This window comes from Shewanella sp. SR43-8 (assembly GCF_014163775.1).
Lineage (GTDB): Bacteria > Pseudomonadota > Gammaproteobacteria > Enterobacterales > Shewanellaceae > Shewanella > Shewanella vesiculosa.
This window is the reverse complement of the sequence record NZ_JACJDX010000008.1, coordinates 1-230,686: the sequence shown is the minus strand read 5'-3', so window position 1 is coordinate 230,686 and position 230,686 is coordinate 1. Positions and strand designations below refer to the sequence as shown.

The 230,686-nt window shown below is 42.5% G+C and carries 212 protein-coding genes, 1 tRNA gene and 1 pseudogene (1 of these 214 cut by a window edge); 120 read left to right on the top strand and 94 right to left on the bottom strand.

Annotated features, from left to right (window positions below; translation table 11 throughout):
- The 4 genes from H5114_RS12450 to dolP all read left to right on the top strand — a co-directional run.
- Positions 1 to 835, top strand: the 3' end of a protein-coding gene (locus H5114_RS12450) for a penicillin-binding protein activator (RefSeq protein WP_124017507.1). 989 nt of this gene lie to the left of the window's left edge; 835 of the gene's 1,824 nt are visible here — the last part of the coding sequence; its start codon lies beyond the left edge, outside the window; it ends in the stop codon at positions 833 to 835.
- Complete coding sequence (locus H5114_RS12445) at positions 832 to 1,158, top strand: YraN family protein (RefSeq protein WP_182697763.1); 327 nt, start codon at positions 832 to 834, stop codon at positions 1,156 to 1,158. The genes H5114_RS12450 and H5114_RS12445 overlap by 4 nt, the downstream gene beginning before the upstream one ends.
- Positions 1,159 to 1,287: 129 nt before the next feature.
- Positions 1,288 to 1,881 carry a phosphoheptose isomerase gene (locus tag H5114_RS12440; protein WP_124017505.1) on the top strand — a complete coding sequence of 198 codons (594 nt, stop codon included), beginning with the start codon at positions 1,288 to 1,290 and terminating at the stop codon, positions 1,879 to 1,881.
- Positions 1,878 to 2,447 carry a division/outer membrane stress-associated lipid-binding lipoprotein gene (gene dolP / locus H5114_RS12435; protein ID WP_124017504.1) on the top strand — a complete coding sequence of 190 codons (570 nt, stop codon included), beginning with the start codon at positions 1,878 to 1,880 and terminating at the stop codon, positions 2,445 to 2,447. Before H5114_RS12440 ends, dolP begins: the two co-directional genes overlap by 4 nt.
- A gap of 38 nt (positions 2,448 to 2,485) precedes the next feature.
- On the opposite strand, the gene H5114_RS12430 is transcribed toward dolP, so the two are convergent.
- Positions 2,486 to 3,361 carry a DMT family transporter gene (locus H5114_RS12430; RefSeq protein ID WP_182723104.1) on the bottom strand — a complete coding sequence of 292 codons (876 nt, stop codon included), beginning with the start codon at positions 3,359 to 3,361 and terminating at the stop codon, positions 2,486 to 2,488.
- 141 nt (positions 3,362 to 3,502) lie between these two features.
- On the opposite strand from H5114_RS12430, the gene H5114_RS12425 reads away from it, so the two are divergent.
- A complete protein-coding gene (locus H5114_RS12425; protein WP_182723103.1) occupies positions 3,503 to 4,372 on the top strand; it encodes a LysR substrate-binding domain-containing protein in 870 nt (289 codons plus the stop codon).
- A gap of 45 nt (positions 4,373 to 4,417) precedes the next feature.
- Here H5114_RS12425 and trpS read toward each other — a convergent pair whose 3' ends face one another.
- The 3 genes from trpS to rpe are packed head-to-tail and all read right to left on the bottom strand — an operon-like array spanning position 4,418 to position 6,847.
- A complete protein-coding gene (gene trpS / locus H5114_RS12420; RefSeq protein ID WP_124017501.1) occupies positions 4,418 to 5,416 on the bottom strand; it encodes a tryptophan--tRNA ligase in 999 nt (332 codons plus the stop codon).
- Between the two features lie 42 nt (positions 5,417 to 5,458).
- Positions 5,459 to 6,148, bottom strand: coding sequence for a phosphoglycolate phosphatase (locus H5114_RS12415; RefSeq protein WP_124017500.1), 690 nt, complete (start codon positions 6,146 to 6,148; stop codon positions 5,459 to 5,461).
- Positions 6,149 to 6,175: 27 nt separating this feature from the next.
- Positions 6,176 to 6,847, bottom strand: coding sequence for a ribulose-phosphate 3-epimerase (rpe, locus tag H5114_RS12410; RefSeq protein ID WP_124017499.1), 672 nt, complete (start codon positions 6,845 to 6,847; stop codon positions 6,176 to 6,178).
- A gap of 271 nt (positions 6,848 to 7,118) precedes the next feature.
- Here rpe and H5114_RS12405 point away from each other — a divergent pair, with 271 nt between their 5' ends.
- Together H5114_RS12405 and H5114_RS12400 are read left to right on the top strand one after the other, a co-directional pair.
- Positions 7,119 to 7,496: a hypothetical protein gene (locus H5114_RS12405; RefSeq protein ID WP_182723102.1), complete on the top strand. Its 378-nt coding sequence runs from the start codon at positions 7,119 to 7,121 to the stop codon at positions 7,494 to 7,496.
- Positions 7,496 to 7,675, top strand: coding sequence for a DUF2970 domain-containing protein (locus H5114_RS12400; protein ID WP_182723101.1), 180 nt, complete (start codon positions 7,496 to 7,498; stop codon positions 7,673 to 7,675). Before H5114_RS12405 ends, H5114_RS12400 begins: the two co-directional genes overlap by 1 nt.
- Before the next feature lie 32 nt (positions 7,676 to 7,707).
- Here the strand turns inward: H5114_RS12400 and H5114_RS12395 are convergent, their stop codons facing one another.
- From H5114_RS12395 to H5114_RS12355, 9 genes are all read right to left on the bottom strand, one after another.
- On the bottom strand, positions 7,708 to 8,544 hold the full coding sequence (locus H5114_RS12395; RefSeq protein WP_182723100.1) for a Dam family site-specific DNA-(adenine-N6)-methyltransferase: 837 nt from the start codon (positions 8,542 to 8,544) through the stop codon (positions 7,708 to 7,710).
- Between the two features lie 132 nt (positions 8,545 to 8,676).
- Positions 8,677 to 10,080 carry an ATP-binding protein gene (locus tag H5114_RS12390; protein ID WP_182723099.1) on the bottom strand — a complete coding sequence of 468 codons (1,404 nt, stop codon included), beginning with the start codon at positions 10,078 to 10,080 and terminating at the stop codon, positions 8,677 to 8,679.
- A 39-nt stretch (positions 10,081 to 10,119) separates the two neighbouring features.
- Positions 10,120 to 11,196 (bottom strand): 3-dehydroquinate synthase, encoded by a 1,077-nt coding sequence (aroB, locus tag H5114_RS12385; RefSeq protein WP_182723098.1) that lies wholly within the window; start codon positions 11,194 to 11,196, stop codon positions 10,120 to 10,122.
- 8 nt (positions 11,197 to 11,204) lie between these two features.
- Positions 11,205 to 11,720, bottom strand: a complete 516-nt coding sequence (gene aroK / locus H5114_RS12380) for a shikimate kinase AroK (protein WP_011635865.1) — start codon at positions 11,718 to 11,720, stop codon at positions 11,205 to 11,207.
- Between the two features lie 447 nt (positions 11,721 to 12,167).
- Positions 12,168 to 14,216, bottom strand: a complete 2,049-nt coding sequence (pilQ, locus tag H5114_RS12375) for a type IV pilus secretin PilQ family protein (protein ID WP_124017493.1) — start codon at positions 14,214 to 14,216, stop codon at positions 12,168 to 12,170.
- Between the two features lie 21 nt (positions 14,217 to 14,237).
- A complete protein-coding gene (locus H5114_RS12370) occupies positions 14,238 to 14,756 on the bottom strand; it encodes a pilus assembly protein PilP (RefSeq protein ID WP_124017492.1) in 519 nt (172 codons plus the stop codon).
- Positions 14,756 to 15,373, bottom strand: coding sequence for a type 4a pilus biogenesis protein PilO (locus H5114_RS12365; protein WP_124017491.1), 618 nt, complete (start codon positions 15,371 to 15,373; stop codon positions 14,756 to 14,758). The genes H5114_RS12370 and H5114_RS12365 overlap by 1 nt, the downstream gene beginning before the upstream one ends.
- Positions 15,370 to 15,954, bottom strand: a complete 585-nt coding sequence (locus tag H5114_RS12360; protein ID WP_124017490.1) for a PilN domain-containing protein — start codon at positions 15,952 to 15,954, stop codon at positions 15,370 to 15,372. Before H5114_RS12360 ends, H5114_RS12365 begins: the two co-directional genes overlap by 4 nt.
- Positions 15,942 to 17,021, bottom strand: coding sequence for a pilus assembly protein PilM (locus H5114_RS12355; RefSeq protein ID WP_124017489.1), 1,080 nt, complete (start codon positions 17,019 to 17,021; stop codon positions 15,942 to 15,944). The genes H5114_RS12360 and H5114_RS12355 overlap by 13 nt, the downstream gene beginning before the upstream one ends.
- A gap of 186 nt (positions 17,022 to 17,207) precedes the next feature.
- Here H5114_RS12355 and H5114_RS12350 point away from each other — a divergent pair, with 186 nt between their 5' ends.
- Positions 17,208 to 19,763, top strand: a complete 2,556-nt coding sequence (locus H5114_RS12350) for a penicillin-binding protein 1A (RefSeq protein WP_182723097.1) — start codon at positions 17,208 to 17,210, stop codon at positions 19,761 to 19,763.
- Between the two features lie 80 nt (positions 19,764 to 19,843).
- On the opposite strand, the gene yjjG is transcribed toward H5114_RS12350, so the two are convergent.
- The 3 genes from yjjG to H5114_RS12335 all read right to left on the bottom strand — a co-directional run bounded on the left by yjjG (position 19,844) and on the right by H5114_RS12335 (position 23,119).
- Positions 19,844 to 20,551 carry a pyrimidine 5'-nucleotidase gene (gene yjjG, locus H5114_RS12345; protein WP_182697755.1) on the bottom strand — a complete coding sequence of 236 codons (708 nt, stop codon included), beginning with the start codon at positions 20,549 to 20,551 and terminating at the stop codon, positions 19,844 to 19,846.
- Between the two features lie 133 nt (positions 20,552 to 20,684).
- Positions 20,685 to 21,755, bottom strand: a complete 1,071-nt coding sequence (locus H5114_RS12340) for a phosphotransferase enzyme family protein (protein ID WP_182723096.1) — start codon at positions 21,753 to 21,755, stop codon at positions 20,685 to 20,687.
- A 77-nt stretch (positions 21,756 to 21,832) separates the two neighbouring features.
- Complete coding sequence (locus H5114_RS12335) at positions 21,833 to 23,119, bottom strand: DUF805 domain-containing protein (RefSeq protein WP_182723095.1); 1,287 nt, start codon at positions 23,117 to 23,119, stop codon at positions 21,833 to 21,835.
- Positions 23,120 to 23,462: 343 nt separating this feature from the next.
- Between H5114_RS12335 and gmk the strand changes: the two genes are divergently transcribed.
- From gmk to spoT, 3 genes are read left to right on the top strand one after another with little or no spacing between them, the layout of a single operon-like run.
- Positions 23,463 to 24,086: a guanylate kinase gene (gene gmk, locus H5114_RS12330; RefSeq protein WP_182723094.1), complete on the top strand. Its 624-nt coding sequence runs from the start codon at positions 23,463 to 23,465 to the stop codon at positions 24,084 to 24,086.
- 60 nt (positions 24,087 to 24,146) lie between these two features.
- Entirely contained in the window at positions 24,147 to 24,425 is a 279-nt protein-coding gene (gene rpoZ, locus H5114_RS12325) for a DNA-directed RNA polymerase subunit omega (RefSeq protein ID WP_011635854.1), read from the top strand.
- 13 nt (positions 24,426 to 24,438) lie between these two features.
- The gene (gene spoT, locus H5114_RS12320; protein ID WP_124017483.1) at positions 24,439 to 26,547 is read left to right on the top strand and encodes a bifunctional GTP diphosphokinase/guanosine-3',5'-bis pyrophosphate 3'-pyrophosphohydrolase; all 2,109 of its coding nucleotides are present in this window, start codon (positions 24,439 to 24,441) and stop codon (positions 26,545 to 26,547) included.
- 53 nt (positions 26,548 to 26,600) lie between these two features.
- On the opposite strand, the gene H5114_RS12315 is transcribed toward spoT, so the two are convergent.
- The 5 genes from H5114_RS12315 to H5114_RS20515 form a co-directional block, all read right to left on the bottom strand.
- Positions 26,601 to 27,443 (bottom strand): hypothetical protein, encoded by an 843-nt coding sequence (locus H5114_RS12315; protein WP_182723093.1) that lies wholly within the window; start codon positions 27,441 to 27,443, stop codon positions 26,601 to 26,603.
- Positions 27,444 to 27,781: 338 nt separating this feature from the next.
- A complete protein-coding gene (locus H5114_RS12310; protein ID WP_182723092.1) occupies positions 27,782 to 28,108 on the bottom strand; it encodes a hypothetical protein in 327 nt (108 codons plus the stop codon).
- Positions 28,108 to 28,953 carry a hypothetical protein gene (locus tag H5114_RS12305; protein WP_182723091.1) on the bottom strand — a complete coding sequence of 282 codons (846 nt, stop codon included), beginning with the start codon at positions 28,951 to 28,953 and terminating at the stop codon, positions 28,108 to 28,110. The genes H5114_RS12310 and H5114_RS12305 overlap by 1 nt, the downstream gene beginning before the upstream one ends.
- Positions 28,950 to 29,426, bottom strand: coding sequence for a hypothetical protein (locus tag H5114_RS20520; protein ID WP_259395288.1), 477 nt, complete (start codon positions 29,424 to 29,426; stop codon positions 28,950 to 28,952). Before H5114_RS20520 ends, H5114_RS12305 begins: the two co-directional genes overlap by 4 nt.
- 15 nt (positions 29,427 to 29,441) lie before the next feature.
- On the bottom strand, positions 29,442 to 30,182 hold the full coding sequence (locus H5114_RS20515; protein ID WP_259395287.1) for a hypothetical protein: 741 nt from the start codon (positions 30,180 to 30,182) through the stop codon (positions 29,442 to 29,444).
- A gap of 256 nt (positions 30,183 to 30,438) precedes the next feature.
- Here H5114_RS20515 and H5114_RS12295 point away from each other — a divergent pair, with 256 nt between their 5' ends.
- The 26 genes from H5114_RS12295 (at position 30,439) to H5114_RS12170 (ending at position 57,034) form a co-directional block, all read left to right on the top strand.
- Positions 30,439 to 30,822 carry a RidA family protein gene (locus tag H5114_RS12295; protein WP_182697748.1) on the top strand — a complete coding sequence of 128 codons (384 nt, stop codon included), beginning with the start codon at positions 30,439 to 30,441 and terminating at the stop codon, positions 30,820 to 30,822.
- A 230-nt stretch (positions 30,823 to 31,052) separates the two neighbouring features.
- Positions 31,053 to 32,708 carry an AMP-binding protein gene (locus H5114_RS12290; protein WP_182723090.1) on the top strand — a complete coding sequence of 552 codons (1,656 nt, stop codon included), beginning with the start codon at positions 31,053 to 31,055 and terminating at the stop codon, positions 32,706 to 32,708.
- 138 nt (positions 32,709 to 32,846) lie between these two features.
- Positions 32,847 to 33,776 carry a calcium/sodium antiporter gene (locus H5114_RS12285; RefSeq protein ID WP_124017476.1) on the top strand — a complete coding sequence of 310 codons (930 nt, stop codon included), beginning with the start codon at positions 32,847 to 32,849 and terminating at the stop codon, positions 33,774 to 33,776.
- A 220-nt stretch (positions 33,777 to 33,996) separates the two neighbouring features.
- Positions 33,997 to 34,677 (top strand): tetratricopeptide repeat protein, encoded by a 681-nt coding sequence (locus H5114_RS12280; protein ID WP_165870146.1) that lies wholly within the window; start codon positions 33,997 to 33,999, stop codon positions 34,675 to 34,677.
- A 77-nt stretch (positions 34,678 to 34,754) separates the two neighbouring features.
- Complete coding sequence (locus H5114_RS12275; RefSeq protein WP_124017474.1) at positions 34,755 to 35,849, top strand: sensor histidine kinase; 1,095 nt, start codon at positions 34,755 to 34,757, stop codon at positions 35,847 to 35,849.
- Positions 35,846 to 36,454, top strand: a complete 609-nt coding sequence (locus H5114_RS12270; protein ID WP_182723089.1) for a DNA-binding response regulator — start codon at positions 35,846 to 35,848, stop codon at positions 36,452 to 36,454. The genes H5114_RS12275 and H5114_RS12270 overlap by 4 nt, the downstream gene beginning before the upstream one ends.
- Positions 36,455 to 36,594: 140 nt before the next feature.
- Positions 36,595 to 38,670 carry an ATP-dependent DNA helicase RecG gene (recG, locus tag H5114_RS12265; protein WP_182723088.1) on the top strand — a complete coding sequence of 692 codons (2,076 nt, stop codon included), beginning with the start codon at positions 36,595 to 36,597 and terminating at the stop codon, positions 38,668 to 38,670.
- 269 nt (positions 38,671 to 38,939) lie between these two features.
- The gene (locus H5114_RS12260; RefSeq protein ID WP_182697741.1) at positions 38,940 to 39,821 is read left to right on the top strand and encodes a DUF3014 domain-containing protein; all 882 of its coding nucleotides are present in this window, start codon (positions 38,940 to 38,942) and stop codon (positions 39,819 to 39,821) included.
- Positions 39,822 to 40,060: 239 nt separating this feature from the next.
- Positions 40,061 to 40,822: a beta-ketoacyl synthase chain length factor gene (locus tag H5114_RS12255; RefSeq protein ID WP_182723087.1), complete on the top strand. Its 762-nt coding sequence runs from the start codon at positions 40,061 to 40,063 to the stop codon at positions 40,820 to 40,822.
- Positions 40,815 to 41,666, top strand: a complete 852-nt coding sequence (locus tag H5114_RS12250; protein WP_182723086.1) for a lysophospholipid acyltransferase family protein — start codon at positions 40,815 to 40,817, stop codon at positions 41,664 to 41,666. The genes H5114_RS12255 and H5114_RS12250 overlap by 8 nt, the downstream gene beginning before the upstream one ends.
- A 27-nt stretch (positions 41,667 to 41,693) precedes the next feature.
- On the top strand, positions 41,694 to 41,948 hold the full coding sequence (locus H5114_RS12245) for a phosphopantetheine-binding protein (RefSeq protein WP_011635842.1): 255 nt from the start codon (positions 41,694 to 41,696) through the stop codon (positions 41,946 to 41,948).
- A gap of 8 nt (positions 41,949 to 41,956) precedes the next feature.
- Positions 41,957 to 42,205: an acyl carrier protein gene (locus H5114_RS12240; RefSeq protein WP_124017468.1), complete on the top strand. Its 249-nt coding sequence runs from the start codon at positions 41,957 to 41,959 to the stop codon at positions 42,203 to 42,205.
- Entirely contained in the window at positions 42,205 to 42,756 is a 552-nt protein-coding gene (locus H5114_RS12235) for a hypothetical protein (protein ID WP_124017467.1), read from the top strand. The genes H5114_RS12240 and H5114_RS12235 overlap by 1 nt, the downstream gene beginning before the upstream one ends.
- On the top strand, positions 42,749 to 44,116 hold the full coding sequence (locus tag H5114_RS12230; protein ID WP_182723085.1) for an AMP-binding protein: 1,368 nt from the start codon (positions 42,749 to 42,751) through the stop codon (positions 44,114 to 44,116). The genes H5114_RS12235 and H5114_RS12230 overlap by 8 nt, the downstream gene beginning before the upstream one ends.
- Positions 44,109 to 44,498, top strand: coding sequence for a thioester dehydrase (locus tag H5114_RS12225; RefSeq protein ID WP_182723084.1), 390 nt, complete (start codon positions 44,109 to 44,111; stop codon positions 44,496 to 44,498). The genes H5114_RS12230 and H5114_RS12225 overlap by 8 nt, the downstream gene beginning before the upstream one ends.
- Entirely contained in the window at positions 44,495 to 46,252 is a 1,758-nt protein-coding gene (locus H5114_RS12220) for a glycosyltransferase (protein WP_182723083.1), read from the top strand. The genes H5114_RS12225 and H5114_RS12220 overlap by 4 nt, the downstream gene beginning before the upstream one ends.
- Positions 46,253 to 46,255: 3 nt before the next feature.
- On the top strand, positions 46,256 to 47,818 hold the full coding sequence (gene hutH, locus H5114_RS12215) for a histidine ammonia-lyase (RefSeq protein WP_182723082.1): 1,563 nt from the start codon (positions 46,256 to 46,258) through the stop codon (positions 47,816 to 47,818).
- Entirely contained in the window at positions 47,819 to 48,250 is a 432-nt protein-coding gene (locus H5114_RS12210; RefSeq protein ID WP_124017462.1) for a thioesterase family protein, read from the top strand. It begins immediately after the preceding gene.
- Positions 48,250 to 49,002, top strand: coding sequence for an outer membrane lipoprotein carrier protein LolA (locus tag H5114_RS12205; protein ID WP_182723081.1), 753 nt, complete (start codon positions 48,250 to 48,252; stop codon positions 49,000 to 49,002). Before H5114_RS12210 ends, H5114_RS12205 begins: the two co-directional genes overlap by 1 nt.
- On the top strand, positions 49,002 to 51,401 hold the full coding sequence (locus H5114_RS12200; protein ID WP_182723080.1) for an MMPL family transporter: 2,400 nt from the start codon (positions 49,002 to 49,004) through the stop codon (positions 51,399 to 51,401). Before H5114_RS12205 ends, H5114_RS12200 begins: the two co-directional genes overlap by 1 nt.
- A complete protein-coding gene (locus H5114_RS12195; protein WP_182723079.1) occupies positions 51,402 to 52,664 on the top strand; it encodes an NAD(P)/FAD-dependent oxidoreductase in 1,263 nt (420 codons plus the stop codon).
- Positions 52,654 to 53,274, top strand: coding sequence for a DUF3261 domain-containing protein (locus H5114_RS12190; RefSeq protein ID WP_182723078.1), 621 nt, complete (start codon positions 52,654 to 52,656; stop codon positions 53,272 to 53,274). Before H5114_RS12195 ends, H5114_RS12190 begins: the two co-directional genes overlap by 11 nt.
- A gap of 50 nt (positions 53,275 to 53,324) precedes the next feature.
- Positions 53,325 to 54,527, top strand: a complete 1,203-nt coding sequence (locus tag H5114_RS12185) for a beta-ketoacyl-[acyl-carrier-protein] synthase family protein (protein ID WP_182723077.1) — start codon at positions 53,325 to 53,327, stop codon at positions 54,525 to 54,527.
- Positions 54,528 to 54,531: 4 nt separating this feature from the next.
- On the top strand, positions 54,532 to 55,035 hold the full coding sequence (locus H5114_RS12180; RefSeq protein WP_182723076.1) for a hotdog family protein: 504 nt from the start codon (positions 54,532 to 54,534) through the stop codon (positions 55,033 to 55,035).
- 50 nt (positions 55,036 to 55,085) lie between these two features.
- A complete protein-coding gene (locus H5114_RS12175) occupies positions 55,086 to 55,811 on the top strand; it encodes a 3-ketoacyl-ACP reductase FabG2 (protein WP_182723075.1) in 726 nt (241 codons plus the stop codon).
- On the top strand, positions 55,808 to 57,034 hold the full coding sequence (locus H5114_RS12170; protein WP_182723074.1) for a beta-ketoacyl-ACP synthase: 1,227 nt from the start codon (positions 55,808 to 55,810) through the stop codon (positions 57,032 to 57,034). The genes H5114_RS12175 and H5114_RS12170 overlap by 4 nt, the downstream gene beginning before the upstream one ends.
- A 91-nt stretch (positions 57,035 to 57,125) precedes the next feature.
- Here H5114_RS12170 and H5114_RS12165 read toward each other — a convergent pair whose 3' ends face one another.
- The 7 genes from H5114_RS12165 to H5114_RS12135 all read right to left on the bottom strand — a co-directional run bounded on the left by H5114_RS12165 (position 57,126) and on the right by H5114_RS12135 (position 63,607).
- Entirely contained in the window at positions 57,126 to 58,628 is a 1,503-nt protein-coding gene (locus H5114_RS12165; protein ID WP_182723073.1) for a methyl-accepting chemotaxis protein, read from the bottom strand.
- An 8-nt stretch (positions 58,629 to 58,636) separates the two neighbouring features.
- Complete coding sequence (locus tag H5114_RS12160; protein ID WP_124017452.1) at positions 58,637 to 59,248, bottom strand: SCO family protein; 612 nt, start codon at positions 59,246 to 59,248, stop codon at positions 58,637 to 58,639.
- A gap of 587 nt (positions 59,249 to 59,835) precedes the next feature.
- Positions 59,836 to 60,429, bottom strand: coding sequence for an FMN-dependent NADH-azoreductase (locus H5114_RS12155; RefSeq protein ID WP_124017451.1), 594 nt, complete (start codon positions 60,427 to 60,429; stop codon positions 59,836 to 59,838).
- 136 nt (positions 60,430 to 60,565) lie between these two features.
- Positions 60,566 to 61,060 carry a thioesterase domain-containing protein gene (locus H5114_RS12150; protein ID WP_124017450.1) on the bottom strand — a complete coding sequence of 165 codons (495 nt, stop codon included), beginning with the start codon at positions 61,058 to 61,060 and terminating at the stop codon, positions 60,566 to 60,568.
- Positions 61,061 to 61,106: 46 nt separating this feature from the next.
- Complete coding sequence (gene dtd, locus H5114_RS12145) at positions 61,107 to 61,544, bottom strand: D-aminoacyl-tRNA deacylase (protein WP_124017449.1); 438 nt, start codon at positions 61,542 to 61,544, stop codon at positions 61,107 to 61,109.
- Between the two features lie 96 nt (positions 61,545 to 61,640).
- Positions 61,641 to 62,624: an alpha/beta fold hydrolase gene (locus H5114_RS12140; RefSeq protein WP_182723072.1), complete on the bottom strand. Its 984-nt coding sequence runs from the start codon at positions 62,622 to 62,624 to the stop codon at positions 61,641 to 61,643.
- A gap of 5 nt (positions 62,625 to 62,629) precedes the next feature.
- Entirely contained in the window at positions 62,630 to 63,607 is a 978-nt protein-coding gene (locus H5114_RS12135; protein ID WP_124017447.1) for a virulence factor BrkB family protein, read from the bottom strand.
- A 105-nt stretch (positions 63,608 to 63,712) separates the two neighbouring features.
- On the opposite strand from H5114_RS12135, the gene H5114_RS12130 reads away from it, so the two are divergent.
- Entirely contained in the window at positions 63,713 to 63,937 is a 225-nt protein-coding gene (locus H5114_RS12130; RefSeq protein ID WP_011635820.1) for a hypothetical protein, read from the top strand.
- A gap of 58 nt (positions 63,938 to 63,995) precedes the next feature.
- Positions 63,996 to 64,643: a DUF2959 domain-containing protein gene (locus H5114_RS12125; protein WP_124017446.1), complete on the top strand. Its 648-nt coding sequence runs from the start codon at positions 63,996 to 63,998 to the stop codon at positions 64,641 to 64,643.
- A gap of 114 nt (positions 64,644 to 64,757) precedes the next feature.
- Here H5114_RS12125 and H5114_RS12120 read toward each other — a convergent pair whose 3' ends face one another.
- Positions 64,758 to 65,228, bottom strand: coding sequence for an Lrp/AsnC family transcriptional regulator (locus tag H5114_RS12120; RefSeq protein WP_182723071.1), 471 nt, complete (start codon positions 65,226 to 65,228; stop codon positions 64,758 to 64,760).
- Between the two features lie 212 nt (positions 65,229 to 65,440).
- On the bottom strand, positions 65,441 to 66,850 hold the full coding sequence (gene glnA / locus H5114_RS12115; protein ID WP_124017444.1) for a glutamate--ammonia ligase: 1,410 nt from the start codon (positions 66,848 to 66,850) through the stop codon (positions 65,441 to 65,443).
- Positions 66,851 to 67,330: 480 nt separating this feature from the next.
- Here glnA and typA point away from each other — a divergent pair, with 480 nt between their 5' ends.
- From typA to H5114_RS20645, 6 genes are all read left to right on the top strand, one after another.
- A complete protein-coding gene (gene typA, locus H5114_RS12110; RefSeq protein ID WP_182723070.1) occupies positions 67,331 to 69,142 on the top strand; it encodes a translational GTPase TypA in 1,812 nt (603 codons plus the stop codon).
- Positions 69,143 to 69,467: 325 nt separating this feature from the next.
- Positions 69,468 to 69,779, top strand: a complete 312-nt coding sequence (locus tag H5114_RS12105; RefSeq protein ID WP_124017442.1) for a pyrimidine/purine nucleoside phosphorylase — start codon at positions 69,468 to 69,470, stop codon at positions 69,777 to 69,779.
- 133 nt (positions 69,780 to 69,912) lie between these two features.
- On the top strand, positions 69,913 to 70,434 hold the full coding sequence (locus tag H5114_RS12100; RefSeq protein ID WP_182723069.1) for a DUF4124 domain-containing protein: 522 nt from the start codon (positions 69,913 to 69,915) through the stop codon (positions 70,432 to 70,434).
- Positions 70,435 to 70,573: 139 nt separating this feature from the next.
- Complete coding sequence (gene glnL / locus H5114_RS12095) at positions 70,574 to 71,611, top strand: nitrogen regulation protein NR(II) (protein WP_182723068.1); 1,038 nt, start codon at positions 70,574 to 70,576, stop codon at positions 71,609 to 71,611.
- A 36-nt stretch (positions 71,612 to 71,647) separates the two neighbouring features.
- Positions 71,648 to 73,060, top strand: coding sequence for a nitrogen regulation protein NR(I) (glnG, locus tag H5114_RS12090; protein ID WP_124017439.1), 1,413 nt, complete (start codon positions 71,648 to 71,650; stop codon positions 73,058 to 73,060).
- 214 nt (positions 73,061 to 73,274) lie between these two features.
- A complete protein-coding gene (locus H5114_RS20645) occupies positions 73,275 to 74,504 on the top strand; it encodes a sensor domain-containing diguanylate cyclase (protein WP_182723067.1) in 1,230 nt (409 codons plus the stop codon).
- A gap of 94 nt (positions 74,505 to 74,598) precedes the next feature.
- Here the strand turns inward: H5114_RS20645 and H5114_RS12080 are convergent, their stop codons facing one another.
- Positions 74,599 to 75,975 (bottom strand): GntP family permease, encoded by a 1,377-nt coding sequence (locus H5114_RS12080; RefSeq protein ID WP_124017437.1) that lies wholly within the window; start codon positions 75,973 to 75,975, stop codon positions 74,599 to 74,601.
- Positions 75,976 to 76,112: 137 nt separating this feature from the next.
- Between H5114_RS12080 and H5114_RS12075 the strand changes: the two genes are divergently transcribed.
- Positions 76,113 to 76,625 carry a gluconokinase gene (locus H5114_RS12075; protein WP_182723066.1) on the top strand — a complete coding sequence of 171 codons (513 nt, stop codon included), beginning with the start codon at positions 76,113 to 76,115 and terminating at the stop codon, positions 76,623 to 76,625.
- 82 nt (positions 76,626 to 76,707) lie between these two features.
- On the opposite strand, the gene H5114_RS12070 is transcribed toward H5114_RS12075, so the two are convergent.
- Both H5114_RS12070 and H5114_RS12065 read right to left on the bottom strand, forming a co-directional pair.
- Positions 76,708 to 77,577, bottom strand: a complete 870-nt coding sequence (locus H5114_RS12070) for a cation diffusion facilitator family transporter (RefSeq protein ID WP_182697718.1) — start codon at positions 77,575 to 77,577, stop codon at positions 76,708 to 76,710.
- A gap of 223 nt (positions 77,578 to 77,800) precedes the next feature.
- On the bottom strand, positions 77,801 to 78,292 hold the full coding sequence (locus H5114_RS12065; RefSeq protein WP_124017434.1) for a Spy/CpxP family protein refolding chaperone: 492 nt from the start codon (positions 78,290 to 78,292) through the stop codon (positions 77,801 to 77,803).
- Between the two features lie 276 nt (positions 78,293 to 78,568).
- Here H5114_RS12065 and H5114_RS12060 point away from each other — a divergent pair, with 276 nt between their 5' ends.
- The 3 genes from H5114_RS12060 (at position 78,569) to H5114_RS12050 (ending at position 82,193) form a co-directional block, all read left to right on the top strand.
- The gene (locus H5114_RS12060; protein ID WP_182723065.1) at positions 78,569 to 79,996 is read left to right on the top strand and encodes a thioredoxin family protein; all 1,428 of its coding nucleotides are present in this window, start codon (positions 78,569 to 78,571) and stop codon (positions 79,994 to 79,996) included.
- Between the two features lie 116 nt (positions 79,997 to 80,112).
- Entirely contained in the window at positions 80,113 to 80,799 is a 687-nt protein-coding gene (locus H5114_RS12055) for a response regulator (RefSeq protein ID WP_124017432.1), read from the top strand.
- Complete coding sequence (locus H5114_RS12050) at positions 80,799 to 82,193, top strand: ATP-binding protein (protein ID WP_182723064.1); 1,395 nt, start codon at positions 80,799 to 80,801, stop codon at positions 82,191 to 82,193. Before H5114_RS12055 ends, H5114_RS12050 begins: the two co-directional genes overlap by 1 nt.
- A gap of 277 nt (positions 82,194 to 82,470) precedes the next feature.
- Here H5114_RS12050 and H5114_RS12045 read toward each other — a convergent pair whose 3' ends face one another.
- A complete protein-coding gene (locus H5114_RS12045) occupies positions 82,471 to 82,629 on the bottom strand; it encodes a YqaE/Pmp3 family membrane protein (protein WP_011635799.1) in 159 nt (52 codons plus the stop codon).
- 315 nt (positions 82,630 to 82,944) lie between these two features.
- On the opposite strand from H5114_RS12045, the gene H5114_RS12040 reads away from it, so the two are divergent.
- From H5114_RS12040 to H5114_RS12030, 3 genes are all read left to right on the top strand, one after another.
- Complete coding sequence (locus H5114_RS12040; RefSeq protein ID WP_182723063.1) at positions 82,945 to 84,336, top strand: mechanosensitive ion channel family protein; 1,392 nt, start codon at positions 82,945 to 82,947, stop codon at positions 84,334 to 84,336.
- A 256-nt stretch (positions 84,337 to 84,592) separates the two neighbouring features.
- Complete coding sequence (trmL, locus tag H5114_RS12035; protein WP_124017428.1) at positions 84,593 to 85,057, top strand: tRNA (uridine(34)/cytosine(34)/5-carboxymethylaminomethyluridine(34)-2'-O)-methyltransferase TrmL; 465 nt, start codon at positions 84,593 to 84,595, stop codon at positions 85,055 to 85,057.
- Complete coding sequence (locus H5114_RS12030; protein WP_182723062.1) at positions 85,057 to 85,392, top strand: DUF2956 domain-containing protein; 336 nt, start codon at positions 85,057 to 85,059, stop codon at positions 85,390 to 85,392. Before trmL ends, H5114_RS12030 begins: the two co-directional genes overlap by 1 nt.
- Positions 85,393 to 85,413: 21 nt before the next feature.
- Here H5114_RS12030 and H5114_RS12025 read toward each other — a convergent pair whose 3' ends face one another.
- From H5114_RS12025 to H5114_RS11995, 7 genes are all read right to left on the bottom strand, one after another.
- Entirely contained in the window at positions 85,414 to 85,977 is a 564-nt protein-coding gene (locus H5114_RS12025) for a hypothetical protein (protein WP_259395286.1), read from the bottom strand.
- A gap of 263 nt (positions 85,978 to 86,240) precedes the next feature.
- Positions 86,241 to 87,704, bottom strand: a complete 1,464-nt coding sequence (locus H5114_RS12020) for a pitrilysin family protein (RefSeq protein WP_182723061.1) — start codon at positions 87,702 to 87,704, stop codon at positions 86,241 to 86,243.
- Positions 87,701 to 89,014, bottom strand: coding sequence for a M16 family metallopeptidase (locus H5114_RS12015; protein ID WP_404717234.1), 1,314 nt, complete (start codon positions 89,012 to 89,014; stop codon positions 87,701 to 87,703). Before H5114_RS12015 ends, H5114_RS12020 begins: the two co-directional genes overlap by 4 nt.
- 63 nt (positions 89,015 to 89,077) lie before the next feature.
- On the bottom strand, positions 89,078 to 90,397 hold the full coding sequence (locus H5114_RS12010) for an amidohydrolase (RefSeq protein ID WP_182723059.1): 1,320 nt from the start codon (positions 90,395 to 90,397) through the stop codon (positions 89,078 to 89,080).
- Positions 90,398 to 90,730: 333 nt separating this feature from the next.
- Complete coding sequence (locus tag H5114_RS12005; RefSeq protein ID WP_182723058.1) at positions 90,731 to 91,369, bottom strand: class I SAM-dependent methyltransferase; 639 nt, start codon at positions 91,367 to 91,369, stop codon at positions 90,731 to 90,733.
- A 47-nt stretch (positions 91,370 to 91,416) separates the two neighbouring features.
- Positions 91,417 to 91,800: a hypothetical protein gene (locus tag H5114_RS12000; RefSeq protein WP_182723057.1), complete on the bottom strand. Its 384-nt coding sequence runs from the start codon at positions 91,798 to 91,800 to the stop codon at positions 91,417 to 91,419.
- Between the two features lie 5 nt (positions 91,801 to 91,805).
- Complete coding sequence (locus H5114_RS11995; RefSeq protein ID WP_182723056.1) at positions 91,806 to 92,417, bottom strand: tRNA-uridine aminocarboxypropyltransferase; 612 nt, start codon at positions 92,415 to 92,417, stop codon at positions 91,806 to 91,808.
- Between the two features lie 111 nt (positions 92,418 to 92,528).
- On the opposite strand from H5114_RS11995, the gene H5114_RS11990 reads away from it, so the two are divergent.
- On the top strand, positions 92,529 to 93,488 hold the full coding sequence (locus tag H5114_RS11990) for a putative porin (RefSeq protein WP_182723055.1): 960 nt from the start codon (positions 92,529 to 92,531) through the stop codon (positions 93,486 to 93,488).
- Between the two features lie 82 nt (positions 93,489 to 93,570).
- On the opposite strand, the gene H5114_RS11985 is transcribed toward H5114_RS11990, so the two are convergent.
- Positions 93,571 to 94,776 (bottom strand): multidrug effflux MFS transporter, encoded by a 1,206-nt coding sequence (locus tag H5114_RS11985; protein WP_182723054.1) that lies wholly within the window; start codon positions 94,774 to 94,776, stop codon positions 93,571 to 93,573.
- 126 nt (positions 94,777 to 94,902) lie between these two features.
- Between H5114_RS11985 and H5114_RS11980 the strand changes: the two genes are divergently transcribed.
- Complete coding sequence (locus H5114_RS11980) at positions 94,903 to 95,886, top strand: LysR family transcriptional regulator (RefSeq protein ID WP_182723053.1); 984 nt, start codon at positions 94,903 to 94,905, stop codon at positions 95,884 to 95,886.
- A 200-nt stretch (positions 95,887 to 96,086) separates the two neighbouring features.
- Entirely contained in the window at positions 96,087 to 96,425 is a 339-nt protein-coding gene (locus H5114_RS11975) for a hypothetical protein (protein ID WP_182723052.1), read from the top strand.
- A gap of 272 nt (positions 96,426 to 96,697) precedes the next feature.
- On the opposite strand, the gene H5114_RS11970 is transcribed toward H5114_RS11975, so the two are convergent.
- The 4 genes from H5114_RS11970 to H5114_RS11955 all read right to left on the bottom strand — a co-directional run bounded on the left by H5114_RS11970 (position 96,698) and on the right by H5114_RS11955 (position 101,886).
- Positions 96,698 to 98,974, bottom strand: a complete 2,277-nt coding sequence (locus H5114_RS11970; protein ID WP_182723051.1) for a TonB-dependent receptor — start codon at positions 98,972 to 98,974, stop codon at positions 96,698 to 96,700.
- 55 nt (positions 98,975 to 99,029) lie between these two features.
- Positions 99,030 to 99,314, bottom strand: coding sequence for a hypothetical protein (locus tag H5114_RS11965; RefSeq protein WP_259395285.1), 285 nt, complete (start codon positions 99,312 to 99,314; stop codon positions 99,030 to 99,032).
- 369 nt (positions 99,315 to 99,683) lie between these two features.
- Complete coding sequence (locus H5114_RS11960; RefSeq protein WP_182723049.1) at positions 99,684 to 101,132, bottom strand: DUF4145 domain-containing protein; 1,449 nt, start codon at positions 101,130 to 101,132, stop codon at positions 99,684 to 99,686.
- A gap of 31 nt (positions 101,133 to 101,163) precedes the next feature.
- Positions 101,164 to 101,886, bottom strand: a complete 723-nt coding sequence (locus H5114_RS11955) for a hypothetical protein (protein ID WP_124017412.1) — start codon at positions 101,884 to 101,886, stop codon at positions 101,164 to 101,166.
- A 169-nt stretch (positions 101,887 to 102,055) separates the two neighbouring features.
- Here H5114_RS11955 and H5114_RS11950 point away from each other — a divergent pair, with 169 nt between their 5' ends.
- Positions 102,056 to 102,601, top strand: a complete 546-nt coding sequence (locus tag H5114_RS11950; RefSeq protein WP_124017411.1) for a DUF2780 domain-containing protein — start codon at positions 102,056 to 102,058, stop codon at positions 102,599 to 102,601.
- Between the two features lie 130 nt (positions 102,602 to 102,731).
- On the top strand, positions 102,732 to 103,181 hold the full coding sequence (locus H5114_RS11945) for a TerB family tellurite resistance protein (RefSeq protein WP_182723048.1): 450 nt from the start codon (positions 102,732 to 102,734) through the stop codon (positions 103,179 to 103,181).
- A gap of 11 nt (positions 103,182 to 103,192) precedes the next feature.
- Here H5114_RS11945 and yjeH read toward each other — a convergent pair whose 3' ends face one another.
- Positions 103,193 to 104,476, bottom strand: a complete 1,284-nt coding sequence (yjeH, locus tag H5114_RS11940; RefSeq protein ID WP_182697702.1) for an L-methionine/branched-chain amino acid transporter — start codon at positions 104,474 to 104,476, stop codon at positions 103,193 to 103,195.
- A 173-nt stretch (positions 104,477 to 104,649) separates the two neighbouring features.
- Here yjeH and H5114_RS11935 point away from each other — a divergent pair, with 173 nt between their 5' ends.
- Positions 104,650 to 105,078 (top strand): Lrp/AsnC family transcriptional regulator, encoded by a 429-nt coding sequence (locus H5114_RS11935; protein WP_182723047.1) that lies wholly within the window; start codon positions 104,650 to 104,652, stop codon positions 105,076 to 105,078.
- Positions 105,079 to 105,121: 43 nt separating this feature from the next.
- On the opposite strand, the gene H5114_RS11930 is transcribed toward H5114_RS11935, so the two are convergent.
- Complete coding sequence (locus H5114_RS11930) at positions 105,122 to 105,955, bottom strand: HDOD domain-containing protein (RefSeq protein ID WP_124017407.1); 834 nt, start codon at positions 105,953 to 105,955, stop codon at positions 105,122 to 105,124.
- A gap of 223 nt (positions 105,956 to 106,178) precedes the next feature.
- On the opposite strand from H5114_RS11930, the gene menD reads away from it, so the two are divergent.
- The 4 genes from menD to menE are packed head-to-tail and all read left to right on the top strand — an operon-like array spanning position 106,179 to position 111,329.
- Positions 106,179 to 107,918, top strand: a complete 1,740-nt coding sequence (gene menD, locus H5114_RS11925; RefSeq protein ID WP_182723046.1) for a 2-succinyl-5-enolpyruvyl-6-hydroxy-3-cyclohexene-1-carboxylic-acid synthase — start codon at positions 106,179 to 106,181, stop codon at positions 107,916 to 107,918.
- A complete protein-coding gene (gene menH, locus H5114_RS11920; protein ID WP_182723045.1) occupies positions 107,900 to 108,730 on the top strand; it encodes a 2-succinyl-6-hydroxy-2,4-cyclohexadiene-1-carboxylate synthase in 831 nt (276 codons plus the stop codon). The genes menD and menH overlap by 19 nt, the downstream gene beginning before the upstream one ends.
- Positions 108,730 to 109,824 carry an o-succinylbenzoate synthase gene (menC, locus tag H5114_RS11915; protein ID WP_182723044.1) on the top strand — a complete coding sequence of 365 codons (1,095 nt, stop codon included), beginning with the start codon at positions 108,730 to 108,732 and terminating at the stop codon, positions 109,822 to 109,824. Before menH ends, menC begins: the two co-directional genes overlap by 1 nt.
- 2 nt (positions 109,825 to 109,826) lie before the next feature.
- A complete protein-coding gene (gene menE, locus H5114_RS11910; RefSeq protein ID WP_182723043.1) occupies positions 109,827 to 111,329 on the top strand; it encodes an o-succinylbenzoate--CoA ligase in 1,503 nt (500 codons plus the stop codon).
- A 159-nt stretch (positions 111,330 to 111,488) separates the two neighbouring features.
- Here menE and rpoH read toward each other — a convergent pair whose 3' ends face one another.
- The 4 genes from rpoH to ftsY form a co-directional block, all read right to left on the bottom strand.
- Positions 111,489 to 112,346 carry an RNA polymerase sigma factor RpoH gene (rpoH, locus tag H5114_RS11905; protein WP_124017402.1) on the bottom strand — a complete coding sequence of 286 codons (858 nt, stop codon included), beginning with the start codon at positions 112,344 to 112,346 and terminating at the stop codon, positions 111,489 to 111,491.
- 263 nt (positions 112,347 to 112,609) lie between these two features.
- Positions 112,610 to 113,575 carry a permease-like cell division protein FtsX gene (gene ftsX / locus H5114_RS11900; RefSeq protein WP_124017401.1) on the bottom strand — a complete coding sequence of 322 codons (966 nt, stop codon included), beginning with the start codon at positions 113,573 to 113,575 and terminating at the stop codon, positions 112,610 to 112,612.
- Entirely contained in the window at positions 113,572 to 114,258 is a 687-nt protein-coding gene (gene ftsE / locus H5114_RS11895) for a cell division ATP-binding protein FtsE (protein WP_124017400.1), read from the bottom strand. The genes ftsX and ftsE overlap by 4 nt, the downstream gene beginning before the upstream one ends.
- Positions 114,259 to 114,261: 3 nt before the next feature.
- On the bottom strand, positions 114,262 to 115,959 hold the full coding sequence (ftsY, locus tag H5114_RS11890) for a signal recognition particle-docking protein FtsY (RefSeq protein WP_182723042.1): 1,698 nt from the start codon (positions 115,957 to 115,959) through the stop codon (positions 114,262 to 114,264).
- Positions 115,960 to 116,140: 181 nt separating this feature from the next.
- Here ftsY and rsmD point away from each other — a divergent pair, with 181 nt between their 5' ends.
- Positions 116,141 to 116,740: a 16S rRNA (guanine(966)-N(2))-methyltransferase RsmD gene (rsmD, locus tag H5114_RS11885; protein ID WP_182723041.1), complete on the top strand. Its 600-nt coding sequence runs from the start codon at positions 116,141 to 116,143 to the stop codon at positions 116,738 to 116,740.
- Between the two features lie 4 nt (positions 116,741 to 116,744).
- Entirely contained in the window at positions 116,745 to 117,044 is a 300-nt protein-coding gene (locus H5114_RS11880; protein WP_182723040.1) for a DUF1145 domain-containing protein, read from the top strand.
- A gap of 80 nt (positions 117,045 to 117,124) precedes the next feature.
- Here H5114_RS11880 and H5114_RS11875 read toward each other — a convergent pair whose 3' ends face one another.
- Positions 117,125 to 117,688: a NapC/NirT family cytochrome c gene (locus H5114_RS11875; protein ID WP_124017396.1), complete on the bottom strand. Its 564-nt coding sequence runs from the start codon at positions 117,686 to 117,688 to the stop codon at positions 117,125 to 117,127.
- Positions 117,689 to 118,217: 529 nt separating this feature from the next.
- Between H5114_RS11875 and H5114_RS11870 the strand changes: the two genes are divergently transcribed.
- The 6 genes and pseudogenes from H5114_RS11870 to H5114_RS11845 all read left to right on the top strand — a co-directional run bounded on the left by H5114_RS11870 (position 118,218) and on the right by H5114_RS11845 (position 125,510).
- On the top strand, positions 118,218 to 118,964 hold the full coding sequence (locus tag H5114_RS11870) for a PepSY domain-containing protein (protein ID WP_182723039.1): 747 nt from the start codon (positions 118,218 to 118,220) through the stop codon (positions 118,962 to 118,964).
- A complete protein-coding gene (locus H5114_RS11865; RefSeq protein WP_182723038.1) occupies positions 118,964 to 119,689 on the top strand; it encodes a PepSY domain-containing protein in 726 nt (241 codons plus the stop codon). Before H5114_RS11870 ends, H5114_RS11865 begins: the two co-directional genes overlap by 1 nt.
- A 248-nt stretch (positions 119,690 to 119,937) precedes the next feature.
- Positions 119,938 to 120,309 (top strand): hypothetical protein, encoded by a 372-nt coding sequence (locus tag H5114_RS11860; RefSeq protein ID WP_182723037.1) that lies wholly within the window; start codon positions 119,938 to 119,940, stop codon positions 120,307 to 120,309.
- Positions 120,310 to 120,414: 105 nt separating this feature from the next.
- A pseudogene (locus H5114_RS11855) lies at positions 120,415 to 120,634 on the top strand (heavy metal-binding domain-containing protein); the annotation flags it as partial.
- Between the two features lie 214 nt (positions 120,635 to 120,848).
- On the top strand, positions 120,849 to 122,363 hold the full coding sequence (locus H5114_RS11850; RefSeq protein ID WP_182723036.1) for an efflux RND transporter periplasmic adaptor subunit: 1,515 nt from the start codon (positions 120,849 to 120,851) through the stop codon (positions 122,361 to 122,363).
- Between the two features lie 12 nt (positions 122,364 to 122,375).
- The gene (locus H5114_RS11845) at positions 122,376 to 125,510 is read left to right on the top strand and encodes an efflux RND transporter permease subunit (RefSeq protein WP_182723035.1); all 3,135 of its coding nucleotides are present in this window, start codon (positions 122,376 to 122,378) and stop codon (positions 125,508 to 125,510) included.
- Positions 125,511 to 126,350: 840 nt separating this feature from the next.
- On the opposite strand, the gene H5114_RS11840 is transcribed toward H5114_RS11845, so the two are convergent.
- The 6 genes from H5114_RS11840 to H5114_RS11815 all read right to left on the bottom strand — a co-directional run bounded on the left by H5114_RS11840 (position 126,351) and on the right by H5114_RS11815 (position 129,662).
- The gene (locus H5114_RS11840) at positions 126,351 to 126,836 is read right to left on the bottom strand and encodes a hypothetical protein (protein WP_182723034.1); all 486 of its coding nucleotides are present in this window, start codon (positions 126,834 to 126,836) and stop codon (positions 126,351 to 126,353) included.
- A 124-nt stretch (positions 126,837 to 126,960) separates the two neighbouring features.
- Entirely contained in the window at positions 126,961 to 127,323 is a 363-nt protein-coding gene (locus tag H5114_RS11835; protein WP_182723033.1) for a hypothetical protein, read from the bottom strand.
- Positions 127,324 to 127,417: 94 nt separating this feature from the next.
- Positions 127,418 to 128,257: a hypothetical protein gene (locus H5114_RS11830; protein ID WP_182723032.1), complete on the bottom strand. Its 840-nt coding sequence runs from the start codon at positions 128,255 to 128,257 to the stop codon at positions 127,418 to 127,420.
- A gap of 102 nt (positions 128,258 to 128,359) precedes the next feature.
- A complete protein-coding gene (locus tag H5114_RS11825; RefSeq protein WP_182723031.1) occupies positions 128,360 to 128,737 on the bottom strand; it encodes a hypothetical protein in 378 nt (125 codons plus the stop codon).
- Positions 128,738 to 128,861: 124 nt separating this feature from the next.
- Positions 128,862 to 129,206, bottom strand: a complete 345-nt coding sequence (locus tag H5114_RS11820) for a hypothetical protein (protein ID WP_182723030.1) — start codon at positions 129,204 to 129,206, stop codon at positions 128,862 to 128,864.
- Positions 129,207 to 129,281: 75 nt separating this feature from the next.
- Positions 129,282 to 129,662, bottom strand: coding sequence for a hypothetical protein (locus H5114_RS11815; protein WP_182723029.1), 381 nt, complete (start codon positions 129,660 to 129,662; stop codon positions 129,282 to 129,284).
- A gap of 422 nt (positions 129,663 to 130,084) precedes the next feature.
- Here H5114_RS11815 and H5114_RS11810 point away from each other — a divergent pair, with 422 nt between their 5' ends.
- Positions 130,085 to 130,423, top strand: coding sequence for a cytosolic protein (locus H5114_RS11810; protein WP_124018459.1), 339 nt, complete (start codon positions 130,085 to 130,087; stop codon positions 130,421 to 130,423).
- Positions 130,424 to 131,255: 832 nt separating this feature from the next.
- On the opposite strand, the gene H5114_RS11805 is transcribed toward H5114_RS11810, so the two are convergent.
- The 3 genes from H5114_RS11805 to plsB form a co-directional block, all read right to left on the bottom strand.
- Complete coding sequence (locus tag H5114_RS11805) at positions 131,256 to 131,528, bottom strand: hypothetical protein (protein WP_182723028.1); 273 nt, start codon at positions 131,526 to 131,528, stop codon at positions 131,256 to 131,258.
- 271 nt (positions 131,529 to 131,799) lie between these two features.
- Entirely contained in the window at positions 131,800 to 133,056 is a 1,257-nt protein-coding gene (mtr, locus tag H5114_RS11800; RefSeq protein ID WP_182723027.1) for a tryptophan permease, read from the bottom strand.
- Positions 133,056 to 135,479, bottom strand: coding sequence for a glycerol-3-phosphate 1-O-acyltransferase PlsB (gene plsB, locus H5114_RS11795; protein WP_182723026.1), 2,424 nt, complete (start codon positions 135,477 to 135,479; stop codon positions 133,056 to 133,058). The genes mtr and plsB overlap by 1 nt, the downstream gene beginning before the upstream one ends.
- A 264-nt stretch (positions 135,480 to 135,743) precedes the next feature.
- On the opposite strand from plsB, the gene lexA reads away from it, so the two are divergent.
- From lexA to H5114_RS11765, 6 genes are all read left to right on the top strand, one after another.
- Positions 135,744 to 136,358, top strand: a complete 615-nt coding sequence (gene lexA / locus H5114_RS11790) for a transcriptional repressor LexA (protein WP_124018274.1) — start codon at positions 135,744 to 135,746, stop codon at positions 136,356 to 136,358.
- Positions 136,355 to 136,861 (top strand): cell division inhibitor SulA, encoded by a 507-nt coding sequence (locus H5114_RS11785; RefSeq protein WP_124018273.1) that lies wholly within the window; start codon positions 136,355 to 136,357, stop codon positions 136,859 to 136,861. Before lexA ends, H5114_RS11785 begins: the two co-directional genes overlap by 4 nt.
- A 395-nt stretch (positions 136,862 to 137,256) precedes the next feature.
- Positions 137,257 to 138,846, top strand: coding sequence for a cytochrome c oxidase subunit II (gene coxB, locus H5114_RS11780; protein ID WP_182723025.1), 1,590 nt, complete (start codon positions 137,257 to 137,259; stop codon positions 138,844 to 138,846).
- A 9-nt stretch (positions 138,847 to 138,855) separates the two neighbouring features.
- A complete protein-coding gene (gene ctaD, locus H5114_RS11775; RefSeq protein WP_182723024.1) occupies positions 138,856 to 140,448 on the top strand; it encodes a cytochrome c oxidase subunit I in 1,593 nt (530 codons plus the stop codon).
- 1 nt (position 140,449) lies between these two features.
- The gene (locus H5114_RS11770) at positions 140,450 to 141,013 is read left to right on the top strand and encodes a cytochrome c oxidase assembly protein (RefSeq protein ID WP_124018270.1); all 564 of its coding nucleotides are present in this window, start codon (positions 140,450 to 140,452) and stop codon (positions 141,011 to 141,013) included.
- Positions 141,010 to 141,885, top strand: a complete 876-nt coding sequence (locus tag H5114_RS11765) for a cytochrome c oxidase subunit 3 (protein WP_182723023.1) — start codon at positions 141,010 to 141,012, stop codon at positions 141,883 to 141,885. Before H5114_RS11770 ends, H5114_RS11765 begins: the two co-directional genes overlap by 4 nt.
- 7 nt (positions 141,886 to 141,892) lie before the next feature.
- Here H5114_RS11765 and H5114_RS11760 read toward each other — a convergent pair whose 3' ends face one another.
- Complete coding sequence (locus tag H5114_RS11760) at positions 141,893 to 142,111, bottom strand: DUF2909 family protein (protein ID WP_124018268.1); 219 nt, start codon at positions 142,109 to 142,111, stop codon at positions 141,893 to 141,895.
- Positions 142,112 to 142,136: 25 nt separating this feature from the next.
- On the opposite strand from H5114_RS11760, the gene H5114_RS11755 reads away from it, so the two are divergent.
- The 5 genes from H5114_RS11755 to H5114_RS11735 are packed head-to-tail and all read left to right on the top strand — an operon-like array spanning position 142,137 to position 146,036.
- Positions 142,137 to 142,880, top strand: a complete 744-nt coding sequence (locus tag H5114_RS11755; RefSeq protein ID WP_235781657.1) for an SURF1 family protein — start codon at positions 142,137 to 142,139, stop codon at positions 142,878 to 142,880.
- Between the two features lie 57 nt (positions 142,881 to 142,937).
- On the top strand, positions 142,938 to 143,489 hold the full coding sequence (locus H5114_RS11750; protein WP_182723022.1) for a hypothetical protein: 552 nt from the start codon (positions 142,938 to 142,940) through the stop codon (positions 143,487 to 143,489).
- On the top strand, positions 143,489 to 144,469 hold the full coding sequence (locus tag H5114_RS11745; protein WP_124018265.1) for a heme A synthase: 981 nt from the start codon (positions 143,489 to 143,491) through the stop codon (positions 144,467 to 144,469). Before H5114_RS11750 ends, H5114_RS11745 begins: the two co-directional genes overlap by 1 nt.
- 13 nt (positions 144,470 to 144,482) lie before the next feature.
- On the top strand, positions 144,483 to 145,394 hold the full coding sequence (cyoE, locus tag H5114_RS11740; protein ID WP_124018264.1) for a heme o synthase: 912 nt from the start codon (positions 144,483 to 144,485) through the stop codon (positions 145,392 to 145,394).
- A gap of 15 nt (positions 145,395 to 145,409) precedes the next feature.
- Positions 145,410 to 146,036 carry an SCO family protein gene (locus H5114_RS11735; RefSeq protein ID WP_124018263.1) on the top strand — a complete coding sequence of 209 codons (627 nt, stop codon included), beginning with the start codon at positions 145,410 to 145,412 and terminating at the stop codon, positions 146,034 to 146,036.
- A gap of 41 nt (positions 146,037 to 146,077) precedes the next feature.
- Here H5114_RS11735 and H5114_RS11730 read toward each other — a convergent pair whose 3' ends face one another.
- Positions 146,078 to 147,136: a polysaccharide deacetylase family protein gene (locus tag H5114_RS11730; protein WP_182723021.1), complete on the bottom strand. Its 1,059-nt coding sequence runs from the start codon at positions 147,134 to 147,136 to the stop codon at positions 146,078 to 146,080.
- A gap of 14 nt (positions 147,137 to 147,150) precedes the next feature.
- Here H5114_RS11730 and dinF point away from each other — a divergent pair, with 14 nt between their 5' ends.
- The 3 genes from dinF (at position 147,151) to H5114_RS11715 (ending at position 150,890) form a co-directional block, all read left to right on the top strand.
- Entirely contained in the window at positions 147,151 to 148,494 is a 1,344-nt protein-coding gene (gene dinF, locus H5114_RS11725) for an MATE family efflux transporter DinF (protein WP_124018261.1), read from the top strand.
- Positions 148,495 to 148,564: 70 nt separating this feature from the next.
- Positions 148,565 to 150,502, top strand: coding sequence for a S9 family peptidase (locus tag H5114_RS11720; protein WP_182723020.1), 1,938 nt, complete (start codon positions 148,565 to 148,567; stop codon positions 150,500 to 150,502).
- Between the two features lie 49 nt (positions 150,503 to 150,551).
- Positions 150,552 to 150,890 (top strand): FKBP-type peptidyl-prolyl cis-trans isomerase, encoded by a 339-nt coding sequence (locus H5114_RS11715; protein WP_182723019.1) that lies wholly within the window; start codon positions 150,552 to 150,554, stop codon positions 150,888 to 150,890.
- Positions 150,891 to 150,959: 69 nt separating this feature from the next.
- Here the strand turns inward: H5114_RS11715 and nfuA are convergent, their stop codons facing one another.
- Positions 150,960 to 151,538, bottom strand: coding sequence for a Fe-S biogenesis protein NfuA (gene nfuA, locus H5114_RS11710; protein ID WP_124018258.1), 579 nt, complete (start codon positions 151,536 to 151,538; stop codon positions 150,960 to 150,962).
- Positions 151,539 to 151,788: 250 nt separating this feature from the next.
- A complete protein-coding gene (locus tag H5114_RS11705; RefSeq protein ID WP_182723018.1) occupies positions 151,789 to 152,595 on the bottom strand; it encodes a ComF family protein in 807 nt (268 codons plus the stop codon).
- Between the two features lie 43 nt (positions 152,596 to 152,638).
- Between H5114_RS11705 and bioH the strand changes: the two genes are divergently transcribed.
- Positions 152,639 to 153,433 (top strand): pimeloyl-ACP methyl ester esterase BioH, encoded by a 795-nt coding sequence (gene bioH, locus H5114_RS11700; protein WP_182723017.1) that lies wholly within the window; start codon positions 152,639 to 152,641, stop codon positions 153,431 to 153,433.
- Positions 153,434 to 153,504: 71 nt separating this feature from the next.
- A complete protein-coding gene (locus H5114_RS11695) occupies positions 153,505 to 154,008 on the top strand; it encodes a hypothetical protein (RefSeq protein ID WP_182697678.1) in 504 nt (167 codons plus the stop codon).
- On the opposite strand, the gene H5114_RS11690 is transcribed toward H5114_RS11695, so the two are convergent.
- From H5114_RS11690 to H5114_RS11665, 6 genes are all read right to left on the bottom strand, one after another.
- On the bottom strand, positions 154,000 to 155,937 hold the full coding sequence (locus tag H5114_RS11690; protein ID WP_243641000.1) for an LTA synthase family protein: 1,938 nt from the start codon (positions 155,935 to 155,937) through the stop codon (positions 154,000 to 154,002). The genes H5114_RS11695 and H5114_RS11690 overlap by 9 nt on opposite strands.
- 456 nt (positions 155,938 to 156,393) lie before the next feature.
- On the bottom strand, positions 156,394 to 157,830 hold the full coding sequence (locus H5114_RS11685; protein WP_182723016.1) for a sensor histidine kinase KdpD: 1,437 nt from the start codon (positions 157,828 to 157,830) through the stop codon (positions 156,394 to 156,396).
- A complete protein-coding gene (locus H5114_RS11680; protein ID WP_124018253.1) occupies positions 157,827 to 158,504 on the bottom strand; it encodes a response regulator transcription factor in 678 nt (225 codons plus the stop codon). The genes H5114_RS11685 and H5114_RS11680 overlap by 4 nt, the downstream gene beginning before the upstream one ends.
- Before the next feature lie 135 nt (positions 158,505 to 158,639).
- A complete protein-coding gene (locus tag H5114_RS11675) occupies positions 158,640 to 159,008 on the bottom strand; it encodes a diacylglycerol kinase (RefSeq protein ID WP_124018281.1) in 369 nt (122 codons plus the stop codon).
- A 70-nt stretch (positions 159,009 to 159,078) separates the two neighbouring features.
- A complete protein-coding gene (locus H5114_RS11670; RefSeq protein WP_259395284.1) occupies positions 159,079 to 160,749 on the bottom strand; it encodes a phosphoethanolamine transferase in 1,671 nt (556 codons plus the stop codon).
- 207 nt (positions 160,750 to 160,956) lie between these two features.
- Positions 160,957 to 163,329 (bottom strand): Tex family protein, encoded by a 2,373-nt coding sequence (locus H5114_RS11665; RefSeq protein ID WP_182723015.1) that lies wholly within the window; start codon positions 163,327 to 163,329, stop codon positions 160,957 to 160,959.
- Positions 163,330 to 163,556: 227 nt separating this feature from the next.
- Between H5114_RS11665 and greB the strand changes: the two genes are divergently transcribed.
- Positions 163,557 to 164,036 carry a transcription elongation factor GreB gene (gene greB, locus H5114_RS11660; RefSeq protein WP_124018251.1) on the top strand — a complete coding sequence of 160 codons (480 nt, stop codon included), beginning with the start codon at positions 163,557 to 163,559 and terminating at the stop codon, positions 164,034 to 164,036.
- Positions 164,037 to 164,333: 297 nt separating this feature from the next.
- The gene (locus H5114_RS11655; protein WP_182697675.1) at positions 164,334 to 165,137 is read left to right on the top strand and encodes a sulfite exporter TauE/SafE family protein; all 804 of its coding nucleotides are present in this window, start codon (positions 164,334 to 164,336) and stop codon (positions 165,135 to 165,137) included.
- Between the two features lie 123 nt (positions 165,138 to 165,260).
- On the opposite strand, the gene H5114_RS11650 is transcribed toward H5114_RS11655, so the two are convergent.
- Positions 165,261 to 165,758, bottom strand: a complete 498-nt coding sequence (locus H5114_RS11650; protein ID WP_124018249.1) for a LuxR C-terminal-related transcriptional regulator — start codon at positions 165,756 to 165,758, stop codon at positions 165,261 to 165,263.
- A gap of 192 nt (positions 165,759 to 165,950) precedes the next feature.
- Between H5114_RS11650 and H5114_RS11645 the strand changes: the two genes are divergently transcribed.
- The 7 genes from H5114_RS11645 (at position 165,951) to H5114_RS11615 (ending at position 173,522) form a co-directional block, all read left to right on the top strand.
- Positions 165,951 to 167,195, top strand: coding sequence for a metal transporter (locus H5114_RS11645; RefSeq protein ID WP_182723014.1), 1,245 nt, complete (start codon positions 165,951 to 165,953; stop codon positions 167,193 to 167,195).
- Positions 167,192 to 168,223 carry a membrane fusion-like protein gene (locus H5114_RS11640; RefSeq protein WP_182723013.1) on the top strand — a complete coding sequence of 344 codons (1,032 nt, stop codon included), beginning with the start codon at positions 167,192 to 167,194 and terminating at the stop codon, positions 168,221 to 168,223. Before H5114_RS11645 ends, H5114_RS11640 begins: the two co-directional genes overlap by 4 nt.
- A gap of 1 nt (position 168,224) precedes the next feature.
- Positions 168,225 to 171,278: an efflux RND transporter permease subunit gene (locus H5114_RS11635; RefSeq protein WP_182723012.1), complete on the top strand. Its 3,054-nt coding sequence runs from the start codon at positions 168,225 to 168,227 to the stop codon at positions 171,276 to 171,278.
- Positions 171,275 to 171,580, top strand: coding sequence for a DUF3240 family protein (locus tag H5114_RS11630; RefSeq protein ID WP_182723011.1), 306 nt, complete (start codon positions 171,275 to 171,277; stop codon positions 171,578 to 171,580). Before H5114_RS11635 ends, H5114_RS11630 begins: the two co-directional genes overlap by 4 nt.
- A gap of 99 nt (positions 171,581 to 171,679) precedes the next feature.
- The gene (locus H5114_RS11625; RefSeq protein ID WP_182723010.1) at positions 171,680 to 172,102 is read left to right on the top strand and encodes a copper resistance protein CopC; all 423 of its coding nucleotides are present in this window, start codon (positions 171,680 to 171,682) and stop codon (positions 172,100 to 172,102) included.
- Between the two features lie 345 nt (positions 172,103 to 172,447).
- Positions 172,448 to 172,774 carry a YceK/YidQ family lipoprotein gene (locus H5114_RS11620; protein WP_124018243.1) on the top strand — a complete coding sequence of 109 codons (327 nt, stop codon included), beginning with the start codon at positions 172,448 to 172,450 and terminating at the stop codon, positions 172,772 to 172,774.
- 208 nt (positions 172,775 to 172,982) lie between these two features.
- Positions 172,983 to 173,522 (top strand): hypothetical protein, encoded by a 540-nt coding sequence (locus H5114_RS11615; protein WP_182723009.1) that lies wholly within the window; start codon positions 172,983 to 172,985, stop codon positions 173,520 to 173,522.
- A gap of 121 nt (positions 173,523 to 173,643) precedes the next feature.
- Here H5114_RS11615 and H5114_RS11610 read toward each other — a convergent pair whose 3' ends face one another.
- Both H5114_RS11610 and H5114_RS11605 read right to left on the bottom strand, forming a co-directional pair.
- Positions 173,644 to 176,064, bottom strand: a complete 2,421-nt coding sequence (locus H5114_RS11610) for a YbcC family protein (RefSeq protein WP_182723008.1) — start codon at positions 176,062 to 176,064, stop codon at positions 173,644 to 173,646.
- A 2-nt stretch (positions 176,065 to 176,066) separates the two neighbouring features.
- Entirely contained in the window at positions 176,067 to 177,659 is a 1,593-nt protein-coding gene (locus H5114_RS11605; protein WP_220492549.1) for an NADH-quinone oxidoreductase subunit L, read from the bottom strand.
- A 97-nt stretch (positions 177,660 to 177,756) separates the two neighbouring features.
- Here H5114_RS11605 and H5114_RS11600 point away from each other — a divergent pair, with 97 nt between their 5' ends.
- Complete coding sequence (locus tag H5114_RS11600) at positions 177,757 to 178,653, top strand: LysR family transcriptional regulator (RefSeq protein WP_124018240.1); 897 nt, start codon at positions 177,757 to 177,759, stop codon at positions 178,651 to 178,653.
- A 285-nt stretch (positions 178,654 to 178,938) separates the two neighbouring features.
- Positions 178,939 to 180,483, top strand: a complete 1,545-nt coding sequence (locus H5114_RS11595) for a methyl-accepting chemotaxis protein (protein ID WP_182723007.1) — start codon at positions 178,939 to 178,941, stop codon at positions 180,481 to 180,483.
- Between the two features lie 199 nt (positions 180,484 to 180,682).
- Here the strand turns inward: H5114_RS11595 and acnA are convergent, their stop codons facing one another.
- On the bottom strand, positions 180,683 to 183,418 hold the full coding sequence (gene acnA / locus H5114_RS11590) for an aconitate hydratase AcnA (protein ID WP_182723006.1): 2,736 nt from the start codon (positions 183,416 to 183,418) through the stop codon (positions 180,683 to 180,685).
- A gap of 92 nt (positions 183,419 to 183,510) precedes the next feature.
- Between acnA and H5114_RS11585 the strand changes: the two genes are divergently transcribed.
- Complete coding sequence (locus tag H5114_RS11585; RefSeq protein ID WP_220492547.1) at positions 183,511 to 184,887, top strand: lyase family protein; 1,377 nt, start codon at positions 183,511 to 183,513, stop codon at positions 184,885 to 184,887.
- A gap of 155 nt (positions 184,888 to 185,042) precedes the next feature.
- On the opposite strand, the gene H5114_RS11580 is transcribed toward H5114_RS11585, so the two are convergent.
- Positions 185,043 to 186,548 carry an EAL domain-containing protein gene (locus H5114_RS11580; protein WP_182723005.1) on the bottom strand — a complete coding sequence of 502 codons (1,506 nt, stop codon included), beginning with the start codon at positions 186,546 to 186,548 and terminating at the stop codon, positions 185,043 to 185,045.
- 188 nt (positions 186,549 to 186,736) lie between these two features.
- Positions 186,737 to 187,552, bottom strand: a complete 816-nt coding sequence (locus H5114_RS11575; RefSeq protein WP_182723004.1) for a RecX family transcriptional regulator — start codon at positions 187,550 to 187,552, stop codon at positions 186,737 to 186,739.
- Positions 187,553 to 188,352: 800 nt separating this feature from the next.
- On the opposite strand from H5114_RS11575, the gene H5114_RS11570 reads away from it, so the two are divergent.
- From H5114_RS11570 to H5114_RS11520, 11 genes are all read left to right on the top strand, one after another.
- Positions 188,353 to 188,685: a hypothetical protein gene (locus tag H5114_RS11570; protein ID WP_243640999.1), complete on the top strand. Its 333-nt coding sequence runs from the start codon at positions 188,353 to 188,355 to the stop codon at positions 188,683 to 188,685.
- Positions 188,686 to 188,860: 175 nt separating this feature from the next.
- Positions 188,861 to 189,898: a ubiquinol oxidase subunit II gene (gene cyoA, locus H5114_RS11565; RefSeq protein ID WP_182723003.1), complete on the top strand. Its 1,038-nt coding sequence runs from the start codon at positions 188,861 to 188,863 to the stop codon at positions 189,896 to 189,898.
- Positions 189,899 to 189,900: 2 nt separating this feature from the next.
- Positions 189,901 to 191,883, top strand: coding sequence for a cytochrome o ubiquinol oxidase subunit I (gene cyoB / locus H5114_RS11560; RefSeq protein WP_182723002.1), 1,983 nt, complete (start codon positions 189,901 to 189,903; stop codon positions 191,881 to 191,883).
- Positions 191,883 to 192,506, top strand: a complete 624-nt coding sequence (gene cyoC, locus H5114_RS11555; protein ID WP_182723001.1) for a cytochrome o ubiquinol oxidase subunit III — start codon at positions 191,883 to 191,885, stop codon at positions 192,504 to 192,506. Before cyoB ends, cyoC begins: the two co-directional genes overlap by 1 nt.
- On the top strand, positions 192,506 to 192,835 hold the full coding sequence (gene cyoD, locus H5114_RS11550) for a cytochrome o ubiquinol oxidase subunit IV (protein WP_182723000.1): 330 nt from the start codon (positions 192,506 to 192,508) through the stop codon (positions 192,833 to 192,835). Before cyoC ends, cyoD begins: the two co-directional genes overlap by 1 nt.
- Before the next feature lie 13 nt (positions 192,836 to 192,848).
- Complete coding sequence (gene cyoE / locus H5114_RS11545) at positions 192,849 to 193,781, top strand: heme o synthase (protein ID WP_182722999.1); 933 nt, start codon at positions 192,849 to 192,851, stop codon at positions 193,779 to 193,781.
- Positions 193,782 to 194,020: 239 nt separating this feature from the next.
- Positions 194,021 to 194,830, top strand: a complete 810-nt coding sequence (locus H5114_RS11540; RefSeq protein WP_182722998.1) for a hypothetical protein — start codon at positions 194,021 to 194,023, stop codon at positions 194,828 to 194,830.
- 44 nt (positions 194,831 to 194,874) lie between these two features.
- The gene (locus H5114_RS11535) at positions 194,875 to 195,042 is read left to right on the top strand and encodes a hypothetical protein (RefSeq protein ID WP_182722997.1); all 168 of its coding nucleotides are present in this window, start codon (positions 194,875 to 194,877) and stop codon (positions 195,040 to 195,042) included.
- A gap of 205 nt (positions 195,043 to 195,247) precedes the next feature.
- Positions 195,248 to 195,973 carry a two-component system response regulator OmpR gene (gene ompR, locus H5114_RS11530; RefSeq protein ID WP_182697654.1) on the top strand — a complete coding sequence of 242 codons (726 nt, stop codon included), beginning with the start codon at positions 195,248 to 195,250 and terminating at the stop codon, positions 195,971 to 195,973.
- Positions 195,974 to 195,976: 3 nt separating this feature from the next.
- A complete protein-coding gene (gene envZ / locus H5114_RS11525; protein ID WP_182722996.1) occupies positions 195,977 to 197,308 on the top strand; it encodes a two-component system sensor histidine kinase EnvZ in 1,332 nt (443 codons plus the stop codon).
- A 124-nt stretch (positions 197,309 to 197,432) separates the two neighbouring features.
- Complete coding sequence (locus H5114_RS11520; protein WP_182722995.1) at positions 197,433 to 199,388, top strand: methyl-accepting chemotaxis protein; 1,956 nt, start codon at positions 197,433 to 197,435, stop codon at positions 199,386 to 199,388.
- Between the two features lie 81 nt (positions 199,389 to 199,469).
- Here the strand turns inward: H5114_RS11520 and H5114_RS11515 are convergent, their stop codons facing one another.
- From H5114_RS11515 to H5114_RS11505, 3 genes are all read right to left on the bottom strand, one after another.
- Positions 199,470 to 199,943, bottom strand: coding sequence for a peroxiredoxin (locus tag H5114_RS11515; protein ID WP_124018220.1), 474 nt, complete (start codon positions 199,941 to 199,943; stop codon positions 199,470 to 199,472).
- A 30-nt stretch (positions 199,944 to 199,973) separates the two neighbouring features.
- On the bottom strand, positions 199,974 to 200,486 hold the full coding sequence (locus tag H5114_RS11510; RefSeq protein ID WP_182722994.1) for a DUF2937 family protein: 513 nt from the start codon (positions 200,484 to 200,486) through the stop codon (positions 199,974 to 199,976).
- A gap of 89 nt (positions 200,487 to 200,575) precedes the next feature.
- Positions 200,576 to 201,457 (bottom strand): LysR family transcriptional regulator, encoded by an 882-nt coding sequence (locus H5114_RS11505; RefSeq protein WP_182722993.1) that lies wholly within the window; start codon positions 201,455 to 201,457, stop codon positions 200,576 to 200,578.
- 179 nt (positions 201,458 to 201,636) lie between these two features.
- Here H5114_RS11505 and H5114_RS11500 point away from each other — a divergent pair, with 179 nt between their 5' ends.
- Positions 201,637 to 202,839 (top strand): MFS transporter, encoded by a 1,203-nt coding sequence (locus H5114_RS11500; RefSeq protein ID WP_182722992.1) that lies wholly within the window; start codon positions 201,637 to 201,639, stop codon positions 202,837 to 202,839.
- A gap of 153 nt (positions 202,840 to 202,992) precedes the next feature.
- Here H5114_RS11500 and H5114_RS11495 read toward each other — a convergent pair whose 3' ends face one another.
- The gene (locus tag H5114_RS11495; protein ID WP_182722991.1) at positions 202,993 to 203,886 is read right to left on the bottom strand and encodes a LysR substrate-binding domain-containing protein; all 894 of its coding nucleotides are present in this window, start codon (positions 203,884 to 203,886) and stop codon (positions 202,993 to 202,995) included.
- A 149-nt stretch (positions 203,887 to 204,035) separates the two neighbouring features.
- Between H5114_RS11495 and H5114_RS11490 the strand changes: the two genes are divergently transcribed.
- Together H5114_RS11490 and H5114_RS11485 are read left to right on the top strand one after the other, a co-directional pair.
- Entirely contained in the window at positions 204,036 to 204,482 is a 447-nt protein-coding gene (locus H5114_RS11490; protein WP_182722990.1) for a DoxX family protein, read from the top strand.
- Positions 204,483 to 204,527: 45 nt separating this feature from the next.
- A complete protein-coding gene (locus tag H5114_RS11485) occupies positions 204,528 to 205,223 on the top strand; it encodes a pirin family protein (protein WP_124018216.1) in 696 nt (231 codons plus the stop codon).
- A gap of 68 nt (positions 205,224 to 205,291) precedes the next feature.
- On the opposite strand, the gene H5114_RS11480 is transcribed toward H5114_RS11485, so the two are convergent.
- From H5114_RS11480 to H5114_RS11470, 3 genes are read right to left on the bottom strand one after another with little or no spacing between them, the layout of a single operon-like run.
- On the bottom strand, positions 205,292 to 206,881 hold the full coding sequence (locus H5114_RS11480; protein ID WP_182722989.1) for a PepSY domain-containing protein: 1,590 nt from the start codon (positions 206,879 to 206,881) through the stop codon (positions 205,292 to 205,294).
- 15 nt (positions 206,882 to 206,896) lie between these two features.
- Entirely contained in the window at positions 206,897 to 207,154 is a 258-nt protein-coding gene (locus H5114_RS11475) for a hypothetical protein (RefSeq protein WP_182722988.1), read from the bottom strand.
- Between the two features lie 2 nt (positions 207,155 to 207,156).
- Entirely contained in the window at positions 207,157 to 207,474 is a 318-nt protein-coding gene (locus tag H5114_RS11470) for a hypothetical protein (RefSeq protein ID WP_124018213.1), read from the bottom strand.
- 676 nt (positions 207,475 to 208,150) lie between these two features.
- Between H5114_RS11470 and H5114_RS11465 the strand changes: the two genes are divergently transcribed.
- Genes H5114_RS11465 through H5114_RS11455 form a run of 3 tightly spaced genes read left to right on the top strand, consistent with a single transcriptional unit; the run spans position 208,151 to position 212,234 of the window.
- The gene (locus H5114_RS11465) at positions 208,151 to 209,449 is read left to right on the top strand and encodes a cytochrome c (RefSeq protein WP_182722987.1); all 1,299 of its coding nucleotides are present in this window, start codon (positions 208,151 to 208,153) and stop codon (positions 209,447 to 209,449) included.
- 18 nt (positions 209,450 to 209,467) lie between these two features.
- On the top strand, positions 209,468 to 209,947 hold the full coding sequence (locus H5114_RS11460) for a (2Fe-2S)-binding protein (protein WP_101084828.1): 480 nt from the start codon (positions 209,468 to 209,470) through the stop codon (positions 209,945 to 209,947).
- Positions 209,931 to 212,234 (top strand): xanthine dehydrogenase family protein molybdopterin-binding subunit, encoded by a 2,304-nt coding sequence (locus H5114_RS11455; RefSeq protein ID WP_182722986.1) that lies wholly within the window; start codon positions 209,931 to 209,933, stop codon positions 212,232 to 212,234. Before H5114_RS11460 ends, H5114_RS11455 begins: the two co-directional genes overlap by 17 nt.
- 283 nt (positions 212,235 to 212,517) lie before the next feature.
- Here the strand turns inward: H5114_RS11455 and H5114_RS11450 are convergent, their stop codons facing one another.
- The 7 genes from H5114_RS11450 to argC all read right to left on the bottom strand — a co-directional run bounded on the left by H5114_RS11450 (position 212,518) and on the right by argC (position 220,709).
- Positions 212,518 to 213,573, bottom strand: a complete 1,056-nt coding sequence (locus tag H5114_RS11450) for a hypothetical protein (RefSeq protein WP_182722985.1) — start codon at positions 213,571 to 213,573, stop codon at positions 212,518 to 212,520.
- A 6-nt stretch (positions 213,574 to 213,579) separates the two neighbouring features.
- The gene (locus H5114_RS11445) at positions 213,580 to 214,629 is read right to left on the bottom strand and encodes a hypothetical protein (protein WP_182722984.1); all 1,050 of its coding nucleotides are present in this window, start codon (positions 214,627 to 214,629) and stop codon (positions 213,580 to 213,582) included.
- Positions 214,630 to 215,170: 541 nt separating this feature from the next.
- Entirely contained in the window at positions 215,171 to 216,535 is a 1,365-nt protein-coding gene (argH, locus tag H5114_RS11440; RefSeq protein ID WP_124018206.1) for an argininosuccinate lyase, read from the bottom strand.
- A gap of 155 nt (positions 216,536 to 216,690) precedes the next feature.
- A complete protein-coding gene (locus tag H5114_RS11435; protein WP_124018205.1) occupies positions 216,691 to 217,914 on the bottom strand; it encodes an argininosuccinate synthase in 1,224 nt (407 codons plus the stop codon).
- Positions 217,915 to 218,007: 93 nt separating this feature from the next.
- Positions 218,008 to 218,913, bottom strand: a complete 906-nt coding sequence (locus H5114_RS11430; protein ID WP_124018204.1) for an ornithine carbamoyltransferase — start codon at positions 218,911 to 218,913, stop codon at positions 218,008 to 218,010.
- Between the two features lie 14 nt (positions 218,914 to 218,927).
- Positions 218,928 to 219,710, bottom strand: coding sequence for an acetylglutamate kinase (argB, locus tag H5114_RS11425; RefSeq protein WP_182723122.1), 783 nt, complete (start codon positions 219,708 to 219,710; stop codon positions 218,928 to 218,930).
- 18 nt (positions 219,711 to 219,728) lie between these two features.
- The gene (gene argC / locus H5114_RS11420) at positions 219,729 to 220,709 is read right to left on the bottom strand and encodes an N-acetyl-gamma-glutamyl-phosphate reductase (RefSeq protein WP_182722983.1); all 981 of its coding nucleotides are present in this window, start codon (positions 220,707 to 220,709) and stop codon (positions 219,729 to 219,731) included.
- A 261-nt stretch (positions 220,710 to 220,970) separates the two neighbouring features.
- Here argC and argE point away from each other — a divergent pair, with 261 nt between their 5' ends.
- The 4 genes from argE (at position 220,971) to H5114_RS11400 (ending at position 228,703) form a co-directional block, all read left to right on the top strand.
- Entirely contained in the window at positions 220,971 to 222,122 is a 1,152-nt protein-coding gene (argE, locus tag H5114_RS11415; RefSeq protein WP_182722982.1) for an acetylornithine deacetylase, read from the top strand.
- 151 nt (positions 222,123 to 222,273) lie between these two features.
- The gene (gene ppc, locus H5114_RS11410; RefSeq protein ID WP_124018200.1) at positions 222,274 to 224,922 is read left to right on the top strand and encodes a phosphoenolpyruvate carboxylase; all 2,649 of its coding nucleotides are present in this window, start codon (positions 222,274 to 222,276) and stop codon (positions 224,920 to 224,922) included.
- Positions 224,919 to 225,458, top strand: coding sequence for a DUF1439 domain-containing protein (locus tag H5114_RS11405; RefSeq protein ID WP_182722981.1), 540 nt, complete (start codon positions 224,919 to 224,921; stop codon positions 225,456 to 225,458). Before ppc ends, H5114_RS11405 begins: the two co-directional genes overlap by 4 nt.
- Positions 225,459 to 225,643: 185 nt before the next feature.
- A complete protein-coding gene (locus H5114_RS11400) occupies positions 225,644 to 228,703 on the top strand; it encodes a DUF2339 domain-containing protein (protein WP_182722980.1) in 3,060 nt (1,019 codons plus the stop codon).
- Positions 228,704 to 228,753: 50 nt separating this feature from the next.
- Here the strand turns inward: H5114_RS11400 and H5114_RS11395 are convergent, their stop codons facing one another.
- The gene (locus H5114_RS11395) at positions 228,754 to 230,028 is read right to left on the bottom strand and encodes a CinA family nicotinamide mononucleotide deamidase-related protein (RefSeq protein WP_182722979.1); all 1,275 of its coding nucleotides are present in this window, start codon (positions 230,026 to 230,028) and stop codon (positions 228,754 to 228,756) included.
- A gap of 434 nt (positions 230,029 to 230,462) precedes the next feature.
- Positions 230,463 to 230,539 (bottom strand) — tRNA-Asp (locus H5114_RS11390).
- Positions 230,540 to 230,686 lie beyond the last annotated feature (147 nt).

Sequence of the window (230,686 nt, the reverse complement as noted above, 5' to 3'; positions counted from 1 at the left end):
AGAATTACAGAAAGTAAATGATAAACAAAAAACCACTATTCCTCAGCTGTATTTGAATCAAACAGACACCTTTACACCACAACCAAATCTGTTTTATTTTTCATTGTCACCCGCGCAAGAAGCCAGTGATGCAGCACGTAAACTGTTTAATGATGGCGTCAAACTGCCATTGCTTTTAGCCAGTAATGACCCGATTGGTAAACGTATGGCCGACAGTTTTCAACAAACATGGCTGACATTAACCAGTAACGATGCCGAAGTGTATTTCTATGATGCTGGCGACCAAATGAAGTTGACCGTTCAAGAAGCATTGGGCGTAAAAGATAGCCAAGCACGTATTAGTAGAATGCGTGATTTATTAGGCAGTCGCTTAGAATCAGATTTTCGTTCTCGCCAAGATATTGATGCGATTTACATGATTTCTGGCTCACAAGATTTAGCCCTGCTAAAACCCTTTTTAGACGTTAACTTTAGTGTGTTCTCTGAACCGGTAACTTTATATACCACTAGCCGGAGCCGCCTTGAAAGTGAGTCAGCACAATCGGCACAAGAGTTAAATAACTTGATCATTAGTGATGTTCCTTGGCTAATGCAATCGAATAGCGAAACTCAAATGGTGTCAGAACTGTGGAGTGGTTGGAATAATAGCCAAAAACGCTTGTATGTCATGGGGTTTGACGCACTTGAGTTGGTTAATCGTTTGGCGCAAATGCGTGCGTTCCCAGGCTATCAATTTATGGGGCGTAGCGGCGCATTATCAGTGAAACCTAATGGCGTGATTGAGCGTCAATTGTCTTGGGGTAAATATACCCAAGGAAAATTAACACCACTATGAACAGTGGACAATTAGCTGAGCAACGTGCACGAACTTATCTTGAACAACAAGGTCTGATATTTGTTGCCGCTAATGTCCGCTATCCATTTGGTGAAATAGATTTGATTATGCGCCAGCAAGATGTATGGGTGTTTGTGGAAGTCAAATTTAGAGCGTCAAATCAGTTTGGTGGCGCCTTAAATGCACTTACAAATAAGCAAATCACCCGGATAAGATTAGCCGCGGATCATTATTTACAAAGACAAAAATTGAATCCACCTTGTCGCTTTGATGTCATTGCGATGAATATTGATGAAATAAACTGGCTACAAGGCTGTTTTTAAGCGGCAATTGATTACCATAACCTTGATTTATGGCATCATAGAGTCAAATCACCAAGTCTTACTGATGAGCGATATTAAAAAGGCCAATCAGAGACATACGTAGACATAATTTAGCGTAAGGATTGTTGCATGTTAGAACGTATTAAAGATAGTTTCACCGAATCGATTCAAACTAAAATTGATGCTGCTGAAGCATTGCCAGAATCGATTGAAAAAGCGGCCGAGATGATGGTGCAATGTCTACTTGGCGGTAATAAAATTCTGTCATGTGGTAATGGCGGCAGTGCTGGCGATGCTCAACACTTCTCAGCTGAATTATTAAACCGTTATGAAATTGAACGTCCACCTCTACCGGCTATTGCATTAAGCTGTGACACGTCAACCATTACGGCTATCGCCAACGATTATAGCTACGATGAAATTTTCTCGAAGCAAATTTTAGCTTTAGGACAACCTGGTGATATTTTATTAGCGATTTCTACCAGTGGTAACTCAGGTAACATTATTAAAGCCATGGAAGCAGCATTAAGCCGTGACATGACAATTGTTGCATTAACCGGTAAAGACGGCGGCGCAATGGCAGGTTTAATGAGCGCTGGTGATGTAGAAATCCGTGTACCGTCAAACGTGACAGCACGAATTCAGGAAGTTCATTTACTGGTTATTCATTGTTTATGCGATAACATCGATCGCACCTTGTTCCCACAGGACGAACAAGCATGATAAGAGGGTTACTCATCATCTCGATCCTTGCGATGTTGCAGGGATGTGCTGGTGCGGTCATGGTTGGCGCCGTTAGCGGTGCCAAGATGGCAAACGATGAGCGCAGCATGGGCACGCAAATCAGCGATACCAATGCTGACTTTGTTATTGCCAGCGCATTATCAAAACATGATGACCTCAACAATCAAACCCATATCGCTGCCATTGTGATGAACAAAAATGTATTGATGATAGGCCAAGCGCCTAATTCAATGCTGCGCGATAAAGCCGTTAAAGTCGTACAAGATTTACAAATTGGCGGCAAAATACATAATCAAATCCGTATTGGCACACCAACCTCATTTACCACTCGCAGCAATGACACTTGGGTCACCACCAAAGTAAAAGGCCGCATGCTGAATGAGAAGTCGCTCGATATTACTCGCATTAAAGTCATTACCGAAAACGGCGAAGTGTTTTTGCTTGGGTTAATTGACCGCAAACAAGCTGATTTAGCCGTTGATATCGCTCGAAATACAGCAGGTGTTCGTAAAGTAATTAAGGTTTTTGAATACACTGAATCTTAATCCTGCTGTAGCTAACAACTTATCGCGATTTAAAAAATTCATCCTGCATTTTGCTCGATGAATTTTTTTTGCGATCTTTTGGCTTGTATCCAAGGGATAACCAGTGACGGTAACACAATAAAACTAGCGCCTAACCAACTTAGTCCATCAAGCCATTCGTCAAAAAATAACCAGCCCAAGAAAACACAGAACAACAAACCTGTATATTCTGCCACCACAATTTGACTGGCTTGCGCTTGACGATACGCTAAGGCACAAAACCACTGGTATGCGAGTAAAAATACGTTACTTAACACTGCGATGACCACTAAAGAAACACTTATTCCCTCTATGCCTTGTACTAAGGCCATCACAAAAACTAACGGCATACTAAGTAAATTATAAAGCATTAGCGTAACGATTGGACTTTCTGTACTAGGTAACTTGCGCAGTGCCAACTGGTTAATCGCAAACGTAAATGCTGAAATTAATACCGCAATACCAAACCAGTTAATTTCACTTGGGCGCAGTAAAATAATAATGCCAATAAACCCCAAAATAGCCGCTAACCAATGCGCTGCAGTAACGGTTTCTTTCAAAAACAAAAATCCCATTAATACAATCATTAATGGCGCTGAGTAAAATAACGAACTCACTGTAGCAATCGGTAGCGCAATTAAGCCCATAACTAAACATACAGCGCCAATAGCGCCGGTATTAGCCCGCACTAAATGCACCTTTACGTGGCGGCTGGTTGGTTGGTTAGCCGCCAACCACAAAGGCAGCAACATGATTACTGATGTTAACTGTCTAATTAACAGAAATGTTGCAGCGCTACTGCCCTCTGGGAGCCATTTTATAGACACATCATACATAGCACTAAAAAGGTTACCGACGACCAATAACATCATGCCAATGGCGATTGTGGATTTCATTGTACTTACAACCTAAGAATCAATAATTGGCTGCATCATATCCTTAGCAATTTATATCGAATAATGATGTTTTTAATCAATGCATGAGTTAAATTCATACATAGTAAATTTTATTAAAATAAACTCATATTTAAGGTGCATATGCGTAAACTACCACCACTGAGGGCACTACAAATATTTGAAGCGGCTGCAAGACATGCGCACTTTTCTCGGGCGGCAACTGAGCTTTGTATTACTCAAAGTGCGGTATCGCATCAAGTGAGGCTGCTTGAAGCTCATTTTGGTGAACGATTATTTAGCCGCGAAGGCAGGCAACTCTGTTTAACCAGTAAAGGCAGTGTGCTTTATCATGAGCTAGAACGAATATTTAATGAGCTGAATGATTTAAGCATGCAAATCACTGGAGACAGTAATGATCAACTCCGTTTAGCGGTATACAGTTCATTTGCCATTAAGTGGCTCATCCCTCGCTTAAGCGATTTCCATCGATTGCATCCACAAATTAAAATTCGCCTAGATATGATCACCGACGACCCACTGATGAGTGATAGTGTGGCTGATATGTTTATTACTGGGCAAAGTGGCCAACCCGGTTATGTGCATCGCATGTTACACCAAGAGAGACTGATCCCAGTGATCTGTCCTGGGCTGCTCAATACCGACCTCTCGGCGCTGAGTGTATTACGTCAGCATGCATTACTTACCGTTGACGAAGGGCCAATAGGCTTTGATTGGGAGCGCTGGTTAACCGTTAATGGCATTAGCATAGCAGCGACACAACAACAGCATGTATTTAGCCATGTGTTGTTAGCCATTGAAGCGGCAATTGCCGGTCAGGGTATCGCGCTAGCGTCAGATTTTATGGTAGAGCGAGATATTAGTAAGGGAGCATTAGTCGCGCTTGACTTACCCGCTATGTTGACTGGCTTTGAATTCAATTTTAGCTGTAAACAACGACGTTTAAAGGAACCTGCTATCGCTGCGTTTGTGCAATGGTTAACCAAAAAATAAGCCAGCAATTTGCTGGCTTATCAGTAACAATAGCTAAAGTTTTACTTACACGATAAGGCCAATTTTTTCGTAGACTTTTTTAATGGTCACTTCTGCACGCGCTTGGGCTTTTTCAGCACCTTCCGCCATCACTTGGCTTAGGAATGCATGATCGGCGCGGAACTCTTTAAAGCGAGCTTGTAATGGCTCAAGCATACCAACAACCGCTTCACCGGTAGCCACTTTTAAATGGCCATACATTTTGCCTTCAAATTCTGCTTCTAAAGATGCAATTGACTGCCCTGTACAACCTGACATTAAACTCAGTAGATTAGACACACCCGGCTTTTGTTCGATATCAAAACGCACCACAGGCGGCTCTTCACTGTCAGTCATGGCTTTTTTCACTTTCTTTAAAATCGCTTTAGGATCTTCAAGTAAACCAATAACGTTATTGCGGTTGTCATCTGATTTGGACATTTTCTTTAGTGGGTCTTGCAGTGACATGACCTTAGCACCATGCTCAGGAATAAACGGCTCAGGAATAGTAAACGTGTCGCCATAAGCATTGTTAAAACGAGTGGCAATATCGCGAGTCAATTCTAAGTGTTGCTTCTGATCTTGACCAACTGGGATTTCATTAGCTTGATACAGCAAAATATCTGCCGCCATGAGCACAGGATAACCATATAGCCCAACGTTAATGTTATTAGCATGCTTTAAAGACTTATCTTTAAACTGGGTCATGCGGTTTAACTCACCCATTTGGGTGTAACAGTTTAATACCCAACCAAGTTGAGTATGCTGCGGCACTTGCGACTGAATAAATACGGTGCTTTTTTTAGGGTCAACACCACACGCAAGGTACAAGGCTAATGTATCTAAACAGGCTTCACGGAGTAACTTAGGATCTTGACGAACCGTGATGGCATGTAAATCAACAACACAATATAGGCAATCATGACTATCTTGCATGGCAACCCATTGACGAAGTGCGCCCATATAATTACCTATGGTTAATTCGCCTGATGGCTGCGCACCGCTGAGTACTATGGGTTTAGTCATGTGTTTTATTGCTCCAGATTATCTTTTTGAAAATTAAAATTATTATGAAAGTAAGTATTGCTCTATATCAGCAAAATTTTCGCATACCGCATGGGGATGACTTAGGCCGATATCTTCGCCGTAGTTGTAGCCATAGGTCAAGCCAATAGACATAACATTGGCAGCTTTAGCTGCTAAAATATCATTCTTTGAATCACCAATCATCAGTAATTGCGACTCATCCAATTGCCACTGTCCAAGCAAATGCTGCAACGGCATAGGATCCGGCTTCATTTTGGCTAATGAATCGCCGCCGAGCACTTCGCTAAACACATCATCGAGACCAAAAGCACTTAATATCGGCAAGGTAAAACGATAAGGTTTATTGGTGACGATAGCCAGTTTAAAACCAGCTTGTTTTAGCTTTTGTAACGTGGTGATCACCCCAGAGTACAAACGACTATGCGTATGTAAATGCTCACTATAGTAAAGCATAAATAGTGGCATCGTTTTCTCAAGTAATGCCTGTAGCTCAGGAGTATTTTCTGCCATGCCAGAGGCATAACTTAATGCACGTTGCATTAATACACGCGCACCATTTCCGACCCAACTCAGCACTAGCGCTTCTGTTACGGGTGGATATTGGCATTGTGCTAATGTGGCATTGGTGGCTGCAGCTAAATCAGGCACACTGTCGATTAATGTACCATCTAAATCAAAAGCGATAGCGCTAATGTTTGACCATTGCATCATGTTAAGTCCTAATAATACGAAAAGACGTTATGATACCGTAGCAAGTTCTGCACGCATTTGATCAATAACAACTTTATAATCTGGTTGATTAAAAATTGCCGAACCCGCGACAAACATATCTGCACCGGCAGCCGCGATTTCAGCAATATTGTCGACCTTTACGCCACCATCGACTTCTAAACGAATATCAAACCCACTCGCATCAATGAGTGCACGAACTTGGCGAAGTTTGTCTAATGTATGCGGAATAAATGACTGACCACCGAAACCTGGGTTAACCGACATCAATAAAATAACATCAAGTTTGTCCATTACGTGATCTAAATAATGCAATGGTGTGCCGGGATTTAAGACTAAACCAGCTTTGCAGCCAGATTCTTTAATAAGCTGCAAGGTACGATCAACATGCTCTGAGGCCTCTGGGTGAAAAGTAATAATTGAAGCGCCAGCTTTAGCAAAGTCAGGAATAATGCGATCGACGGGTTTTACCATTAAATGTACATCAATATCTGCAGTGATGCCGTAATTACGCAGTGCGGTACATACCATAGGGCCAATGGTTAAATTAGGAACATAGTGATTGTCCATTACGTCAAAGTGAACAACGTCCGACCCCGCATCTAATACGGCTTTAACATCATCACCTAAACGGGCAAAATCGGCGGACAAAATTGATGGTGCAATTAAAAATGGGCGCATAATCTTCTCTATTGGCAGATCAAAGTGTCGACATTTTACCCTTTGCAGCCGCAACCCTCTAGTCTCACGCGAGAAATAACCACTCTGAAACTGGAATTTAGTCGAAAATGCCAACATTGGTCAACTTTGTTATTTTTTAAACAGAAACCAGTGTTCAATAACTAAGCTATTTTGCTATAATGAGAAAATGTTGTTATGTTTATGATCCAATATAAGATCTTACATCTGTTGTAGTATCAATCGATTTTACACCACGGATAGGGCAAAATTTATGCTTAAGTACTTAATACGCAAGCTTTCTGGTCGTGATGGCAAATTATTGTCAATACAGATTTTTGCTGTTTTTGCGACATCAGCTTCGGCACTATTGCTAAGCCAAGTATTAATGAGCACCGAAAATAACTCTGCCAATAGTAAAGCCTGCGTGTGTAATAGCGGCACCAACTACAATACTAGCTTGCCAAGTAGTCATCCTACCAATCGATGTGCAGAACAATCAAACGATGTGAGCTGGGGAAATTGGGTTACAGGCAACAGTCGCTCAAGCCAATTTCATTTCATTGATCTACTTGAACTGATCCACGGCCACAAAGATAAGCCATTAAATGATATGCCAACATCTGGCAGCCCAACTCAGATATCGCGTTAATGTCTATTTGGCGAGTATTTAGTAGTACTGTAGCAGCTTTTTTTGGCGTGCAGACAGAACAAAACCGTCAAAAAGATTTTCAAACTCAATCTCCTCTGCCCTTCATCATCATGGGAATTATCTTAGCAATTACTTTAGTGATTTCAATAATCTTGATTGTTAACCAAGTATTAACTTAATTACCTGCTTTGCTAGATATGCCACTGTAATATTATTCTTCTTCACGATAATGATGGTCATATAACGCCATAATTTCGTCGACTTTATTACGTGAACCACCTTTAGGACTAATATTACGTTGCACCGAAATCGTTGAACAAGATGCACCGCGATATAATTCTCGAGTTAACGGAATATCATGGTTACTGATCAGCACAGGAATATTTCGCTCATGAGCAATAAGCCGTGAATGACGTGCAAGTAATGCTTGATCGTCTAGGCTAAAACCAGGGCCGGCATAAGTGGTAAAACTGGCTGTTGTCGATAAAGGTGCATAAGGCGGATCACAATAAATAACATCGCCGCTTTCAGCAATATCAAAGGCTTGTTCGTAACTTATACATTTAAAGATCGCTTTTTGCGCTTTTAATGAAAAATAACGAATTTCGGCTTCTGGAAAATAAGGTTTCTTGTAAGAGCCAAACGGCACGTTAAAACCACCTTTACGATTGTATCGACATAGACCATTAAAACCATGACGATTCATATACAGAAAATATACTGACCGAATAAATGGATCGCTACAGAGATTAAATTCTGCACGAATACGATAATAGGCATCTTTGTCATTCATCTCATCGACAAACATTGCTTTTGCCGCTTGAATGTATTTATCAGGCTGTTGCTGAACAATTTGGTATAAATTGATTAAGTCTTGATTAATGTCACACAACAAATAATCATCAAACTGAGTATTGAGGAATACCGAACCCGCGCCAACAAAAGGTTCAATGAGTCGATTGCCTACTGGAAGGTGTTTTGCTAGCTCATCAACGAGCTTGTATTTACCGCCTGCCCACTTTAGAAAGGCTCTATGCTTTTTTATCATGAAAAGGAATTATACCAGCAAAATTAAAGCTGAAGATTGTACTCTGTTTAACGACAATTATCATCGGCTAAAGTAGATTAATTGTGTTGATTCTTCATGTTATTGACTTAAATGCTCCAGAATATGATGCAACTAATCTTGTCGCTTATAATCACTTAAGTCGGCCCACTTTCTAACCCAAGGTGCCGCTAACCCATATTTTTCCTGCAGACTTTTCGCTTTTAAGCTAGCGCTCGTAGCCGTTTCAAAATCACCCAATAATATAATGTGACGTTGTTTGTAACTCATAATGTAAACCTGCGGCTCTTGCGCCAATTTCACTAATATAGGCGTAAGTGAATCTTTGTCATTCACACTCGCAAGTTGCAGTGTAAACCCTTTAACTTTTAGGTTGGGAGTATTGTCTCGCTCAACAATATCATTCGGTTTATTGACCGGATTAACTTGTGCTTTGGGTAATTTCCCCTGAAAAGACAAGCCCGTTAATGATGAGTTGACCACCACCTCGGTATAATTATCTACAGGCACACCTTCAACAAGCTCAGTCGCATCTTTATCTTCAATTAGGCTATCTGTAATGACTCGCTCCTCTATAAGCAACTGTGCTTGCTCATTGGCGCTCGACTTAGTGAATACCAATTGCCTCTGAGCAAAATAAGCGGTTAATGTTTTATCGGCATAACTCATCACATATTTTGTTGCTTTGGCACGCAACCTTGATTGCTCAGCCGTTAATGTTGGCGATATCGATGTAGAGATTGCTGGAGGTAATTGACGACTAATACCCCACCACATTGCCACACTCGCTAATATGGCAAACAAGGCAATGAACATTTTCGCCGACCAGGACCAAGATGCTTTGCTGGTTTGCGGCTCTTCTAATGCTAACGCTAATAATTTAACCACTTCAGCTGGCGTGCCCTGCTGTTTTTCTAATTGTTTATGGATGATTTCACGGGGAATAAACGGCGTTTGCTGGCTACGAAGTAATAAACTCTGGTAAAGACCATCTCGCTCAGGTAGCGATAAAGGCTCGATCGTAACCGGGAGCAATCTAGCACGAATATCATCGGTTAAATCAGCCACTAAGGTATACCAAAAATCAGGACTAACCGTTACTGTGACCGCTACAGGTTTACCAGCACAATGGATTTGACTCAGAAGAATGCATTCAGCCCAAATATCTTTAGGCAATAGATCGGCATCATCAATAATGATGTGTAATGGCTTTTTCAAACTTGATTGAATTCTAAGAACGGTATCCATTAAAGGACGTTCGTCATCAAATATGGGGGCAGAGATGAGTTGAACAAGAATTTTTCGACGAATTTCTGCACTATCGGCATGTTGAGGGCATATAATTAAAGCTGAATTGTAATCATCTAACTCACTGGCTAGTGCTGCTGTAAGCGTAGATTTACCTGAGCCATCAACGCCACAAACCACCGACATCTGTTCACTATAGCTAGCAATATGCTGTAAACGCTGAATAAGCGCTTCTTGAGTGGGGAGTAACAATAGTCCTGGAGTCGTCAATGATTCACCACACTATAATTGAGATGTAGGAAGCATAACTTATTCGCAGCTAATAACCTGTTTTAACAAGTCTTCACCTACATCACTAAAGACGTCAGCTTGGCCTATACCTGTGGGTAATACTAAGCGAATCTTACCACCTAAAACTTTCTTATCACGGCGCATATGCTTAATAAACTGTTCAAAATCCATCGACTCTGGAGCCGATATAGGTAAATCAAACGCTAGCATTAACAGACAAATACGTTCAACACTTAAATCATCTAATAGATTGAGTTTACATGCAGTTTTTGCCGCAAGAACAGTACCTGCAGCGACTGCCTCACCATGTAACCAAACTCCGTAGCCCATTTCGGCTTCGATAGCATGACCGAAGGTGTGCCCAAGATTTAATAACGCTCTGACACCTTGTTCAGTTTCATCTTGCGCGACAACATCAGCTTTAATCTGACAACATTTTGCAATGGCATAGTTAAGCGCATCAGTCTGGAGTGACTTTAATGGGTTAACATTTTCTTCCAGCCATAGAAAAAATTCTGCATCCCAAATAATACCGTACTTAATGACTTCTGCCATACCTGCTGCAAACTCATTTGCAGGTAATGTCTGTAAGCAAAGCGTATCGATAATCACAGATTTGGGTTGATAAAATGCGCCAATCATATTTTTTCCAAGAGGATGATTTACTGCCGTTTTACCACCGACAGAAGAATCAACTTGGGACAATAATGTTGTCGGCACTTGAATAAAATCAATACCACGCTGATAACACGCTGCCGCGAAGCCAGTCATATCACCAACAACACCACCACCGAGAGCAACTAAGACTGAGTCTCGGGCAAAATTGTGCTCAAGTAGTTCAGTAAAAATATAATCTAGGTGCTGTAAATCTTTAAATTTTTCGCCATCAGGCAAAATAACCGTTTCAACACGCGCGCAAGCGCTCATCGCTTGTTGTATCTTTTGAAGATACAACGGAGCAATGATGTCATTTGAAACAATTAAGGCTTTCTTGTTTGTTAGGTAGCGAGCAAATAGCTCGCTATCATTCATCAAATCCTGGCCAATATAAATGGGGTAACTTCTATCACCTAATTGAACCTGAATCTGTTGCATGTTGTTACCTAAAAGCCGAGTTGCTCGATAATTTGGTTTGCGACGATCTTCGCGCTTTGCTCATCCGTTTTAACGATAACATCCGCAATTTCCTCATATAAAGGATTACGAATTTCCGCTAAGCTTTCGAGCACTTCACGTGGATCATCTACTTGTAACAACGGGCGACGCTTATCACGCTGAGTACGCGCAACTTGCTTGTCGATAGTTGTCTCTAAGTAAACCACTATACCTCGAGCAGAAAGATAGTTGCGGATATCTTTACTCTGAACAGAACCACCACCTGTCGCGAGAACGATACCTTGCCTTTCTGAAAGATCACCAATGACTTGAGCTTCACGACGACGGAAACCCTCCTCACCTTCAACATCAAACACCCAGGCAATATCTGCACCGGTACGTTGTTCAATCTCGTGATCTGAATCGTGGAAATCTAAATGCAGCATTTGCGCCAGATGGCGACCAATTGTGCTTTTACCTGCGCCCATAGGGCCTACCAGAAAAATATTGCGTTTTTCAGCCATTTCGTATACGTCTGAATCTTATATGGAAGAATGCCTTATCGACTTAAACCTCAAGCCGACCTATAATTTAACCTTGCTCTATTGAGACTTGACGAAGGATTATCTCAGTTAAGGGCTACCGCTTGCAAGTCATCACAGCTATTTATAATGATTTTATTATAACCTCGAAGATAAAAACACCCTAAATAATGTAATGTTTACAGTTAAGTGTTTGTTAATGCAAAGACTATAGTTTACTGCAGACAACATAATCTAATTAATATCATTCGCTATAAACTTTAAGAAAGTCACTATTATTGCCGCCATAGGCAGTCATTTTACTCACTTGAGTGATATTTACCGCTAGTGTATTTATCCTACGTGGTAATTTGCTGCTCATAAACATGCACCATAAAAAAACCAGCGCTTACGTCGCTGGCTTTTTATGCTCGTTATCGCTAAAGAAAACTATCGTTTATCAGCAACAATCTTAGGGGTAACGAAAATCAACAATTCTTGACGCTCGTTGGTGTCAGTTGAGTTTCTAAATAAGAAGCCTACTAACGGAATATCACCCAATACAGGTACTTTACTCACTCGGCTAATTAAGTTCTGTTGGTAAATACCACCAAGCACAATGGTCTCACCATTATCAACCAGTACTTGGGTACCAATGCGTTGAGTATCAATCGCAACAGCTTCACCGGTCGCGGTGGCAACCGTTGTTCCTTGAGAGTCTTGAGTAATTTCAAGATCAAGGATAACACGGTCATCTGGGGTAATTTGTGGGGTTACCCGAAGCGATAACACTGCCTTCTTAAAGGTAACCGTTGTTGCACCACTAGATGCTGACTCAACATAGGGAATTTCAACACCTTGCTCAATATACGCTGACTTTTGGTTAGACGTCGTAATACGTGGGCTGGCAATAATCTCGCCTTTGTTTTCTTGCTCTAATGCGCTTAACTCTAAATCGAGTACCGTACCGTCAGCCAATTTAGCAACATGAAAAGCAATACTGGTTGCAGAGCTTGCTGCTGCCGGTAAATTTACATTAAGACGATCATTAACACTTGGGATAATACCGTTAGCAATATCAGTGGCGCCATTAATGGTACCAGAGGTGCCTTTTGTGCCTTGCTGGTCGGTGATGCCCCAACGGATGCCTAAATCTTCAGACACATCGTCTTTCACTGTCACCATGCGGGCTTCAATCAATACTTGCTTAATAGGAATGTCTAATACATCTATTAATCGGTGTACGTTCTCTAAAATTTCCGCAGTGTCTTTTACCAATAGCGTATTTGTACGTTCATCAACAGCAACACTGCCGCGAGATGATAGTAGAGTGGAATCGGTAGTTTTAAGTAAATCCGCTATATCGACGGCTTTAGCATAGTTTATTTGTAAATATTCAGAATATAACGGGGCTAACTCTTTTACTTCTTGGCGATTTTTCAAGTCGTTACTTTCGCGAATAGCAAGCTCTTCACTTGGTGCAACCATTAAAATATTGCCTTCAATACGTTTATCCAAACCTTTAGTTTGTAAAATAAGGTCCAAGGCTTGATCCCAAGGCACGTCATCTAAACGTAAGGTAATTTCACCTTCTACGGTATCGCTAGTAACAAGGTTAAAGTTATTGTAATCAGCAATAATTTGTAAAACAGTACGGACTGAAATATTTTGGAAGTTAAGTGACAATGAGCGACCATTATATTTTTTGGCCTCTTTAGCAACCGAAACGCGTTCAACTTTATCAATGCTAACTTTAAACACATTACCATCTTGGCGGTAGTTATAGTCATAGTTACCATCAACATCAACCAAGATACGGGCAGTAAGATCGTCTTTAAATGTTTCAAAACTATTCACTGGTGTGGCAAAATCTTGTACATCCATAACATAAAGCAAATCATTACCAATATCGGTGTTGTAGAGTTTTATTTCGAGCTTTGAACCAACTTGTTCAACATTAGCGGCTACAGAACGATTGCTAAGATTAAATAATATTTCTCCGCCACCGGTTTTGTTGCGACGAAAATCAATACTACTAATACCGTTAACAAATGGATTATTAGCTTCTACTGGACCAGCGACATCATCATTAATCGTTAACCGATAACTATTACCAACAATTTTACCTTGGTACGGTTTTACTTTATTCATTGCAACAATGATCTGTAAATCGCCACCTTGTTGTTGTGTATTAATTTCTTTTACGCCAACAGTATTCACCGGAATATTGTTTTTAGTTAAATTAGAAATAGTATCAGAGAAATTCAACATGATTTCTGCTGGATCTGCCGATAAATCGACAGACGGTGACACTATTGATGATTCAAAAATCAACTCTAATTCTAATTGATGATCAACCATTGAATGGTATTTGACGTCCATAAGACGATTAGCAGCTATCGCACTGGGTATTAAACCCATTAATAATACTGCGCCTAAAAACGCTCTAAAAAATAATAACTTTGTTATTGCTTTTTTTATCGCGGCAGAAGATTCCATTATTCTCTCATCCTTCGCACGTTATTTTCCTGATAATTCTAAATTGCTGGATCTTTCTGACCAACAACCCGAACCATCAGGGATTAATTCTATAATTTCGATAAATTGCGGCGTTACTTTAGCAATTCGGCCATGATAAAGCCCTAAATACTCGCCTACACCCATGCGATAAACATTGGCATCGCTAGATTCGACTAAAGCCCAAATAGTTCCATCTTCGCTTAATGTTCCACGCATTCTTAAATTGTCTAATGCATAAGTTTCTAAACGACTTTTGCGACGTTTTAAGTCTGGTTGTAAACAATCTTTAGATGTATCAATCACCTCTTCTGTCAATTCCCTTGATGGTGGAACAAACGGGCTGCGCATTAACTCAGCTTGATATGCAAAATGTTCAAACTTTGGTGTTTGCTTCAAAGGCGGTATACGGGCGACGTGTTGTGCCTTTGTAGTAGTAACAAATAGCTCTAAATCGCTGCGATCGCCAATACAACCACTCAATAAAAACACCATTGATAAGAATAAAGGCAAAAATTTCATTATTTCTGTCCCTTATTGGCCTGTTGCGTTAATTCTGCCCCTTCTTTAAAGCGATACGTTTTAGCGAGAATATCCATTGATAAACCACCACTATCGTTCTGCTTTATAATAAAGTCGTGCAGACTGACAATTCGAGGTAATTTTGCAACCCCGCTCACCATATTACCTATTTTATGATAATCACCTTCCACTGACATCTTAATTGGGAATTCAATATAAAAATCACGTTCGATTTCATCATCCCAATCTAGGCTATTAATTCTAAGGCCAGCATCAGTAGCAACAAACGTTAAATCATCTAATAAACCAGGCATCTCATTTTCAGAAGGCAACATTTTAAGCAATTCGGCAAACTGCACTTCCATCACGTCTAATTGCTCACGGTACAGTTTAAGATTAGCTGCTAAACGATATTTAGTTTCAAAATCTTCACGTAATTGAATTTCTTTTTGCTGTTCAGCTTCCATCTCATTGATCGAGTCAGAAATAAACAAGTAATAACTGCCACCAATAACACATAGAGACAAGAAACCAGCAAATACAATTTTTACCAGCTTAGGCCAACCACCAATGTTTTCAAAATCGATATCGTTAAATTGATCTAGGTCGAGATTCATTTTCTCGCTCCTTGGTTCGGATCAACATTCGCTTCTTGTGAATCATCACGAATAGTGACACGTAATTTAAAACGTTGTAACTGCCTTAACTCTTCATTTTGGGTCACAATCGATTGCATACTCGGATCGTTCAGATAAGCAGAAGTTTTAACCTTTCTCATCATATTAGCGACGTTATTGTTCGATTCACTTCGTCCCTCAATTAATAACACGCTACCTTTCTTCTCTATACTTGAAAGATAAATACCAGGCGGAACAATTCGAACTAATTCATCTAAAACATGGGTCGGTAAATTACGCGATTGTTGTAAATTGAGAATAATCTCAGTGCGACGTTCTATGTCTTTTTTACGTTCGGTAATTTTTCTAATTTCGGCAATCTGGGTATCAAGCAAACTAATTTCCGATTCCAAATAGGCATTGCGTTGACGTTGATCATCAGTGACCACTTCCAGAAAACCCAGAAATAAATAAACGACTAATGAAGTCACTAAAAAGACTAATGCTAAAATACCGATGAAGTCGCGTTTTTGCTTCTCTCTTGCTTCTTCACGCCAAGGTAATAAGTTTATGTTCGCCATTGAGCATAACTCCTTAACGCAAGACCACATGCCACCATATATTTACTCATATTAGGTTGAAGCTGACTTTTCATCACATCATCTGCATGCAAACAGCCTTGGAAGGGGTCAGCAAGAATAGTATGAGTACCTAACTCGTTGGTAAGTAATTCAACCATTCCTTCTAACTTAGCTGTACCACCACATAAAACGATGTAGTCAACTTTTTCACGGCCACTGGCAGTACAATATATCTGTAAGGTTCGTTTAATTTGTTGTAATAATTGCGTCTGAAAAGGTGATAGAACTTCGAACATATAATTACGGGGTAATTGCCCTGTTATCTTGGCTCGTTCAGCCTCATCATGGGGCATTCCATAAAATGACAAGATTGATTGAGTAAATAACTCGCCACCAAAAGCTTGTTCACGTATGAAAGTAGTATCACCATTTTCAACCACTGAGAATGTGGTCATATTGGCACCGATATCAACCATGGCGATTGATTTATCTTTAGCACCATCAGGTAACTGGCCATAAATTAATTCTGCAGAACGTCCTAAAGCATAGGCTTCCACATCGACAACTTTTACATCTAGCTCGACTGCATCTAGTGCATCTACTCGTGAATCAATGTTTTCGGTGCGACATGCACTCAGTAGCACATTCACTTTCGTTGGATCGGTAATGTTAGGATTAAGTCTTTCAAAATCAATACTGACTTCATCGAGCGAATAAGGAATAAGATTGTCAGCTTCAATCTCAATTTGAGCTTCCATTTCCTCTTCATTCAACGCAGCATCCATATAAATGACCTTAGTCATTACAGCAGATCCTGAAACAGCAACAGCAGCAAATTTGAGGGATTTAGGTAATCCCCGTCGAATTTGTCTTAATGATTCAAGTACCGCTTCAGAATCACGAATATCATGATCAACTACAGCTCCTTTTCTAACAGGAACCGCCGCATGGTTTTGAATTTTATATCCATCCGCAGTCTTGCTCAACAATATGGCTTTGATTTCATGAGATCCAATATCGATCCCGACCATTTGAGGTGCTTGACGCTTCCATAATTTTGAAATCATAGTCCGTCATCACAATTGTATTTTTATTTTCTAAGAGATTAGCACATAATCAACTCGTTATAAGTATTTGTATAAAATGTTTCAACATTTTACAAATACTATTTAGTTATTTCATGTTTTACTTCACCAAAAACCCTCACGCTTATATACTAACGTCACTATTTGTAATTTTTCTGGAATTCTAGAGTGAAGTGGTTTAAACGTTTATTAATTGCATTTTTTAGCCTATCACTACTTGGCATTGCTGCTATAGCTGCCGCTTATTTTTATGTGCTACCCGATTTACCCGATGTTAATTCGCTAAAGACGGTTCAATTACAAACTCCGCTGCGTATTTATAGCCGCGATGGCAAACTGATTTCTCAGTTTGGTGAGAAGCGTCGTATACCTGTTGAGTATGAAGAGGTCCCGACTCAGTTAATTAATGCCGTGCTCGATACCGAAGATGCGCGCTTTTTTGAACATAATGGCATTGATCCAATTGGTATTATTCGTGCGGCGGTCATTTTGATAACGACGGGTAAGAAAAGTCAAGGTGCCAGTACGATAACCCAGCAAGTTGCCCGAGGTTTTTTCTTATCGAATGAGAAAACGTACATTCGTAAAGTAAAAGAAATATTTCTAGCGCTAAAAATTGAAAAAGCACTCACTAAGAAAGAAATCTTAGCTCTTTATTTAAATCGCTCATTTTTAGGTAACCGTGCCTATGGCGTAGGTGCTGCAGCGCAAGTTTATTATGGTAAAGAACTTAACCAACTGACGTTACCAGAGATGGCAATGATTGCCGGTTTACCACAAGCACCATCAGCAGCAAATCCTATTAGAAATACCGAACGGGCAATATCTCGTCGAAATTGGGTTCTAAGCCGCATGCTCGAGAAACGTAATATCACTCAAGCAGAATATCAAGAGGCCATCAATAGCGCTTCTACCGCGAAATATCATGGCGCTGAAATTGACTTATACGCTCCATATGTTTCGGAAATGGCACGTGATTACATGATCCAGAAGTACGGTGAAGAAGCCGCCTATACCAATGGATATAATGTCTACACCACCATATCTTCAGATCTACAATTGATGGCTCAGGAGTCATTAAGAGATAATGTTTTTGCTTACGACCAACGCCATGGTTACCGAGGCCCTGTCACTGAATTATGGACTGATACACCACTAAGCAACGATGAGATTGTGGCGATTTTAAAGCGCACGTCTTCGGTACAGGGCATTATGCCAGCAGCTGTGCTAAGCGTAAAAGACCAACAAGCACAAGTGATTGATGAAAAAGGCGAACTGCTGACTCTTGAATGGAATGGCTTAAAATGGGCGCGTAAGTTTATTAGCGATAAACGTCAGAGCTTACCACCGAAACTTGCAAGCGATATATTAACCGCCGGCCAACAAGTCTGGATCCGTCACAATGGTAAGCATTGGCAATTATCACAAATTCCTCAGGTATCGAGTGCAACCGTCTCGCTTGAACCTCATGACGGAGCAATTAAAACGCTTGTAGGCGGATTTAGCTTTAGCCAGAGTCAATTCAATCGAGTGACTCAAGCTAAGCGTCAATTAGGCTCCAATATTAAGCCTTTTATTTATGCCGCAGCTTTAGAAAAAGATTACACCTTGGCTACGCTTATCAATAACGCACCAATTAACAAACCCGATACCCGCCAAGGTACTGCATGGCGACCAAAGAACTCACCTGATATCTACGGTGGGCCAACACGCTTACGTGTGGGTTTAGCTCAGTCGATTAACGTTATGTCAGTTAGAGCAATGCGACATACCGGTTTAGACGACACCATAAAAGAGCTGATAAAGTTCGGATTCGACCCAAGTGATTTACCACGCAATGAATCGTTAGCTTTAGGTTCTGCATCGGTAACACCATTACAAGTTGCTACTGCATTTAATACTTTCGCTAATGGTGGCTACTTAGTTGAGCCTTACTTTATTGATCATGTCACCGATGCATACGACAACATGGTTGAACAAACCATTCCAACTATTGCATGCAGTAAACCAGAACCATCTATAACAGGGCCAACAGAGCTTACTGATATTGATGACCCATTTACTGTGATGGCAACAGAGGTAGATCAAGAGAATGTCAGCTCAATCACCGCAGAGCAAAATGTATGTACTAATCCACAAGCTCATTTTGCCAAAAGAGTTATCTCTGAACAGACAGCATTTTTGATTACTGAAGCTTTAAAAAGCGTGATTTGGGGTGGCGGTGACTGGAGCCATGGAACGGGGTGGAATGGTACGGCTTGGCGAGCATCAAAATTAATTAAACGTCATGATATTGCGGGTAAAACAGGAACAACTAACGAATCTCGTGATACTTGGTTCAGTGGTTTTAATCCTACATTAACCGCAACCTTCTGGGTTGGTTTTGATGATCATGGTCGTCAATTAGGCCGTTCAAGCTGGATGGCTAATGGCGATCCAGATCAAATATCAGGTGCTGAAGCAGGAGCAAAAACTGCCGGTCCTGGTTGGAATGACTATATGAATAAAGCCCTATCTGGCACCCCAGAAGCGCCCGTCATTCCGCCTAAAGGGATTGTATCTGCGCGTATTGATTTAGCCACGGGTAAATTGACTCGAAAAACAGACTATACGACAGAGTTTGAGTACTTTGTTGAAGGCACTGAACCTAAAGAATATGTCACTGAAACTCAGCAAAGTGGAGATATCTTTATCGACAATGTTGCTGAAGATTTATTCCAATAATATCGATTTACATTAGCTAATAAAAAAGCCATTCAACTGAATGGCTTTTTTATAACAGATGATATGACATTACAATGTAGCTAACCTGCTACTGATGTGTTCGGTATCAATAGTTGATGTAGCTCAGTTAAATTTCGTACCTGATAACTGGGAACAATATTATCGCTTATAGGTTGGTCATGATGATTTAACCAACATGTGTCGATACCCGCATTGATCCCCCCTAAAATATCTGAGTGTAGGTTATCACCGACCATCAGCACTTGGTGCTTCTGCGGCTCTCCCATTAAGCTGAACGCATGCTGAAAAATAGCTACATCAGGTTTTGCTTTACCCAGTTGTTCAGAAATTACCACTGGATTAAATGCATCTTGGAAACCGGTACGACTCAAACGGATATTTTGTAATTCGGTAAAGCCATTAGTAATAATGCCTAAATTGACCTTACCCGACAATGAATCAACTAATTCACGAGCTCCCGGTAAAGGGAGACAAATATCAGCCATAGCACTTAAAAACTGACTATTTAAATGCTGTGGTGTTACGGATAATTTAGCTGCCCAATGAGTAAATCGAGTGTGTTGCAAATGTGCAGCGCTGATTAAACCGTTCTGATACTCGACCCATAACGGTTTATTAACCTGCTGATAAACAGAAAAATCTTCTGCACTAAAATCAATATCAAAGCGCGAAAACATTAATTTTAATCCAGCAAATGCATCGAAATGAAATAGTGTTTCATCTGCATCAAATAAAATCCATTTATACTTATTGAGCATATTTGACATCAATTAAATCCTTATTTTAAAAAACGCTAACCTAACTAAGTTTGAATAATAAAAGTTATCGAGCAGAGCTTTGGTCTACTATTGGTATTGGCTAGCAATGGGCAATATAACGAGATGATTTTTACGATACTGGCTAAGCGCTAAATAAAGACATTAACCTAGTTTCTTGCTGCAGTAGACTTTGATAAATGGTTAACTGATTGATGGCACGATCAAGATTATGGTTTTCATATTTAATCCCAAAATAAACGTCACCATTTAAATAATCAGTTAAAAAACGAACACCAAGCATTAATGGCATCACTTTGGTTCCTAGCCACAAACTACGCTTTTCAAGCGGAGTAATAATACCAACAAGAGAAGCAATATAAGAGTTGGCAGCGGCAATAATTATTTCAGGACGCGCGTAAACATTGGCTAAATTAGTCGAATCTTCCGCCTCAGGTGAGCAAAATGCACGAACCATATCGCCAAAGTCATACATTAAATATCCTGTCATACAGGTATCTAAATCAATAATAGCTAAACTAGACATGTCTCGACTATCAAACAACATATTATTGATTTTAGTATCATTATGGCAAACCCTGATCGGTAAATCGGTTTCATATTGCAACAATGTTGTCACTAAATAAGTTTGAGCCAAACAAAAATCGACCCATTTTTTACACTGCGCTAATCGCTCATGACTATCGTTAATCTCGGCACTATGCAGTTGAGCCATACGTTGAGGTAAATTTAAAAAATTGGGGATCACATCGATAATATCAGTGGGGGTTAAGTTACTCAGTGCCGCAGCAAAATGCCCAAACGCCTCGGCCGCTAGCTTAGCTTGCTCGGGCGTATCAACTACTTCAATTGTATCGCTATGGGGCAAATAATCTATTGCCCGCCAAAATCCTTGCTCAGCTAAATCTACGTAAAGCGCGCCAGAAACGGTAGCGATTGGACTCACCACTTGCAAGGGATATTGTTGCTGTTGCCGCTTAGCCAATAAATGCTGACTAATGTTAGCGGCATTTTGAATCATAACCCTAGGATCAGTAAATATTTGAGTATTAATCCGCTGCAACACCATCGTTTTAGCTTGATCTCGCACCAAAAAAGTCTGATTTATATGGCCATTACCCAGTGGATGAATGGAGCTGTGCTCGGTACTAAAACCAAACTGAGGTAACACATTGCTACGGATAAAATTAACCAATCAACACTCCAACACTAATATCACCAAAACCTAAGGTAACCAATACATCACTTTGGTCCGGTTTCTCTCTGTAATCGTTACTGACTCAGTATCATTTCAAATTGAGGGTTTTGCATCAAGGTTGCTTGACTGCCCTTTAAGTTAAATTCATAGCCACACAACTTAAAGCTGCCTCTGAGCGCGACATCATTGACAATGGCATCTTTGTCTAATGGTGTAAATCTAGCCTCACTGGCACCATCATTAAGTAAATCAACGGTGATAGGTCGATAGCGACTACCGTCATTAAACTCAAGATTAGCGCAGGTTTTATCACCCGTTGCTGTCGCTAAACGCCACATATTTTGCGCAGCGCCGCTATCTCCTAACCAGCGCACAATCAAGATTTCACCCTCTAACGCCAGCCAAAATCCGTCTGGTAGTTTTACCATCTCTCGAGTGCCAGCTTGTTGTTGATGACTTATGCCATCAAGGTGTGCGGCTTGTTCGGTTTCGTCGCTAGAAAAAACATTGACCAATGCAAAGACCAAATACACGACTAAACAGATAGCCAAGATAAGCGCAGTAATTTTACCAATTAAAATAAGCTTTTGCTGGTGTAATTTGGCCACATTAAGCCAAGATTTTGCTAGCTCGGTAATCGACCCAGATTGTAATGCATCTTGATCGACATAAAGCGGTTGATTATTACGCACTGACGCTGTGGAAAATGAGCTAGTGTATTGCTCATCTATTGCAGCATCAGCATCGAGGGCCGTGTTATCTTGCTCAATACCAGCCTGAGGTAAAACATCATCAATAGTCTGATTGCTCTGGGTTTCGCCAGAATATAGCTCAGATGATGTACTAAAGTTCACCTCATTATCAGTTAATTCTACGGCTGAAAATGTACTCTCTGGCGTTGCCTGAACAGGCATAGCCTGCCCTTTCATAACTGGCTCTTGTCTGTGATAAACCGAACCTATATTGGATACTGGCGCCATATTTGGTCCATTATATCCTTGTACATAATTAATGATATTTCTAGGCGGTAAAAATGCCAAATAGCCACCACAGGCTAAGCCGAATAAAAATACGCCAGCTGACGCGCCCAAAGGCGCCATAAAGTAAGTCAATATGCCAAAAGCCAATACAGGTATGACACAAATCATCGCTAACTTAATCGATTTATTGGCATCATTTAAGCGACGAAGTGCAGCCAAACCAACAATAGGCATAACCGCTAGCGTCACAATCACATTAATTACACTCGTCGGAAATACGATAGCCACAACTGTTAACAACAAAAATGCAGCGAATATAATTGCCATTAACCTTAAGCCTGTGTCACGACCATCTCGGCACAGTAGGGTTTTTACAGACATCAATCATTCCTATTCATTTACGAAAAAATCAAAAAAAACAGCTAGGTACATAACAGAATTTATCGGTAATTATACACAGTGATGGCAAGGTGATTAGATTGTTTTCACCATCAAAACTGACAACCGCTATTAATAGCGCAAAGCCTACAGAATTTATCTTATAAAGCCAGACCCAACCTAGGTTTTACATAACTTTTTTATTCATTAACCTGTCTGTTGCTTGTCGCCCATTTATCGCAACAAGGCACAGTAGCAATCGCTATGATTGCGCTAGCATAACCTTACAGTTAACGAGTATAATATTAAGCTTTCTTAATGAATAATCGGATGAGAAACCCTATTTATGAGCACTCGTGGAAATCTTTTTATTGTGTCAGCCCCCAGTGGCGCAGGTAAATCATCACTTATATCAGCACTATTAAAAGATACACCAACTGATAAACAGGTTTCAGTGTCACACACGACCCGTAAACCTCGCCCTGGCGAAGTCGATGGCCAACATTATCATTTTGTCACTGTTGAGCAATTTAAAGCATTAATTGACCAAAACGCCTTTATTGAATGGGCTGAAGTCTTTGGCAATTTTTATGGCACCTCCAAAACCGTCATTGAACACACTTTGGCTAATGGTATCGACGTCTTTCTAGATATCGACTGGCAAGGTGGTGAACAAGTTAAAAAACTAATGCCATATGCGATTGGGGTATTTATTTTACCGCCATCGAAAACTGAACTAGAGCGTCGTTTAACTGGTCGAGGCCAAGACAGCCAACAAGTGATTGATTCACGCATGGCACAAGCGGTTTCTGAAATGTCACATTACGCACAATATGAATTTGTGATTGTAAATAATGATTTTGATGACGCCCTAACCGATTTAAACGCCATTATTCGCAGCCAAAGACTAACCTGTGCTAGTCAGCAGCATACCCACAATGATATGCTTATTGATCTCTTGGCAGACTAATTGTCATAGTGTACAATTTTGCGTCATTTTTCCCCATAGATAACACTGGAGTTTCAACACATGGCTCGCGTAACTGTAGAAGACGCCGTAAACAAAATCGGCAACCGTTTTGATATGATCCTGGTTGCAGCGCGTCGTGCACGCCAAATCGCCGTCCAAGGTAAAGAACCTATGGTTGATGAGATGAATGATAAACCAACGGTTGTCGCATTACGTGAAATCGAATTAGGTTTAGTCACCTCTAACACTTTAGATGCTGATGAGCGCCAAACTGTTCGTGAACGTGAAGCAGCTGAAATTGCCGCTGTAGCAGCCATAGCAGAAGGCCGCGTTTTATAAGGAGTAGCGCCACTTGTATCTGTTTGAAGGTCTAAAAGAGTCAGCATCCAGCTATCTAGAGCCGGATCAAGTAGAATTACTCAAGCAGGCCTATTTGGTTGCGCGTGATGCCCACGAAGGGCAAATGCGCACAAGTGGCGAGCCTTATATCACCCATCCCGTTGCGGTTAGCCGCATCTTGGCAGACATGCGCCTCGATCATGAGTCGCTTATGGCTGCCTTGCTTCATGACACCATTGAAGATACACCGGTAACCAAAGAAGAACTCACTGAGTTATTTGGTGCTGATGTTGCCGAACTGGTTGAAGGTGTTTCCAAGCTTGATAAAATCAAGTTTCGTGACAGAAAAGAAGCCCAAGCAGAAAACTTCCGTAAAATGATGATGGCAATGACTCAAGATATTCGAGTTATCCTCATCAAATTGGCCGACCGCACCCACAATATGCGCACATTAGGCGCTCTTCGCCCTGATAAGCGTCGTCGTATTGCTCGCGAAACGTTAGAAATATATGCTCCAATTGCTAATCGATTAGGTATTCATAATATTAAAATCGAACTTGAAGATCTCGGTTTTCAAGCCTATTACCCTATGCGACACAGAGTGATCCGCGATGTCGTAAAAGCAGCTCGTGGTAATCGTAAAGAACTGATTAACAGTATTGAAGTGGCTATTGAAACACGCCTTGAAGAAGCTGGAATTCCCACTAAAGTCAAAGGCCGTGAGAAAAACCTCTATTCAATCTATCGAAAGATGCGCAGTAAAGAACTTCAATTTCAAGAGGTTATGGATATATATGCGTTCCGTGTTATCGTCGACTCTATTGATACCTGCTATCGCGTATTAGGTGCTATGCACGGATTATACAAGCCGCGCCCTGGACGTTTTAAAGATTATATCGCCATTCCAAAAGCCAACGGTTACCAATCACTGCACACCTCGTTATTTGGCCCCCATGCGGTGCCTGTTGAAGTGCAAATTCGTACCGAAGAAATGGATCAAATGGCCGACAAAGGTGTCGCTGCGCATTGGATGTACAAAAACAATACCGATGCGGCTCAACAAAGCACTTCTCAAGTTCGCGCTCATAAATGGATGCAAAGTTTGCTGGAATTACAGCAAAGTGCTAGCAGCTCATTTGAATTTGTTGAAAACGTTAAAACTGAGTTATTCCCTGAAGAAATCTACGTATTTACTCCAGAAGGTCGTATATTAGAATTACCAGTCAATGCCACGGCGGTCGATTTTGCCTACGAAGTGCATACTGATGTGGGCAATACCTGTGTTGGCGCACGCGTTAATCGTCAAGCATACCCGCTGAGCCAACCATTAATTTCAGGGCAAACCGTTGAAATTATTACCGCCAAAGGTGCCCGCCCTAATGCTGCATGGCTAAATTTTGTGGTAACGGGTAAAGCCCGAGGTAAAATCCGTCAGGTATTAAAGAGCCTTAAAGGCGATAATGCTATCGCATTAGGCAAACGTTTATTAAACCATGCCTTGGGTGATACCAAGCTGGAAACTATTCCCGCTGAATTACTTGAGAAAGTGATCAAAGAAACCAAACACACATCATTAGACTCGCTGCTAGCAGATATTGGCTTAGGCAATGCCATGAGTATTGTGATTGCACAGCGCTTGGTTGGTGAGCAGTTTGATTCTCAAGACAGCAATAAAGAACGACCACAAATGCCAATTCGCGGTGCCGAAGGTATGTTGGTCACTTACGCCAATTGCTGCCGCCCAATCCCCGGCGATGCGGTCATTGCTCATGTGAGCCCAGGCAAAGGTCTGGTAGTGCACATGGAAAGCTGCGCCAATATTCGCGGCTATCAAGGCGAGCCAGATAAGTACATTTCAGTACATTGGGACAACGTAGAAGGGGTTGAATACCAAGCTAACTTACGCGTTGAAATTGTAAACCACCAAGGTGCGTTGGCAAAAATCACTTCGATCATTGCTTCTGCTGGTTCTAACATTCACAACCTCAGCACCGAAGAACGTGATGGCCGTGTATATCTGATTAATTTACGTATTTCAGTTAAAGATCGCGTTCATCTTGCAAACGTTATGCGCAGGATCCGTGTTTTACCTGAAGTCTTACGCACTTCGCGTAACCGCTAATGATTTCATGAGTGGTTTAGTTAACCTCTCATGAATATTCATATTTTAAGTTATTACTCAGTTATAGTCGCGGAAAATACTCTTTGTTCTTCCTCAATATAATCAGTTAACGACACCATCTGCATCACCCGTTGCTGGGTTTGATTGGCCGCATTGCGCCACTTTTTATGTTTATTAAAGCGATCAACGTGATGCTTAAACCGTACCACTAAAAAGTGTTGCTCATCTAAGCCTAGGCAATACATATCAGTTCGGTTTCTAGATTGGGGTTGCACTAACTGATGAAATACCCACTGATTGTCGTTAATTGTCACAGTGCTAGTATCATTATTTAGAGGGTAACCGCTACTGTTAATAAATGCCTTAAGCTGCATAGCTTCATGTTTTGGACTATGCTCGCGATATATTTTCAATATTTTTTGTCTTAAGTATGCTCTTTTTCCTCTAGAATCATCAACAGGTTCAAGTTGATAGTAACTTTCATCATACTTTTGATTAAGCCACTGCTTAAGCGACTGATTATCGAGCACATTGATATTCTCAGAAACTTTGTGTATCGCAAAAGCACAGCCCAGCATGCCATATTCACTGTCGGGTAAAATGCCAATGATTGGCTTGTATATCCAAAAAACCGTATGGAAAATTACATAGGACAGATCAATGTCGCTATTTCGATGTTCGTTAAACCATTGAGGATTTCTATATGGATACTTAACCTTCGGCTGTTCAACAGTGTCAATATTGTTAAGAGATAAACTACTGATAGGAAAATTAATGTCTAGCGTTCTATTCTCTAAAATAAACCGTTCTTCCACCATTTTGCTAAAGTCGGCGCCGCCGACAAAACCTTGCCTCAACACTCTAGGCAATGCTTTTATAATAGTGATGAATGCCACTATTATAATCTTTGTCAATAAAGCTATCATAAGAATCAGTTTCATATAGTCAACTTGATAAAAATACAGACTTCTAAACCCAAGCAGTACATGCCTGTGCGACTGTGGAAACAAAGATTCACCAATTGATAAAACACCCAATCTATGTCATTAATTTGTATAATGATAACAACAGGAATGGCGTATACCGCTGACCTTTATCGCCCCTCTAACTGCTCTGCCATCACCTCATCTGACAGTATGGATATTTACTCATTCCTTGTCTTAAATATGTATTCCAACTTAGTTCTTTCTCTTATGGTTCAGGGTGATTATAGTATTCTCGATTGCCCCAATGCCTAATTATAAAGTGCATTTATCCTATCTGGAATTTTCTTGATCCTAAACACACTGCTGGGGAAAATACCGATAATCGTAAGAGACATCCACAGCTCAGTATAAATATGGACATAGGTTTCATGGGTGTGAGTTTTTTGCTTCGTATTAAACCAATGCCTATTTCTATAAGGATAATTAACCTCTTTGGGTAACTGTCGAGCAACTATATTACTGATAGGAATAGTTATTTTTAACAGTTTGTCTTCTAAAATAAACAGCTCAGTGACGAGCTGAGTAAAATCAGCACCGCCAACAAAGCCTTGCCACAAGCTCTTCAATAACCCCATTATACTGTTTCTTGTCCAGATGAAGTTTGCAGAGCTGACGAAGTATCATTGGATAGTCGCGATTGTGGTTCATCTGCAACATAATCAGTTAATGACACCATCTCCATCACCCGTTGCTGCGTTTGATTGGCCGCCTTGCGCCACTTTTTATGTTTGTCAGAACGGTCAACCTGATGGTTAAAACGCACAACTAAATAATGGCCTTCATCTAAACCTAAACAATACATGTCGGTGCGACTGCGTGAATGAGGTTTAATCAATTGATGAAACACCCACTCAGTACCATTTATTTGTACCGTAGTAGCATCTGGAATTTGGGGATAACCGCCGTTGTTTATAGCAGCTTCTAATTGAATAGCCATTACCTCATCTGAAAGAGTGGTATGTTTACTCATTTCTTGCCTTATTCTAGTGTTGCTACCTCGAGCTTTGTCACCAGGCTCAGGGTGATTATAATATTCATCATATTCTTGATTAAGCCATGAACCAAGGGCCTGATTATCAAGCGCATTAATACCATCATGGTTTTTTTTTATTCTAAACACACTGCTGAGCATGCCGTATTCACTGCTGGGAAAAATGCCGATAATGGGCAAATACATCCAAACTCGAGTATAGATATGCACATAGGTTTCATGGGTGTGAGTTTTTTGCTTCGTATTAAACCAATGCCTATTTCTATAAGGATAATTAACCTCTTTGGGTAACTGCCGAGCAACTACATTACTGATAGGAATAGTTATTTTTAACAGTTTGTCTTCTAAAATAAACCGCTCAGTGACGAGCTGAGTAAAATCAGCACCACCAACAAACCCTTGCCACAATGTTTTTAGTAATTTCTTCATAATGTTTTTTGTTTTTTTTGTGCTTCTTGCATTAATTGCTCAGCTTTCTGAATATATTTTTTAACTTCTTTTGCGCGAACTTTTGAACCTAACGTCGATAATTGGGCATAATAGGTTTTTACCCCCAAGAAAGGCAGTGTATGTGGACTTGCACCCGTAGAACTAAATATTATCGAGGGAAAAAATTTAATTGAACGAGCAAAACTACTGGCAGAGAGATCATTTTTACCGGCAAGATTAGGCACGGGATCGAATGGATTATTACGTGGTTCATGGGTTTTTAACCCCACCAATTTAGCCGCTTGCTGCAAGTCAGCCACATTAGCACCACTTCCATGAATAGCTAATTCTTGACTAGTTAATAAGCCTTGATAATGAACTCGATAATAGCGTAATGCCGATAAGAAAATAATTGCCCCTTGGCTATGGGCGACCCATTTGACCTTTTTACCCAACTGCTGGTTTTGCTTCAATACTGCCGCCAAGTGCTAGGCATTATGCGAAGCATTACTTTGACTTTTATCAAATGCACACTCAATAAGATCGCGCACAACTTTATCACTAGGATTATGAAATAAAGTATAAGCTTGAATTGCATCACTTTGATAGGCAGTATCTAAATGAGTGCCCATTAGCCACTGTGCTTTAGCAAACTCATTTAGCATACCGTTTATGGCGGCATGGGCAGTTTTTACTTGTGTGGTAGGCTTTGCGCCCCCCCATTCAGTAGTTAATTCTGTAATTTCCTCTTCCGTTTTTGCCCCATCGTATTTCGCTCCTGAGCCAATCCTTTCAACTCTATACAACATGGTGCGCTCATCTGTATGGCGATCTCTCTTACCATATAATTGTTGATCAAATAATATATCGGTGACGTGCACTTGTCCGTTCGCGGCAATTTTATAATCAATAAAGTAATGATAATTACGAAATGGAATATCAGAGCGGCGCATATGCCTAAAGGGATTACGGCTTTGTTTAATTGACGAGGCTGCTGTTGGGTGCAGGCTGATAAATTGAATTTCTTTAATCACCTGCTGTTGGTCATAATCATTAAGGCTTTGCAGCATAACAAATGCTTGATAGGAAAATTCAACTTTTTGGTAATTAAAGTCAACCGGTAATCGAAGTCCATGCTCTAATGCTGTTTGATGGTCTAAGCCCATTAAACTATGAGGTGAACTCGGTTGTAGTGCATTTTTATTTGCGCCGCTGTTTTTCCATGTCATGCTCGTCATCCCTGATATATAAATTATGTATCATAAAATGGATTGTCGATTTTATATATAGCTACAAATAACTGGTTTATTATGGTTAGTAATACTTGATGATAATGAGTTAATAATAAGCTCATATATACCCATTTAGGTCAGACGTTATTCGTAGCATTGAAACTGTTTAAGGAGGCTTGCTCAAATAGCGCTAAGCCGATACATTGACTATTAATTTTTACCAACCAACACAATTAAATAAAGAGAATTCAACATGGCTGAAAAAATTATCATCGCAACCGACAAAGCCCCCCAAGCTATTGGTACTTATTCACAAGCAGTTAAAGTCGGCAGTACCGTTTATCTTTCAGGTCAGATCCCATTAGACCCAAAAACCATGACCATGGTGAGCGATGATTTTGCAGAACAAGTTGTACAAGTGTTCGAAAATTTAACCGCGGTATGTGAAGCTGCTGGCGGAAAAATGAGTGACATCGTTAAGCTAAATATCTTCTTAACCGATTTATCTCATTTTGCCACGGTAAACGAAATTATGAGTCGTTACTTCCAACAACCTTATCCAGCTCGTGCCGCGATTGGCGTCAAAGAGTTACCAAAAGGGTCATTGGTTGAAATGGACGGAATCATGGAAATTTAGCGACAACCGTACAATTTTTTTAAAGGCACCTAGGGTGCCTTTTTTATTATCCGTGGGTTTTACACTGTAGAGTATTTACTCAACACCTATTGTTTCTTCAGTAAATTCTGCTAACGTGTTTGTTGTGTTACCTTGCACACATACTGTGCAATTGTTTGCGCCAGCGCACAAAAATGGCCATACTAAATTTATAGAGACCCACAATAACAATAAAGAACATGGAAGCGTCGATGGAAAATTTAATTAAAACTCCTGTTGAGATGTTGTCTCATTGGGTAGATACGCAAGGCGACAAAGTTTACCTTCGCCAGCCGATTGACGGTAAATATGTAGATTTCACCTGGCGTGAAGTTCAACAAAAAGTGCAACAAATTGCAGGTTCACTGCGCCATTTAGGTCTAGAGCGCGGTGATAAAGTTGCTGTACTGTCTAAGAACTGTGCCGAGTGGTTTATTGTCGATTTAGCATTAATGTACGGTGGTTATATTAGTGTGCCTGTTTATCCAACTGCTAATGCCGAAACGATTCGTTATATACTTGAGCACAGTGGTGCAAAAGCCATCTTTACTGGCAAGCTTGATCATTGGGCAGAACAAGAAGCTGCCGTGGGCGGTGAAATTCTCCGTTTAGCCATGCCATATGACACCATGCCTGCCCAATATCATTGGGAACAGCTATTGAAGCTGGGGCAACCTCTGGTTGACGAGCAGTTACCCACTGCTGATCAAGTCATGACGCTCATTTATACCTCAGGCTCAACCGGCAAACCTAAAGGCGCGATCCAAACCTTTACCAGTTATGGCTGGGCGTGTGAAGCCGTGATCCGTGATTTACAAGCAAACACGACTGACCGACTATTATCTTATTTACCGTTAGCACACATTACCGAACGCGTAGCTATTGAAGGTTCATCATTCTATTCTGGGGCAACGGTTTCTTTTGTTGAAGGTCTCGACTCATTTGTTGATGACATTCAGCGTTGTCGTCCAACGATATTTTTCTCCGTACCGCGTTTATGGACGGTATTCCAACTCAATATCATCAACAAAATTGGTGAGAAAAAACTTAAAACCTTACTTAAACTGCCCATTATTAGCAGTATTGTTAAGCGTAAGATTAAAAAAGGTTTAGGGCTGGATCAATCACGCTTAAACGGCTCAGGCTCGGCACCAATACCACCATCATTGCTTCAATGGTACAACGATATCGGCATTGATATTTGTGAAGCATGGGGGATGACTGAAAACTGTGCTTACTCGATAATCAACCATCCATTTAATGCCAAGAAGATTGGCACTGTCGGCCGTCCAGTTGAAGGATGCTTGGTACGTCAAACTGAACAAGGTGAGTTGTTAGTTAAAAGTCCTGGCTTGATGAGCGGCTATTACTTACAAGACGAAGCCACCGCAGCCGCATTTACCGAAGATGGTTTTTTCCATACTGGCGATTTATGCGAAATTGATGCAGACGGTTATATCGATATTACTGGTCGAGTTAAAGACAACTTTAAAACCTCAAAAGGTAAATATGTCGCACCTGTCCCTATTGAACGTAAATTGGCTCAAGATTCACATATAGAGTTAATTTGTGTTATTGGTTCTGGCTTACCACACCCAGTCGCGTTAGTGCAGCTTTCAGAAGGCTCTAAATTACAGCCTCGTGAGGAAGTAAGAACATCATTGAAAGAGACGCTCGACAGCATTAACCCGCATCTTGAGTCACATGAGCACGTTGATGCCATTATAATCGTCAATGATGACTGGACCATTGAGAACGATGTGTTAACTCCAACGTTAAAAATTAAACGTCACGTACTGGAAAAAACATTCAGCGCCAAAGTAGACGGTGTGCGCGGTGCAAAAGTACGTTGGGAAGACGAATTGTAGTCATCCACTATCGATTATTTCGCCTCAAAAAATACACGCAATATGCGTGTATTTTTTTGACATATTCTGTCAATATACGCGCCATCAACTATGCAGAGTTTACATAGCGTTGCATACCCATTAATTAGGCAGAGACTCATGTTCATTGCGTTATATATTATCGGCGGTTTTATCATTTTAACCTTTGGCGCAGAAGCTCTTGTGCGCGGAGCCAGTGCCGTAGCGCTGCGTTTAGGTATTGCTCCGCTCATTATAGGCTTAACCATTGTGGCATTTGGCACTAGCGCCCCTGAATTAGCGGTGAGTGTAAAATCGGCATTAGCAGGTAATCCTGGGATTGCCTTAGGTAATGTTGTCGGTTCCAACATTGTTAATGTCGGTTTAATTTTAGCCATCACCGCCCTTATTCGCCCTATTACCGTGCAATCTCAAATGGTTAAGCGCGATATTCCTATTATGATTTGCGCGTCAGTACTAATGTGGTTTTTGCTGCTTGATGGTGAAGTCAGCTTTATCGACGGAGCCATCTTATTTGGTGCACTTGTTAGTTATTTAGTCTTTAGTTATGTCAGCGCCAAAAATAATCCAGAAGACGTTGATGTTAATACCAATCCACAACACCCAGGATTATCAGTCGCATTAATTATTGCTGGAATCGCAATGTTAGTCGGTGGTGGCATATTATTTGTAGATGGTGCTGTTGATTTAGCCAAGCAGTTTGGCATTAGTGAAGTCATCATTGGCTTAACTATTGTGGCTATTGGCACCAGTATGCCAGAACTCGTTACCTCGGTGATGGCGGCTCTTAAAGGTCAAAGTGACATTGCCATCGGTAACGTTGTTGGCTCTAATATTTTCAACGTACTCGGTATTTTAGGCGCAACAGCATTAATTCACCCAGTATCCGCTGCCGGATTTAACGAAGTTGATTTTATCGCCATGCTGATTTTTGCGTTTATGGTATTGCCGTTTGCTTGGAGCGGTTTACGTATTGGTCGTCGTGAAGGTGGAGTGCTATTAGCTGGTTACCTTGGCTACACCAGTTATTTAGTGATGCAAGTGGTTTAAGTTATCGACAATATTACTCATACTAAAGGCCGAATATTCATTCGGTCTTTTCATAACACTTTGTAAGCCTATACTCATATTTAATACGAGATCCTGACAATACATGACATTTGTCATCTTCAATTGATGACCTTTGTGTCTAAGAATAACCCCCGCCTATCGCCATACTACACCTATCCCAACAACATCTTGATTGGGGGAAACGTAAATGGAGATAACCATGAAAACCTTACTACTGATCACCAGCTTAACCTTAGTCAGCCAAGCTAGCTTTGCTAACATTAGCGATATTGATGCTGCTGCCAACACCATGAACATCAATGAACTCAGCCAATACAGTGAACAGGCTATTGATTATGAAAAAGCCTATGCTGATTATCGTCTAGCCATTACTGCCAACATAATGGGTCAACGTCAACTCGCTACAGATTCATTAAATGATGCTCAGCAAACACTAGAATCTCTTTTAGACCAAGACCCATCTGCAGACCCACAAGCGCTACTTGCTGCGGTATATGGAATGCAAATCTCGTTTGATAATAGCAAAGGTGCTGTATTAGGAATGAAAACGGCACAATTACTTCAACAAGCAAACGATCTGGAACCTAACAATCCGCGCGTCAGTTTAGTGCGAGCAATTAATGCATTTTATACCCCTAGCGTATTTGGTGGCGGACTCGACAAGTCGCAAACATTAGCAACCCAAGCAATTAGTCAATTTGAGCAGCCTTGTAATGAAATCTGTTGGGGACATGCAGAAGCCTATACTTGGCGCGGACTCGCTAAACAAGAACAAGGCGACTTAAACGGTGCTTTACAAGATTGGCAAACCGCCATTGAAGTTGACCCTCAGTATGGTTGGGCAAGATATCTGTTAAACCAACAAACAGTAAAGCAGTAATCGACCAGTTTATTATTACTCGCATAGGTTTGAGTTAGCGCGCAGTTACTCTATGATTAACTGCGCTAGGAGGCACTATGACACTCGGTTTAACAATACCCAACGAAAAGAGTTATGAGCAAAAAACCGCTTGGGTTTACCTCATAAACTTAGGTTTTTACTTTATTCCATTGTATTTCATGCACGGTCAATGGTTAAACATTACGATCGCAATCTTATTATTAGTGCCATTTATTATCGGTTATTTCTGGGCTTATAACAGTAGCAAAGAGCGAGCCCTCAAACCTATTGGGTTAATGTTTGTCACAGCAATAGCCTCATCATTTGTTAGCAGTGGCGCCATATCACTGTTCAGTTTTTGCTGTTTCTTTATTGGTTTTTTCTACTCACTTCGTACTGCCATATTGAGTTTTATCGGACTGAGTATTTTGCTTTTAGTAATCGATATTAGCATGGATTACACAGGCTATTTTTTTACTTTTTATGGTATGGGAATTTGCTTAGGGGTGGGAGTGTTTGGGATAATTGAACAAAACCGCCAACGCATCAAACGCCAGCAACAACAATCAAAAGATGAAGTCGCAAATTTAGCCACCGCATTAGAACGCGAACGTATTGGCCGCGATTTACATGATGTGATGGGGCACCACTTAGCCGCTATCGCCTTAAAAGCTGAACTGGCAGACAAACTCATTGCCTCAGGTAAAATCGATTTAGCGCAGCAGCAAATTCATCAAGTGAGCGTGATAACTCGAGACTGTTTAAGCCAAATTCGCCACACGGTATCGGGCTATAAACATCAAGGCTTGACGCATACCTTAAACACCTTAGCCAACACGTTAAGAGATAACGCTATTGCTGTCAGCATAGAAGGCACATTCCCTAAACTCAGTGAACTCATGGAATCGCAAATCAGCTTGCTGTTAACTGAGTTGATTAATAACACCATAAAACACAGCCACGCAACACATTGCACCCTGCGTATTGAACAAAGCCCAAATTGCCTCAAACTCAACTTTATCGAGAATGTACCGGTTAAAACCATCACTAAAGGTAACGGATTAACCGGTATTCAAGAGCGAGTAACCTTGCTACATGGCACCATCGACTATCAATTAATTCCCCATTATAAAGTGAGTATCCAATTGCCACTAAGTGAGTCCGTTAGATGAAAATTCTATTAGCCGAAGATCAAGCCATGGTAAGAGGCGCTCTCGCCGCGTTACTCATATTAGGATGTGATAGCTTAAATGCAATAGAGATTGTCGAAGTCGAAGATGGCGATAAAGCGATGCAACAACTTAAAACCGATTCGTTTGACCTGCTACTTACCGACATTGAAATGCCTGGGAAATCAGGTTTAGAACTGAGCCTATGGCTGCAACAGCAACGCAGTCAAACCAAAGTGATTATTCTGACCACCTTTGGCCGAGCGGGTTATATCAAACGAGCATTAGAATACGGTGTCGGGGGCTTTTTATTAAAAGATGCACCTTCTGATGACTTAATTAACGCGATTAAACAAGTCATGGCGGGTAAACGAGTCATCGATCCAGAATTGGCTTTCACCGCTATTGGTGAAATAGATCCTCTCAACGACAAAGAAAGGCGCGCATTGCGCCTAGCAAGCGAAGGCTTATCAACCAGCGATATTGCCAGTCAGTTGTTTATTGCAGAAGGTACAGTACGAAACTATTTGTCAGAAGCCATTAATAAACTCAATGCCAGTAACCGAATTGATGCCGCCAGAATTGCCAAGCAAAAGGGTTGGTTGTAATTAGTGGCTTAATATTGCCTTGTATGCAAAGTCTGCTAAGATACCTTAAACATCTGTATATAATTACAGTGATTTGAGATTGATAGCTTGAAATCACTATAATTTTTACATCTTTGGTAATCAATTTAGGTGAGCACAATTTGCTACGACTGGATCTTGTTCCGATCACCGACCTTAAAGGCGTTGCTAAAAAGGTTGCGGAAAAACTGGCTAAGTTAGGTATTAAAACAGTACAAGATGTGCTGTTTCATTTACCGCTGCGTTATGAAGACCGTACGCAAATCCATGCTATTGCCGCATTACCTCCTGGCAGTTATGGCACCATAGAAGCAGAAATTCAGTCAACTCAAATCATGCAAGGTCGGCGGCGCATGTTAGTGTGTAATGTCCGTGACCACAGCGGAATGATGAGCCTGCGATTTTTTAATTTCTCTATGGCGCAACGTAATGCCATGGAAAATGGCGCCAGCATTCGGGCTTACGGTGAAATACGCCGAGGCAATCATCATAAAGAAATTGTTCACCCCGAATATCAAATTATTCATCCTGGTGAATCTGTCACATTAAGCGACACCCTAACGCCGATTTACCCGACGACTGAAGGGGTAAAACAAGCCAGTTGGATAAAATTAACACAACAAGCCTTGGCGATGTTGGACCAAGGTGGATTACCTGAGTTACTGCCCAGTGCATTACAGCCAAACAATATTAGCCTGCGTGATGCATTGCATATTTTACATCGCCCCCATAGCTCAGTATCACCTTTTGAATTAGAACAAGGTCAGCATCCTGCCCAACAAAGATTAATCCAAGAAGAACTGCTGGCACATAATCTGAGCATGTTGCAACTACGCCAACGCAGTAACCAAGATGCCGCGGTGCCAATGCCAGCGACAGGTCAGTTACTAACGCCTTTTCTAGCGCAACTGCCTTTTAAACCCACTGGAGCACAACAGCGGGTTGTCGCCGAAATCAGCCAAGATATTCAACATCCAACGCCGATGATGCGTTTAGTTCAAGGCGACGTGGGTTCAGGTAAAACCTTGGTGGCGGCACTGGCGGCATTACAGGCAATTGAAAACGGTTACCAAGTGGCCATGATGGCACCGACTGAATTACTCGCCGAACAACATGCCAGCAACTTTGCAGCATGGTTTGAACCACTTGGGCTAAAAGTCGGCTGGCTGGCGGGTAAATTAAAAGGCAAAGCAAGGGTTCAATCACTTGAAGATATCGCTTCTGGCGCTGCACAAATGGTTATTGGAACTCATGCAATATTTCAACAAGCGGTGGTGTTTAATAAACTGGCGCTGATTATTATTGATGAGCAGCATCGTTTTGGTGTGCATCAACGCCTAGACTTACGAGAAAAAGGTGTCAGCCAAGGCTTCCATCCACACCAGCTTATAATGACTGCTACGCCAATTCCGCGTACCTTAGCCATGACCGCTTATGCCGATCTTGATACCTCGACCATTGATGAACTGCCTCCAGGACGAACTCCCGTAACCACAGTAGCCCTTGCCGACAGTCGCCGAGAGCAAGTGATTGAACGTGTAAAACAAGCAGCATTAAACGATAATCGCCAAGCTTATTGGGTCTGTACCTTAATTGAAGAGTCTGAAGTACTTGAATGCCAAGCGGCTGAAGACACCGCCACAGAACTCGCCATAGCGTTACCAGAACTGAAAATAGGCTTGATCCATGGAAGAATGAAAAGCGCTGAAAAACAACATATCATGGCGCAATTTAAAGCGGGTGAATTGAACTTACTCGTCGCCACTACCGTCATAGAAGTTGGCGTTGATGTGCCTAATGCCAGTTTAATGATTATCGAAAACCCTGAACGCTTAGGCCTAGCGCAGTTACACCAATTAAGAGGTCGAGTCGGCCGTGGGGCTGTAGCTAGCCATTGTGTATTACTTTACAAAGCCCCGTTATCACAAACGGCCACCAAACGTTTAGGCGTACTCAGAGACAGTAATGATGGTTTTGTTATTGCTCAAAAAGACTTAGAAATTAGAGGTCCAGGCGAAGTGCTTGGCACCAAACAAACCGGTTTGGCAGATCTTAAAATTGCTGATCTGATTCGTGATCAACACTTAATTGCACCAACTCAAAAATTAGCATCTCATGTTTACCAGCAAGTGCCACAAAACGTAGATGCTATCATTCATCGCTGGATCGGTGATAGACAACAATATGTCCAAGCGTAATATAGATCATAATATATTGTTCATTATCATCAGTTATCACTAGACAAGTGGGCCGAATATTGCAAAATGGTATATAAATTGTGTTTGTTATCTAGTCAGCTAGTGGGGATCACCTTACTGCAAGCAAAGCGAAAGCTTTAACGCAGTGAAAGCGATTTGAAATCAGTCCTCCGCAACTGTTTAGTTATTGAATGTAATTAGTATCATGCAGAATTTTTCGACTCCATCTAGATCTTTGTATCGATTAGCTATAACGCCAAGGAATTGAAATGCAAGTTAATGAAGAAGATAGAATTACCCCACAAGCCACGGAAAAAACTGGCTCTAACATGCTATTAATCGCTATAGCCGTTATCGCGCTATTAGGCGCCAGCAGTTACTTCTATTTTACGAGTGATGATACCGAAGAATTAGAACCGGTTGTCATGACGCCAGTTGAACTGCCAGAATCAGTACCAGAGGTGCCAATAGAACAAGCGCCGATTGAAGAACCGCAAAACGTTAGCACTGTTGATGATATGGTTCCCGCTGGAGAATCTGAATCGTCTGCTGCAGTGGCAGAGCCTCTGCCAGTATTAGCTGAATCTGATGATTTTGTTGAAGCAAAAACATTAGCCATTGCCAACGGTATGAAAATTGCGCCGATGATCTTGAAAAAGGACATAGCTCGCCAATTTGTGGTGTTTGTTGATAACCTAGCCCAAGGTGATATCGTGCATAAAGCAAGCCCGTTAAAAGGCCCTGATACCCAATTTACTGTGAGCGAGATAACCAATAAAACCTATCTTAATCCAGATGGATATCATCGATATGATTTGTATGCGAATTTCATCGAAGGCTTGAACGATAAAGATTTAGTCGCTACTTATATTGAATTAAAACCACTCTTTGCTGAAGCGTTTACTGAACTCGGTTACAGTGATATTGATTTTGATAAGCGTATGCAGCAAGCTTTTAGCATGGTTGCTAGCGCCCCGATTATTGAAGACCCTATTGAGCTTTCATCAATCAGTGTGAACTATAAATACGTTGATCCTAACCTTGAAGCGTTGCCCAGTGCACAAAAACTGTTGATCCGTATGGGACCTGACAATACTCGTAAAATTAAAGCTGCGGTCAAAAAGCTACAACAAAGTTTTCCAAACAAATAAGCTTATATCGACGAGTAACCCTAGCAGATTAAGCTATCAAAAATGAACGCGACATATGTCGCGTTTTTTATTGAGCCATCACCTTAGCTAATCCCCCTCCACTATTAGGCTTTTTAGTTTGCATGACTTCTTATCTACATTAACTTCAGTGTACAATCGCTAAGGTTAACTAATCTTTATTATTTAAATGATTATTAACTGTTAAATAAGGATAGCTTGGCAGTTATAGAGGGAAAGTAATGCAGTTAGTATTTGAGCTTCTATCATGGGGGGCATGGTCACCAAACTTTCAAACCACAGAAAGTTGGCTACAATGGCAACAGCCAAATGGCAACTTGACGCCTAAGCCCGACTCGCCAGCTTTAAAGCACATTCCGGCCATGCAACGTCGTCGTTTTAGTCGTTTAACTAAAATGATGCTAACAGCAGCTCACCAATGCCAGCCAGAAGAGCATTGTCGGAGCATTTTCTCATCTCGTCATGGCGAGCTCACGAGAACATTAGGCTTACTTAATGACATTACCCAGCAGCAAGCTTTATCGCCAATGGCTTTTAGTCAGTCAGTGCATAATACTGCCAGTGGTATTTTTGGCATTGTAAATAATAACACTACAGCCTCTACATCCATTGCTGCTGGTGAACAAACCCTTTCTCAAGCACTTATTGAAGCCTATGCCCAATTAGCACAATCTCCAGAGCCCTTATTAGTCATTTTTGGTGACGATCCTGTGCCACCGATATACAGCGAATTTACTAACGAAGTCGAACTGCCCCTCGCCTTGGGATTGTATCTTGCACCAAAAGATCACATAGGTTGCCACGCTGAAAAACAGGCGCCTCAACGGACAACACTGAGCTTGTCTGATTATCCACTGGATGTCGCTAATCCACAGGGACAAAAAAATATAAGTTTAAGCGAGTTAATCCACCATATTGTTAGCGCAAAAAATATTCAAGGTAAATTGTGCCATTGGTATTGGTCGCTTGAACACCATGACTGATCAACACAAGATGCCACATGCTGATGCTATTGAGTCAACAAAAACACCCGCACCGAAACTCAGCGGAGTGCGATATATTCCTCGCTGGTTAGCTGGAGTTGGCTGTTATATTACCTTTGGTTTAGGTGGCCTATTGTGTTCATTAACCATTTTACCTCTATTACAACTTTGGCCCACTAAACCAGAACTGCGAGTTGCAAGAGTGCAACGATTAGTCAGCTGGATGTTTAGAGTATTTGTCGCCATGCTAAGTTTTGCTGGGGTGATTGCTGTGAGTACTAAGAATATCGAGGCACTGCAACACGCTAAAAGGCAAATTGTTATCGCTAATCACCCCACATTAGTGGATGTGGTGGTATTAATTAGCTTGATGCCTAATGCGGGCTGTATTGTCAAACAAGGTTTATGGCGTAATCCATTCTTTCGCGGCGTACTCGCCAGTGTAGGGTATATTCCCAATCGCGAAGTCAATTGGCTCCTGCACGACTGCTTGCAGGTATTAAATCGTGATACTAACTTAATTATTTTTCCAGAAGGTACCCGAACATTAACTGGTAATATCGTTAACTCATTTGCTCGTGGCGCCGCCAATATTGCGCTTCGCACCCAAACAGATATTTTACCTGTAGTATTAAGAACCGATGTTGCCGGTTTAACCAAACAACAACCTTGGTACCAAATACCGCGACAAACCATCAATATGTCAGTAGAAATTGGCACAAGCATCCCATACCTGCGGTATGATGCTCAACAGGGTAATGAAGCCAAAATGGCTCGACAGCTGACGCGCGACTTGCAGCAGTTTTACATTGATACACTTAAACAACCTATCAAGTCCAATTGATAGCCATACTGATAAGAAAGACAAATAATGAACTTACACAACCAAATAAAACAACTGATCATTGATTGCTTAGATTTAGAAGATGTCACTGTCGATGATATCGAAACTGACGCGGCCTTATTTGGTGACGGTCTGGGGTTAGACTCGATCGATGCGCTAGAGTTGGGCTTGGCGATTAAGAAAGAGTTTGATGTCAAAATTGAAGCCAATTCAGATGCAACTAAAGCACACTTTTTCAGTGTTGCTAGCTTAGCTAGCTTTATTGAATCTCAACGTGTTTAGGAGCTAGCATGCAAAATCGTGAACAAATACTCGAAATGCTTAGCACTATTTTAGTTGAAGACTTTGAAATAAATGCGGCAGATATCACTCTCGAAGCCACTTTGTACGAAGATCTGGATTTAGACAGTATTGATGCCGTTGACTTGGTGATTAAATTGCAGCAGCAGACCGGCAAAAAAATTCAGCCTGAAGCCTTTAAAGCAGTGCGAAGCGTCGATGATATCGTCAATGCCATTGAAGGTTTAATTAAAAGCTAATGCGCTTAGTCCTGCTGATTATCACAACTTTGGTTATTATCACTTATCCTTTAGCTGTGTACTTTGGATTGCAATATTTACCACCGGGCACAATCGCCTTATTACTATGCTTATCGTTAATAATGCGATTTATTATCAATAAACAGCAAGTAAAATCCATGACGCTGCCAATATTGATTGGTATAGGATTAACTGCAGCCAGTTTTATTGCTCAGCGTCACGACTGGTTATTGTTCTATCCAGTGGTGATAAATATGAGTATGTTGGGATTATTTGGTTATTCACTGATTAATGGCCCAAGCATGATTGAGCGTTTAGCGCGCTTAAAAGAGCCTGACTTGCCAGACTCCGCGATTACTTACTTACGCACTATTACCATACTCTGGTGTGGGTTATTTATTATTAATGGTGCCGTTGCTGCCTATACGGCCATAGCAACCAGTATTGAAATATGGACACTTTATAACGGACTGATAGCTTATCTGCTTATGGGTATGCTGCTCAGTGGAGAATGGATTTACCGTCGTTTTTGGTTGAAAAAACATGAATAAACTTTTACTCAATTGGTTAGCAACAGGGCCGGCCTCTCAGCAGCTGATAAGCTTTGATCATCATGACATCATGACGGGATCATTATTTTGTGCCCAAGTTGCTCATCTGCATGCGCAACTGAGCCAAAGTACAGCGAAGCGCTGGTTGCTTGCCGCCAAGCACAGTGACGTATTTGCCGCCGGTTTATGCGCGGCATTGTTGGCGGGTAAACAAGTGATATTACCTGCCAACACCCAAGGTGGCACCTTGAGCCAACTTAATCATGAATTTGATGCCATTATTGCCGACAGACCTCTATGTGAGGTGCGTGAGTACATTGCGCTAAAAAAAGAATTAAGTTTACCCGCTGCACCTTGGCCGAAAACAGAAACCTTGGGGGAATTAATCTTATTCACCTCAGGCAGTAGCGGTCAACCGAAAGCGGTTAAGAAAACCTTGCAACAACTGGATGCTGAAGTCAGCATTCTTGAACACACCTTTGCCGAACATTTACCCCATTGTTCAGTCGTTTCGACGGTTTCGCATCAACATATCTACGGTTTATTATTTAAAATTCTCTGGCCTTTGGCTGCGAGCCGCGCATTCTTAAGCGAACAAATCGACTATCCAGAAACCTTAAGCTACTACTTGGCTATTATGCCAAATTTATGTTTAATCAGTAGCCCTGCTCAATTGACTCGCTTACCTGATGCACTTGAAAACCAAAGGCAACAACGTATTCCTAGCTTAATTTTCAGTTCGGGTGGCCCGTTAAATTTTGAGGCTGCCCAGGCGGTTAAGCACTGTTTTAATCAATTACCGATTGAAATATTTGGCAGTACTGAAACTGGCGGTATTGCCTATCGCCGCCAGCTGCAACCTCAGCAGCCATGGCAAGCCTTTACCCAAGTCAATATTGATATCGCGCCACAAGACGGAGCATTAATGTTGCAGTCAGTCTATTTAGACGACCCGACTCAATGGTTAAAATGCGATGATAAAATTGAACTGGTAAATGATGGTCAGTTCCGTTTATTACACCGACTTGACCGCATTGTAAAAATTGAAGAAAAACGTTTGTCATTAGCCCAAGTTGAGCATTTACTGCAAACACATCCTTTTGTGCGCGAAGCTGCGGTCACGGTATTAGAACAGCCGCGGACCATGTTAGGTGCTGCAATATGTTTAAGCGAATTAGGCTTGCAAACCCTAAAGGACGAAGGCAAATTGGCAGTTAATAATGCATTAAAAAGTCATTTGTTGAGTCAGTTTGAGCGTATCACGTTACCAAGACGCTGGCGCTATCCAGAAAACTTGCCGCTCAATAGCCAAGGCAAGCGTACCCAATCAGAAATTGTAGCCTTATTTAGTCATGATTAAGTCCGAATTACCTCATATCATTAGCCATGAAGGCGATAATAATAGCTATCATTGGCGCTTATTTATTAGTGCAGATTTAGCCTTTTTTAAGGGCCATTTCCCAGAGCAAGCTGTATTACCTGGGATAACTCTAGTCGATTGGGCGGTCAAATTGGGTTGCGAGGCATTTGGCTATTCCGCTAAGGTTGCCACATTAGAAGTACTTAAGTTTCAGCAACTCATATTACCCGACACCTATGTTGATTTGGTGATTGAACACCAAGCGCAAAAAGCAAAAATGATTTTTAGTTACCGCGATCAAGATAAACGCTTTGCTTCTGGGCGCATTGTTATCAAACCCGCATGGGTTAATGCTGCAACCAATATTGAGAGTGACTCATGAAGCTCGCCTTGGTTATTCCTAATTACAATCATCATATCGCCATAGAGAAAACCCTCGCACAGTTGGCAAAATTCAACCTGCAATGTTATTTGGTTGATGATGGCAGCCAAGATGAAACTCGTTACCTATTGCACGCCATGGCGGAAAAATTTGCCTGGGTAACGCTTATTAGTCATCCGTTTAATCGTGGTAAAGGAGCAGCTGTGACTAGCGGGCTGCGCCAAGCTTATCGTGATGGTTTTAGTCATGTATTACAGGTCGATGCTGATGGACAGCATAATTTAGACGATATTCCGTTAATGATATCGACCAGTAAGCAGCACCCACAAGCATTAATATCTGGCCAACCAATTTATGATGAGTCTGTACCTAAAGGGCGTTTATACGGGCGTTATATCACTCATTTTTGGGTGTGGGTTGAAACCTTAAGTTTTGATATTCAAGATTCTATGTGTGGCTTTCGGATCTACCCACTCGCTGCGACTGAGCAATTATTTAGCCAGCAAGCGTTAGGCGAACGGATGGACTTTGATATTGAGATCATGGTCAAGCTTTACTGGCAAGGCACTGCCGTCGTGCAGGTGCCAACCAAAGTCATCTATCCTGAAGATGGCATCAGTCACTTTCAAGGCGTTCAGGATAATGTGCGCATCAGCTGGATGCACACCAAGTTATTTTTTGGCATGTTAGCGCGTCTACCACGTATTATTAGCACACGGTTTTTGCAGCAAAAAGAGTCGCCCCCAACTCAAGTTCAGTCACCAAAACATTGGTCCACAATGACCGAGCGAGGCAGTTTTTGGGGGATTAAGCTGTTAGCCCAATGCTATCGTTTGGGCGGGCATTGGTTGTGCCGAGCGGTTATGTATCCAGTAATTTGTTATTTTTTTCTCACGGGCTCAACAGCTCGCCGTGCATCATTAGACTTTTTACACCGAGTGCAACAGCAACAACCCAATCACCCTCATCTCAGTCGCGAGGTCAATTGGCGCGATAGCCTCAAACATTTTTTTGCCTTTGGTAATGCCGCCCTCGATAGAATTGACGCTTGGTGTAACCGGATAAATCTAGACCAAGTCGACTTTGACGACCGTAAAATACTCGCAGATCAAGCGGCTACTGGCAGGGGCGCCGTATTAATTGTGTCGCATTTAGGTAATATGGAACTGTGCCGCGCTATCTCTGTCCACCAGCAAAATGTCAAAGTGAATGTGATGGTGCTAACCCAAAATGCGGAAAATTTTAATAAGGTTCTACAGCAGCTTAATCCACAAAGTAGCCTAAATTTAATCCATGTTAACGAGCTCGATCCGAGTACTGCCATGTTACTGCAGCAAAAAATCGACCAAGGTGAAATTGTGGTAATTGCCGCTGACCGCACCTCGTCGAGCAGCCAGGGCCGTGTAACCTATTTACCGTTTTTAGGCCAAGATGCAGCGTTTCCACAAGGGCCATTTATTTTAGCAAGCTTACTCGACTGCCCGGTTTACACCTTATTTTGTATTCGTCAGCATGGCCGTTATCAAGTACATGTTGAACATCTAAGCGACAGCTTAAAAGGTCCACGTACAGGTCGAATTGAACGCTTAACCGACGCCATGAGCCAATACAGCCAACGCTTAGCGCATTTTGCCCAACTCGCTCCGATGCAATGGTTTAACTTTTTCGATTTTTGGCGCAAAGACGAGCTGGTATGGCGTAATACTCAGCACTCTCCCTCAAGCGCAACCCATTTACCCAGTCAGGATAGATAATTCATGAGCCATTCATCTTCAATGTCATCAACCGCCGACAGCACTGTGCATTTAGGCCAACGCTATCTTAGTCTTGAGCAAGTGGTGGCTATAGCCAAAGGCGCTGCGGTCAAACTGACAGATACTGCTGACTATGTTGAATATATTCAAAAAGGTGCACGCTTTATTGACAGCGTACTCCATGAAGAAGGCGTGGTTTATGGCGTGACAACGGGTTACGGCGACTCGTGTACAGTTAATGTTAGCTTAGATTTAGTCCACGAATTACCGCTGCACTTAACCCGCTTCCATGGCTGTGGCTTAGGCGATGTATTTAGCCCGATGCAAGCCCGCGCGATTATGGCTTGCCGCTTAAACTCACTGGCTGTGGGCAAATCAGGCGTAAGTTATTTACTGCTACAACGCATCGAGTGGCTCTTAAACAATGATATTACTCCGGTGATCCCCCAAGAGGGCTCGGTCGGCGCCAGTGGCGATTTAACCCCATTATCTTATCTTGCTGCGGTATTAGTTGGCGAACGCGAAGTGATTTACCAAGGTAAACGCCAAGCGACTAAAGATGTTTATCTACAATTTGGCATGATGCCATTAACCTTGCGCCCTAAAGAAGGTCTCGCATTAATGAATGGTACTGCGGTTATGACGGCTCTTGCTTGTTTAGCCTATGACAGATCGCAATATTTAACCCGCCTATCAAGCCGGATAACCGCCATGGCATCGTTAACGCTCAAGGGTAACGCAAACCATTTTGATGAAATTTTATTTGCCGCCAAGCCCCACCCAGGTCAAAACCAGATTGCCAGTTGGATCCGTGAGGACTTAAATCATCATGTGCATCCCCGAAATTCAGACCGCCTACAAGACCGTTATTCTATCCGCTGTGCACCGCACATCATCGGCGTATTGCAAGATGCTCTACCCTTTATGCGTCAGTTTATTGAAACCGAACTTAACAGCGCTAACGATAATCCGATTGTTGATGCCGAAGGTGAACATATTCTCCATGGTGGTCATTTTTATGGTGGCCATATTGCCTTTGCCATGGATGCGATGAAAAATGCCGTAGCCAATATCGCCGACTTAATCGATCGCCAAATGGCCTTAGTGATGGACCCTAAATTTAACAATGGCTTACCAGCTAATTTATCTGCTGCAGAAGGTGAGCGCCGTGCAATTAATCACGGTTTTAAAGCCGTGCAAATTGGCGTATCAGCATGGACTGCTGAAGCATTAAAAAACACTATGCCAGCCAGCGTGTTTTCACGTTCAACAGAATGTCACAACCAAGACAAAGTGAGCATGGGCACCATAGCTGCACGTGATTGTATGCGTATTTTACAGCTCACAGAACAAGTCGCAGCCGCGGCATTGTTAGCCATGAGCCAAGGTATTCAACTGCGTATTATGCAGCAAGAACTCGATGCGAGTTCATTAACCCCCTCTCTTGCAACGACCTTAGCCCAAGTCAGCGAAGATTTTGAACTGCTAACCGAAGACCGTCCTTTAGAGACGGTATTGCGCCAAACAGTGGAAAAGATTCAATTGGGTCTGTGGGAGGTGTGCTAAATGAAAGGTTTATTACTGACCGAAATGGACATGGTGATCCCGTTTCACGATGTTGATTCGATGGGCATCACTTGGCATGGTAATTATTTACGTTACTTCGAAGTTGTGCGCTGCTTATTGCTGGATAAACTCGGTTATAACTACCGTACTATGCAACAATCGGGTTATGCGTGGCCGATTGTCGATGTACAAGTAAAGTATGTTAAAAGCAGCACTTTTGATCAAAAAATTAAAGTGATCGCCGCCATTGTTGAATGGGAAAATCGTTTACGCATTAACTACCAAATTGTTGATGCCCAAACCAATGCGCGGATAACGAAAGGCTATACCATTCAAGCTGCGGTAGATATTACGACCGAAGAATTATGCTTTGTCACCCCTGAAGTATTTCAGGAAAAAATTCGTCGATTACTTGATGTGAGCCAAGCTTAATGAATACTCGCAAAGGCATGTTTACTCAGGTTTGGATAGTGATCTGCCTCTGTTTGCCTCTTGGCAGTATTTCCGCCAATGAACATTCACTAGCAAGCAGTAATAAACCACTGACTCAAGCACAACTGGCAGATGTTCAGGCGTTGTATACTCAACCCGCCACCACAGAGGCCCTCAGTGCGCTAGCGCAACAACTGAATTTACAACTTGATACCAGAGGGCAGTTTATTCAGCAGCGTCACTTACAGGTGCTAAAAAAGCCCTTGCTCAGCCAGGGACAATTTATTTTTAGTCCGACGCAAGGGTTAGTATGGCAGCAGCTGCGACCATTTAGCACCTTGATGGTGCTAAAAGATCAGCAGTTAATTCAGCAAAACAGCCAAGGCAAGGTGCAACAACTTAATGCTATGGCCAGTGGTAGTCCAATCGCACAGCAAGTACCGCGGTTACTGCAAGCAATTATGGCGGGTAATATTGCTGCTTTAAGTGCGGATTTCACCTTATTTATGCCCGCTAATTACAACGCAGGCACGCCATGGCAACTCGGCTTGCAAGCTAAAGACCCACAACTACGCGCATCCATGGGCAATATCACGCTCAGTGGCGATACTCTATTACGCTCATTAATCATCACCAGCAGCCAGGCCGATATCAGCGATTATACTCAAATTCAATTTCTTGATGCCCAGCAAGGGCCGCTCAGCACAACTGAACTCGAGCTTTTTAGCCTTGGCAGTGAGTCCAATCAATAATGCTTCGATTATCGCTTAATGCAGTGTTATCTCCCATTGGGCGTTTTGCCTTATGGGGAGTATTGCTGCTAGCAATGACAGTCACAGGCTTTGTGCAATGGCAGCAAGGTGCACATATTCAGACTGATATTTTGGCCATGTTGCCGCACCTACAACAAGATAAGCTTACCGAGAAAGCCTTAAACAAGGTAGAACAGCAACTGGCTAATCAAGTGTATATTGCGGTAATTGCCCCAAACGAAACCCAAGCTATCGGCGCAGCCAAGCAGCTGATGACATCGCTCAATCAATCAAATCAATCGCCCTTTACTGCCGTTCGCAGCGGCGCAGATGACAATCTACAACACTTAGCTAAAGTCTACTTCGAACATCGCTTTGGCTTACTGACACCAGAGCAAGCGCAGGCCATTGAAACCGATAATTGGCGCCAACTGCTTACCGCAGCCCAAAGCCAACTTTATAGCACATTTGGTTTTGCCAACAGCCAACTGCTCAGCAATGATCCATTACTGATGTTTCCAGCCAACTTACTGGCGTTATCGCCCAATAATGCGCTGCGCAGCCAACAGGGTATTTTACTCACAGATTCTGCCGACGGTGTGGCGGCGATTGTGATGGCCAAAGGCCGTGACAGCGCCTTTAACCCCAACGCTCAGCAACAGCAAATTCAAGCATTGGAATCTGCGTTGAGTCACATTAACCAGCAATATTCCCAAGTGAGCTTTCTTAAGGCGGGGGCGTTATTTCATGCCATTGCTGCCACCGAGTCAGCCAAACAAGAGATCAGCCGCATTGGCTTTATTTCCATGTTGGGGATTATCTTATTGGTCTGGTTGGCATTTCGATCAGTGATGCCATTATTCGCGGCACTACTTACCTTAACGAGCGGTGTGGTGTTTGCGCTAGTCGCCACCTTAAGCCTTTTTGGCGAGCTGCATTTACTGACATTGGTATTTGGCACCAGCTTAATTGGCGTAGCGATTGATTACAGCTTTCACTTTTACTGTGAAAAACAGGCTCACCCCAATGACAACGCCAGTGACACCTTAAGGCGTATTTTTCCGGCGCTCACTCTCGCTCTTGCTACCAGTGCCAGTGCCTTTATCGCTATTGGTTTTACCCCGTTTCCTGGGATGCAACAGGTGGCAGTATTTTGCGCCGCTGGCTTAATAGGTGCGTACCTAACCCTACTATTGGTGTTCCCATTATTGGGCAACCATGCGCTTAAACCAACACCAGGATTAACCCTAGCCCAAGGTTATCTAACGTTATTAAAACGCATTTTTACTGCGCCGCAATGGTGGCAAAAAACCACCATAGCGGCACTGCTGCTGTGTTTAACCGCTATATTATTTTTTGGCTTATCCAAAGCAGACTCTAATGATGATATTCGTCAATTACAGCAAAGTCCTGCAGCCATCACCACAGAAGAAAACCAGCTTAGACAACTACTTAGCGGCGGCACAGACAACCAATTTATTTTAGTCAGCAGTAACAATGAACAAGGTTTATTGCAAACCTTAGAACAACTGACTCCTGTGCTTAATCAAGCCATTAGCGATGGCGAGCTAGATCAAGCCATTAGCCTAAGCCGCTTTATGCCCAGCATTGCCAGTCAACGCCACAATTATGAGTTACAACAACAACTTTATCAGCAACATTTGCACGAAATCATTAGCAACATGGGCCTAGATGACAACATAAATGCCAGCCTGCTGAGACAACTTGATCATGCAAAATCAAAATATCTAACCCCAAAAGAGATGTTAGCCCTTGCCAATGATGACTTACGTGCCTTATGGCTTGGTGCTGTAGCGACCACAGACCAAACCCAGCAATATGGCGCAATTGTATTGTTAGGTGGCATTCACTCATTAACCTCTATTGAGCAACGACTGACTCGCCACGATTGGTCTTTGGGGCAAGTGCAGTTAATTGATAAAGTCGGTGATATATCGGCTTTAATGGGCCAATATCGTCAACTAACATTGCAGTTACTAGTGTGGGTATTTGCTTTGGCCTGCCTACTCTTCAGTATTAAATACGGCATTAAACTGGCATTAGCCATTGTTTCGGTACCCGCATTATCAGTACTGCTCACCCTGGCGTGTTTAGGCTTAGTTGGCTCAAGCATTAGCTTGTTTCACGCCTTAGCGCTTATTTTAGTGCTGGGAATTGGTATCGATTACAGTCTCTTTTTCGCCGAAGCCAAACACACCAGTCGCGGAGTCATGATGGCTATCTTTATGTCAGCCTGTTCAACACTATTGGCTTTTGGTTTGCTAGCGCTGAGTCAAACTCATGCGATTCACTTTTTTGGTCTTACATTATTATTTGGGATCAGTTTTTCCTTTTTACTCGCACCATTTATTTCATTTATCACAAGGAAAACAGTGTAAATGTTAAGCCATCAGACACATAAAATCAGCAACATGGATGTTGATGTAGCCATCATTGGCGCCGGCCCTTCAGGTGCTATAGCCGCAAGCTTGTTACGCCAGCAGGGCCATCGCGTTGTGGTGATTGAAAAACAACATTTTCCGCGTTTTTCAATTGGCGAAAGCTTACTCCCCTGTTGCATGCAATTTATTGAACAAGCCGGCATGCTCGAAGCCGTTAATAATGCTGGGTTTCAGTTTAAAAATGGCGCAGCATTTAGCCACCAAGGTCGCTATACCACCTTCGACTTTACCGATAAGTTTACTCCAGGCCCGGGTACCACCTTTCAAGTTCAGCGGGCTGATTTTGATAAACTCTTAGCTGATACAGCAATAAGCCAAGGGGTTGAGATTCGATTTGGACATCAAGTCGATGCAATTGATTTAACTCACGATCCTCGCTTAACCGTAACCAACGAGCAAGGATCACAGTATCAGGTGAATGCTAAATTTGTGCTTGATGCCAGTGGCTTTGGTCGAGTATTACCACGATTGTTAAACCTAGAACAATCGTCAACTTTACCCCCACGAAGTGCTATTTTTACTCATATTGAGGACAACATCAGCGATCCTAGTTTTGATCGCAATAAGATCCTCATTAGCGTACACCCCAAGCATAAGGATATTTGGTACTGGTTAATCCCTTTTAGCAATAATCGGTGTTCAATTGGGGTGGTCGCTGAACCGCATTTACTCCAACGTTTATCCGGTAGTCTTGAACAACAGTTGTTAACTATCATCAATGAAGAGCCGGTACTGCAACGCTTGCTGACCAAGGCTAATATCGTTCAGCCCTGTGCCACCCTAAAAGGTTATTCGGCCAACGTCACCACTTTAGCAACCAACAAGTTTGCTTTACTGGGTAATGCAGGCGAGTTTCTTGATCCGGTATTTTCATCAGGGGTAACGATTGCAATGCAATCTGCGTCTATGGCTGTAGCATGTTTACATAAGCAACTTAATGGCCAAAAAATTGATTGGGATAGCCAATACTCAGAGCCATTAATGCAAGGGGTTAATACCTTTAGAACTTATGTCCAAGCTTGGTATGATGGTCGATTTCAAGATGTTATTTTCTATCAACAAGCTAACAACACTATTAAACAAATGATTTGCTCAATCTTAGCCGGCTATGCTTGGGACATGAATAACCCATTTGTAAAAGAGTCTGAACGCCGCCTCAATACCATTGTCGAGTTATGTCGGGAGCCCAATGTTGCTTAACTTATTTGGGCATTTTATTGATGTGTTATCACGCCGTGTTGTGGCCCTGCTTCTGTTAAGCTTTTTAACCGCTTGTAGCCAGCAAATAGCCAGACAAACTTGTGTCCCTCTAACGAGTGAAGCACAATATTGCTTAAATCCAACCTCGTCGGTATTAACTGATGCTCAGCATCAAGACATTAATTTAACTCAAATGGTTAACTTTACCCGTGGCCAAGATAGCCATGAGTTATTAACCCAGCTTGACGTTAATTCACAACGGATGACATTAGTGGGATTAGCCCCGCTTGGGCAAGCGTTATTCACTCTTGTATACGATGGACAAACTCTGCAAAGTGAGCAAAGTTTGTTATTGGGGGAACAGTTTAAAGCAGAATACTTGATGGCAATAATGCAGTTAATTTACTGGCCAACAGAGCAAGTTAATCAACAATTGAGTGGTGGAAACTTGGTAACAATATCCTGTGATATGGCACTATGTAAGCAACTGGTCGATGATAATGGCGCGTCAATAACATTAACGTACAACAATATTGATCCTTGGTTGGCACAAGTGAATGTCGACATCGATGCAGCTGATATTCACCTGCAAATTAACCCGATTGAATAATCAGTGTGCCACCAATAAACAGACAGTGAAAATAGGCCATATAAGCAAATATGAAAAGTCGCATTGCAATAACTCACATTGGATTGTGTACACCTCTGGGCAACTCGCCTGAAGAAGTGTTGCCACGTCTCATTAATGGTGATGTCAGTGCCATGCAATGGCGCGATAATTTGCTGTTCAATGCGCCAACATTAGTCGGTTGCGTTGATGATAAACGTTTAATCGCTATCGCCGATCATTTAAGTCTGTTTGCTTGTCGGAATAATCGTTTATTAAACACCGCCGCTCAGCAGCTTATCCCAGCCGTCGAGCAAGCCAAGCAACGTTTTGGAGCCGATCGGATTGGCGTCGTGCTAGGCACGAGTACCTCAGGTATTTCTAAAGGCGAAGCGGCGTTAAAATATAAGCTTGAACATGGCAATTTCCCGCCAAGCTACCATTATTCACAGCAGGAACTGGGCAGTACTAGTGAGTATCTTAAGCAGTTATTTTCGCTATCAGGCCCTTGTTATACCGTCTCTACAGCGTGTTCATCAAGCGCCAAAGTGTTTGCCAGTGCCCAACGATTACTCAATGCCAATTTATGCGATATGGTGATTGTGGGTGGCGTAGACAGTTTATGCCAACTAACCGTTAATGGCTTTGCTGCATTAGAGTCGGTATCCAAAGGTCATTGTAATCCATTCAGTCGCCATCGTGATGGGATCAATATTGGTGAAGGTGCAGCCTTATTCACTTTAGAACGCGGCCAAAGCGATGTAATGCTGGCGGGAATAGGCGAGTCTGCCGATGCACATCATATTTCAGCGCCACACCCGCAAGGACATGGCGCAATTGCCGCTATGCAATTGGCGCTATCTGCCGCTAATATTTCGCCGCAGCAGATTAATTATGTCAATCTGCATGGCACTGCCACACCTAAAAATGATGCCATGGAGTCTCGCGCAATAAATGCGGTATTTAACCATTTATCACCACTGTGTAGCTCAACTAAACCACTAACTGGCCATACCTTGGGAGCTGCTGGAGCCATTGAAGCAGCCTTTTGCTATTTGTTATTAAGTCCCCTTAATCATAGTAAGCGCCTACCTCCTCATGTCTGGGATGGCCAATTTGATGATAACGACCCGCAAATATCCTTGATTAATGCCCACAGTAATACTGGGCTCAGTGAACTCAATTTCATTATGAGTAATTCATTTGCCTTTGGCGGTAGTAATGCCAGCCTGATTTTTTGTCGAAAGGATGTCTAGTTTCATGTCTACACTCACAGCCGATGCTGCTATGTTAGCGCAAGATGTTAGCAATTTTATTCCGCACCGTGCGCCGATGATCTTAATTGATAAGCTGTTAGAGCATCGTCCAGATAGCCTAACCACAGAAACCTATATTAGCCCTAGCAGTGCTTTTTTTAATAGCAAAATCAATGGGGTGCCTAATTATGTTGCGATAGAGTATATGGCTCAAAGCGTGGCGGCATTAGCAGGCATCGAAGCACGACTAGACAACGAAGCTATCCTAGCCGGTTTTTTACTCGGTACCCGCAAGCTACAAATGCATATAGACACTTTTACCTTAGGCCAGTCATATCGCACTCAAGTGACTAGACTGTACCAAGAAGAGTCGGGATTAGCGGTATTTGATTGCCATATTTATCATCAAGATACCTTAATAGCACAAGCCAATATCAATGTGTTCCAACCCAAAGATACCCAAGCTTATATTGATGAAAGCCAAGCCACGGCTAAGCATGATCAATAAACCTTTTTACATCCCATTGGAGTTCCTCGAATAAATCACGGAGAGACATTTTGAATAACAGAGTATTAGTTACCGGTTCAAGCCGAGGAATAGGCAAAGCCATCGCGATAAAATTAGCCGAAAATGGCTTTGATATTGCGCTGCACTTTCACAGCAATTATGCCGCAGTGGCGCAAGTACAAAAAACCTTATTAGATCTTGGTGTTCAAGTTAGCGTATTGCAATTTGATATTGCTGACCGCCAGGCAGTTAAGCTTGCTATCGAAACGGACATTGACGCAAATGGTGCTTATTACGGGGTAATTCTGAATGCTGGTATCAACCGTGACACCGCCTTTCCTGCCATGACCGAAGAGGAGTGGGATAGCGTGATCCACACCAATCTTGATGGTTTCTACAATGTTATTCACCCAACGGTGATGCCGATGGTACAAGCGCGTAAAGGTGGGCGCATTATCACTCTCGCATCAGTATCTGGCATTGCAGGCAACCGAGGTCAAGTCAATTATAGCGCTTCAAAAGCAGGGATTATTGGAGCCACTAAAGCGCTGTCTCTTGAATTGGCAAAGCGCAAAATTACTGTCAATTGCATTGCCCCAGGGTTAATTGAAACCGATATGGTCAGCGATATTCCAACCGAAATGGTTAACCAAATAGTGCCGATGAAACGCATGGGTAAACCCAGTGAAATAGCGGGCCTGACTAACTTTTTAATGTCAGATGATGCCGCCTATATTACTCGTCAAGTGATCTCAGTTAATGGAGGCATGATATGAAGCGTGTGGTCGTGACTGGAATTGGCGGCATTTCTGCATTAGGCCAAGACTGGCAGCAAATTAAAGCGAGCCTATTAGCTAAACATAATTGTGTCATTCGCATGGATGAATGGGACAGATACCCAGGCTTAAATACTCGTCTTGCGGCACCAGTCACAGAGTTTGTTACTCCTAAGCACTATTCACGCAAAAAAATTCGCTCCATGGGTAGAGTGTCTCTAATGGCCACTCGAGCAAGTGAATTAGCGTTAGAGGATGCGGGGTTATTAGATGATCCTATTCTTAATTCTGGCAAAGTTGGAGTCGCTTATGGTTCATCAACTGGCAGTACCGATCCCATTATTGGATTTGGTGAGATGTTAAAAACCGGCGAAATGTCTGGCTTAACCGCCACCAGCTATATCCGTATGATGGCGCACACAACGGCAGTCAATGTGGGGGTGTTTTTTGGCTTACAGGGCCGAATTCATACCACCAGTAGTGCATGCACATCAGCTAGCCAAGGCATAGGCTACGCCTACGAGGCGATTAAGTACGGTATGCAAACGATTATGTTGGCCGGCGGTGCTGAAGAACTTTGCCCGACTGAAGCGGTAGTATTTGATACCTTATTTGCCACCAGCACCAAAAATGATCAACCAGAGCTAACACCACGCCCATTTGACAGCCAACGAGACGGTTTAGTTATCGGTGAAGGTGCGTGTACACTAATATTGGAGGAGCTTGAGCATGCTCAAGCGCGTGGCGTTAAAATTTATGCTGAGTTAATTGGTTTTGGCACAAACTCAGATGGCCAGCATGTCACCCAACCCAATGCCAAAACGATGGAGATGGCGATTCGTTTAGCCTTAACGGATGCCAAATTATCCGAACAACAAATTGGCTATATCAGTGCTCATGGTACGGCGACAGATCGGGGAGATGTAGCCGAAACAGCTGCAACTTATGCGGTCTTTGGCGCTAATACGCCAATCTCATCACTTAAAAGTTATACCGGCCATACTCTAGGGGCTTGTGGCTCATTGGAAGCCTGGACCAGTATCGAAATGATGAATGAGGGTTGGTTTGCGCCAACGCTTAATCTCACGGATATTGACTCTGAGTGCGCACAACTCGATTATATTAAAGACGAGATACGCTACATAGATACCAATTATATTATGAGCAACAACTTTGCGTTTGGTGGCATTAATACTTCATTAATCTTTAAACGCTGGCGCTGATCGCAGCAAGCTGGATAAGCCCAACTTGCTGTCTGCGACAAGCAAATAATAAAACAGGCAAAAGTTATCCATTCGCCTGCTTTACTGTGGATTACACTTTATAAGCCGCTGCTTTAGCTTGATAATCTTCGGTGATTCGTTTCATCTCTACCGCTCCACCGGCCAATTTTTGCACCTGTTCCGATAGCAGCACTACCGCTTTGGCATTATCTAAAATCTCCGCACCAATTTGAGTCAGTCTGCCCGCTTGCTCTTGGGTACCATTAGCCACATTGTTACTCAAAGTCGCCACTTGGCCAATCTGACCAGAACGTTGATCTAACCCTTGGGCAATATTATTTGTATGCTGCACATTTTGGCTCGTACGCTGCCTACCTTGATCCATTGACTCAACGGTTTTTAACATGCTGACATTCAAACGACTGAGTACTTTTTCAATGCTATCGGTCGATTGACTAGTCCGTTTTGCTAGAGTACGAACTTCATCTGCCACAACCGCAAAACCTCGGCCACTCTCACCCGCTCTCGCCGCTTCAATGGCTGCGTTTAATGCCAGTAAGTTAGTCTGATCTGAAATACTGCGGATCGCCTGAAGTAAAGTGGTGATCGAAGTGACATCTTGAGTTAAATCAGTCATCGACTCGGTCACTTCAGTCATATTGGTTTCTAGCGCCTGCATGTCTTTCATGATATTTAATGCACTTTGACGATCACCAATACTTGAGGTTGCCCCCTCTCTTGCTTGATCTGCTGAAACTTGGCTATCGTGAGCCATTTGCTGAAAACTATCGATCACATGTTGAGTCGATTCAGCAATAATTCCAGCTTGAGCATTTTGCTCTTGAACCCCCTGCTGAGCTTGCTCGCTCAAGCTCATCAAATTATCTGAAGTACTGCCCATCTTGACGGCAATATCGCGATAGTCATTAAATAGCTGCGACAACTCTTCGAGCATTAAATTAAAGGATATCTCCGCTGGTGTGTCAGCAGAAGATAAGCGTATCGATAAATCTTTATTAGACGATATCTGCTCGATGGCACCGGCAATACGTTGATTGGCAATGGCATCGGTGCGCATAAAAAAGGCAATACGAATAAGAATAAAGGTTTCGGCGGCAGCAAATAATGCATGGACCAACATGATGGTCCAGTTGCAATCGCCGGCAAATATCATCACTGGAGTATCAAACAAGCTCACACCTTGCAGCTGAATATAGGTTAAGCCAATATGATGTACTGCAACGGTAAGAAGCGAGGCCAGTAAAGGCTGCCAGCGTAAGTAAATTAAAAACACCCCCATAGAAGCAAAAATATGAAAATGCATTTCAATCATGCCCATTTGGCTTTGGATCAGCAACGCCGAGACGGTCATCATGATCACCGCACCAACAATGGCAAATAACTCAGTCCCCTTTAGCAGACTATAGCTAAGCTGTACTATGACTAAAATCGCGACTGCCGAAAAGGTACTGAAAGTCAGCATTTTTGCGCCAAAGAAACCGCTAATAAACAGTAATGGTGCTTGCAACATTAAAATTTGATATATGTGTGAATCGTGTTTTTTTAACAGTTCAATTGTGTATTTATCACTCATAGACATACCTAAGTTTCAGAGGAAATAATTTGCTTAAGTTCAAGCAACATTTTTTGAGTTGAAAGCTGCTGGGACGTGTAGATCCGCTTGACCGCCCCATTAGGCGACAATAAAAACAACTTGCCGACATGATTAATGCTGGCGAGCTCAAGGTTAATATTTTCCGATAAACGTCTATCCAGTTGCTGTAAAGCATCGTCAGACAATGACGCACTCACAAAACGCGGTGAGATATCATCTATTATGCTTTTACGAACTGCCAGAGTGTCATTGTTGGGGTCAATCGTCACAAACATAAATTGCACCTCAGCTCCAGTTAACAAAGCATCCTGCTGTATGTGTTGCTCCAATTGCATCATTTGTTGGATCCGTATCGGGCAAATTTCAGAGCACGATAAAAAACCCATAAATAAATAAGTGTATCCTGCAGAAGAGGCAGGAAAGTGATGAATGTGCTTGTCAACGCCTTGCCAACTAAAGCTCAGCTGTTCGCTGTCATTGCTACTAATGCCATATGCCTGCTCATTGGCAGACCATTGGCTAACCACCATCAATATAGGCACAAGACCTAAGGTGATAAAAATCAGCACTATTGCAATCGCTACTCTTTTTAAATGCATAAGTTCATATCAATCAGCATAAAATCATTATAGTCACTATTTTATATTTGCCCATAGCGCCCTCAGGCATCATTAATAAGTGAGCCTATTACATTTTGTGCCATAGCCGCCACAATACGGTTCAAAATGAGCTTTAGGTTCATTCAATGAGTAAATTAATTTTTTAATAGTAGTATAAGTATCACAAAGGCAAATGCTCAGTAACAGAAGTAATCTAGAGTCTGTTGAGCTATGAAGGCTGTTTTAGCAACAAACTATTGGTCCATAGCTCAAACCGTGAGTGATCTAGTTTCGTTGTGTCGTTACGCTATATAAAAAAGCCAATAACGCTGTAGAAATGGCCAACAAGGTTACCAAAGGGTCGACTAAAAGTATTTTACTCATTGTTGAGCGAATTTTGCTTAGATTGCCAGGCAGCAATCGCCTCGCTTAACACGCTTTAATCTCGAAAAAATTTAACCAAAAATAGATCAACCGCCTATCAAAGGTAATAGACACAATTAGCATAAAAAAACACCTAAACCCGCAATGGGTTTAGGTGCTCTTAACTCGAAAATTGACTTAACTTAACCTGAACTCGGGTTAACTTAGAGTGTAATAGCGTCAATCGCTTTTTTAGCTTGGCTTATCCCAGCTTCTGCAGCATCTGGACCCATGTTTAATGATTCAGCATAAACGGTTTCAACATCAGTAATCCCAATAAAACCAAGTACTGTGATTAAATAAGGCACTACGTGATCTGTGGTGCCACCTTTATGAGCCCCGCCGCGGGTGGTCACTATAATGGCACGCTTACCTTCAATCAAGCCAACTGGGCCGGTATCGGTATAAGTAAAAGTCACGCCAGCACGGGCAATGAAATCGATCCAACTTTTTAACGTAGTTGGTATGCTAAAATTGTACATTGGTGCAGCAATAACAATAGTGTCATGAGCTTTAATTTCAGCCACTAATTCGTTCGATAGGGCTAATGCAGCTAATTGACGCTCAGACAAATCATCGCCACCACGAAGACCAGAAGCAATTTCACCATCTAACATTGGTACTGGTTCACTGCCTAAATCACGCACAGTAATTTGCGCACCTTTGCTGCTCCATTGTTGATTTAAATAATCAACTAATGCTGAAGATTGTGAATAACTGCCTAGAACGCTTGATTTTAAAATTAATACTTTTGCCATTGTTAAGTCTCACCCATATGTTTGTTAGGTCATATGGCTACACGCCTGACCAATTGAGCCAGTATATTAGTCTATAAAAAAGAAGAAAAGTGCATTAATTTCGCAATAACATTCGATAAAATAGAAAGATATTAACTCAATCTACACTAGATGATTGTTGTGGCAAAGACACAAACTGGCCAGTGAACGTAGCGCACATGATCTCATCGCAATACAAGGCGACCTCTAAAGTCATCTTGACGCGTCGACCTCTGGTTAATGGAGTTAAATCGGTATAAGGCCAAATCACTTTAGCATAAGGCTGTTTAGTAACAGGCTTCAAATACCTTACTTTCGCATCAGCCAAGACAATGTCGCCATGAGCTTGTGACAACTGCTGCTGTAACCACACCATTCCCCATCCAGTTAGGGTCATTAAAGTATAAATGCTGCCAGCAAACATGGTGTGATGTAAGTTAATGTTGGGCTCAATTGGTGCGGTCACCTTTAAGCTATCGCCATTGAATAATACTGGAGTAATACCCATAAATTTACTGACAGGAATAGTGTTGTGCCAAGTTTCACACAAGGTTTTAAGCAAGGCTGTGACCTTAGCGTCTGATTGTGCTTCAGTGAACGACATATCAATCATAACGGCATCCCTCCGATGGTTGATCTATGGTGACAATAGAACTGTCCTATACCTGCAGATTAAAGGTTACAGGGCCATCATTGACCAACTCGACCTGCATATCTGCACCAAATTGACCTGTCTCGGTCATAACCCCTTGTTGACGGCAATACTCCACAAAAGCCAGATAAAGACTATCTGCTTGCTCGGGTGTTGCGGCACAAGAAAAACTCGGTCTTAAACCTTTACCAGTATCTGCTGCCAAGGTAAATTGTGACACCACTAATAATTTGCCACCAACTTGAGCCAGATTTAGATTCATCTTGCCATTTTCATCACTAAACACCCGATAGTTAATGACTTTCATGGCTAATTTAGCCATTTTATCAATATTATCTTCGCGCTCCACACCGAGTAGCACTAATAAGCCTTGGTCAATTTTGCCGACTATTGCGTCGTCTACCGAGACTGATGCGCGTTTAACACGTTGAATTAATGCAATCATAACCATCCTAAAAATATTCTATTTAGCGACATTTTTTGGATAACATCATATTAAATAGAACAACATTAACAAATTATTATTAAATGAAGCTGTTTATTAGCTGAACTTAGATGCCGCGTTATCTAAACGTAAAATGGCTTGGGTAACGGCTTGAAAAACGGCTTGATCCGTTAAGGCATGATATCCCGCGCTAACATGCTGATAATCTATAGACTGATGACTACACTCTTCTAAAAACGCCGTTAATATATGTTGAGGACAAACCCAATCATATTCACCTTGGATTAATACTGTTGTGGCCTCAATAGCGCTTGCAAGTGTTTTAAATTGGCTATACACATCAAAAAAATGCTGTTGCACATAATGATGACCTATTTTCGCGCAGCTTAACGGTTGGGCGACCTCGCCCATAAACTGACTTGGCTGCGCTAATGCATATTCCCACATAAGCCAGTGTTGCACTGCATCTTCAACTACTTGTGGATTATGATGATTGAGAACAACTTGGTAAGCATTCATAAGGTGATCAATAGCAATGGCAGGACTATGTGTATTGGCCTGTGGTAAAGCCGTTGTAAGCTTGGGCTCAAGAACATCAATGAATCGTGCATATTGAGTGTTAAAAAACTGGCTTGCACCATTAGGTCCATATAACCAATTTATGCCGAGTTGAGAGGGAATAAACATTCCCCATAACACTTGAGCGATCACGCGGCTAGGATACAAACCACTGTACAACCAAGCCAATGTCGCGCCAAAAGAACCTCCTGCTAAATACCATTGCTCAACGTCAAAGGTGCACCTTAGCGTTTCAATATCAGCCACCAAATCCATTACTGTGTTGTGCAATAGACACCCAGATGGTAACGAGCGTCCCGCGCCGCGTTGGTCAACAAAATAAATATGAAACCCTGTACTAACAAATAAGCTTAGCTCACTCCGGCAACAACCTGCACCAGGGCCGCCGTGTAAATACAATAATGCGGGGCCCTTTTCGCAACCATATTCAGCAACATGTAGTTGATGACTGTTACCCACATCAACAAATTGTTGTTGAATAAATAGCGGTAATTCAGTCATCAAGATTAATACTTATCAGTTGAGGAAACCGATCCAGTAGACGGCTTATCAACTACTAAAGGATCATGCACATTGTGTAGGCTTTGCTTTTCAGTCTCTGAAAATATTTCGGCTTTAAGATCTTCTGCAATGACAGATAAGCCCTCTAAATATTCTGGTAAAGCCGCGGTAATTTCAGCACCAAGCAAAACAATAATCCACGATAAATATACCCAAACAAATAAAATAGGAATAACCGCCAGCGCCCCATATATCGCTTCGTAACTTGGAAATTGAGTCACATAAAACGCAAAGCCTTTTTTACCGGCTTCAAACAAAACGGCTGCAACAATGGCCCCTAATAAGGCATGTGAAAACTGCACTTTTTTATTCGGTACCACCATGTACAACAGTAATATTGAGGCCGCAGAAAACAGTAACGGCAGGCGTTCAACAATCCACGGCACTAATCCAGACAACTCACTGCCAGTTACCACCTCTAATGACACAACATATGAGGTTGCCACCAAACTAGCGCCAATAAGCACAGGACCTAGGGTCAATACCATCCAATACATAGAAAAAGAAACAACATATGAGCGTTTATCAGTAATTCGCCAAATATTATTGAGCGCTTTATCGATAGCGGAAATCAGCATAATAGCAACGAACACTAACGCAATAATACCGACAAAGGTGCCTTTAGATGCATTGGCAACAAACTCATTAATATAAACTTGAACCGTATCCCCTGCAGCAGGGATAAAATTATTATAAATAAACCCTTCAATGTTACCTCTAATGCCTTTAAACACCGGAAAAGCCGATAACATCGACATGGTGACGGCGATCATAGGCACCAATGACAGCAGGGTCACATAAGCTAAATGCCCTGCGCGGATATTAATTTGATCTTCTGTCAGCCGTTGTTTGAGATGGAGTAGAAACTGCCAAATCCCACTCAAAAAAGCCACAATAGGGCTGTAATTAAACTTTTTGGGCATAATAATCCTTATTTAATACCTCGTTAGTGGAGATAACATTTGTATTAAGTCACTAACTTCGTACAATGTTATAACATATTAGTCATCGAATAATGGAGCAAATTGATGTCACAACAAGGTTCGGCGGGCAATGTGCTCGCTGCTGTCGCGAGTTTGTTTTTCCCGGGTTTAGGGCAGCTTTTACAAGGGCGTATCTTAGCGGCTTTATTATTTTTCTGCATTACTGCCGTTTGCTATTTCTTTTTTGTGCTGGTGATCCCTGCAATCATTGGTGGTCTATTCCATTTGTGGAGCATCATCGACGCTGCAAAATTTAAATCAGGCAGTTAATCAAATAATTAACCTCAGCGAAGTCTTTTTCGCCTCACACAATAAAAGAGACACATTGATGAAAAAATGGATATCACTGGCACTATTAAGTAGCAGTTTACTGTTGAGCGGTTGTCAAAGCGCCTACTACGGTGCAATGGAAAAAGTCGGCTATCACAAGCGCGACATTATGGTTGATAGAGTACAAAGCGCTAAAGAGTCGCAACAAGACGCTCAAAAGGAGTTTAGTTCTGCGTTGGCAGAAATGCAGGCATTATTGGCATTTGATGGCGGTGATTTAGAAGATGCCTACAATAAAGCCAAAGATGAGTATGAGTCAGCTCAATCTGCAGCTGATGAAGTCAGCAATCGCATTGAGAAAGTCGAAGATGTCGCTGATGCATTATTTGACGAATGGCAAACTGAAATCGAAGAAATTAGCAAAGCCAGTTTACGCCGCAACAGCACCAACAAACTCAATGAGACCAAGCGTTCATATAACTCGCTGGTCAAAAGCATGCGTCGTGCCGAAGCCAAAATGCCACCCATTTTAACGGCAATGAAAGATAATATGTTGTATTTAAAACATAACCTAAACGCGCAAGCGATTGGGGCCATTAAAGGCGATTTTGCCAATTTACAAACCGACATATCCAGCCTGATTAACGACATGAACAAATCAATTGCTGAATCAAATAAGTTTATTGAGTCAATGGAGCAAGGCTAGCCATTAGCAAAAACATCAATTCAATACCCAAAAGCACTGTCTCTACATTCGTCATCTATGATGTTCTGACAGCTGCTTTGGAGATTGTTGAACTGATTGATATTCCAGGGTAGCTCAATCGATCGGCGATTCATCTACCGGTAAGGCAGTGCGGCTAAAAATTTGCTTTAGTACCACAGTGGTTTCAATGCTCGCGACAAACCTGAGGTTACCAAGAGATTTCTTGATGAAGTGCTCATAGGAAACTAAGTCTTTAGCAACTATTTTGAGCACATAATCATACGCCCCAGTCACTACTGCACACTCCATCACTTGTGGGAGTTGCGCCATAGTAGATTCAAATAATGCGGTTGATTGATCAGTATGCTCAGTTAAACGAACCGATGTATAAACCACCACATTCAAGCCTACCTTTAGCGGATCAACTTGCGCACCATAACCTAAAATAACCTTATCTTGTTCAAGCTTTTTGACTCGTCGCAAACAAGGAGTATCTGACATATTAACCTTGTCGGCCAATTCAGAAACTGCCATTCGGCCCTGACGTTGCAGTATTTCTAATAGCTTGAGGTCTTTCTTATCCATTGAACACATCGTTTTTGAGTGAGTGATTAACGGTATAAATATCACACTCTTGAGTGAAATCCTCTAAAAACTTACGTTATTCACAAAAATATCAAACAATTGCGCACTACAAAAAATAAGCCTGACAATATTGTTATTTTTTCACATAAAAAAAACCCGATAAGTGATTATCGGGTTTTGTTGACTGATTTATTGCCGAAACAATTGAGTCATTACAAGCTGTAGTACATTTCAAACTCAAGTGGATGAGTAGTACGTGCTACACGCTCAGATTCTGCTGTTTTAAGCTGAATATAAGACTGAATAAAGTCTTCGCTGAACACGCCGCCTTTAGTTAAGAACTCATGATCCGCTTGTAAATTTTCTAGTGCGTTTTCTAATGAAGTCGCAACCTGTGGAATTTCAGCCGCTTCTTCAGCAGGTAAGTCATATAGATCTTTATCCATCGCTTCGCCTGGGTGGATCTTGTTTTGAATACCGTCAAGACCAGCCATTAGCAATGCTGCAAAACCTAAATATGGGTTTGCATGTGGATCAGGGAAGCGCGCTTCGATACGACGACCTTTAGGGCTTGGTACCACTGGAATACGAATTGAAGCACTGCGGTTACGAGCAGAATACGCAAGCATGACTGGCGCTTCAAAATGTGGCACTAAACGCTTGTAAGAGTTAGTGCTTGGGTTAGTGAATGCATTCAATGCACGAGCATGCTTAATGATGCCGCCGATGTAATAAAGAGCAAGGTCACTCAAACCAGCATACTTATCACCAGCAAATAAGTTTACGCCATCTTTAGACAAAGATTGATGCACGTGCATACCACTACCGTTGTCGCCAACGATTGGTTTTGGCATAAATGTCGCCGTCTTGCCATAAGCATGAGCCATGTTATGAACGACATACTTAAGAATTTGAATTTCGTCCGCTTTTTTAGTCAATGTGTTAAAACGCGTAGCGATTTCGTTTTGACCGGCTGTTGCCACTTCATGGTGATGCGCTTCAACCACTTGACCCATTTCTTCCAGCACTAAACACATTGCTGAACGTAAGTCTTGTGAAGAGTCAACTGGTGCAACTGGGAAGTAACCACCTTTCACCATTGGACGGTGACCAGTGTTACCTTCTTCATAGCTTTTAGCTGAGTTCCATGAAGCTTCTTTAGCATCAATTTTAACAAAACAACCTGACATGTCAGTACCAAAACGGACATCGTCAAATAGGAAGAATTCAGGCTCTGGACCAATCAATACTGTATCTGCGATACCAGTAGAAATTAGATACTGCTCAGCTTTTTTTGCAATTGAACGTGGGTCACGATCATAACCTGTCATAGTACCAGGCTCTAAAATATCACAACGAATAAGTGCGGTTGTTTCTTCAGTAAAAGGATCAAGTACAAACGTTGTAGGATCAGGCATGAGTACCATGTCAGATTCATTAATGCCTTTCCAGCCTGCGATTGAAGAGCCATCAAACATTTTACCGTCTTCAAAAAATTCTTCATTTACTTGATGAGAAGGAATAGAAACGTGCTGCTCTTTACCTTTAGTGTCGGTAAAGCGTAAGTCTACAAACTTAACTTCTAACTCTACAAGTTGTTTTAAAACTGATTCAACTGACATTCTCAAGCCTCCGGTAGGGTAAAGGGTTGTCCCTTAATATAATCTTGGTATTCGCCAGATGGTGCATCTGGAAAACGAATCTGTGCATAATGGTCTGTAATAAGCGATATTCATGCCACTTCGCTAACTAATTGATTTTATTGATATGAGACTTCTATCAAATCTTCAAAAAAATAAATCTGCACCATCTTCGAGCACCACTATGTTTCATCATGGTGCAAAAGTCCATAATAGTGCACCCTGTAAATATGGCTATTTTAAACAATGTCACATTTTTGTATTACAGTATGGTTATGCTTAATATATAAACGTTTTATGCTGTTTTTTAATCCATAGCAAGCGATAGATTTACAAGTGTTCAAAAATAATCCTATCTACAAAAGCTGCTGTGAAGTAGAATGGCACGCTTTTTTACAGTAGCTATAACCTATAACTACTGTTAGATCCTTTTTTTTTATTTGCTGGTTTAGAGGTTTATCCGTGCTAGAGAATTTACGTAACATCGCCATTATTGCCCACGTTGACCATGGCAAAACAACCCTGGTTGACAAAATGTTGGCGCAGTCAGGAACCCTTGCATCTCGTGGAGAAGCTACTGAGCGGGTTATGGATTCTAACGATCTTGAAAAAGAACGTGGGATCACCATTCTGGCAAAGAACACAGCCATCCAGTGGAACGACTACCGTATTAATATCGTAGATACTCCTGGCCACGCCGATTTCGGTGGTGAAGTTGAACGTGTTCTATCTATGGTTGACTCAGTATTACTTTTGGTTGATGCAGTTGATGGTCCTATGCCACAAACTCGCTTTGTAACCAAGAAAGCATTCGCTCAAGGCCTTAAGCCAATTGTTGTTATCAACAAAATTGACCGTCCAAGTGCTCGTCCTGATTGGGTTATTGACCAAGTATTCGATTTATTCGTTAACTTAGGTGCCACTGACGAACAACTCGATTTCCCAATCGTTTATGCTTCGGCATTAAATGGTTTTGCAACCTTAGACCCAGATGTAGCGAGCGATGATATGACGCCGCTATTCCAAACTATCGTTGAGAAAGTATCTTTCCCAGATGCTGATGCAGAAGCGCCATTCCAAATGCAAATTTCTCAAATCGATTATAACTCATACGTGGGTGTTATCGGTATTGGGCGTATTACCCGTGGTAGCATTAAGACTAACCAACAAGTGACCATTATTGGCGCTGACGGTAAGACACGTAACGGTAAAATGGGCCAAGTATTAGGTTACATGGGTCTTGATCGTACTGAAGTACCAATTGCAAATGCTGGTGACATCGTTGCCATCACAGGTTTAGGCGAGCTTAAAATCTCTGACACTATCTGTGCTGTGAATGCAGTAGAAGCAATGCCACCGTTAACTGTTGATGAACCAACACTAACGATGACATTCCAAGTAAACACTTCTCCGTTCGCGGGTAAAGAAGGTAAGTACGTTACTTCACGTAACATTCTTGAACGTTTACAGACTGAATTAGTTCACAACGTAGCACTACGCGTTGAAGAAACAGAAAGTCCAGACCGTTTCCGCGTTTCAGGTCGTGGTGAATTACACTTATCGATTCTAATTGAAAACATGCGTCGTGAAGGTTATGAATTAGCTGTATCGCGTCCAGAAGTTATTCTAAAAACAATCGATGGTGAGTTATGTGAACCATACGAAACAGTTACTGTTGATGTTGAAGAAGATCATCAAGGTACCGTAATTGAAAAATTAGGTGTTCGTAAAGGCGAAATGAAAGACATGCAGCTTGATGGTAAAGGTCGTGTACGTATCGACTTCGTTATCCCAAGCCGTGGCTTAATTGGTTTCCAAACCGAATTCTTAACTGCAACATCTGGTACTGGTCTAATTTATCATTCATTTGATCATTACGGTCCACACAAAGGTGGCGATATTGGTCAACGCGCTAACGGCGTATTGATTTCAAACGCAACAGGTAAGGCACTAACATTCGCCTTATTCGCATTACAAGACCGTGGTCGTATGTTTATTGGTCACGCTGCTGAAGTGTATGAAGGTCAAGTAGTGGGTATTCATGCTCGCTCTAACGATTTGACAGTAAACTGTTTGAAAGGTAAGCAGCTAACTAACATGCGCGCATCAGGTACTGATGAAGCACAAGTATTGACGACTCCTATTACACTGACACTTGAGCAAGCTCTTGAATTCATCGATGATGATGAATTAGTTGAAGTAACTCCTAAGAACATCCGTGTTCGTAAGAGATTCTTAACTGAAAACGAGCGTAAGCGTAATAACCGCAGTTAATTACCATTAATGAGTGGCAACACTCATTAAGACCTAAAAAGCCCAGATGCCTGCATCTGGGCTTTTTGTTGTCTGGTCTCTACAGGCAGCCTAGGACGCTGCGCTGCTAGTACGCTTCGCGGCTAGAGGCTATAAAGTCAACAGCTTAACAGCGAAGCAACTCTAGCAGTGACGAAGTCACGCCCTAGCAGCGAAGCGACTCTAGCAGGACGTAGTCACGCCCTAGCAGCGAAGCGATGCTAATGATACAAGATGAAAACATTTAACTAGATATTTTACGTAAACGCAGATAGATTCGACTCAAGATGATTTTTAAGGAGAATATATGAGTATGTTGCAACAGGTAAGCGTCGCTAAAAAAGCCAATGTGTATTTTAACGGTAAAGTGATTAGTAGAAGTGTGGTGTTGGCTGATGACAGTAAACAAACTTTAGGTGTTGTGTTGCCTGGTGAATATGAATTTGCTACTGCTCAAGGTGAAATAATGCAGGTCATCTCAGGCGAATTTGAGGTGTTATTGCCTGGTCAAACTGAATGGGCAGTCTATGCTACAGGTACTCACTTTCAGCTTGCACCAAATGTGAGCTTTAGTATCCGTACGGCACAAATTTCAGAGTACTGCTGCCAATATATATAGGGTTATTGCACCTTAATAAACAATATTGATTTAATAGTGCCCGCTTACATTCAGCTTAAACAACACAGTTTAAGCTGATTTTTTTTATAAAAACGTCTACTCTAATTGAAACTATCGTTTTATGGAGTGCATTATGCGTATTCTCATCCTTATTGGTTTATTATTAAGCGCGCAAAGCCTCGCAACCGTTTACCGCTGGGTCGATGAAAAAGGTAAAGTGCATTACTCAGATGAAGCGAAAAAGAATGCTGAAGCTGTTGATCTAAAAGAAAATACGCAGAATAATATAACCATTAACACTCCCACCAAAATCAACACCACTGAGCCAAAAGAAGCCCCAATTAGCTACTCAATCTCAATCACCTCTCCTCAAGAAGAGGCAACGATTCGAGATAATAACGGCGCGTTCACTGTATCAGTAAGTGTCTCTCCGGAACTGCCTCGCGGTGTGATGATGACATTATTGGTTGATGGTATTGTCACTGCACCACCTCAAGCATCAAATATATTTACATTAACCGGCATTAACCGAGGTGAACACTCACTGGTTGTTAATGCTGTAACACAAAACGGCAAAGTCCTTGCATCAAGCTCTCCTAGAAAGATATTTCTTCACCAAGCATCTGTATTTGGACCCGCAAGAAAGTCCAAGTAAATAAGATAAAAATCAGTTTATTCATTAACTTAAAAAAATATGTGTGACTACTTATCTTAGTGAGAGCTTGTGTGTTTCGGGTTGCGAATTGCACCAATTCGGTGCAATATGATAGTGCAACCCTATACTAGGACGGCTAATGGACACAAATAACCTGCTCAATCACTTAGTTACCGCTGTGCTGGTTATTAATAATCAGCTCAAGCCATATTATGCCAATGCTGCTGCTGAACAATTATTGGGGGTCGGTAACCACAAGCTATTAGAACAAACGCTTCCTGAACTTTATCAGCTTATGGGAGTTGAGCCACAGTTATTGCGCGATGCCGTTAATGCCGGCCAAGGGCTCACCATTAATACTGCCGTATTGATTACCCTTGATGGTCAGCATCACACTGTTGATATTACCTTGATGCCAATTGAAAATGATAATAACCTCAGCATCTTAGAACTGCGTCAAGTGGATCAACAGCGGCGTATTCATCAACAGCTGAATATGGACGCGCAACAGCAAGCTGCACAGTTTTTGGTCCGTAACTTAGCTCATGAAATTAAAAACCCACTGGGCGGCCTTCGTGGTGCGGCACAGTTATTGTCTCGAGAACTAACTTCACCTGATTTAAAAGAATTTACCACCTTAATCATCGAACAAGCAGATAGGTTGCGTAATCTAGTAGACCGCTTACTTGGCCCGCAACGTCCGACACAACATACACAACAAAGTATTCATCAAGTCATTGAAAAAGTGCTTAAACTAATTGAAATGGCGCTACCAGACAATATCCATTTAAAACGAGATTACGACCCGTCCATTCCAGACATTGAAATGGACTCAGATCAAATGCAACAAGCTGTATTGAATATTGTCCAAAATGCCATTCAGGCTTTAGAGCATTGTGGCGGAGATATTGTTATCCGCACTCGCACCCAGCATCAGGTCACGATTGGAACCCACCGCTATAAAGTGGTACTTGCATTGTCGATTATTGATAACGGCCCAGGTATTCCATCTGAACTATTGGATACCCTTTTTTACCCTATGGTTACCGGTCGTGATGAAGGGTCTGGATTAGGTTTATCCATTGCACACAACATTGCCCGATTACACCGCGGTCGCATCGATTGTATTTCGGTTCCAGGTCATACCGAATTTATTATTAATCTGCCATTACAATAACAAGCATGCCCTATGTAGGCAGAATGAGGTAGTAACATGAACATTAGTGAACAAGTTTGGATCCTCGATGATGATAGTTCGATCCGTTGGGTACTCGAAAAAGCTCTTAAAGGCGCATCACTGTCAACAGCCAGCTTTGCTGCTGCAGAATCTTTATGGCAAGCCTTAGAGGCATCTCAACCACAAGTCATAGTGTCAGACATCCGCATGCCAGGAACTGATGGGTTAACCTTACTGGATCGCTTACAGCTGCATTATCCGCATATTCCAGTGATCATCATGACAGCTCACTCTGACTTAGACAGTGCGGTGAGCGCATATCAAGCAGGTGCATTTGAATACTTGCCCAAACCGTTTGATATCGACGAGGCGATTAATTTAGTAGAACGCGCACTGACTCATGCCACAGAGCAAACACCTCAACCGGTGATAGATACTTCGATTAAAACCCCTGAAATTATTGGTGAAGCACCAGCGATGCAGGAAGTTTTTCGGGCCATAGGTCGCTTATCTCGTTCGTCAATTAGTGTATTGATCAATGGTCAATCAGGTACAGGTAAAGAACTCGTTGCCGGGGCATTGCACAAACACAGCCCGCGTAAGGAAAAACCCTTTATTGCGCTTAATATGGCTGCCATCCCAAAAGATTTGATTGAATCAGAACTCTTCGGTCACGAAAAAGGAGCATTTACAGGTGCCGCGAATGTGCGCCAAGGTCGTTTTGAGCAAGCCAATGGCGGTACCTTATTTTTAGATGAAATTGGTGATATGCCAATCGATGTGCAAACTCGGTTATTACGAGTACTTGCTGATGGACAATTCTATCGTGTTGGCGGCCATCAAGCTGTGCAAGTGGACGTTCGCATTATTGCTGCAACCCACCAAAATCTTGAAGTATTGGTACAAAAAGGCACCTTCCGTGAAGATTTATTTCATCGTCTCAATGTGATTCGAGTTCACCTACCGCCATTATCACAGCGTCGTGAAGACATTGCCCAGCTCGCTAATCATTTTTTAACCACAGCAGCAAAAGAAATTGGCGTAGAGCCCAAAATATTAACCAAAGCCACCGCAGTAAAACTGGCTAATTTACCTTGGCCAGGCAATGTGCGACAACTGGAAAATACGTGTCGATGGTTAACTGTAATGGCTTCTGGACAAGAAATATTACCACAGGATTTACCACCAGAATTACTCAAAGATCCGGTTAGCAGCCAACAGAAAACAGCTGGAGCAAGTGATTGGCAAACCGCGTTAACAGATTGGATTGATGAAAAGCTTGCTGCGGGTGAAAGTGATTTATTAACTGAAGTTCAGCCTGAATTTGAGCGTATCTTACTTGAAACAGCGTTAAGACATACTCAAGGCCATAAACAAGAAGCCGCTAAACGCCTCGGCTGGGGAAGAAATACTCTGACACGTAAATTAAAAGAGCTATCAATGGACTAAAAGCAGAACTACACAATATAGCCATAATGATGTTATAACATTGTTAAGCTTATTGCTGTGGCAGCACTATTTTTGTCTAATTCTAATATAAAACATGATCTCAAATAGTCGACGTTACCGCATTTACACATGGCATTGACTTGGCTGCAGAAGCAATAGTATACGTACCATGAAAATTGCGGCCTAAAATGTAATATTCAACTAAGGACAGATTGTGAATTCTGATGCTCCTTTTGGTGTGGTTATTCATCAAGACTTTATACCACTGTATGCAGATGATAGTTATGCAAAAATCTTCGGTTATCAAACCGCTAAAGAAATCTTAGCGCTGAAAAGTATTTTAGAGTTAATCGATCCTGAACTACAGGATCTCGCGGCACACACTTACTATGCATTAATGAGTGGAATCGAAAAGCCTCAGGTGCGAAATTATATTAATCGTAACCGTCTTGGTATGACGATTAATGTATTAGCCATTGAACACCTTGTCGAATGGCAAGGTCGAACAGCACTGCAAATAACAATTGTTGATTTAACCGAAGTCACCGCACTCAAACAAGCTGTTGTACAAAGTGAGCATCGCTATCAACAGTTAGCTAATGGATCGGTGCAAGGTGTTTTGGTGCATCGCAACTTTAGCCCGCTATATTGTAATGAAACACTCGCGACCCTACTTGGTTACCCTAATCGCCAAAGTATTATGTCACTCAAATCGATTATGGGTATCATTGAACCTAGTTATCAAGCACAGCGAATAGAGGCTAACAATGCATTGCTAGCCAATACCATTACACCTCAGACTGTCGATATCCAGTGCTTGCATTCAAGTGGTCGTCTCATATGGGTAAAAATACTGGAGACTGTTATCAGTTGGGAGGGACAACCCGCCATTCAAATGACCATGATCGATATTACTGAATCTTATTTGCTAAAGGACTTACTCAATAAGGAAATCTATATTGATTACCTTACCAAGGTACTGAATCGACGAGGGCTATTGCATTTTAGTCAGCGATTAATAACCGATACTAATCTTAAGCGTGAGCACCTTTATTGTTTATTGATCGGCGTAGACGATTTAAAGCAAATTAATCATTTATTTGGCCATAAAATGGGTGATAAAGCCTTAGTTAATTTTGCTCAACATTGCCAAAACAATCTAGGTGAAGTCGACTTAATCGCTCGTTGGAGTGGTGATGAGTTTATTGCCATCATCCAAGCTAATAGCAAAAAGATAGTCTTAAATATTGCCGAGAATATTCGCCATAGCAATGATGATACATCGCTAATAGAACCAGAAACCAATAAGCCTATTCGTTTTAGCGCCAGTGTTGGCGTGTCGAACTGGCAAGCCGATGATACTATCGACAGTTTTATTTTGCGGGCAGATTCAGCATTAGAGCAAGCTCGATCCCAAATCACTAATCAACTTGTTTTTACATAATATAAAGGCGATCAACACACTATATTACATGAACAAAAAGCCGCTACTGCGGCTTTTTAGTATCGAAAATATCAACCCCATCACTGGCTGATATTTACAACAGTATGCTTAGTGAACCCACAATGATAAAGGCAATAGTACCCAGTAGGGTTTCCATAACGGTCCAGGTTTTTAAGGTGGTTTTTTCATCCATTCCCATTAAACGTCCAACCAACCAAAAACCGGAATCATTAAAGTGTGATAACACAGTTGAACCACCTGCAATGGCAATAACAATAAAACATAAATCCAAAGCACTTAATCCAGCGGTTGCCGCTACCATAGGCGCAATTAACGCCGCTGTTGTGGTTAATGCGACGGTTGCCGACCCTTGTGCCACCCGAAGACAGGTGGCAATGACAAATGCCGCAACGATTAGTGGCATACCTGTATGTGACAATGCATCCGCTAATGCCTGACCAATTCCACTTGCACGTAATACGCCACCAAACATGCCACCGGCACCCGTCACTAATATAACCGCACAAATAGGCCCTAATGAGTCACCACACAATTTCTCGAGCTGTTGCATACCATAGTCTTTGGCAAATACCACTAAACATACTAATAAGGTAATCAGTAATGCAATTGGCGTCTTACCCAGCATTCGCAGTAATTCTACTAATGGTGACTTACCATCGATAACGCCAGCAACGGCTAAGGTGTTTAGCCCAGTGTCCATAAAAATGAGTATCACAGGTAACAGCAAAATCGACATTACCGTGGCAAAGTTCGGGATCTTATCGACATCGATAATCGGAGCTGTACTGAGGAACACTTTTGACACGGGAATATCAAATTTTTTACCCGCATATAACCCAAATAAATAAGCACCAATATACCAAGTGGGGATCGCCACCATCATGCCAACAAAGAGTAATAAACCAATGTTAGCGCCGAGTAAATCCGCAGCCGCTACCGGTCCAGGGTGTGGAGGAACAAACGCATGCATCACGGCAAATGCACCGGCAGACGGTAAAGCATACTTAAGAGGTGAATCGCCAAAGCGTTTAGCAACACTAAAAATAATCGGCATCATCACAATTAGGCCGGCATCAAAAAATATTGGGAAACCAAATAATAACGAAGCAATACCTAAGGCTAATGGGGCTTTTTCTTCACCAAAACGGCAAATTAAACTATCAGCAAGCACTTTCGCACCGCCAGTTACCTCCAAAATCTTCCCTATCATAGCGCCAAGACCAACAAGCAAGGCAACAGAAGCTAAAGTGCCACCAAAACCCGCCATCATTGTTGGCACAACTTGATCACTATTAATACCACTGGCCAGTGCTGTTGCCACACACACCAATGTTAATGACACAAAAGCGTGCAGTTTCATTTTAATAATCAGTATTAATAACGCGATAATGGCTAGCGCAGCGATCATCAGCAAGTAAGTCGGGTCTGCGGTTGGTACTATTGTGTCCATACTATATTCCAAAGAGATTAATGAGAGTGCTAATTCGAATTCACAAACCTCAATGAGATCAGTAAACTCAAGGCATAAACTGAGCTGAAAAAATAAGCCTTTAATTATATAAGCTTATATTAAGGAATGGTAAGAAAATGACAGGGAAATGCATTATTGTAATGGGTGTGTGCGCATGTGGTAAAAGCAGCGTAGGCGAACTGTTAGCAAAAGTGATGAATGCCACTTTTGTAGACGGTGATGATCTGCATCCGCAAGCCAACATAGAAAAAATGGCTCGAGGAGAACCCCTAAATGATGCCGATAGGGCACCTTGGTTATCACGTATTCGAGATTTGGCTTTCGAATTTGAAACCCAACATAAAACGGTGATCATTGGCTGTTCAGCACTCAAACAATCTTATCGAGATCAAATCCGTAAAGGTAATCAACAGGTCGGATTTTTATATTTAAAGGGTAGCTATGAACTGATTTTGGCGCGGATAATGGCAAGAAAAGGCCACTTTATGAAACAGAACATGGTCGATAGTCAGTTTGCCACATTAGAAGAACCCACTAATGAACCATTAGTGGTAACCGTCGATATTGATGCCAGTATTACAGAAATAGTGCAGCAAGCTTTAGCACAATTTCGTGATCAGGGATTCTAAGCTAACACGTCTGAACGCTAACCTGTGCCAGCTTAAACACAAATATTGTTGAGCTGGCATTGATTGCGATTCTCTAATCTCTCTACACCGGATCTTGGTGAATAATCACCTCTGCATCATCAAACGCCGCTTTAATCGTCAAGCCTGCTTTATCTGCTATTTCATGGGCATCATGCAATGATAAGTTACCCGCTAATTCCATGTGCAACTGAATAAAGGTCGTTTTCCCAGCCTGGCGAGTACGTAAATCATGAATGCCTTGGACGCGAGGATCTTGCTTAGCTAAGGCTTTAATTTTATCACGAGTCTCAGTGTCTAATTCGCGATCAAGCAAGCTTTGAACTGAACGATAACCTAACCCAAGCGCTTGATTGCCGATAAAAAATGCAATGAACACCGCAAACAAACCATCGGCCCACCACCAGCCATATTGCGCCAATATTAGGGCGAACAACACAGCCGCATTCAATAATAAGTCCGACTTATAATGCAATGAATCAGCTTCAACTAACGAGCTCTTAGTTTTTTTCAAAGCATGTCGTTGCAACAAAACAAGGGCAAATGTCATGACTATCGCAATAATAGTCACCACGATACCACTCATGGCATTGGTAACTGGTACTGGATGAATTAACTTTTCGCCGCCATACAATAATAACAACGACGCCGAACCTAAAATAAACGCAGCTTGCGCCAAACTCGCTAATGGCTCAGCTTTTCCGTGACCATATCGGTGATCTTTGTCCGCAGGAACAATGGCATATCGAATGGCAATAAAATTAACTATCGACGCGAGTGCATCAGCAAATGAATCCGTTAATGACCCCAACATACTGGCAGAGCCTGAATACAACCAAGCCAATAATTTGATCACGATAAGGCACAGTGCTGTAGCGACTGAAGCGCGGCTCGCTAATTTGACCCAAAAGTCATATTCAGATGATGTACTCATAAAGACGTTGTCGACTCTTTTTACAGATAATTTAACAGACCTTACTATAGCAAGTTAGCTGGCTGTTTTGGGTAATGTTTCATTAAATAATCTTAAATTGCACCAAGACCTTATATAAAGTCGCAACGGAGACAATGCCACTTCATATAGGCATTAACTAAAAAGCCATTACCCAAAGGTAATGGCGATTATGTTGCTTTAACCATGCTGAGCTAGCAACTGATTAACGACGTGGCTTGTGGCCTTTACCTTGTTGAAAGTTATCTTGAAACATTTGTTGCTGTTCAGGGGTCAATAGTTGATAAATTTCATTCTGCATTTTTAAGTGGTTCAACATTTTTTGCATGTGTTGCTGTTGCTTTGCTTGGGCCATTTCAGTGGCTTTCGCTTCATCAAAACCAGCGGTAGTGATTAACGCTAGCATGTCAGCTCGGTGCGCAGCTCGCTGTTCTTTCGTTGGGCGCTCAGGACGATTACCTTGATATTTATTTAACACGGCTTTGACATCAGCTCGCTGTGAATCCGTTAAATCTAACATGCGTAGCATTTTATGCATGCCACCCTTATGACCATGATATCGGTCACCTTTAGCGGCGACATTTTCTGTCTTTACCGTGTTATCAGTAGTCTCTGCCGCATATAACTGGCTGGCTAAGAACGCTGAACTTGCCACTAAGGCCACTAAACTCGTTTTGATGATTGATGATGTTTTCATTGTTAAGTTCCTCGGTATGTATGGGATTTATTGTCTGCCTCAGCAGATTTGATACTCAGTTTACCGAATGCAATGTCAATGAGGGTTAAGACAGAGTAAACCTATGTAAAGAAGGTTTTTCATAGCACTTTAGCGCCAGTAATTCATGATCAAGTTGGCATATTGAATGATAAAAACCCCAGTAATGCGAGCCAGTTAACGTAATTCAGACTTGATCCTTACAGTAATCATATTAGGGCATAAAATCTAACTATTAGCGCTTTAATGGAATAAATTATGAACCGATTGATTGGCCAATTACTGTTACTTCTTTGTGTATTGATATTAGCTCCAAGCTCAATAGCCAGTACCGTGGCCTCAACAGACGACTCAATTTGGTATACTCAGCAAAACCAGCAGCTAGTGGTAAAGCTGCATTTCTTTTGGTCGAAAACCTGCCCTCATTGTCGTGAAGCCCATCCTTTTATTGATGCTCTAGGCGAACGTTTTGACTGGATCGAATTACACGACTACGTCATTAGTGAACCCGGCAATGTTGATAAACTCATGGAAATGGGCCAAAAAACAGGTGTTGAACCCAAATCGGTGCCCTACTTTGCTATTTGTGGTGAGGCCGTAGTGGGTTATAACAGCCATGAGGTGACTGGACGTTTCATTCTAGAGCGCTTGGTTAACTGCTACCAACGCCAAGGTGGTAAAGCAGACATTGGTGATAAGCTTGATGATTTCCTCGGAGCTGCGCCAGTTGCAAGCGCACCACTGTTTGAAACCTGTAGTGACAATAGCGACGATCCACAAGCCGAAGGCTCATGTGGTATGTCATTTGACCAAGCCAGCGACATAGCCCCTGCGCCAACGGTTCAGCCTGTCGACATTCCACTCATTGGCGCTGTACATCCAGAAGAAATGTCATTGCCGGTTCTAACCCTAGTGTTAGCAGGTGTTGATGCCTTTAACCCGTGCGCCTTTTTCGTGCTGCTATTTTTACTGAGCATTATGGTGAATGCAGGCAGCCGCAAACGTATGCTGTTGGTGGGCGGTATTTTTGTATTTTTCTCCGGTCTTATCTACTTCGTATTTATGAGCGCTTGGCTTAACTTATTCCAAGTACTCGGCGGCGGTGATGGCGGTATCATTATCACTTGTGCGGGGGTATTGGCGTTGATAGCAGCAATCGTCAATATAAAAGATTACTTTTATGGCCGAGGCGACGTTAGCTTATCCATGTCAGTGGAAAACCGTGGTTCGCTTATTAAGCGTATGGGGAAATTATCTAAGGCCAGTTCATTACCAACAATGATTTTAGGTTCAACTATTTTGGCAATTTTAGCTAATACCTACGAGCTGCTCTGCACCGCAGGCTTTCCAATGATTTACACCTCAGTGTTGTCATTATCAGATCTCGATACCATGCAACGTTACTTATACCTCATCGCTTATAATGTGGTTTACGTTATACCACTGGCCGCTATTGTGATTGTCTTCTCAATGACATTAGGTAAACGCAAACTCACCGAAAAAGAGGGTGAAGTGCTTAAACTGATGTCAGGCATAATGATGTTAGGTTTAGGCAGCATGTTAGTGTTTAATCCTAATGCTCTACAAAATGCGGTCTTCTCGGTCGGCCTGATCCTCGGCTCAATTATATTGACCTTTATCATTGCCAGAATTAAACGCTACATAGTGCAAAATAAAGCGGGGTAAATGTAAAACTGTGCAATGTTGATATGATTTAATCTTGGCATGAGATAAGCTCAATTGATCGAAAAATCTGTATGTTAACGTCAACATACAGATTTTCTTTGTGCCAGAGGACAGTTATGAATCGCATTTTACTTATCGACGATGATATTGGTTTATCCGATCTACTCAGTCAATTACTTGAGTTAGAAGGATTTGCACTAAGCCAAGCTTACGATGGTGAGCAAGGGCTGATGATGGCACAACAGCAAGACTTCGATTTAATCCTTCTTGACGTTATGCTACCCAAGCTTAATGGCTTTGAAGTATTGCGGGCTTTACGGCAGCGCAAACAAACTCCAGTATTGATGCTCACCGCCCGCGGTGATGAAATCGATCGGGTTGTCGGTCTTGAAATCGGCGCCGATGACTACTTACCAAAACCGTTTAATGATCGCGAATTAGTCGCTCGAATTCGTGCCATATTACGGCGTGCACAAACCACCCAACAAGATAGCCAAGCCCATGAAATGATGCAGTTTGGTGATTTACGACTCGATCCGACCCGCCAAGAAACCTATTGCAATGAGCAACTGATTATCCTTACTGGTACCGAATTTTCCTTGCTGTTCAATTTAGTTGAAAAATCTGGCGAACTGGTGACCAAAGACTCGTTAAGCGAAAATGTATTAGGCAAAAAATTAATGCCATTTGACCGTAGCTTAGATATGCATTTATCTAACTTACGTAAAAAATTACCTGAACGCCAAGACGGCCGCCCACGAGTTAAAACCCTCCGCGGTAAAGGCTATATTTGGATACCGTAATGCTGAAAAACAATCCATTTAATCGGCTGTTTTTTAAATTATTGCTCGGCTTTTGGCTATGCAGTTCGTTAATTATTGCTCTAGTGTCGTTATTGCCGCTATTACAGCAAAGCCATGATCGCTCACCTTTACCACCTAGCTTAGAGCAGGTGCTAAAAAACATCGCCGAACGAATACAACAGCAACCACAGTTACTCGAAGGCAAAAGCCTCCAACGTCTGCATCGTAGTCGCAATAAGGATGGAAGCCGCAACCATGGTCCTATGCGGGTATATTTAACCGACGGCGAAGGACAAGTATTAAATACTCAACGAGTATCACGCGAATTTAGACGTTTTCAGTTGATGGCCGAAGAGGCAGATCAGCCCATTAGCCACCAATTTAGAGATGAATTTATTTTTGGCCCCTATTCTTTTGAGGTCAATGATAAAGCCTATCAGTTATTTGGCCGTTTACCCGATAGTCATCCTCGGCCATGGTTTTTATTCTTTGCCGATAATAAATTACTCACAGCAGGCTTAGCCATTTTATTATCCGGGCTATTATGTGGTTTGCTGGCGTGGTATTTAGGTAAACCATTACGCTCGCTTAAACACAGTGCTAACGCCCTCGCAAGAGGTGATTTATCGAGCCGAGTTGATGCAGCCACAGCGAGTAGACGTGATGAAATGGGCCAGTTAGCCCAAGCGTTCAATGGCATGGCTGACGCAGTACAAACCATGATTAACAATCAGCAACGATTAATGGGTGATATTTCTCACGAACTGCGCACGCCGCTCACTAGACTGCAATTAGCCTTGGCCCTCGGCCGTAAAAAAGGTCAGCAAAGTGAAGAACTAGAACGTATTGGCTATGAAGCTTTACAGCTTGAAGCATTAATCAGTGAGTTACTTACCCTATCTCGGGTTAGCTTGGCAAGCCATGAAAATAAAATCGAGCTCGAATTAGCCGAGTCATTAAGCCAAGTGTTAGATGACGCTGAATTTGAAGCGGAGCAGCAAGGAAAGCTATTACAAATTGATATACCAGAGGCACTGCAATTACCTCTTCACCCAAAGACACTCTCGCGCGCCATAGAAAATCTGCTGCGTAATGCAATTTGCTATGCCAACAGTCAAATAACCATCAGTGCGGTCCAGGCGGGTAAACATATACTCATTACAGTCGAAGATGACGGTCCTGGTATCGACCCCAAAGAGCTTGAAGCTATTTTTAAACCTTTCTATCGCCCAGATACCGCAAGAGACAGAAAAAGTGGCGGTTGGGGATTAGGCTTGGCAATCACCCAAGCTGCCATTACGCTACATCAGGGCAGCATAGTGGCAGAAAATCTGATTGGCCCGACGGGCAAGCGCCAAGGCCTTAAACTGAGTATCAGTTTACCGGTAAATTAGGCTAGCTAATAAAGGCAACAACTTCACCTGTGCATGCTTATCGTCCTGAATAATGGCATTATCTAAAACCCCTGCACACGCAGGGAACAAGCAAACATCAATAACAGCTCAGTTTCATAAACCGACACAGCTAAATTAAGTTGTAAACATTTAATAGAAAAGCAATTCAACGATAAGCATGTATTTAGGTAAAAATTACCCTTAACTGGCAACATTTTCCGATTAATGTAAGCAGCCTGAGCCGCTTAACCTTTAGGCATACTTATCTTGACCGCTACTAACGTTTAGCAATCACCCATACTGCGTGAACTATCCCTGGAATGTAGCCTAGCAAGGTTAAAATTATGTTTAATAATAAGGTTTTACTTAGCCCTACTTGTAGAAAAACCCCAAGTGGCGGCAGTAAAATTGCGATTAAAATACGTAATAAATCCATGATATTCTCCATTTTGAATGACTGAGGTTAGCGGTTCCCCCCAGCGTGTATTAACTAACTTGCATTGATGGTCATAAAGTACAACGCAATTACCAGACCACTATTGCAAGTGTTGCTATTATTACCCTTAATGAGCATCATTTTTTAAGCAACGACAACACCGCATATATTGACTTATTAGTATGCCTTTAGTAGAAAAAAGCCCTTTTTGCATGCTGCAAAAACATTAGCGGATAACGCTTACAAGCTTTGGTGTCGGTGACGATTATTTGCTAATATTGAATAAAGACGGGCTTGTACCTTGCGGGTAATCTTATGATTTGTCGATTTTTTTTAAACAGCATTCCTCATTGCAACCACCGCTCATGCTCAACATTAAGTCGATGGATTCTCCTATGGAGTTTAGTCACTACTTTTGTTTGCTTGACCAGCTTTGCGCCTACTTATGCCCAGGCAGCCCCCTCACCCAACACGGTGAAACAACTCATACAAATTAACGATCCAAGCAGTGCAATCGACATTGAAATACAAGGCTCTGTCGTCAATCTGCATGGCTCCGTCACCGAGCAAGCCAGTAAAGAACGCATACTGCAAACCATCGCCGCCTTACCTGGTGTGACTCAGGTTGTAGATAATATTCAATTACGCGCTATGGAGCCGTTATCTTTAGCTCCTCTGCAGCAAGATGCACGGCAGTTTTGGGCCAAAACCTTACAGTATTTGCCCAGCTTAGCTCTAGGACTGGCAATATTTTTGCTACTCTTTTGGCTTTCTCGCCCTATTGCTCGCCTGCTTATTCAGCCCTTAACTTGGGTCACACAGAGTGAGCTTATTCGTTTAGTGATGCAGCGCAGCTTTAGTATGCTGATCATATTATTAGGGCTGTATATATTTTTGCGTCTCGCCGGCTTAACTCAGTTTGCCGTTGCCATTATTAGTAGCACTGGGGTAATAGGTCTCATTTTAGGTTTTGCCTTTAAAGACATCGCCGAAAACTTTATTTCCAGCTTACTGCTCAGTGTCCAGCGCCCGTTCAAATTAGGCGACGTCATTGCTGTGGAAGGTCAATTAGGCATTGTAAAAAAAGTCACCGCAAGGGCCACTACGTTAGTCGACTACGATGGCAACCACATCCAAATTCCCAATGCCACAATTTATAAAAACGTGATTAAAAACCTGACCGCAAACCCAAGAATACGGGGCAATTTTATGATTGGTATTGGCTACGATACCAATATTCGTAAGGCTCAGGACATCGCCATGGAGATCATGATGGCTCACCACGGCGTACTAGCAGATCCTGAACCGCAGGTACTGATAACCAACCTAGGTTCTTCCACTATTAACCTGCAAGTGTATTTTTGGGTTAATGCAGAAACTCATAGTGTTCCAAAAGTGGCTTCAATTTTAATGCGCTTACTGGTACGCGCTTATGAAGCGAATAAAATCAGCATGCCAGATGATGCTCGCGAACGCATTTTCCCTCAAGGGATACAATTGGTCTCCAGCAGACATCAGCAAGACCAAACTCAGTTAAGTGGCCAACCAATAACGGAGCAAGCTAATTTACCAAATGAGCAAAAAATTTCGGATTTATCCGATGAAGTCCATGATGATGCTAGCGTTGATATCAGCAGCGATACTGATGATATACGCCGACAGGCAGCGCAATCTCGCGATCCAGAGAATGGTGCCAATATTATCTAATAACGATGTTCACAACCTATATTCAGCCTAATATTGGCGATAACAGCAGTAGAATCGGCTGCTAAAGTATCAATAAATAACTGGTCTTTAATTAGCTGTGACAGCCTCAAATACAGTTGGCGCTAAGTCTCCATCAAGGATGATCATTCGTGCTATACCGCCCATTTCACCAAGTCGGCATTGATAACGTCTCGCAGAAAAACCTTGCTTAAGGTATAATTCGTCCCTCTTTTTATGCTTCGTACCTAAGGTTGCTATGTTTCATATTGCCCTTTATGAACCCGAAATTGCTCCAAATACCGGAAATATCATTCGTCTATGTGCCAACAACGGTTCACAGTTACATTTGATTGAGCCATTGGGTTTTGATCTCGAAGAAAAGAAACTCCGTCGTGCTGGACTTGATTATTCCGATATGACCAGCGTCACTCGCCATAAAGACTATGCCGCGTTTTTAGAGGCGATGGCAGGAAAACGGATTATTGCCTGTACAACTAAAGGTAGTCGTCCTCATACTCAAATTGCTTTCCAAGAAAATGATGTCTTGTTATTTGGCCCTGAAACCCGTGGCTTACCAATGGATATTATTGATGCAACCCCACTGGGGCAGCGATTACGTATCCCAATGACCGCCAATAGTCGTAGTTTAAATTTATCAAATTCAGTTGCCATTATTAGCTACGAAGCATGGCGTCAACTGGATTTTGCAGGCGCTGAATAATGAAGAAAACGCTATCCCCAGAAACCCAAAATGATGCTTTAGCAATTGCCAAGGCCACTCAAAAGCCTGGACAAGTTAAAGAACAAACTAAGCTGATTGCCGCGGGGATTGAAAAAGGGATAGCGGAATACAAAAAACGTGAAAAAGCGAAAGCTCGAGAACGTGATAAAGCGCGTAAACAGCAACAGAAAAACAAACATGCGATTCCAAGCAATGATGATGCGGATGTGTCTTACAATGAGCAAGAGAGTCTATTCAACCCTCTAACATGGTCGTTAGCCGCCTTATTACTCTTGAGTTGGGCTGGATTTGCAGCTTATCTATTTTATCGCTAATTGAATGATTTAAATTAGTTTCTAATCTGTCGGCGGCGCAACCTCTGCCGACGATTTAAGTAAACTAATGGCTCTAATGACCTGATACTGATCACTGTCATCATCTAAATAATGGGCGTTTTGCTGCCACTGCCAGCCTTTTATTGTCGGTTCTGCATCACCAATCACGGGATCAAACTGTAACTGCACTAATGCAGGACGCTGATTTATTTCACCTTTACCTAGAAATGAATAACTGCCCGCTTGCTCATACAGGGTCAGCTGTTGTGATATATCGTCGGTGACGCCATTGGCATACAGCAATAAAATATGATCTTCTTGTTGTCTAAACCACCAGGTCTCGCTGTTTGAAAAGCGGCTACCACGGCTAACACTAATGTATAAATTCCGTTGATCAGCCGAACACATTACCGAAGTACTTACCTTTTTAGCAACTGTATTAGGATTAGCTGCATTGCCCTGCCACTCGCCAGCTAATTGACTACAAAATATATCTAAAGTCACTTTGCCTGCATAAGAGGCCGTTGAATGCATTAGTAACAAGATCGCTGTCAACGGTATTATTGATCGATATTTTGCGCTCATCAAACCCCCTCTTATTAACACATCCTTTAATATTGCAAACAGACCAAACTCAATACAGCTAACCCTATCGGCCTCTGTTTAGGCGCAGCGATCTCATTGACTCAAAGAATTGAGTTAATGAACTTACTCAATGAACTTACTCGATGAACTTAGCTGCTAACGTTTAGCGTCTAAATTTAATCACATTATCAGTTAGATCCATAAAAATGGCCCACTTATGTGAGCCATCATAGGATATTACGAATTAACTAACTGACTCGCAACTACTGGCCAAAGCCTGTAGCTGTGATGTCTACTTTAGTGACTTCACCATACTGCGCTGCAACATCAGCAATGTTGTCAGCGTTACCAATCAACACAAACTGTAAGTTTTGTTGCGGGAAATATTGCTTAATCAAACGTTGTGTATCTGCAACAGTAAGCCCATCAACCTTGGCTTGGAATTGATTAATAAAATCATCATTAAAACCATACAAGTACATGTCAGACAATAAACCAGCTAATTGACCACTGGTCTCATATTTAGGTGGAAACTGGCCTTTCACATAGGCTTTAGCAGAATCTAAAGTGGTTTGATCAATGCCCTTTTCCCATAGTCGAGCATAGGTTTTTAAGGCTAAATCAATGGCTTCTTTTGTTGTTGATGATTTAGTAAACGTACTAATTTGAAAAACGCCAGATTGCGCATAAGGGCTAAAACCAGAACGAGCACCATAAGTTAAACCAGCATTGACGCGTAATTCATCATTTAACCATGAGGTAAAACGACCACCTAAAATAGTGTTAACGACAGTTAACCCAACATAATCTGGATTGTCATAACGAATACCCACGCCACCAATTAAAAAAGTGGTTTCAATTGCATCAGGCTTGTCGACCAACAATACATGCGGCTGAGTTAATGTCGGTAAGTTTTGGCTTAAGTCAGGTTGAACCACTGTTTCTGTGGTCTGCCAATCACCAAAGGCTTTATTAAGCTTGGCGGTCATCTCAGCGACATCAAAATCACCCACCACGTTAATGGTCATGTTGTTTGGTTGATAGTAGCCTTTATGAAAAGCGCGTAACTCTGCAACAGACAGTTTAGCGATAGTGTCACTATTACCCGATACCGGATTAGCATAAGGATGTTCACCAAAAACTAACTTATTGAAGTAGCGCCCGATCACGGCCCGAGGACTTTCTTTTTGCTGTGATAAACCGACGGTTTCACGTTGTTTTAGCTTATCAAATTCGGCGCTATCAAAGTCTGGTTGACGTAATACATGACTAAAAATAGCGAGCACGGTATCGACATCTTTGCTCATCATATTGGCACGAATATAACTGCCTTCTAGATCGGCACTGGTATCAATACTGGCACCCATAAAGTCTAGTTGCTGCTCTATGTCTGCCTTAGATTGGCCCGCAGCACCTAGCATTAAACTTTGTGAGGTAATGTACGCCATACCAGAGGTAAGATCATTCACCGCCCCGGCCTTAACCACGGCATCAATGGTCACTAATGGCACTTCTTTTTGTACCATCAAGGTCACTTTTAAACCATTATCTAGGGTGACAGATTGGTAGCTTGGCATCACAAAACTCGCCGTGACAGCGCTTGGACTAGCAGAGGCATTATCGGCCGTTGATTGCTGCGAAGTCGCACAACCACTTATGGCTAAACTACAAGTTAACGCGATGGCCGATAACGATAGGTTAATTTGGGTGTGAGCTATAGTTTTCATTTGTCAGACTCCTCAGTCGCAGCGAGCACACCGACAGTTCGATTCGCTTTAATTAAATAGGTTTGTGCAACACGCTGGATATCAGCTGGAGTCACTTTGTTATATGCTTCAGGGGCATTAAACAGTTTGGTGTAATCCCCAAAATACAACTCGTATGTGCCTAAGGTATTGGCTTTACCGTTAATGGTTTCCATGGTGCGGTAAAAATCCATTAGCTTAATATTTTTGACTTTTTCAAGCTCTTGTTGAGTCACACCCTGGGTGGCAATAAGGTTAATTTGCTCAATTAAGGCTTGCTCTAACGTCTCGGCGCTCACGCCTGCATTCGCCACACCTAAAATATAAAATAAATTAGGGTCGAACGACATCGGCATGTAAGTTTCGGCAGCAACCGCTAATTGCTTGTCGACTAAAGCTTGATAAAAGCGTGAGCTATTACCTTCACTGAGCATTGACGCTAACAAATCCAATGCATAGTAGTCAGCATGGCTAGTTGCGGGTACATGGTAAGCCAACATAATGTTTGGTGTGCTCACAGACTCTTTTTTAACAAAGACTCGGCGTTCACCATTTTGTTGCGGTTCAATAGTACGCACAGCTTTTGGCGGTGCTTGGGCAGGAATAGGCGCAAAATACTGATTAGCTAATGCTTTCACTTCAGCTAACTTCACATCACCAGTAATGACCACTAGCGCATTGTTCGGGGCATAGTAGGTTTTATGGTATTGCTGTAAATCTTCTAAGGTCCAAGCAGCAATATCCGACTCATAACCAATCACTGACCAGCTATATGGATGTGCAGCAAAGGCAACACTTTTCAGCGCTTCTTGAATCGTGCGCCAGTTAGAGTTTTCCAGACCGGTAGTGCGCTCTGACTGCACCACACCACGCTCGCTTTCTACCATCTCAGAGTTAATATCGAGGTTGGCAATACGATCAGCTTCTAAATCAAAAATGGTTTCTAAACCATTAGCAGGAAACCAATCTGTATACACTGTCATGTCTTCTGTGGTGTAGGCATTATTCGCGCCACCAGCCGCTTCCATTGTGCGATCAAACATTTTCGGGCCAAACTTTTTAGAACCGTTAAACATCATGTGTTCAAAAAAGTGTGAAATACCAGTAATGCCAGGCACTTCATTGCGCGAACCGACTTTCCAAAAAATATACATGTTGGCATTAGGGATAGAGCTATCCTCCAGCACCATAATCTTCATGCCATTGTCTAAGGTAAAGCTATTGATGTCTTCAGCTTGTGTTGCTGACACGGCAGGCGCACTCAGTACGCCTATCGTCATCAGCAACGCCATTATCTTACGGGTCATATCTCGCTCCTTTTGAGCTATCATCCAAAGGTTTATCTAAAATGGGTTTTATTGTGCGACGCTTAATGCGGTTAAGGCAACTTGCGTCATGGTTTGCACACCTACTCTCAAGGCACTTTCATCAACATAAAATGCGGGTGAGTGGTTGCTGGCAACTTGACTGATATCTTGGTCCGCTGGTGTCACACCTAAGAAAAAGAACATCCCCGGCGTTTGCAGCGCATAATACGAAAAGTCTTCCGCGCCAGTCATTAGCCCGGGCTCTATTAACATATTGTCACCCACCACAGAAGCAATAACAGGGCGCATTTTACTGACTAATTCTGGGTTATTAACGGTTACTGGGTAACCAGATTGGATAACCGTTACCGCCGTAGCACCTAGGGTTTTAGCCGCATTAGCAGCCACTTCGGCCAATTTAACTTTAATGTCGGCACGCATCTGTTGATCAAAGGTACGAATGGTTCCGATGAGCTCTACTTCATCGGGAATAATGTTCGATCGAATTCCACCATTAATGGCCCCAAAACTCAGCACTGCAGGTGCTTTGGTAATATCAACTTGGCGACTAATAATGGTTTGCACACTGTTAATAATTTGCGCTGATGCCACAATAGGATCAACACCACTCCAAGGACGCGATCCATGGGTTTGCTTGCCAGTAACCTTAATAGTAAATGAATCTTCACTTGCCATCGCAGGGCCAGAACGCAAGCCTATTACGCCAGAGGGCATACTCGACGTAACGTGCATTCCAAAGACTTGATCGGGTTTACGCTTGGCGAATAAACCTTGCTTGAGCATTAACTCTGCGCCGCCTTCTTCACCTTCTGGAGCACCCTCTTCGGCAGGCTGAAAGATAAACATTACGTCACCAGCCAAACTGTCTTTGACCTTAACTAAATTGTCGGCAACGCCCATCAACATGGCAACATGAGTATCATGACCACACGCGTGCATGACGCCAACTTTTTGACCGCGATAAGTATCGGTGACTTTAGATGCAAAAGGCAAATCAACGACTTCAGTTACGGGTAAGGCATCCATATCGGCACGTAAAGCAATTAAAGGCCCAGGCTTACCGCCTTTGAGTATCGCTACCAAGCCGGTATGGGCAATACCGGTTTGCACTTCAAGTCCCAAGGACTTAAGGTGTTTTGCAATCACCTCACTGGTACGAAACTCTCGGTTAGATAATTCAGGATGTTGGTGAAAATCGCGGCGCCATGCAATCACTTTACTTTCAACTTCAGCGCTTAACTCTGCGGCATTGGGCACACTTGCTACGGTTGATGCACTGTAAACACTGGAGGCAAATAAAAATAAGCTTGCAAATACTAAAGCGAGAGAGGTCAGGCGCATGTCCATTCCATTGGTTATTATATGAGTACAACAAAACTACCTTGAAATGACAATTTTGTTAAATTTTTTACTCATTTGCTAACAAGTCAATTGTATCTATTTATTAACGCGCAATGGTCGCGATTAAGCTTATGAACTTTCATTGGGCTTAAGAAGTGGGATAAGTGAGGGAAAATAACAATATTTGGCCTATTTCACATCAAACTTTACCCATAGTGAGCCTATTGCAAGTCAGGGCAGCATTATTAGTGATACTGAGGCCTGTCCAATAAAGATTGATATCCCGAGCAGATATTTATAACTCATCATGCAACTCAATCAACCATGATTGAGCCAATATTAACAAGCGGGCAGGTGAAAAAATACCACGTCGCTGTCGATCACCTCAAGCTGCCAGCCTTGTTGCCGCGCTATCCATTCAAAGGTTTCTAGGGCGTAAAAATTAATATGAGTCGGGTCGATTTTATAGTGCCAGTTGATAAACCCATCAAGGTCCGACACCCGCTTGGTCATCACGGCCAATATGCCACCTGGCAGCACTAATTGGCTTAATTGCTCGACTAACGTCTGTGCATCGGCAATGTGTTCAATCACTTCGGTTAAACAGACAAAATCATACTGCTGACTTAGTACTCGAGTATCTGGGTGATAAAACAAATCATAATTAGCAACGTTAATACCGTGCTTTGCAGCCATTTGACTTAATACTGCGCCTTCGCCGCAACCAAAATCTAATCCATTTGCATTCGGTTTTACGCGGGTCAATAACGGAGTTAAGGTGCGGGATAAAAAATGTTGATAACCCGCATCGGCAAAGTCGTTATGGTGGCAATCGTAGTGAGCTTTCTCAGCGGCTTCATCCCAATAAAACGCCGTTGGAACCGATACCATAAAACACTGCGGACAACGAACATAAGCTCTTTTTTTATCTTGATGAAAAGCTACGGTGTCATGGTGACATAAAGGACAAGACGACAAAGGGATGCTCCAAAATAAGCCAAATACAGATAATTAACGCACTCACACTATTCAGATTGAACAGGCTCAATACTGGTTTCTTTAGGGATTTTGCGAGTTTGAGTGGCAGCCTCTTGCGCCTGTTGTAAATACTTTTGCTGACGGGTTAAACGCTCATCAGATTGGACTCGGGCTTTTTCGAGCTGTTGTGCTTCCCAGTCATTAGACTGCACTTTTGCTAATGCTTTTTGTTCACGTTCTGCGGTGGCTTTGGCAGCCTCACGCGCTTTTTGCAATTGTGTTTGTTCAAGTTCAGCCGACTCTTGACGTGCTTGCTCGCCCTTTTCAGCCAAGGTCATTTTTTTATGTGGCTTATCTGCCGCGACGGTAACGAACGCTAATGAACTCGCAGTAACGAGCAAAATCAATGAGCTTGTCAGCCGATTTTTCATATGGTCTATCCTTTGAGTTTATCGCCGTTATAACGCTCACGAACCAGAGCTGGCATAGCCGTTAACTTATGTTGCACCATTGCGTTAAACACTGCAAATATTGGCGCAATGTCTGCTGCAGGATTTAATGCAACCAGAGTGTAGGCAGCCGCTTCGAGGGTTGACAGGCTGTCGCTGCGTTTCGCTTTACGAATAACATATTGCGACTCATCTTCACATTCTAGATGCAATGAAGGGTAATTAAGTAACCACGGATTGAGCTGCAACATTCGGTATGCTTTACGCCAAGTACCGTCAACTAAAATAATAATCGCCGCCTCACTCGCTCCAGCCTCGACGACAGTTTGACTGTGCTCATTAGGGTAAACCACATAAATCGGCTTCGTTTGCGCAACTAAATAATGTTGCAGCTCAATAAAGTCCGTGGCAGCCTCACCCACGTAAATTTTCATCTGCGGCATCACCAGCTTCAATAACCTCACGGTATTTTTAGCATGACCCACTTCAGATGGGTGCTGCATCACCACTACCTCGGTATTTGAAGATACCTGTTTGATCGCATGACACACGCAAGCCGACTGTGGATATTGGCAATATATACAATAACTTCTGCTCATTTTTTGTCTTATCTTGTTGCAAATATGTAAAGTTAAGTTCAATATGCTTGGCTTTACACCATAACATCTCAAGGAAGAACCACTATTATGACAGGAATTATGACAAGAACTATGACAAAGATGTCTGTGGCATTAATGCTCGCATTTGCCACAAGTTCCGTTTATGCCGCTCAAAATAATGCCTACCATCACGAAGCAGAAATCGGTTTTTTAGACTCATCAGGTGAAGCGGATGGCCTAGTTAACGCCAATTATCACTATTATTTTAAAGCGGTTGAACAAGCTGAAAAACCCTACGAATTAGCCGCGTTCTTTAATCAAGGCTCTACTATTTCAGCGCGTTATGCCACGACTGACATCGAAGATTTATATAATATCTCTGGAGAATACGTTTTTGACTCAAAATGGTTTTTGGGGGCTGGAGTCACCCAGTTAAGTACAGATAATGCTGTATCTGACACCACAACATACGAGATTATTGCAGGGTATTTTTTTAGCGAACACTCAAAGTTATCCTTGAACTACGCTACCAACTCAGAATCAAAATCTAACAATGGCGCATATCTAGAATATGAATTTGAATCATATTTTAGCCAAGATATTGATGCTATCACGTTAACTTACGAACATTTTATTCCATTACAATCAACCGCTGGAGTGTTTATAACTGGGGCTGTAGGTTATCAAAACCCACAATATACCAACAACGAAATTCTCACCCAAGTTGATGGACCTACTCCGACTATAGTGGAAGATTCTAAATTAAACTTTGAAAATGACATTTATACTGTTGCAGTGTTTGCAGATTGGTATATCAATAACGCGTGGTCAGTGGGTGCGACTTACTACCGGGCAGATGTAAATACTGATTTCAGCAGCAGTAATATTGATGACTCAAATCAAAGTAGCCACAGCAACAACATCACTGAAACTGGTTTAAATACACGTTACTTCTGGCATTTTTCAGATGTGTTCTCGGCTAAGTTTTCGCTAGAACATTATTTCGAGAATAGTGAATATAATAGTGATTCAGAAACTAATTTTGGCGTAGCAATTAACGCTCGCTTTTAAGTCTCACCATATTGAGGCAAAAAAATACCCGCGGAATGTGGTTAGCATTCTGCGGGTTAAAGGTGATGTTACTAAAGCTTAATTAATCGTGTTGTAATTGTTCTTGATGCAAATGACTTAAGCGATTCATTGCCATAATAATCAGTAATACCGAACTAAAACCGCCCATCACTAGTGCGATTGCATAAGGCGCAGGTATATCGGTTAGTTGGATCAACGCCGTCAGTATTGATGCCCCACTCATTTGAATACATCCCAGCATAGCCGTCGCAGTACCTGCTCTCTCACCGAAAGCTGACAATGCCATACTGGTTGCAGGGCCAAGTAAAATAGCAAAGCCAACACACAAAATCATCATCGGAGCCATAAACGCTATTGCGGCGGCTAAGCCTGCTTGTGGACCGGCAAAGTAAACCGCTGCTTCAATAACCGCAGCAAGCAGCATTAACGACAAAGCTACCACTACGCCAGGTCTATTCCCAATACGCTTAACCAACACTGGAGCGGCAAAACACGCGACAATATTGATGGCAGCATTAAGGCCAAACAGACCACTGAAGGTTAATTCTGAGATGCCTAAGTGACCAATTATCCACACAGGTGAGTACGACACGTAACATAATATCGATGCCATCGCGATCATGCAGCAACTGGCATAAAACATAAAATGTGGGTCACCAATAACCGGCTTATAACGACTCCAACGGTATAAAGGTCCTGTGCTGTCGGTATTTAATGGACGCGTTTCAGGGAAACGGAACCCCACTAAAAACAACACAAAAATGGCATACAAAGCCATAAAAATGAAGGTAGAACGCCAGCCAAACTGTAAGGCTAATAAGCCACCAAATGTTGGAGCCAGCGCGGGCACCACACAAATGGCACCATTGAGATAACTGTACATCGACACGCTTTCTTTGCGGGAATAGCAGTCACGTACCGCGCTAAAGACCACAATAGAGGTTGAACATGCGGCTAACCCTTGAAAAACTCGAGCAATCTGCAACCATTCAAATTCAACCGAGTAAGCACCCAATAAACTGCTAATGCCATAAAGCACAATCCCAAATAACGCGACAGGTTTACGACCAAAACGGTCGGCGAGTGGACCAATTAAAATTTGCCCTACGCCCATCGCAAATAAAAATAACACTAAGGTGGACTGTACTTCACTGTTAGAGACACCATATTCCAATGCCATTGCAGGCATAGACGGCAGATAAATATCAATAGCTAATGGGCTTAATAGCACCATAAACATTAACAGTGGCAATAGGTTACGACGCATAAACTTCTTTCTCTTAAATTTTTAATGCACAAAGGTCACCCTTAATAGGGCGTTATAATAAGCCAAATGGAGGTATGAACGAAAATGATATAAAATCCAAAGTGAATTTCCATTTGAGAATATCACATGAATTTAGACAATCTGGCTCGGGTCGACCTTAATCTATTAGTCATTCTCCAAGTATTACTTGAGGAGCAAAGTGTGACTCGAGCAGCTCATCGATTGCATGTTAGTCAATCGGCGGTGAGTAAAAGCTTAAATCGTTTGCGAGAAACATTAGATGACCCACTATTTCAACGCACAGCGCACGGTTTAAAGCCCACGGCTCATGCAGATGCATTAAGACAGCAACTGCCGTTAGTGCTGCAAAACTTATATCAACTTACCCAGCCTCCCACTTTTTATCCCGCGACCAGTAACCGCCAATTCTCATTATCTATGGTTGAAAGTGCTTATGAAACCTTAATCCCCTATTTTATCGGGCCACTATTGCAACAAGCACCGTCAATAAAATTAGATTCCTATGTCTGGACCGAAAAATCTATGCAAGATCTACAGCAAGGGCAAATCGATTTTGGCCTGGCTGGCAGAGATATTTATCCACAAACTGATGTCAATATTGAAAAAGTACCCGAAGGTATAGAATCACAAACACTATTTAACGACCATCAAGTTTGCCTAGTGCGTAAAGATCATCCTATTTTACAGCAAGTAAAAGCGGGTCAATGGGATCAAGCTCACTACCTTAGCATGTCTCATGTTCAGGTAAGATGTGAAGGCAACGATTGGTGGGCTCTCGATTATCATCTGGCCAATTTAGGCTTACATCGTCATCTATCGACTACAGTACCAGACTTTTATGGTGCGGCCAGCGTCTGCGCGAATACTGATTTAATTTTTACCTTGCCATCAAGTTTTGCTCATCATGCTCAAAAGCTCTATTCACTGGTTTCTATTCCCTTACCGTTTGAATTTATGCCAATGGCTTATGTGTTTCTATGGCATGAAAGAAATAACCAAGAACCAGGGCATCAATGGTTTCGTAATATTATTTTCAACAGTGTCGAACGAGCTATCGCGAATCAACACATGAGTAAAAATGATTACTGATACTTTTACTCGATCCCGCTCAAGCGGGTCATTAGCAAGTATTTACCTTAGATAGTTGAGCGCCAAAGCGTAAACATTAACCGAATTTAACGTGACATATTATGTCTCAGCAATGCAGACTGTACTTTAAATCATCGTTACTGATTTATAGGTAACCTTTTTAGACCCCATTTTCAGGCTAAGTGTACCCAGGAGCTACTATGAGATTTAATCAATCATTCCACACTGCCAATTTGAAAAACAGGTTCACTAGCATGAACCCTATTTTGACATTACTGATGCTGTTTGCCATCGCATTGACCACCATAGTGTTATTACCATTTTTATTGTTGTTAGGCTTATTAAGCTTTATTACTTTACAGTTGCTAGGTAAAAAAATATTGCAGAGAAAACAAGCACAATCCCAACAAGGCGATATCTACCAAGGCCGTGCGGATGTGCAGCGCGAACAAACAGCGCCATACGCTGATATGTTCAGTCGTGCTAAGCCCAATCAGTCACAACGCAATGGACGTACGTTTGAGCATCAAGCAGATTAACGAACCGCAGGTTGCACTTAGTGAAGATCCATCAGCGGCTGCGATCATTAATTAACATGACTGCTGCCTAAGTTGATGTAACTGTGATCTTGATTATCGCTAATTGCCAAATGCAGCAGTCCTTCAGCACGAAGCGAATGTCGTGATAGCCCAAATGTGAGCAAGCGGACTTTACGCCGCTGATGAAGAAATCAAAATGCAAACTTAAAAATAAAGCGAAGTCAGAGACTTCGCTTTAGGATTAAGTTAATTTTGTATACAAGCAGTAAAGACTAAAAGTTATAAGTGACACCAAACATCACGTTACGGCCCATTAGCGGAGCATAGTCCTTAAGTAATGAAGTATGTGGTCTTGCTTCTTGATTCAACAGGTTATTTGCTTTGACATAAAGCAACATATCACCCGAATTCGTGTATAAACGATAGGTAACCGCTGCATTTGCTAAAGCATAACCTGCTGTTTCAGTTTCATTTTCTGCTGTATCAGTTTGTTTACCATAACCAATCGCGGCAATTTCCGCGTGCCATTGCTGTTGATCATAGTTTAACGTTGAGCCTATACGCATAGGCGGCATGAGCGGTAAATTACCACCATCAACCAATTTGCCGCGAGTGTAATCACTGAACATATCTAACGACCAATTATCATTGAATGGGATAGTGGCCTGAGCCTCAAGTGAATATAACTCAGCATCACCTTGGGTAAATTGATATACAGGTAAATCACCTTCTGGATCAGCGCCAACAATATCAGAGGCAATTAAACCGGTATTTTTCTCGTAGTAGAAATTGTTCACTCTGTTATAAGCCATGCTTAATGAACCTGTCCATGCCCCCTCTAATTTACGTAAGGTTAGGTCGATATTATTCGCGATCTCTTTGTCGTTATTACCACTGTCAGTCATAATTTGACCGTTTACAATGGTAAACTGTGAACCGATCTCAAAGCTTTGCGTAGCATCATGAGGTCCGAAGCTGTAAAGCTCTTCGGCGGTTGGAGAACGCTGAGCTCGAGTCAAGGACAAACCTAAATTGTACGACGGTGCGAAATCCCAAACCATTCCTGCCGATAAGGTCAAATCATTGTCGACTAAATCTTCAGCTTGATAGTTTTGCTCACCATTAATAGTCTCTAAGATCATCCCCTCTGGCGCTAAGCGATAATGTTCTATGCGTCCACCGAGTTCAAAACGAAAATCTCCGACTTTACGCTCCTGGACAATAAAAGCTGCCAAAGTATCTGTTTTACTGTTTGGCGTGAGCGCTTCCTCGCCCTCAACAGAAAAGTCACGGTGAACCATATGCAATCCCATGGTGCCTTGCCATTCACCCCAAGGGTTATTGTTCAGGCTTAAGCGCGCCTCACTTTGTTTATTAAAGAAAGTGGTGCCTGCAACGCCATCTTCTTCTTCTGAGTGTTGATAGTCAGTATAACCAGCATCAAAACGCAACTTACTAAAACCAGCAAATGGGTCTAATAAGCCGCTGTGTAACTGCCACGCAGTTTTCTTTAAATCGATGGTGATATCCGCAGCATCAGTCTCGCCGCGGCCAGGAATACCGTAGTTAGATTCGGTTCGAGCACCTGATACGCTGACAAATCCAGTATCTGCGGTATAACCTACACCAGCAGCATAGTCATCGAGTTTCAAGCTACTGTTATCGAGTTTTCCATGGGTTTCGGGCATATCGACAATTGCATTACCAGGGATATCAACATCATCGGTAACGCGATGAGTACCATCTAAATGCCAATTGAACTGACCATTGCCACCATCAATATCGCCGTTGAATGTACGACCGTTACTGGCAGTATCGTAGCGAGTACCAAGTTGTCCTGAAACGCCATCGACAGGCGCCTCGTGGTATCGCTTATCGACCACATTGACCACGCCACCAATTGCGCCGTTGCCATAAAGCAAAGTGCCAGGACCGCGAAGAATTTCAATCTGTTGTGCCGATGCAGCCTCAGTGGTTACTGCGTGATCCGCAGATACAGTAGATGCGTCACCTACAGAGAGACCATTTTCAAGAACTTGCACACGAGGGCCGCCCATACCACGGATAATAGGACGACTGGCCCCAGCACCAAAGTGGGAAGCTTGTACACCTGGGAGTTTTTCTAGGGTATCGCCGAGCGTGGGTTCGATATTAAGTTTAAGCTGATCTTCGGTAAGTACACTTATTGGTGTGGTACTTTCGAGTGCCGAACGCGCAAGAGGTGATGCAGTGACCACGATATTTTCCATTATGGCCTGCTTGAGTGAAACATCCTGTTTAATCACACCTGTAGTGATCTGCAAATCCTGATCAACATGCTTAAAATTATCATCACTTACGTGCAAATGCACATGGCTATTATCGGCAACGGTTAACTGATACTGACCTTGTGAGTTAGTCATTGTCCGAGGGCCACCATCAATGCTGACTTGAGCACCAACAATAGGTGCGCCTTGTGGGTCGGTGACTTGGCCTTGTAGTTGCGCAGCCATAACCGGTGAACATACGCCAGCAACTGCTAGCGCTATAGAAGATAATGCAAGTTTCATTGTGCCTTTCCTTTAGATAAGCAAAAAATTATAAATTTTTATGTTGTGATATTGCTTAAAAAAGGCAGGGAGGAGCACGAACATTGAAGTGACGTAATACCGACAAGCTAGGTTGTTGATAAGGTGTATGCGCAATATATTCCGGCTGTTGCAATCCCATCGGCGGCATGCGCAAAGATGATGGACCGGCATTTAGGTTATGACCAAAATCGCACACAATACAATGAGTATGCTGATGTTCCAGACCGTGCTCAGCAGAATGCAGCAGCGCGAATGATTGTATTACAATCAGCCATACGCCGAGCAGTAGCCATAGCCACTTTTTGTGAGTCTGAAACATTGAGTGAGTCATGATTATTCTACGGGTCAAATTCATCTTAATCGGATTATTATCCGAATGATTGATTTAATAGATCCTAATTTATGCTCTCACCCTACTTGATTTTTTAGTCTGTCGTCTAGTGGCTTTTAGTAACAAAATTTATTTAATACTCATTCCATTAAAAATCTGCTCAGTTAACAATGATTCAGCACTCTCTAGACAAATAACAGCATTGAAGGCTTTCTCTATCTAGCCAGCGTATTAAGCTGCGTAGTGTGAGTAATATCAGCAGCTAGAGTGTTAACGTTGAAAGGATTAACGGATTAACGGATTAACGGATTAACATCCATGATATTCAAGCATCATGCCCGCCAGCAACAACTTAACTTACAGAAGTAAGCTCTTGGCCTGTTGCAAGGTAATTAACTCTTCTTCAGTGGGATTGAGTGCGATGACACTGTCAATCTGCATGGCTAATGATTGCCACAATGGCTCGATGACTTGTCGGTGTTCCTCATTAGCATGCGTTCTAGCGAGTGTGAGTAGATATGCGGCTTGTACTACATCGATACGGCCTAAAATACCGTCAGCTAACGCCACGCTTAACTCTATCATTGCACTCACATTGTAGCCGTACTTAATCGCCTGGTGTAAGTAATGTTCGGCCTTAGTTCGTTGTTGTTGACTGGCATTGTCATCGTGCAAAATATCACTGCCACAATGTAGCATGGCATCAACCTGCCCTTGCTCAGCGGCTTCGTTCATCCATTGCAGGCTTGCAGGTACATCTATATCGCATCCTAGCCCTTCGACTAGCATCAAAGCTAAATGATATTGGGCATTAGAATATCCGGCTTTCGCGGCTTTATTCACCCATAAAAATGCATCTTCAAATTGTTGGTTTTGATAAAACAACACTCCAAGATTTGACATGGCCTCAGCATTTTCAGCATTGGCGGCAAGGGTTAATAAACGCTCGGCTTGGATCAGATCAACACTAAATTGAGAGCTGCCAACAAGATAGAAAAACCCCAGTAATGCTTGTGCTTCGACAATGCCTTTTTCGGCAGCCTTAGCAATAAGTTGCTCACCTTCAATTGGATTTGGATGACCACAATATCCATGTAATAAGCTCACACCATGTTCAAATAATGCCGCTTGATCCTGAGTGGATGCTAAGGCAAACCAATAACCCGCTTGTGCAAACGCGTCCGCGGCAGAGTTTCGCGTTGATGTTTTTTCTGTCATTGAATCAACATCATTAAACGTAGAACGAGCCAGTAATACTTGGGCTAAAGCCTGTTCCTGCTCTTGTAGCATTAAGCCTTTGGCTTTTAGAGACATGCCAACTAAATACTGCGCTTGCGCGTCGTTATCCATCACTGCGCGGTAACATAAATCACGCCCAGCAAATGAGTCAAAAGCGTCAAATTGATACCTAGGTGCTGATTGCTGTACTAATGGGTACAGTTTTTTAATCAATTGCAAAATATGCTCAATCGACTTTTCTGCAATCGTCACGAGTTGTGCTTGGGTTAAATGGTATTTTTCTGGATGGGCACCACGATTACCGTCACTGCGAAGCCGATGTAATGCGCGCACAGCTGGCGGATCGATTAATCGTGCTTGATGTAATTGTTCAATTCGGTCGTACAAATTAGGGCTAGTGAAAATAAGCCCATGGGGAATGGCGAGTTGGCTAGTGAGCTTATGGGTAAAACTGCGAATATACACTAGCGCTTGAGTAGGAATATCACGGACATAACTTTTGGCTAAACGATAATCGTCGCTAAGCTCAGTAGAGAAACCATCAATAAACTCAATATCATTTAACAATGGTCTCTCCTTTTTGAGTGTCTACAAGCTATTATCCCTCGGTGATGTCAGCATCCGCAGTTTTACGATTGACCATATACAATCTAAACAAAGCGATGTTAACAAACAAACCTAAGAATGAAAAAGTCGCTTCTACGATCAGTTGCAGTGGAAAGCCAACTTGCATCGCGACTTGTGAAAACATGCCAGCCAATAAAGACAATGGCACGTATAGCATTAATACTGCAATGGTTTTAATCGTGATAGGGCCACTGAATTTAAAGCTGCTCTTAATCGCTTCAAGGGGCGTTAAACGTTCAACCACCACCATAAAGTTCACGTATGCAAGCCGAGAAAACAAATATAAACTGACTAATAAACCAATTAACCACAACGGGCCAAATGCAGCAAAAATCATTACCGGCGCTAAAATGGCTAAGCCAGAAAATACACCAGCTAATAATAATGGTGGTACAAATGGCAAGCTAGCCTTCAATATTTGTCCCGGCGCAAGATCATGCCCTTGAGAGCGTAGCTCTAAATAGAGTGTTAAAGCCGCAATTAAAAATGAAAATACTAACAACAGTACCATCATTGCCGCAGCATGAACTGCGCCAAATTGTGGGTTTTCAGCATCAGCCTGCATCATTTCATTACCTAGCCAAAGTTGGATAGCGACTTGGATTAATAGTAATGGCAATGTCAGTATGGCAAGCTGACGGATGTGGTTTCGAAAAAAGTTAAATGCTTCAGTCAAAATTGCAAACAATGACATGTGGGTTCCAGTAATCTATTAACGACAAATATTGCGCTTAGGATACCCAAAAAAAAAGCATTTTGCACAAGTCTAATGAGCAAAAATCGTGATCATCTGTCGCATTTATGTAAATCAGGCTAAAATGACCCGAAGTTTAGACATTGAATGGCATGATAGGACACTCACTATGAAATTAGCATCCGCATTACCGGTACTGGTTACCGTATTGATATTCTCGGCACCGACATCTGCAGGCTGGTTGGATAACGTGACTGAAATAACTAAAAAACCAGCAACAGAACAAGCTAAAGCCATTGCACAGCCAGCAGCATCAGAGCAATCAAGTGCATTAGTGAGCAGCGTTATGTCGCAACTTGGATTATCTCAAACTCAAGCTGAAGGCGGATTAGGATCATTGCTTAATTTGGCCCAAACCAATTTAGGTAACAATGATTTCAGTCAGCTAAGCAACAGTATCCCCAATGCTGATGGGCTAATGGCTGCGGTACCTGCACTATCATCGGATAATGGTATGTCGGGATTATTATCAAAAGCAGGTAATTTAGGCTCTTCGTTACAAGGGAGCGCTATGGTATATGATGCTTTTGAAAAGCTCGGTATATCAAAAGACTACATTGTACCTATGGTTGATATCGCTAAAAACTATCTTCAGCAAAGTGGTGGCGAAGGCACTGTGGATTTATTAATGAAAGGTCTAGGTTCAATCTTATAACCTGCTTTCAAGGGCCTAACTTGTTAACCCAAGCAACACTTGGGTTAACATAATTTAATCCCAAGCTATTCGCTTGGGATTATCATTTTTGCTAGCATCAAAATGAACAGTAATATTGGACAGCCTAATTATGATCGCAAAACTAAAGCACTTTATCCAATCCCATACTCAAGAAAGTAGCCCAGAAGACAAGGTAAAACACCTTAATCTTGCGGCAGCAACGCTGTTGCTTGAAGTTGTCTATGCAGATGAACACTTGTCATCGTCGGAAGCCGCTTTGCTACCCGCAATGCTGGTTAATACACTACATATTAGTGCAGATGAAGCCTCTGAACTGATCAATGAAGCTAAACTCAGCCGCCATAATGCCACCTCATTATTTGAGTTTACCACTGAGATCAATAGTCAGTTTAGCGTTGAAGATAAGCAGAAACTACTGCTTGCGATGTGGAAATTAGCCTATGCCGATGGTGAATTGTCGCAATATGAAGACCAAATTATTCGCCGCACAGCTGATTTGCTGTATTTAAAACACAGTGAACTGATTCAAATGCGCAATATCGCCATGGAAATACGTTAAGTCATGGCCAATTAGCCTTGGGTATTACTCATTAAATACTTACGCGTAAGATGGGCTTTTTGCCAAAACATAAACGGCGCAATCACTAACACCAATACCGTGGCGTAAATCATATTACTGCCAAGGGCAATGCCCAAACCAATACAAAACACACAACCTGCAATAACTAATGGCAAATATCGTTTACTGAGTAATTTAGCCGCTGACAACATCGCCAGTAAGTAAATAATCACAAAAACGCCATTGCTCCATGCAATTAAGTCTTCTAATTCTTGCGAGCTAAAATAGGTAACAACAATCACCACCGCCATTGAGCCCAAAATCGCAAACAAGGCTCTAAAAGGGACTCCATGTGGGTTTAACTTGTCGAAATAGCGCGGCAAAATACCTTCTTTACTAAAACTCCACAATAAACGGGCGGCACTGGCAGCATAGACATTGACCGTGGCTAAACCGCTGGCTATGCCTAAAATACCAATAATATAGGCGCCATATCCACTGAGAAAAGTGTTTGATAATAAATAATCAAATGCCGATATCATGGCTAAGCCGGCACCCTCTGTTGGCACCATGAGAAGTAAAAACGTGCAGGCTAAGTAAATAACCCCAACCAATACCGTGCCCATCATCATGGCAGGCAGCAAATCTTTATCCGGCTGACGAAAATCACTGGCCAAATGCGTCATGGCTTCGATGCCTAAAAAGCTCCAAAAACCAATGCCCATGGCTAACATCACCCCACTAAATTGCGGATGGCTACTGTGGGCAAAGTTTTCTAGCTGCCCAACATTTAAGCCACTGGCTCCAAATAATATTGCCACAACCGCAACAATCAATAGTGTCAGCATAAACTGTAACTTTGCCGACACTTGAATACCTTTAATATTGAGCAGCAGTAACACAGCAACAATCAATAACTCTGCGACTAATTGACCTAGCCCTGATATTGATATCAGTGCTTCTAAAAATTGAAAGGTCATCAAAATTGCAGCAGGTGCCCCAATGGGGATAACTAATAAAAAGATTAGTCCAATGGTTCTTCCTGCGGTTGCACCAAATGCCTTTTCAATAAAGTAAGCAGGACCAGAAGCATGAGGAAAACGACTGGCTAACAAACCAAATACTAATGCGACAGGGATAATTGCTACCGTTAAGAGTAACCATGCTAATAATGAGGCTGAACCCGCTACCTCTATAGTCATTTGCGGTAAAATAAATACCCCGGTACCTAACAAAGTGGTGGCCATTAAGCCTGCACCTTGCCAACGGCCTATTGTTGCATTCATTTGATTCATTATTTTATTCTTACTGAAATAGGTGGCGACATTATAAGGCCAAACAGCAAAACATTCTGCGGGTTAATTGGCTCAAGTTGCTTTACTAAACCGACATAATGACGGAAAAGTGACAACTTTCCATCATAATGACAGAATAGAACGATAGTACTCAATTACTGAGATATAAATCATTGGATAAATTTGATAAAGCGATTGTAAGCGAATTACGCCTCAATGCTCGGCAGAGCATTTCGTTTATTGCCGAAAAAGTGAGTTTATCGCGCAGCGCTGTGACAGAACGAATCAAGAAGTTGGAGCAAACGGGTGTTATCCGTGGTTATCAGGTTTTACTGAGTGAGTCGCAAAAGCAAGGGGTATCAGCCTACTTTGAAATTCAGCATCGTTGCGCCCGTTGCGCTGAAGTCATTTATATTTTTACCACAATACCGGAAGTGATTACCTGCCAAGGCATCACAGGAGACATGGATTTACTGGTCTATGTACATGCTAACTCAATGCAGCGATTGCATGAAATCCGTGAATTTATCGATGCTCAGGCTGACATAGTCAAAATAAAAACTCATGTGGTATTAAGCGAGTGGATTAACAATCAAGCATAAAAAAAGCTCTGTATAAACAGAGCTTAATAGTTAAGTGTCGTGACTAGGCTAATTGTTTACCTATCTCTAAACCCTTACCGCGTAATTCATCGAATCGGTCGGCTAATCCATCCATATCCATCTTGATGATACCCGCTTCATGATTGGCCTTTCCGGCTAACCAAGCAGTAAACGATTCTTCATCTCGATCATCATCCCAGTGACGAAAGACTTGGTGCGATAAATAAATCACCGAAGCAAGTTTAGATGCAGGTTTTGCCGCTAACGGATCTCGTTGATATTGAATGCCTTGTACCAATGATGGCGTAAATTTCCAGGTCTTAGCTAATAATGCCCCGACAGCAGGAGAGTCAAAACCGAGTAATTCGGTTTCAAGTTGCTGCTTATCCCCACCCGCTTGCACTGCGAGTCGAATGTTAGCTGACATCTTAGGCTCAACGACAGCAATTAATAAATCGCCAATATTATGTAAAATTGCGCAGGTAAAGGCTTCATCTGGAGGAACACCACAGCGCTTAGCCATTTCTTGCGCATATAGCGCCTCTTCAAATGTCTCGCCCCAAAAATCAGCTAAGTCAACACCATCCACATTGGGAATTGCACCAATTACCGCAGAAGCAATAACTAAGGTTCGTAAGGTTTGCATGCCTAAGCGGATCACGGCTTCATCTATACTGCCTACTTCGCGGCTTCGCCCAAAATGGGCAGAATTAGCGAGTCTTAATACCCTTGCACTAATTAAAGGATCTTGAGCGACTTTCGCAGAAATACTTTTCACCGTGCTATTGTCATTGTTTACCGCATCTAACAGCTCACTAACCGCTTTAGGTAAACGGGGTAATTCATCGACTCGTTTTAATAATGCCGCTGATTCCATATTTATAGTGTCCTTGTTGTTATTGTTTTTAATGTCTTATTTAAATCATATTAGTAACTGTAGTACAACAAAAATAAAACAAGACCGAATATGGCTGCTGTTTGATTGAAACGTTGAGCATTTTTTTCGTCATTTTTGGATAAAAACCTGCACTAAATCTTAGATGTAACGCTAACTTAGCGTTACACTAATATTCGATTATTTATTTGTAATATGAGCCGATATGCAACAACAAACCAGCGCCGATATGAATTTGTTATGGGGTCAATTGATCTTGGAGGAACTGGCACGCTTAGGAGTTAAGCATGTCTGTATGGCACCAGGTTCTCGCTCTACTCCGTTAACATTGGCCGCTGCGAGTCAAACCTTACTGACACGCCACATTCATTTTGATGAGCGTGGATTAGGATTTATGGCCCTCGGACTAGCAAAGGCCAGTAATGCGCCTGTCGCCATCATTACCACTTCAGGTACTGCGGTGGCAAACCTTTATCCGGCCATTGTAGAAGCATGGTTAACCCATGTGCCGTTGATTATTTTATCGGGTGACAGACCGCCTGAATTGATTGATTGCGGTGCTAATCAAGCAATTATTCAGCCCGCCATATTTGCGCAATATGCCAAGCAAGTTAATTTACCGACGCCTGATCTGGGTTATCCGGCGAGTGCATTACTGAGTACGATTGATCACGCTGTGGCCAACCAGCATCAACCAGTACACATAAATTGTATGTACCGCGAGCCTCTATACCCCGCAGAATTGGTCACATTAGCTCATGTGAAGAAAACGGCTAGTGTAACAACATCAACGTATCTTGCGCCCTTAAACCAATGGTTTGAAACCACTAAGCCACTGACTCGTTATGCTCGTACAGCCAGTGCTGAGTTACCCTCTACCGACACCTTAATGCGGTTTGTTCATGGTAAAGGCGTGATAGTAGTAGGAACTTTAGCTCCTGAGGATAATGCTCAACAAATCGTCGCATTAGGGCAAAAGTTGGGCTGGCCAGTATTGGTCGATGCGCAATCACAATTACGCCAGCATCCTGGGGTAATTGGTCACGTTGATCAGTTATTATTAAACGCTAAAGCCAACAAACAACTTGAACAAGCTGAGCGGATATTAGTGTTTGGTGGGCGCTTTATTTCCAAACGATTAATTCAATATATTGCCCAGCAAAATTGGCATAGCTATTGGCAAATAGGTAAGTACAGCGATCGTTTAGATCCGGCCCATCAAGCTAAAGATTTTTTCCAAGCCAGTGTTCAAGCCGTATGCCAGCTACCTTGGCCACGCTCATCACAGGCCAACTGGGCATTAGCATTATTACCGCTAAATGAGTCGTTAGAGTCGCTGCTGAAACAACAAATAGACAATACAACCTTTGGTGAAGCGCAAGTGATACGTGCAATCGCTTTAGCGCAAACAGACCAAGATGTACTGTTTATTGGTAATAGTTTACCGATTCGCCTCTATGATATGTATGCGCCAATTGCCACTGACACACCGGCAATTTATACCAATCGTGGCGCGTCGGGTATTGATGGTTTAATTGCCACCGCTTGTGGTATTGCGGCAGATAAAAATGCACCAACTACCCTAGTTATGGGCGACTTGTCTTGCTTGCATGATTTCAATTCATTGGCACTCTTGAAGCAAATGACTCAACCATTTGTGCTGGTTATTCTCAATAACGATGGCGGCAATATCTTTAATTTATTGCCTGTGCCTAATGAAAGCCTGCGTAATGATTTTTACCGCTTAAGTCATGGTTTAGAGTTTGGCTATGGTGCCGCCATGTTTGGTTTGGCTTATCGACAAGCAGATGACATTGAATCGTTTAATCAGGCTTATCATGAAGCCTTTGAGTTTAATTGTGCGTCAGTCATTGAAGTTAATGTCAGCCCAACTCAAGCGAGCGATCAAATAACGCAAATCAACCAATGGGTGAAACAACACTAATGGCGATGATCCGTCGTTTTGGCCAACCACAATTACCCGCATTACTCATGCTGCATGGTTTTTTGGGCAGCAAAGACGACTGGTCTATTTTAATGCCACGTTTAAGCCAATATTTTCATTGTATTTGTATTGATTTACCTGGTCATGGCGAGAATATCGACACTTTAGACTCGCCGGGGTTGCACCAAGCTGCAAAGCTGATCGTCAATAAAATACATGCCATGGGCTATAGGCAGTTTCATTTACTCGGCTATTCTCTTGGGGGTCGAATTGCACTGCATATTGCCGATGACTTTGCAGATTCACTCTTAAGCTTAACCCTCGAATCTGCTCATCCTGGTTTGCAAGACTCTCAGCAGCAAGCGGCTCGATCACAAAGCGATAACCTGTGGGCGAACAAACTCAAGTATTTACCCATAACGGACTTTCTCAGTCTTTGGTATCAACAAGCTGTTTTTAGCGACTTGAGTAAACATCAAAAACAACAACTTATCGCTATACGGCGGATTAACGATCCCCAACGCTTGGCTAATTGCTTCATAACAACCTCACTGAGCTTACAACAAGACTGTCGAACGGTGCTTGAGCGCCTTAACTGCCCGTGTCATTTTATTTATGGTGTAGATGATAAAAAGTTTGCACAAGTGGCTATCGATTGGCAGGCTTCACTCGCCGATTCTGCTCAACACTTACAGCTAAAGCCATTGCATGCCGCAGGGCATAATATTCACAGCCTGCACCCTGACTTATTTACCGATACCTTACTGGCGTTATTATGCCCAGAACCGTTAACCGGTTTAAAGGAGCGATAATGTCATTACTTGACCAATTAACCATCAGCCGTTGTAGTCTGTATCAGTATCAAATTGAGCTTAACCCTTATTTACCTGTAGGTAAGCAACGAATTGATTGTCGTAAAGGCTTGGTGCTCGAGATCCAACTCAATAACCAGCAAGCAGCTTGGGTTGAAATCGCGCCACTGTCAGGCTTGGACATTAATAGCCAAGTGATCAGCGGGTTTAGCCAAGAATCCCTTACTGAGGTGCAATGGCAACTGCAGCATGTGTTAGCAAATATAATTGATCAACCCTTGGCGATATTAAATGACATGGCCCAGCAGATGTCGCTACCATCGCTAGCATTTGCATTGAGCTTATTGGATGCAAAATTAACTCATAAATTGCCTATTCGCATCGATAATCCTCATACTCAATCAGCTGTAGTTCCATTACTTTATGATGGTATGTCAATCGAGGTTATGACCCAAAAGCTCCTAACACAAGGCGACATAAACAGCGTTAAAGTTAAAGTGGCTCAAACCGACATGGCAAGCGAGATCCAATTTGTGTATCAAATACTGGCTATCGCACCGCACGTCACTTTACGTTTAGATGCCAATGCAGGCTTTAGTCTTGAACAAGCTATCGACTTTTTAGCCTGCTTACCCAAACACAAAATTGAATACATTGAAGAGCCTTGCATTAACCCTAACGATAATCGACAAATATATCGCCAATTAGGGATTAAATATGCGCTTGATGAATCACTCAACTCGCCTCAGTTTGATCTAGATGTCGCCTTACAACAAACCGGTTTAGGCGCATTAATCATCAAACCCATGTTATTGGGTTCGCTGGAGAAATTGCAGAATATGATAAGCCAAGCTCATCTTGAGGGGGTACGTTGTATATTAAGCTCAAGCTTAGAAGCGAATATGGGCATTAACGACTTACGCTTGGTAAGCCAAGCTTTAACCCCTGATGAGTCACCGGGCCTTGATACATTAAGCGCCTTTACGCAGCCCTTGCTGTTGGCTACATCAGAACTATCACCGCAACTCAATGAGCAAGTACTAGAGCCGCTGATGCATATAGGCCAAGCACGTGACTCAAACAAGGTGAATTAATCATGATGTCACCTTTGCATCAAGCAGGGTTAAATTACCCGAACGCCATTGCCATTGAAGAGGCCACTTTAGACCAAGATGTGAACTCTCGGATCAACTACGCTCGCTTAAGTGGTTTAGTCCATCATGTAGGGCAACAATTACAAGCTCAAGGCGTCAAGCAAGGCGACATAGTGGCATGTTTATCCCACAATAATATTGAGATGATCTGTCTGTATTGGGCCTGCGTTGATGCTGGGTGGGTATTTTTACCTCTGTCGCCTAGATTTGCCGATATGCAGATCAATCAGCTTATTGAACGCTTTGATCTGCAATGGCTCTGGACCGATACTCCCACCAGAAAAAGGCTAATAAAAATCCGCCATTGGCTCGATATTGATCTGCCTAAAACCTTACCTCAAGGCGCCAGCCACAGCGCTGAAATATCACCCCATATAGCTTCAAACATTATTCTCACCTCTGGCTCAAGTGGCCCACCAAAAGCAGCGGTCCATTGTTTAAACAACCATCTGAGCAGCGCCAGAGGGTCTGCGAGCTTCATTGCTCTTAAGGTATCTGACACTTGGTTATTATCATTGCCACTATTTCACATTGGTGGTTTAGCCATTATTCATCGCTGCACCTTAGCCGGCGCCTGCATTGTGCTACGAAATTCCGCACAGCCACTGGCTGAGCAACTGACTGACAACCATATTACTCATGTGTCATTAGTGCCCACCCAAGCGATTCAGATACTGCAACAGCAACCTGATGCATTTGCCCATATCAGCGCCTTACTTTTAGGTGGTGGCGTCATAGAACCCGCTCTTATTGAGACGCTAAAGCAGCAAAACATTAATGCTTACACTAGCTATGGTATGACAGAAATGAGTTCGCAAATTACCACAGCGAAAGCGAATTTATTAGGCCATCATGGGTATCCTTTACCTTCGAGACAGCTTAGCTTGAAAGATGGCGTTGTTTACGTCAAAGGCGAGTGTTTATTTTTAGGCTATTTAACCGAGCAAGGGTTAACCTTACCATTAGATGATCAAGGCTGGTTTTGTACCAATGATAAGGGCCAATTAGATCCTGAAGGGCAGCTCAGTATTTTAGGGCGAGTGGATAACATGTTTATCTGTGGCGGTGAAAATATTCATCCAGAACAAATTGAAGCTGTGTTATTGAGCCATCCAAATGTCGCCCAGGCAATTGTATTTGCAGTAACCGATGCGACGTTTGGTCACTTACCTGGCGCTATTATTGATTATTGCGCAGTAGACAATAGCCATAACGTTGGGAGCAACCATAGCCACCATTGTGACCATAATAAAATGGCGATCGATATAGACGTTGTCAACTTGCAACTGAGTCAGTTAGTAGAATCAACACTGGCACGCTTCAAGCGTCCTAGGCAGTTTTTTACCTGGCCACAAAATGTGGTTTCAAGTGGGTTAAAAGTGCCAAGAAAAAGCATTATTGCGGCAATTCAACAGCAGATAAACGCATCAAAAACAGCGCAGTAATTCATAGCGATACCCTAAACAAAGTGGCTATCAGCCATAGCAGTTTATTAGACTCACGTTACCTGCAACAGATAATGCCGCGTAAACGACACTGCAAATTTTAGCCATAAAAAAACCTGCCGTAGCAGGTTTTAATTGAGCAACAAACAGGCTGGAATATTACTCCATGCAAGATTTAAGCTTGTTCATGGCATTTTTTTCTAGCTGTCTAATACGTTCAGCAGACACTTGATAAGTCGATGCAAGCTCTTGCAAGGTGACTTTATTATCATCTAACCAACGCGCACGTAATATGTGCTGACTGCGTTCATCTAAGGTTTTGATAGCTGATAATAAACGTGCTTGAGAATCAGCTTCCCAATTAGCATGTTCAACCTGATCGGCCAAATCTGAAGAATGATCTTCTAGATACAATGCTGGGGCAAAATCATGATTATCATCATCACTGTCATTGGTTAAGTCAAAAGCCGGATCTTGGGCTGCCATCCGCGACTCCATTTCGGTCACGTCAGCTTTCGATACTCCCAAATTCTCCGCGACCATAGTCACTTCAGCGTCACTAAACCAACCTAAACGTTTTTTAGATTTACGAATATTAAAGAATAACTTACGTTGTGCTTTTGTGGTCGCAACTTTCACAATACGCCAGTTTTTCAACACGTATTCATGAATTTCAGCTTTAATCCAATGCACGGCAAAAGACACCAGACGCACCCCGACATCAGGGTCGAAGCGTTTAACCGCTTTCATCAAGCCGATATTACCTTCTTGAATAAGGTCCGCCTGCGGCAAACCGTATCCTGAGTAACCTTTGGCAACATGCACAACAAAACGAAGATGGGACATAATTAGTTGCTTTGCAGCATGTAGATCGCCATTTTCTTGTAAACGCTTGGCGATGTCGTACTCGGTATCCGCATCCAACATGTTAATGCTGGTCACAGACTGGATGTACGCTTCTAGACTGCTAGTGCTGTGTGGTACAGCCAGCGCCATTGATTGCGTTTGATAAGTCATTCGCTCTCCTACTACATTCAAAAATATATTTCAGCTAACTCAATACGATGAGTCGAGTCTGTTAGTTCACAACACTATCAGCTAACAACACTGAAGTTGATAAAGAAACGGGGCTCACTCGATTTAGCCGATAAACTATCAACTATATGACATCATATGTCAAATAAGGTTCAACTAGGTGAACATTTTTACCGCAAGGTAGCCACAAAGCAAGTGAACAAAGGTTCATTTATTATCAGCTGCCGATAATTATACGCCTGCTATTATGACGGTTCAATGCTACGTAAGTGCTGACGTACAGACAAATACGATCCCAACCAGCCTAAAAATGAGGCCAGTAAAACCAGCTTAATCAACTCAGAAAATGTTAATGCTTGAATCGTTAACTCACTACCGTATAAACCCAATAACTCGGCTAAAGCACCATCAAGATACCACACTAACACATTAATAATCAGCCATGCCAAAATCCCCCCTATCACGCCATACCAAATCCCAGTATATAAAAATGGCCGTTGGATAAAGGCTTCTGTCGCGCCGACGAGCTTCATGACTTCAATTTCGGTTCGACGATTCATGATCGCCAAACGAATGGTGTTACCAATCACTAATACCACTGCGAGTACCAATAAAGTGGCAATCGCTAGCACGGTTTTTTCAAGTAACTTAAGCAATGCTTGCAAACGTTCTAGCCATTCAATGTCTAAACGACCAAAATCAACTTCGGATTCGCGTTCTAATTTTACCAATAACTCACGTGCGCCTGTTGGACTAGAGTATTTAAGCGAGGGCGTTACCGTAACTACAGCAGGTAATGGGTTTTCATCTAAATATGACAGCGCCTCACCAAATCCCGATAAACGCTGAAACTCTTCTAGTGCTTGCTCGCGACTAATGTAAGTGACTGATTCAACTTCACGAAAAGCTTTAATGCGCGACAATAAACTTTGAATAGATTGTTCACTGCGCCCTTTGTTAATAAATAATGAAATTTCTGCGGCACTGTTCCAAGACTGAGTGATATTTTCGGCATTTTTAACCAATACTTGCAGTGCAGCCGGTAAGCTTAAACTCACGCCCAATACAGCCATGGTCATAATAGATGATACTGGGTTGCGCCAAAGTTCGCCCATACTCGACATGCCTTGCTGTACATGACGAATAAAAAACATCACGATTCGGCCACTCAAGGGTAATTTACTTTGAGTAATACTCGGTTTTTTACTCATCGCATATTCTCCTCAGCAGCTGAACGTTCCCCACCGAGCATTCGTCCTTCACGCAGCGTAAAAGTGCGGTATTTCATGCGCGCGATAAGACCTAAATCATGGGTGGCAATAAGCACGCTGGTACCTGAGTCATTAAAGGCCTCAAATAAGCGTAAAATATCCATCGATAATTTAGGGTCCAAGTTACCCGTAGGTTCATCGGCTAGCAGTAAAGGAGGCTTATTAACAATAGCGCGCGCGATACCGACGCGTTGTTGCTCACCACCAGACAGCATTATCGGTAAATGTCGTTCTTTGCCATATAAACCGACCATGTCGAGAGCACCTGCGACACGCTTACGAATTTCACCATGGGTAAAGCCTTCAATCACTAACGGTAAGGCGATATTGTCAAAGACAGTTTTATCCATCAGCAAGTGATGATTTTGGAAAATCATGCCGATATTACGTCGTAAATAGGGCACATGTTTCGGCCCTACATTCGCAATATTATGCCCATTAATAGACACCTTACCTGCCGTGGCACGTTCAATCACGGTAATCAATTTGAGCAAAGTGCTTTTACCGGCACCAGAATGGCCAGTTAAAAAGGCCATTTCACCTTGTCGAAGATGAAAATTGACATCCATAAGAGCTTTTTGGCCCCCTGAATAGACTTTACTGACCTGCTCAAATTGGATCATATATTATTGGTCCGTTTTATCCTGACTAAATAATGCTTCAATAAAATCATTGGCGTTAAAGGTACGCAAATCATCAATTTGCTCACCCACACCAATATGGCGGATCGGAATAGAAAATTTATCGGCAATCGCAAAAATAACCCCACCTTTGGCGGTACCATCTAACTTACTGATGGTAATGCCAGTCACACCAACCGCTTCTTTAAAGAGTTGCGCTTGGCTAATGGCATTCTGCCCGGTACTCGCATCCAAGGTTAGCATCACTTCATGGGGAGCATCAGGGTCGAGTTTTTTCATTACTCGCAACACCTTTTTTAACTCTTCCATTAAGTGGCTTTTATTCTGTAAACGCCCAGCGGTATCGGCGATCAACACGTCAACTTTACGTGCTTTAGCGGCTTGTAAGGCATCAAATATGACTGAAGCACTGTCAGCACCAGTATGTTGTGCCACTACCGGAATATTATTGCGCTGCCCCCATACTTGTAACTGCTCTACCGCTGCTGCGCGGAAAGTGTCACCCGCTGCTAACATGACAGATTTACCTTGGCTTTGATACTGTTTAGCGAGCTTACCTATTGTGGTGGTTTTGCCCACGCCGTTGACACCAATCATTAAAATAACAAAAGGGCCATTAGCATTTTCGGCAACCAAAGGAACGGCTACCGGATCGAGCATTTTTTGCATTTCTTCACGCATTAAATCATAAAGTGCTTCGGCATTTTTAAGTTGTTTACGTGATGCATGTTCGGTGAGGCTTTTGATCAATTTAGTCGTCGTTTCTACGCCAACATCGGCAATCAATAATTGTTCTTCAAGTTCTTCAAATAACTCATCATCAATTTTTTTACCGCGGAAAAAGCCAATGAAACCTGAACCGATATTTTCACTGGTGCGCATCAAGCCACGCTTTAAACGGGCAAACATACCTTCTTTCTGCGGTTTAGCTTGAGGCTCATCTTGTTCTTCTAACGCAATCGACTCTATTGGAGCCTGTTGTTCAACTAACTGCTCGGCGGCTAGCGCTTCAGTAGCTAAGATTTGCGCAGCAATATGCTCAGCCTCAACACGGGCTTGCTCTGCTTGCTCATGCTCAAGCCGTTGTTGCTCCGCCTGTTCTGCTGCCAGCTTTTGGGCTGCTAACACTTCTGCGGCCTGACGTTCTGCTGCAATACAAGCGGCCTCAAGACGATCAGCCTCAACACGAGCCTGCTCTGCTTGCTCATGCTCAAGCCGTTGTTGCTCCGCCTGTTCTGCTGCCAGCTTTTGGGCTGCTAGCACTTCTGCAGCCTGACGTTCTGCAGCAATACGAGCTGCTTCAAGACGATCAGCCTCAACACGAGCCTGCTCTGCTTGCTCATGCTCAAGCCGTTGTTGCTCCGCCTGCTCGGTTGCCAGCTTTTGGGCTGCTAACACTTCTGCGGCCTGACGTTCTGCAGCAATACGAGCTGCCTCAATACGAGCTTGCTCAGCGCGTTCATTGTCTAGGCGCTCTTGTTCGATACGCTCAAGTTCCAGTCGCTCGGTTTCTTCTATACGGGCGGTGTCATCAGCTTGCTTGTGCAGCTCAGCATGTTGGGGTTGTTCAGTAGCCTCTGTAGCAATGTCATGCTGTTTATCAACATCAAGCTGTTGTTGATCTTCACCTTCAGGGACGGGCTTATCTTTACGAAACCAGGAAAAAAAACCTTTCTTTGCCATGTTTGCTACCAGTATTTATATGCTTAAAAATTCAGTTGAAGCCGTTTGTTGCATCTCTAACCAGTAAAATGATGAATACTCACATTTAATCACAAGTTTGATATAAAATAACGACGGTTCAGATTGTGGCATAGTCTACCACTTTCTTTTTTCTTTGTTCAGGCAAAATCACGAGGATGAGATGGCTAAAAAAAATACCAGCAGCGGTCAGGTGCGGATTATTTCAGGTCAATGGCGATCTCGAAAGCTACCCATACATGATCTTGAAGGTTTACGCCCAACAACCGATCGTGTGCGCGAGACCTTATTTAATTGGCTTGCTAACGATATTCGTGGCGCCAGAGTACTTGATTGCTTCGCTGGCAGTGGCGCATTATCCCTCGAAGCTTTATCCCGTTATGCCAGCTTTGCAACCATGATTGAACTGCAAAAAAATGCGGCTAATCAGCTAAAACAAAATCTTGCCACCCTGCAATGCCAAAATGCAGAGGTTATTAATGGCGATAGTTTACAAATACTTGCAAAAGGCACTTCAACAGGATTTGATATGGTGTTTATCGATCCGCCGTTTCGTAAAGATTTAGTAAACAACACCATTGAGTTATTAATGCAACATCAATGGTTAAACCCCAATGCACAAATTTATCTCGAAACCGAATCAGAATTGACCTCATTCAATGTGCCAGCAACCTGGGTTGCCTTAAAAGAAAAAAAGGCAGGTCAAGTATGTTATCGACTGTACCAATATCAGCCGAACAATACCGAATTATCGGCCGATTAAGTCAATGCCGATATCAATAAACGATATTGTACTTATTGGTAAAACGGCTACTTTGTCGATGTGGTGTTTGGTGGCTTACGGCTGGTTTATTTTCAGCGCAGACGTTCGGCTCTTTATTAATGTATTAGCCTGCATTACCGCGGTGATGCACCTGCTACTAGTACTCATCACATTCTTAAAAAATCCCCGTAACAACAAGCCTGCGCTACATTATCGGGCGATTTTGCTTTGGGGAGTATTTGCGCTATTTGAGCACTATCATTCACAGCACTCTAACCCGCTTATTAACAGCATCAACAAATAATCAAACGCCGAGAAGCTGAACCATTGGTATAAAAAAACCTCGTTATTTAACGAGGTTTTTTAGTTAACAATATCGGCACATTACTTTTTAGGATAAGGATGCGCGACACCTTTATGACAATCGACACAGGTCTTTCTGTCTTCTGGTGCTTTTTTAAAGTTCATACTGTGCATTCTTACGGCCATTTTCTTCATCGTATCTGGCTGATCTTCATAAATACGAGTGTGGCAATGGCGACAGTTAGCTGAATCATTACCGCGAAAGTATTCTAATGCTAAATCAGCTTGTTCTTTACGGTTTTCATCTAACCATTCTTGCGTCATAAAGCCATCAATGGTCATTAAACCAATTAAATCTTTAGAAACAATAATTTTTTTAACTAAATAATCAAATGGGCCATGTGGTAAATGACAATCTTGACATTGCACTGTGACACCGGCTCTACCACCACCATGAGCTGACGCCATAACCTCATCTCTTAACGAATGGTCACGGTGACATGTCATACAAAAAGCATCGGTACTTGTTGCATGCAAAGTTTGTTGTGTTGTGAAATAACCTACGACACCCACTATTACACCAACCACTATAAGGGCAATAATCGAGTACTTCGCGCTTGGTTTAAATAGTGCACGCCAGTTCATTGTTCAATCTCCGTAATAGCAAAAAAGGAATTTCTAATATTTATAAGTCTAGTTTAGGATTATTCGAAATTATAAAATTGATTTTAGTCGCTATTTTGAGAATTATTTATCTAAAAAATGTCTAAAGTGCGAGCTAGGTCTCGACTTTTGCACATACATGACCGAAATAAATATAGATGACTAAATTTAGTTAACCAAGCGGTCAATAAAGATAATGCTGAGCGACAAAATGAGTTAAATGCCACCTAATTTGACTACGGCTATAAGCCTTCGCCCTTGCCTAGCGGCTGATAACACTTAAGGAAAAATATTAACCACAGCAAATTTAAGTCAATGCATTTTCTTGGATAAAGGTACGGCTATTGTCGTCCGTTGACAGCACTTGTTTAGCTTCACGATTAACATAAATTGCTGCAAACTATGAGTCACTTAACCGCTAATGCTAACTCGATGGTCATTTAAAGCCTGATTGACTCGCATAAAACGCTTTTTAACCAAACCAACAACAAAAATAATAAGGTTAATTTGAATGCATAAAACTGCAAGAACACTCCATAAATGGCTAATGCTTTTTCTCGGACTACAGTTCGTTATTTGGTCAGTGACAGGAACATATATGGTGTTTATGCATATTGACTATATTCATGGTGATTCGCTGATCAGTAACCCCCAGACAAAAATCAACCCCGATAAACTAGAGTATTCATTGGCAAAACTGTTACAAACTTACCCTAAAGCAGAGCAAATAAGCGTCGGTAAACTGATGCAACAAGACGTATACCGCTTTTCCATTCCAACCAAAACAGCAACTCAGCAGCTAATGCTAAATGCCCAGACAGGGGAACGTTTATCGCCACTTAATCAAACAACAGCCATTGCATTAGCCCAATATTATTACCTTGGTAATGAGCCTATTACCGACGTGAGTTTACTGACCGATAATCCGCCTTTTGAACTTAGTGCTCGCCACTTACCTGCGTGGCGAATTAATTTCGACCACTTTTCCGCACCATCAATTTATATCTCTGCTGACAGCGGATTAGTAGTAGCAAAGCGCCATGCATTTTGGCGTTTATTCGACTGGATGTTTCGCTTTCATGTGATGGATTATGGCGATGCTGAAGAAATCGATAATCAATTATTATTCTGGATAGCACTGATCTCAACATTAGCTGCCGTTAGCGGGTTAACCTTGACGTATTTCAGGGTATTACGTCGTACTAAAAACAAACGCAAGCCTATGTTGAGTAAGCGTAAACACAGTGGGGTTGCCTAATGCTTTGGGTCAGAAAACTGCATAAATGGGCATCTGTCATTGTAGGGATCCAGTTACTACTATGGTTAATCAGCGGCCTGTATTTTAATCTCATGGATCACAATAAAGCCCAAGGACGGACTCATCTTAACGATACTCACGCTGACGTGGTCATAGAAACTCATCGTTTGCTTGAACCTAGCACTATTTTGGCCACGTTTAAGCCTAGCGTGTCACTGAACCTCATGACTTTATTAGGTAAGCCTTACTACTTATTAACCCATGAAAAAGGCTTATACAATAATCTCAACCATGACTACACCTTAGTTGATGCGTATAACGGTAACCCAGTCGTAATTGATACCACAATGGCACAACAGCTGGCCAAAGCGTCCTACTCTGGAGAGGCCGAAATCAGTTCAACTCGCTTACTCACCCCACCATTAGACGACTTTCCAAAACAGCACAATGACACTTGGCAGATAAACTTTGCCGATAACATTACCACCAGCGTGTATATTGAAGCGCAGTCGGGTCGACTCGTCGGCCACAGTGATGAACATACACGTTTAGCCGATGTATTTTTTATGCTGCACTTTATGGATTACACCAATCAAGGCAGTTTTAATAACATCCCTATTATGATGCTTGCATTTATCACTTTATGGTTAACCTTCAGTGGATTAATTTGGGTGATTGATATGCTCAAGCGCAACAGGTATCGGCTCAAACTAAAACGTAAATAATGCCGTTTTAAACCTAAGTGGACCCTAAATTAATGAAATGGAATGTGTATCACACGATAATGGTCATAAAAGCGTTATCATCATTTTCAGATTAATGAATATAATGTGTTATTACTTGAAAGATGTTTACTGAAGTAAAGGTCTGTTAAGCTAACCCCATAAAACGACTTGGTTAAGGCTAAATGAGAGCAAAGCAGTCAAACTATTGGATCATCATAATCACTTTGTTCGCACTTGTCGGACAGGGGTTGCTGACTAATGACAGTTTGATGGTGCCAATGGCCCATGCAGAAATGGCTCAAAAAATGTCCGCTAACACTGACAACACCACAACAGCGATGACGATGCACGGGGCAATGAAGAATTGCCATGATATGCCAAGTGCTGTCAATAATGTGGATGAATCCATTGCTGCATCGTTACCGCAAACCAGCTGTTGTAATGGTTCCGGTGTTTGTAGTCCGGATTGTAACCACTGTTTGACTATTTCGTTTACCGCTAACCTAATTGATATGCCATTGGCGATGCTTAATATTCCGGTCTATCCTGCACCGCTTGCGATGGTTGTTAACCGTGTATCAATCGCTTTCCCTCCTGCGTTCCGCCCTCCTATCGCTTAATTCAATTGATCATTCTTGTGCGTTGAGCACAGTCAATACTATTGTTTTTTAGCGTTTATCATCATGACGATCGTCAGTATTATCATGATGAATATCGAGGTTATTATGAAAAAGTTACCATTTTTTAGCGTGCTATTAAGCGCATTCGTTGGTGTCATCATCCCAGCAGCTCTCACATCACCTGTTGCTTATGGCGCAGAGCACGATCATACCCAACATCAGTCGCAAGCCAGTCAAACCTATACTTGCCCGATGCACCCTGAAGTGATCAGCGATAAAGAGGGACGCTGTCCCATCTGCAATATGTTCCTCGTCGTCAAAGAGGAGCAAGCTGAGTCCAGCGCTGGCGACACTCATCATCCAATGGCAAACATGCAGCATCCAATGACAAACATGCAAAACGCTATCCCAGTAGAACAAAGCATAGCAAACAAGTTTAATTGATTATTCTTGTGCATTGCGTACGTTCAATATAATTGTTTTTAGTGTTTCTCATCATGACGATCGTCAGTATCGTCATGATGAATATCGAGGTTGTTATGAAGAAATTACCACTTTCTAGTGTGCTACTAGGCGCGTTTGTTGGGGTAATAATCCCTATTACTATGACATCACCTGTCGTTTATGGCGCAGAGCACGATCATGCCCAGCATCAGGTACAAGCTGGTAAAACCTATACTTGCCCGATGCACCCTGAAGTGATCAGTGATAAAGAGGGAACCTGTCCAATTTGTAATATGTTTCTCGTCGTCAAAGAGGAGGAAGAAGAATCCACAGTTGACGACACTCAGGCGCCAATGGCAAACATGCAAAGTGCTGCTTCTGTAGAAAAAAGCCAAGCAGATAAGGTGTTTAGTCAACCTGAACCCGCATTAGTCGCTAAATTAATGCCGACAGCCAATCAGAGCGATAGCACCAATGTAAAATATGTCTGTCCTATGCATCCACATGTGATATCCGATGCACCTGGAACTTGCCCTATCTGTGGTATGAACCTTGAAAAAGTGACCGTGACAGACCCAAGCCAAGAAATTGTGGTCGGTGTATCTGGCGGCATGCAGCAGGCATTAGGCATGCGAAGTCATGTCGTCGAAAGAACGAGCTTATCTCGCCAAGTTAACACCATAGGCACAGTAGAATATAACCAAAATGCGATTGGTCATGTGCATACACGCGCAACCGGATGGATAGAAACGCTAACGGTAAATAACGTGGGACAACAAATAAAAAAGGGCCAACTTTTATATGAGCTGTACTCGCCAGAACTGGTCACTGCCCAAGACGACTATTCCCAAGCACAAGACTACCTTAAACAAGATACAAAACGGGGCAGTAGTTTATTACGCAAAGCACGCAAACGCTTAGAACTACTCGGTGTTGATAGCTCTGTAATTAAGCACTTAGAAAAAACCGGTGAAACCATTTTTAAAGTACCTTTTTATGCTCCGCAAGATGGCTTTATCAGTAAATTAACCGTTCGCGATGGTATGTACATTCAGCCAGGTGATACCTTGTTTGAAATTGTTAATTTAGACAGCGTATGGGTGATTGCAGATGTGTTTGAAAACGAACAAAATTGGTTACAACAAGGTCGTAAAGTCACTGTGAGTGCCGCGGCGCAAGGACTGTTTGATATCGACTCAACCATTGACTACATCTACCCCGAATTAGACCCAGTCACCCGCGCAATGCGAGTGCGGATCAAACTGAATAATCATCACGACAAGCTTAGACCCGGTAGCTTAGTGGATGTGACCTTATATGGTTTGCCTAAAAATAACGTGCTCACTGTACCAACTGAGGCGCTGATTCTTACCGGACGTGAGAACCGTATTGTGGTGCAGCGCAGTGATACCAGCTTTGCTTCGGTGCCAGTCAAAATTGGTATGATGGCAGACGGTAGAGCCGAAATTTTAGAGGGACTGAATGAACATGACAAAGTGGTTATTTCAGGGCAGTTCTTATTGGACTCAGAAGCCAGTATTCAAGGCAGTTTACAGCGTTTGAGTAATGCGCCAATAAATGCCACTGCGACAGATGCTCACCAGCACTAAAGGAGCACAACAATGTTAGCAAAAATTATCAGTGCTTCAATAAAACAACGCGTTATGGTGTTGGTACTCACGGCCGTTATCGCCTTAGTGGGCTATCAAGCGATGCGCATGACACCACTCGATGCGCTTCCCGACTTATCTGATGTGCAAGTGATTGTTAAAACGTCATACCCAGGGCAAGCGCCGCAATTGGTTGAAGATCAAATTACCTATCCATTGTCATCGGCCATGCTTGCCGTGCCCGGTGCTAAAACGGTGCGTGGGTTTTCAATGTTTGGCGATTCATTTGTGTACGTCATTTTTGAAGATGGCACCGACATTTATTGGGCACGTTCACGGGTATTAGAATACTTGTCTCAAACCCAAGATCAACTGCCTGCCGGCGTTACGCCAAGCATTGGGCCAGATGCTTCTGGTGTAGGTTGGATTTTTCAATACGCCTTAGTCGATCGCAACGGACAATATGATTTAGCTCAATTACGTTCATTACAAGATTGGTTTTTAAAGCTTGAATTACAAAGTGTTGCAGGAGTATCTGAAGTTGCTACCGTCGGTGGTATGGAACAAACTTATCAAGTGGTCGTCGACCCGCATAAGCTAGCTTTGTATCAAATCGACTTAATGACCATTAGAAATGCCTTAGATAATTCCAATAGCTCGACTGGCGGCTCGGTGATTGAAATGGCCGAAGCAGAATATATGATCACCTCAAGTGGCTATCGCCAGACCATTGCTGACTTTGCTGAAATTCCCTTAGGTATCTTGTCCGAAACCGGCACGCCGGTATTAATGAAAGATGTCGCGCAATTAAGAACCGGCCCGGCAGCGCGCCGTGGCATTGCCGAGCTTGATGGTAAAGGCGAAGTCGTCGGCGGCATTGTCGTAATGCGCTACGGTGAAAATGCCCTTGAAACCATTAATAATGTGAAGAAAAAACTCGAGCAAATCAGTAATGGACTACCTGATGGTGTCGAGTTAGTCACCACTTATGACCGCTCAGACTTAATCTTGCGCTCAGTCGATAACCTTACCCATAAAGTACTTGAAGAAATGCTCGTAGTTGGGCTTATTTGCCTACTGTTTTTACTGCATGCCCGCTCAACCTTAGTGGCGATTATCACCTTACCTATTTCAATTTTAGTCAGCTTTATCGCCATGAATATTATTGGAGTCAATGCCAATATTATGAGCTTAGGCGGCATTGCCATTGCCATTGGTGCTGTGGTTGATGCCTCTATTGTGATGGTCGAAAATACTCATAAACATTTAGAACATTATCGTCAAAAACACGGTAAGGCTCCTGAGGGAGAAGATCACTGGCAACTGGTAAAAGAAGCCTCAATTGAGGTCGGCCCAGCACTGTTCTTCAGCTTATTGATCATTACATTAAGCTTTACTCCAGTCTTTGCCCTTGAAGCGCAAGAAGGACGTTTATTCCATCCACTGGCCTTTACTAAAACCTTTGCCATGGCCGCATCTGCAATCTTAGCAATCACCTTAATTCCGGTATTAATGGGCTACTTTGTCCGCGGAAAAATCCCTGATGAGCGTAAAAACCCTATTAGTCGGGTATTGATTGCTATCTATCAGCCATTACTTAAATGGGTACTGAACTTCCCTAAAATCACCATTGGATTGGCGATTATTGTGCTATTCAGTGCTTACTACCCATTAAGCCAGATGGGATCAGAATTTATGCCCACCTTGGAAGAAGGTGATCTGCTCTATATGCCAACCACATTGCCCAGTGTCAGCGCGGGTAAAGCGGCAGAAATATTGCAGCAAACTGACCGACTAATAAAAACCGTTCCCGAAGTTAAACGGGTATTTGGTAAAGTGGGCCGCGCCATTACCGCAACGGATCCTGCACCGCTCACCATGCTCGAAACCACTATTATGCTCAAACCCACAGCAGAATGGCGTGATGGCGTAACCTTAGAAAGCATTATTGCAGAACTGCAAAAAACCGTGCGTATTCCAGGGATGACCAATGCTTGGGTGCAACCGATTAAAACTCGTATCGATATGTTATCTACTGGGGTGAGAACACCTGTTGGCATAAAGATATCGGGGTCGAATGTCGAAGAACTGCAACGTATTGGCGCTGAAATAGAAGCGGTAGTAAACCAATTACCTGGCACAGTGTCAGCATTTTCACAGCGCAGTAGCGGTGGGCGATATATTGATATTACCCCAGATCTTAAAAATGCTGCACGCTATGGCATGACCTTAAAAGATATCCAAGATGTAGTGCAAATGGCTATTGGTGGCATGACCATTGGTGAGTCAATTCAAGGCCAAGAACGCTATCCCATCAACATACGTTACCCGCGAGAGTTACGAGATAATATCGAGAAACTCAAAAACTTACCTGTGCTGACTAAAACAGGGAAATACTTACCCTTGAGCTATTTAGCTGATCTCAAAATCAGTGATGGTGCCCCCATGTTAGCCAGTGAAAATGGCCGCCTGATCTCATGGGTGTTTGTCGATCTCAAAGACATTTCTATTGGTGAATATATCGTTGCGGCTGAAAAGGCACTTAAGCAACAAATTACTCTGCCTCCGCGCTACAACTATAGCTTTGCGGGGCAATACGAGTACATGCAGCGGGTTGATGCTAAGATGAAAATGGTGATCCCATTAATGATTGCGGTGATTTTTATGCTGCTAATGATGACATTTAATTCGGTCATACAAGCATCGGTGATCATGCTAAGTTTGCCTTTTTCATTGGTAGGTAGTGCATGGCTACTTTATGGGCTGGATTTTAACTTTTCCGTTGCGGTATCGGTCGGTATGATTGCCCTCGCTGGGGTTGCTGCCGAGTTTGGCGTAGTAATGCAGGTATACCTTAATAATAGTATTAAGGCCTATAAACAAGCCGGAAACTACCACAGTAGAGCGGATTTAACTGCCGCCTTAGTTGAAGGCGCAGTAATGCGAATTCGCCCTAAAGCCATGACAGTCGCCACCATATTTTTTGGTTTACTGCCAATTATGTGGGGTAGCGGTACTGGCAATGAAGTTATGCAAAAAATTGCCGCACCTATGGTCGGCGGTATGGTGACTGCGCCGCTATTATCACTATTTGTTATCCCCGCAATTTACTTACTGATATATGGTCGCAAGTTGCCTAAGCAATAGCGGAAACGCTAAGTAGATATAGACTACAAATATTTACAGCAGAAATATTTGCAGCAAAAACAATCCCCAAGTCATCTTATGGCTTGGGGATTGTTGTATAAGCCTTGCTTTAGTGAAGTTAAATTCGGCTTAATCGATTATTAACTCAGACAAAGACGGTGTAAATTAGGCAGGTTTAGGCGTGAACGTAACCGGTTGAGGCCTTTTTTACCTTAGAGTAAAAGATGTCTATGGATTTAGTTGAGCAGCACAAAGTCCTCAAGTTCAGAGTTTACTTATCCATTTCTACGCCAAGAAAACTAACTTATTTGTGGCCCATTATTGGCTGGTAGTTAAACTTTCGTCCGAATAATGCCCAACCTATTTCATATCTACTAGTTTGTTTTAAATCGTTAATTCAATGTTATTAATTACCTGCCGCAGGCTTTAGTGCGGATAATCCTGTGAGACGCCGCAAGCACATCCTTGTGGGCTTAACCAAAACATCCGTGTTTTGGATACTCCCTAGCTTATCTACACCTGAATTTTATCTCTTCGATTCAACTTCATTGATGGCTATTGGAAAAGTGCTATACAAGAACATGAGTTAACTTATTTCTGGACAAAAGTGGATTTAAGATAGACCTACGATCACTAACGCTTAAGATCGCAAGGTTCCACACTGCACGGGCCAAATACTTTGTCATTCCGGCAATGTTTTTGAGCTGGAATCCAGCTTTGTTTTTTATATCTTGTACTTATGGCCTACGGCCGCTAACGTCGTGGCGCTTCGCCCACACCAGACCAAGAGGAAACAAACGGCTGTTCCCTCTTTCCTCTAAATGACTTGTTATATGGCGATTAAAACCAACTTTCCCATTTTTCATTTGCACTACTATGAGATTCAATCCCAGCATCGAGTGCTTGATGAAGCATTTCAGCTTGCTCCATATCCAAACCAGTATCCTCAAAGTTTAAAACTTTTATATTACCGATTAATTTAAACGGTTTTGGATTAAACATTTGGTAAATCATTATTGGTTCGGCTAAACCATTGATCCATGCTTTGACAATATAGATATCCTGTTTTTCACCATTATCGAGTGTTACAAGACCTTCGTGAGAAATTGCCCATGCATCAACACTAGGTTGGTATTCTTTAATTGATGCATAAGCGCTATCAATTGCTTCTTGTTGAGTATCAGCTTCGAAGTTTAAGACTTGTCTATTTTCGCCTTGCTGATAAACAACATATGGAGCTAATGTTACGCCGTCCTGACCACTTCCAATAAATGCTGAGTGGGCGAGAGTAAGTCCTAAAATATTCCCTAAAATCTCAGTTTTCACAAACTTTCCCTAGCCATATAACGCCGCCATATGGGGCGCAAAAATGCTTGGCTATACTTTGCGACGAAGGAGCGCAGCCAAGCGTTTTGCGTCCCTGCCATAATGGCCTTGTTATACATCCCAATTAAAGCCCGCGCTGCCATCGCTTTGGATAGATGCCTTTAAAAGCGATATTGATAAGCTCTTGCTTATCGATATGTCCTTTTTTGAACTTCATTCCATAAAAAATGAAAGCAAATAATGCGCAAAATGCATATAAAGAAAAGCAAAGAACTAAAAGGCACACAGTGAACATCATCAATACTGTGCCACTATCATAGCTACGAATTGGTACATCTGACTGAATCCCAAAGCTTGAGGCTATAGCAAAAAACAACGGATATGCTACCGAAAACCCAATCAGACAACCAAAACCACCAATCTTTGCAGACTGCGAGTAAAAGTAAGGTTTTAATTTTCTTTGGCTATTGATAGCTCGAATTAGCACAACCACTTCCCTAGGATGTATAACGTTTGGCTAAGGGGCGGGCTTTAGCCCGTCCCAGGGAGCGAAGCGAACGATTTGAACCAGTTGTTAGGGGTCAATAACCTAGGTCCAGTGCTTTCCGAAGCTCACTCAAAATAGTGGAGGAGTCCATTACAATTTTCTCGCTAACAACCGGCTCGGCACCATGAATTATTGAGTTGCGAAGAGTTATTAATGCCTTGATTTCGCCATATAACGACTCGCTAATTTTCTCGTTTCGGAAGAGCATTTCAGATAATTTAGCATTAGAAATATGCCGGCGGGGACGGCTTGGATATTCTGTCGAAGATGTCGTTTGATATATTGAACCATACTTGGCAATAATTTCTTCTAATTCGTTGTAGTTTTTCAAGAACTCTTCGAGGCTTCCTTTGATCGTTTCCTCTCTAGCAGGGTCTACTTGATTCTGAAGTTTTCTGCTCTCTCTTTCAATTCGCTTGGGAGATATGACTTCAAAAATGAAGTAGGTGACGGCCAGTAAGGTGGTTACAAATGCTGACTGTGCTGAATTTATAATTATCGTGCTAAGTGTTGTTCCTGTGCTTTCGTATGATATGGCTAGATTTGAGAGTAGTAGTGTTACAACTGAGGATAAAGTTACAAAAACTAGTAAGGTAAAATACCTATTTTTTAGGCTCTCTACAGCCTCGACTAAAGTTTCATCCTCTAGCTCTTCACGACTAAGCTCATTACGGAAAAATATAAAACCTGTGAGAGTTAACCCGTAGACCCCAGCTAGTACTTGGGCTGAAGTTGAAAACAGATAAAGAATTTGGTTTTCGTTCAATACCAATATTGGATTGCTTGTGCCTACATAGCTTGTAATTACCGCCAAGGCACCAAAGGCAATGCAGAAAGAGCTGATTATTCTTGATGGTGCCCAAAAGTTTTGCATTTGAATCCTAACGCTGTTTTAAGCGGCAAATTGCAGTTGGCTAAAAATAAGTGAGGCACGAACAAAAAGCCCACTGTAATTTGTCCGACTTGAAAACCCTTGTTAGGTGTTTTGTGGGTACATATGGAATGACCAATATTGCATAGCTTCAAACTCTTGCTCTTTCCAGTGTTGTCCGCAACAATCACATATTAATTTACTAACTCTTTTTTGATGCTCATCTCTATAAGATTCACTCTCGCTAAAATGACAGCCTTTTTTTTCCATTTGGTCTTTGGTAGTTCCCTTAGGTCTGTTAGATAACTCTATGAAAAGACACTTACAATGTAAATCATTTATTGCTATTTGTAATAAATTAGCTTTCCAAAATTCTTCCCAAGTTAGTTTATCTTTTTTAAATTCATCTAAAAGAATAATTTCTCGATTTGAAATCTTACACAGATCTTTTAACCATCTTTTTTGACGACCATTAAAATCCATTCTGCAACCTCTAAAAAAACACCTAACGCTTTGCTAATTGGCTGCCGCAGCGCAGCGTAGGCAGTCCAGTGGAGGCCACGCTTTTTGTGGCCGGAACGAAATTAAGCAACTTGTTATAAACCGCCTACTCAATACTGACAACTTGATATTTTGCTCCAAAACCATTATCACGCTCCAGTTCTCGAAGTGTTAATACCACATCATTTAGATCCTGTTTTAACAAAGCATGTCGACCATAAATTACTTTAAATGAAGTGCTAGATTCAGTTCCTACGATTACTTTTTTAACATCCGCGTTGAACAAATAAAAAGTCGACCAAGTCGAGCAATCATTTTCACCAAAGCATAATTTTCCAGATTCCTTTTCGGTATCTAAAAGGAACTCTAGATCAGCCTTCACTTTGATTTCGTTTGCTGCGAACACAAAACAAGGTAAAAGCAAAAAAGTGAAGATTAATAATTTTTTCATAAAGGCTTATAACGCCCCAAGCAGGGGATTTTATGAGTGTTTTTCAGCGAGTGAAATTCCCGCTGACTTGGCTTGTTAACTGCTTTTGCAAATACCATGAATTTCCTTTGTATCAACTGACTTTTGCACTTGAGACCAGTTTTGACCGTCATAATAATTAACGACTACGCCATGCTTATATACATGAATCGTAATATCGTCTGATTTATAAAAATAACCAGGAGCAGCAGTTGCTACATAGTTTTGCCAATTTGAGTTATTCAGTTGTAACCATTTAGTAAGCTGAGCATATTCAACTGAATCCTTGTTGACCTTTCCGTTGCATGTAACCCAAGAATCAGGATGATAAACGGTAAAATCTATATCTTTTGAGCGGTCAAACCACAAAAGCAATGCGCCAACTATGACCACTCCTCCAATAAGAACATATGCAATTACTTTCAGAAACTTGACCATGCTAATCCATGCAGTTAACAGCGTATTAACGAGAATTCCGATAAACATCCTGAGAAGCTCACCAAAACACAACATCCAAATGGCTTTAATTATTAATGATTTTAGTAACTTATCAGCTTAAATAATCCAAATCAATCACCTTTTAGTCTAGGCAAAAGCAAGAATTTAGATAATTGAGAATAATACAAACTCGTTATGCAGAGCAGATATGTTAACAAATATCAAAATAGTGCTTTCATAAACTAGCGATAACTATGTTCGAGCAAAGTTTAAATTGGATGTTCTCTAACAAGCTTTGGGGCAAAGACGTGTTTCAAGGTGGCCTAGTGAATGACCGTAAATTGCACAGAATTACTAAATCTCTACTACGTTCTACCCCTGATAATGTTAAAATCTCCGCATCAGAATTACCGAGAAACTCAATGTTTATCCATCATGTTAACGGCATCGACTGGCTAGTGATCACAGCTTTTGAAGAACTGAAAACTATGTTTATCGAAGAAGCCGGTACGATACCCTCTTGCTTCTCTACCGCCAGCGAATTGAACCTGGTTGATCAAGCAAAGCGAACTTATAGATATTTGCCTACTCTCAGCGGCGTAATCACCGATATCGGCACATATCAAAGACAGGGTAACGAAGAAGATTTGGACCCACAACTTGCCTGCTTAGTTGAGGGGCGTGGTCGGGTATTTATCTATCACGGCGGCTTTGTAGCTTTTGTGGATGACGAGCAAACCTTTATTACCCGAATAGACTGAAAATTATTCAGTAAGTTGAAATCGGCGAATTGGCATCCCTAGCAAGGAATGGGACAAAACCAGGTTAGCTGTTAACTTAACATTCGTAGCAAATGAAGCTAAATCGAAGAGATAGAATGACCCAGTATAGATGCGCCTGAGGGTATCGAAAACAGGGATGTTTTCGTTAAGCGGCCATGGATGGCGCAAAGCGTCCCGAAGCAGTATCTGCACATAAGCCCACTGCAGGTGATTAACTGCATTGAAGGTACAAGCTTCAAACCCATTTAACCAACACCCACTCAGCTAAACACCACTAAACCAAACATAAAAATGCCAAACCTTCATTCGAAAGCCTACAAACTTTGGGGGCAAAACCAAGTTAGTTTTTAACTTAACATTCGTACCAAATGAAGCTAAATCGAAGAGATAGAATGACCCAGTGAAGATGCGACTGAGGGTATCGAAAACAGGGACGTTTTCGTTAAGCGGCCATGGATGGTGCAAAGCGTCCCGAAGCAGTATCTACACATCAGCTCACTGCAGGTGATTAACTGCATTGAAGGTACAAGCTTCAAACCCATTTAACCAACACCCACTCAGCTAAACACCACTAAACCAGACATAAAAATGCCAAACCTTCATTCGAAGGCCTACAAAATTTAGGCACAACGAGTTCGTTTTCTTGACTTAGAAACGGACAAAAGTAAGTCAACACTAAGCCGCTCTATCACATCTTTGTAATCGCGACATTCGCTATCCTGTAGCACACTTGCAGCAGGTAGTGAGTAGCAATTAAATCATGTGATCAATCAAACTTAACCGAACCAAATAAGTTGAGTTAATCAATATCTCACTTACGTTGTTGTAATATGAGTTGCTTTTCACGAGCAAGCATTACCATGCGAAACATGCCCCAAGCCATAATCACAGCACCTAAAAGCAACATGACATTAACAATGACAGCTTGGTTAGCGAGTATAGGTAAAAAATCTTGGTCAAATCCGGCAACTAAACCGTAAATTCCGAGACCAAACAACAGTGCTCCAGGGAAATCAATTAAGGCGACTATCATCATACTGCGATGAATTCTAGCCAACTCAGCTTGGGTGTTATTCTGTGTCATTTGCTCATCCTTGCCTAAATACACTTAATGAGTATCTATTACAGATACCACGATTATGCCCAAAATAGCGCTTTGCAATTGAAGTATCAGCGTCATCAACGGCAACATAAACCATCCAATTGACGGATATGGTTATTGCTATCATGCCAGCAAATAGCTTATTGACCAACATACCATTGGTTGTTAAATATCAGCCAGAATAGCCACAAACAAAAAAGCCTTCAAACGAAGACTTTCTGAATAATTATGATTCGATTATAACAAGTTGTGGTTATTTAAATACCGGTAAGATATCTGCCATTGCCAGTAAGTGACATGTTGCGGTCACTATCCCAAACAACACCACAAGCACAATCAGTGGCGTTCCGCCTGGCACCTTAAAGCCGACATAATGGGGGTACTGCTGCCTCACTTTATAAGCCAGCAAAGCTGGAACAATCACAGCCCATATGGTGGCTGCAAGTGCAGCAAAACCAATGGCGAGGATAAACCCATTCGGAAACAGCAAGCCCAATATTGTTGGCGGGATAAACGTAACCGCTGCAGTTTTAATCCGTCCGGTGCGCGAATCATCAAAACCAAATAGATCTGCAAGGTAGTCAAACAGACCTAATGTGACACCTAAAAATGATGATGCCACGGCAAGATTGGCAAACAGGGTCAACATGCTATCAAGCCATTGGCTGGCAATAACCCCTGACAACGCTGCAACTAACACCCCAATATTACCGCCTTGGGCAATAACATCGGCAAACTGGCTGCGCTGAATATTACCCATAGTTGCCACTAACCAACACACATAAATCACTAATGCGATTGTGGTTCCGCTAATGATAGCCTTAACAATGGTTTTAGCATCTTTACCGTAATATTTAACTAAACTGGGTACGTTACCGTGATAACCAAAACTGGCTAAGCCAAAAGGAATCGCAGCGAGCAGATAAGGTAAGTAACGCGACTCACCATCGGGTGATACCAGTTTCACGGTATCGATATCGATCAATAAATTACCAATGGCCAAGAAGAAGGTAATGACCATGCCACCAAGCATGATGGTGGTAATGCGATCAACCGCTTTAGTACTGACAAATACCACTAGCGCCAGCACCACGGCAAACACTAACCCTGCCACACTCTGAGGTAGACTGACACCCAATGCCGATAAACTGTGATTAACAATCGATCCGCCACCACTGATATAGGCATAAGTTAAAATGTACAACACAAAGGCTATAGAGACGCCGTTAATGACTCGCCAAAACTGCCCTAGGGTTACTCGAGTTAAGGTATCGAAACTGTCACCGGGTTCAAAATGCAAGTTAGCTTCTAATAACAGCAAACCCGACATTAGCATGCAAAACCAGACGCCGAGCAACATCGCTATTGAGTAACCAAACCACATCCCTGCACCAACAACTGGCAAGGAAAACATTCCCGCACCCACTGTAGTGCCAGCAATGATCATCGCCCCACCCAATACTGACTTACCACTAGTGCGATGCTTGGCCGCATTCATATGGTTTGCCATTATTGTCCGTGCTCCGCATCCACACTGTCTACTATGGTTTGTTTCACTGACGAACTCAGTAACTTGTTGGCATGATCTCGAATTCTGATCACTTCGTCACGATGTTCAACACTGCATAAGTAACCTAGTTCTTTTAACTTAACACTCAAGGTGTTATACAGTTTTTTGTCATAAAACTCTGGAGCGGTAATCCCGTGAAGTGCGCCTAGTCGTTGGGCCAACAAGTGACTGTCGGTTTCAAGAGCAGAACGTTCAAGCTCAGGCTTTATCGCCAGTAAATTAAAGATAATGGCATAACGCTGCAAGGTCTCACTGATCGTTTCAGCCAGAAGTAATACTTGGGTAATATGACGAGGCGTGATGACAAAGTTATCATTGTCGCTCAACAAACCTTGCTCAAGCATAAAGTCTAAAACGCCATCAACATATTTAGGCACATCATCAATGCCCATAAATAACTCTGCTTTCAACAATGGATAAAAATCCATCACGATGGCATGAATGCGCGCGCGATCGCAGTCATCATAGCGCAATAAACAACTGGCAATTAATGACGGTATCGCCATTACATGAATAATATTATTACGGTAATAACTCATGGTGATGGCAATTTTTTCATCAACAGAAATAATCTCACCAATAGAATCTTTGGTACTAACAAACTTATTTAACGACAAACAATGATCAACAATCGACTTACCATCACCCTCGGCGACCGATGCGTAATCGGTATAAGGTACGGTTTTCAATAAGGCTAAATACAGATCAAGTTGGCGTTCTAACTGACTTCTTTCTAATGCATTTTGCTCTGAGGCTAATAACACTAAACTGGTTAATGTTACCGAGCTCGCGGCGGCAGCACCGTTAATATTGGTCATCACGCGGTTAGCGAGTAAATTAACCGATGGAGTAAACCACGATGGTTTTTGATCAGGCTCTTTCGCCAGTTCGCTACGCCATTCTGGCGCTTGTTGATTTAAGAAGTGCTGTAAGTTAATCGGCTCACCAAAATTAACATAACCTTGGCCAAAGTTGCCGAGTTTACGCAGCGCACCAAATAACTGCCAAACAGATTCTTTTTTCTTTTTCTTGCCGCTTAACTCTTTGTGATAAGTGGCCACTTCCATCACATGATCATAACCTAAATACACTGGCACTAACGTCACTGGGCGCTCTATGCCGCGAAGTACACTGTTTATGGTCATTGCCAACATGCCGGTTTTAGGCGCAAGTAAACGCCCTGTACGCGAACGCCCACCTTCGGTGAAATACTCAACCGAATAACCTTTAGCAAATAACTGATCTAAATACTCACGAAATACTGCGGTATACAGTTTATTACCATTAAAGCTGCGGCGGATGAAGAATGCTCCACCACGGCGGAACATTGGCCCTGCAGGCCAAAAGTTCAAGTTAATACCGGCCGCAATATGCGGCGGAACCATACCCTGATAATACAAAATGTATGACAGCAACAAGTAATCCATATGGCTGCGATGACAAGGCACATAGACAATTTCATGGCCATCATGGTGAAGCTGTCTTACCTGTTCAGCACCTTTGATATTGATACCGCTATATAATTTATTCCATAACCAAGTGAGAAAACGCTCGGCAATGCGCACTAAACTATCTGAATAGTCTGCGGCAATTTCATCGAGGTATTCAATCGCAGTTTCACGAGCTTTTTCAGGAGATACTTTTTTGTTGACTGCTTCTTCTTCAATAGCCTTTTTAATTGAATCTGACTTTAATAAAGAGGCAAATAGCATTTGACGATTAGGTAATTGTGGCCCTGTCATAACTTTACGTTGGCGACGGAAATGTACTCGCGCGACACGAGTTAATTTATGCGCAATTCTTTTGTCTGTACCATGCTCATCAGCCATATGGCGCAGCGATAACGCATTAGAAAACTGCACAAAATTATGTCGCCCTAAAAATAAAATCATCAGCCACTTACGTAACCAAGTTGGGTTTTCTCTTTCAAAAACAGCCGCTGTCATGCTGTCTTCTTCCTTACCAGGAGTACGTCCCCAATAAAGACAAACTGGCACTAATTGAATATCAAGGTCAGCATTCTCACTATGAAGCGATAATAAACGGGTAAAATAATTAAGGAACTTCTCACCACTTTCACGTTTACCAAATAGAGGTTTACGCCCCTCTAAACACACCACTCGAGGCACTCTTAAACCATCAAGCTGTAACGGCTCATAAGGACTTGGCATACCAAATCCTTCAGTGATTTCGCTCAAGGCGGCAATATCACTAATAGATTCCGTTTTCATCAAATAAACCAAGGGCTTGGTCGGATCTATATTGAGGTCATCAAACGGATCATGGGGCACCACAATGGTCTGTACCATCCATTTCTGAACCCATTTTAATGCTTGTAAAAATATTGAATCTGGTTTTGACATGGTTATTTTCGCAACATAAGCCATTGTAATATTGTCGTATAGGATACCAGAAACCACCCTGCTTACACTATCTGGCCGACTTATCTTTACGTGTAAGCTCTCACTTTAAGACATAGTGCAAGATAAAACATATATAATAACTAATAAAAACATTTATTTAAGTTACAAAAAGCCAATAAAACACAAAAAATAGTTGGTTAATACTTGCACGAACACAAACACTGTATATAATGACAGTCACTGTATAAAAAGACAGGAATCATCATGAGACCGTTAACGCCGCGCCAAGCAGAAATATTAGACTTAATTAAAAACAATATCGCCGAAACAGGTATGCCACCCACTCGTGCTGAAATTGCGAAACGTCTTGGCTTTAAAAGTGCTAATGCTGCCGAAGAGCATTTAAAAGCATTAGCCAAAAAAGGCTTTATCGAGATCATGCCTGGAACCTCTCGAGGTATTCGCTTACCTCATGAAGAACAGATTGAAACCGGTTTGCCTCTGATTGGACAAGTTGCAGCTGGTGAGCCTATTTTGGCTCAAGAACACGTTGAACAGTATTATCAAGTCGACCCGAGCATGTTTAAACCTGCCGCAGACTTTCTGTTGCGCGTTCGTGGTGACAGCATGAAGAACATCGGTATTTTAGAAGGCGATTTACTCGCGGTTCATAAAATGCAACAAGCACGTAATGGCCAAGTTGTAGTAGCGCGTGTTGATGATGACGTCACCGTAAAACGATTTGAACAAAAAGGTAATGTGATTTATCTGCACGCAGAAAATGACGATTACACCCCGATTAAAGTTGATTTAAGTTGCCAAAGCCTAACCATCGAAGGGCTTGCCGTTGGCGTTATCCGTAATGGAGATTGGTTATGAACAAACTAATGGGCATCGCGCCACGTCACCCAGGCTTATGGGTAGATTTAGCTGAAACAGAATTGCATGGCAACCAAACCATTCGCACATTACAAACAGTCACCCAAGGTGAAGCTGAGTTGAGCCAGTTGTGTAGTCAACTCGCCACATTGAGCCAACAAGGTCGATGGATTGTGTTAATTAGCCCACCACACATTGGCTATAAACATATGCTGGCAAATGCTGGCGTGAGAATGGACCGTATTTTACTGGTGCACACTAAAGACGAAGTCGAAACCTTATGGGCGATGGAAAAAGCGCTTACCAGTGGAACATCAAGTGCTGTCGTCACTTGGACAAGCTCACTTGACGCTCGTGATAGTCGTCGATTAGAAATTGTGGCTAAAAGTGCACGGGCTTTAGGTGTGGTAATTGAGGATGTGAATGCTCACTTACCTCACAAACATCAACTTGTTAGCCCTACATTAATAAATGGAACAAGTAATTTTTGCTCATTTCACTAAGCATTAACCCTTACTTACCAAGCCCTGTATTGAATTCAGGGCTTTTTTTCATCTTTTTTCAGTCAATTAGCCAACAAAGTGATCTTGATCAATGTTTAATCTACAGCTAATGTTGTTCCCAAGGATGAAATATTATTCATCTTTAATTGGACGTGAATGACAGTGATTAAGATTACTTTCAGACAAATGAGCCAACTCAATATTGATAAGTTCTGTAGTAGGTACAAGCGTGGTGCACCGCTAATAATAAAACCGTAAACAACCTGTTTACTGCCACCAAGGTACTTTGAGGTCATCAAACTTTTTTCGGGAACCGAAAAGTTTGCATAGAGCAGAGAATTACTGTGTGACTTTTCTTTGTAATTGCTATTTGCAATGAACAGAGGAGCAGTCTTGTGAAGCAATGGTGGTATTGTTTACTGGTGGTGTTTATAGCACTTCCGCTTGGGGCATCAGAAATGTCCCTCAACATGACTCAAGGCGTGACAGATATCAGTGGTAAGGTTTATGGCCTCCACATGACGATACTTTATATCTGTTGTGCCATTGGGTTAGTGGTGTTTGGGATCATGATTTATTCAATGATTTACCATCGCAAATCAAAAGGCGCTGTTGCGGCAAATTTTCACGAAAGTACTAAAGTGGAAATAGCTTGGACCGTCATTCCTTTCATCATCTTAATCGCCATGGCTATTCCAGCCACTAAAACCTTAATTGCCATGGAAGATCCCAGCAATGCGGATCTCACCATCAAAATTACTGGGTCGCAGTGGAAATGGCATTACAGCTATTTTGATAAAGACATCGAATTTTACAGCACATTATCGACCCCCAGAGATCAAATCGATGGCATAGAGACTAAAGGAGAGCATTATCTTCTTGAAGTCGATAAACCACTCGTACTGCCCATTAACCAAAAAGTGCGTTTTTTAATGACATCAGATGATGTGATCCACTCATGGTGGGTTCCGGCTTTTGCGGTTAAAAAAGATGCCAATCCAGGCTTTATTAATGAAGCATGGACCCGCATTGATAAGCCCGGAATTTATCGTGGCCAATGTGCCGAATTGTGCGGTAAAGACCATGGATTTATGCCAATTGTGGTGCAAGCATTATCAGAGACAGATTTTGATAATTGGTTAGTAGAGCAAAAGCAACTGGCCAGTAATGCCGCTGCTGCGGCGGCTGCATCACTGTCACAAACCTTATCTCTTGAAGAGTTAACCACCCAAGGCGAACAGATCTATCTTGCTCGTTGCGCCGCTTGTCACCAACCTAATGGTGCGGGCCTTCCAGGTGTATTCCCATCACTAATTGGCAGTCCTATCATAAAAGGCCCTGTTGCAGGTCACCTCAACATCGTCTTAAACGGTAAACTAGGAACCGCAATGCAAGCCTTTGCCAAGCAACTTACCGCCCAAGAGATTGCCGCAGTGATTACCTTTGAGCGTAATGCTTGGGGCAATAATACCGGTGATGTTGTTCAAGCTGCTGATGTGAGTAATTTCTCTGGCGGCAATGAAGCAAGTACTGAAGCAAATAAGACTGAAAGCACAATGGCCGCAACAGCAACTGAGAGCACCAATACTGCGACAGAAAAAGCGACTCAGGCTCTTGAAACCATCGCAAAGGCTGTAACACCAGAGGTTGTTGCCATTGAAGATCTGCCGACCTTAACCTTGGAGCAATTAATCACAGAAGGTGAGCAGGTTTATGCCACCACTTGCGCCGCATGTCATCAAGCCTCTGGTGCTGGTTTGCCAGGCGCTTTCCCTTCACTTATTGGCAGCCCTGTGGTTACCGGACCGGTTAGCGGACATATCGATATCGTTATGCACGGTAAAGCAGGCACCGCGATGCAGGCATTTAGTAGTCAACTTAGCCCACAAAAGATGGCCGCGGTGATTACTTATGAGCGCAATGCGTGGGGCAATAATTCTGGCGAGGCGGTGCAACCTGCCGATGTCGCTAGCCATGGACAGTAGGGGAAGACAATGAGCACAACAACGCACGATACACTAGCTACCGCTCATGATGATCATCACGGAGCGCCGAAAGGGCTCATGCGCTGGCTACTCACAACTAATCATAAAGATATCGGTTCGCTGTACTTATGGTTTAGTTTTATTATGTTTCTCACTGGTGGCGCCATGGCAATGGTCATTCGGGCAGAGTTATTTCAGCCTGGATTACAGCTAGTAGAACCTAACTTTTTTAATCAAATGACCACGGTTCATGGTCTTATCATGGTATTTGGCGCAGTGATGCCGGCTTTTACCGGATTAGCTAACTGGTTAATTCCAATGATGATCGGTGCACCAGACATGGCTTTACCGCGGATGAATAATTGGAGCTTTTGGATTTTACCGTTCGCGTTTACCATATTACTCAGTTCGCTATTCATGGAAGGCGGTGGTCCTAACTTTGGTTGGACATTCTACGCACCGCTATCAACCACTTATAGCCCTGATAGCACCGCTCTATTTGTATTCGCCATCCATATCATGGGTATCAGCTCGATAATGGGCGCGATTAACGTTATCGTAACCATTGTTAACTTGCGCGCTCCTGGCATGACATGGATGAAACTGCCTTTGTTTGTGTGGACTTGGTTAATTACTGCCTTTTTATTAATTGCGGTGATGCCAGTGCTCGCAGGCGCAGTGACTATGGTGTTAACCGACAAGTTTTTCGGTACCAGCTTTTTCGATGCTGCAGGTGGCGGTGACCCAGTGATGTTCCAGCATATTTTCTGGTTCTTCGGTCACCCAGAAGTTTACATCATGATTTTACCCTCATTCGGCATTATCTCAGCCATTATACCGACCTTTAGCCGCAAGAAATTGTTTGGCTATTCCTCTATGGTTTACGCTACTGCCAGTATTGCTGTGCTGTCGTTCTTAGTATGGGCACATCATATGTTTACCACAGGCATGCCGGTATTCGCCGAGTTGTTTTTCATGTATTGCACCATGCTAATTGCGGTTCCCACCGGGGTTAAGGTGTTTAATTGGGTTGCTACCATGTGGCGCGGTTCGATGACATTTGAAACACCAATGCTATTTGCGGTGGCGTTTATCATTCTGTTTACCATTGGTGGCTTTTCCGGTTTGATGCTGGCAATCACCCCTGCTGACTTTCAGTATCACGACACTTACTTTGTAGTGGCGCATTTTCATTATGTGCTGGTGACTGGGGCGATATTTTCCATTATGGCGGCGGCATATTATTGGCTGCCAAAATGGACCGGTAATATGTACAACGAAACCTTAGGCAAGTGGCATTTTTGGTGCTCAGTGATCTCTGTCAACGTGCTGTTTTTCCCAATGCACTTTTTGGGCTTGGCGGGTATGCCTCGTCGAATCCCAGATTACGCAGTACAGTTTGCCGATGTGAATCAAATTGTTTCGATTGGTGGATTTGCATTTGGTTTATCGCAGTTTATTTTTCTCGCTGTGGTGCTCAAATGTATCAAAGGTGGCAAACCGGCTGGCGATAACCCTTGGGAAGCTGCAGAAGGTTTGGAATGGACCATTGCCAGTCCAGCGCCATATCACTCGTTTACCACTCCGCCGGAGATAAAATGAGATGACACAGCCAACAAAATCAAATCGTAAGTTATTAATCATGCTGATTGCTGGATCAATTGGTATGTTTGGGTTTGGTTTTGCATTGGTACCGCTTTATGACGTGCTCTGCGATACATTGGGGATTAATGGCAAAACCCAAAATAGCGCCAGTAGCTATGAAGCGGTAGTGGTTGATAAAAGCCGTACCGTTACCATTGAATTTGTGACCCAAGTTCAGTCAGATATGCCATGGGAATTTAGCCCTAAAGTTAACCAAATAAGCGTGCATCCTGGTGAGCTCACTCACGCACAATTTTTGGTTAAAAACCTGTCTGCACACGACACAGTAGGCCAAGCAATCCCTTCAGTATCACCTGGACAAGGAGCGGCGTACTTCAATAAAACGGAATGTTTTTGCTTTAACCAACAACCCTTGGCTGCATCAGCAACAGCAGAATTACCATTGATTTTCTACGTGGACCCGGATTTACCCGCGTCTATTAATACATTGACTCTCTCTTATACCCTCTATGACATCACCGATAAACAGACGATCGTCGTAGAGCAAGGAGCAGCAAAATGACCACAAAGTATCAAACTTATTATGTGCCAAACCAGAGTGCTTGGCCGATAATCGGTGCTATAGGCTTATTTTTAATTGCATTTGGCGCAGGCACTTATGTACAACAATTAGCCACTGAAAAAACCTCAGGAAGTTACATATTAATCACTGGTTTTGCCGTGATTATCTTTATGATTTTTGGTTGGTTTAAAACAGTTATTGATGAATCAATGGCAGGACTTTACTCACCACAAATGGATCGTTCATTTAGGCAAGGAATGAGCTGGTTTATTTTTTCAGAAATTATGTTTTTTGGGGCTTTTTTTGGCGCATTATTTTATGCACGTATGATTTCAGTACCTTGGCTTGGTGGCGCATCGAACAATGCCATGACTCATGAGGTACTGTGGCCTGCCTTTGAAGCAATTTGGCCTTTGGTGAAAACACCTGATGGTAGCGCAACCGAGGCGATGCCATGGACGGGTTTACCATTAATCAACACCATCATCCTGTTAACCTCATCGGTTACCTTGCATTTTTCCCACATCAATCTCGAAAAAGCCAATCGTAAACCGTTGATCATCTGGTTAGCGTTAACGGTGATTTTGGGGATTGCGTTTCTCAGTTTACAGGTCGAAGAATACAGCCATGCCTATCAAGAAATGGGCCTAACCCTGTCTTCAGGAGTGTACGGTAACACCTTCTTTTTGTTAACCGGATTTCACGGTATGCACGTGACGATTGGTACCCTGTTCTTGATTATTTTATTACTCAGAATTATCAAGGGTCACTTTACCCCCGACAAACATTTCGCATTTCAAGCGGGTAGTTGGTATTGGCACTTCGTTGATGTGGTTTGGCTATGCTTATTCATTTTTGTTTATGTGCTGTAAATCAGCACTAATAAGGTCTGGGGTTAGGTTGAATGTAGCCTAGCCCTAAGGCCACCAGCAGCACCACAATCACGACAACAGAAAATAACACTCTACGACCAAGATAATGGCTCATTGATTGTTGATGCTGCCCTTTAACCATAATAAATAAGGCTCTAGCTAAGTTAAATAATATGAATACAAGCAACGAGACTAAAACTAACTTAACAATGAAAGGTGTTGTCACAGGCAATCCTTTTAGGAGTGTGGGTGTGTCTCGGGTGTTATTTGTAATGATTACTTTGGTCGTGTTTGGCTTATTGGTCAAGTTAGGATTGTGGCAATTATCACGGGCAGCGTTTAAACAAGAGTGGCAAAGCACATTACTTGTGCGCCAACAGCAGCATGCACTCAATTATGAGGCAATGTTAGCACTGGTTAATTTATCAAAGTTACCCACTGGGTCTGAGTCAGAGGCGGCATTGCTCACAGGTTACCGCTTATCGATTTTGGCAAAACCCGTTAATAACACAATAATGCTGTTAGACAATCAGGTGTATCAGGGGCAAGTGGGATATTTAGCTTACCAAGTGTTTGAAATAACCCCAGAGCAGCCTTGGATACTCGTTGAACTAGGTTTTGTTGCAGCCAACAAAGACCGTCGAATATTGCCTCAACTTGAACCACTAGAAATACGCTACTACACCCTCTATGGACGGGTATATCAAAAACAAACCAATCCATTTAGTGATCAGTTAGATGCTGAACAACGCGCCGATGCGCCAATACGTTTTCAAAACATCAACACTGCAGCATTAGCTGACATGTTAGAACATTCGCTAATACCTGTAGTGCTACAACCAGAAAATGTCCCGCGCTACAACTTACCGCAACCTTGGGTGCCGATCCCATTATCGGCGCAGAAGCATCAAGGTTATGCCTTGCAATGGTTCACTATGGCAGGAGTATTTTTAGGATTAATGAGCTGGATAGCATATCGACAATATCGACGTTAACTCTCGTCGTGAATAAATAACTTAACAATAATATCAATATGATAAAGAGGAGATGGAATGAACTCCCTACCGAAAAAGAGCAATAAAGCGCTAATCGTATTACTGCTGGTGTTTATTTTACCGGTTGCAATAGCCAAGTTAGTGCTAAGCCTAGAACTCTATAATGGTGCGGCGACGAACAAGGGGGCACTGATCAATCCCGAAGTGAGTTATGCCAACTTAGCCATGGAAAACCCTAAACCACATATTTGGCAGGTACTTTTTTTTCTCCCCGAGCAGTGTAACGAGCAGTGTCAAGAACGTCTGTATATTTTACACCAGAGCTATATCGCACTAGGCAAAGATAGAGATCGCGTTATCCCGATCATAGTGGTGAATAATCACAGCGACACCAAGATACTCAAACAATTGAATATCGGTTTTGATCAAGTCAATGCCAATGAGGCACTTGCAACATTGTTGACTGAACAACAGCTGATCATTGTCGATCCTCTTGGCAGCCTGGTGATGCAATATGACAATGTGATTGGCCACGACGCCAATATTGCCCAAGGTAAAGCCATGATTGCTGATTTACGCAAAATGCTTAAATTATCGAGGGTGGGCTAATGACCATTAATCGGCTGATAAAATTTACCTTGGTATTTACCTTAGCGGTCATTTTAATGGGGGCTTACACACGCTTATCTGATGCCGGACTGGGTTGCCCTGATTGGCCTGGATGTTATGGCCATTTAGCAGTACCCAGTGCAAGCCATGACTTAGCAAAAATCGAAACGCATTTTCCACAAATGACCATAGAGCCAGAAAAAGCATGGCTTGAAATGATCCATCGCTACATCGCCGGTGCATTAGGATTAATGGTATTAGCTATCCTTGTATTGTGCCTTAAACAACCTCATGCACCGAAAAAACTCCCCAGTTTTATAGCCGTCTTAATTGTATTTCAAGCAGCGCTTGGCATGTGGACTGTCACAATGAAACTAATGCCTATTGTGGTGATGGCACATCTTATTGGCGGTTTTAGTCTATTTGCCTTGTTACTACTGCTGTACCTTAGGCTTAAGCCATTACGGATCCCAGGAGGTGATACTTATGCCCGCAAACTGGTTCCGTTAGCTTTAGTCAGTCTAGGAGTATTAGTCATTCAAATTGTACTCGGCGGCTGGACCTCATCGAATTACGCGGCTCTAGCCTGTACTTCGTTACCCATTTGCGAAGGTAACTGGGTCGATAACTTACGTATTGCCGATGCTTTTTCACCGTTCCAAGGCGATCATCCTAGTTTTGAATTTGGGGTATTAGACTATGCAACTCGAATGACCATTCATGTCAGTCATAGAGTTTGGGCCGTTGTTACTGCCATAACATTGATCCTACTAGCGCTAAAATTACGTTATGCACAATCACATGTAATGCGAAACAGTGGTTACTTATTACTGTTATTGGTAATCACCCAAGTCGGACTGGGTATTAGCAATGTGGTGATGAATTTACCTTTGGGCATCGCGGTATCACACAATGCAGGTGCAGCCTTATTGCTGCTTACCTTAGTCTTTATTAATTACGCCCTGTGGCGTAAAGCATAAGCGAGGATCGACCATGACAAAACCTCTTACTATTAGTCAGGTTCAACCTAAATTAACCCTACAATGGCGCGCTTATTTTGAAATGACCAAACCAAAAGTAGTTGCACTTATGCTACTTACCGTATTGGTTGGCATGTGTTTATCGGTACCGGGCATAGTGCCGCTGCAACCTTTAGTTGCTGGTATGGCAGGCATTGCAATGATGGCGGGGGCAGCGGCAGCATTTAATCATTTAATCGATCGCAAAATTGATGGCTTGATGGCCCGCACTTACAACCGACCTTTACCCAAAGGTAAAATATCGACAACTAAAGCGGCTGCATTTGCGGTGTCTCTCGGAGCCTTAGGCTTTGTGGTACTGTATGCCTTAGTCAATCCCCTAACCGCTTGGCTGACGTTTGCCAGTTTAATCGGCTACGCCTTGGTATATACCGCTTACCTTAAACGAGCAACTTCACAAAATATCGTTATCGGCGGATTAGCAGGCGCTATGCCACCATTACTTGGCTGGACCGCGATAACCAATGAAATGCATGGTTACGCCCTATTACTTGTGATTATTATCTTCACTTGGACCCCACCGCATTTTTGGGCGTTAGCGATTCACCGTCGTAAAGAATATGCCAAAGTTGATATTCCAATGCTCCCCGTAACGCACGGGGTAGAATTTACCAAAACCTGTATTTTGCTTTACACTATTTTACTCGCCATTGCCTGTTTACTGCCTGTTTTAGTCGGTATGTGTGGTCCAATCTATTTGGTCGGCTCTACCCTACTCAGTTGTGGCTTTATCTATAAAGCGTGGCAGTTAAAGTTTCATGATTATCCAGAACTGTCGATGCAGGTGTTTAAATTCTCAATTTATCATTTAATGGTGTTATTTATTGTTCTATTAGTAGACCATTATTTTTGGGTAAACACTTAACCTAGAAAAGGAAATATATTGAAAATAATCATAGCATTAGGGCTGATATTATTAGCCATAGGCGGAGGTGTTGCTTACCAAAAGATGCAAACAGAACCTATGGTACTGGCAACCAGTTATGTATTTGAACAACAGCGAGCATTAGCACCATTTACATTAGCAGACCAGTACGGCAACACCTTCAATAACCAATCATTACAAGGTAAATGGAGCTTATTTTTTATTGGTTACACTGCTTGCCCTGATGTATGCCCTACTACCTTGAATAAACTCGCCGCGGCTTATCCACAGCTACAAAAAATAGCCAAGAATATACAAGTGGTGTTTGTGTCGGCAGATCCTAAACGCGACACTCAAGCGAAACGTTTGGATTACATCAATTTTTTTAATCAGGACTTTATAGCGGTCACTGCACAACACGCTGATTTGTTTCCCTTTAGTCGTGACTTAGGCTTTGTATACGCTATGGTTGGAGACGGTAGCGATTATCAGGTAGACCATAGCGCATCTTATGTATTAGTTTCGCCCCGAGTAGAAAAGATTGCGGTATTTAAACCAAAACCTCAACCCGGCCAATTAGCGCAAATTCTTAATGCAGAACTGATTGCTGACTTTGAGCAAATAGTAAAATCCTGGCAATAGCGCGGACTCATTATTCGCAACAGTAACTAACTGAGATAACATTATTCTTCAAGCCACTGCCCATTATCTTGCGGGCGGATCCACGCTTGTGAAAACCAATAATAACCGGTTTTTGTTTTGCTCGGTGCCGTACAATTATAACGCGAACGTCCAGGGGCTAAATCTGATGATGCCTGAATCGATAAGCGATTTTTACTTAACCAAATGGGCTTTTTAGGGCCTTGCCCTTGAATAAAACACATCACCTGATGTGGATAAATATCCTCAGTATCGAGGGTTAATATTAACTTAGGTCGCCATTGGCCAGATACAAGTAGAGGGTCGCTTATATTTTGCTTAGTTACAGGCATAGGTAAACTGGAAAATTTGACCTTCAAACTCGCCAAATCAGCGTAAGCATTGGCCACAGGGAAACGCGGTAACGCCGTTAATGAAGCATACTCTCCAGCGGCCCCCGATTGCTGACCAAAACCAACAAAGCCGTGTTTAGTCAAAATAGCTTCTAACTTGCTAGTGTATTCGCCGTAAGGATAAGCAAACATTTTTACGCTTTGGCCAGTACGTTTTAAGATCTCGGCTTCCGTTGCGAGAATATTGTCTTCAACTCGTTCTTGCCATTGGTCTTGGGTTTCTTTACCTTGGCGACGAATTAAATGTTCATGCCCCCAACTGTGATTCGCTATTGTCACCCCTTGCTCTGACAGAGTGTTAATATCTTGCCAGCTCATCATCCCTTGGTAACCTGCTTCAATCGGAGCAACAGAAATAAATACCGTATAGGGAAACTTGTGTGTGGCTAAAATAGGTGCCGCATTTTCAATAATGCTGTCATAGCCATCATCAAAGGTAATCACAATACTTTTATGATTTAAGGTCGTGTTATGCTTAATACTATCAACAGCATCGCTTAAAGAAATAACCGTAAAATCATTATCAGCTAAATACTGCATTTGCTCAGCAAACTGACTCAGGGTCACACTGGTACTTTTAGGCGTGTTTTCAGACACATGATGATACTGTAAAATAACCACTGCATTGGCATCTAAATGCAATACACTCAAACTGAGCAATGCCAACCATAACGCTATTTTCTTAACCATGATTATTCATACCTATGTCAGTTAGTACACTACTGTTAAATCGCCAAAAAAATCGTCAATTATTGGCATTAGCAACACCCATGATCCTGTCTAATATTACCATTCCGCTCTTAGGATTAGTTGATACAGCTGTGATTGGGCATCTAGGACACGCTTATTATCTTGGTGGCGTAGCCTTAGGAAGTACCATCATCACCTTGATGATATGGTTGCTTGGTTTTTTACGTATGTCCACCACCGGACTTGTCGCGCAAGCCTTCGGGGCTAATGATACCTCAACTCAGCAACAATTACTGATACAAGGTTGCAGCTTAGCATTAACCTTAGGTTTCGTTGGCGTCATGCTGCAATCTCCTCTGCTCAATTTAGCGCTCAGTCTCAGTGATGCCAGTGAGCAAGTCATGCTCTATTGCCGCCAGTATGTGTCGATTCGAATCTGGTCCTTGCCTTTTGCCCTAACCAATTTAGTGCTACTGGGTTGGTTGCTTGGGCGCCAAAAGCCCAAAGCGGCTATGTGGCAGCTGATTATCGCCAACAGCGTCAATATTATTCTCGATATTGTATTTGTCATGGTATTTAAATGGAATGTGCAAGGCGCGGCATTAGCATCGGTTATTGCTGACATCTGTGCTTTTTCAGTGGCATTAGTCATGGTTAAACGCCAACTTATTGATATGGGTGGACTCAAATTAAGCCAGGTTATCGCGCATTTATCTTGGCGCGGTTATGCTCGTTTACTCACCTTAAATCGTGATATTTTTATTCGCAGTTTATGCTTACAAGCCGCGTTTAGCTTTATGACTTTTTATGGTGCCGGCTTAGGTGACAACATTATTGCCGCTAATGCCGTGCTGCTTAATTTACTGATGCTGATCTCTTATGCATTAGACGGCATAGCCTATTACGCCGAAGCAGAAGTGGGCCGCGCATTTGGTCAAAAAAATCCAACCTTACTCCATGACAGTGTAGTGTTAGCTTTTTGCTGGTCGGCAATAGTGGCAGGATTATTTAGCCTACTATTTTGGTTGGCAGGGCCGTGGATAATTCAGCTATTAACCAATATAGAAGCGGTGCAAGATACTGCCAATAATTACTTAATCTGGCTCATTTTTATGCCTATATTGGCGTTTGGCTGCTATTTATTTGATGGGGTATATATTGGCGCGGCACAAGGACAAACCATGCGGAATAGCATGATAATCGCGACCTTTGCAGTTTACTTTCCGAGTTGGTACCTGTTGCAAGCTTGGGGCAACCACAGCCTTTGGGCTGCGATGTCGATATTCATGCTATGTCGAAGTGTAACACTCGGCTGGCACTATTATTATAAACTCAGGTATCAACTGGTGAGCGTATAATATATTGAAGACCTCGCTATAAAAATGTAACATCCTAACAACATGTTATCGCTCTTCAAACGGATCTTTAATGAAACGGATTTTATGGCTTGTTGTTAGTTTATGTCTATTTTCGCATAGCTCTTTTGCCAACCCCCTGCCTGTAGAAGCCTTCGCCAGCATCCCAGATGTCCGCTTTGTTAGCTTATCGCCGGACGGAAAAAAAATAGCATCTCTCATTCGAGTCAGTACTAATGAGCTTGAAGGTCAAGTACTCTCTATTCGCGACATTAAAACCAATAAAGATATTTTCCCATTACAGACTGACAACCAAAAATTTGTCATCTTATCGTTAACCTGGGCAAATGATGATGTCATCTTAATCGAATCTAAATATCCTTCTATTCGTCGAGGCATACCCACAACCGAAACCCGCTTAATGAAATACACACTGAGCGACAACAAAACCACAAGTGTCTTTTCTAATCACTCGCTATCGCGCTTTTACGGGTATGGGTTACCGCAATTACAAGCATCGGTTATTGACTACCTTGACAATGATCCCGGTCATATCCTAATGCAAATTAAAGGCTTAGGTTCTAAACCACAATATGAAAGCGTCATTAAAGTCAGTTTAAAAACCGGCGCTATCAAGACATTACAACCGGCACGTCTGCATATTGGAGACTGGTTAACCGATAGGCAGCACAACGTGCGTATTGGTATTTATCGCGATGACACAAGCTACCGTATTTACGAGCAAAAAGCAGCGGGTGAAGATCTGCGTATATTATGGGAGTTCGAAGCGCTAGCAGAAGATGTCATCTGGCCTATCGGTTTCGACCATGATCCTAATATCTTGTATATCAGCGCCTATCATCAAGGTCTAAAAGCCATCTTTAAAGTCAACTTAACTGACCCAACATTGACTAAAGAGCTGGTGTTTCACAATGAAAATTACGATGTTGAAGGCTGGTTAGTTTATTCTGAACTAAAGCAAAAAGTGATTGGTTTAAGCACCGACATTGAAGGTGAATATCTGTTCTGGGATCAAGACTATATCAAGTTGAATAATGGTCTAACGGCAGCATTACCCGAGTCACACAATGCCATCACCCAGTTCAGTGATGATGAACGTCGTTACATCGTTTATGCAACTGGCCCAATTGAATCTGGGGCGTATTACTTTGGCAATAGAGATCAAAATGCACTTTACCCTGTGGCTTATCGATACAGCCGATTGCCACCAGAGCTATTATCAACACCTAAAACGGTTAATTACCAGGCTCGCGATGGTTTAGCCATTGAAGCCTTTTTAACCACCCCAAAAGACGCTATCGCCAAAAACTTACCGACTATTATCTTTCCTCATGGCGGGCCAATTAGCTATGACTCAACCACCTTTGATTATTGGGCGCAGTTTTTAGCTAACCGCGGTTATGCGGTACTGCAAATGAACTTTCGTGGCTCGGCAGGTTATGGCTTCAACTTTATGAGCTCGGGTCTTAAAAACTGGGGCCTAGAGATGCAAACCGACATTGAGGATGGTGCTCACTGGCTGATAGGCCAAGGTATTAGCGATCCTAAGCGCATGTGTATTGTTGGTGCGAGTTACGGCGGTTATGCCGCATTAATGGGTGTGGCTATCACACCTGATCTGTATCAATGTGCCATTAGTGTTGCGGGCGTGACAGACCTTGAAGAATTAGTTAAATCATCGCGTGGATACGACAATAGCAAAATTGTTAAAAAACAAATTGGTGATGATTACGACGATTTATATCAGCGATCACCGATTAGCAAAGTGGCCAGTATTAAGGTACCAGTGTTATTAATCCACGGTACGAAAGATCGTGTGGTGCGCGTAGAGCAAAGTGAAAAAATGTATGATGCGCTTAAGGATTTACAGAAGCCAGTAAAGTATATCGAATTAGAAAATGGCGATCATTACTTAAGTAATAACCAACACCGTCTTACTACATTTATTGAAATAGAACGCTTTTTAGCAGCTAATCTTGGAGTACAATAAAGCCAATTTAGTGTTTAACTATTATCTAATTAGTCACAATGAGAACAGCATGACCGAACAATTGATTATTACTGACCTTGAGATCGGCAAGGGTAAAGCGGCAGTAAAAGGGGCATTAATTACCACTCGCTACAGTGGACGTTTAGCCGATGGCACTCAGTTTGATGCGTCAGATGCATTTCAATGTGTTATCGGCACAGGCAGAGTGATTAAAGGTTGGGACCAAGGTATTATCGGTATGAATGTTGGCGGTAAAAGACAATTATCAGTACCGGCACATTTAGCCTATGGTGAGCGTCAAATGGGTGATCGTATTCCAGCAAACTCTGATTTATTCTTTGATATAGAATTACTTGAAGTGCTCACTCGAGACGACGAATTGACATGAATATATCAGTGTAACAAACGAAAACGCGACCGGTGAGGTCGCGTTTTTGTAGTGTGCAATTCGTTATGCTTACGCGTAAGAATGATCACCGTGTTGGTGTTCTGTCACGTCACGCACCCCAGTCAATTCTGTAGGGAACATGTCTAGTAACTGCTTCTCGATACCATCTTTTAAAGTGATATCAACTTGAGAACAACCGTTACACCCACCACCAAACTGCAATACTGCAACACCCGCGTCGGTAATTTCTACCAACATGATGTTACCGCCATGGCTGGCAAGTTGTGGATTAATTTCTGACTGAATAACGTATTCAATACGTTCAACAAGAGGTGCATCGCCAGACACTTTACGCATTTTAGCGTTAGGTGCTTTTAAGGTTAACTGCGAACCAAGCTGATCAGTTACGAAATCAATGCTAGCATCATCTAAAAATGGCGCGCTTTTTTCATCAACCATGGCGCTAAAGCCATTAAAAGGCAGTTCAACATCATCAGCTTCAGCAGCATCGGGTGGACAATAAGACACACCACACTCTGCTTGTGCAGTACCAGGACTGATAACAAACACACGAATGTGAGTGCCTTCAGGTTGATCGGCCAATAGTTTGACGAAATGGGCCTGAGCTGTATCGGAAATGGTGATCATAAAAACCTGCTCCGTCAGGGAGTACCTGAGTAAATTAGTAAGAATTAGACCTATGATACTCTGTGTTGCATTAGCTTTGTAGTGTCCATGAGATTTGATCGTAAAAAAATGATCTAGTTCAACGTTTTTTAAGCTCACAAAAAATGCAAAACGCACTATAACAGGGCTTGCAGCAGGTATTAGCCAATTGTTTTTATTTATAAAAAATATTGTTATTACTCAAGTCGAATTAATCTAACCTACAATCGAGCTAATCTAATAATCCCGGTGCCTCAGCCCGAGCAAGGCACCATGTTTGTACATGAACAAATTGTGCACTAAATAATCGACTTATTTCATCTACGGTTGTACCGGTTGTCACCACATCATCAATTAACGCAACACGCTGATAACGAATCTCCGCTTGTAACTGGAATGCGCCATGGCAGTTCTTGCGCCGCTGTTTACCCGCTAAGCCTGTTTGCGGCGCAGTATCAACCACCCGAGTTAAGCAACTGTCGTCTAGCGGAATACCCGTTAATCGACTAAGTTGTTTCGCAATTAACCAAGCTTGGTTAAAGCCTCGCTGTCGTAAACGATTTGGATGCAAAGGCACAGGGATCAACACCTGTGGTCGCCTAATGATGCCATGTTTAATCAGTAAGGCAATTCGACAAGCTAATTGCTGAGTTATCGCGTTAAGCGGTGCACATTGTTGTTGGTATTTTATCGCGGCAATCAGAGGGCCTAGTCCTTGATGATAACTGCAAGGTGCCACCACAACATTGGGCGTATGTTTAAGGCATTTACCACAATATGCTTGCAACAGTGCGATTTCACGGCCACAACCTAAACACACTTCATGTTGGTACAAACTTGCCGCTAAACACACCTGGCATACACCAGTGAGCACTTGATTAGCAAACAATTGTTCATAATCCATTTGATCTATCCTTTGCTGGCACAGCAAGCAACGGTTGGGTAAACTGCCTAGTAAAATAACCCTAGCACGCTGAATGCGCTTGACGCATAAACGTAATATGTGGGTAATGTTGATTGAATTATTGATTGACGGCATTGGCTATTCATTCCATTAAATAGACTCAAAAGAGGTGTTAACCGTGAGTTTTCCTGCATTGCATATTGATACCCTAGGCTCACAAGGCCAAGACATAGTGCTATTACACGGTTGGGGCGTGAATAACCAAGTCTTTAGTCCGTTAAAAAGCGCCTTGCACCAGTATAGAGTGCATTATGTGGATTTGCCGGGGTTTGGCCTCAGTGGCAACATTGATGGTGACATAACGCAATGGTCACAAGCACTTGCAGCGCAACTTCCACAGCAGGCAATTTGGATTGGCTGGTCATTAGGTGGCTTAATTGCGAGTCAAATTGCCATTGATTATCCAGAGTCTGTAGCAGCATTAGTGACGATTGCCTCATCGCCCTGCTTTATGAGCCGGGAAGCAAATGAGCTTAATCCAACTTGGCCTGGTATCCAGCCAGATGTATTGGCACAATTTTCAAGCCAATTAAGCCGTGACTTAACTCGTACCGTTGAACGATTTTTGGCGATTCAAGCCATGGGAAGTGATAATCCCAAAGCGGATATCCAACAAATAAAAAGCTTAGTGTTAAGCAAACCATTGCCGACACAACAAGGATTATCCCAAGGATTGGATATGTTAGCGCAAGTAGATTTGCGTACAAGAATGGCTCAAATACAACAGCCGTGGTTACGAATTTGGGGTAAGTTAGACAGTTTGGTGCCGAGAAAGATCATCAGCGCATTACCGCAAAGTGACAGCATTGAAGACGTCGTACTACATAAAGCATCCCATGCGCCCTTTATTTCACATCCAGAGCTATTTTTAAGCCATTTATTACCCTGGATCATAAAATACAGCCAAAAATAACCTAATAACACTTTAGCCTTAGTGAAATATTGACTATAATTTAGCCAGCACATCTTATGGACAAGGTCTAGATGATTATTACCACTCATTATCCGCAGATACCGCTAGCAACTTCAAATGTTGCGACGGATCTTGCTCGTGTGGACAATCAACAAAAACCGCCGGTTATTCCACCACAAGAACCCACCAAAGGCCATGAAGAACGCCAATTAAATCCGCAAAATGAGCGTGCTAACGCGTATATTGTTGCAGAGAAAAAACAGCAAGAACAAACTAAACGTCAACAACAAAATGTCGCTCAACAGTCAGTTGAGTCTAAAATACCCGCTTCACCTATGGCTCGGCCTCAGACCATCAGAATTATTGCTAGTCAGACTCCAGCGCTGCAACGTAAAGATATTCAGTTAAAGACCCAACCAAATAACCCTAAAGCAGCAGCAGAACCCAAACAACGCCAGTTTATAGACTCTGGCTTATCAAGTGCGGCATACCAACAATTTGGTCAGCGGATTGGTCAATTCTATCAACAACAATCCGCTCCAAATATTGAATCTCAGTTAAAAATCTTAGCGTGATACTGCGGGAGTAGCCAGATCAGTGATCGTCGGCTTTGCTTGTGTATTTTCCGAGCGATACAACATTTTGTTATAGGCAAGGCTGCCCCACAACGCCCAACCTAATGCCGCTTCTGCTTGTGCATCATCTAATTTGGTTGGCGTTAGCTTTTCAGTCGCAAAATCATAAGTCACACTTTCAGGCGGTAATTCAGGTTGTAAAATAGTCATTTTATTCCCTTCTAATAAGCCAAAGTTTTTATCATATTGCATCATCGCGCGGCCAGGCCAAGAATCAGGTTCTTTGGTTAAATCACGGCCTAGCATTGGATAACTATCTGAAATACCCAGTAACGAAACTAACGTCGGCGACATATCAATTTGGCTCACAACCCGTGGATCGTGCTTCACCGCAATTCCGTCACCTAAAATAAGCCCTGGGATACGGAAACGAGAAACAGGTATTAGTGCAGCACCGCCAACACGACTGTCATGATCGGCCACAATCAAAAATATGGTGTCTTTCCAATATTCTGATTTTTTGGCTTTCTTGAAAAACTCACCCACGGCATAGTCGGCATATTTTACCGCGTTATGCATGGTGTATTGTGGTTGCTCATACAGCTCAATACGGTCATCAGGGAACTCATATGGATCATGATTACTTGAGCTAAACACTAAACTGAAGAATGGTTTGCCCTCTTTGTGCATGCGTGAAAACTCTTCATCAGCACGGAACAATAAGTCCTCATCAGACACCCCCCAAGATGCGACAAATGCAGGATCTTTATAATCACCTTGATCAACAATATCGGTAAAACCATTGCCTAAAAAGAAGCTGCGCATATTATCAAAGTGACTTTCTCCACCATAAATAAACTGTGTGGTATAGCCATGTTGTTTTAATAAATCAGCAATGGTAAAAAAGCCAGTTTGACTCTTACCCAGCTTAACCACTGCACGAGCTGGCGTAGGCGTAAAGCCAGTTGTCACCGCCTCAATACCTCTTACCGAGCGTGTGCCTGTAGCGTATAGGTTTTCAAAAAACCACCCTTGTTGAGATAACTCATCAATATTAGGTGTTAGCGGTAAACCACCTAAACTGCCGACAAAACGCGCACCAAGACTTTCTTGTAAAATGATCACTAGATTCTTTGGTTTGCCAGTATAACTAGCTTGATTGAACGACAAGGTTGGAATGGCGGATGACGTAAATGCACTCAGTGGTCTGCCACTTTCACGGCGCACAATATCAATCACTTTTTGATCAGCTAGCTTGCCATACACTTTCGATGCATCTTCTTCGTTACCCATTTGTTTAATCGCAAAAACTAATGAAAAAGATGAATTAAGTACCAGAGAATTAACTAAAGGATCGTCAGAAAAAGCCACTAATGAGGGATTAAGTGGTCTATGCCCTAACGATGAACGCGCACCTAATATAGTCACAGCAATCACAATAACAGCAAGCACCGGACGCCAGTACCATTTAGGATAGCGAATATTCTGCGTAAGCTTACCAGTAAACCACCAGCCACCCCATAAGGTCGCAATGGTGATCACTGCCGACAAAATAAGCTCGGCTTTACGCCCTGCCCATAACATCGATAATACTTCTTTTGGATACACCAGATATTCAACATACAAGCGATTAGGTCTAAAACCATATTCGGCAATAAATGACGGCGATGATGCTTCAAGGAAAATGATCACCCACAAGCCCAGCGTTAGCCACACTCGTAATATTGTTACCCAAACTCGGCCAACTAAATGCTCACCCGAAAATACAACTGTGCCTAAGGCTGCAATGCCCCATAACCAACACATAGAAGCAAAATCAACTCGTAAACCTTGAATAAAGATATAACCCCAACCTTGCGCATCACTGACGCGATCGGCCTGCCACAAAGACAAACCTAGGCGACTCAAGCTCAAGATAATAAGTGACATAACACTGAATATAATAATGGCTTGGAGTAAGCTTCGTGAATGTTGTGATGAAGAAGGCAGCGCAGAACGTGCGTTATACCTAAAGGAATTTACAGCCATTTATTGCTCCGATATTTTGTTATTTTTTGCTACATGCGCAATTTAGATGCAACAAGACGAGCCAAACGTAACATGATTGTTATTTACAACAGACTAATGTTGGTATTTTTACCCGTATTGTGCTGATGAATAAGGCCTTAATAATTTGATCTATTCAATCAAATTAAATATTTTATTCTTTTACTTATCAATATATTAATGAAAAATCATAAAGACAGGGATCATTGGATCTAAAACTATCTTAGTCTAAGACTCTGATTCATTATCAAAGTTCACTGATAAGGGAGGCTATACTAACCTTTTATTAACGATTCAGCTCAATCGTTTATCTCTTCAATGCGATCTGACTTAACATAATCATGTCTCACGGTCAGCTTTTACTGGAATACTTAGAGTAAACATAATCTTATCTGTCGACACTAACTCGAAGCTAAATGTAAACCCGTTCAATTTGGCGACATTTTCCACAATGGCTAAACCTAACCCATGGCGATCGCTATTTGAACGTGATTGTTCCGCTTGAAATAAAGGTAACGTGAGTCGTTCTAAATCATTGGCATTAATACAAGTGAGTAATTGGTTTTCAATACTAATCACTAACCCTTGGCTATCTGACGTTAATCGTATTGGAATCATTGATTTTGCTGGACTGTAGTACAGCGCATTATCAAACAGATTGGTTAAAATAAGATGTAAAGAAAACTCATCAATAAGATAACTTTTATCCGCAGCACGATTATCAATCATTAAACGAGCATGGATGGCTGAATACTTAAAGGCCAGCTCATCGATAACGCGGCTCATCAGATCATTGATATTGATAGGTTGGCAGTGCAGATTAATGCTTTCAGATGAGGCTTGTTGCAATAATAATAAATTATTAACTATCGTTTTCATCCGTAAGCTAATACTAAGTACATCTTGCTTGTAACTTCCCCCAATGCGCTCATCGTCTGGATAACGAATGTAAATTTCACTCAAACTGATCAATTCACTGATAGGTGTTTTCAGCTCATGGGCAATATCAGCAGTAATACGCTTTTCAGTTTGTAAGTATTGTTGGCTAATTTTGACAAACTTATTGAGCTCTGTGCGTATGGGTTCAATCTCAAGATAGCGCTCAGAGTCGGAAGACAGCGGAATATGTTTTTCATTAACATTGACCGTTTTTAAAGACATATTTAATTCGTTCAGCGGTGTTAAACCACGATAAATAACCTTAATGACGGCCCAGCGTATCAGCACAATAACCAGCAATAAACCAATGCCTAAGGTGGAATCAATAATCACTGAAATTTGACTTAAGTCTTCCGTTGTAATGGCTATCGTTAACCACATGGGTTCGACTTTGCTTATCATTGCGCGGTTTGCTTTGGGAATTTGCGGCTCAAAGTAGGACACCATTGCTCGACCGTCTCGCCCATCGGGCAACACGACATCAGCAAAAACCGCACTGTTAAGTGGTATGTCTTTTTTGAGTAAATTTGCATCGCTGTATTGAGTTAACGATTCAGAGCGCTCGAATACGTTCGAGCCTTGCCATAATTGAAAGAAACTCGCTTTGGTTGATGAGCCAAATTCAGGCATAAATTCGCCAGAAAAATCAAATTCAGTACCTTTGGGAGTGACTTTAACTAAGGTCTTTAGGTAATTAGACTTGTCGGTTAACGCATTATCAAATTCAGCATCAACCCAATTATCTATGCTGATATCAATAGCAAAAAAAACTAAAATTAAAATAGCCGATACCACATAGGTCATGGTGTTGGCTAAATTGGTGGTTAACGATTTCATTCGTGCTCACCCACAAAATAACCAAAACCGCGCTTATTTTTAATGGGTAGCGTTGATCCAACGGCTTTGACCTTTTTACGCACCGACGACAAATGCGCTTCAATAGTATTTTTCGACAAATGGTTAAAAGAGCCTACGACGGCTTCGCTAATTTGTTCAGGATTAAGCACTTGCTTAGGGTTGTTAAATAAATACTCAACGATTTTAAATTCGTTTTTAGTCAGGTCGATATAGTGACCGTTTACATGCAGAGACTTATTACTGGTATCGAGAACAAAGTCAGCAATGCAAATCGATTTAACTTGCTGATTAAGCACACCCCGTCGCCCAAGAGTGATTAATCTGGCTTGTAATTCGTCAAACGAAAAAGGTTTAGTCAGGTAATCATCGGCCCCCGATAATAGTCCATTGACTCGATCTTCAGCTTGAGATTTAGCTGATAAAATAATGACTTTAGCCTGATTACCCAGTTTACGGATGCTTTTGAGTAAACTGATACCATCGACGTTAGGTAACATTAAATCTAAAATAATAAAGTCGTACTGGTTAGTCAGCGCCATGCTTAATCCCTCAGAACCATCACCGGTTTCATCAACGGTATAGCCTAAATGATCTAAGCCAACTCTAATGCCGCGACGCAAGGCTTCTGAGTCTTCAATTAACAGCACTTTCATTGAGTGTCCTTTATCATAATTACGCCTTTATCCACATCGCGATTGATGTTGCAAAAAGGAACCATCACCTAAAACGATTATGAGTCTTTATTGCAACTATTTTGCATAACAAGCTAGCAACTAGGGTTAAGTCAGCTATGCCGACAAAATAACCCACCACACAATGACAGCCATTAACATACTAATAAACACAAAGGCGGAGGCAATATCTTTGGCTAAACCGGACAAGGTATGAAACTCTAAGCCAATACGATCAACCACTACCTCTATGGCGGTGTTAACCAGCTCTGCAAACAACACAAACAGTAATGCCAACACTAATATAGCCGATTGTGGTGCGCTAATATTGGCCATACAAGCAAATATCGTTAATGGGATAAACAGCAGTAACTCTTGTTGGAATGCTGCTTCATTGCGACACATCCACTTTAAGCCATTAAAGGTATTTTTACAGGTATAAAGTAAACGCATTATACCGGTACGTTTAACCACTATTTTTTCCATGTTGATGCTCTCGTCATTGCGCTGGCTAGAAGATGAATTTGAAATTGATGAGGTCATTTATCCGGCCACTTTAATTAGTTTTACACGCTGTGGTGATGTCTAACTTTGGATCATGTACCGAAGTTGCAACCCCATAAAGCCCTAGTAATGAGTGGAACAAATTGTCATGGGAAAAAGTCCCTGTTTGAGCTAAATTAACCAAACATTGACGATCCATTCCTTTCGCTTGAGTGTAGTCTTGTGGCAACCACATAAACCAAGGAATATGAGTTTGCTCCTTAGGTGCAAAGGCATAAGGTGTGCCATGTAAATACATGCCGTTTTCACCCAGAGACTCTCCATGATCAGAAAGATACACTAAGCTGACATTATATTTATCTTGGTATTGCTGCAGTACTTTAATGGTTTCGGCTAATATATAGTCGGTATACGCTAGGGTATTGTCATATACATTGACGATCTCCTCATCAGTACAGTTTTCAATATCACTGCGACTGCATGCTGGTGAAAATCGCTGCATATTTTCAGGATATCGCTTCCAATAGGTCGGGCCGTGGCTCCCCATAGTATGCAAAGCAATCATCTGATTATTTAAGCTGTTTTTGCCTGAAGAAGTTTGGTTTTCAACATCTTGCTTCAACTTAGCACTAAGCTTATTGACTAACACTTGGTCATAACAACTTGAACCATCACATAATATAGGATCATCGTTAGGCGCAATATCAATCTTGGTCAAGCGGGCTGCGACTTCTTTATCACCGCCATCACTATCAAACCAAGTGACTTCAACACCGGCATTCTTTATCACATCTAGGACATTATTTTGCGCATCAGCAGCTTCACGGTTGTAATTATCGTGAGTCAACCGTGAAAACATACAAGGTAAAGAGTAGGCAGTTGCAGTCCCGCAAGAAAACGCATTTTGCAGCGCAATAATCCCTAAATTTTGGGTGTAAGGATTGGTATCACGTTGATAACCGTTATAAGCCATATTTTGCGCGCGGGCTGTTTCACCAACAACTAAGACCATCAACGTCGGCTTGTTATTACTGTTAGCCAGCAAGTGTGCATCTTGACCAATAGGATTAAAGGTTAATTTTTCAGTAAAATAACGGTTATTTAAATACTTAACTGTATTAAAAATATGTGCCGGAATAATCATCTTATTAAGATATTTATTATTACGCCCTACCGATGCGTAATCTTTGTAGAAAAACAGCACCATAACTCCGATTATTGCCAAGCTCACTAGCGTAAATCCAACACGCTGCAAGATGGCTTTAACGAATGATGGGCCACTGGTTAATTTAGCGCGATAAAGCAAAATAGATGGCAAAATACCTAGCAGCAACACATAGCCAACGGAAGGGAGACTGACATATGACCATGCTTCGCCTGAATTGGTCTCGAAAATATTTTCAATCATGCCGTAATCAAACATGACGTTATATTTTAGCATGGCGTACATTGCCGCAGATGACGTCAGAAGCAATACAATCATCACGGGTTTAAACACAAATCTATACGCAAAGAAGCTGAATATCAGCATAAAACAGCCGGTCAGTAAAATGGCTGGCGACAGAGAAAAAAGTACATGCCCCTCTGTGGATAACTCATAGATTTTACGTATTAGCGGAATATTCAGCACAAACCCAAAATAAATAGCAATGATGAAGATCATTGCCTCATAACTGAAACTTTTCTGGGTAATACGAGATAGTGTTTGCGTTAGTAATTTCAATGTTGCCACTCACTATTAACTTAATTGGTGGCGATATTCCACTCTGAAACTTAAGATTCACTTAATATAAACTGAATTATTGCTGTTTTGTTAATTCAGTTTCAATAATATGGCCTGATAAGCAAAAAAACCCTAACATCTAAGATGAAAGGGTTTTAATAATTAACATTCTATTAATATAGAGTGTGGATTCTGGGCGTTAATAGGCTATTTTTTAAGTTTAGCAAAAGCGTCAGCAAACGCATTGCCCATAGCAGCATTTTGCTGCACTTTGACTGGCTTATTAATAGGTTTATTATGCCCCGCAGTTTGGGTATTAGTTGAAGACTTAGCCGCGGCTGATTTTTTATGGTGACTATGTTGTGGCTTAGGTTGTGACTGTCTGGTCGCTTTTTCAGTATCGATTTTTTCGTCAAGACGCATACTTAATGCAATGCGACGACGCTCAATATCAACTTCCATGACTTTGACTTTCACCACATCACCCGCTTTGACTATGGTGTGCGGATCACTAACAAATTTGTCGGTTAACGATGAAATATGCACTAAACCATCTTGATGTACGCCCACATCGACAAAAGCACCAAAATTAGTCACGTTAGTGACCACGCCTTCCAAAATCATCTCAACTTTAAGATGCTTTAACTCTTCGATACCGTCTTTAAACGTCGCGGTTTTAAACTCGCCGCGGGGATCGCGACCAGGCTTGTCTAGTTCGGCCAAAATATCATTAATGGTAGGTATACCAAATGCGTCAGTGACAAAATCGGCAGCGTTAATCTGTTTTAACAAGTCACTATTACCGATCAGTTCTGTTAACGGCAATTGCTTAGCGTTAGCAATCGACTCAACCAAACTGTAGGCTTCGGGGTGAACAGATGAAGAATCCAGAGGATTATCGCCATTACGAATACGTAAAAAACCTGCCGCTTGCTCATAAGCTTTAGGCCCTAAACGGGCCACACTTAATAGTTGCTTACGGTTAGTAAATTGGCCATTCGCATCACGAAAATCAACCACGTTTTTGGCTAAAGCTTTGGTTAATCCAGCCACTTGAGCCAATAATGGTGCCGATGCCATGTTTAAATCAACACCCACGGCATTCACACAATCTTCGACCACAGCGTCCAGCGACTGCGATAACTGACTTTGGCTAACATCATGCTGATATTGCCCTACGCCAATGGCTTTAGGTTCAATTTTTACTAGCTCGGCCAACGGATCTTGTAAGCGACGTGCAATAGAGACAGCGCCACGAATAGATACATCAAGATTAGGAAATTCATTAGCAGCAAATTCAGAAGCCGAATACACAGATGCCCCCGCTTCACTGACAATCACTTTAGTCAGCGTTGGATGCGTCTCTTTCATGGCCGCAATTAACTCGCCGGTAAGCTTGTCGGTTTCACGTGAGCCAGTACCGTTACCAATCGCGATAATGCTCACTTTGTGCATTGCGACTAAGTTACTTAGGGTGCGAATCGACTTGTCCCACAAGTTTTGTGGTGCATGGGGGAAAATAGTCGTGTGGGCCACCAGCTTACCTGTGTTGTCTACAATTGCTACTTTCACACCCGTACGAATCCCAGGATCAAGCCCCATGGTCGCTTTAGCACCTGCAGGTGCTGCCATCAATAAATCACCCAGATTACGGGCAAACACTTTAATAGCTTCTTCTTCTGCGCTCTCACGCATCTTGGCAATAAACTCAGTTTCCATTTGCAGAGCAACTTTAATCCGCCATGTCGAGGTCACTACTGTTTTCAGCCATTCATCAACACTACTGTTGCTGAGACGCAATCCAAAGTGATCGCTAATAATCACTTCACAATAACTGCCTTCAGCAGCTTGGGTGTCTGGATCGGCATTCATCGATAGGCTTAACATGCCTTCATTACGACCGCGTAACATGGCTAAAGCACGATGTGATGGGATTTTGCTCATCAACTCATTGTGCTCGAAGTAGTCGCGGAATTTAGCGCCTTCTTTTTCTTTGCCTTTTACCATGCGGCTTTCAAGAACGGCTTGCTGACTTAAATGCTGGCGAACTTTACGCAGTAATTCTGCATCTTCGGCAAAGCGTTCCATTAAAATAAACCGTGCACCATCAAGCACAGCTTTAATGTCGGCAAAACCGGCTGCAGGATTAATAAATTCACTGGCTTTGCTATCTAGATCTAATTGGCGATCAGCCAACACAGCATCGACCAGCGGCTCAATACCTGCTTCGATAGCAATTTGGCCCTTGGTGCGCCGCTTTGGCTTAAATGGTAGGTATAAATCTTCAAGACGGGTTTTACTGTCGGCGTCATTAATCGCTTGAGTTAACGCTGGAGTTAATTTCCCTTGAGCGCCAATACTCGACAAAATCACTTCACGGCGGTCGTGTAACTCACGTAAATACCCTAAGCGAGAAAACAAGTTACGCAACTGGGTGTCATCTAAACCACCGGTTGCTTCTTTACGATAACGCGCCACAAACGGCACTGTTGCACCATCATCTAATAGCGCAATGGTCGCTGTGACCTGTTGTTCACGGACATTAAGTTCTTGAGCGATAATCTGGGCAATATTATGCATAATCAATCGAATTCGACATGGTTTAAAATAAAATTATGCCAAAGATACCATAAAGACCATCAGTTCGCTGCTAGTACGAAAGGCTTTTAAGATAATCAATAAAAAGAATGCATCATCAGGCCTGAAGTGCTAAAACACACAGATAAATATTGCGGCTTCTTAGTTGTAAATTTTTTAACAACAGACAACATGGCACAGTTAATCGACCACATAGAAGAGTACCCAGCGTGAAAACAAAGCTAATCACTTTAGAAGGCTATAACAAACTCAGAATTGAGCACGACTACTTGTGGAAAGAACAACGTCCTGAAGTGACGAAAATTGTCACCTGGGCGGCAAGTCTTGGCGATCGCTCAGAGAACGCAGATTACACTTTCAATAAGCGTTTATTAAGGCAAATTGACCGTAGAGTGCGCTATTTACGTAAGCTGCTGCCAGAGCTCAAAATCGTCTATTACGCCCCAGAGCAAGAAGGCAAAGTGTTTTTTGGTGCCATTGTCGAAATCGAAAACGATGCAGGTGATATCAAAACGTTTAAAATTGTCGGTCCAGAAGAAATTTATGACGAACGCAAAGATTACATCTCCATCGACTCACCAATGGCGCGCGCCTTACTCAAAAAACAAGTCGACGATGAAGCCGTGGTCAGTACTCCCCAAGGCGACAAGATCTGGTACATCAATAAAATTACCTATGCCAAACCATAGCCTAGTGTGCCTAACTGCAACCTACTTCGTGGTGTTTATCATATGCAATGACAACTCATTTATGAATTTAATGATGAATCACTTAACCACAACTACCACGCTGCACAACTGAAATAACCTTTTGAATTGCCAGCGAGAAACGCCATCGTTTTGTTCTAGATTATATGCAGAGTACCTTGCTCACCACGCATTAAAGCGCCAAAGCCCAAAGGTCATTTTCGGCACACAAACTGATCAATATACTAAGACTATATCGATGATTTTATAAAAATATTGAATAGTGAATATGGAGTGAAGATGTTACAACCTGAGTGGATTTTACTATTTTTATTATTAGGCTCTTTTGTCGGTTTTATGGCTGGGTTATTAGGTATCGGTGGTGGTGGGATTTTAGTCCCGACATTAACCTCTATATTCCTATTGCACGGTATCGCTATCGATCATGTAGTGCATTTGGCGTTGGGAACTTCAATGGCTTGCATGGTGATCACTTCTTTTTCCAGTTTCCGATCTCATAATGCAAAAGGTGCGGTTGTATGGTTGGCTGTTAAAGGTATGGTTTTAGGCATTATTTTAGGTACATTTACTGCAACATTTTTAGCCTCATATTTAAGTTCATTATATCTGGGGATCTTTTTTGCATTATTTATGGCATTTGTATCGACGCAGATGTTTTTAAATAAAAAACCAAAACCGTCAAGGCAGTTATCAGGGCCTGCAGGCTTATTTTCAGCGGGTTTAGGTATAGGATCTATATCAGCATTAGTCTCGATTGGTGGTGGCTCTCTAACCGTCCCCTACCTAACATGGCAGAACATTGACATTAAGAAGGCCATTGGTACATCTGCAGCTATCGGGCTCCCCATTTCTATTACAGGTACTATTGGGTATTTGATTAATGGTTGGAGTTTTTCGTCAGTAAATGACTATATCTTAGGTTATGTATATCTGCCTGCGGTGGTATTAATTTCAGTAACCAGTTTTATAACCGCACCCTATGGTGCACTACTGGCCCACAAGTTACCCGTGTCACTGTTAAAGAAAGTATTTGCGGTTCTGCTGATTATATTGAGCATTAAGATGTTGATTTCAATAATATGATATTAAACTGAAATACGTTATCAACGATTATCAATACAGCTTAAAACCCATAATGGGTGTTGAGCTGTAATCCATACTCTAAAAATAGTTGCTAATAATTATCACTAGCGTTTTATTGCGACTTTATTCCTGAATAAAATCTTCCATAAACCATGCGCACAAAGTATGGCGTCCATCAACTTGTGCTTTACTATAAATGGTTGATGCTTGTTGGCGAACGGTTTTTTCTTTGGTTAAACGTACTTCGGCAATTTCTTTGAAACTGAGGCCTTTTAACAGTAAAAGTGCCACTTGTTGTTCACTTTTGGTAAATCCCCAAGCAGTAAATTGTGCTGCAATTGTTAGGCTGTATTCTTGTCTGGCAGCATGCATTTGGCTCGACATATTATTAATCTGCTTATCTGCTTTTACGAGTTTGCTCCTGAGAGCTTTTACCTGGCGAGAGCTGCGTATCAGATCGAAACCTAAATAAATACTGCCCAAGATGGTAAGCAATACTAAGATCCCCTCTTGTGCAATATGCCAAGTTGGGAGGTTGAGTTGCAAGTCAGCAAAGATGTCAAAAAGTTTAAATAACGTTATCAACAGCAATAATATAATAATAAAAACATCTTTTTTCATGGTAACAATCCTGACGCAAAGCAATAATAAAAAATAACCCCAAAAATAACACAAGATAATTTAATAAATTAAATCAAAATCTTACGCTGTGGTACATATGTACCATAAGGGGGTTTATGATACATGCTACCCATGCGATGTAACACCAACATGAATATTATGATTATACATTTTGGGTTACAGAAATCACTTATGTCTGCTGTTAAGTTTAGTATCAAGATATGTCTTCTCATCGCGTTTATAAGTTGTGGTACTTACAGCTATGCAACGCCTAATAACCAACTGCCACAACTGTTGCAAATCAGCCAAGATAGGTTAAAAGCGACACAAGCTAACAAGATATCAACCAATGATGTCCGCGGGGTGGAATTAAGCAGTTCAACTTGGTTGTCCGGCTTACCCAGTATTAACTTAAGTTACCTTAGCGACCTTGATAATAGTAACATTTATGAGCAAGAAGTATCGCTTAACCTACCTATCAAATCATTCAGTTTGCACTCTAGTGATAAACAGCTGAGACAATTGACCCAGGACTTACAAGGTCAGCAGGTCGCATTACAAAGACTGTACTTATCTGGTTTGCTCAGGCAAAGCATGTGGGAGAATCGCATCGCATCGGTCAAACTTAGCCAGCTCAATCGTAAAGCCACCTTACTCGAAAAATTACACACTCAACAAAAACAACTTTCCGATGCTGGAGAGTTACCTTTAGTGAATTTATTATTGTTAGAACGTGAGCGCGTTGACATTGATCTAGCCCAAATTGATCTTAAGCAGCAACAAGCTGATGCACTATCGCTTTTTCGCTCGTTAACAGGCCGAAATGAAATGCCTGAGCAAATAGAAGAACAATCGCACCCTGTGTCTGTTCTTGACTCAGCTAACCCTGATACGGTTAACTCGGCCTTAATGCAGCATCCATTGTGGCGCTTGCAATCACTGCAACAGCAGCAACAGTTGTTAATGATCAAAAGTCAGCAAGCGGGAGAGCAAGATCCTTGGACTGTGTCATTAACGGCAAAAGAAACCGCTGGCGATCAATTTAATGACCAACATTTAGGCCTAGGGATTAGCGTACCGCTGAGTTTTGGCTCGGCACTATCACAAAGTGATCTGTCTATTTGGCAAAAAGATTATCAAGAACAAAGCCTAAACAGTGAACGCATCTATCTTGAATTAAAGACCCAAACAGAAAAACTGGCTATGCAACAGCAAAGTCTTCGCCAACAACAGGCGTTACTGCAGCGCGGACTGTCTTTAAGCAGAACCATCACCGAACATTTAGCCAAAGTGAAAGATCACAATCAAATTGGCTATGAAATCTGGCTGCGTCGCTATATGGACGCGCTTGATACTGAATCGCAATTAGCGCTTAACCAAGTCACTCAGCAACAACTTCATTCTCAGCAACTGCAAGCCTTAGGAATTTCATTATGATGGCCAAATTTGGCGTTAGCCTTTTATGCGTACCTTTTTATTTATTCGCCAGTATCGCGTCCGCGGAGTCGATATCGCTTGAAGATTTGGGTAACTTAGAATTGAGCTATATCCAGCCTCGAAAAGTAGCCAGTTATGAAGGTAGTTCACTGCCAGCACAAATTGAGCGTTTACCCGGTAATGATTATTGGGTTATGACCCCTGAGAATATCCAACAAGTGACTTTCTTAGTCGGTCAGGGGCAAATCGTCACCAAAGGTCAAGCGATTGTGAGGTTGACGGGTCCTGAAGTGTTTCATTTTCTGGCTCAAATAGAGGCTGCTAAAAGTCTTTATCAACTAGCCAAGCAGCGTTACGACCGTAATAAACCATTATTAGAAAGTGGCAGTATTAGCACGGAAAAGTGGCGTGAGATCAGCCAAGATTATTTCAGCACTCATCTTGAATATGAACATATGCAGCATTTTATGGAGATGGTGCAAAGTATCGATGCCAAAACAGAATCATTAGTGGTGATAGCCCCTGTTGCAGGCATTGTCAATCTGAATCATCTCAATAGTCCTTACACCGCAGGAGCCCAGCTATTTTCGCTAGTACCTGCGGACAGCATAAGGGTTAAAGTCAATGTGCCCATGAGCCAATCAACGTCATTATCGGCAGTAAATATTAATCAGTGTCATATTTCGATAGATGAAGTATCGGCTATTGCTGATGGTGTGTTTTTAACGGCATGGTCAAAGCCGGTACCTCAAGAGTGTAACTTACTGTTAGGCCAACAACTCACTGTGATACCCGAGTATCAAAAAGCCGTGTATATGTTACCTAAAAATAGCGTATTTAGCTGGCAACAAGAGAGCCAAATCTTTATCCAAACAGCGCAAACATTATCGGCGCTCAGTATCGATATTTTAGGTTCGACCTCTGATGAATATATTGTTGCGAGCGATCAAGACCTAAGCCAAATTCAAGTATTATCTCAATCTGTTGCGGCTGTTAAAGGGATATTACTTGGCTTAGGAGGCGAATAATATGCTCGCTTCCGTCATCCGTTTTTCGCTGACTCAGCGCATATTTGTTCTGATTGTCGCGCTGATATTAATGCTCGCTGGTGCTCGCGCTTGGTTTGCTATTCCGCTAGATGCTTTTCCTGATATCTCACCGACTCAGGTTAAGATCATTTTAAAAGCGCCAGGCATGACCCCTGAAGAAATCGAAGCACAGATTACCGTGCCTATCGAAACTGAATTATTGGGGATACCTAATCAGGCTATTTTACGTTCAACCACCAAATATGCCATCAGCGACATTACCCTAGACTTTACTGAAGGAACTGATATCTATTGGGCCAGACAGCAAGTGAGCGAGCGACTTGCCGCAGTGTGGGACAGTTTTCCGCAAGGGGTATCCGGTGGTGTTGCACCTATGAGTACACCATTGAGTGAGATTTTTATGTTCACTCTGGAAAACCCTAATTTATCTCTAATGGAACGCAGACAGCTGCTGGAGTGGGAGGTTCGTCCACTCCTGCGTACCGTTGCTGGAGTGGCCGATGTTAATATTTTAGGCGGTTATGCTAAGAGTTTTAGCATTAATCCTAATCCGTCTGCGATGGCCGCTGCTGGGGTGAGTTTTGCCTCACTTCAACAAGCCATTATTGATAATAACCACAATGAAGGTGCCGGAAAACTCACTATCGGCACTGATACGATTATTGTCCGTGCTGAAGGCCGAATTGATAATATTGATGAGCTAAAGCAACTGGTTATTAAGGTTGATGATGCCAAGGTATACCGCCTTCGAGACTTAGCAGATATTCAGATTGGTCATTTAGCTCGTTATGGCGCAGTAACCAAAGACGGTGAAGAAGCTGCTGAAGCGTTAATTATTGCTCTTAAAAATGCTAACACGGCCAAAGTGGTAAGTAGTATTAAAGAAAAGCTTGATCAAATCAGCACCACATTACCTGAAGGCAGTGTGATTAATACCTTCTATGATCGCGCAAACCTAATTAATACCGCCATCGATACCATTTCGAGTGCATTGTTTGAGGCTGTACTGTTAGTTATTGTGCTACTGGCACTGTTTCTAGGCAACGTCCGCGCCGCTTTGGTGGTGTCGCTGTCTTTGCCTCTCGCGGCATTAACGACCTTTTTAATGATGGACCTATTTGATCTTTCCGCCAACCTTATGAGCTTAGGTGGATTAGTGATCGCCATAGGTATGTTAGTCGACTCTTCCGTAGTGGTGGTTGAAAACATGGTCAACCTGATTGCGACTAAGCAACGGTTACCCCGTTTACACCTTATTTATCGCGCCACGAAAGATGTCGCGATTCCGGTGGTATCGGGCACTGTCATTGTAATGATAGTGTTTTCGCCGTTACTGACACTTACGGGGCTGGAGGGCAAACTGTTTACTCCAGTCGCCGTGACGATTGTGTTCGCCATGTTGTCTGCATTGGTGTTATCACTCACCGTTATTCCTGTGGTGGCGTCTTATCTGGTGAATGAAAAGTCAGCCCAAGAACCTAAGGCTATCGAGAAATTAAAAGCCGCGTATCTTCGCAGCCTTAAGAGTACTTTTAACCATAAAAAGCCTTTTATGATCATCGCGTTTGCCTTACTCATTGTCAGTTTAGGCTTGTTTAGCTTTGTGGGTAAAACCTTTATGCCGACCTTAGATGAAGGTGACATTATTTTACAGTTAGAGAAGTCGCCTTCTATCTCGCTTGCAGCCTCTATTGCGATAGATAAGCAAATTCAGCAGACCTTGCTTGCTGCGGTTCCTGAAATTAAGCAGATGGTTGCTCGTACCGGAGCGGATGAAATGGGTTTAGATCCAATGGGCCTCAATGAAACCGATGTGTTTTTAGAACTGGCCCCACGCGATGAGTGGCGATTTGATTCTAAAGAGCAATTAATTGAGGCGATTCGCAGCGAGTTGCTTAAGTATCCTGGAGTTAATTTTAACTTTACCCAGCCGATCCAAATGCGCGTTTCGGAAATGCTCACCGGCAGTATTGGTGATGTAGCGATTAAGGTATTTGGTACCGATATCGATACTTTAGGGCAATTAACCGCGCAAATAGAACAGCTTGTTAGTGCAACAGCTGGCAGTATCGATGTCAAAATGTCGATGATTGAAGGCAGTCCTTTTATCAATTTAACCTTAGACAATGAAATGGCGCGTGGGTTTGGTATGAGCACCATGGAGTTTGCTCGCTATTTAAAGAGTCAGCTTGAAGGGGTAATCGTTACCGAAGTGCTACAGGGTAAAAAGCGTACTCCAGTTCTGATAGCCAATAATCAAGGTGGCTTAAGCAGCATTCATGAACTGAAAAATCAGTTATTGGTGATGCCAGATCATTCCTTAAAGCGTTTAACCGATGTGGCTAAGTTAAGCTATAAAGAAGGGCCTATCTTAATTGAACGTGAGCAAGGCGACCGTTTCTCGGTGATCACCACTAACGTTCAAGGGCGCGATATCGTCAGCTTTGTTGAAGAGCTCAACGCGAAAATCACGGCCGATATTAAGTTCCCTAGCGGATACAGTGTCAGCTTTGGTGGCGAGTTTGAAAACCAACAACGTGCGACTAATAATTTACTCTTGGTTATCCCCATTGCAATTGCGTTAATCACGCTGATTTTGTTCACTACCTTTGGATCATTAGCGAAAGCCGGTTTAATCCTCGCCAACGTGCCATTTGCCATGATGGGCGGTATTGTGAGCTTATATTTGTCTGGCGAATATTTGTCGGTACCGGCATCGGTTGGGTTTATCGCCCTGCTTGGCGTAGCGGTACTTAATGGTGTGGTGATGGTGAGTTATTACGAGCAAACCAAGCATCTATTCAGTGGTTTATTAGCACGAGTAGAACAGGGTGCCGCGAGGCGCCTACGACCCATCTTGATGACTGCCACGACAGCAATGTTTGGCTTAATGCCGTTGGTATTTGCTTCTGGTCCTGGGGCTGAAATCCAAAAACCGTTAGCGATTGTTGTGATTGGTGGTTTGTTAACATCAACCATTACAACACTTTATTTATTACCAATTCTTTATTACTGGCTGGAGAAACGTAAATGATCACTGAGCAATTGTTAGTGCTGATCGCTCAAAATGATATCAAGGATGATATCGTCGATACTTTAATCGAGCTGGATTTCTTATCAGGTTTTAGCCTAGGTGATATTTGTGGTTTTAGTCGCGAACATAGCCACTTTAATATTAAGGAACAGGTTGAAGGTTACCGAGAATTTTGTAAATTTGAAATTATGCATCCAGTTGATCAGCAGCAGGCATTATTGAGCACCCTTGCGCTAGTGTGCAAACATAATCCGTGTCGTTACTGGATCACGCCAATCGTGCATACCGGCACCTTATGTTAGCCGAAATAATAGCAATCGGACTAAAGCATCTTGTGTCAAACAAGCGATAAACTTACACCGGTTTGCGGTCGCTATTGAGTAAAATGGTAAGGCGTTGAGATGAAAATCTACCACGGTTTAGGATTATTCTTATCTACTGTGTTGGTCACAAATAGTGTTGTGGCCAACGAATTAACGTCCAATAATAGCGCTGTGGCGGTTGAGTTTATTATGGCGCCTACGAGTAAAATAAAGCTGTCATTTGATGAAATAGTGACGTTAGATTCACTAACGCTTAACGACATGGACGGCTACTGGCTCAATTTAAACATTCAAGTGCCGAAAGGTGAAAGCAAGGTCTTTTCTGTTGAGATACCCTCACTTATGCCGACTAATTATGTTGTTTTATGGCAGGTCCACAATCATGATAACGTCGCTAAAAAGGGAGCGCTTAAGCTAACCATTGAAGATGACAATAGCTACCCTCGACCATCAACCAAAAAACATAAGTACGCTATCCTGCATAACAAATTACATCATTAAATAATTTGCCGATAGTTTGGCTCACAAGATTGCTAATTAGCGACTAAAGCATTTACTTACTCGCGGATCATCACCAATACAGTTCGAGATGATCCGCGGGGTTAAAGCGATTTAACATATCAAATACGCCAACAGCATCCATTATGTGGCTTGTGAAAAGTTGGACAGTAAGCGCTCATCATGAAATAAAAAGCGATAGCAATAAGCAAAATAGTATTGTGGCGAGTATTCTGCTAAGTTCAATTGTTATCAATTAGTTGTGTGTGCATTGATACTGATACTCAAGCTGAATGGGCATAATCAGTATTCGAACACTGTCATTATCATTGAAAGGAATACTTGTTTATGAAAGGATTCACACTCATTTTAGTCGCGCTATGTACATTTTCATGTGCAACCATTAAAACCATTGATCCCCCACAAAATCATCTTAATATCTCGCAGAATGGCAAAAAAAGTTATTGTGAAGAGATACCAAGAGTCTATAGCGGTGTTTCGTATAACTTCTGCCTTTTATATGGTGAGCCAAGTAAAACGGTCAATTTAGGTGGCTCAGTTAACAAGGTCCCTCTTATTGTTTTTGATACGGTGTTTTCTGTGGTTTCTGATACCGTCGTTTTACCCTACACCATAAAAATGCAAGCTGACAAAGGCTCACTTAAGGTTAATTAACCTGCCTATTCTTTAGCATAAATCTAGGCAAATCGGATGGTTTATCGATGATAATTTTTAGCAGGTCATTAATGGCTATAAGGATCAATCACTATGGTTGTACCATTGTAGAATAAAAGTTCTGATCAATTGACTGTGTGAACAAGATAAGCCTGAATTAACCATAAAACAGACCGAACACCAGACAAGAAAGCGAAGAATAACAGCCATGAAAAGACTGTCAGGAATAGCATTAATTAGCTCAGTTATTTTATATAAATTACTGTCCACATATTTTGATTACCATTTATATTTCTACAGCTTTGAGAACTATAAAATATTTGATGCAACATTAAATTTACTGCTGTTTTCGATACTGCTATGCGGTTCTTTATTGGCTGAACTCAAAGTGAAACTATTATTAATCATAGTAGGCTTTGTATTAGCTTCTTATCATGTATCAACATTTTTAAAATACGGCGAAAAATACAAATCTATATATGAAGTCAATAAAAATAGCACCTTAGTGTTAACCAGTTACGATTTAGGTGCACTAGGAAGTGGCTTGGTAAACGTTGAACTTTACCAAAAAAATAACTTACTGATGGAACCTATCACGCTAAGGTCATATGAGCACATAATGAATGGTGAAATAGTAAAATATGGTAATTGCTGTGTAAAAATAACCATGACAACTTATGACAGGAAAACCATCGAAGATATCATAAGCTTAAATGAAGTACTTATTAGGCCAAGTATGACTCGGTAAACCTATTTCCAAGGCGTATTGACCTCTACACGAGGTTCATACGCCAACGGACGACTGAGAAAAATAATCGCGACTCATTATAATTGTTACCACCTGCACTAACGTTACAGGGCGACAAATGTTAAGCCGCTTGTGGTAACCACTGCCCCTGATAGTAACGTTCAATTACGCCTTCATCTGACCAGCGCAGTAAATACAACCATTGGTTATCGACAAGCCAGCGCACATTGTCATGTTTAGCCGTGATCTGCTCAATGGGCTCTCTTGGTGCAGCTAGATACACCGCTAAACGTTGCGGTTGATGCATCCATTTTTGGCCATCATGCAACGTTTGCATCGACAGGCCAATACGTAAATCACCACCGTTACCTTCAAACACACCAATATGACCCGCGACAGCGTTATGCAGTAACTTATTACCACTGCCGTATTTAACATTATCGCTCACCGATGCGTTATATTGCATATTAATCCAATTGGTTACCACCATAGGCGCGGTCATGATCAATTCTAAAACGCCAAAGTCAGCATCATTTTGCCATTGGTAATCATGTAAAAAGCTTCGACCTTGCAGATTGACATTTCTGGTCCAAGATCGAGGTGCCACAATAAAAGCGGCATTGTTTACCAAACCCCATTCTGGACGCACTTGAGACCAATCATTACTGCGCTGAATATAAAATCGATCTAATTCAGCTGCACTGCTACCAGCTAACTCTGGGGAGATGTGAACCAAACGCTCTCGCTGCGCCGTTTCTGTAGCCGCTGTTAGCCATGAGACTAGGACGGGATCGATATCGGTATCAAAGCAATCAATATGATCTGTGGTGGTGTTATGCAATGCGGCCACAAAATGGGTCGTGCTAGGAATTACAACCTCGAGATCTAACAATGCTTTACGTACATCTTGCTCATTTAATAATTGGGCTAAAACCCGCACGTTTACTTCACCAGTTTGACCGCCACAGGCACCACAATCCAAGCCCGCAGCATGTAAATTATTGGTGGTGTGGCTTCCATGTCCGACCAATAATACCGTAGGTGAGAATTGGCTTAATCCCATGGCATTTAGGATACCTTTAGCCAGTTCAGCTTTATCGGTTAACGACAGTAGCTGATCATTTTTACGTAAGATCCAGCTTTTTTGATGAGTCAGTGCATTAACAGGATTGTGGATTTGTTTGGCAAAAAATGATTTTTTGAGCATTTTAAAAGCATAGAGCCAGCCCATGGATTCCACCATAGAAAATGCTGACGGCGCAGCTTGTGACCAGGTTTGCCAACGAGCCTTGCTATTTAGCGTATCGGTTTGAGCCTGTGTATCACGCCATTCAGACACTCGTATGATCGGCTGTAACAATCCCGGTAACTGAGGGCGAGACAATTCACTGTCGTGCGGTTGATACTCGATAGGTAATCCGAAAAAGCCTGCAAACCCTATGGTTTGGATATCATCACTCTGATTTTCTAACGCCCGGCGTATGACCTCTGAACGAACGTCGATACAAAATGCGGCCTGTAACTTTGGCGCTGTTATAGGGTGCTTTTGAGCATCCACTAACTGAGTGTTCAGCTTGTGTTGATAACTCAGTTCAGCTGCCTTTGCCCACACCCAAAGGGGCTGTTGTGCTTGCTCATGCTGCGCGAGTAGATGCGGCAGTTGGTCTTTTTCACGCATCCAAAGCGCGGCTAAGTGAATAAAACTGTCCGCTTGTTGTGCTTTTAAGTAACGCCAAATCACTAACTCCCAAGCCATACGAATTGCCAGTAGTTGCAGCATTTCATCGCTCGGCGTTGCCTGCAAGTCGCCTTGCCAGCGCAAATAGGCCACCCAAGAAGCCCAGCCATTAATATCAAGTAACAATGCATGGGCATAAGACTCGATTACAGTGTCATCAATCCCCAACTCAGCAACAGCTTCTGCGAGCAAGGTCGGTGCATCTTGCGGTAATTGTTTGAAATAGTGCAGCAAGCCTGGCTCATCCATAATAATACTCAGGCCGCGATCCCGACCGGTAACCTCGAGCCAATGACAGTATAGATCTGGCTGTGCTGAACTATCACGACAAGGCAAAATGGGCCGCAACTGTTGATAATATGCGGCACAAAATTGACTGATTTGATGAATGATTTCATCCCGCCATGCCATTTTGTATCGGTCGCGTTGATTATCTAATAAATCGGCAATATTGTGAAAATGAGTCAGATCATCGGCTTGATCAAGAAAGGCTTCAAGCTGATCCACTGACATTGCAACCTCTTGTTGCTCAGCCGCTAATAACAACGCATGCTGGCTAATATCGCCTTGTGCATATAAATGCTGATAATGGCCTTTGGGCATTAAACACTGAATACGATCAAGTGCCGATACTCGCGCCGACACTTGTTCAATCGGTTGCTCACGCATTTGCCAAAATGGATTAACAGCAATCATTTTATCGAGCGGCCATGTCGGGGCAATGTTGTTACCCGCGGAAGTTAATTTTGCCTGCTGGCTATCAGTCAGTTGCGCTATCAAAGGTGATTTAACTGCGATACTCATGGTCATACTTCCTCAACTTCGGTGGCTTTATCTAATACTTTATTATTGCTGGGTGCTGGCAACTGCACTGGCCACACTTGTAACGTCAATCGAGTGAGCCATTCATCTAAATATAAACCGGCGAATAAGGCGATATGTAAATGATGTATTGAGGGTCTATGTGGCTGATAACGCAACATCCAATTGAGCACAAACAAACTGACAAATAACAGTATTGCGACAATATCGACCGCACTTAACGCCTCAACATGCATGGCTGACGTGGCGGGAATAATGGCCCCAAACAACCACTTAAACCCGCTGTAACTGATCACTAATAATATGCTTAAGAGGAAAACGGGCATCATGCTGCTACGCAGTCGCTCACTGTGGCGCTGAGCCAATAACATGGTGAGCGCTAATACCAATAACAACCAAACACTCCATACTCCTTGATAGTCTATAACCATCACTGCCATCGAGACGATAATGCTTGAAAATACCCCTGCCACTATCCAATCTATCATCTTAGGATTGGCCGCTGGCGCAAGACGCCTTTGCATGTCTTCATAAACCGCACTGCTTGAATTCAAAAATGCATAGGCTTTGTAAACTGAGTGCGTTAATAAATGCAGTAAGGCTAATTCAAACAACCCTAATGCACATTCAACTAACATCAAGCCCATTTGCGCGCTGGTAGACCAAGCTAAACGCACTTTAATGCTAATTCGAGTGGTCATGATTAATGCCGCCATCACAGTGGTTAATCCTGCAACTATTAGCACTAGCCACTGCGCGACAGTAGATTGAATAAACAAGGGCGCAAATAAAATCAGCAAGAAACCACCGAGGTTAATGACCCCTGCATGCAGTAAAGCACTTACCGGTGTCGGCGCTTCTACAACCTGTATCAACCAGCCGTGTACCGGTAATTGCGCACATTTAATTAAGGCCGTGAGTGCAATTAGCACTGCAGCAATATGATCGACGGTCGTTAGTTGTAAGTTGTCGTTTGTGGCCACCGCATTAAAGTGGCTAAGTAAATCACTTATCAATAAGCTGCCGTGCTGCTGATACAACAATATAATTGCAGCCAATAACGAGGTTTCTGCGGTGCGTGCTAAGAGGAATTTTTTATGTGCAGCCAGCGCCGCGCGAGGGCGTTCAGGATAGAAGGTTAAAAGCTTATGCAAGGCTAAGCTAATTGATACCCAACCGAGCCAGAATAATAATAAATGGTTACTAATCACTACCACAGACACTGCCGCGAGAATATTCAGTAGCCAGTGCCAATAAGTGCCGCTACGAGGTTCGCCCGCCATATAATTACGCGAAAATGCGATTAAAATAACACTCATAAAGACCACTAGCCCCATCATCAAGAGGCTGAGTCGTGATTGGCTAATATATTGCGCATCAGCGTGAAGACTCGGTAACGCAATACTTACCACCAAGGCGGTAATATAGAGCACAACAATAAGACCGCTGAGCTTAATTAACCATGTAGATTTATTGTTAAACCTCGCACGGTCACTTAAACGCCCACTCAGGGCGCTAGCCAAAAGTAACGTAATGGGAATACATAATAAAAAAACGGACGATAACGCGATATTCATAAACTGCCTCTTCTTTTAGTCAACAGAGTATGTCAGAGCTGTATATTTAATAAAAATATATATAAACTAATAAAACGTTCTGTTTTGGTTAACTATAATGAGTCGTCTTAATTATCATCACCTTTATTATTTTTGGCGTGTCGCGGTTGTAGGCAACCTGACGCAAGTCGCTAAAGACCTGCATATTTCTCAATCAGCATTGTCGGCACAAATTAAGCAATTTGAACACAACATGAATGTTGAGTTGTTTGAGCGCAGAGCACGACGCCTCAACCTAACGGTCCATGGTCATCGTGTATTGGCTTATGCCGATGATATATTCAGTAAAGGCGAAGAGTTGGAGTCTTTTTTACGCAAAGGCAGTATGAGTGAAAAGCAGCATTTATCTATTGGGGTCTTAACCACATTATCGCGTAACTTTGTGGAGAATTTTATCAGCCCGTTGCTGGCCAATCCTAATGTGAGCTTTTCTTTATCGGCCAGAGGCATGAGCGATCTATTAAACGGTCTGGCGGATCACGAACTGGATTTAGTACTGACTAATCGACCTATCAGTGTCGATAAAAAAGATCCATTATGGCAAACCCAGTTGGTCTCTAGGCAACCTTTGGCGATTGTGGGCCCCAAAGCTAACCGGATAAACGCCAGTTTCCCGGAAGGTTATCAAGACATGCGCTGGGTTCTACCGGGTAAAAATACTGAAATTAGGGCAGCATTTAATTCCTTTTGCGCGACCTGGCAATATCAACCCGATGTGCAAGCAGAAGCCGATGACATGGCCATGTTGCGTCTTTTAGCCCGCGACAGTGGCGCACTGGTTGTGTTACCTCCAGTGGTTGTTAAAGACGAAATTGAGCAGGGGATTTTAAATGTGTATCAGCACTTACCCAATGTTTATGAAAATTTCTATGCCATTACCACCCAACGAAAATTTGTACCTGAGGTGTTATTAGCGCTATTAAAGCAGCAGCTTGATCCTGCATTTAGTGATTAATGTCTATCCATATTTGTTCGCCAATGATATCGCTAAGCCCGCTGAAATAACTATGTGAACACTAAATTGTCGAGCATAAAGCCTATCCGCTGCTGTTCATTTCAGATCCCGTGCGGTGAATGCGTTTTGGCCTATTCGAGGGAAATTAGTTAGCTTAAAACATTGGTAAATATCACTTAACGACACACTGAACATATTGAGTAGATTATTTAAGCTTAGACCAAAGTCGATAGCCTACAATGACATATAGAGTGCTAATCTGAATAAAAATGGATTGGAGTCTTCATGCTAACTAAAATAATGTTGATTAATGGTTTAGTGATATTTACCTTAGCAATGCTGCTGAGTTTTTTATCTCTACCTTCATGGCTATATGCATTTTTAGTCGCGGTTGCCTCTGTTATCACCATACTGCTTACCCAAAAAAAACCTATAGCTGCAGATAACACGGACTCATCTCAACAAGATGAACACGTTGCCAATGGCATAAGTAAAGCCGCCACTCGAATAGCCATTGGCGGAGCCGAAGTATCATTTTTTATTGAAAAACTCGCACACGCAATGGGTTTACAAGTTAAGCATGTTCAAGAAATCTCACAACGCGCCAGCAATTTAGAACAAGGTGCTCAACAACTATTAGGCCAATCAGCCAATGTACGAGCGCTAGTTGAAGAAGCCAGTACACAAGCGTCTAGCTACGCCGAAGAAATAAAGCAAGTGGATGAACAACAACAAAAATTGTCGACTGAAATTGAATCCACCGCAGTATTACTCATCGAACTAAAAAATAAAGCCAGCGCGATCAGCAGCATCACAGATACGATTAATAAACTGTCTGATCAAACTAATATGCTGGCACTCAATGCTGCCATTGAGGCCGCCAGAGCTGGAGAGCAAGGCAGAGGGTTTGCAGTCGTTGCCGATGAAGTGCGCAATTTGGCCCATAAAACGGCCGAAGCAACCCAAGGTATTGAGTCATTGCTATCCGAAATTGGTCAAAACAGTATTCAATCAGTACAAGCCATGCAACAAGTCAGTGATATGGGCGGCAAACTGTCTAGTCGGATGAATGAAATTTATATACTCACCAAAGCCAGTCAAGAAAGCATGGCCAGTGCCGCGAGCGAAATGCTGCAAATGGATCAAACCGTGAATTTTACCGTTGATAATACCAATGGTATTGGGGCAAATATTGAAGGCATTGGCGCTTCTATCCTTAAAGTCGATACTGATTTAATTGAAGCTTCAGATAGGGTGCTTGTGCTCAGTGGCTTTGCAGAACAGATATTCCGTCATCTACAACATTTTGAATTATCCGATAAACATGCCGTCATCGCCAAAGTAGCTTTGAATGCTGCAGCCAATGTCGGCGCAATTTTTGAACAAGCCTTAACTAAAGGTTCGCTTACACAAGCGCAATTATTTGATTCAAATTACCAACCTATTCCTAATACCAACCCACAAAAGTTCACCACAGGTTTTGATCGTTTTACCGACTCAAATTTACCGAGTATTCAAGAAGCTATTTTAGATAATAATGCCGATATTATTTATGCTGGTGCGGTGGATGTTAGAGGATATTTCCCCACTCATAACCGCAAATTTACCCAAGCGTTAACCGGAAATCGCGAACGCGATCTTGCCGGTAATCGCACCAAGCGTATTTTTGATGATCCAACAGGTAAACGCTGCGGCAGTAACGTTGAAAGTTTCTTATTGCAAACATATAAACGCGATACCGGCGAAGTGATGCATGATCTCTCTGCCCCAATTTATGTTAACGGTAAACATTGGGGCGGATTTAGAATTGGCTACAAGGCAGAAAATTAATACCCTGCATTATTTCGGTCGCAATCGTTTGGGGAATATAGCCAGCGGCGATATCCAAACTCAATACAAGTAAATAACGCCTCCCCAGCCATCGCTGCCACAGCTCATCTCGATTCCAAAAAAGAGGCCCAAGTCATGCAACTTGGGCCCATTTACAGGCTATTTAACGCCCTGTTCAACTGAAATACACCTCAATGACTTAGCTAGACGACTTAGCCAAATTGCGTAATACATAATGCAAAATACCGCCATGTCGGTAATAACTGAACTCATTAGGCGTATCAATACGGATTTTAACTTCAAACAAACGTTGCTTACCCGCTTTGTCGATCACTGACACATTGACGGTTTTCTGATCGGCGCTTACAGCAGGAATACTGAATTGCTCTTCACCGGTGAGATTTAGCGACTCCGCACTGTCATCAGGCATAAACTGCAACGGCAAAATACCCATGCCAACCAAATTAGAACGGTGAATACGTTCATAACTTTGTGCGATAACCGCTTTTACTCCCAAAAGTGCAGGCCCTTTCGCCGCCCAATCGCGTGAGCTGCCAGTACCGTACTCCTTACCCGCAAGCACAATACACGCTGTGTTATGTTGCTGATAATACATAGCAGCATCAAATACTGTCATCGACTCACCTGTCGGCATCAAGCGAGTCCAGCAACCTTCGGTCCCTGGCGCCAGCAAATTTCTTAGCCTTACATTGGCAAAGGTGCCGCGCATCATGACTTCATGGTTGCCGCGGCGTGAACCGTAAGAGTTAAAGTCCTTAATGGCAACCCCTGCTTGCTGTAAATAATCTCCGGCTGGGCTGTCTGGTGCAATAGAGCCCGCGGGTGAAATATGGTCGGTGGTGACCGAATCACCCAACTTAAGTAAACAACGGGCATTGTCGATACCCATAATTTGGGGAACCTCTGCACTGATCCCATCAAAGAATGGCGGTTGTTTAACATAAGTGGAATCAGGCCAGTTATATTTTTGGCTCTGCACTACCTCAAGTCCTTGCCAGTCTACATCACCGCTGTATACATCGGCATAACGGGAAACAAACATCTCGCTTTGCACCGCGCTGGCCATAACCTGTTGGATTTCCTGATTGTCTGGCCAGATATCTTTTAAATACACGGCTTTGCCATTGGCATCCTCACCCAGTGGTTCAGTAACCATATCAGCTTTCATATTACCGGCCAATGCATATGCCACCACCAGCGGCGGCGATGCTAAGTAATTGGCTTGTACTTCTGGATGGATGCGACCATCAAAGTTACGATTGCCCGATAACACCGAACACACCTTCAACCTGCCCTGTTGTATCGCTTCACTGACGGGCTGAGGCAATGGGCCGGAATTACCAATACAGGTAGTGCAACCGTAGCCAACTAACTGAAATCCTAGAGCATCTAAATCGACATTAAGACCTGATTTTATTAAATAATCCGTAACTACCTGCGAGCCAGGTGCAAAGCTGGTTTTTACCCAAGGTTTAACCTGTAAACCCTTTTTACGGGCATTTCTGGCCAATAGTCCAGCGGCGATTAACACTGATGGATTAGAGGTATTAGTACAACTGGTTATCGCAGCTATCACCACAGCGCCGGCTTCGAGCACAAAGTCTTTATCTCGATAACGACACGCAACACCTGCGCTACCATCGACGACGGGGACTTGCACCGATGGGCCACCCTCGCTTGCCAGCTCATCTTTACCTTCAGCGTCTATTTGGCTAACAGGGATTTGACTGTCTAACCACTGACGGAAACTGACTCCAGCTTGCTCAAGTGCAATTCTGTCCTGTGGCCTTTTGGGACCTGCGATAGAAGGCACAATACTGCCTAAATCCAGTTGTAAGCTGGCGTGATAACAGGCTTTGTTGTCGGATGCACTGGCCCACATGCCCATCTTTTTAAGATATGTCTTGATCAGCTCGATATGCTCTGGATCACGACCAGTAAGTTTTAGGTAATCTAGCGTTTGTTGGTCGATCGGGAAAATGCCACAGGTGGCACCGTATTCTGGCGCCATATTGGCAATGGTCGCCCTATCAGCCAAGGTTAATTGATCAACCCCGGCACCAAAAAACTCGACGAACTTGCCGACCACGCCAAATGAGCGCAACTGCTCAGTTACGGTTAACACCAGATCGGTAGCGGTAACCCCAGGAGGCAATTTGCCGACAAATTCAAAACCAACGATCTCGGGTAACAACATTGTCACTGGTTGGCCTAACATCGCAGCCTCAGCCTCAATACCGCCCACGCCCCACCCCAACACACCCAAGCCGTTGATCATGGTGGTATGGGAATCGGTTCCGACTAAGGTGTCTGGATACAATAAGTTATCTTCATCTTCTTTAACAAAAACCACTCTTGCCAGATATTCTAGATTGATTTGATGCACGATACCGCGCCCTGGCGGCACGACTTTAAAGTTATCGAAGGCTTGCTGACCCCAACGCAAAAACTGATATCGTTCGCGATTTCGTTGGATTTCAATGGCAGTATTTTGTTGCAACGCCCCTGTTTCGGCAAATACATCGACCATCACTGAGTGGTCAATAACCAGCTCTACCGGGTTCAGCGGATTAATCGCGGCAGCATTACCACCTAGCGTTATAATGGCATCACGCATGGCGGCTAAATCGACGACTGAAGGTACACCGGTAAAATCTTGTAAAATGACCCGGGATGGGACAAAGGCAATTTCGGTTTCAGACCAGTCATCTAAATCCCAGCGGGCCAAGGTTTCAATATCCTTTGGCTGGACAAACTCCGAATTTTCATAGCGCAGTAGATTTTCTAATAATATTTTTGCCGCAAAGGGTAAGCGGGATAAATCGAAGTGTTCGGCTAATCGGTCAAAGCTGTAATATCGGAAATTTTTTCCATTACTCTCAAGTTGTTTCAATAATTGCATAGAGTCTTTCATTAATGATCTCCCTATAAACGTTTATGAGTACTTCCTGCTAAGCTTAGTGAACACACTAACATATCCCAATCAAAAATCGAGTCGGAAATATTATGAGTAAGATACGTATAGAATATGACAGCATGGGTAAAGTTGAAGTGCCAAATGATGTTTATTATCAGGCACAAACCCAGCGAGCACTGGATAATTTTCAATTTTCAGAGCGGCGTTTTCCTACACCGGCAATCGTTGCCCTACTCGACATAAAATCAGCGGCAGCACACGCTAATAGTCAGTTAGGTTTGCTGGATAACGCCATGGCGGCGGCGATCCAACAAGCGATTACCGCCAGTAAACAGCTCGACTTTTCAACCCATTTCCCACTGGATCTGTTCCAAACCGGTTCAGGCACCAGTTCCAATATGAATGTTAACGAAGTGATTGCCAGCTTAGCCAGCGACATTTTGCAGGATAAAGTTCACCCCAACGATCATGTCAATATGGGCCAAAGCAGCAACGATGTGGTGCCTGCCGGTATTCACATTAGTACAGTGCGGCATTTAAAGGCTCTACTGTATCCGGCCATTAATCGCTTAAGTGACAAATTAGCGTTTTTGGCCGATGAGCATGTAAATTTGGTCAAAACTGGACGCACCCATTTAATGGACGCTATGCCGATTACCTTAGGGCAAGAACTACAATGTTGGCGACTACAGCTCAATGCTGCTCAAGCGAAGCTCCAACAAGCAGAGCTCAACTTACATCATTTACCTCTGGGCGGCACTGCGGTTGGCACTGGGGTTAATTGTGATCCGCGTTTTGCCAAACTCGCTTGTGATTATTTACAGCAGCAAGACCAGCATCCTTGGCAGGCGGCACCTGTTCCGGCCTTATACATGAGTAGCCAAGATCACACTCTTGCCGTGGCTTCGGCGCTCAAAGGATTGGCGATCACCTTAATGAAAATTGCCAATGATTTACGCTGGATGAACTCAGGCCCTATCGCCGGACTACAAGAAATTAGTGTAACCGCGCTGCAACCTGGTTCATCGATAATGCCCGGTAAGGTTAATCCGGTTATTCCGGAGGCGGTTGCCATGATTGCCGCTGAAGTGATCGGTAATGAAACGACCATAACCATCGCGGCGCAATCGGGTAATTTTCAATTAAATGTCATGCTGCCACTGATTGCTGACAAGTTACTCTCCAGCATCGATTTATTAACCCATGCCTGCCAATCCATGACGGATAAGGTATTTGCGGATTTTGCGCCCAATACCGACAACTTGACTCAAGTGTTGAAGAAAAATCCTATTCTTGCCACCGCACTCAATTCAGTGGTGGGTTACGATATGGCCGCGAAAATAGCCAAACGTGCACATAAAGAACATAAATCGGTATTAGACATTGCACTGGAAGAAACCGAGCTGAGCGAAGATAAACTCACTGCGATACTCGATCCCTTGCATCTCGCGAAGCCTCATCAATAACGCCACCAACAGCCAGCGCTAAGAGTGCAAAAGACTAACGCCAAACAGAGTTGGCGAGAGTAAAACCTATTTATGTGAATAGGTAAAATCTCGCTAACTTGCCTTGCTGAACTCATCTCCAACCCAAGGTTGGGCCAATAGAATAAAACCAAACATTAAATCTTAAAATGTTTAATTATTGGGCAAAGATCATCGGCACTCATTGGCTTACCGTATAACCATCCTTGCCCGTTTAATATTCCTAAATTTTTAAGTGCTTGATGTTGCATGATGTTTTCAACACCTTCAGCAACAACGTCTATATGAAGTTCGTTAGCCATTTGGACAATATAAGGTATTAATGATGAACGGATGGACCCTCCTTCCATGGCATTAATAAAGCTTCTATCGATTTTCAAAATATGACACGACAATTTTGACACTTGGTTTAAATTTGAATATCCAGTGCCAAAATCATCGATTGCAATCAGAAAACCATGTTGCACCAGGATCTCTAAGTGGTTTGCAAACTCTTTACCAGTCAACTGTTCATCTTCTACAATCTCAAGCACAATCTTAATGGGATGATCATTCACATACGGCAGATCAATTATCTTTAACACTTTTCCGCTAGAAACATCAGAAGGAAAAATATTAATATTGACTTTAAAACCCTTCAAATCAATACCGCTTTCACTTAGGCGCAGCAGCGATTTTTCAACAAGTTGCTCAGTAAACTCCCATGACAGGCCCAGCTGTCTAATTTTGGGAATAAATTCATCTGGAAATATTTTACCTTCGTTATCTTCAAATCGCGCCAGCACTTCACAGCCGACGATCTTACCGGTTTGAATATTGACTATCGGTTGAAATAAAGGAAAAAACTTGTTTGATTTAACGCCTCGTTTAACTCGAGCGCTTATTGACATAAAACCATTGATTTTAAATGATATAAAATAATATAAAAATAATGTCAGAAAAAATGATGACGTAATAATGATAGCAATTAACAGGCGGTTTTTTTCATAAAACTCGCCAGCACTAAGGCTCAGTGCGACGCAGTAAGATGATTCAGGATCACATTGTTGAAATTGATAGGCATGGGTTAAGTTCACTCTGCCAACGATACCTTTGACATATAGATTATTGCTGCCTGACACATGTTTATAATGATTTGCTCTATTGAATACAATTTCCCAATCGAATCCCATAGAACTGAATTTATTGATCTCCGCAGGCTCAATCACTACATTGAAAGCGTTATGCTTGATGACAACCGCTGTATGTAACCTATCAAAAAGCTCTAACGCTTTATTTACCCACACTTTTGCACCGTAGTTATTAATGTAGTCTGGCTCAGATTCCATACTCTTTGTAACAATTATCCCTAAACCTGCGGTACACAGCAATTTACCATTTTCATCTGAATAGCCTATATCTTTGATAAAGATAGACAGGAAATTCTCACGGCGCATATGCAGCAACATTTCACTACTACACACTGGATCATCAAACCTATCTAATCGCTCAAGAGTGTGTTGAATGTCTTTGCTAATAGTACTCATTAAGGCTAAATGGGTTGTTGCAGCTTGCTCTTGCTCAACGACAATCTGTTTTTCTATCCATAAGAATAAAAATAGAAAAAACAAAGTGCCCAGAGACAAACTAACGATAAATGACACTAACTTATGTTTAAACGACATAATTTGCCGCCCCAAATAGTAATAACACATGAATAGTAGCCAACCACATTAACGCGATATAACGACTATGATGACGTAAGTATAATATTTATTTTAAATGTTAATGATCGATAAAATCTATTCACAGCTTATTGTTAAAATGTTCAGCACTTCTCTAGAAGCTATTTTTATGATGCATCATTATCTATGCTCATGGCCTCTTTTATTTCATCACTGGCAAAACCTTTACGAGATAGAAACGCATACGCTTTAGACTTTTCTTTATAATCAGATAAGTTATAGCGTTTTTTAGCCAGCTCATTTCTACAGCTTTGATAAAAATCGACATCATCTGTTAAGGTTAATTGATACAAGGTTTCTTCAAAATCACTCACATCAATCAATCGCTGTTTGAGTTCCTGTAAAATAAGTGTTTTACCTTTACCTTTATTAAACAGCTTAATTATTTCAGTTGTTAAATCGACTTTTTCTGCTTTTATCGCCAATTTACTGCGCAATGTTTCACCTTGTGGATGTAACGATAATGCATGATCAATTTCAGATCGAGAAAATCCTTTTGCGGTCATTTGAGCATAGACTTTTTCTCTGCTGGTGCCGTAAAAATTCTCAAATCGGCCTAGTAGCCTTGAGGTAGCGAGCTTAAAAGTATCTATTTTTTGCTCGTGCATAACCTGTTCTAGCGCGGCATCAATCTCTGTTGCACTCACACCGCGAAGTTGTAACTTACGCCTTATGGCGCCAGTCCCCTCTTCATTGCTAAAAGCAAGTTCGCAATAACGCACGGCAAAATCGAAGTCATTTTTTAAATAACCACTGTCGATTAGCTTGGCTAATACGGTATCAATCCATTGCTGGTTCTCGGTTTTACGCTCAAGCTTGGTACGAATTTCGCCAATAGTAAAGTCTTGCTGACTAAGGTGCCAATAAGCACTATTAAAAACGTTATCTATGGTTTTAGCTTGGCGTAGTTGTGGGCGCTGCATAAAAATTAATCTTACCTTAATATAATCAAAATGAGTGTAGCAGCTCAGTCGGTTATTGAGAAAGATCTAGATATTTCATTGTTTAAATCATTTAAAAACCAGCTGTTTATGGTGAGTTAACTGCAGCGCTTTAAAAAATTATAGTGTAATTTATCGATGGAGACTTGTTGTGCTAAAACCGCATCATTATTCACTTAGCTGCATTACGCGCAACGGAACATCAGTGGAGAAGGGCTCTTTATACTCGAGTCATAAGTGATTATTACTTGATTATTTAACGCTGCTGAACCGGCGCAGACTGCCACTAATAACTTCAATAGATAATCTGCTGCCCGCAAGCGTTTATTGCGGTATCGATTTGTAACAATACAGAAGCCAGAAAATATTTTAGTTCGCAAAAAATATGATCCTCATAACCCCCCAAGGACGTATCAATACGTGTTAGGATTGTTGAATTAAGGCGCTTATATCTGATCACATCCACCCATTTATATTAGGTGCTAGGGATCACAGATTTGTGACTTTTGAGCCATTGATAAGTAACAAAACAGTTAACAATGTAAATAAACAGTATAAACATTGTTCAAATTCAAGTTTATTTAATAATTCCGCTGTTTTACTACTCTGATTTACTTTCAATCAATAGCGCCTTCTTGTTATTCTCCTGCAAATGAAAATCGTCAGCTGGATCTATTGATTCAACTACCCACTCCTTTGAGCTCGGTTGGAAACGTTTCTTGAAACTAACCCTTTGCCAATACCTTGTTAAATCGCTTAATCGCATCACAAGGTTATCCAAGTTGAGTAAAGCACATTTAACACTGTGTTTCGGGTTACTGTTGCTGCAACCTTTAGCTGATGCCTTGTCTATTTCAATCGGACATTTTATTGATATTGGCGAGTTTATCGCTATTGCTGACGGTATATTAGCTGAATTTTTGGGTGCGGGTTTAATCAGTTTATTGCTGATTAATCCCTTAGTTATCCAGCACTTTTGGCGTTTATTCAATCTTAATTCTAAATTTAGCAACTTGCTCGAACTGAGCGATGCGCTAAGTGCTCTATCTCCTGTTATTCCTCAATCGCTAGAATATACGGCACATGGTTGTCGCGCCCCGCCTTTACAAGCTTAACTTTTTTATTTTAATACGCCATTCGCGAGATATATCTTTTTTGGGAAACTAAGCCAAAATCACATACTGTTGATTTAGTTTATCTTTTTCCACTATTCGCGTTTGATGATTATTGTGCAACTGCCAATCCCCCTGTTGGTAGCGTAGTAAGCTTTAAGGTTAGAGGAATCTTCCTTTGTTAATTCGAAATTTAAGTAAACCTATACTGGCTGCATTAGCATTTATGCTAGCCGGTTGTGAAGGCGGCGTGCTGGATCCCAAAGGTCAAATCGGCATCGATGAGAAGCATCTCATTATTGTGGCAACCTTGCTGATGTTGATTGTGGTTATTCCAGTAATTTTCATGACCTTGTATTTTGCATGGAAGTTCCGCGACGGTCGCGATGAAGAAATTTATGCACCTAAATGGGCACACTCAACCGCCATTGAAATCGTGGTGTGGGTCGTACCGATTATTATCGTGATCATTCTTGGTGTTATCACTTGGAAATCGACTCACGATTTAGATCCCTACAAACCGCTAGTGCATGACGCTAAACCGGTGAAGGTTGAAGTGGTGTCATTAGATTGGAAATGGTTGTTCATTTATCCTGAATATGGCATCGCATCGGTTAACGAATTGGCCTTCCCTGCCAATGTTCCGGTTAACTTTAAAATCACTTCTGACACAGCAATGAATTCATTTTTCATTCCGCAGTTAGGTAGCCAAATCTACTCAATGGCAGGCATGGCGACTAAGTTACACCTTATCGCAAACGAGCCAGGCACTTTTGAGGGTATTTCAGCTAACTACAGTGGTGCTGGATTTGCTGGAATGAAGTTTAATGCGATTGCAACTGCAAACGCTGACGATTTTGATGCTTGGGTTGCCAAGGTAAAACAGCAAGGTAATACCTTGGATGTTGAGCAATATAAGCAACTGGCTGAAAAGAGCGAAAACAATCCGGTGCAATACTACGGGTCAGTACAAAAAGGCATGTTTAACTACATTGTCATGCAATACATGCATCCAGACTCGAATATGAAACCAATGGACAGCATGGAAGGTATGCACGACATGAGCAACATGGAATCAATGTCTGGTATGGATCATACCAAGCATATGCAAAACATGGAGCACATGGTCGACAAGGACGCGGAAAATTCTGGGCTTTCATCACCTTCACATTCAACCACAGAGCATTCTTCGACTGCATCTGGGGAGGCGAAATAATCATGCCATTTCTAGGAAAATTAACTCTCGAGTCAATTCCGTATCATGAACCGATTATTATGGTGACCCTTGCTGCGGTTGCCATTATTGGATTCATTATCGCGGCATTAATGACTAAGTATCAAAAATGGGGCGTGCTCTGGCATGACTGGTTAACCTCGGTTGACCATAAAAAACTCGGTATCATGTATATCGTGTTAGCAATGGTAATGCTGATCCGCGGTTTCTCTGACGCGATTATGATGCGAACTCAGCAAGCACTTGCCACCAATGGCGCTGCGGGGTATTTACCACCTGAACATTACGACCAAATCTTCACTGCCCATGGCGTGATCATGATTATCTTTATGGCAATGCCATTTATGATTGGTCTGATGAACTTGGTCGTACCATTGCAAATTGGTGCTCGTGATGTCGCGTTCCCGTTCTTAAACAATTTAAGCTTTTGGCTAACGACCTCTGGGGCGATATTAATCAATATATCACTTGGATTAGGTGAATTTGCCAAAACGGGTTGGGTAGCTTATCCGCCATTGTCAGAACTCGCATACAGTCCGGGGGTGGGGGTTGATTATTACATCTGGGCCTTGCAAATATCCGGCATCGGGACAACCTTAACCGGGGTGAACTTTATCGCCACTGTGTTGAAAATGCGCGCTCCGGGCATGAAGCTAATGCAAATGCCAATTTTCACTTGGGCCTGTACTTGGGCAAACGTGTTAATCGTTGCATCGTTCCCAATTTTAACCGCTGTGTTAGGTTTATTAACCTTAGACCGTTATTTAGATTTCCATTTCTTTACCAATGACGGTGGCGGTAACGCCATGATGTACATCAACCTGTTTTGGGCTTGGGGTCATCCTGAAGTATACATTTTGGTATTACCGGCTTTCGGTATTTTCTCTGAAGTGTTTTCAACCTTTACTTCTAAGCGCTTATTTGGTTACACCTCAATGGTGTGGGCAACGGGTGCGATTTCTGTACTTGGCTTTATTGTGTGGTTACACCATTTCTTTACCATGGGGTCGAGCGCTAACGTTAACGCCTTCTTCGGGGTGATGACCATGGTGATTGCGGTGCCGACTGGGGTAAAACTGTTTAACTGGTTATTTACCATTTATCGCGGCCGTTTACGTTTCACCGTGCCAGTATTGTGGTCTTTAGGCTTTATGGTGACCTTCACCATCGGCGGCATGACCGGAGTATTGTTAGCATTACCTGGCGCAGATTATGTACTACATAACAGCTTGTTTTTAATCGCCCATTTCCATAACACCATTATTGGTGGTGCGGTATTTGGTTACATGGCTGGTTTTGCCTACTGGTTCCCTAAAGCGATGGGCTTCCACCTCAATGAACGTTTAGGTAAGGCATCATTTTGGTGTTGGCAGATAGGCTTCTATATCGCCTTTATGCCGTTATATGTGCTTGGTTTTATGGGCATGACTCGTCGTATTAACCACACAGATAACCCAGCGTGGAACTTCTGGCTTTACTTTGCCGTGGTCGGCGCGTTTATCATCCTTGTGGGTATTATTTTACAGTTTGTACAATTGTATGTCAGCTTCCGTGATCGTGAGCAGAACTTAGATACTACTGGTGATCCATGGAATGGCCATACGCTTGAGTGGTCAACCTCTTCACCACCACAGTTCTATAACTATGCCCAGTTAGATCCAGTAACAGACATTGATGCGTTCACCGACATGAAAGAGAAAGGCACTGCCTATCAACGTCGTGAAACATACCAGCCGATTCATATGCCTAAAAATACCGCCAGTGGGATATTTATGGCCGCTGCGATTACCGCAATGGGATTTGCCGCAATTTGGCATATTTGGTGGTTAGCCATTGTTGGATTTGCAGGTGCGTTTGTATTGTTCTTAGTGCGTGCTTACGACAATGATGTTGACTACTACGTGCAGCCAGACGAAATCGCGCGTATTGAAAATGCACATATAGATAACGTAGCAAGGGGCAGATAATGAGTATTGCTATTAAAGCAGATTTACACGACGCTCATTCTACTGAGCACCATGACGAACACCACGATACCAGTGGTAACACCTTATTCGGTTTTTGGATTTATCTAATGACCGACTGTATTTTGTTCGCATCCGTTTTTGCGACTTATGCAGTGTTATTCATGAACACAGATGGTGGGGTGTCGGGCAAAGATATTTTCGAATTAGACTTCGTGCTTATCGAAACCGCCGCCTTACTAGTCAGTAGTATTACTTATGGCTTTGCCATGATTTGCGCTAGACACCAAAAGAAAGCGGCGACATTAGCGTGGTTGTTAATCACCTTCGCGTTAGGTTGTGTGTTTATCACGATGGAAGTATACGAGTTCCATCATCTGATTGAACACGGCAATGGCCCAGATCGCAGCGCCTTTTTATCAGCATTTTTTGCCTTAGTCGGCATGCATGGCTTGCATGTTACCGCGGGCTTAATTTGGATGCTGATCATGATGGTCGAAGTTATCAAGTGCGGTTTAAATAATCGTAGTATCACTCGCCTAAGTTGCTTAAGTTTATTCTGGCATTTCTTAGACATCGTGTGGGTGTGTGTGTTTACCGTTGTTTATTTGTTAGGAGTCTTGTGATGATCAATGCACATTCAAGCCACGGCGAGGGCGACTTTGGCGCCAGTGTTAAGTCATATTTAGTCGGCTTTGTGTTATCGGTGATCTTAACCGGTATTCCATTTTGGTCGGTAATGACTCACAGCTTTGACCATACAACCACCTTATGGATTGTGGTTGCTGCGGCAATAGTACAAATCGTGGTGCACTTAAAGTACTTCCTTCATTTAGATTTTTCTAAAGAAGGCAGGATCAATACATTCTCTTTCTTATTCACTGCACTGATTATTGTCATGGTAGTGGGTTTATCTGTGTGGATTATCTACGCAGCTAACGAATTGATGATGTAATTAGACAGCTATCATGAATAATCAAGGTCAATCTATGTCAGCACAATTAACATCACGCTTACGAGGATATGTTCAGGTAACTAAACCTGGCATCATCATGGGCAATTTAATTTCCGTCGCCGGCGGGTTTTTACTCGCCGCACAAGGTAACGTAGATTGGACCTTGATGTTTGCAACCATGATAGGGCTCTCTTTAGTGGTGGCGTCTGGTTGCGCTGTCAATAATTGTATTGATCGCGATATCGACGCCAAAATGCAGCGTACTCGTAACCGAGTTACCGTTACCGGTGAAATATCGGTACAAGCTGTATTGAGCTTTGGCATTGGTCTGGGGATTATTGGCTTTACCATGCTAGTGATATTCACTAACAATTTAGCGGTATTATTTGCCGCTATCGGTTATGTGGTTTATGTCGGCGTGTACAGTCTATACATGAAGCGCAACTCGGTTTACGGCACCTTAGTGGGTAGTTTCTCAGGTGCTGTGCCACCAGTTGTAGGCTATTGTGCGGTCAGTGGACAAATGGACACAGGTGCAATCATTTTGCTACTGATGTTCAGTTTATGGCAAATGCCGCACTCGTATGCAATTGCAATATTTCGCTTTGATGACTATGCCGCAGCCAACATTCCGGTGTTACCTGTTGCTGAAGGTATGGCCAAAGCAAAACTGCATATAGTGCTCTACATTGCCGTGTTTGCATTGGTTAGCGCACTATTACCGCTGGCGGGTTATACAGGTATTGCCTTTATGGCCGTAACCTTTGCCACCAGTTTATGGTGGTTAGCCATGGCGTTAAAAGGTTATCGTCGCGACATCAACTTACAGTCTTGGGCTAGGCAAGTATTTGGATTTTCCATTATTACCATTACCGCATTAAGCGTGACCATGGCATTGGACTTTCAAGTTATAGCCCAACCTGCACTGCTAACATTAGCGCCTTAAGTCCCTCAGCAAAAATTAACCATTCTTAAGCCCATTGCATAATGCAATGGGCTTTTTTATTTGATTAATCAGAATATTTTACTAGGCTTAAACTCTAAAAATTAAGCCATCAATTAGGATTTAACACTAAGGTCTAAGCTTAGTGCTCGCTAAGATTTGGAGTTAAAATACACTAGCTAGACCTCTCACGGTTCAATAAGAATCACACCGAACTGTAAAGGCAAACATAAAGGGATCTTATGTTTATCATGTCACGCCCAAGTCAGCATCCAGCGCTTGCACTTAATCGCGTCAAAAATATCGTTCCGCGATTGTTGTTGCTAGTGTGCGCTTTGATCACGGTCAACTCACTGTATGCAGCCCCACAATCGCCGCCTACAGCGACTATTTTTGGTAATTGGATCATTGATAGCCCAGAACAAATCACGCTGTTACAGTTAACTCATGACCAGAGTTACTTATACATACAATTAAACTTAATTGAGCCACAAAACAGCGTTGCAGAATGGGGGCGAATAGATATCCAACAAGCAGATGTTCACTTTTTCCCAAGCTACAGTAGTAATCAACAACAGGGTCTAGTTGCCTACCAAATAGCTCATCCTAAATTGCACATAGCAATTACTGTCGAGTCAGCCCAGTTAGTCTTTAGTATCGACACTAATGGTGACAGCGTTGCCGATGAACAACATCACTATGACATCACTCCAAGCCAATCTGTCTATGGTGTCTGGCATCAGTTGTCGACCCCGGCACTGAGTAGCTTGGTGCTGTTCGATAATGGCTATTACGCCATGGTGAAGATTAACCTCCACCAAGACCCACAAGCTAATGAGCACTTCACCCATCTACAATGGGGGCGATTTGTACTGCAACAAAAGCAGCTGATCATTGAGCCCATGTTTAATAGCCATCCACAACAAACATCAAGCTTATTAAGCGCCATTTCGAGCATTGTTTATCAGCCAAGTAAACAGCAATTGACGTTATCTTTTATGATGGAGGCCAATCCTGATGACATCGCGATTAATCAACGATATCGACGTTAGCTCAAACCGAATATGAAATTGCAGCTCTGTGCGCAGGCTTACTGATGCTCACAATAGATGACTACAGCATAAGCCTATTAGGGGTATCAATGTGGCAACCTATGTTATGGCTATATGGGATTGTGTTTTGCACTTTACTGATTATTGCGATTACATTTTTGGCCGCTAAACGCATCTTACGCCACAGTATTAGCCGGTTATTACAAGGATAATGATAAGTCGTTATCCATCACCTCATTAACCCTAAATAGTTTAATGAAAGACAACTTATGTAACTATCCAGTACTATTTATGCGATAAACAAACATTTACAGCTATTTAGTTACAATTTCTGCCACAATCAGCTATTCAAATTTAAGCGATTACACTTCATACTGAGTCATTGCTGGTATCAATTTAGTGTTTAAAGGATATGTCATGGGCCAAGAAACCTCGAAGATTCTCGTTGTCGATGACGACATGAGATTACGTTCATTATTAGAACGTTACTTGATAGAGCAAGGCTTCCAAGTTCGTAGTGCTGCGAATGCAGAACAAATGGATAGATTACTTGAGCGCGAAAACTTTCACCTTTTAGTACTTGATCTGATGCTACCCGGTGAAGATGGTTTATCGATTTGTCGCCGCTTGCGCCAACAAGAAAACCCGATTCCGATTGTGATGTTAACCGCCAAAGGCGATGAAGTAGACCGAATTATTGGCCTAGAACTGGGCGCAGATGACTACTTACCAAAACCCTTTAACCCGCGTGAATTGTTAGCGCGCATTAAAGCGGTAATGCGTCGTCAAATAATCGAAGTCCCTGGAGCACCAGCTCAACAAGAAGAAATGATTGAATTTGGTGAGTTTTCACTAAATCTTGCCACCCGTGAAATGTTTCATGGTGATGAAAGCATTGCCCTAACCAGCGGTGAATTTGCAGTACTTAAAGTACTGGTTAACCACCCTAGAGAGCCATTATCGCGTGACAAGCTGATGAACCTTGCTCGAGGGCGTGATTATTCGGCACTTGAGCGTTCTATTGATGTGCAGGTTTCACGCCTACGCCGTTTAATTGAGAAAGATGCTGCTAACCCACGCTATATCCAAACGGTTTGGGGCTTAGGTTATGTATTTGTCCCCGACGGCACCACACGTAAATAAGTCATGGAACTTAAGTTAAAATGGTGGCAACGCTTTTTACCCCGCAGCGCTTTTAGCCAGACCGTATTGTTGATTGGCAGTTTACTGCTGATCAATCAATTGGTGTCTTATTGGTCTGTCGCCGTTTACTTTATCAAACCCAGTTATGAACAAATTAACCAACTGATCGCCCGCCAAATCAATATTTTATTTGTCGATGGTGTTGATGTTGGCCGTGAACATCTCACCATGGTTGATGCCTTAAATGCCAAAGTACGTGACGATGGCATGACGGTTTATAATCTTAAACAAGCTCAAGAAGCGGGACTGAACCAAGCCACTTATTACAGCTTTTTATCTGAGCAAATGTCGGTATATCTGGGCGGTGAAGCTGAAGTGCGTTTTTCGCAAGGTGAAAAACTCAATGTGTGGATTAAGCCACCACAAGCACCGACGTTATGGATTAAAGTGCCGCTGAGCAGTATTAACGAGTCAGATTTATCGCCATTAACGCTGTATTTATTAGTTATTGGTGGGCTCAGTGTCGCCGGAGGCTGGTTGTTTGCACGGCGACAAAACAGACCGTTAAAACGACTGCAAAAAGCTGCCGTCGCGGTATCTAAAGGTGATTTTCCGCCAACGTTACCATTAAGCGGCTCTACCGAGATTGTTGAAGTAACTCATGCATTTAACCAAATGGCCAACAGCATGAAGCAACTTGAGCAAGACCGTGCCTTACTGATGGCTGGAATTTCTCACGATTTACGCACTCCGTTAACCCGCATTCGCTTAGCATCTGAAATGATGGTAGAAGATGATCAGTATCTAAAAGAAGGCATAGTCACCGATATTGAAGACATGGATGCGATTATTAACCAATTTATTGCATACATTCGTAACGACCAAGAAGGCGTTCGTGAGCCTGACCAAATCAACCGCTTAATCCAAGAAATTAGCCAACAAGAGTCACATCGTGAAGAAACCCTCGAATTATCATTAGCCGATTGTCCTGACATCGCCATTAATAGTGTAGCAATCAAACGGGTGCTGAGTAATTTGGTTGAAAATGCTTTCCGTTATGGCAATGGCTGGATAAAAATAAGCTCTTATCATCAAGGTAATACAGTATGTTTTAGTGTTGAAGATAATGGCCCCGGCATTGATGAAACCAAAGTCGAGTCACTGTTTCAACCCTTTACCCAAGGCGACTCAGCTCGTGGCAGTGTGGGCTCAGGCCTAGGTTTAGCCATTATTAAGCGCATTGTTGACCGTCATCATGGCAATATTCAATTGTCTAATCGCCCCCTAGGCGGCCTGAAAGCACTCGTATCACTGCCGATAATCGATAAAAACTAATATCACTAAACTGATGTTATGACCTATTTTCGACCTATCTTAAACAACCTTCACTGCGCAACACAAACTGTAACATTAGTGCCATAAAATACACATAATGGTCTTTCTGTTAAGTTTGGATAGCATGAAAATATCAACTTTATCCCTCGGTGCATCGGCATTATTATTAATACTTGCAGCCTTATTAGCGGCAACAGTGCTATGGAGTAACCAGCAACGACAAGTGAGCGAACAGCTCAATCAAAATTTACAGCAAATCCAACACACCTTTCAGTTCGATGTACGCAATAATATAAGTAACTACCTACAAACTGGGCAAAGCAACTACCTCGAGCAAGCGCGTACCGATATTATAGGTATCACCAACAGCATTAACCAATTACATCAGGCACATCCGCAGCTAGATAGCACCTCGTTAACTGAGTTAATGACCCAGCTGATCAGCGACTTAGACACTAAATATCGTGCTGCTGGCAAACTAGCAGGTAATCCACGTCAATTGTTAGCATTTGCTGAATCAGAAATGCTCAACTACGCTCGCAGCCTAACCCGCTATGCTCAATCGGCCCCACAAGACAACAACGATGCTCAGCAATATTTAGCGCTTACGCTGGAATTACCCAGCTTGGTTTATCAATTATCACAGCTAACCCAAACCTTACTAATAGACCAAGATACGGGCGTAATCAACAGTGTTAACTTCTCTATAAGTGCGCTTAATACTTGGCATGATGATTTGCAAAAACTGCCATTATTAGGCATTTACCGCACTGAAGAAGTCGATGAGTTTGCCTTAGGTGATGATGAGCCCGAGCGAGTTGAAATTGGCGAAACGCCTCGCTCAGAATTACTCAGCTTAACCCAGCGCTACAGTAAAGAGGTTGCCAATACCAAGCAAATGCAAACCGATATTCAAGCGGTACAAAAGGCGCTAATGAATGCGACTAGCCAAGTCGAGCAGCAATTAGTGTCTCTGGCCGATATACAGACAGCAACTGACCAACAATTAAAGCGCAACTTACAATGGTTACTGTATAGCATGGTGACCTTGCTGGCACTGTTTTCGGTGATTTATTTAATCTTACAACAGCGCAGAGTTGTGGCGCCGTTAAAACGCTTAAATCGTGCTTTTTCTATGTTAAGTGAGTCCAACCAACGTGAACCGCTACCCGTAACAAGCCAATGTGAGACAGGCCAAATTGCGGCGCATTTTAATCGACTACTGCAACGATTTGAGCAAGAGGATGAGCAGCAAAAACACAATATGACCCAAGTGTCGCACTCATTAAGCGAATTAGTTGCCAGAATAGGCTCATTATCAAATAGCACCCAGCAAACGCAAACCGTGGTGCAGCAAGCACAAGGGCAAACCGCTGATTTAATTGCGCTAGCCGAATTAGTAAACCGGTCGTCTAGCGAGTTAACGGACAGCGCCCAACAGACCATGAATGACATGCTAGCCAGCCAGCAAGAGGCGCAAGGTGTGTTGACGGCAACCGAAAATACCCTGACTACAGTCAACCAATGTAACCGTTCACTAACCCAGTTAAGTACCTCTGTCACTGATGCCGCTAAAATTGTTGATGTGATTGGTAATATTGCCGATCAAACTAACTTGTTGGCACTCAATGCTGCTATTGAAGCCGCAAGAGCGGGCGAACAAGGCCGTGGATTTGCGGTCGTAGCAGATGAGGTGCGTAACTTATCTCATCGAACCCAGTTATCGCTTAAAGATATTATGGCGATATTGACCCAATTAACGGCCTCTAATGCTGCGCTCAGTAGCAGCGTTAATGACATTAGCCAAGCATCTGAACAACAAAAAATACGCGCGCAAAGCTTGTTAACAGTGGCTAAGCAAGTACAGCAACAAGCCAGTACTATGGCAAAGATTGCCAGCCAAGGCAGTGAACACGCTAACCAACAAGTGCATCATCTTGATGAGTTTGTAGCAGCCATGGACAATTTACTCCAGCGGGCAAAGCATGCCTTTGAACAAAGTGAGACCATTGCATTAGAAGTGAGCAACAGTGTTGATAATATCGAACAAAACTTGGGGATTGGTGCGAGTAAGGTTTAAACCTCTAACAGGCTTTTCAAATGTAAAAAGGGTGCCACATTAGGCACCCTTTTGTCATATCATCAAGCTGTTATTAACAGATTATAGTGCAGCCATTACCGCTTCTGCAGTGCTGACTTCAAATGACTTACCTTCTTCAACGTTCAGTAAAGTCACCACGCCATTGTCAATGACCATTGCATAACGTTGTGAACGAATGCCACCAAAACCTGCGGTATCCATTTCTAAGCCTAATGCTTTAGTAAAGCTGGCATCACCATCTGCAAGCATCATCAATTCAGATGCATTTTGCGCTTCGCCCCACGCTTTCATAACGAATGCATCATTTACAGCAACACAAGCAATAAGATCAACACCTTTAGCTTTGAACTCGTCAGCTAATACAACAAAACCAGGCAAATGCGCTTCTGAACACGTTGGGGTAAATGCACCCGGCACGGCAAATAAGACCACTTTTTTACCGGCAAATAATTCAGTTACATCATGGTTAACCATACCGTCTTTAGTCAGTTGGCTTAGGGTAGCTTTTGGTAGAGATTGTCCTTTAGCGATCATAATATTTCCTTAACAGTTAAATAAGAAGGGTTATCTTGGCGCCAATACTTTACGGCAGCCCAAATATAGAATAGATAATACTGATTCACATAGAATCGAGATCAATAGTCCTAACAACATACCTACCGCAATGGCTTCTGGCTTTAACAAAATAACATGCGAATAGTTTTGCCATACTTCAGCCTGAATGTCTGTTTGCGGTGCGAGAAACACTTGCTGGTAAGGACTATAACTATGTTGACGAAAACGAGTTAATGCATCAGTTAGTTGTACATAACGCTGGTAGATAGACTCAATACTCTCACCACCAGCACTGAACACTGGGTCGTTATTTTGTCGATAATGACGGATCAGTTTATTGATATCACCACCAAAAAAACGGTTGGCGTCATGCTGAAACTCACCCAAACTCTGCTTTGCCTCTAACTGATGCGCTTCTAGGCGTTGGCCGTATTGGTCAACAAAGCCGGGAACTTGAATGCCAATCAATACGCCACAAACAAACAGCACTAAACGAAGGTAGTCCATTAAATGTTTTATCATGATGTCATCGGTTACGATAAAAATAAATTCACAAACACCACAATATCACCTCTCAGTTAACTAAGCATCTTGTATAAAGGGATGTTAATTTACAAGGTTAACCTTGGCTGAATAAACTCAATAAATGCCGAGATCCGCCTAGCCACTATTGACGACTTATAATACACAGCATTAATTTGTTCACGTTCTGTTGCGATGATTTTTTCATTCATGAGCATTGGCACTAATCGCCCTGCGACGAGGTCATTTTTGATCATAAATCCCGATAAACATGCGATACCATTACCCGCTAATACCAGTTGGCGCAGGGTTTCGCCATTGCTGGTGCTGATCGTTGGAGTAATCGCATCGCAGCCCTTTAGTGGCCATTGATTCAGCACTTTAGGTTCGGTAAAACCAAGCAAATCATGATTGGCTAAATCGGCTACCTTTTGCGGTACTCCACGACGTGCTAAATAGTCTGCCGAGGCAACGATATGTAACGCGCTGTGACCTAATGGCCGCGCGTACAAGCTTGAATCTGCTAATTTTCCAATACGAATTGCCACATCGGTGCGTTTTTCTAATAAATCGACATAACCTTCATTAGAGGTCAGCACAAGTTCGATATCTGGATAGGTTGCGCGAAAATTTTGTACTAACGGCACTAACTGATGGAACACAAATGGGCTGGCAGCATCGACGCGCAAACGCCCTTGCGGTAGTTCACCACGGCGAACCAAATCATCCTCAGCTTGCTGCAACTGCAATAAACCGCAACGAACAGACTCAACAAATTGCCGCCCTTCATCGGTTAATTCAATCCGCCGCGTGGTGCGATTTAATATGGTCACCCCAAGTTGTTGCTCAATTTTACTCACTGCACGAGACACCCGCGCAACTTGAATATTGAGTGAGTCTGCCGCAGCAGAAAACCCGCCACTGTCGACCACAGTTAATAAAATATCTAAGTCATCAGATCGCGTCAACATGGCTACCCCATTCATGAACCTCAAGGGTTATCCCGATTGGAGGTTATTAGTATCAATTACTGTTATTTATTACAAAAGTCATTTGCTAAAGATACTGTTTTTGGCAACAAAAATCTAATCAATAATAGCCGCTATTAACAGACAAGCAATTTAACTGATGACTCAAAGAGGACTACACCATGCCGTTAGCTTTACTTGCACTGACGCTTAGCGCCTTTGCCATAGGAACAACAGAATTTGTCATTGTGGGATTGCTACCCACGATGGCGCAAGACCTTAACGTGTCTTTACCCTCCGCCGGGTTACTCGTTAGCCTATATGCTCTTGGTGTTGCGATAGGTGCACCGGTACTAACGGCATTAACAGGAAAATGGAATCGCAAACATGTATTGCTGTCAGTAATGGTACTGTTTGTGGCTGGTAACCTACTAGCTTGGCAAGCGCCCGGTTACGAAACCTTAATCGCCGCACGTATTATCACAGGGCTAGCCCACGGAGTGTTTTTCTCTATTGGCTCAACTATTGCCACAGGGTTAGTGCCAAAAGAGAAAGCCGCCAGTGCAATTGCCATTATGTTTACCGGATTAACCGTCGCCTTGGTGACAGGAGTTCCTTTGGGCACTTACATTGGCCAAACCTTTGGCTGGCAAGCTACTTTCTTAACTGTCGCAATCCTTGGGTTTGTGGCCTTGATTGGCAGTAGCTTGCTGGTACCGAGTAATTTAAGCCAGCCACCAGCGGCAAAATTATCATCGCAATTAAAAGTACTGACTCAACCAAGGTTATTACTGGTCTATGCCATTACTGCGCTAGGTTATGGCGGCACATTCACGGCCTTTACTTTTTTAGCCCCCATTTTAGAGCAAGTGTCTGGTTTTGAAGCTCAATCTATTGGCCTAATCATGTTGGTATACGGGATATCGGTTGCCATTGGTAATATTTGGGGCGGAAAAATGGCCGATAAAATGGGCCCAATTAAAGCGTTAAGCATTATTTTCAGCGGTCTTGCGACCATATTAGTGGTATTTAACTTTACTGCGGTTAACCCTATTGCTGCTGTGATCACTATTTTAATCTGGGGCACTTTTGCATTTGGTAATGTACCCGGGCTACAAGTTTACGTGGTGTCACTTGCGCAGAAGTACACCCCCGATGCTGTTGATGTGGCTTCAGGATTAAATATTGCCGCTTTTAATGTCGGAATTGCTCTTGGATCTTGGGGAGGTGGGCTAATTGTTGCTAAGGCAGGACTAATGCATACCCCTTGGGTTGGTGCTGTGATTGTGGTTATAGCGCTAGGATTAACACGTTTCAGTGGCTTTCTGGACAAGAAAACTAACGTTAGCAAGAATGTTCAAATGAGTGTTCAAGCGAATAGTTAAAGGAATAGGAATTAGGAATAGTTAAGCGAGTTGTTTAGCAACGACATCAACGTCGATATTCAATATCACAATTATGCTGATTAGATTGATTAACGCCAATGTGAGCTCGTATCTGCGACCTCGCATTGGTCGTTACTGTGTTCTCATCAGATGCTACAAACCCCAGTCAGCGTTAGGTAAATGCTCCACAAACCAGTCAAAAGCGCGACCTTGATGATCTTTATGCCAGGCAAGATACAAACTCTGATTTGGCCTTGGAATTGAACATTTTTTTTCAATTAATTCACCACTGTCAAAGTAGCATTGCACCATATGCTTAGGTAAAAAGCCAATCCCGAGCCCTTGCAATTGGGCAGCTATCTTGGTTTCCATGGTGTTCACTTTAATCACCTGCTTACTTTTAAACAGGCCACTGCTGCGTGTCGGCAAAAATTGTGCGGTATCAGCAACCACCACTGAAGCGTATTCAGTGAGCTTGTCAGCTTCTAACACGCCATCAACAAACGCCAATGGATGATGCGGTGCTACTGCAAATACAAATTCAATTTCACCGATTTTATGGGTTTGAAATACGCCTCGAGGCAACTCCCCAGATGCGCCAATGACAATATCGGCACGGCGACTGTGTAATGCATCCCAGCCTCCGCCGACGGCTTCGACATCGATACTAATGTCGACTGAATGATCTAATTGGTTAAATTGCTCAATCAACTGAAACAGTGGCGCTTGAGGAATGACAGTATCGCGCGACAGCCGAATTTCGGTTTCCCAACCTGACTCTAACTGCTGCACTGAATCAATCAACCGATTGGTGGCGAGTAAGATTTGCCGTCCTTGTTCCAGCACAATTTTGCCTGCGGGCGTCAGCTGGGCTTTTTGTTTTGTTCGGTCAAATAATGCCGTGCCCATATCATCTTCAAGTTTTTTGATGGTATAGGTCAATGCTGACGGAACCCGATACAGTGACGCGGCCGCAGCAGCAAAACTGCCTTTACGCTCTATGGCGTCTAGCGCCCGTAATGCATCAATCGTAATGGCATGGTGCATGGCTAACTCCATATTCAATTATTTTGAACTATGAGCTCAGTTTATTCCGATTTTTTATTCAATCAAGTCTCAATATACTCATTATCAATCAGTGAGACCTACTCACAGCAGTATTTATATTATGTTTAAATTTATTGAGGATAACTATCATGAAAGCACTAATCAAAAATATCACTCGCTCTACCGCTGGTTTCAGTACCTTGGCATTACGTGTACCAGTTGGGATTATTTTTATGGCTCACGGTGCACAAAAATTGTTTGGTTGGTTTGGCGGTTATGGTTTAGAAGGCACAGGACAATGGATGGCATCGATTGGCATGGAACCAGGCGTATTAATGGCGTTTATGGCTGGCAGTGCAGAGCTTTTCGGTGGCTTGTTCATTCTATTAGGCTTACTGACTCGTCCAGCTGCGGTGGTGTTAGCGTTCACTATGGTCATCGCCATTGCTAGCGTACACATCAGTAACGGTTTATTTATGGCAAATAACGGTTATGAATTTGCGTTAGCACTGTTGGCTATCACAGTGTCACTGGCAATATCGGGTTCAGGCAGAGTTGGGATAGATAACGTCATTGCCGCGAAATTAGCTAAGTAAGCCGAGCTTATATTCTGTATTTAGATCACGCTTTAGGAGCACATTATGATTACATTACGACTTGCAAGTGAACGCGGTAAAGCTAATTTTGGCTGGTTAGACAGTAAGCACAGCTTTTCATTTGGTAGTTATTACGATCCAGAGCACATGGGCTTTTCAGCGCTACGCGTCATCAATGATGACAGCGTCACTCCAGGTGCAGGATTTGCTACTCATGGTCACCGTGACATGGAAATTATCAGCTACGTACTTGAAGGCTCTATCGCCCATAAAGACAGCGAAGGCAATGTTGAAGTATTACCCGCTGGGGAATTTCAATTGATGTCAGCGGGTAGCGGTATTAGTCACAGTGAATACAATGCATCAAAAACTGAATCACTGAAGTTTTTGCAAATTTGGATCCAGCCAAATACCTTAGGTAACACGCCTGGATACCAACAAAAAAACTTTGGTCAAGCAGTAGGACTAACGACGATAGCTACGCCAACGGGTGACAAAGGTACCTTGCAAATCAAGCAAAATGCGACATTGTCACAACTGATTCTGGCACCTAACTCCGAAATAACCTATCAGGTTACTGTTGGACGCAAAGTATACGTGCATCAGGTGGCTGGACAGCTAAGTATTGATGAGCAAAATCTGAGTGCAGGAGACGGTGCTAAACTCACCGACATCACCACAGTGACCTTGGTTAATCCAGCGGACACTCAGTCAACAGCACTGATTTTTGATTTGCCCTAGATCAGCCTAGTTAATGATTAAGCCTGTGATAGTGTTGTTCACAGGTTTAATCAATTTATATCAATCCATTATCCATTGGCAGCTGTGATATTTTTAGCCATTGTTGGCAGCGAACAAGGTGATACTCTTAACTGACTAGCGGTCCATAAACACACTGCTGTTATCAGTATCATGCCGACTTGGATGCCGATGACGCCATGATAACCACCTTGCCATAATGCTAATATTTGCTCAGAAAACAACAACCAATCTGACACAACAGTGATGACTAATATGCCACTGGTGAGTAACAGCAACTGACTGATATGACGCTTAATATCACTCACTTTTAGACTGTACAACATGACGGCCAACAGTGACGTTACAAAACAACCCACCAGCCATTCCCCTCGCCCTATTAAGGCTGTGGGTAATAGTCGTTCACACAAAAAACCAACTGCTGTCGCCACAATAATGCCACCACAGCCGCCAATCGTCATGGCAGTTACGATAGCAATACTGCGCGGAGAAGACTGGCGCTGAGCACTGCGTTTATTAATCCATAGCATATTGCCTGTCACAATCATGGCACTGATAGCTAGCGCCAAAATAAAGTACAAAATACGGATATCTAAGCCTGCAAAGTTACTAAAATGCAATGTCACTAATACATCTCTACCTTGACGGAACACATTGTAATTATCGGCATTAACCTTATCCATCACAGTGCCGTCCTGAACCCGATAGGTCACTTCATCTCGTTGGGCAAAATTAACCGTGTCGGTTCCACGTACTTGTACCAGAGCATTATCGGCGCCGTAATGGTGGAAAATAATATTCCGTAATTCAAAATTCGCTTGCTGTGTAGTGTGTTCAATTAAGGTAAACGCATTGCTCATATCCAGTGGCATTTCACTGCGAGGTTCGCTGCTACGGTTAAAACCGGCATCATTAAACAAAGCTTGTCGATCGCCCTGATAAATAAACACCACAAAAGCCAGCTGAAACACTATGGCCAAGTTAAGGATCAAGCCACTCAACGCATACATCAAAGTAAAAGGTAGTGTCATCACCCCAACAACAGTATGAAGATCAAGTAATTTATCCCGGCGTTGTTTATCGACACGATACAAAAAGAAATGTTTCAGTAATTTACGCGCATGGATAAAAATACCCGAGACTAACGCAAATAGAAAAATCAGCGTCACCACACCAATTAAATAACTGCCGCCAGGCAGATCAAGGTTGTAATGCAGGCGGTAAATAAATTGTGATAAATAAAAGTCATCCTTATCAGCCACAGTTTCACCGCTTTTAGGATCAACCAGTATCGCCATTGACTGAGATGCTGATTGTGGATCGTCTCTCACTTTGTCAAAGTAAAAAATATAATAAGGTACTAGCTGGGTCGGCATATTAATCCGAAAACGGCCAGTTTGATCCATTGGGTATTCAGCCCTTTTTTGCTCGACAAGTTTTGCTAAAGGAATATCAACTTGAGTAGGATCAATTGGATGATGCGGGGTGACGGCCCATTGAGTAATCTCATCGTGAAATAAGGTTACGGCTCCAGCCCAAAAAACCAAAAATAATAACGGTGAAATAATTAGTCCAAGCCAGCTATGGGCTTCGATAAGATTTTTAATGACCTTGTGCTTAACGGGATAATCAGACTTCATTGAGGTATTCATGACTTAAGTTTGAGAAAAAAATAACAACGCATTGATAAGGCTACTGGCCATAAGCCATTTTACACATACGACACTGGCCGCCTTTGCGCTATTGCGGCTATAACAAAATGTCATCACCCCAACCCACACACAAAAACCCAGCATTAGCCCCACAAATAGTTTTACATCAACAGCAGCCGGCAATATCCGAAAGACGATGAGCATTAAACTGATGGCCAGTACTAATCCCCATAAAAATGCAGCAACAGATTTAGGCCACATGGTTATTTAACCCCAATAAGGAGGATACTGACAAACAATGCAAAGCCTAGCGAACTGACCCAGATGCTTCGACCTTTATAGTGCGAGGCCACCAGCACCAGCAATATCCACATGGTCATCATGCAAATCAGCACCACTAAACTGGCAACTAATACACTGTATGTATGACTAAATCCCCACACAGAAAATAACACCGCTAAACAGCACAAGCTCCAAGCTAATAATTTAGGGAAAGGCAAACTAATGAGCTGCTGTTTGTCAGATGCCAAATAGGCAAACAAACAACCAAGCCATAAAGAAGATACACTGACAAGTTCCATTTGATACAATCCCAAGCCGATTAACGCAAATGATAATGATTTGCATTAATTATCCTAAATGTACTCGGTTATTACAAGTAGAATGTCAATCAGGCTTAACAATAACTCTGGATCGGCAATCTAAAAGCGCTTTATCCACTTAGCGATATCATTGCCACAATGGTATATCCAGGTGAAAGGCAGAGTTACTAAGAGAATTACCGCCTTGAAACAAGCCACCTTAGAGGTAATCACATGGTTACTACCTTATATAACCATGGAACAAGTCAGTCATAGGCAAATGAAGGCTGCATAATATATAAAGGAGTCAGTCAGAAAATAGGGGGGGTTAAGACCGCACGTCCACTCGCTCATCAATCTTGTTGTACCTGTCACATTTGTCATAGAACGCTATGATTAACGCAACATAGAGTAAACCTAAAAAACGGTTAACTAACATAAAATTAACTATAATATTTTTTTTACCGTACTCAATGTTACTTATCAGCACAGTGCTGTATTATTTTATTCTAATGCAATACAAGATCCGTCATTATCAATGCTGGACAAAGGGCTATCCCTTGCTTAGGATTAATATTTGACCAATCACAATAATAATACAAAGTCGAACAGGGAATGTTAAATGAGATATTCCCTTCTCTAATATCATTTTTTATTTAAAATAAGGCAATGTTATATGCTAAAGCGCATCGTTTACGGCGTATGTGGCGCAGCTATTGTTGGATTAGGTATATTCAGTATATATGCTTGGCACCCAGCAATTGATCCCGTCGAACCTACTCAAACAGATTACTCTCCACACGTTATAGAACAAGGTAAAGTCTTAGCCGCAGCAGGCTATTGCAGTACTTGTCATACACCACCTGGTGGCACCGCCTATGCTGGTAACTATGAAATGCATACTGACTTTGGCACCATTTACTCAAGTAACATCACTCCTGATGCCGAAACAGGCATTGGTAGCTGGTCGCAAGCCGCTTTTGCTCGAGCCATGCGCACTGGTGTGAGCCGCGATGGACATCATTTATTGCCTGCGTTCCCTTATGAACACTTTAATAAAATGACCGACGATGACATAAACGCGATTTACGCGTACATCATGACGTCAGTTCCGGCAGTTAACCAAGCCAAAAAAGACAACGGTATTCCATTTCCACTCAACATCCGCTGGTTTCAAGCTGGTTGGAAACTGCTGTTTGCTGACACCCAACCTTTTGAGATCAACAGCCAGCAATCTGCAGAATGGAACCGTGGGGCTTACTTAGCTGAAGGTATTGCTCACTGTGGTGCATGTCATACACCACGTAATGCGTTGGGCGGCGAAAAATATGCACAAATGTATCAAGGGGCTGCCATTGATGGCTGGATAGCACCATCATTAACATCAACGAGTACTTCACCTCTGCCATGGCGCGCGCAAGACTTTTACGAATATCTTACTACTGGTAACTCGCCTTACCATGGTAGTGCGGCAGGCCCAATGGCGCCGGTTATGCACAAAGGTCTGTCAGCTCTACCTGACAGTGACATAGAAGCCATTAGTGGATACTTTGCTGAGATTTCCGGTACCAATAATACCGACGAGCCTGACTCAAGTAGCACCTTACAGGCAGCAATAGCGGCACAAGATCAACAACCAGATCAGCGGATTGATCAAGGTGCACGTTTATATGCGACGGCTTGCCAAGCATGCCACTACAACAGCGAGCAATTAGTGAAAGGGCGACCATTGATTACTATTGGCTCAGCAACACATCTTAATGATCCAAGCAACCTAATTAACGTAATACTGGATGGCGTACGCAGCGACCAAGGGATTAGCGGCGTTGTAATGCCAGGATTCCGCGATGCACTTAACGATGATGATATTACCGCAATAGCAGCCTATTTGCGTCAAGCAGCTGGGGAAAACACCTGGCCAAAACTACAACAAAAAGTGGGCGAGATCCGCAATCAACCCCGATTTGAGCACTAATTCACTGGAGAAGTGACAATGGCAAAATTTATTTTAAACGGCAAACCGATGACTGCCGACGTAGAGAGTGATACTCCTCTACTGTGGGTTATTCGTGATGAACTGGATATGACAGGCACCAAATTTGGCTGTGGTATTGGTACCTGTGGTGCCTGTACCGTCCATGTTGGCGGCCGAGCGACACGTTCGTGTATAACCCCGATATCGTCAGTTGAAGGAGCTGAAATCACCACGATTGAAGGACTTTCTGAAAAGGGCGATCATCCATTACAAATTTCTTGGCAAAAACTGCAAGTACCACAGTGTGGTTACTGCCAGTCGGGCCAAATTATGCAAGCTGCAGCACTACTAAAAGACATTCCAGAGCCTTCAGACAAAGACATTGACGCTGTGATGGGCGGAAACTTATGTCGTTGTATGACCTACGTTCGTATTCGTAGCGCCATTCATGAAGCAGCAAACGCAATCAAGGAGAGCAACGATGAGCAGACTGCCTAAACGTGGATCGGCTGGGATAACCCGCCGCGGTTTTTTAATTGCCATGACAGCGGTTGGTGTCAGCTTTGGTTTTCCTCGCCATTTAATGGCGGCAATGGATCCGGCTAGCCCTGACGGTAAAGTATTACCAAGTGAAGGCGACATTTACGAACCGTCTTTATGGTACTCAATCGATACCGCCGGCAAAATTAAAGTCAACATTATGCGCTCAGAAATGGGCCAACATGTCGGTACTGCTATTGCTCGTATTCTTGCTGATGAACTAGAAGCTTCATGGGATGATATTGAAATTATCCATGTCGACAGTGATCCACGCTGGGGTTACATGGTTACGGGTGGCAGCTGGTCTATTTCGCAAAGTTGGCCTGTATACCGTCAAGCAGGTGCTGCTGGTCGTACAGCGTTAATTGAAGCTGCGGCTAAAAAATGGGGCATCGCTGCAAAAGACTGTAAAGCCAGTAACGGTAAAATTATCTCAACTAAAGGCGAGCTATCTTACGGTGAATTAGTCACTATGGGCTTAACACGTCAGTTTACTGAAGAAGAACTGAAAACCCTGCCGCTGAAACCTAATGCCGATCTTAAACTTGTTGGTCAACAGGTAACGTCTCTTGATATCGCCAACAAGACCAATGGTAAAACCATATTTGGTATCGATGCGAAAGTTGATGGCATGGTGTACGCCAACCCTATTCTGCCTCCTACACGTTATGGCTCTAAAGTCGTTAAGTTTGATGACTCTGCAGCAAAAGCAGTAAAGGGTTACCAACAAACTATCGTACTAGATGATGCCAGTGGCAGTGTGCCAGGATGGTTAATGGTTATCGCCAGCAGCTTCAATGCGGCCCAAAAAGCCTCAAAGCTGGTAAAGGTTACATGGGATGCGGGTAAAACGGCCAAAGTGTCTGAAGCAGACATAATTGCTCATGGTCAAAAATTACTTGGCGATCAAACCAAAGGCAGTATTTTAGACACGGGCAATGCTGACACTGAGCCAGCATTTGCCAGTGCCAAAAGCACCATTGCAGAAGAATACATCACCAGCACGGTATTACATGCGCAAATGGAACCGCTTAACGCCTTGGTATTTAAAAACCAAGACGGTATATGGGAAGTGCATTCAGGTTGTCAGTGGCAATCACTTACCCTCCCCGTATTAGCAACAGCATTAGGTGAAGAAGAAGCTAACATTGTTATTCGTAGCTACATGTTAGGCGGTGGCTTTGGCCGCAGACTTAACGGCGACTACACCATTCCAGCGGCATTGACCTCTAAAGCATTAGGCGGTAAACCGGTTAAAATGGTGATGATGCGTCCACAAGACATGTTATTTGATAGCGCACGTTCTGCATCAGTTCAACAGCTAAAAATGGCATTTGATGACAAAAAAGCGGTTACCGCAATGGAACATCACGCCACAGCAGGTTGGCCAACTCAAGTATTAGCCCCAGGATTTATGCCTAAAGGCACCAATGGTGAACCGTATGATCCGTTCTCGATTGCCGGCGCAGACCATTGGTACACTGTTGGAGCTCAAAAAGTACGTGCGGTATCCAATGATCTTGCGATTGCGACCTTCAGACCAGGTTGGTTACGTTCAGTTGGACCAGGTTGGACAGGTTGGGCTGTTGAAAGCTTTATGGATGAAGCGGCACATCACGCGGGTAAAGATCCATTGCAGTTCCGCCTAGACATGCTTATTGCCGAAGGCCGAAATGCTGGTAGCACACCCGTTGCTGAAGGTGGCGCGGCTCGCCAAGCCGCAGTACTTAAGAAAGCTGCTGAGATGATTGGTTGGGGTACTCCACAAGCCAAAGATACAGCGCTTGGAATTGCATCAACCTTTGGCCAAGAGCGTGACATGCCAACATGGGTATCGTGTGCAGTACAAGTTCATGTCGACAAAAGCAACGGTATTGTCAATGTTCAGAAACTGTATATCGCTATCGATGCTGGTATTATTGTTGACCCTAATGGCGCTGAAGCGCAGTGTCAGGGCGCGGCATTATGGGGATTATCGATGGCCTTGTATGAAGGTACTGAACTGCTTAATGGTCAGTATAAAGACTCAAACTTCGATACTTATACCCCGCTGCGTTTAGGTCAAACTCCAGACGTTAAAATCGAGTTTATCCCGAGCAAAATGCCACCCTCTGGATTAGGTGAACCGGCGGTAACTCCTGTTGCGCCAGCGATTGCCAATGCAATCTACCAGGCAGTTGGGGTGCGTTTACGTAAAATCCCGATGAAGCCTAGCGACGTGAAAAGCGCGTTAACTAAAGCATAATTTATCTGCACTAATAGCCCAGTCTTTATCATAATGACTGGGCTTTTTTATACCCACTTAACCTCATCATTGCCATTGCTTGAATAGACAGTGAAGCCAATTTCAGTATAGAACTGATTAAAAAAAATACATTGAAACTATTGAAAAAACTAAAAAAATAATCGGATTACCTGCACAATTTCATGCTGCATACATGGCTAATTTGACGTTACTTATACACAAAAAAAACCGCACTATTTACTAATGCGGTTTTTTAGATAATGTAAGTAACAATGGCTAAACCTTAGTCTCCTGCCATTTTTTGCAAAAACTCAAGTCGCTGCATTTCTTGCTCATCGGGTTGCCATGGCTCATCAGATAACGACTCAACGGCAAAGTCACCTAGCTCATAGGCAGGTTCCTCACTATGGCCGTACTGAGTTAATTCACCGGGCACAGCTGGACGACGCTCCAATACAAATGTGCTTAGAACATAAGGGCCTTTATATTGTGCTAACACTTCTTTATAGGCTTTAAGATCCAACACCACTGAGCCTTGTGTCAGCTTGTCTGAGCCAGTTAGCAAGGCAATCGGCTGCTTATCTGCTGTATATAAATTGGCACGTAAGCGATAATAGCCCGCTAGCTCGACATCCACTTTAACCGGGATCAACATATCACTGCCTTCAGCACGAATATCCCCGACTCCAGTTATGGTTGCAGTAGGATGACTATATTCTATACCGGTTTTTAGCGTTTGCTTTTTGCCCTTAGCACTAAAGGTTACACTGATCTCTATTGGGCCATCCCAATCCTCTTCGGCATCGAGAGTTATCGCCCATTCTCCATCACTCCCTAGCATGGTTTTAGCCACTAATGCCTCTGTTCCACCTGCAAGCTCGCTGCGTAACGATACACTTGCACCATTAACCACTAATCCCTTTACTTCAAGCTTTACCACCACAGGTTCTGGAAAACTAAAGCGGTATTGTGGTAACACGATACTGGCGCTGGCGCCATCTTGTAACAAAACCGCTTGTGGGATATAAGCATTAGGGTTAAGCAAGGTACTGTCATTAGCTGACAGTGGTATCGAATAAGCGGGCAAAGTCAGGTCACTAGCATAAGCCTGAGCCATAAGCTGAAAGCTGTCGCTGATCGATTCAGGCAGCTTTTCAACTACGGTTATCTGCTTTGGCTTCATCGAGGGCACCTTGGACTGAACAGACACAAGATCAACCGGCGCTACAGCAACCGCCAGAGACGGCTTAAGTGTCGGCTCTGCGGTATAGCGGTATATCCCATACCCTACCGCTACAACAAGTAGGGTAATGGTTATAGCGAGTTTTTTATATTTCATATACGCTTAGTTAGCTGCTTGATATACCAGTGCTGACATACTGGTTTTATTCGAATTACTCACCAATCTATAACGCGAACTAAATATCCACCAGCCACGTTTTTCATCATAGGTGCTGAATTGTAAGTTATCGCCATTGAGATAATTGGCACGACTATTAGCAGAAGTCACTTCATCTTTAGCGCTATTTAAAATGGTATCGCCATGGCTATACCCTTTACTCATTAACATCGGATAGTGATAAGGCATAAATCCACTTGGGCCATTTGTTGAAGTGAGCTTGCCATCAAATGCCACGCTGCGTGAGCAACTGTTGTAACTGCCAACTGATGCAGCACCGCAACTCGAGTGACTGGCAACAACACCATCATCTTCGCCGGGTAAAAATGCCCCCGTGACACCGAGAAAGTCAGAACCTGCACCAGCAAAACGCAAACGTGGAACTCGACTGTCAGGAAACGCGGCCAATTGACGTGCAGTATTTACACGTAAGTCATTCAATACCCCAATATTGGATGACGACGGCAGCTCACCTAACCATAGTGATACTGCAAGTTTTAATGTGCTATCCAGTAAACCTGAGCCACTGGCAACATTCGCGGCTAAATCTGCCAGCTCAACACCACCGCCGGCACCAGAAAAATCAAATGTGGCGACGATATTAAGCGGTTTTAAACCGGCATTTTGTAACCATAACGCTTGGTTATCAATAATATAGCGCATCACTAAATCACCAGTAGAATGGGTGACAAATACACAACCACTGTCACATGTCCCTGAACGCGATAATTGCTGTAGTTTAGGCCATACATATTGGCTGGTAATTTTATTGGCAATGCGCTCTTGCGAGGGCCAATCAATACGTTCGTCTGCGCGATCACGCCAATACTGTGCCCAATATTGGCCACCATTTTCGCTTACCTTCTCCCCAGTCGGTTTGCTTTGTAAGTTATCGGGTTGAAAGCCGTGCACTAACACCACAGGGTATCCCCCCACAGATGCTTGTGCTGCACCAGTTAATAAACCCGCTAATAATAAAAATAGAGATTTTTTCATCGCAATATCCTTATATTTTCCGCTACATCAGCCTGCGCCGTGTGCGTGTTTTTTTATATTTTTGTTACCGAATTGATGCATTTCACTCCAGCACCAACATCAACATAGAGCAGAAATAAAACAATGCAACTCTTAAAAATCAAGATTTTTACACCAAAAACACCCGAGTGTTTGAATCAAAACAATCGATAAGTGGTCGATATCGAGAGCAGATCTTACCAATAGGCGATAACAAGGATTTAACAATGGCAGTAAGCACTAACACATATGTTTTAAGCTTTTACTCCAATATTAGATAAAAACTTAGTTCACCTGTTTGAGATGCTCAAGAATCAAAGTATGTGCAAAAAATTTACTGATATTTACGCTGACTCAGATCAAAACATAATAGATAAGCTGCACTCTTATCCCGAATGCTGGTTATCTATAAGCAGTGTTAGACATAAAAAAGCCCTATAGACTTGTATCCATAGGGCTTTACAGACTGTCTGCCAAAGACAAACCGCCAGATTATTTTGCTCACTTCATCTTATGAGATTGGTTACGCTTTTTTAGCCGCTATGGCGGCTTGTACTTGATTAATGGCAGTGCCGCCTAATACATCACGCTTTTCTAAACACGCTTCAATCGTAAGGTTTGGATACACATCATCGCTAATCACTTTAGCAAATTGTTGCAACTCTGCCACGCTTAAGTCTTCAATCGGCTTTTGCTCACCAATGGCAAATACCACCACCTCACCGACGACATGATGTGCTTCTCGAAATGGCATGCCTTTAGCCACAAGGTAGTCGGCTAGTTCAGTGGCATTAGCATAACCTTGCTGCGCCGCGACCAAAGCTTGCGGGCGGTTAACGGTTAAGCCCGACAACACTAATGCAGCCATGTCTAGGCAAATAGCCCAGCTGTCGACCACATCAAACAAGCCTTCTTTGTCTTCTTGCATGTCTTTGTTGTAAGCCAAAGGTAAGGCTTTCATGGTAGTGAGAATCCCCATTAAACTGCCATAAACACGGCCGGTTTTACCACGAATAAGCTCTAATGCATCTGGGTTTTTCTTTTGTGGCATTAATGATGAGCCAGAGGTAACTTGATCGCTTAACGAGATAAAATTAGCTTCACCAGAATTGAAGAAAATTAAGTCTTCGGCCATCCGGCTTAAATGCATCATGCTGATAGACGCCGTGCTACATAATTCAACCACGTGATCGCGATCTGACACACTGTCTAAACTGTTTAATGTCGGGCGGGCAAAGTTCAATGCTGCTGCGAGTGCGTGACGGTCAATAGGATACGCGGTACCAGCAAGTGCGCCTGAACCTAATGGACATGAATCGGCACGCCCCAATGCATCTTGCAGACGGCTAATATCACGCTCGAACATTTCGACATAGGCCAACGCCCAGTGGCCAAAAGTGACCGGTTGTGCGCGCTGTAAATGGGTATAACCAGGCATTACTGCATCGACTTCACGCTCTGCAAGGGCAATTAATTCTGCGTGTAATGTGCCTAAACGCGCTAGCAGCGCTGCACCTTCTTTTTTACACCACAGTTTTAAATCGGTAGCGACTTGGTCATTACGTGAACGGCCTGTATGGAGTTTTTTACCTAAATCACCGACTTTGGCAATCAGCTTTTGTTCAACAAAACTGTGAATATCTTCTGCGCCATTGCTGATGATAGCTTGGGGATCATTACCCACTTCCACCAGCAATTCATTGAGGGCCGCTTTTAAATCAGTACATTCTTGAGCAGTAATAATGCCTACGCTGGCAATAGCATCAGCCCATGCGATTGATCCAACAACGTCTTGTTCAAATAAGCGATAATCAACCGGCAGTGAGTCATTAAATAACTTGAAAAGTGCACTGGTTTCACCTTGAAATCTTCCGCCCCATAACGCCATGTCGGTATCCTCTGTATTAAAAACTGTGTTAAGAACTGGGTGTTCAATAATATAGCTGTAAATCATATTCTCTTTCTTGTAATGACTCTGCCATTAGCCCAAAAGTCATTATAAGAAAGGCGCTTTGCAGCGCCTTTATATGGTTGCCGTATTGGTTATTTAGTATTGAGTGCGCGAATACGGCTAGCTAAAGAATACAAACGAATAAAGCCTTCAGCGTGTTTTTGATCGTATACGTCATCTTCACCAAAGGTAGCGAAAGCTTCTGAATACAAGCTGTTTGGCGAACGCTTTTTAACTGCTGTTGCTTGGCCTTTATACAGCTTAATCACTACATCACCGTTAACTGACTCCGCTAATGATTCAGATGCTGCGATAAGTGACTTACATAAAGGCGTAAACCAACGACCGTCGTACACTAGGTGCGACATTTGGGCTGCAATCTGCTCGCGCCAGGTACGGCTGGTTTTATCTAATACCAATTCTTCAATGGCACGCAAACCAGCAAACATCACTGTGCCACCAGGGGTTTCATAACAACCACGTGACTTCATGCCCACTAAACGGTTTTCAGTAATGTCGATACGACCAACACCGTGCTTAGCAGCAATATCATTTAACGTCATTAATGCTGCATATGGTGATAATGCCTCGTCATTGACATGGGTAACACGACCATTTTTAATCGCTAACGACACATATTCTGCTTCATTTGGTGCATCTTCTGGCGCGACTGTTAGCGTCCATACACCTTTTGATGGCTCGTTCCACGGATCTTCTAACTCACCGCCTTCATGTGAAATATGCCATGCGTTGGCATCACGGCTATAAATTTTGGTCGCTGAGGCGCTGGTTTTAATGCCGCGCTCAGCAAGGTAAGCCAACAAGTCTTCACGGCTACGCATTTCCCACTCACGCCATGGCGCGATGACTTTTAAGTCTGGGGCTAATGCGGCAAAACAACCTTCAAAACGCACTTGGTCGTTACCTTTACCTGTGCAGCCGTGGCATACCGCATCGGCGCCGACTTTACGGGCCACTTCAACTTGCGCTTTAGCAATAATCGGCCGCGCCATTGAAGTACCTAATAAGTAAGTGCCTTCGTAAATAGCGCCCGTGGCGATAGTTGGGTAAATATAATCGGCAACAAACTCTTCTTTTAGATCAACAATATGGCACTCAGAAGCACCAGAGGCTAATGCCTTTTCGGTTAAGCCAACGAGCTCTTCTTCGCCTTGGCCTACATCGGCACAGAATGCGATGATTTCGCAGTTATCATAGGTTTCTTTTAACCACGGGATAATGGCTGAAGTATCTAAACCACCTGAATATGCCAATACCACTTTTTTAACGCCGGTTTTTTTCACTGCACTAGACATGTTTAATTCCTAGAATCGATTACGTATATGTTCAATTTAAATAACGCCAGAGGCATTATTGTCTTAATCTTTTGAATAACTTAAATAATGTGCCTAACTTAATAAGGTCACTAATACTGCATTTTGCGCATGCATGCGATTTTCTGCTTGATGTAAAATCAACGAACCTTGACCATCCATTACCTCGTCGGTTACTTCTACGCCACGATGTGCTGGTAAGCAATGCATAAAGAATTTAGCACCAGCTTGAGCCATTAGCTCACTGTTAACTTGGTACGGTGCAAAACGGGCTTTTATGTCAGCAAGCGGAGTGTCATCGCCCATAGAAATCCACGTATCGGTATAAACAGCATCATGACCTTCTATAGCATTAATGTCAGCACTCAACGTTAACTTACCACCATTTTTTTGCGCTAACGCTTGTGCTTCGGTGACCACTAATGCATCAGGGAATGCACCTTCAGGGCATATCACTGTCATGGTCATACCTAAAATCGCCGCACCATAAATAAGTGAGTGGGTGACGTTATTACCATCGCCAACATAAGCTAATTTTGCTTGGCTTACATCATCAAACTGCTCGGATAAGGTTAAAAAATCGGCCAGAGCCTGGCAAGGATGATATAAGTCAGACAATGCATTAATCACTGGTACTGTGCCATGCAGCGCGAGCTGTTCGATAGTCGTATGCGAGTAAGTTCTCGCGACAATGGCATCAGCCCAACATGAAATATTAGTTGCAAAGTCTGCCACGGTTTCACGTTGACCTAAGGCGCCATTTTGTTGGTCTAAGTATAAGCAGTGACCACCTAATTTATTAATGCCAATGTCAAAGCTGACTCGGGTGCGCAGTGATGGCTTTTCAAATAACATCACCACACTTTTTCCATCTAAGGCACGACGGTACTCAGCTGGGTTGTGCTTAATTTTTTTAGCCAATTCAATGATGGCTAATAGCTGAGATTGAGTTAACTCTTTTATCGACAATAGGTGCTGCATATACGACTACTCCATTAAGGTTGTATTTGAGTCCCGACGGACCCACCTTTGACTAAGGTTTTTAATTGTTCCGCGTCGCGCCACGAAGCCACTTGCACAGGTTTCCCCATCCACTGAGCAACTTCTAGTGCCGCTTCCACTTTCACTTTCATGCCTTTTTCAATCACCCCTTGGGCGACTAAGTGTTCAATTTCGCTTTTATTTAAGCTATGAATTAATTGGCCTTTACCGTCTAATACACCCGATACATCTGACAATAGCACTAGGGTGCCATTTACTAATTTAGCAAGTGCCGTTGCGGCTTGGTCAGCATTCACATTTAACATCTCGCCTTGGCTAGAAATGGCAATAGAACTGCAAATTGGCATCCAACCTTGGCTTAAAATAAAGTTTAAATAGGTAGCATCTTTTGGCTCAACTTCGCCCACCAGCCCTAAACGTTCATCTTTAATTTTAGCCGTAACGACATTGCCGTCTCCTAGGCTCATGCCGATACTGACAATGCCAGCTTTAGCGGCTGCGGCTTGTAGAATTTTATTAGACGAGCCAGCGAGTGCACCTACCACGATTGCAATTTGATCGGCAGGCGTAACGCGTAAACCGTCTAATTTAATAGTTTCTTTACCATTTGCAGTCAGTTGCTCATCAACTAAACACCCACCACCGTGTACCAATATCACTTGTTGACCCGCGGCAATCATTTCAGCAGCGGTATCCATTAAGCGCGCCATACCCATTTCGCATTGCAGTAAAGCACCACCGACTTTAAGCACTAACACTGATTTTGTAGTCATTATTATTATTCCTTAATCCGCTTACACATCGAAATGGATTTTAATACACTGAAGCCCTTGGCTGGCAGCGCCTTTCATTAAATTATCAATCGCACTGGCGACCACTAAATAACCACTTTTAGCATCATATTTCCAACCTAAATGACAATTGGCTGTATTGACTACATCATCGACTTTAGGAAACTGGTTGTGCTTAACCGTTACGATTGGGGCGTTATCGTAGACGCTGTAAGCCTTGATCACATCCGCTTCGGTAGTGCCCGGCTTTAGCTGTACGGTTATCGTCGCTAAAATGCCGCGCTTAAAGTTACCTAAATGCGGCGTGAAGATCACTTCTTGACCCAAGTGTGTGGCAATTTCAGGCTGATGTCTGTGGCCTAACACGCCGTATGGCGTTAAGCTGACTTCACAAAAATTAGTATGCAGTTGCGCTTTACGTCCCGCTCCCGTGACACCACTAACCGCATTAATCACTGGGTACATTTCAGTTAAAAATGGTTTAAGCGGTTTTAGTGCAGTAAGTGATGCCGTAGGATAACAACCAGGTACCGCAATCATTCTGGTTTGTTTAATTTGTTCGCTATTCCACTCAGCTAAGCCATACACTGCCTGAGCTAACACATCAGGATGAGTATGCTCAAAGCCATACCATTTAGGGTACTGCGCCACATCAGCAAAACGATAAGCACCACTTAAATCGAATACAGCCAAACCCTGCTGGTAAAACCATGCCGCAAGCTCTAGGCTCACTGAATGCTCAGTCGCTAATACTACTGCATCAGCTTCGGCTACAATTCGTTTTTTAGCATCATCAGATAATGGCGATAGTGTATAAGCCATGTGGCTATATACCGGGTATAGATCAGCTAATTTACGACCTTTATCTAAACTATTTTCTGATACATACAAACCTTGAACGCTTAGATTAGTGTCTGCATTAATTAACGAGGTGATTTGTGCACCTGTGTAGCCACTGGCGCCAATAATTGCGATGCTTTTCATAAGTTTGGTTTCTTTTTGATAATGAGAGAAAGTGTCAGCATAGCCTATTTAGACGGGAGCCGCCTAATTTAGAACTATCGTCGCAGGAAGTTAGCGATGATTATTGATATAGTGGATTTAGCAGCGAGAATGCACATATTTATTTTCATTTCTAATGTTCAATTTATGGTGTCGGTTAATGCTGTTTGCTAGACTACCACACAACATTAATTATGCAATATATGTGAATAAGTATTTTACATATTATTTTTAGGATAACCCATGAGCACACTCCCAAATCTAAAAAGTTGTTTTACACAGCTGATTGCAGCGCCATCAGTCAGTGCACTCGAAGCTGAACATGATATGAGTAACCATGCAGTTATCAACTTGTTGCAAAACTGGTTTAGCGAGCTTGGTTTTGAATGTGAAACCCCTACAGTAGAAGATTCGCGTAATAAGCAAAATCTTATTGCCCGAATAGGTTCAGGTAGCGGCGGATTATTATTAGCAGGCCATACCGATACCGTGCCATTTGATGAAGGCCGCTGGAGCCAAAGCCCATTTGAGATGGTTGAAAAAAATAATCGTTGGTACGGCTTAGGTACTTGCGACATGAAAGGCTTTTTTGCGCTAGTACTTGAAGCATTAAAAGACATGCCACTCGATCAATTTAAGCGACCTTTGACTATTTTTGCCAGCGCTGACGAAGAAACCACTATGAGTGGCGCCAAGGCATTTGCTGACTCAGCAGTTATCGCGCCAGATTATGCAGTTATCGGTGAGCCCACCAGCTTGAAACCTGTCTACATGCATAAGGGGCATTTAGCCCAAGGGATCCGCGTCATTGGTCGCAGTGGCCATTCATCTGATCCAGCACGCGGCCTCAATGCCATTGAAGTGATGCACAAAGTCATTAGCAAACTAATGCTACTCAAACAGCATTTAAGTGAAAATTACCGCGAAGATGCGTTTACCGTGCCTTATCCTACGATGAACTTTGGCCATATTCATGGTGGTGACGCTGCTAACCGCATTTGTGGTTGCTGCGACTTGCATTTAGATATTCGCCCATTACCGGGTATGGAGCTAGCTGATCTGGAATTAATGGTATTAAACTACTTATCTGACATCAGTAAAGAGTATCCTGGCAGTATTAGCGTCAGTACTTTGTATCCAGGGGCTGAATCGTTTGCAGGAAAAGCAGATAACCCGTGGACCAAATTAGTGGCACAATTATCAGGTAATGAAGCTGAAGTGGTCAACTATTCTACTGAGGCACCATACATCAATAAACTCGGTTGCCAAACCTTAGTATTGGGCCCAGGAAGTATTAACCAAGCCCACCAGCCAGACGAATTTATTGGCTTAGAATACCTCACACCTACGGTTGAATTGATCAAAAAAATGATTTATCACGCTTGTATCAAGTAATCGGCGCAGTTAGGTTTTTTAACGATATAAATGTAACATTTTTACGAAATAAAATTACGAAACACACTGCCCGTGTATTGACCGATATTGATACGCTGGGTATTGTGATGTAAGAGATATTGGAAAAATCGTTCATTTTTCGGGAGTAAGTATGACAGAGCAAACGGCAGATATGTATGCATCACTTCGATCAAATGTGGGGCATCTAGGCCAGATATTAGGCGAAACAATGCAAACCCACTTAGGTGATGCATTCTTAGAAAAAGTAGAACAAATTCGTATTTTAGCCAAAAAATCTCGCCAGGGTGACGAAGCCTCTCGTGAGCAAATGCTAGCATTATTAACCGCGTTACCAGACGAAGAGCTGGTGCCTTTCGCGAAAGCCTTCAACCAATTTTTAAACTTAGCCAATATCGCAGAACAATTCCATACCATTAGCCGCAATTGCGACGAGCTAGTGTGTGTTCCGGATCCTGTGGAGCAACTGCTCGGGCGAATGCTAGACACTGATTTAGATAAAAAAGATGTCATAAAGTGCTTAAAAAACTTAGACATTGATTTAGTATTAACGGCACATCCAACAGAAATATCTCGTCGCACCTTAATCCAAAAATACGCCGCCGTTGTAGATTGCTTAACCGAGCAAGAAAATTCTCAGCTTACCGATCGCGAACGTGAACAAAGCACACTGCGTCTTCGTCAGTTGATTGCTCAAATTTGGCATACCAACGAAATCCGCAGCGAACGCCCAACACCTGTTGATGAAGCACGCTGGGGCTTGAGCACGATTGAAACCTCATTGTGGCAAGCGATCCCTGACTTTTTACGTCAATTAAATGATCAAGTTGAGCATAAAACCGGCCAGCAGTTACCTATTGATGTATCTCCAGTGCGCTTTTCGAGCTGGATGGGTGGTGACCGCGACGGCAATCCATTTGTGACCTCTACCGTGACTCAAGAAGTGCTTGACCGTAATCGTCACGCGGCAGCCAGACTGTATCTAAAAGATATTGTGACCCTACTCGGCGAATTGTCGATGGAACACGCTAATGCTGAATTATCAGCGTTAACCGATAACAGTAAAGAACCGTACCGTGATGTGTTACGCAAGTTGCGCTGTCAGTTACGTAACACTATCGATTACCTTAACGCTCGCCTTGAAGGTAAAAAACCAGACGTCGATACTCGCGAGCTTATTTGGCATAAAACAGATTTACTTGAACCGCTTCAGTTACTTTATAAAAGCTTGACCGATTGCGGCATGAAGTTAATTGCCAACGGCCTGTTACTCGACATCTTGCGTCGTTTAGCCTGCTTTGGTATTCACATGCTGCGCCTCGATATCCGTCAAGATGCATCACGCCACAGCGACGTAATCGCCGAACTGACCCGTTATTTAGGTATGGGCGATTACAACCACTGGGACGAAAATGAAAAACAAGCCTTTTTACTGCGTGAACTCACCAGTAAACGCCCGCTGATCCCTGCAAATTGGCAACCAAGTGATGATGTGGCAGAAGTTGTCAGAACCTGCAACTTAGTCGCCCAACAACCCGTTAATGCATTAGGGTCGTATGTGATCTCTATGGCCAGTAAGCCATCTGATGTACTCACAGTGTTGTTACTGCTAAAAGAAGCTGGCTGCACGAACCCAATGCGAGTGGTACCGTTATTTGAAACATTAGCAGACCTTGAAAGTGCAGCTGATTGTATGACAGCTCTGCTCAACATTGATTGGTATCGTGGTTACACTAAAGGCATGCAAGAAGTCATGATTGGTTATTCTGACTCTGCAAAAGATGCTGGTGTAATGGCAGCAGCCTGGGCACAATATCGTGCTCAAGAGCAACTCGTTGCTGTCTGTAAAAAGGCTGACGTTAAGTTGATGCTGTTCCATGGTCGTGGTGGCTCAATTGGCCGTGGGGGTGGACCAGCTCACAAAGCCATTTTATCGCAACCACCAGGTTCAGTTGATGGTCGCATTCGTGTGACAGAGCAAGGCGAAATGATCCGCTTTAAATTTGGCTTACCCAAATTAGCAGTGCAAAGTTTAGCGCTGTACACTTCGGCCGTAATGGAAGCGACACTACTGCCGCCACCCGAGCCTAAAAAGGCATGGCGTGATTGTATGCAACGCATCGCTGCAGAGTCAGTAGCGCATTACCGCGGTATTGTTCGTGAAGAACCAGACTTTGTTGCGTACTTTAGATCCGCTACGCCAGAAGTTGAACTCGGTAAACTGCCATTAGGCAGCCGCCCAGCGAAACGAAAAGTCGATGGTGGCATTGAAAGTCTCCGTGCTATTCCGTGGATTTTCGCTTGGTCACAAAACCGCTTAATGTTACCGGCTTGGTTGGGGGCTGGTGAAGCATTACAAGATGCTGCGGATCGCGGCGAGCTTGAACTATTGCGCGAGATGGAAGACCAATGGCCTTTCTTTGAAACTCGTATTTCAATGCTAGAGATGGTTTACACCAAAGCAGAACCTAACTTAGCTAAGTATTACGAGCTATGTTTAGTCAAACCAGAACTGCATCATTTAGGCGAAAAGTTGCGTCAACGTCTGCAACTGGGTATTGATGCTGTATTGTCATTAACCCAAGCAACAGAGTTAATGGCACATACTCCTTGGAGCCGTGAATCTGTTAAACTGCGCAATCCTTATATCGACCCACTTAACTTTTTACAAACCGAGCTATTAGCCCGTACACGTAGAGAGGTAGAGCCATCGGCGCATGTTCAGTTAGCATTGATGCTGACTATTGCCGGCGTTGCTGCAGGAATGAGAAATACTGGATGATAACCTTGGTTAAAACCCTTGGACTTGGATTGTTATTACTACTGACTGGCTGTGCCAGTCAGTACAGCATCACTGAGTCTGAAATAGAACAATACCTTAATAAAGACATGCATTTTGAGGTCAAGCAGGGCAATAAGTTAATTGGAGTGTCGCTTAAGCTAAATGACATGCAGGTAGTATTAGGCGCTAAGCCAAATACTATGGCAGTAACAGCAGCAACTATGATCACTGTTAATAACCCATTACTGCCCATTCATGCTAAATTAAAAACGACATTTGAGGCAGTGCCTTGGTACGATACTGACACTAAGAGCGTGTATCTACGACAGTTAAACTTAGTCAAAGTTGAGTCTGAACCCGCTGATATTGAGCGTTACATCAGCCAGGCTACGCCACAATTAATGAGTTTTTTACGTAGTTATCTTGAAAATCAGCCAGTGTATACTTTAGACACTCGCGACAGTAATCAAGCGCTAATGGCGAAAATGACCAAAGAGATTGCCGTACAACAGGGCAAACTGGTGGTTAAGTTTTAGCACTATCATCATCGTAATAAAAAGCACCTGCGGGTGCTTTTTTATTGCTTCAAATCTCTGTACATCCACATAATCGATAAAGGCTCAACCTCTCAAATATCAAAAAACTGAGCATTTCCTATTCAATCATAACCACGTACAATAACTTGGCAATATTGGAGTGCATAATAATCATGGGATGAATGATGCCGTTAATGGATGACGTAGCCAAATTAAAAGCACAACTGGCGGAGCTAGTCTCACAGCAAGGTGCACAACAGGCCGATGTAAATCAACAATTGGCTCGGTTCACTCAGCAACTTGATGCTTTAGCCCAGCAAGTACAAGCGCAAAGTAATAATCAACAACCGCTTAGCTTGTCTGCAGAAAACTTACATATTCCTGTGCACGAGAGTCGAGCAAACGATTCGAGCAGCAATATTGTTGCCGATAAGCCTCAATACTCATCTTCCGCTTGGGAGCGCCAACCGTCAGACACAAGTCATTCGGTGTCAGCAGCATCGATATCGGCACAACAAACTTCGGTAGTCACAAAGTCACCAGCCAGACAAAGCGCCCTTAGTGCCATGCTCACCCAGTTAGCTGAAGCTATTGGTGAGTTCAGTGCATCTGCACTTGCACCTTTGTCTGGGTTAACCGAACAAGCAAAAAGCTTTTATCAGCATTACCAAGCTAAAGGCTTAGGCCCAGTATTTTTGATGACAGTGGCGGGCATCATTACTCTGACACTAGGCTTTGGTTATTTACTGCAGTTTTCAATCAACAACTGGTTTTCAGAGTTGGGTAAAGCCTTACTAGGACTCGGGGTCGCAAATAGCATTATTGTCGGCGGAGTGTTTATTCGGCAAAAACGCCCGGGGATGCAAGATTTTGGTTCCGGACTCGTCGGTCTTGGGCTTATTCTTAACTACTTGTGTTTGTATTTCCTAGGACCATATTTTAATCTTATTGCCGATGTTGCCTGCTTTGGTTTGCTATTTCTCAATACGATATTAGGTTATGGCCTTTCAAGTAAACTCGACACCAAAGTAGTGGCAATTATCGCCTTAATTGGCGGCTCACTTGCGCCATTGATGTTACTTGACGGCGGTCAAACACCTTTATTATACCTACCCTATTTGATGCTTATCGGCATCTGCTCGATGATCCAAAGCCACAAATTAGCTTGGCCGATACTTATTGAAGTCACCGCATTACTCCACATTGCTTGCGTACAGATATTGAGCTTAGCTATTCAATTGCCTTTACCTGTTATCGATTGGCAAACCGGCTTAGCATTACTGATGATCAATGGGTTGTTCTACCTCTACAGTATTGCCAGTTTATTATTTGTCATAAAATCGGCTTTAACACCAAGACTGCTAGCGGTTCCAATCGCACTAATGGCCTTTATCCTTTTCACCCTGACGCAATGGAGCGTTTTTGCTGGAGAGATTTTTGCACTTAATGCATTACTGTGTGGCTTGTTATATTGGGTGATTAAACGCGATAAAGATATTGCGGCCCTAGCTTTAGCTTTTGCAGGAAGCTTTGCTGGTTTTGCTGCACTGTTTTTACTTAGCGTAGAACTGCTAGGGCTAGTGCTGCTGTTAGAAGGTTTGCTGTTACTGTGGATTGGCTGTAAACAGCTATTTAGCCCTATTAGAGCTGAAGCCTATGTCATACTTATACTAGGCATAATCAGCAGCTTTGCTAACGTCTTTGATGTGCTAACACTGTCGAACCATGACAATGATGGTCTATTAGGATATCAAGCATTATTGAGTATATCGATGGCACTAACCTGCGCGATGACTTTTGCGGCGCAAAAGCTGCTTAGCCGCCATCAAGCTGACTTAATGAAATTAGAACACTTAGCAGTGCGATTTATCCGAGAGTTACTTGGGGTGCTTTATACAATCACCTTATTGCTGGTGAGCTTTTTCATCACCGAGCAATATTGGCTTAATACATTGCCATTCATCAGCTTATTGCTGCTGTACATGAGCGCTAAACACACCTTACGCTTTAGCGAAGTATTAGCCTGGTTATTGCAACTGCCGTTATTAGGGTTAATTATTTTTGGCATGGTAGATGCTGATAGCCTTAGCTTTACCGACCAAGCAATCAACGCTAAATTAGCCCGTGTTGAGCTCTTTGGCGGATTATTACTGGCGTATTATTGGTACAAAAAATACTATGCTGATGCCAAGTTAATCCGCTTTGCTTACTATGTTCAGTTAATTTGTTACCTAGTGCTACCGTTACTAATATTGCCCAAAATCATACGTAGCTATCCTGACTACATTGCTATCTCATTGTGGCTGAGCAGTTTGATGAGTCTAGGTTTGGCTTACTTTGTTAAGCACAAAAGTCTTCACTATGAGACGCAAATACTCACGATCCTAGCAACCATGATCACCGCAGCAATGTGTCTAGCAGAACAGTGGCAAGGACTTGCAGCATTGGTCCTAGGCTTGCTATTTCTCGGATTTATTAGCTTACGGTATGAACAACTACCCAAAAAATGGCAACACATTACCACGCTACAATGGCACATTGCGCCATACTATATTGCCTTAGTGATAGCCGTGTTAAGCCAAACCATCACCAACTTGTTCCATCCATCATGGGCAATTACAGCGTTAATTATCTGTGGATATTTTAGTGTTATTGGCGAAAGAAACACACGTATCGGTCAACATTTTAAGCAGGCTTTGGCACCAAGCTATAGCTTGGCATATTGTATGATTTTTGCTTGTGCGATTTTACCTATCCTATTTCACAGCGAAACACAGCTCACCTTTAATATTGATAATGTGCTGATTAATTTAGCAGAGCTTGGAGTGCTGATGTTATTAGGTCGTTATTTGTTAACGGCAAGATTAGGCATTAGAGCACACAGAAAAATTATCTCTTATGTCGCGCTTAAGTGGGCTTGGCATGCATTATTAGTAATAAGTTACTTGCTGTGGAGCTATCAATTCGACCAGAGTATTGCAGCACCAATGAGTGCAATACTGTTAGTTGTGCATGCCTGTGTGGTGATGTTTATAAGCCTACGGCCTCAGCAAGCGAACCTGGTTAGGCTAGCTGCGCTGCTATTTGCTCTGGCTTGTATCAAGGTGATTTTTGTTGATATGGCGTCATTTGAATTAATTCAAAAAATCGTCGCGTTTATTTTGATTGGCGTTATTTTACTGACGGTTGCTTACTTTTATCAAAAAGCAAAAAACAATCAATTGCCTGATGACCTTACAGGCTAGTCATTACATCGAGCTTGCTTAAACCAGAGGTAAGCAAGCTCGACATAAACTTACTTGGCAAACCGTGGAATTGACGGGTAATCGACAATAACAGCTTCTTCAAGCAATGCACGACGAAGCATATCGTAAGCAATTGCGGTACTCATACTTCTTACAAGCTGGCGTGAACGCTTTGGTAATTTCACCATTTGACTGTATACGCCATGTTTAGTTGCTAATGCTATCGCCACTGTCCCAACGGGCTTATCATCAGATCCACCATCTGGGCCAGCAATACCGCTAGTGGCTAATGCATAATCGCTATCAAGAATAGCGCGTACGCCTTGCGCCATCGCCTCAACAGTAGCAATAGAGACAGCACCATGATCGTCCAATATTTGTGGGTTAACACCTAAGACTCTCACTTTAGATTCATTGCTATAGGTCACCAATCCATGGTGTAAGTATGATGAACTGCCAGCAAAGTCGATTAACTGACTGGTAATCATTCCACCAGTACAAGACTCTGCGACACTTAAACTCAGGCCAGACTGATATAAGCGATGATGAATTTCAGCTGCTAATGTTGGTCGATTCTCAGCAACAACTGCATACCCTAATAAGGCTTTAACCTGCTTTGTTACTTTGGGTAGTTGACGGATAGCTTTTTCACCACGAGCAAAAATTTTAATTTCAATGTGTGGCATTGATGAACGATAACCTAACTCGATACCTTCAGGTAAATTCAGCTCAGATAAGGTGTCCGCTAAAGATGACTCGCCGTGACCAATTGTGAGTAACTTTTCTAAAGCTGACTTTTGTTGAGCACCAAACTCTTCGATAATAAATGGAATAAACTGCTCGGTGATCATGTGCTTTAATTCAAATGGCACACCAGGAGTAAAAAACAGCCATGCATTATTCAACTTCACACGGAAGCCACAAGCTGTACCGACAGGATTATCGATCATAATAGCCGAGGCAGGTAACCAAGCTTGTTTTAAGTTACTCTTCGCCATCACCCGGTTATTACGCGTAAACCAGTCTTCTAAATGCTCACGCCACTGCACATTTTCGACAAGCTCTTCGCCTTTAGCTTTAGCCATCGCTAATGCCGACATATCGTCACTAGTAGGTCCTAAACCACCATTCACAATAATCACATCTGAATGCTTACTACGTTCTTGGAATACGGCAATGAGATCTTCCATTCGATCGCCAACGGTTACCCTATGCTGCATCTCAATACCTATTTCCATCATAGTATTAGCAACCCAAGCAGCATTAGTATCGACTATCTGACCAGATAATACTTCTTCACCCGTGCAAATCATTTCTAGCTTCATCATTATTTCCTATACCCTTTCATTGGCACTAACTTAGGCGTCCAACATGTGAATGGCAAGAAAATAGATCGAAATAAGAGAAAATTAAATCATAAGTAGATGAATGGATTACAACAAATCAACAGAAATAGCTCAAAACAATTAAAAGAGATAAACAGACAATACCAATGAGGTTGGCACTATGTTGCCAAAGTAGGTTACAGCAACAGCCTTCAACTTACGTTGCCGGAGCGGACGGGTTTAATCCGTGAGTTTTGCGACAAAGACAGGCCGCGGTCTGCTCATAAAGAGGCTAACATGCCATGGATGGGGCCATGCACTACAATCTCGCAACCTTGTCACTTCAACGAACCGTCGCGGGGTTCTATGTTGTTATCTTTTTATCGCCCAACGAAAAAAGCCCTAGCATTTCTGCTAAGGCTTTCATCTTAAGTTGGCGGAGCGGACGGGACTCGAACCCGCGACCCCCGGCGTGACAGGCCGGTATTCTAACCAACTGAACTACCGCTCCTTTAGCAAATTGCTTACGCACTATGCTAAATCTTTTTAAGTCACTGATATGTCACTATCAGGAGACTTCTCTTTCGTAAAAGAGAAATTAGGCGCCTGGAAATGACCTACTCTCGCATGGGGAGACCCCACACTACCATCGGCGATA

Bases quoted from the DNA above. Each gene is read 5' to 3' on its own strand.
- H5114_RS12210 (WP_124017462.1), top strand. From the start codon at position 47,819: ATGAAAGGTTTATTACTGACCGAAATGGACATGGTGATCCCGTTTCAC.
- H5114_RS11595 (WP_182723007.1), top strand. From the start codon at position 178,939: ATGCTAACTAAAATAATGTTGATTAATGGTTTAGTGATATTTACCTTA.
- glnA (WP_124017444.1), bottom strand. From the start codon at position 66,850: ATGTCAGTTGAATCAGTTTTAAAACAACTTGTAGAGTTAGAAGTTAAG.
- H5114_RS12100 (WP_182723069.1), top strand. From the start codon at position 69,913: ATGCGTATTCTCATCCTTATTGGTTTATTATTAAGCGCGCAAAGCCTC.
- ftsE (WP_124017400.1), bottom strand. From the start codon at position 114,258: ATGATCCAATTTGAGCAGGTCAGTAAAGTCTATTCAGGGGGCCAAAAA.
- rpe (WP_124017499.1), bottom strand. From the start codon at position 6,847: ATGCGCCCATTTTTAATTGCACCATCAATTTTGTCCGCCGATTTTGCC.
- H5114_RS11470 (WP_124018213.1), bottom strand. From the start codon at position 207,474: ATGGAACTTGTCAGTGTATCTTCTTTATGGCTTGGTTGTTTGTTTGCC.
- H5114_RS11605 (WP_220492549.1), bottom strand. From the start codon at position 177,659: ATGAATATCGCGTTATCGTCCGTTTTTTTATTATGTATTCCCATTACG.
- hutH (WP_182723082.1), top strand. From the start codon at position 46,256: ATGAGCCATTCATCTTCAATGTCATCAACCGCCGACAGCACTGTGCAT.
- H5114_RS12225 (WP_182723084.1), top strand. From the start codon at position 44,109: ATGATTAAGTCCGAATTACCTCATATCATTAGCCATGAAGGCGATAAT.
- H5114_RS11995 (WP_182723056.1), bottom strand. From the start codon at position 92,417: ATGAGCAGAAGTTATTGTATATATTGCCAATATCCACAGTCGGCTTGC.
- cyoD (WP_182723000.1), top strand. From the start codon at position 192,506: ATGATCAATGCACATTCAAGCCACGGCGAGGGCGACTTTGGCGCCAGT.
- H5114_RS11535 (WP_182722997.1), top strand. From the start codon at position 194,875: ATGCTCACAATAGATGACTACAGCATAAGCCTATTAGGGGTATCAATG.
- yjeH (WP_182697702.1), bottom strand. From the start codon at position 104,476: ATGAATCAAATGAATGCAACAATAGGCCGTTGGCAAGGTGCAGGCTTA.
- H5114_RS11770 (WP_124018270.1), top strand. From the start codon at position 140,450: ATGACACAGCCAACAAAATCAAATCGTAAGTTATTAATCATGCTGATT.
- H5114_RS12370 (WP_124017492.1), bottom strand. From the start codon at position 14,756: ATGAAATTTTTGCCTTTATTCTTATCAATGGTGTTTTTATTGAGTGGT.
- dolP (WP_124017504.1), top strand. From the start codon at position 1,878: ATGATAAGAGGGTTACTCATCATCTCGATCCTTGCGATGTTGCAGGGA.
- H5114_RS11665 (WP_182723015.1), bottom strand. From the start codon at position 163,329: ATGCATAATATTGCCCAGATTATCGCTCAAGAACTTAATGTCCGTGAA.
- H5114_RS11480 (WP_182722989.1), bottom strand. From the start codon at position 206,881: ATGAAGTCTGATTATCCCGTTAAGCACAAGGTCATTAAAAATCTTATC.
- H5114_RS12080 (WP_124017437.1), bottom strand. From the start codon at position 75,975: ATGGACACAATAGTACCAACCGCAGACCCGACTTACTTGCTGATGATC.
- rpoZ (WP_011635854.1), top strand. From the start codon at position 24,147: ATGGCTCGCGTAACTGTAGAAGACGCCGTAAACAAAATCGGCAACCGT.
- H5114_RS12140 (WP_182723072.1), bottom strand. From the start codon at position 62,624: ATGACTGAATTACCGCTATTTATTCAACAACAATTTGTTGATGTGGGT.
- H5114_RS12105 (WP_124017442.1), top strand. From the start codon at position 69,468: ATGAGTATGTTGCAACAGGTAAGCGTCGCTAAAAAAGCCAATGTGTAT.
- H5114_RS12365 (WP_124017491.1), bottom strand. From the start codon at position 15,373: ATGAATCTCGACCTAGATCAATTTAACGATATCGATTTTGAAAACATT.
- H5114_RS12060 (WP_182723065.1), top strand. From the start codon at position 78,569: ATGAACCGATTGATTGGCCAATTACTGTTACTTCTTTGTGTATTGATA.
- H5114_RS11575 (WP_182723004.1), bottom strand. From the start codon at position 187,552: ATGCAGCGCCCACAACTACGCCAAGCTAAAACCATAGATAACGTTTTT.
- ctaD (WP_182723024.1), top strand. From the start codon at position 138,856: ATGAGCACAACAACGCACGATACACTAGCTACCGCTCATGATGATCAT.
- H5114_RS12360 (WP_124017490.1), bottom strand. From the start codon at position 15,954: ATGGCGAACATAAACTTATTACCTTGGCGTGAAGAAGCAAGAGAGAAG.
- H5114_RS11870 (WP_182723039.1), top strand. From the start codon at position 118,218: ATGCATAAAACTGCAAGAACACTCCATAAATGGCTAATGCTTTTTCTC.
- H5114_RS11465 (WP_182722987.1), top strand. From the start codon at position 208,151: ATGCTAAAGCGCATCGTTTACGGCGTATGTGGCGCAGCTATTGTTGGA.
- H5114_RS11695 (WP_182697678.1), top strand. From the start codon at position 153,505: ATGATTATTACCACTCATTATCCGCAGATACCGCTAGCAACTTCAAAT.
- H5114_RS12275 (WP_124017474.1), top strand. From the start codon at position 34,755: ATGACACTCGGTTTAACAATACCCAACGAAAAGAGTTATGAGCAAAAA.
- H5114_RS11720 (WP_182723020.1), top strand. From the start codon at position 148,565: ATGAAACGGATTTTATGGCTTGTTGTTAGTTTATGTCTATTTTCGCAT.
- H5114_RS12400 (WP_182723101.1), top strand. From the start codon at position 7,496: ATGTCTATTTGGCGAGTATTTAGTAGTACTGTAGCAGCTTTTTTTGGC.
- H5114_RS12260 (WP_182697741.1), top strand. From the start codon at position 38,940: ATGCAAGTTAATGAAGAAGATAGAATTACCCCACAAGCCACGGAAAAA.
- H5114_RS12285 (WP_124017476.1), top strand. From the start codon at position 32,847: ATGTTCATTGCGTTATATATTATCGGCGGTTTTATCATTTTAACCTTT.
- H5114_RS12195 (WP_182723079.1), top strand. From the start codon at position 51,402: ATGTTAAGCCATCAGACACATAAAATCAGCAACATGGATGTTGATGTA.
- H5114_RS12445 (WP_182697763.1), top strand. From the start codon at position 832: ATGAACAGTGGACAATTAGCTGAGCAACGTGCACGAACTTATCTTGAA.
- H5114_RS11945 (WP_182723048.1), top strand. From the start codon at position 102,732: ATGATCGCAAAACTAAAGCACTTTATCCAATCCCATACTCAAGAAAGT.
- H5114_RS11635 (WP_182723012.1), top strand. From the start codon at position 168,225: ATGCTCGCTTCCGTCATCCGTTTTTCGCTGACTCAGCGCATATTTGTT.
- H5114_RS11705 (WP_182723018.1), bottom strand. From the start codon at position 152,595: ATGCCGTCAATCAATAATTCAATCAACATTACCCACATATTACGTTTA.
- cyoE (WP_124018264.1), top strand. From the start codon at position 144,483: ATGACAAAACCTCTTACTATTAGTCAGGTTCAACCTAAATTAACCCTA.
- H5114_RS11505 (WP_182722993.1), bottom strand. From the start codon at position 201,457: ATGTTGACGCGATCTGATGACTTAGATATTTTATTAACTGTGGTCGAC.
- aroK (WP_011635865.1), bottom strand. From the start codon at position 11,720: ATGGCTGAAAAACGCAATATTTTTCTGGTAGGCCCTATGGGCGCAGGT.
- H5114_RS12015 (WP_404717234.1), bottom strand. From the start codon at position 89,014: ATGGCGTTGCTGATGACGATAGGCGTACTGAGTGCGCCTGCCGTGTCA.
- H5114_RS12050 (WP_182723064.1), top strand. From the start codon at position 80,799: ATGCTGAAAAACAATCCATTTAATCGGCTGTTTTTTAAATTATTGCTC.
- H5114_RS11610 (WP_182723008.1), bottom strand. From the start codon at position 176,064: ATGAGTATCGCAGTTAAATCACCTTTGATAGCGCAACTGACTGATAGC.
- H5114_RS12025 (WP_259395286.1), bottom strand. From the start codon at position 85,977: ATGAGCGCAAAATATCGATCAATAATACCGTTGACAGCGATCTTGTTA.
- cyoB (WP_182723002.1), top strand. From the start codon at position 189,901: ATGCCATTTCTAGGAAAATTAACTCTCGAGTCAATTCCGTATCATGAA.
- H5114_RS11645 (WP_182723014.1), top strand. From the start codon at position 165,951: ATGTCTGCTGTTAAGTTTAGTATCAAGATATGTCTTCTCATCGCGTTT.
- acnA (WP_182723006.1), bottom strand. From the start codon at position 183,418: ATGAAAGACTCTATGCAATTATTGAAACAACTTGAGAGTAATGGAAAA.
- H5114_RS11475 (WP_182722988.1), bottom strand. From the start codon at position 207,154: ATGTGGCCTAAATCTGTTGCTGCATTTTTATGGGGATTAGTACTGGCC.
- H5114_RS11405 (WP_182722981.1), top strand. From the start codon at position 224,919: ATGATAACCTTGGTTAAAACCCTTGGACTTGGATTGTTATTACTACTG.
- yjjG (WP_182697755.1), bottom strand. From the start codon at position 20,551: ATGTCAAATATGCTCAATAAGTATAAATGGATTTTATTTGATGCAGAT.
- H5114_RS12405 (WP_182723102.1), top strand. From the start codon at position 7,119: ATGCTTAAGTACTTAATACGCAAGCTTTCTGGTCGTGATGGCAAATTA.
- lexA (WP_124018274.1), top strand. From the start codon at position 135,744: ATGAGACCGTTAACGCCGCGCCAAGCAGAAATATTAGACTTAATTAAA.
- H5114_RS12220 (WP_182723083.1), top strand. From the start codon at position 44,495: ATGAAGCTCGCCTTGGTTATTCCTAATTACAATCATCATATCGCCATA.
- H5114_RS11875 (WP_124017396.1), bottom strand. From the start codon at position 117,688: ATGAACTGGCGTGCACTATTTAAACCAAGCGCGAAGTACTCGATTATT.
- H5114_RS12395 (WP_182723100.1), bottom strand. From the start codon at position 8,544: ATGATAAAAAAGCATAGAGCCTTTCTAAAGTGGGCAGGCGGTAAATAC.
- H5114_RS11640 (WP_182723013.1), top strand. From the start codon at position 167,192: ATGATGGCCAAATTTGGCGTTAGCCTTTTATGCGTACCTTTTTATTTA.
- H5114_RS11620 (WP_124018243.1), top strand. From the start codon at position 172,448: ATGAAAGGATTCACACTCATTTTAGTCGCGCTATGTACATTTTCATGT.
- H5114_RS11675 (WP_124018281.1), bottom strand. From the start codon at position 159,008: ATGGAAAAAATAGTGGTTAAACGTACCGGTATAATGCGTTTACTTTAT.
- envZ (WP_182722996.1), top strand. From the start codon at position 195,977: ATGGAACTTAAGTTAAAATGGTGGCAACGCTTTTTACCCCGCAGCGCT.
- mtr (WP_182723027.1), bottom strand. From the start codon at position 133,056: ATGGCAAACCATATGAATGCGGCCAAGCATCGCACTAGTGGTAAGTCA.
- H5114_RS12135 (WP_124017447.1), bottom strand. From the start codon at position 63,607: ATGCCCAAAAAGTTTAATTACAGCCCTATTGTGGCTTTTTTGAGTGGG.
- H5114_RS12170 (WP_182723074.1), top strand. From the start codon at position 55,808: ATGAAGCGTGTGGTCGTGACTGGAATTGGCGGCATTTCTGCATTAGGC.
- H5114_RS11500 (WP_182722992.1), top strand. From the start codon at position 201,637: ATGCCGTTAGCTTTACTTGCACTGACGCTTAGCGCCTTTGCCATAGGA.
- H5114_RS12165 (WP_182723073.1), bottom strand. From the start codon at position 58,628: ATGAGTGATAAATACACAATTGAACTGTTAAAAAAACACGATTCACAC.
- H5114_RS11680 (WP_124018253.1), bottom strand. From the start codon at position 158,504: ATGAAAGTGCTGTTAATTGAAGACTCAGAAGCCTTGCGTCGCGGCATT.
- H5114_RS11970 (WP_182723051.1), bottom strand. From the start codon at position 98,974: ATGAAACTTGCATTATCTTCTATAGCGCTAGCAGTTGCTGGCGTATGT.
- gmk (WP_182723094.1), top strand. From the start codon at position 23,463: ATGAGCACTCGTGGAAATCTTTTTATTGTGTCAGCCCCCAGTGGCGCA.
- H5114_RS12200 (WP_182723080.1), top strand. From the start codon at position 49,002: ATGCTTCGATTATCGCTTAATGCAGTGTTATCTCCCATTGGGCGTTTT.
- H5114_RS11980 (WP_182723053.1), top strand. From the start codon at position 94,903: ATGAATTTAGACAATCTGGCTCGGGTCGACCTTAATCTATTAGTCATT.
- glnL (WP_182723068.1), top strand. From the start codon at position 70,574: ATGGACACAAATAACCTGCTCAATCACTTAGTTACCGCTGTGCTGGTT.
- H5114_RS11600 (WP_124018240.1), top strand. From the start codon at position 177,757: ATGAGTCGTCTTAATTATCATCACCTTTATTATTTTTGGCGTGTCGCG.
- H5114_RS11495 (WP_182722991.1), bottom strand. From the start codon at position 203,886: ATGCACCATGCCATTACGATTGATGCATTACGGGCGCTAGACGCCATA.
- H5114_RS12430 (WP_182723104.1), bottom strand. From the start codon at position 3,361: ATGAAATCCACAATCGCCATTGGCATGATGTTATTGGTCGTCGGTAAC.
- H5114_RS12310 (WP_182723092.1), bottom strand. From the start codon at position 28,108: ATGGGGTTATTGAAGAGCTTGTGGCAAGGCTTTGTTGGCGGTGCTGAT.
- aroB (WP_182723098.1), bottom strand. From the start codon at position 11,196: ATGCAACAGATTCAGGTTCAATTAGGTGATAGAAGTTACCCCATTTAT.
- H5114_RS12235 (WP_124017467.1), top strand. From the start codon at position 42,205: ATGCGCTTAGTCCTGCTGATTATCACAACTTTGGTTATTATCACTTAT.
- H5114_RS11690 (WP_243641000.1), bottom strand. From the start codon at position 155,937: ATGTCACTTATTATCTTGAGCTTGAGTCGCCTAGGTTTGTCTTTGTGG.
- H5114_RS12155 (WP_124017451.1), bottom strand. From the start codon at position 60,429: ATGGCAAAAGTATTAATTTTAAAATCAAGCGTTCTAGGCAGTTATTCA.
- glnG (WP_124017439.1), top strand. From the start codon at position 71,648: ATGAACATTAGTGAACAAGTTTGGATCCTCGATGATGATAGTTCGATC.
- H5114_RS12000 (WP_182723057.1), bottom strand. From the start codon at position 91,800: ATGAAAAATCGGCTGACAAGCTCATTGATTTTGCTCGTTACTGCGAGT.
- H5114_RS12055 (WP_124017432.1), top strand. From the start codon at position 80,113: ATGAATCGCATTTTACTTATCGACGATGATATTGGTTTATCCGATCTA.
- argE (WP_182722982.1), top strand. From the start codon at position 220,971: ATGAGCACACTCCCAAATCTAAAAAGTTGTTTTACACAGCTGATTGCA.
- H5114_RS11990 (WP_182723055.1), top strand. From the start codon at position 92,529: ATGACAAAGATGTCTGTGGCATTAATGCTCGCATTTGCCACAAGTTCC.
- argH (WP_124018206.1), bottom strand. From the start codon at position 216,535: ATGGCGTTATGGGGCGGAAGATTTCAAGGTGAAACCAGTGCACTTTTC.
- H5114_RS11655 (WP_182697675.1), top strand. From the start codon at position 164,334: ATGTTACAACCTGAGTGGATTTTACTATTTTTATTATTAGGCTCTTTT.
- H5114_RS12295 (WP_182697748.1), top strand. From the start codon at position 30,439: ATGGCTGAAAAAATTATCATCGCAACCGACAAAGCCCCCCAAGCTATT.
- H5114_RS11430 (WP_124018204.1), bottom strand. From the start codon at position 218,913: ATGCAGCACCTATTGTCGATAAAAGAGTTAACTCAATCTCAGCTATTA.
- H5114_RS11490 (WP_182722990.1), top strand. From the start codon at position 204,036: ATGAAAGCACTAATCAAAAATATCACTCGCTCTACCGCTGGTTTCAGT.
- H5114_RS12230 (WP_182723085.1), top strand. From the start codon at position 42,749: ATGAATAAACTTTTACTCAATTGGTTAGCAACAGGGCCGGCCTCTCAG.
- H5114_RS12425 (WP_182723103.1), top strand. From the start codon at position 3,503: ATGCGTAAACTACCACCACTGAGGGCACTACAAATATTTGAAGCGGCT.
- H5114_RS12150 (WP_124017450.1), bottom strand. From the start codon at position 61,060: ATGATTGATATGTCGTTCACTGAAGCACAATCAGACGCTAAGGTCACA.
- H5114_RS11510 (WP_182722994.1), bottom strand. From the start codon at position 200,486: ATGATAAAACATTTAATGGACTACCTTCGTTTAGTGCTGTTTGTTTGT.
- H5114_RS11830 (WP_182723032.1), bottom strand. From the start codon at position 128,257: ATGCAAAACTTTTGGGCACCATCAAGAATAATCAGCTCTTTCTGCATT.
- H5114_RS12040 (WP_182723063.1), top strand. From the start codon at position 82,945: ATGATTTGTCGATTTTTTTTAAACAGCATTCCTCATTGCAACCACCGC.
- H5114_RS12280 (WP_165870146.1), top strand. From the start codon at position 33,997: ATGAAAACCTTACTACTGATCACCAGCTTAACCTTAGTCAGCCAAGCT.
- H5114_RS12250 (WP_182723086.1), top strand. From the start codon at position 40,815: ATGACTGATCAACACAAGATGCCACATGCTGATGCTATTGAGTCAACA.
- rsmD (WP_182723041.1), top strand. From the start codon at position 116,141: ATGGCTAAAAAAAATACCAGCAGCGGTCAGGTGCGGATTATTTCAGGT.
- H5114_RS12010 (WP_182723059.1), bottom strand. From the start codon at position 90,397: ATGGACATGCGCCTGACCTCTCTCGCTTTAGTATTTGCAAGCTTATTT.
- H5114_RS12190 (WP_182723078.1), top strand. From the start codon at position 52,654: ATGTTGCTTAACTTATTTGGGCATTTTATTGATGTGTTATCACGCCGT.
- H5114_RS11880 (WP_182723040.1), top strand. From the start codon at position 116,745: ATGCCGATATCAATAAACGATATTGTACTTATTGGTAAAACGGCTACT.
- H5114_RS11625 (WP_182723010.1), top strand. From the start codon at position 171,680: ATGAAAATCTACCACGGTTTAGGATTATTCTTATCTACTGTGTTGGTC.
- argC (WP_182722983.1), bottom strand. From the start codon at position 220,709: ATGAAAAGCATCGCAATTATTGGCGCCAGTGGCTACACAGGTGCACAA.
- H5114_RS11445 (WP_182722984.1), bottom strand. From the start codon at position 214,629: ATGAAAAAATCTCTATTTTTATTATTAGCGGGTTTATTAACTGGTGCA.
- H5114_RS11820 (WP_182723030.1), bottom strand. From the start codon at position 129,206: ATGAAAAAATTATTAATCTTCACTTTTTTGCTTTTACCTTGTTTTGTG.
- ftsX (WP_124017401.1), bottom strand. From the start codon at position 113,575: ATGAGTAAAAAACCGAGTATTACTCAAAGTAAATTACCCTTGAGTGGC.
- H5114_RS11585 (WP_220492547.1), top strand. From the start codon at position 183,511: ATGAGTAAGATACGTATAGAATATGACAGCATGGGTAAAGTTGAAGTG.
- ftsY (WP_182723042.1), bottom strand. From the start codon at position 115,959: ATGGCAAAGAAAGGTTTTTTTTCCTGGTTTCGTAAAGATAAGCCCGTC.
- ppc (WP_124018200.1), top strand. From the start codon at position 222,274: ATGACAGAGCAAACGGCAGATATGTATGCATCACTTCGATCAAATGTG.
- H5114_RS11540 (WP_182722998.1), top strand. From the start codon at position 194,021: ATGTTTATCATGTCACGCCCAAGTCAGCATCCAGCGCTTGCACTTAAT.
- H5114_RS11515 (WP_124018220.1), bottom strand. From the start codon at position 199,943: ATGATCGCTAAAGGACAATCTCTACCAAAAGCTACCCTAAGCCAACTG.
- H5114_RS12245 (WP_011635842.1), top strand. From the start codon at position 41,694: ATGAACTTACACAACCAAATAAAACAACTGATCATTGATTGCTTAGAT.
- H5114_RS11975 (WP_182723052.1), top strand. From the start codon at position 96,087: ATGAGATTTAATCAATCATTCCACACTGCCAATTTGAAAAACAGGTTC.
- H5114_RS11455 (WP_182722986.1), top strand. From the start codon at position 209,931: ATGAGCAGACTGCCTAAACGTGGATCGGCTGGGATAACCCGCCGCGGT.
- H5114_RS11435 (WP_124018205.1), bottom strand. From the start codon at position 217,914: ATGTCTAGTGCAGTGAAAAAAACCGGCGTTAAAAAAGTGGTATTGGCA.
- H5114_RS12305 (WP_182723091.1), bottom strand. From the start codon at position 28,953: ATGAAGAAATTACTAAAAACATTGTGGCAAGGGTTTGTTGGTGGTGCT.
- H5114_RS11955 (WP_124017412.1), bottom strand. From the start codon at position 101,886: ATGTCATTGTTTGCAATTTTGACTGAAGCATTTAACTTTTTTCGAAAC.
- H5114_RS20515 (WP_259395287.1), bottom strand. From the start codon at position 30,182: ATGACATGGAAAAACAGCGGCGCAAATAAAAATGCACTACAACCGAGT.
- H5114_RS12355 (WP_124017489.1), bottom strand. From the start codon at position 17,021: ATGATTTCAAAATTATGGAAGCGTCAAGCACCTCAAATGGTCGGGATC.
- H5114_RS12120 (WP_182723071.1), bottom strand. From the start codon at position 65,228: ATGGATAAGAAAGACCTCAAGCTATTAGAAATACTGCAACGTCAGGGC.
- H5114_RS11865 (WP_182723038.1), top strand. From the start codon at position 118,964: ATGCTTTGGGTCAGAAAACTGCATAAATGGGCATCTGTCATTGTAGGG.
- H5114_RS11845 (WP_182723035.1), top strand. From the start codon at position 122,376: ATGTTAGCAAAAATTATCAGTGCTTCAATAAAACAACGCGTTATGGTG.
- H5114_RS11805 (WP_182723028.1), bottom strand. From the start codon at position 131,528: ATGACACAGAATAACACCCAAGCTGAGTTGGCTAGAATTCATCGCAGT.
- H5114_RS12160 (WP_124017452.1), bottom strand. From the start codon at position 59,248: ATGCATTTAAAAAGAGTAGCGATTGCAATAGTGCTGATTTTTATCACC.
- H5114_RS12075 (WP_182723066.1), top strand. From the start codon at position 76,113: ATGACAGGGAAATGCATTATTGTAATGGGTGTGTGCGCATGTGGTAAA.
- H5114_RS11715 (WP_182723019.1), top strand. From the start codon at position 150,552: ATGACCGAACAATTGATTATTACTGACCTTGAGATCGGCAAGGGTAAA.
- dtd (WP_124017449.1), bottom strand. From the start codon at position 61,544: ATGATTGCATTAATTCAACGTGTTAAACGCGCATCAGTCTCGGTAGAC.
- H5114_RS12335 (WP_182723095.1), bottom strand. From the start codon at position 23,119: ATGTCTGTAAAAACCCTACTGTGCCGAGATGGTCGTGACACAGGCTTA.
- H5114_RS12205 (WP_182723081.1), top strand. From the start codon at position 48,250: ATGAATACTCGCAAAGGCATGTTTACTCAGGTTTGGATAGTGATCTGC.
- H5114_RS11650 (WP_124018249.1), bottom strand. From the start codon at position 165,758: ATGAAAAAAGATGTTTTTATTATTATATTATTGCTGTTGATAACGTTA.
- H5114_RS11730 (WP_182723021.1), bottom strand. From the start codon at position 147,136: ATGGTTAAGAAAATAGCGTTATGGTTGGCATTGCTCAGTTTGAGTGTA.
- H5114_RS12130 (WP_011635820.1), top strand. From the start codon at position 63,713: ATGTCACAACAAGGTTCGGCGGGCAATGTGCTCGCTGCTGTCGCGAGT.
- nfuA (WP_124018258.1), bottom strand. From the start codon at position 151,538: ATGATCACCATTTCCGATACAGCTCAGGCCCATTTCGTCAAACTATTG.
- H5114_RS11750 (WP_182723022.1), top strand. From the start codon at position 142,938: ATGAACTCCCTACCGAAAAAGAGCAATAAAGCGCTAATCGTATTACTG.
- H5114_RS11965 (WP_259395285.1), bottom strand. From the start codon at position 99,314: ATGTTTCAGACTCACAAAAAGTGGCTATGGCTACTGCTCGGCGTATGG.
- cyoC (WP_182723001.1), top strand. From the start codon at position 191,883: ATGAGTATTGCTATTAAAGCAGATTTACACGACGCTCATTCTACTGAG.
- menH (WP_182723045.1), top strand. From the start codon at position 107,900: ATGGGTGAAACAACACTAATGGCGATGATCCGTCGTTTTGGCCAACCA.
- H5114_RS12240 (WP_124017468.1), top strand. From the start codon at position 41,957: ATGCAAAATCGTGAACAAATACTCGAAATGCTTAGCACTATTTTAGTT.
- H5114_RS11395 (WP_182722979.1), bottom strand. From the start codon at position 230,028: ATGAAGCTAGAAATGATTTGCACGGGTGAAGAAGTATTATCTGGTCAG.
- H5114_RS11985 (WP_182723054.1), bottom strand. From the start codon at position 94,776: ATGCGTCGTAACCTATTGCCACTGTTAATGTTTATGGTGCTATTAAGC.
- H5114_RS11815 (WP_182723029.1), bottom strand. From the start codon at position 129,662: ATGGTCAAGTTTCTGAAAGTAATTGCATATGTTCTTATTGGAGGAGTG.
- rpoH (WP_124017402.1), bottom strand. From the start codon at position 112,346: ATGACTTATCAAACGCAATCAATGGCGCTGGCTGTACCACACAGCACT.
- menD (WP_182723046.1), top strand. From the start codon at position 106,179: ATGCAACAACAAACCAGCGCCGATATGAATTTGTTATGGGGTCAATTG.
- H5114_RS11520 (WP_182722995.1), top strand. From the start codon at position 197,433: ATGAAAATATCAACTTTATCCCTCGGTGCATCGGCATTATTATTAATA.
- trmL (WP_124017428.1), top strand. From the start codon at position 84,593: ATGTTTCATATTGCCCTTTATGAACCCGAAATTGCTCCAAATACCGGA.
- H5114_RS12045 (WP_011635799.1), bottom strand. From the start codon at position 82,629: ATGGATTTATTACGTATTTTAATCGCAATTTTACTGCCGCCACTTGGG.
- plsB (WP_182723026.1), bottom strand. From the start codon at position 135,479: ATGTCAAAACCAGATTCAATATTTTTACAAGCATTAAAATGGGTTCAG.
- cyoE (WP_182722999.1), top strand. From the start codon at position 192,849: ATGAATAATCAAGGTCAATCTATGTCAGCACAATTAACATCACGCTTA.
- H5114_RS11485 (WP_124018216.1), top strand. From the start codon at position 204,528: ATGATTACATTACGACTTGCAAGTGAACGCGGTAAAGCTAATTTTGGC.
- H5114_RS11850 (WP_182723036.1), top strand. From the start codon at position 120,849: ATGAAGAAATTACCACTTTCTAGTGTGCTACTAGGCGCGTTTGTTGGG.
- ompR (WP_182697654.1), top strand. From the start codon at position 195,248: ATGGGCCAAGAAACCTCGAAGATTCTCGTTGTCGATGACGACATGAGA.
- menE (WP_182723043.1), top strand. From the start codon at position 109,827: ATGATGTCACCTTTGCATCAAGCAGGGTTAAATTACCCGAACGCCATT.
- H5114_RS11785 (WP_124018273.1), top strand. From the start codon at position 136,355: ATGAACAAACTAATGGGCATCGCGCCACGTCACCCAGGCTTATGGGTA.
- menC (WP_182723044.1), top strand. From the start codon at position 108,730: ATGTCATTACTTGACCAATTAACCATCAGCCGTTGTAGTCTGTATCAG.
- H5114_RS11765 (WP_182723023.1), top strand. From the start codon at position 141,010: ATGACCACAAAGTATCAAACTTATTATGTGCCAAACCAGAGTGCTTGG.
- H5114_RS11460 (WP_101084828.1), top strand. From the start codon at position 209,468: ATGGCAAAATTTATTTTAAACGGCAAACCGATGACTGCCGACGTAGAG.
- H5114_RS11825 (WP_182723031.1), bottom strand. From the start codon at position 128,737: ATGGATTTTAATGGTCGTCAAAAAAGATGGTTAAAAGATCTGTGTAAG.
- H5114_RS12070 (WP_182697718.1), bottom strand. From the start codon at position 77,577: ATGAGTACATCATCTGAATATGACTTTTGGGTCAAATTAGCGAGCCGC.
- H5114_RS12180 (WP_182723076.1), top strand. From the start codon at position 54,532: ATGTCTACACTCACAGCCGATGCTGCTATGTTAGCGCAAGATGTTAGC.
- H5114_RS12030 (WP_182723062.1), top strand. From the start codon at position 85,057: ATGAAGAAAACGCTATCCCCAGAAACCCAAAATGATGCTTTAGCAATT.
- dinF (WP_124018261.1), top strand. From the start codon at position 147,151: ATGTCAGTTAGTACACTACTGTTAAATCGCCAAAAAAATCGTCAATTA.
- H5114_RS11950 (WP_124017411.1), top strand. From the start codon at position 102,056: ATGAAATTAGCATCCGCATTACCGGTACTGGTTACCGTATTGATATTC.
- H5114_RS11630 (WP_182723011.1), top strand. From the start codon at position 171,275: ATGATCACTGAGCAATTGTTAGTGCTGATCGCTCAAAATGATATCAAG.
- pilQ (WP_124017493.1), bottom strand. From the start codon at position 14,216: ATGGAATCTTCTGCCGCGATAAAAAAAGCAATAACAAAGTTATTATTT.
- H5114_RS11450 (WP_182722985.1), bottom strand. From the start codon at position 213,573: ATGAAATATAAAAAACTCGCTATAACCATTACCCTACTTGTTGTAGCG.
- H5114_RS11685 (WP_182723016.1), bottom strand. From the start codon at position 157,830: ATGAAATCGTTAACCACCAATTTAGCCAACACCATGACCTATGTGGTA.
- H5114_RS12255 (WP_182723087.1), top strand. From the start codon at position 40,061: ATGCAGTTAGTATTTGAGCTTCTATCATGGGGGGCATGGTCACCAAAC.
- H5114_RS12185 (WP_182723077.1), top strand. From the start codon at position 53,325: ATGAAAAGTCGCATTGCAATAACTCACATTGGATTGTGTACACCTCTG.
- H5114_RS12125 (WP_124017446.1), top strand. From the start codon at position 63,996: ATGAAAAAATGGATATCACTGGCACTATTAAGTAGCAGTTTACTGTTG.
- H5114_RS11400 (WP_182722980.1), top strand. From the start codon at position 225,644: ATGCCGTTAATGGATGACGTAGCCAAATTAAAAGCACAACTGGCGGAG.
- H5114_RS12290 (WP_182723090.1), top strand. From the start codon at position 31,053: ATGGAAAATTTAATTAAAACTCCTGTTGAGATGTTGTCTCATTGGGTA.
- H5114_RS11745 (WP_124018265.1), top strand. From the start codon at position 143,489: ATGACCATTAATCGGCTGATAAAATTTACCTTGGTATTTACCTTAGCG.
- H5114_RS12415 (WP_124017500.1), bottom strand. From the start codon at position 6,148: ATGATGCAATGGTCAAACATTAGCGCTATCGCTTTTGATTTAGATGGT.
- H5114_RS12270 (WP_182723089.1), top strand. From the start codon at position 35,846: ATGAAAATTCTATTAGCCGAAGATCAAGCCATGGTAAGAGGCGCTCTC.
- H5114_RS12020 (WP_182723061.1), bottom strand. From the start codon at position 87,704: ATGAAAACTATAGCTCACACCCAAATTAACCTATCGTTATCGGCCATC.
- H5114_RS12065 (WP_124017434.1), bottom strand. From the start codon at position 78,292: ATGAAAACATCATCAATCATCAAAACGAGTTTAGTGGCCTTAGTGGCA.
- H5114_RS11930 (WP_124017407.1), bottom strand. From the start codon at position 105,955: ATGGAATCAGCGGCATTATTAAAACGAGTCGATGAATTACCCCGTTTA.
- H5114_RS11615 (WP_182723009.1), top strand. From the start codon at position 172,983: ATGAAAAGACTGTCAGGAATAGCATTAATTAGCTCAGTTATTTTATAT.
- H5114_RS11810 (WP_124018459.1), top strand. From the start codon at position 130,085: ATGTTTATCCATCATGTTAACGGCATCGACTGGCTAGTGATCACAGCT.
- H5114_RS12440 (WP_124017505.1), top strand. From the start codon at position 1,288: ATGTTAGAACGTATTAAAGATAGTTTCACCGAATCGATTCAAACTAAA.
- trpS (WP_124017501.1), bottom strand. From the start codon at position 5,416: ATGACTAAACCCATAGTACTCAGCGGTGCGCAGCCATCAGGCGAATTA.